The organism is Carnobacterium divergens DSM 20623, from assembly GCF_000744255.1.
Classification (GTDB): domain Bacteria; phylum Bacillota; class Bacilli; order Lactobacillales; family Carnobacteriaceae; genus Carnobacterium; species Carnobacterium divergens.
In genome coordinates, this window is record NZ_JQLO01000001.1 from 173015 (window position 1) to 403700 (window position 230686).

Annotated in this window: 207 protein-coding genes, 28 tRNA genes, 3 rRNA genes, 1 pseudogene, 1 riboswitch and 3 other annotated features (2 of these 243 cut by a window edge); of the genes and pseudogenes, 177 read left to right on the plus strand and 62 right to left on the minus strand. The window is 35.6% G+C overall.

Annotated features, from left to right (window positions below; genetic code table 11):
* The 17 genes from BR52_RS00840 to BR52_RS00915 all read left to right on the plus strand — a co-directional run.
* Positions 1 to 416, plus strand: the 3' portion of a protein-coding gene (locus tag BR52_RS00840; protein WP_034568344.1) for a hypothetical protein. It extends 88 nt beyond the left edge of the window; 416 of the gene's 504 nt are visible here — the last part of the coding sequence; its start codon lies beyond the left edge, outside the window; its stop codon occupies positions 414 to 416.
* Between the two features lie 14 nt (positions 417 to 430).
* On the plus strand, positions 431 to 673 hold the full coding sequence (locus BR52_RS00845; protein WP_034568346.1) for a hypothetical protein: 243 nt from the start codon (positions 431 to 433) through the stop codon (positions 671 to 673).
* Positions 654 to 2129 (plus strand): AcpB/EbpR/MafR family transcriptional regulator, encoded by a 1476-nt coding sequence (locus BR52_RS00850; protein WP_034568348.1) that lies wholly within the window; start codon positions 654 to 656, stop codon positions 2127 to 2129. Before BR52_RS00845 ends, BR52_RS00850 begins: the two co-directional genes overlap by 20 nt.
* Before the next feature lie 394 nt (positions 2130 to 2523).
* Positions 2524 to 4050, plus strand: a complete 1527-nt coding sequence (locus tag BR52_RS00855) for an AcpB/EbpR/MafR family transcriptional regulator (RefSeq protein ID WP_034568350.1) — start codon at positions 2524 to 2526, stop codon at positions 4048 to 4050.
* A 174-nt stretch (positions 4051 to 4224) separates the two neighbouring features.
* Positions 4225 to 7686: a WxL domain-containing protein gene (locus tag BR52_RS00860; protein ID WP_034568352.1), complete on the plus strand. Its 3462-nt coding sequence runs from the start codon at positions 4225 to 4227 to the stop codon at positions 7684 to 7686.
* Positions 7687 to 7700: 14 nt separating this feature from the next.
* Complete coding sequence (locus tag BR52_RS12480) at positions 7701 to 8057, plus strand: LPXTG cell wall anchor domain-containing protein (protein WP_160113851.1); 357 nt, start codon at positions 7701 to 7703, stop codon at positions 8055 to 8057.
* The gene (locus BR52_RS00865; protein ID WP_051915585.1) at positions 8047 to 8769 is read left to right on the plus strand and encodes a WxL domain-containing protein; all 723 of its coding nucleotides are present in this window, start codon (positions 8047 to 8049) and stop codon (positions 8767 to 8769) included. Before BR52_RS12480 ends, BR52_RS00865 begins: the two co-directional genes overlap by 11 nt.
* Before the next feature lie 19 nt (positions 8770 to 8788).
* Positions 8789 to 9607 carry a WxL domain-containing protein gene (locus BR52_RS00870; RefSeq protein ID WP_034568354.1) on the plus strand — a complete coding sequence of 273 codons (819 nt, stop codon included), beginning with the start codon at positions 8789 to 8791 and terminating at the stop codon, positions 9605 to 9607.
* Between the two features lie 25 nt (positions 9608 to 9632).
* Positions 9633 to 10433 (plus strand): WxL domain-containing protein, encoded by an 801-nt coding sequence (locus BR52_RS00875; RefSeq protein WP_034568356.1) that lies wholly within the window; start codon positions 9633 to 9635, stop codon positions 10431 to 10433.
* Between the two features lie 28 nt (positions 10434 to 10461).
* Entirely contained in the window at positions 10462 to 11268 is an 807-nt protein-coding gene (locus BR52_RS00880; RefSeq protein ID WP_034568358.1) for a WxL domain-containing protein, read from the plus strand.
* Positions 11269 to 11349: 81 nt separating this feature from the next.
* Entirely contained in the window at positions 11350 to 12117 is a 768-nt protein-coding gene (locus BR52_RS00885) for a WxL domain-containing protein (protein ID WP_034568360.1), read from the plus strand.
* Between the two features lie 98 nt (positions 12118 to 12215).
* Positions 12216 to 13415 (plus strand): WxLIP family cell surface protein, encoded by a 1200-nt coding sequence (locus BR52_RS00890; RefSeq protein WP_081890676.1) that lies wholly within the window; start codon positions 12216 to 12218, stop codon positions 13413 to 13415.
* A gap of 123 nt (positions 13416 to 13538) precedes the next feature.
* A complete protein-coding gene (gene gorA / locus BR52_RS00895; RefSeq protein WP_034568361.1) occupies positions 13539 to 14888 on the plus strand; it encodes a glutathione-disulfide reductase in 1350 nt (449 codons plus the stop codon).
* 327 nt (positions 14889 to 15215) lie between these two features.
* Entirely contained in the window at positions 15216 to 15680 is a 465-nt protein-coding gene (locus BR52_RS00900; protein ID WP_034568363.1) for a MarR family winged helix-turn-helix transcriptional regulator, read from the plus strand.
* On the plus strand, positions 15661 to 16602 hold the full coding sequence (locus BR52_RS00905) for an NADP-dependent oxidoreductase (protein ID WP_034568365.1): 942 nt from the start codon (positions 15661 to 15663) through the stop codon (positions 16600 to 16602). The genes BR52_RS00900 and BR52_RS00905 overlap by 20 nt, the downstream gene beginning before the upstream one ends.
* Positions 16603 to 16615: 13 nt before the next feature.
* Entirely contained in the window at positions 16616 to 16984 is a 369-nt protein-coding gene (locus BR52_RS00910) for a DUF1304 domain-containing protein (protein WP_034568366.1), read from the plus strand.
* Positions 16985 to 17046: 62 nt separating this feature from the next.
* Entirely contained in the window at positions 17047 to 17364 is a 318-nt protein-coding gene (locus tag BR52_RS00915; protein ID WP_034568367.1) for a hypothetical protein, read from the plus strand.
* Here the strand turns inward: BR52_RS00915 and BR52_RS00920 are convergent.
* Positions 17357 to 17827 (minus strand): DUF6884 domain-containing protein, encoded by a 471-nt coding sequence (locus BR52_RS00920; RefSeq protein ID WP_034568368.1) that lies wholly within the window; start codon positions 17825 to 17827, stop codon positions 17357 to 17359. The genes BR52_RS00915 and BR52_RS00920 overlap by 8 nt on opposite strands.
* A 129-nt stretch (positions 17828 to 17956) precedes the next feature.
* Between BR52_RS00920 and cls the strand changes: the two genes are divergently transcribed.
* Complete coding sequence (gene cls, locus BR52_RS00925) at positions 17957 to 19474, plus strand: cardiolipin synthase (protein ID WP_034568369.1); 1518 nt, start codon at positions 17957 to 17959, stop codon at positions 19472 to 19474.
* A gap of 57 nt (positions 19475 to 19531) precedes the next feature.
* Here cls and BR52_RS00930 read toward each other — a convergent pair whose 3' ends face one another.
* Both BR52_RS00930 and BR52_RS00935 read right to left on the minus strand, forming a co-directional pair.
* On the minus strand, positions 19532 to 20266 hold the full coding sequence (locus BR52_RS00930; protein ID WP_034568370.1) for a class I SAM-dependent methyltransferase: 735 nt from the start codon (positions 20264 to 20266) through the stop codon (positions 19532 to 19534).
* A 103-nt stretch (positions 20267 to 20369) separates the two neighbouring features.
* The gene (locus tag BR52_RS00935; RefSeq protein WP_034568372.1) at positions 20370 to 20636 is read right to left on the minus strand and encodes a CD3324 family protein; all 267 of its coding nucleotides are present in this window, start codon (positions 20634 to 20636) and stop codon (positions 20370 to 20372) included.
* Between the two features lie 312 nt (positions 20637 to 20948).
* Here BR52_RS00935 and BR52_RS00940 point away from each other — a divergent pair, with 312 nt between their 5' ends.
* From BR52_RS00940 to BR52_RS00970, 7 genes are all read left to right on the plus strand, one after another.
* Positions 20949 to 21962, plus strand: a complete 1014-nt coding sequence (locus tag BR52_RS00940) for a LacI family DNA-binding transcriptional regulator (protein ID WP_034568374.1) — start codon at positions 20949 to 20951, stop codon at positions 21960 to 21962.
* Between the two features lie 135 nt (positions 21963 to 22097).
* The gene (locus tag BR52_RS00945; RefSeq protein WP_034568376.1) at positions 22098 to 23402 is read left to right on the plus strand and encodes a pyrimidine-nucleoside phosphorylase; all 1305 of its coding nucleotides are present in this window, start codon (positions 22098 to 22100) and stop codon (positions 23400 to 23402) included.
* A gap of 17 nt (positions 23403 to 23419) precedes the next feature.
* Positions 23420 to 24700 carry an NCS2 family permease gene (locus BR52_RS00950; RefSeq protein ID WP_051915586.1) on the plus strand — a complete coding sequence of 427 codons (1281 nt, stop codon included), beginning with the start codon at positions 23420 to 23422 and terminating at the stop codon, positions 24698 to 24700.
* A 68-nt stretch (positions 24701 to 24768) separates the two neighbouring features.
* Entirely contained in the window at positions 24769 to 25935 is a 1167-nt protein-coding gene (gene deoB, locus BR52_RS00955; RefSeq protein ID WP_034568379.1) for a phosphopentomutase, read from the plus strand.
* Positions 25936 to 25961: 26 nt separating this feature from the next.
* On the plus strand, positions 25962 to 26783 hold the full coding sequence (locus BR52_RS00960) for a purine-nucleoside phosphorylase (protein ID WP_034568380.1): 822 nt from the start codon (positions 25962 to 25964) through the stop codon (positions 26781 to 26783).
* A gap of 197 nt (positions 26784 to 26980) precedes the next feature.
* Positions 26981 to 28786 carry a LapB repeat-containing protein gene (locus tag BR52_RS00965; protein ID WP_115588680.1) on the plus strand — a complete coding sequence of 602 codons (1806 nt, stop codon included), beginning with the start codon at positions 26981 to 26983 and terminating at the stop codon, positions 28784 to 28786.
* 149 nt (positions 28787 to 28935) lie between these two features.
* Positions 28936 to 29466: an HdeD family acid-resistance protein gene (locus BR52_RS00970; protein WP_034568381.1), complete on the plus strand. Its 531-nt coding sequence runs from the start codon at positions 28936 to 28938 to the stop codon at positions 29464 to 29466.
* 58 nt (positions 29467 to 29524) lie between these two features.
* On the opposite strand, the gene BR52_RS00975 is transcribed toward BR52_RS00970, so the two are convergent.
* Positions 29525 to 30988 carry a helix-turn-helix domain-containing protein gene (locus BR52_RS00975; protein ID WP_034568383.1) on the minus strand — a complete coding sequence of 488 codons (1464 nt, stop codon included), beginning with the start codon at positions 30986 to 30988 and terminating at the stop codon, positions 29525 to 29527.
* A 154-nt stretch (positions 30989 to 31142) separates the two neighbouring features.
* Here BR52_RS00975 and BR52_RS00980 point away from each other — a divergent pair, with 154 nt between their 5' ends.
* The 5 genes from BR52_RS00980 (at position 31143) to BR52_RS01000 (ending at position 38747) form a co-directional block, all read left to right on the plus strand.
* Positions 31143 to 34289, plus strand: a complete 3147-nt coding sequence (locus BR52_RS00980) for a hypothetical protein (RefSeq protein ID WP_034568385.1) — start codon at positions 31143 to 31145, stop codon at positions 34287 to 34289.
* 41 nt (positions 34290 to 34330) lie between these two features.
* Entirely contained in the window at positions 34331 to 34888 is a 558-nt protein-coding gene (locus tag BR52_RS00985) for a WxL domain-containing protein (RefSeq protein WP_034568387.1), read from the plus strand.
* Between the two features lie 59 nt (positions 34889 to 34947).
* Complete coding sequence (locus BR52_RS00990; protein ID WP_034568388.1) at positions 34948 to 35982, plus strand: WxLIP family cell surface protein; 1035 nt, start codon at positions 34948 to 34950, stop codon at positions 35980 to 35982.
* 262 nt (positions 35983 to 36244) lie between these two features.
* Positions 36245 to 37639 carry an L-cystine transporter gene (locus BR52_RS00995; RefSeq protein WP_034568389.1) on the plus strand — a complete coding sequence of 465 codons (1395 nt, stop codon included), beginning with the start codon at positions 36245 to 36247 and terminating at the stop codon, positions 37637 to 37639.
* Between the two features lie 139 nt (positions 37640 to 37778).
* Positions 37779 to 38747, plus strand: a complete 969-nt coding sequence (locus tag BR52_RS01000) for an EndoS/ChiA family endoglycosidase (RefSeq protein WP_034568391.1) — start codon at positions 37779 to 37781, stop codon at positions 38745 to 38747.
* Positions 38748 to 38812: 65 nt separating this feature from the next.
* On the opposite strand, the gene BR52_RS01005 is transcribed toward BR52_RS01000, so the two are convergent.
* The 3 genes from BR52_RS01005 to BR52_RS01015 are packed head-to-tail and all read right to left on the minus strand — an operon-like array spanning position 38813 to position 41623.
* Positions 38813 to 40039 carry an ABC transporter permease gene (locus BR52_RS01005; protein WP_034568393.1) on the minus strand — a complete coding sequence of 409 codons (1227 nt, stop codon included), beginning with the start codon at positions 40037 to 40039 and terminating at the stop codon, positions 38813 to 38815.
* 15 nt (positions 40040 to 40054) lie between these two features.
* A complete protein-coding gene (locus BR52_RS01010; RefSeq protein ID WP_034568395.1) occupies positions 40055 to 40747 on the minus strand; it encodes an ABC transporter ATP-binding protein in 693 nt (230 codons plus the stop codon).
* 15 nt (positions 40748 to 40762) lie between these two features.
* Positions 40763 to 41623 (minus strand): efflux RND transporter periplasmic adaptor subunit, encoded by an 861-nt coding sequence (locus BR52_RS01015; RefSeq protein WP_034568397.1) that lies wholly within the window; start codon positions 41621 to 41623, stop codon positions 40763 to 40765.
* Positions 41624 to 41850: 227 nt separating this feature from the next.
* On the opposite strand from BR52_RS01015, the gene BR52_RS13040 reads away from it, so the two are divergent.
* From BR52_RS13040 to BR52_RS01055, 9 genes are all read left to right on the plus strand, one after another.
* On the plus strand, positions 41851 to 42054 hold the full coding sequence (locus tag BR52_RS13040; protein ID WP_236707151.1) for a hypothetical protein: 204 nt from the start codon (positions 41851 to 41853) through the stop codon (positions 42052 to 42054).
* Positions 42026 to 42298 (plus strand): GNAT family N-acetyltransferase, encoded by a 273-nt coding sequence (locus tag BR52_RS13045; protein WP_236707150.1) that lies wholly within the window; start codon positions 42026 to 42028, stop codon positions 42296 to 42298. The genes BR52_RS13040 and BR52_RS13045 overlap by 29 nt, the downstream gene beginning before the upstream one ends.
* A gap of 145 nt (positions 42299 to 42443) precedes the next feature.
* Positions 42444 to 43178, plus strand: coding sequence for a metallophosphoesterase (locus tag BR52_RS01025; protein WP_034568399.1), 735 nt, complete (start codon positions 42444 to 42446; stop codon positions 43176 to 43178).
* Between the two features lie 126 nt (positions 43179 to 43304).
* On the plus strand, positions 43305 to 44468 hold the full coding sequence (locus BR52_RS01030; RefSeq protein ID WP_034568401.1) for a cation:proton antiporter: 1164 nt from the start codon (positions 43305 to 43307) through the stop codon (positions 44466 to 44468).
* Between the two features lie 119 nt (positions 44469 to 44587).
* Positions 44588 to 46771: a Tex family protein gene (locus tag BR52_RS01035; RefSeq protein ID WP_034568402.1), complete on the plus strand. Its 2184-nt coding sequence runs from the start codon at positions 44588 to 44590 to the stop codon at positions 46769 to 46771.
* Between the two features lie 70 nt (positions 46772 to 46841).
* A complete protein-coding gene (locus tag BR52_RS01040; RefSeq protein ID WP_034568404.1) occupies positions 46842 to 47306 on the plus strand; it encodes a SprT family protein in 465 nt (154 codons plus the stop codon).
* Between the two features lie 137 nt (positions 47307 to 47443).
* Entirely contained in the window at positions 47444 to 47956 is a 513-nt protein-coding gene (locus tag BR52_RS01045) for a MarR family winged helix-turn-helix transcriptional regulator (RefSeq protein ID WP_034568406.1), read from the plus strand.
* Positions 47943 to 49340, plus strand: coding sequence for an MDR family MFS transporter (locus BR52_RS01050; RefSeq protein WP_034568408.1), 1398 nt, complete (start codon positions 47943 to 47945; stop codon positions 49338 to 49340). Before BR52_RS01045 ends, BR52_RS01050 begins: the two co-directional genes overlap by 14 nt.
* Before the next feature lie 101 nt (positions 49341 to 49441).
* Positions 49442 to 49525 (plus strand) — tRNA-Leu (locus BR52_RS01055).
* Between the two features lie 51 nt (positions 49526 to 49576).
* Here the strand turns inward: BR52_RS01055 and BR52_RS01060 are convergent.
* The gene (locus tag BR52_RS01060) at positions 49577 to 50434 is read right to left on the minus strand and encodes an alpha/beta hydrolase (protein WP_034568410.1); all 858 of its coding nucleotides are present in this window, start codon (positions 50432 to 50434) and stop codon (positions 49577 to 49579) included.
* A gap of 125 nt (positions 50435 to 50559) precedes the next feature.
* Between BR52_RS01060 and BR52_RS01065 the strand changes: the two genes are divergently transcribed.
* The 5 genes from BR52_RS01065 to BR52_RS01085 all read left to right on the plus strand — a co-directional run bounded on the left by BR52_RS01065 (position 50560) and on the right by BR52_RS01085 (position 57219).
* Complete coding sequence (locus tag BR52_RS01065; protein ID WP_051915587.1) at positions 50560 to 51243, plus strand: NUDIX domain-containing protein; 684 nt, start codon at positions 50560 to 50562, stop codon at positions 51241 to 51243.
* A 281-nt stretch (positions 51244 to 51524) separates the two neighbouring features.
* A complete protein-coding gene (locus BR52_RS01070) occupies positions 51525 to 53885 on the plus strand; it encodes a WxL domain-containing protein (protein ID WP_051915588.1) in 2361 nt (786 codons plus the stop codon).
* 53 nt (positions 53886 to 53938) lie between these two features.
* Positions 53939 to 54679 (plus strand): WxL domain-containing protein, encoded by a 741-nt coding sequence (locus BR52_RS01075; RefSeq protein WP_115588679.1) that lies wholly within the window; start codon positions 53939 to 53941, stop codon positions 54677 to 54679.
* 85 nt (positions 54680 to 54764) lie between these two features.
* Positions 54765 to 55778 carry a WxLIP family cell surface protein gene (locus BR52_RS01080; protein WP_034568411.1) on the plus strand — a complete coding sequence of 338 codons (1014 nt, stop codon included), beginning with the start codon at positions 54765 to 54767 and terminating at the stop codon, positions 55776 to 55778.
* A gap of 16 nt (positions 55779 to 55794) precedes the next feature.
* Positions 55795 to 57219: a glycosyl hydrolase family 28-related protein gene (locus tag BR52_RS01085; RefSeq protein WP_051915589.1), complete on the plus strand. Its 1425-nt coding sequence runs from the start codon at positions 55795 to 55797 to the stop codon at positions 57217 to 57219.
* 26 nt (positions 57220 to 57245) lie between these two features.
* Here BR52_RS01085 and BR52_RS01090 read toward each other — a convergent pair whose 3' ends face one another.
* Positions 57246 to 57938 carry an NAD-dependent epimerase/dehydratase family protein gene (locus tag BR52_RS01090; protein WP_034568413.1) on the minus strand — a complete coding sequence of 231 codons (693 nt, stop codon included), beginning with the start codon at positions 57936 to 57938 and terminating at the stop codon, positions 57246 to 57248.
* A 177-nt stretch (positions 57939 to 58115) separates the two neighbouring features.
* Positions 58116 to 58326, plus strand: a binding site (T-box leader).
* Positions 58327 to 58511: 185 nt separating this feature from the next.
* Between BR52_RS01090 and nhaC the strand changes: the two genes are divergently transcribed.
* On the plus strand, positions 58512 to 59918 hold the full coding sequence (nhaC, locus tag BR52_RS01095) for a Na+/H+ antiporter NhaC (protein WP_034568415.1): 1407 nt from the start codon (positions 58512 to 58514) through the stop codon (positions 59916 to 59918).
* A 102-nt stretch (positions 59919 to 60020) separates the two neighbouring features.
* Positions 60021 to 61007, plus strand: a complete 987-nt coding sequence (gene hemH, locus BR52_RS01100) for a ferrochelatase (RefSeq protein WP_034568417.1) — start codon at positions 60021 to 60023, stop codon at positions 61005 to 61007.
* A 279-nt stretch (positions 61008 to 61286) separates the two neighbouring features.
* Here the strand turns inward: hemH and BR52_RS01105 are convergent, their stop codons facing one another.
* Entirely contained in the window at positions 61287 to 61604 is a 318-nt protein-coding gene (locus BR52_RS01105; protein WP_051915590.1) for an ArsR/SmtB family transcription factor, read from the minus strand.
* A 144-nt stretch (positions 61605 to 61748) separates the two neighbouring features.
* Here BR52_RS01105 and BR52_RS01110 point away from each other — a divergent pair, with 144 nt between their 5' ends.
* The 5 genes from BR52_RS01110 (at position 61749) to BR52_RS01130 (ending at position 64886) form a co-directional block, all read left to right on the plus strand.
* Entirely contained in the window at positions 61749 to 62042 is a 294-nt protein-coding gene (locus BR52_RS01110; RefSeq protein WP_034568419.1) for a putative quinol monooxygenase, read from the plus strand.
* 27 nt (positions 62043 to 62069) lie between these two features.
* Entirely contained in the window at positions 62070 to 62696 is a 627-nt protein-coding gene (locus tag BR52_RS01115; RefSeq protein WP_201785258.1) for a nitroreductase family protein, read from the plus strand.
* Between the two features lie 104 nt (positions 62697 to 62800).
* Positions 62801 to 63127 carry a DMT family transporter gene (locus BR52_RS01120; RefSeq protein ID WP_034568423.1) on the plus strand — a complete coding sequence of 109 codons (327 nt, stop codon included), beginning with the start codon at positions 62801 to 62803 and terminating at the stop codon, positions 63125 to 63127.
* 13 nt (positions 63128 to 63140) lie between these two features.
* Complete coding sequence (locus BR52_RS01125) at positions 63141 to 63452, plus strand: DMT family transporter (RefSeq protein ID WP_034568424.1); 312 nt, start codon at positions 63141 to 63143, stop codon at positions 63450 to 63452.
* A gap of 588 nt (positions 63453 to 64040) precedes the next feature.
* Positions 64041 to 64886: an Rgg/GadR/MutR family transcriptional regulator gene (locus tag BR52_RS01130; RefSeq protein WP_081890678.1), complete on the plus strand. Its 846-nt coding sequence runs from the start codon at positions 64041 to 64043 to the stop codon at positions 64884 to 64886.
* 35 nt (positions 64887 to 64921) lie between these two features.
* On the opposite strand, the gene BR52_RS01135 is transcribed toward BR52_RS01130, so the two are convergent.
* From BR52_RS01135 to BR52_RS01145, 3 genes are all read right to left on the minus strand, one after another.
* Positions 64922 to 65539, minus strand: a complete 618-nt coding sequence (locus BR52_RS01135; RefSeq protein WP_279625191.1) for an MBL fold metallo-hydrolase — start codon at positions 65537 to 65539, stop codon at positions 64922 to 64924.
* A 122-nt stretch (positions 65540 to 65661) separates the two neighbouring features.
* Positions 65662 to 65916, minus strand: a complete 255-nt coding sequence (locus tag BR52_RS01140; protein ID WP_051915592.1) for a YiaA/YiaB family inner membrane protein — start codon at positions 65914 to 65916, stop codon at positions 65662 to 65664.
* 117 nt (positions 65917 to 66033) lie between these two features.
* Positions 66034 to 67200, minus strand: coding sequence for a hydroxymethylglutaryl-CoA synthase (locus BR52_RS01145; RefSeq protein ID WP_034568430.1), 1167 nt, complete (start codon positions 67198 to 67200; stop codon positions 66034 to 66036).
* 260 nt (positions 67201 to 67460) lie between these two features.
* Between BR52_RS01145 and BR52_RS01150 the strand changes: the two genes are divergently transcribed.
* Positions 67461 to 68630, plus strand: a complete 1170-nt coding sequence (locus BR52_RS01150; protein ID WP_034568431.1) for an acetyl-CoA C-acetyltransferase — start codon at positions 67461 to 67463, stop codon at positions 68628 to 68630.
* 24 nt (positions 68631 to 68654) lie between these two features.
* The gene (locus BR52_RS01155) at positions 68655 to 69932 is read left to right on the plus strand and encodes a hydroxymethylglutaryl-CoA reductase, degradative (RefSeq protein WP_034568432.1); all 1278 of its coding nucleotides are present in this window, start codon (positions 68655 to 68657) and stop codon (positions 69930 to 69932) included.
* Positions 69933 to 69970: 38 nt separating this feature from the next.
* Here the strand turns inward: BR52_RS01155 and BR52_RS01160 are convergent, their stop codons facing one another.
* The gene (locus tag BR52_RS01160; protein WP_034568434.1) at positions 69971 to 70849 is read right to left on the minus strand and encodes a helix-turn-helix domain-containing protein; all 879 of its coding nucleotides are present in this window, start codon (positions 70847 to 70849) and stop codon (positions 69971 to 69973) included.
* 1327 nt (positions 70850 to 72176) lie between these two features.
* On the opposite strand from BR52_RS01160, the gene BR52_RS01165 reads away from it, so the two are divergent.
* The 4 genes from BR52_RS01165 (at position 72177) to BR52_RS01180 (ending at position 75512) form a co-directional block, all read left to right on the plus strand.
* Positions 72177 to 73622 carry a glycoside hydrolase family 1 protein gene (locus BR52_RS01165; RefSeq protein ID WP_034568436.1) on the plus strand — a complete coding sequence of 482 codons (1446 nt, stop codon included), beginning with the start codon at positions 72177 to 72179 and terminating at the stop codon, positions 73620 to 73622.
* Between the two features lie 127 nt (positions 73623 to 73749).
* Positions 73750 to 74088, plus strand: coding sequence for a hypothetical protein (locus BR52_RS01170; protein ID WP_051915593.1), 339 nt, complete (start codon positions 73750 to 73752; stop codon positions 74086 to 74088).
* Positions 74072 to 74569, plus strand: a complete 498-nt coding sequence (locus tag BR52_RS01175) for a DUF4064 domain-containing protein (protein ID WP_034568438.1) — start codon at positions 74072 to 74074, stop codon at positions 74567 to 74569. Before BR52_RS01170 ends, BR52_RS01175 begins: the two co-directional genes overlap by 17 nt.
* 178 nt (positions 74570 to 74747) lie before the next feature.
* On the plus strand, positions 74748 to 75512 hold the full coding sequence (locus tag BR52_RS01180) for an EAL domain-containing protein (RefSeq protein WP_051915594.1): 765 nt from the start codon (positions 74748 to 74750) through the stop codon (positions 75510 to 75512).
* A 21-nt stretch (positions 75513 to 75533) separates the two neighbouring features.
* Here the strand turns inward: BR52_RS01180 and BR52_RS01185 are convergent, their stop codons facing one another.
* The 3 genes from BR52_RS01185 to BR52_RS01195 are packed head-to-tail and all read right to left on the minus strand — an operon-like array spanning position 75534 to position 77904.
* Entirely contained in the window at positions 75534 to 76619 is a 1086-nt protein-coding gene (locus BR52_RS01185) for a hypothetical protein (protein WP_034568440.1), read from the minus strand.
* A 12-nt stretch (positions 76620 to 76631) separates the two neighbouring features.
* Positions 76632 to 77519, minus strand: a complete 888-nt coding sequence (locus BR52_RS01190; RefSeq protein WP_034568441.1) for an ATP-binding cassette domain-containing protein — start codon at positions 77517 to 77519, stop codon at positions 76632 to 76634.
* A gap of 4 nt (positions 77520 to 77523) precedes the next feature.
* Positions 77524 to 77904 carry a GntR family transcriptional regulator gene (locus BR52_RS01195; protein ID WP_034568443.1) on the minus strand — a complete coding sequence of 127 codons (381 nt, stop codon included), beginning with the start codon at positions 77902 to 77904 and terminating at the stop codon, positions 77524 to 77526.
* A 141-nt stretch (positions 77905 to 78045) separates the two neighbouring features.
* On the opposite strand from BR52_RS01195, the gene BR52_RS01200 reads away from it, so the two are divergent.
* The 5 genes from BR52_RS01200 (at position 78046) to BR52_RS01220 (ending at position 83540) form a co-directional block, all read left to right on the plus strand.
* Positions 78046 to 79224, plus strand: a complete 1179-nt coding sequence (locus tag BR52_RS01200) for a serine hydrolase domain-containing protein (protein ID WP_051915595.1) — start codon at positions 78046 to 78048, stop codon at positions 79222 to 79224.
* A gap of 200 nt (positions 79225 to 79424) precedes the next feature.
* Complete coding sequence (locus tag BR52_RS01205; protein ID WP_034568445.1) at positions 79425 to 79952, plus strand: Rrf2 family transcriptional regulator; 528 nt, start codon at positions 79425 to 79427, stop codon at positions 79950 to 79952.
* Complete coding sequence (locus BR52_RS01210; RefSeq protein WP_034568447.1) at positions 79933 to 82596, plus strand: YhgE/Pip domain-containing protein; 2664 nt, start codon at positions 79933 to 79935, stop codon at positions 82594 to 82596. Before BR52_RS01205 ends, BR52_RS01210 begins: the two co-directional genes overlap by 20 nt.
* Positions 82597 to 82679: 83 nt before the next feature.
* Positions 82680 to 83069, plus strand: a complete 390-nt coding sequence (locus BR52_RS01215; RefSeq protein WP_034568448.1) for a VOC family protein — start codon at positions 82680 to 82682, stop codon at positions 83067 to 83069.
* Positions 83070 to 83081: 12 nt separating this feature from the next.
* Positions 83082 to 83540: a GNAT family N-acetyltransferase gene (locus tag BR52_RS01220; RefSeq protein ID WP_034568450.1), complete on the plus strand. Its 459-nt coding sequence runs from the start codon at positions 83082 to 83084 to the stop codon at positions 83538 to 83540.
* A 34-nt stretch (positions 83541 to 83574) separates the two neighbouring features.
* Here the strand turns inward: BR52_RS01220 and BR52_RS01225 are convergent, their stop codons facing one another.
* On the minus strand, positions 83575 to 83967 hold the full coding sequence (locus BR52_RS01225; RefSeq protein ID WP_034568452.1) for a DUF4828 domain-containing protein: 393 nt from the start codon (positions 83965 to 83967) through the stop codon (positions 83575 to 83577).
* A gap of 294 nt (positions 83968 to 84261) precedes the next feature.
* Here BR52_RS01225 and BR52_RS01230 point away from each other — a divergent pair, with 294 nt between their 5' ends.
* Positions 84262 to 85611, plus strand: a complete 1350-nt coding sequence (locus BR52_RS01230; protein WP_034568454.1) for an aspartate kinase — start codon at positions 84262 to 84264, stop codon at positions 85609 to 85611.
* 44 nt (positions 85612 to 85655) lie between these two features.
* Here BR52_RS01230 and BR52_RS01235 read toward each other — a convergent pair whose 3' ends face one another.
* Complete coding sequence (locus BR52_RS01235; protein WP_034568456.1) at positions 85656 to 87533, minus strand: heavy metal translocating P-type ATPase; 1878 nt, start codon at positions 87531 to 87533, stop codon at positions 85656 to 85658.
* Between the two features lie 383 nt (positions 87534 to 87916).
* On the opposite strand from BR52_RS01235, the gene BR52_RS01240 reads away from it, so the two are divergent.
* The 4 genes from BR52_RS01240 to BR52_RS01255 all read left to right on the plus strand — a co-directional run bounded on the left by BR52_RS01240 (position 87917) and on the right by BR52_RS01255 (position 92331).
* Positions 87917 to 88984: a DUF871 domain-containing protein gene (locus tag BR52_RS01240; RefSeq protein ID WP_034568457.1), complete on the plus strand. Its 1068-nt coding sequence runs from the start codon at positions 87917 to 87919 to the stop codon at positions 88982 to 88984.
* Between the two features lie 14 nt (positions 88985 to 88998).
* A complete protein-coding gene (gene murQ / locus BR52_RS01245; RefSeq protein ID WP_034568459.1) occupies positions 88999 to 89886 on the plus strand; it encodes an N-acetylmuramic acid 6-phosphate etherase in 888 nt (295 codons plus the stop codon).
* Positions 89887 to 89915: 29 nt separating this feature from the next.
* Positions 89916 to 91376: a PTS transporter subunit EIIC gene (locus BR52_RS01250; RefSeq protein WP_034568461.1), complete on the plus strand. Its 1461-nt coding sequence runs from the start codon at positions 89916 to 89918 to the stop codon at positions 91374 to 91376.
* A 109-nt stretch (positions 91377 to 91485) separates the two neighbouring features.
* A complete protein-coding gene (locus BR52_RS01255) occupies positions 91486 to 92331 on the plus strand; it encodes a MurR/RpiR family transcriptional regulator (RefSeq protein WP_034568462.1) in 846 nt (281 codons plus the stop codon).
* 48 nt (positions 92332 to 92379) lie between these two features.
* Here the strand turns inward: BR52_RS01255 and BR52_RS01260 are convergent, their stop codons facing one another.
* The 3 genes from BR52_RS01260 to BR52_RS01270 all read right to left on the minus strand — a co-directional run bounded on the left by BR52_RS01260 (position 92380) and on the right by BR52_RS01270 (position 95381).
* Complete coding sequence (locus BR52_RS01260; RefSeq protein ID WP_034568464.1) at positions 92380 to 93198, minus strand: undecaprenyl-diphosphate phosphatase; 819 nt, start codon at positions 93196 to 93198, stop codon at positions 92380 to 92382.
* Between the two features lie 210 nt (positions 93199 to 93408).
* The gene (locus tag BR52_RS01265) at positions 93409 to 93930 is read right to left on the minus strand and encodes an HdeD family acid-resistance protein (protein WP_034568467.1); all 522 of its coding nucleotides are present in this window, start codon (positions 93928 to 93930) and stop codon (positions 93409 to 93411) included.
* A gap of 83 nt (positions 93931 to 94013) precedes the next feature.
* Entirely contained in the window at positions 94014 to 95381 is a 1368-nt protein-coding gene (locus tag BR52_RS01270; protein ID WP_034568469.1) for a hypothetical protein, read from the minus strand.
* A 187-nt stretch (positions 95382 to 95568) separates the two neighbouring features.
* Between BR52_RS01270 and BR52_RS01275 the strand changes: the two genes are divergently transcribed.
* Together BR52_RS01275 and BR52_RS01280 are read left to right on the plus strand one after the other, a co-directional pair.
* Positions 95569 to 96075: a PTS sugar transporter subunit IIA gene (locus BR52_RS01275; RefSeq protein ID WP_034568471.1), complete on the plus strand. Its 507-nt coding sequence runs from the start codon at positions 95569 to 95571 to the stop codon at positions 96073 to 96075.
* Between the two features lie 138 nt (positions 96076 to 96213).
* Positions 96214 to 97002, plus strand: coding sequence for an EAL domain-containing protein (locus BR52_RS01280; protein WP_034568473.1), 789 nt, complete (start codon positions 96214 to 96216; stop codon positions 97000 to 97002).
* A 41-nt stretch (positions 97003 to 97043) separates the two neighbouring features.
* Here BR52_RS01280 and BR52_RS01285 read toward each other — a convergent pair whose 3' ends face one another.
* The 6 genes from BR52_RS01285 to BR52_RS01310 all read right to left on the minus strand — a co-directional run bounded on the left by BR52_RS01285 (position 97044) and on the right by BR52_RS01310 (position 103556).
* Positions 97044 to 97664, minus strand: coding sequence for a flavin reductase family protein (locus tag BR52_RS01285; protein WP_034568475.1), 621 nt, complete (start codon positions 97662 to 97664; stop codon positions 97044 to 97046).
* Positions 97661 to 98272: an alpha/beta hydrolase gene (locus tag BR52_RS01290; protein WP_034568477.1), complete on the minus strand. Its 612-nt coding sequence runs from the start codon at positions 98270 to 98272 to the stop codon at positions 97661 to 97663. Before BR52_RS01290 ends, BR52_RS01285 begins: the two co-directional genes overlap by 4 nt.
* Position 98273: 1 nt before the next feature.
* Positions 98274 to 99233, minus strand: coding sequence for a ring-cleaving dioxygenase (locus tag BR52_RS01295; RefSeq protein ID WP_034568478.1), 960 nt, complete (start codon positions 99231 to 99233; stop codon positions 98274 to 98276).
* A complete protein-coding gene (locus BR52_RS01300; RefSeq protein WP_034568480.1) occupies positions 99230 to 100123 on the minus strand; it encodes a VOC family protein in 894 nt (297 codons plus the stop codon). Before BR52_RS01300 ends, BR52_RS01295 begins: the two co-directional genes overlap by 4 nt.
* Positions 100124 to 100256: 133 nt before the next feature.
* Positions 100257 to 101288: a lactonase family protein gene (locus BR52_RS01305; RefSeq protein WP_034568482.1), complete on the minus strand. Its 1032-nt coding sequence runs from the start codon at positions 101286 to 101288 to the stop codon at positions 100257 to 100259.
* A gap of 141 nt (positions 101289 to 101429) precedes the next feature.
* On the minus strand, positions 101430 to 103556 hold the full coding sequence (locus BR52_RS01310) for a CDP-glycerol--glycerophosphate glycerophosphotransferase (protein ID WP_034568484.1): 2127 nt from the start codon (positions 103554 to 103556) through the stop codon (positions 101430 to 101432).
* Between the two features lie 229 nt (positions 103557 to 103785).
* Between BR52_RS01310 and BR52_RS01315 the strand changes: the two genes are divergently transcribed.
* From BR52_RS01315 to gloA2, 9 genes are all read left to right on the plus strand, one after another.
* A complete protein-coding gene (locus BR52_RS01315; protein WP_034568486.1) occupies positions 103786 to 104148 on the plus strand; it encodes a PTS glucitol/sorbitol transporter subunit IIA in 363 nt (120 codons plus the stop codon).
* A 30-nt stretch (positions 104149 to 104178) separates the two neighbouring features.
* Positions 104179 to 105381 (plus strand): AI-2E family transporter, encoded by a 1203-nt coding sequence (locus tag BR52_RS01320; RefSeq protein ID WP_034568488.1) that lies wholly within the window; start codon positions 104179 to 104181, stop codon positions 105379 to 105381.
* Positions 105382 to 105628: 247 nt separating this feature from the next.
* Positions 105629 to 106813, plus strand: a complete 1185-nt coding sequence (locus BR52_RS01325) for an FtsW/RodA/SpoVE family cell cycle protein (protein WP_034568490.1) — start codon at positions 105629 to 105631, stop codon at positions 106811 to 106813.
* Between the two features lie 66 nt (positions 106814 to 106879).
* A complete protein-coding gene (locus BR52_RS01330) occupies positions 106880 to 107233 on the plus strand; it encodes an arsenate reductase family protein (RefSeq protein WP_034568492.1) in 354 nt (117 codons plus the stop codon).
* A 16-nt stretch (positions 107234 to 107249) separates the two neighbouring features.
* Complete coding sequence (locus tag BR52_RS01335; protein ID WP_034568494.1) at positions 107250 to 107606, plus strand: glycine cleavage system protein H; 357 nt, start codon at positions 107250 to 107252, stop codon at positions 107604 to 107606.
* A 41-nt stretch (positions 107607 to 107647) separates the two neighbouring features.
* Positions 107648 to 107913 (plus strand) — a binding site (T-box leader).
* Between the two features lie 77 nt (positions 107914 to 107990).
* Positions 107991 to 109028 (plus strand): methionine ABC transporter ATP-binding protein, encoded by a 1038-nt coding sequence (locus BR52_RS01340; protein WP_034568496.1) that lies wholly within the window; start codon positions 107991 to 107993, stop codon positions 109026 to 109028.
* Positions 109015 to 109698, plus strand: coding sequence for a methionine ABC transporter permease (locus tag BR52_RS01345; RefSeq protein WP_034568498.1), 684 nt, complete (start codon positions 109015 to 109017; stop codon positions 109696 to 109698). Before BR52_RS01340 ends, BR52_RS01345 begins: the two co-directional genes overlap by 14 nt.
* A gap of 30 nt (positions 109699 to 109728) precedes the next feature.
* The gene (locus tag BR52_RS01350; RefSeq protein ID WP_034568500.1) at positions 109729 to 110559 is read left to right on the plus strand and encodes a MetQ/NlpA family ABC transporter substrate-binding protein; all 831 of its coding nucleotides are present in this window, start codon (positions 109729 to 109731) and stop codon (positions 110557 to 110559) included.
* Between the two features lie 104 nt (positions 110560 to 110663).
* Positions 110664 to 111044 (plus strand): SMU1112c/YaeR family gloxylase I-like metalloprotein, encoded by a 381-nt coding sequence (gene gloA2 / locus BR52_RS01355; RefSeq protein ID WP_034568502.1) that lies wholly within the window; start codon positions 110664 to 110666, stop codon positions 111042 to 111044.
* A 160-nt stretch (positions 111045 to 111204) separates the two neighbouring features.
* On the opposite strand, the gene BR52_RS01360 is transcribed toward gloA2, so the two are convergent.
* Entirely contained in the window at positions 111205 to 111927 is a 723-nt protein-coding gene (locus BR52_RS01360; protein WP_034568504.1) for a gamma-glutamyl-gamma-aminobutyrate hydrolase family protein, read from the minus strand.
* Positions 111928 to 112188: 261 nt separating this feature from the next.
* Between BR52_RS01360 and sufC the strand changes: the two genes are divergently transcribed.
* Genes sufC through sufB form a run of 5 tightly spaced genes read left to right on the plus strand, consistent with a single transcriptional unit; the run spans position 112189 to position 117379 of the window.
* Entirely contained in the window at positions 112189 to 112962 is a 774-nt protein-coding gene (sufC, locus tag BR52_RS01365) for a Fe-S cluster assembly ATPase SufC (protein ID WP_034568506.1), read from the plus strand.
* 12 nt (positions 112963 to 112974) lie between these two features.
* Positions 112975 to 114261 (plus strand): Fe-S cluster assembly protein SufD, encoded by a 1287-nt coding sequence (gene sufD, locus BR52_RS01370; protein ID WP_034568508.1) that lies wholly within the window; start codon positions 112975 to 112977, stop codon positions 114259 to 114261.
* Positions 114258 to 115493 (plus strand): cysteine desulfurase, encoded by a 1236-nt coding sequence (locus BR52_RS01375; RefSeq protein WP_034568510.1) that lies wholly within the window; start codon positions 114258 to 114260, stop codon positions 115491 to 115493. Before sufD ends, BR52_RS01375 begins: the two co-directional genes overlap by 4 nt.
* Positions 115480 to 115947 (plus strand): Fe-S cluster assembly sulfur transfer protein SufU, encoded by a 468-nt coding sequence (gene sufU / locus BR52_RS01380; protein ID WP_034568512.1) that lies wholly within the window; start codon positions 115480 to 115482, stop codon positions 115945 to 115947. The genes BR52_RS01375 and sufU overlap by 14 nt, the downstream gene beginning before the upstream one ends.
* A gap of 37 nt (positions 115948 to 115984) precedes the next feature.
* Positions 115985 to 117379, plus strand: coding sequence for a Fe-S cluster assembly protein SufB (sufB, locus tag BR52_RS01385; RefSeq protein WP_034568514.1), 1395 nt, complete (start codon positions 115985 to 115987; stop codon positions 117377 to 117379).
* Between the two features lie 96 nt (positions 117380 to 117475).
* On the opposite strand, the pseudogene BR52_RS13195 reads toward sufB, so the two are convergent.
* A pseudogene (locus tag BR52_RS13195) lies at positions 117476 to 118568 on the minus strand (tyrosine-type recombinase/integrase); the annotation flags it as partial.
* Between the two features lie 147 nt (positions 118569 to 118715).
* Positions 118716 to 119024 carry a hypothetical protein gene (locus BR52_RS01400; protein WP_034568518.1) on the minus strand — a complete coding sequence of 103 codons (309 nt, stop codon included), beginning with the start codon at positions 119022 to 119024 and terminating at the stop codon, positions 118716 to 118718.
* A gap of 350 nt (positions 119025 to 119374) precedes the next feature.
* Between BR52_RS01400 and BR52_RS01405 the strand changes: the two genes are divergently transcribed.
* The 4 genes from BR52_RS01405 to BR52_RS12935 all read left to right on the plus strand — a co-directional run bounded on the left by BR52_RS01405 (position 119375) and on the right by BR52_RS12935 (position 122709).
* A complete protein-coding gene (locus BR52_RS01405) occupies positions 119375 to 119581 on the plus strand; it encodes a hypothetical protein (RefSeq protein ID WP_051915596.1) in 207 nt (68 codons plus the stop codon).
* Between the two features lie 314 nt (positions 119582 to 119895).
* Positions 119896 to 120522 carry a hypothetical protein gene (locus BR52_RS12490; RefSeq protein WP_051915597.1) on the plus strand — a complete coding sequence of 209 codons (627 nt, stop codon included), beginning with the start codon at positions 119896 to 119898 and terminating at the stop codon, positions 120520 to 120522.
* Positions 120523 to 120524: 2 nt separating this feature from the next.
* Entirely contained in the window at positions 120525 to 120962 is a 438-nt protein-coding gene (locus BR52_RS01410; protein ID WP_034568520.1) for a hypothetical protein, read from the plus strand.
* On the plus strand, positions 120955 to 122709 hold the full coding sequence (locus BR52_RS12935) for a hypothetical protein (protein ID WP_176579811.1): 1755 nt from the start codon (positions 120955 to 120957) through the stop codon (positions 122707 to 122709). Before BR52_RS01410 ends, BR52_RS12935 begins: the two co-directional genes overlap by 8 nt.
* An 866-nt stretch (positions 122710 to 123575) precedes the next feature.
* On the opposite strand, the gene BR52_RS01420 is transcribed toward BR52_RS12935, so the two are convergent.
* On the minus strand, positions 123576 to 124832 hold the full coding sequence (locus BR52_RS01420; protein ID WP_034568522.1) for a DNA cytosine methyltransferase: 1257 nt from the start codon (positions 124830 to 124832) through the stop codon (positions 123576 to 123578).
* Between the two features lie 150 nt (positions 124833 to 124982).
* Between BR52_RS01420 and BR52_RS01425 the strand changes: the two genes are divergently transcribed.
* From BR52_RS01425 to truA, 9 genes are all read left to right on the plus strand, one after another.
* Positions 124983 to 127409 (plus strand): DISARM anti-phage system protein DrmE domain-containing protein, encoded by a 2427-nt coding sequence (locus BR52_RS01425; RefSeq protein WP_034568524.1) that lies wholly within the window; start codon positions 124983 to 124985, stop codon positions 127407 to 127409.
* A complete protein-coding gene (locus BR52_RS01430) occupies positions 127409 to 130888 on the plus strand; it encodes a helicase-related protein (protein ID WP_051915598.1) in 3480 nt (1159 codons plus the stop codon). Before BR52_RS01425 ends, BR52_RS01430 begins: the two co-directional genes overlap by 1 nt.
* 10 nt (positions 130889 to 130898) lie before the next feature.
* Positions 130899 to 132788, plus strand: a complete 1890-nt coding sequence (gene drmB, locus BR52_RS01435) for a DUF1998 domain-containing protein (RefSeq protein WP_034568526.1) — start codon at positions 130899 to 130901, stop codon at positions 132786 to 132788.
* Positions 132788 to 132919: a hypothetical protein gene (locus tag BR52_RS13125; protein ID WP_255309887.1), complete on the plus strand. Its 132-nt coding sequence runs from the start codon at positions 132788 to 132790 to the stop codon at positions 132917 to 132919. Before drmB ends, BR52_RS13125 begins: the two co-directional genes overlap by 1 nt.
* Positions 132903 to 133481, plus strand: coding sequence for a hypothetical protein (locus tag BR52_RS01440; protein ID WP_034568528.1), 579 nt, complete (start codon positions 132903 to 132905; stop codon positions 133479 to 133481). The genes BR52_RS13125 and BR52_RS01440 overlap by 17 nt, the downstream gene beginning before the upstream one ends.
* 582 nt (positions 133482 to 134063) lie before the next feature.
* Entirely contained in the window at positions 134064 to 134552 is a 489-nt protein-coding gene (locus BR52_RS01445) for a serine O-acetyltransferase (protein ID WP_034568529.1), read from the plus strand.
* A gap of 242 nt (positions 134553 to 134794) precedes the next feature.
* Positions 134795 to 135232: a GNAT family N-acetyltransferase gene (locus BR52_RS01450; RefSeq protein WP_034568530.1), complete on the plus strand. Its 438-nt coding sequence runs from the start codon at positions 134795 to 134797 to the stop codon at positions 135230 to 135232.
* A gap of 78 nt (positions 135233 to 135310) precedes the next feature.
* A complete protein-coding gene (locus BR52_RS01455; RefSeq protein WP_051915599.1) occupies positions 135311 to 135811 on the plus strand; it encodes a GNAT family N-acetyltransferase in 501 nt (166 codons plus the stop codon).
* Between the two features lie 324 nt (positions 135812 to 136135).
* Positions 136136 to 136876 (plus strand): tRNA pseudouridine(38-40) synthase TruA, encoded by a 741-nt coding sequence (truA, locus tag BR52_RS01460; protein WP_034568531.1) that lies wholly within the window; start codon positions 136136 to 136138, stop codon positions 136874 to 136876.
* Positions 136877 to 136978: 102 nt separating this feature from the next.
* Here the strand turns inward: truA and BR52_RS01465 are convergent, their stop codons facing one another.
* The gene (locus BR52_RS01465) at positions 136979 to 137845 is read right to left on the minus strand and encodes a LysR family transcriptional regulator (protein WP_034568532.1); all 867 of its coding nucleotides are present in this window, start codon (positions 137843 to 137845) and stop codon (positions 136979 to 136981) included.
* 117 nt (positions 137846 to 137962) lie between these two features.
* Between BR52_RS01465 and BR52_RS01470 the strand changes: the two genes are divergently transcribed.
* The 9 genes from BR52_RS01470 to BR52_RS01510 all read left to right on the plus strand — a co-directional run bounded on the left by BR52_RS01470 (position 137963) and on the right by BR52_RS01510 (position 146087).
* Positions 137963 to 138529, plus strand: coding sequence for a DapH/DapD/GlmU-related protein (locus BR52_RS01470; RefSeq protein ID WP_034568533.1), 567 nt, complete (start codon positions 137963 to 137965; stop codon positions 138527 to 138529).
* Between the two features lie 60 nt (positions 138530 to 138589).
* Positions 138590 to 139336, plus strand: a complete 747-nt coding sequence (locus tag BR52_RS01475; protein WP_034568534.1) for an SDR family oxidoreductase — start codon at positions 138590 to 138592, stop codon at positions 139334 to 139336.
* A 70-nt stretch (positions 139337 to 139406) separates the two neighbouring features.
* Positions 139407 to 139760: a DUF2200 domain-containing protein gene (locus BR52_RS01480; RefSeq protein WP_034568535.1), complete on the plus strand. Its 354-nt coding sequence runs from the start codon at positions 139407 to 139409 to the stop codon at positions 139758 to 139760.
* A gap of 141 nt (positions 139761 to 139901) precedes the next feature.
* Positions 139902 to 141284 (plus strand): M24 family metallopeptidase, encoded by a 1383-nt coding sequence (locus BR52_RS01485; RefSeq protein ID WP_034568537.1) that lies wholly within the window; start codon positions 139902 to 139904, stop codon positions 141282 to 141284.
* Between the two features lie 39 nt (positions 141285 to 141323).
* Complete coding sequence (locus BR52_RS01490) at positions 141324 to 141701, plus strand: DUF488 domain-containing protein (RefSeq protein ID WP_034568539.1); 378 nt, start codon at positions 141324 to 141326, stop codon at positions 141699 to 141701.
* A 170-nt stretch (positions 141702 to 141871) separates the two neighbouring features.
* The gene (locus BR52_RS01495; RefSeq protein ID WP_034568541.1) at positions 141872 to 142855 is read left to right on the plus strand and encodes an aldo/keto reductase; all 984 of its coding nucleotides are present in this window, start codon (positions 141872 to 141874) and stop codon (positions 142853 to 142855) included.
* Between the two features lie 113 nt (positions 142856 to 142968).
* Positions 142969 to 143625, plus strand: a complete 657-nt coding sequence (locus BR52_RS01500; RefSeq protein ID WP_034568543.1) for a TetR/AcrR family transcriptional regulator — start codon at positions 142969 to 142971, stop codon at positions 143623 to 143625.
* The gene (locus BR52_RS01505; RefSeq protein WP_051915600.1) at positions 143612 to 144574 is read left to right on the plus strand and encodes an alpha/beta fold hydrolase; all 963 of its coding nucleotides are present in this window, start codon (positions 143612 to 143614) and stop codon (positions 144572 to 144574) included. Before BR52_RS01500 ends, BR52_RS01505 begins: the two co-directional genes overlap by 14 nt.
* Before the next feature lie 172 nt (positions 144575 to 144746).
* Positions 144747 to 146087 carry a DNA cytosine methyltransferase gene (locus BR52_RS01510; protein ID WP_236707147.1) on the plus strand — a complete coding sequence of 447 codons (1341 nt, stop codon included), beginning with the start codon at positions 144747 to 144749 and terminating at the stop codon, positions 146085 to 146087.
* Positions 146088 to 146174: 87 nt separating this feature from the next.
* On the opposite strand, the gene BR52_RS01515 is transcribed toward BR52_RS01510, so the two are convergent.
* Positions 146175 to 146903, minus strand: coding sequence for a PmeII family type II restriction endonuclease (locus tag BR52_RS01515; RefSeq protein WP_034568545.1), 729 nt, complete (start codon positions 146901 to 146903; stop codon positions 146175 to 146177).
* A 180-nt stretch (positions 146904 to 147083) separates the two neighbouring features.
* A complete protein-coding gene (locus BR52_RS01520; RefSeq protein ID WP_147291895.1) occupies positions 147084 to 147425 on the minus strand; it encodes a hypothetical protein in 342 nt (113 codons plus the stop codon).
* Between the two features lie 672 nt (positions 147426 to 148097).
* On the opposite strand from BR52_RS01520, the gene BR52_RS01525 reads away from it, so the two are divergent.
* The 4 genes from BR52_RS01525 to BR52_RS01540 all read left to right on the plus strand — a co-directional run bounded on the left by BR52_RS01525 (position 148098) and on the right by BR52_RS01540 (position 150373).
* Positions 148098 to 148379, plus strand: coding sequence for a DUF3130 family protein (locus BR52_RS01525; RefSeq protein ID WP_034568548.1), 282 nt, complete (start codon positions 148098 to 148100; stop codon positions 148377 to 148379).
* Positions 148360 to 148719 carry a hypothetical protein gene (locus tag BR52_RS01530; RefSeq protein ID WP_057002200.1) on the plus strand — a complete coding sequence of 120 codons (360 nt, stop codon included), beginning with the start codon at positions 148360 to 148362 and terminating at the stop codon, positions 148717 to 148719. Before BR52_RS01525 ends, BR52_RS01530 begins: the two co-directional genes overlap by 20 nt.
* A complete protein-coding gene (locus BR52_RS01535) occupies positions 148712 to 149860 on the plus strand; it encodes a T7SS effector LXG polymorphic toxin (RefSeq protein ID WP_034568552.1) in 1149 nt (382 codons plus the stop codon). The genes BR52_RS01530 and BR52_RS01535 overlap by 8 nt, the downstream gene beginning before the upstream one ends.
* 87 nt (positions 149861 to 149947) lie before the next feature.
* Positions 149948 to 150373: a hypothetical protein gene (locus BR52_RS01540; RefSeq protein ID WP_051915601.1), complete on the plus strand. Its 426-nt coding sequence runs from the start codon at positions 149948 to 149950 to the stop codon at positions 150371 to 150373.
* Positions 150374 to 150536: 163 nt separating this feature from the next.
* Here the strand turns inward: BR52_RS01540 and rarD are convergent, their stop codons facing one another.
* The 12 genes from rarD to BR52_RS01600 form a co-directional block, all read right to left on the minus strand.
* Positions 150537 to 151439 (minus strand): EamA family transporter RarD, encoded by a 903-nt coding sequence (rarD, locus tag BR52_RS01545; protein WP_034568554.1) that lies wholly within the window; start codon positions 151437 to 151439, stop codon positions 150537 to 150539.
* 115 nt (positions 151440 to 151554) lie between these two features.
* Positions 151555 to 152706 carry an ABC transporter permease gene (locus tag BR52_RS01550; protein ID WP_034568556.1) on the minus strand — a complete coding sequence of 384 codons (1152 nt, stop codon included), beginning with the start codon at positions 152704 to 152706 and terminating at the stop codon, positions 151555 to 151557.
* Positions 152707 to 153822, minus strand: coding sequence for an ABC transporter permease (locus BR52_RS01555; RefSeq protein ID WP_034568558.1), 1116 nt, complete (start codon positions 153820 to 153822; stop codon positions 152707 to 152709). It lies immediately after the preceding gene.
* Positions 153823 to 153849: 27 nt separating this feature from the next.
* Positions 153850 to 154788 carry an ABC transporter ATP-binding protein gene (locus BR52_RS01560; RefSeq protein ID WP_034568560.1) on the minus strand — a complete coding sequence of 313 codons (939 nt, stop codon included), beginning with the start codon at positions 154786 to 154788 and terminating at the stop codon, positions 153850 to 153852.
* 79 nt (positions 154789 to 154867) lie between these two features.
* Positions 154868 to 155992, minus strand: a complete 1125-nt coding sequence (locus BR52_RS12495; RefSeq protein WP_051915602.1) for a sensor histidine kinase — start codon at positions 155990 to 155992, stop codon at positions 154868 to 154870.
* Between the two features lies 1 nt (position 155993).
* Positions 155994 to 156638, minus strand: a complete 645-nt coding sequence (locus BR52_RS01570) for a response regulator transcription factor (RefSeq protein WP_034568561.1) — start codon at positions 156636 to 156638, stop codon at positions 155994 to 155996.
* Between the two features lie 141 nt (positions 156639 to 156779).
* Positions 156780 to 158294 carry an ABC transporter permease/substrate-binding protein gene (locus tag BR52_RS01575; RefSeq protein ID WP_034568563.1) on the minus strand — a complete coding sequence of 505 codons (1515 nt, stop codon included), beginning with the start codon at positions 158292 to 158294 and terminating at the stop codon, positions 156780 to 156782.
* Positions 158294 to 159268 carry an ABC transporter ATP-binding protein gene (locus tag BR52_RS01580; RefSeq protein WP_034568565.1) on the minus strand — a complete coding sequence of 325 codons (975 nt, stop codon included), beginning with the start codon at positions 159266 to 159268 and terminating at the stop codon, positions 158294 to 158296. Before BR52_RS01580 ends, BR52_RS01575 begins: the two co-directional genes overlap by 1 nt.
* 130 nt (positions 159269 to 159398) lie before the next feature.
* The gene (locus BR52_RS01585) at positions 159399 to 160049 is read right to left on the minus strand and encodes an amino acid ABC transporter permease (protein WP_034568567.1); all 651 of its coding nucleotides are present in this window, start codon (positions 160047 to 160049) and stop codon (positions 159399 to 159401) included.
* A gap of 17 nt (positions 160050 to 160066) precedes the next feature.
* Positions 160067 to 160714: an amino acid ABC transporter permease gene (locus tag BR52_RS01590; RefSeq protein WP_034568569.1), complete on the minus strand. Its 648-nt coding sequence runs from the start codon at positions 160712 to 160714 to the stop codon at positions 160067 to 160069.
* Between the two features lie 23 nt (positions 160715 to 160737).
* Positions 160738 to 161529 carry a transporter substrate-binding domain-containing protein gene (locus BR52_RS01595; protein ID WP_034568571.1) on the minus strand — a complete coding sequence of 264 codons (792 nt, stop codon included), beginning with the start codon at positions 161527 to 161529 and terminating at the stop codon, positions 160738 to 160740.
* Positions 161530 to 161548: 19 nt separating this feature from the next.
* Entirely contained in the window at positions 161549 to 162277 is a 729-nt protein-coding gene (locus BR52_RS01600; protein ID WP_034568572.1) for an amino acid ABC transporter ATP-binding protein, read from the minus strand.
* A gap of 236 nt (positions 162278 to 162513) precedes the next feature.
* On the opposite strand from BR52_RS01600, the gene BR52_RS12830 reads away from it, so the two are divergent.
* Both BR52_RS12830 and abc-f read left to right on the plus strand, forming a co-directional pair.
* On the plus strand, positions 162514 to 162672 hold the full coding sequence (locus BR52_RS12830; protein WP_156099050.1) for a hypothetical protein: 159 nt from the start codon (positions 162514 to 162516) through the stop codon (positions 162670 to 162672).
* A 111-nt stretch (positions 162673 to 162783) separates the two neighbouring features.
* Entirely contained in the window at positions 162784 to 164616 is a 1833-nt protein-coding gene (gene abc-f / locus BR52_RS01605) for a ribosomal protection-like ABC-F family protein (protein WP_034568573.1), read from the plus strand.
* 45 nt (positions 164617 to 164661) lie between these two features.
* On the opposite strand, the gene BR52_RS01610 is transcribed toward abc-f, so the two are convergent.
* Positions 164662 to 165135 carry a methylated-DNA--[protein]-cysteine S-methyltransferase gene (locus BR52_RS01610; protein ID WP_034568575.1) on the minus strand — a complete coding sequence of 158 codons (474 nt, stop codon included), beginning with the start codon at positions 165133 to 165135 and terminating at the stop codon, positions 164662 to 164664.
* A gap of 163 nt (positions 165136 to 165298) precedes the next feature.
* Between BR52_RS01610 and BR52_RS01615 the strand changes: the two genes are divergently transcribed.
* From BR52_RS01615 to BR52_RS01630, 4 genes are all read left to right on the plus strand, one after another.
* A complete protein-coding gene (locus tag BR52_RS01615; protein ID WP_034568577.1) occupies positions 165299 to 166678 on the plus strand; it encodes a bifunctional metallophosphatase/5'-nucleotidase in 1380 nt (459 codons plus the stop codon).
* Between the two features lie 91 nt (positions 166679 to 166769).
* Positions 166770 to 167477, plus strand: a complete 708-nt coding sequence (locus BR52_RS01620; protein ID WP_034568579.1) for a YutD family protein — start codon at positions 166770 to 166772, stop codon at positions 167475 to 167477.
* A gap of 13 nt (positions 167478 to 167490) precedes the next feature.
* The gene (locus tag BR52_RS01625; RefSeq protein WP_034568581.1) at positions 167491 to 168258 is read left to right on the plus strand and encodes a TIGR01457 family HAD-type hydrolase; all 768 of its coding nucleotides are present in this window, start codon (positions 167491 to 167493) and stop codon (positions 168256 to 168258) included.
* Complete coding sequence (locus BR52_RS01630; RefSeq protein WP_034568582.1) at positions 168255 to 168884, plus strand: TIGR01906 family membrane protein; 630 nt, start codon at positions 168255 to 168257, stop codon at positions 168882 to 168884. The genes BR52_RS01625 and BR52_RS01630 overlap by 4 nt, the downstream gene beginning before the upstream one ends.
* Positions 168885 to 168899: 15 nt before the next feature.
* Here the strand turns inward: BR52_RS01630 and BR52_RS01635 are convergent, their stop codons facing one another.
* Together BR52_RS01635 and BR52_RS01640 are read right to left on the minus strand one after the other, a co-directional pair.
* Complete coding sequence (locus BR52_RS01635) at positions 168900 to 169544, minus strand: DedA family protein (protein ID WP_199198186.1); 645 nt, start codon at positions 169542 to 169544, stop codon at positions 168900 to 168902.
* Between the two features lie 129 nt (positions 169545 to 169673).
* The gene (locus tag BR52_RS01640; protein ID WP_115588678.1) at positions 169674 to 170186 is read right to left on the minus strand and encodes a phosphatidylglycerophosphatase A family protein; all 513 of its coding nucleotides are present in this window, start codon (positions 170184 to 170186) and stop codon (positions 169674 to 169676) included.
* 128 nt (positions 170187 to 170314) lie between these two features.
* On the opposite strand from BR52_RS01640, the gene BR52_RS01645 reads away from it, so the two are divergent.
* Complete coding sequence (locus BR52_RS01645) at positions 170315 to 170551, plus strand: DUF1450 domain-containing protein (protein WP_034568588.1); 237 nt, start codon at positions 170315 to 170317, stop codon at positions 170549 to 170551.
* 41 nt (positions 170552 to 170592) lie between these two features.
* Here BR52_RS01645 and BR52_RS01650 read toward each other — a convergent pair whose 3' ends face one another.
* Together BR52_RS01650 and BR52_RS01655 are read right to left on the minus strand one after the other, a co-directional pair.
* Positions 170593 to 171600, minus strand: a complete 1008-nt coding sequence (locus BR52_RS01650) for an NAD(P)/FAD-dependent oxidoreductase (protein WP_034568590.1) — start codon at positions 171598 to 171600, stop codon at positions 170593 to 170595.
* A 133-nt stretch (positions 171601 to 171733) separates the two neighbouring features.
* On the minus strand, positions 171734 to 172231 hold the full coding sequence (locus BR52_RS01655; RefSeq protein ID WP_034568592.1) for a divergent PAP2 family protein: 498 nt from the start codon (positions 172229 to 172231) through the stop codon (positions 171734 to 171736).
* A 161-nt stretch (positions 172232 to 172392) separates the two neighbouring features.
* Between BR52_RS01655 and BR52_RS01660 the strand changes: the two genes are divergently transcribed.
* Both BR52_RS01660 and BR52_RS01665 read left to right on the plus strand, forming a co-directional pair.
* Complete coding sequence (locus tag BR52_RS01660; protein WP_034568594.1) at positions 172393 to 172983, plus strand: peptidylprolyl isomerase; 591 nt, start codon at positions 172393 to 172395, stop codon at positions 172981 to 172983.
* Between the two features lie 129 nt (positions 172984 to 173112).
* On the plus strand, positions 173113 to 173970 hold the full coding sequence (locus tag BR52_RS01665; RefSeq protein WP_034568596.1) for an ROK family protein: 858 nt from the start codon (positions 173113 to 173115) through the stop codon (positions 173968 to 173970).
* Between the two features lie 38 nt (positions 173971 to 174008).
* Here BR52_RS01665 and BR52_RS01670 read toward each other — a convergent pair whose 3' ends face one another.
* Entirely contained in the window at positions 174009 to 175184 is a 1176-nt protein-coding gene (locus BR52_RS01670) for a MalY/PatB family protein (RefSeq protein ID WP_034568598.1), read from the minus strand.
* 171 nt (positions 175185 to 175355) lie between these two features.
* On the opposite strand from BR52_RS01670, the gene BR52_RS01675 reads away from it, so the two are divergent.
* The 34 genes from BR52_RS01675 (at position 175356) to BR52_RS01840 (ending at position 186493) form a co-directional block, all read left to right on the plus strand.
* Positions 175356 to 175733 (plus strand): CvfD/Ygs/GSP13 family RNA-binding post-transcriptional regulator, encoded by a 378-nt coding sequence (locus BR52_RS01675; protein ID WP_034568599.1) that lies wholly within the window; start codon positions 175356 to 175358, stop codon positions 175731 to 175733.
* A gap of 98 nt (positions 175734 to 175831) precedes the next feature.
* Positions 175832 to 176221, plus strand: a complete 390-nt coding sequence (locus tag BR52_RS01680; RefSeq protein WP_034568601.1) for a hypothetical protein — start codon at positions 175832 to 175834, stop codon at positions 176219 to 176221.
* Between the two features lie 125 nt (positions 176222 to 176346).
* Complete coding sequence (locus BR52_RS01685; protein WP_034568603.1) at positions 176347 to 177693, plus strand: glucose-6-phosphate isomerase; 1347 nt, start codon at positions 176347 to 176349, stop codon at positions 177691 to 177693.
* An 86-nt stretch (positions 177694 to 177779) separates the two neighbouring features.
* Positions 177780 to 178307 (plus strand): GNAT family N-acetyltransferase, encoded by a 528-nt coding sequence (locus BR52_RS01690; protein ID WP_034568606.1) that lies wholly within the window; start codon positions 177780 to 177782, stop codon positions 178305 to 178307.
* Positions 178308 to 178850: 543 nt separating this feature from the next.
* Positions 178851 to 180405, plus strand: a 16S ribosomal RNA gene (locus BR52_RS01695).
* Positions 180406 to 180494: 89 nt separating this feature from the next.
* Positions 180495 to 180567 (plus strand) — tRNA-Ala (locus BR52_RS01700).
* 164 nt (positions 180568 to 180731) lie between these two features.
* Positions 180732 to 183653, plus strand: a 23S ribosomal RNA gene (locus BR52_RS01705).
* Positions 183654 to 183742: 89 nt separating this feature from the next.
* Positions 183743 to 183858: ribosomal RNA gene (gene rrf, locus BR52_RS01710) — 5S ribosomal RNA — on the plus strand.
* Together the 16S, 23S and 5S rRNA genes with 27 tRNA genes alongside form the textbook arrangement of a ribosomal RNA operon.
* Positions 183859 to 183883: 25 nt before the next feature.
* Positions 183884 to 183959, plus strand: a tRNA-Val gene (locus BR52_RS01715).
* A 1-nt stretch (position 183960) separates the two neighbouring features.
* Positions 183961 to 184033 (plus strand) — tRNA-Lys (locus BR52_RS01720).
* A gap of 39 nt (positions 184034 to 184072) precedes the next feature.
* Positions 184073 to 184157, plus strand: a tRNA-Leu gene (locus BR52_RS01725).
* A gap of 13 nt (positions 184158 to 184170) precedes the next feature.
* A tRNA-Thr gene (locus BR52_RS01730) sits at positions 184171 to 184246 on the plus strand.
* Between the two features lie 4 nt (positions 184247 to 184250).
* A tRNA-Gly gene (locus tag BR52_RS01735) sits at positions 184251 to 184322 on the plus strand.
* A gap of 53 nt (positions 184323 to 184375) precedes the next feature.
* A tRNA-Leu gene (locus tag BR52_RS01740) sits at positions 184376 to 184464 on the plus strand.
* Between the two features lie 3 nt (positions 184465 to 184467).
* Positions 184468 to 184541 (plus strand) — tRNA-Arg (locus BR52_RS01745).
* Positions 184542 to 184578: 37 nt separating this feature from the next.
* A tRNA-Pro gene (locus tag BR52_RS01750) sits at positions 184579 to 184652 on the plus strand.
* Between the two features lie 14 nt (positions 184653 to 184666).
* A tRNA-Ala gene (locus BR52_RS01755) sits at positions 184667 to 184739 on the plus strand.
* A 28-nt stretch (positions 184740 to 184767) separates the two neighbouring features.
* Positions 184768 to 184841: transfer RNA gene (locus BR52_RS01760), tRNA-Met, on the plus strand.
* Positions 184842 to 184858: 17 nt separating this feature from the next.
* Positions 184859 to 184932: transfer RNA gene (locus BR52_RS01765), tRNA-Ile, on the plus strand.
* 33 nt (positions 184933 to 184965) lie between these two features.
* Positions 184966 to 185055 (plus strand) — tRNA-Ser (locus BR52_RS01770).
* A 37-nt stretch (positions 185056 to 185092) separates the two neighbouring features.
* A tRNA-Met gene (locus BR52_RS01775) sits at positions 185093 to 185165 on the plus strand.
* Positions 185166 to 185221: 56 nt separating this feature from the next.
* Positions 185222 to 185295, plus strand: a tRNA-Asp gene (locus BR52_RS01780).
* Positions 185296 to 185309: 14 nt separating this feature from the next.
* Positions 185310 to 185382: transfer RNA gene (locus BR52_RS01785), tRNA-Phe, on the plus strand.
* A 10-nt stretch (positions 185383 to 185392) separates the two neighbouring features.
* Positions 185393 to 185463: transfer RNA gene (locus BR52_RS01790), tRNA-Gly, on the plus strand.
* A gap of 12 nt (positions 185464 to 185475) precedes the next feature.
* Positions 185476 to 185549: transfer RNA gene (locus tag BR52_RS01795), tRNA-Ile, on the plus strand.
* Positions 185550 to 185580: 31 nt separating this feature from the next.
* A tRNA-Ser gene (locus BR52_RS01800) sits at positions 185581 to 185668 on the plus strand.
* Between the two features lie 20 nt (positions 185669 to 185688).
* A tRNA-Glu gene (locus BR52_RS01805) sits at positions 185689 to 185760 on the plus strand.
* Between the two features lie 23 nt (positions 185761 to 185783).
* Positions 185784 to 185873 (plus strand) — tRNA-Ser (locus BR52_RS01810).
* Between the two features lie 37 nt (positions 185874 to 185910).
* Positions 185911 to 185983, plus strand: a tRNA-Met gene (locus BR52_RS01815).
* A 56-nt stretch (positions 185984 to 186039) separates the two neighbouring features.
* Positions 186040 to 186113, plus strand: a tRNA-Asp gene (locus BR52_RS01820).
* A gap of 12 nt (positions 186114 to 186125) precedes the next feature.
* Positions 186126 to 186196 (plus strand) — tRNA-Gly (locus BR52_RS01825).
* Positions 186197 to 186208: 12 nt separating this feature from the next.
* Positions 186209 to 186282 (plus strand) — tRNA-Ile (locus BR52_RS01830).
* A gap of 31 nt (positions 186283 to 186313) precedes the next feature.
* Positions 186314 to 186401: transfer RNA gene (locus tag BR52_RS01835), tRNA-Ser, on the plus strand.
* Between the two features lie 20 nt (positions 186402 to 186421).
* Positions 186422 to 186493: transfer RNA gene (locus BR52_RS01840), tRNA-Glu, on the plus strand.
* Between the two features lie 999 nt (positions 186494 to 187492).
* On the opposite strand, the gene yidD is transcribed toward BR52_RS01840, so the two are convergent.
* On the minus strand, positions 187493 to 187732 hold the full coding sequence (gene yidD / locus BR52_RS01850) for a membrane protein insertion efficiency factor YidD (RefSeq protein WP_437177020.1): 240 nt from the start codon (positions 187730 to 187732) through the stop codon (positions 187493 to 187495).
* 151 nt (positions 187733 to 187883) lie between these two features.
* Here yidD and BR52_RS01855 point away from each other — a divergent pair, with 151 nt between their 5' ends.
* The 4 genes from BR52_RS01855 (at position 187884) to BR52_RS01870 (ending at position 193081) form a co-directional block, all read left to right on the plus strand.
* Positions 187884 to 188951: a DUF5105 domain-containing protein gene (locus BR52_RS01855; RefSeq protein WP_034568610.1), complete on the plus strand. Its 1068-nt coding sequence runs from the start codon at positions 187884 to 187886 to the stop codon at positions 188949 to 188951.
* Between the two features lie 69 nt (positions 188952 to 189020).
* Positions 189021 to 190124: a TcaA second domain-containing protein gene (locus BR52_RS01860; protein WP_034568611.1), complete on the plus strand. Its 1104-nt coding sequence runs from the start codon at positions 189021 to 189023 to the stop codon at positions 190122 to 190124.
* A 68-nt stretch (positions 190125 to 190192) separates the two neighbouring features.
* Positions 190193 to 190275: riboswitch (SMK box riboswitch) on the plus strand.
* The gene (metK, locus tag BR52_RS01865) at positions 190273 to 191463 is read left to right on the plus strand and encodes a methionine adenosyltransferase (protein WP_034568612.1); all 1191 of its coding nucleotides are present in this window, start codon (positions 190273 to 190275) and stop codon (positions 191461 to 191463) included. (Overlaps the previous riboswitch by 3 nt.)
* Positions 191464 to 191602: 139 nt before the next feature.
* Positions 191603 to 193081 (plus strand): MDR family MFS transporter, encoded by a 1479-nt coding sequence (locus BR52_RS01870; RefSeq protein WP_034568614.1) that lies wholly within the window; start codon positions 191603 to 191605, stop codon positions 193079 to 193081.
* 43 nt (positions 193082 to 193124) lie between these two features.
* On the opposite strand, the gene mnmM is transcribed toward BR52_RS01870, so the two are convergent.
* Complete coding sequence (mnmM, locus tag BR52_RS01875; protein WP_034568615.1) at positions 193125 to 193688, minus strand: tRNA 5-(aminomethyl)-2-thiouridylate-methyltransferase MnmM; 564 nt, start codon at positions 193686 to 193688, stop codon at positions 193125 to 193127.
* 12 nt (positions 193689 to 193700) lie between these two features.
* Positions 193701 to 194651, minus strand: coding sequence for a tRNA modification radical SAM protein MnmL/YtqA (gene mnmL, locus BR52_RS01880; RefSeq protein WP_034568617.1), 951 nt, complete (start codon positions 194649 to 194651; stop codon positions 193701 to 193703).
* Positions 194652 to 194811: 160 nt separating this feature from the next.
* Here mnmL and BR52_RS01885 point away from each other — a divergent pair, with 160 nt between their 5' ends.
* The 3 genes from BR52_RS01885 to BR52_RS01895 all read left to right on the plus strand — a co-directional run bounded on the left by BR52_RS01885 (position 194812) and on the right by BR52_RS01895 (position 198420).
* A complete protein-coding gene (locus BR52_RS01885; RefSeq protein ID WP_034568619.1) occupies positions 194812 to 196347 on the plus strand; it encodes an ABC transporter permease in 1536 nt (511 codons plus the stop codon).
* 32 nt (positions 196348 to 196379) lie between these two features.
* A complete protein-coding gene (locus BR52_RS01890; protein WP_034568621.1) occupies positions 196380 to 197036 on the plus strand; it encodes an ABC transporter ATP-binding protein in 657 nt (218 codons plus the stop codon).
* Positions 197037 to 197214: 178 nt separating this feature from the next.
* Complete coding sequence (locus BR52_RS01895) at positions 197215 to 198420, plus strand: MDR family MFS transporter (protein WP_034568623.1); 1206 nt, start codon at positions 197215 to 197217, stop codon at positions 198418 to 198420.
* A gap of 24 nt (positions 198421 to 198444) precedes the next feature.
* On the opposite strand, the gene BR52_RS01900 is transcribed toward BR52_RS01895, so the two are convergent.
* The 4 genes from BR52_RS01900 to BR52_RS01915 all read right to left on the minus strand — a co-directional run bounded on the left by BR52_RS01900 (position 198445) and on the right by BR52_RS01915 (position 201175).
* Complete coding sequence (locus tag BR52_RS01900; RefSeq protein WP_034568625.1) at positions 198445 to 199116, minus strand: phosphatase PAP2 family protein; 672 nt, start codon at positions 199114 to 199116, stop codon at positions 198445 to 198447.
* An 83-nt stretch (positions 199117 to 199199) separates the two neighbouring features.
* Positions 199200 to 200225, minus strand: a complete 1026-nt coding sequence (locus BR52_RS01905) for a DUF4097 family beta strand repeat-containing protein (protein ID WP_051915603.1) — start codon at positions 200223 to 200225, stop codon at positions 199200 to 199202.
* Positions 200215 to 200853: a DUF1700 domain-containing protein gene (locus BR52_RS01910; protein WP_034568626.1), complete on the minus strand. Its 639-nt coding sequence runs from the start codon at positions 200851 to 200853 to the stop codon at positions 200215 to 200217. Before BR52_RS01910 ends, BR52_RS01905 begins: the two co-directional genes overlap by 11 nt.
* A complete protein-coding gene (locus tag BR52_RS01915) occupies positions 200846 to 201175 on the minus strand; it encodes a PadR family transcriptional regulator (protein WP_034573384.1) in 330 nt (109 codons plus the stop codon). The genes BR52_RS01910 and BR52_RS01915 overlap by 8 nt, the downstream gene beginning before the upstream one ends.
* A gap of 237 nt (positions 201176 to 201412) precedes the next feature.
* On the opposite strand from BR52_RS01915, the gene BR52_RS01920 reads away from it, so the two are divergent.
* The 7 genes from BR52_RS01920 to BR52_RS01950 all read left to right on the plus strand — a co-directional run bounded on the left by BR52_RS01920 (position 201413) and on the right by BR52_RS01950 (position 210790).
* Positions 201413 to 201667 (plus strand): hypothetical protein, encoded by a 255-nt coding sequence (locus BR52_RS01920; protein ID WP_034568628.1) that lies wholly within the window; start codon positions 201413 to 201415, stop codon positions 201665 to 201667.
* Positions 201668 to 201917: 250 nt separating this feature from the next.
* A complete protein-coding gene (locus BR52_RS01925) occupies positions 201918 to 204158 on the plus strand; it encodes a LysM peptidoglycan-binding domain-containing protein (protein WP_034568630.1) in 2241 nt (746 codons plus the stop codon).
* A gap of 276 nt (positions 204159 to 204434) precedes the next feature.
* Positions 204435 to 204953 (plus strand): PTS transporter subunit EIIC, encoded by a 519-nt coding sequence (locus BR52_RS01930; protein WP_034568632.1) that lies wholly within the window; start codon positions 204435 to 204437, stop codon positions 204951 to 204953.
* Positions 204954 to 204975: 22 nt separating this feature from the next.
* Positions 204976 to 206421, plus strand: coding sequence for a PTS transporter subunit EIIC (locus tag BR52_RS01935; protein WP_034568634.1), 1446 nt, complete (start codon positions 204976 to 204978; stop codon positions 206419 to 206421).
* A gap of 372 nt (positions 206422 to 206793) precedes the next feature.
* Positions 206794 to 207576: an MIP/aquaporin family protein gene (locus BR52_RS01940; RefSeq protein WP_034568636.1), complete on the plus strand. Its 783-nt coding sequence runs from the start codon at positions 206794 to 206796 to the stop codon at positions 207574 to 207576.
* Positions 207577 to 207600: 24 nt separating this feature from the next.
* A complete protein-coding gene (gene glpK, locus BR52_RS01945; protein ID WP_034568638.1) occupies positions 207601 to 209103 on the plus strand; it encodes a glycerol kinase GlpK in 1503 nt (500 codons plus the stop codon).
* A 31-nt stretch (positions 209104 to 209134) separates the two neighbouring features.
* Entirely contained in the window at positions 209135 to 210790 is a 1656-nt protein-coding gene (locus BR52_RS01950; protein WP_034568640.1) for a glycerol-3-phosphate dehydrogenase/oxidase, read from the plus strand.
* Positions 210791 to 210832: 42 nt separating this feature from the next.
* Here BR52_RS01950 and BR52_RS01955 read toward each other — a convergent pair whose 3' ends face one another.
* A complete protein-coding gene (locus BR52_RS01955) occupies positions 210833 to 211297 on the minus strand; it encodes a GtrA family protein (protein WP_236707210.1) in 465 nt (154 codons plus the stop codon).
* 175 nt (positions 211298 to 211472) lie between these two features.
* On the opposite strand from BR52_RS01955, the gene BR52_RS01960 reads away from it, so the two are divergent.
* From BR52_RS01960 to BR52_RS01970, 3 genes are all read left to right on the plus strand, one after another.
* On the plus strand, positions 211473 to 212726 hold the full coding sequence (locus tag BR52_RS01960; RefSeq protein ID WP_034568642.1) for a dicarboxylate/amino acid:cation symporter: 1254 nt from the start codon (positions 211473 to 211475) through the stop codon (positions 212724 to 212726).
* A gap of 112 nt (positions 212727 to 212838) precedes the next feature.
* Positions 212839 to 213079: a binding site (T-box leader), on the plus strand.
* 99 nt (positions 213080 to 213178) lie between these two features.
* Positions 213179 to 215593, plus strand: coding sequence for a leucine--tRNA ligase (gene leuS / locus BR52_RS01965; RefSeq protein WP_034568644.1), 2415 nt, complete (start codon positions 213179 to 213181; stop codon positions 215591 to 215593).
* A 187-nt stretch (positions 215594 to 215780) separates the two neighbouring features.
* Positions 215781 to 216446, plus strand: coding sequence for an O-methyltransferase (locus BR52_RS01970; protein WP_034568646.1), 666 nt, complete (start codon positions 215781 to 215783; stop codon positions 216444 to 216446).
* A gap of 98 nt (positions 216447 to 216544) precedes the next feature.
* Here BR52_RS01970 and BR52_RS01975 read toward each other — a convergent pair whose 3' ends face one another.
* On the minus strand, positions 216545 to 217087 hold the full coding sequence (locus BR52_RS01975; protein ID WP_034568647.1) for a DUF1269 domain-containing protein: 543 nt from the start codon (positions 217085 to 217087) through the stop codon (positions 216545 to 216547).
* A 253-nt stretch (positions 217088 to 217340) separates the two neighbouring features.
* On the opposite strand from BR52_RS01975, the gene BR52_RS01980 reads away from it, so the two are divergent.
* The 8 genes from BR52_RS01980 to BR52_RS02015 form a co-directional block, all read left to right on the plus strand.
* Positions 217341 to 219665, plus strand: coding sequence for an HAD-IC family P-type ATPase (locus BR52_RS01980; protein WP_034568649.1), 2325 nt, complete (start codon positions 217341 to 217343; stop codon positions 219663 to 219665).
* Between the two features lie 334 nt (positions 219666 to 219999).
* The gene (locus tag BR52_RS01985; RefSeq protein WP_034568651.1) at positions 220000 to 220293 is read left to right on the plus strand and encodes a WXG100 family type VII secretion target; all 294 of its coding nucleotides are present in this window, start codon (positions 220000 to 220002) and stop codon (positions 220291 to 220293) included.
* A gap of 72 nt (positions 220294 to 220365) precedes the next feature.
* Positions 220366 to 223662 (plus strand): type VII secretion protein EsaA, encoded by a 3297-nt coding sequence (gene esaA / locus BR52_RS01990; protein ID WP_034568653.1) that lies wholly within the window; start codon positions 220366 to 220368, stop codon positions 223660 to 223662.
* Positions 223663 to 224154, plus strand: coding sequence for a hypothetical protein (locus tag BR52_RS01995; protein WP_034568655.1), 492 nt, complete (start codon positions 223663 to 223665; stop codon positions 224152 to 224154).
* Between the two features lie 2 nt (positions 224155 to 224156).
* The gene (locus tag BR52_RS02000; RefSeq protein WP_034568657.1) at positions 224157 to 224408 is read left to right on the plus strand and encodes an EsaB/YukD family protein; all 252 of its coding nucleotides are present in this window, start codon (positions 224157 to 224159) and stop codon (positions 224406 to 224408) included.
* Positions 224409 to 224426: 18 nt separating this feature from the next.
* Complete coding sequence (gene essB, locus BR52_RS02005; protein ID WP_051915604.1) at positions 224427 to 225647, plus strand: type VII secretion protein EssB; 1221 nt, start codon at positions 224427 to 224429, stop codon at positions 225645 to 225647.
* A gap of 17 nt (positions 225648 to 225664) precedes the next feature.
* Positions 225665 to 230194, plus strand: coding sequence for a type VII secretion protein EssC (essC, locus tag BR52_RS02010; RefSeq protein WP_034568659.1), 4530 nt, complete (start codon positions 225665 to 225667; stop codon positions 230192 to 230194).
* Positions 230195 to 230218: 24 nt separating this feature from the next.
* Positions 230219 to 230686 carry the 5' portion of a V-type ATP synthase subunit I domain-containing protein gene (locus BR52_RS02015; protein ID WP_034568661.1) on the plus strand. The gene runs 42 nt beyond the window's last position, so the window shows 468 of its 510 coding nt (coding positions 1–468); the start codon lies at positions 230219 to 230221; its stop codon lies beyond the right edge, outside the window.

Consider the following 230686-nt stretch of genomic DNA (forward strand, 5'->3'; position numbering starts at 1 on the left):
TCACTCAAGCAGAGGTTCAAGATGATCCTTCGAATGAGGAACAAAACGTTGTTCGTTCTCATCCCGTTGATCCCTTAGATCCGAGCGTGGAAATCACACCGGTACCTCATCAACAAAAGCAAAGAGAGGCGTCGTTTGAGTCGGAAACGGAAGAAGTTAACAAGCCACAACCAAATCGAAGTGAAATTCCATTGCCTAATGGTGAGGTTCCCGAGCGAATCAAAGTTAAAAATGCACCTAAATATCCAGTCAAACGGTTTTGCTTATTAGAAAATCAAACGGTTGTTTTAACTACCAACGAAGATGACGAGGGAGGTGGAGGAGCATCAGATGAGCCGAGTTACATTAGTCAAGTTTGTGCAGGAATTACAGGCAAACTACTATTTGGAGTAAAACCTAACCATTATGAGGAATAGAAAGGAGAAAAATAATGAAAATTGAAGATCATTGGAACGATGGATTTATTTATTGCGTACAATTTTTAACAGCGGAACAAATTGAACGAAAGATTACGAAATTTATTGTATTGCCAAAAAAATATACTAGCAAAGAAATAGAACAGATGGTAGGAACTAAATTTCAAAATGTAAAAAAAACATTATTTATTGATGAATTAGGAGACGGGTTACTATTAAAGGAGTTAGAACGATACAATGGAACCATTAATGGATAAAGTAATTGATCGAAAAATTAAGTTATTGAAACTTTTGAATTCAACTGAGGATTTTTTTCCATTATCAGAGCTAGCAAATTTTATTGATTTAAGCGTTAAAACAACGATAGTAGAATTATCTGACGTGAAGGATTATTTAGCAAAATGGAACGACCAAATTCAGTTAGTAAAACAGAAAACCAACTATAAATTAATTAAAAAAAATACATTCAATATCGAAATAGTTTATTCAGATTTGAAACAAAAAACGTTTTTCTATCTATTTTATACAACCCTTTTCTTTGAAAAACATGAAAGCTCAACAGCATTTTCAAAAAACTATTTTTTTAGCTACAGTCATTTTTATAAAAAGAAAAAGGGATTAAGTAACTATTTAAAGCATTTTGATTTAGATTTTGAAAACGATCCACTAAGTATTGTAGGAGAAGAAATTAAAATTCGCTTTTTTTCATATCATTTTTTCTGGGATCATTATGAGAGTAATAAGTGGCCATTTTTAGATATCCAACCATCCAGCGTTAAGCAACAGATAAAAGAAGCAGAAGAGCTCCTTGAACTGAATTTAACAGAGCTTTCAAGAGAACGTATGGCTTATTGGATTGGCATTCAAAAAACTAGAATATCAACAAAGCATGCTCTTCCAAAAATAAATTTATTTCATGAAATAGCAAGGGCAAGTACAAGCTATCAACGTTTGTTACCATGGCTAAAAAAAATCATTGCTACAGAAAATAGTGAATTAAACGAGAGTGAAATTAGAAATGAATTGGAGTTCTTATATTTTATCTTCTTTTTAATTGCTCAACCTCAGGTGACTAACAGGCTAATCGAAGAAGCCCAAACAAAGCAGTTACCAGACTCAAATTTATACAAACAAACACAAGGATATTTAAACCAATTTCATCAAATTTTTGAAGTGATCTCGACAGATGAGTCACTGTTGATAGAAGGATCTTTTTTTGAGGCGTTGTTTTACCATCGTTATTTGAATGATCAGTTTATTTTTTATTTAGAGTTTGAAGAAGAGCTTCAAGGCATTCCATCTTTATTTAAAGAAAAATTTCAAGCCATTTATCTAGCAAAAAAAGAAGAGAGCGTATCATTAGATACACGCTTCTATCATTATATTCAGCAATTATTAAGCACCATCATTGAAAGCAATCATTATCGACCACGGTTATATGTGAACCTACTATCTAAAAAAGGAAAAATAGAAGAAACTCTATTGATAAAAGAAATTAAAAAAATGCCTTACAATGTGGAAATTAATAAAAAAGCTCAAGAACTTAGCGATTGTATTATTAGCGATAGTATCGAAATCAAGGCAAATCATGCAACTATATTTTATTGGAATAGTTCTCCTACACAAGCAGAGTGGAAAAAATTGGCTCAGCAATTACAACAAGTAGAAAAAACTAAAATTGCTCAAAGATCATTTTTATATAATAGCAAGTAAACTCATTTTATGAAGAATTAAAATGAGTTTACTTGCTATTTTTTTCGTCACGTAAATCTTTTTTTTTCGTTTAAACAAGCGAAAAAAAAATTCTGATAGTTAAGTGAAAGAATTTCTTATTATTACGATAATAATTACTCATAATTGGTATATTGAATAGTCAAATCATTAGTTAAACCATATAAATAACTATTATTACAACCGGAATATTTTTAAGCGAGAGAAAATGTAAAGAGCTATTGAATTTTTAATGTATTAGATTATAAACTATTTTAGCCATTTTTCAAATTTATTTATTAGCGGATAAATAAGAAAAAAATTAAAAAGAAAATCAGTGCTGATTCGGTATACTATTCAAAGGAGTTGTTATTTTAATAGAGAGGAGTTTTTTTGTTTGAATATATTTTTAGAGAAAATATTATTAAGGAAAATGAATATATTGAGTTTGCTCTATTCAGAAAGTCGACCGTTTACAGTAAAAGAACTAGCGATAAAATTAGGATATACGACTAAAACAATTTTAAAAATGATTGAAGTATTAGAATTTGAACTACAAAAATGGTCAAATACAGTTCAATTAGTCGTAAAAGAAAATAAGGAAATTCAATTAAAAACGTCCGAGAAATTTTCACTAAAAGTGATTGAATTAAGTTATTTGAAAGAGTCACATATTTTTAAAGCTTGTGATGCTATTTTTAACGGTGACTTTGTTGATATTGCAACTTTTTCAAATGAAAACTATATCAGCTACAGTACTTTATACGGTCGCTTGATTGCAATTCGACCAGTATTAAAACAATATCAGTTAGAGTTTAAACCAAACAATAAAGCGCATTTTTTAGGAGAAGAAAAGCAATTGCGTTATTTTTTCTTTCATTTTTATTGGAATTCATCATGGGGAATGGAATGGCCTTTTAAAGGAATAAAAAAAAAGCAGTTGCTTCCTTTTATTGAAGCAATTGAACAATTTAAAAACAGCCCGCTTATGATTTCGGAACAAGAATTTTTCTTCTATTGGTTAGGTGTTATTTCAGTGAGAATTCAAAATCAACATGCAATAGAAGACAGCCCCTTAATGGAGATTGTTATAGATGGAAATCCTAAATTTGAGCTATTCTCGCAAAAAATGTACCCACTTTTTAAAGAACTCTTTTCACTAGAAGAAAGTCAAATACACAATGAAATCAAATTTTTATTTACTATTTTGTTTATTTACACACAATATGAACTAGAAGATCCACTGATTAGTGAAATGCTTGTTTTTTCGCAAAACAAAGAACATCTTGTTTTTGAAGCAACAAATTATTGGCTTAAACGTTATATGGAGTTTTTTCGTTTAAATTTATCGGCAGCGGAGTATGGAGCGATTTACACTAACTTAGTCCATTTACATTTTCGTGTTTATTTTTTTGAAGGAGAGCAAAGTTCTTTCTTTTCAAGAGAGGATGAGATTCATAAAAAGGAAGATGTGTATCATTTAATGATGGCGTATTTTTATAAGGAATTGCTTCAAGAGAGTAAATATTACCCCATTTTGAAGCATAAAAACGACTTACTACTTAATTATACTTTACTAGCTAGAAAATTTATTAAATTAGAAATCGATTATCGTCCTGTTCGAATACAGTTATTGTCTGTTTATGGGAAAGCAGAAACCATTCAATTAACAACCAAACTACAGCAAATTTGTGAAGAGAAAATTGAGTTTAGCTATACTCTAGGAGAAAAAGTAGATTTAATAATTTCAGATCGCCATTATGAAGAGCTTGACGAATCAGTAGCGCCACTTGTTATTTGGAATGAAAACCCTAAAGTAAAGGATTTTATGAGAATTATAAAAATTATTGAAGAATTGATGATTCAAAAGTTTAATCATTATTTATTAAAAACTGAAACAAACAAATCCACTTTTCTTGAATAGGTCGACTAGACCGTCTATTAAGGAATGATTTAATTATTTTCTAAATTTTTGATTTTATTATAAAATTCAAACTGTTTTTTTTAAGCTAAACTAGTGGTTGTGGTTGAGTACTTTCTTTTTAGTCAAGAGAACCACATTTGGAGAAAAAAGAAATAAAGAAGGAGGAGGAGAGCAATGCGACATTTTAGAAAAAAAGAAATAAGCTATATGTTTTTATTTTTTCTATTCGTAGGGAGCGGTTTTTTAGCAGGAAATCATTATTTTAAACGAGCGGCAATTCAAGCGGATACACCGTTGGTATTGACTAGTGATAAACAAAAAATACTACCAGCAGAGACAGTCACACTCACGCTTAAAAGTAATCAAAAAGCAACTAAAGAACCGATTATGATGAATATTCCAAAAGGTTTAGTAGTTGATCTTGAAATGACAAAACAACTTAACGATGGACACGATAATCAAGAAATTACATTGAATGAAGAACAATCTAAACTAGCCGTGTACCTAAATTCAGAAGCAGATAATAGAGAAATTAAATTATGTTTTAGGGCTGAAACGTATGGCGATTATTCAATTGAAGCAACGCAAAAAGTAGCCAATGACCTACAGACTACACCACCACTTAAGCTTCAGGTTGTACCTGTAGAACCTATTTCTCAAAAATTTGCACCGTCGTTAATCGATGATGTGATCGCTCCATTTGCAGATAGTGACTATCAGCCTGTACAAAATTATCCAGGAATCAATCTGATTGATCCAATTAATACAGTCAACAATCCAGTTATACCTGGAGAAAATGGATTTGTAATGCGATTGTCAGATCGTCTATCTTATGAAGCAAAAGGTTATGACTTAGATTATCGAGGCAATTACGATTGGAGTCATCTGCCAGGGTTTATTTTCTATGATACAACAGCCAATCCAGTAAAAGATCGCTATGTACTGGTTAAAAATGCAGGTATTTATCGAGGAAAGTGGATTGATGTTAAATTAGTTGTAGACGAGGTAATTGCTAAAAGTACGAGTGGTGCGTTCTCAGTTGCAACGACAACCTATGATACAAAGGATATTGACTTTGGATTAGGGGAAACAGGAACCTTTGCTGATTACTTTATGTCAGTTGGTGCTTATGAAGGTTCAACTAAAGGCGATTCCTTTAAATACCATTATGAGTTTTATGAGCATGATTCACAAAAAAGAATTAGCACCATGTCAGGAATGTGGAATTATCAACGTTTGAACGAAGAAAAGCAAGCCCAAATTCCAACAGATTCAAAACATATGAGTTCCTTATATGCTAATAATGACACAACTGTTTATTATAAACGAGATGTTCCAACTCCAGGTACTGCAAGATTTTGGGGAACTGCAGATGGTTACGAATCAGGTCCAGATACTTACTTAACAAGTTTATTTAGTAAAGTAGCGGAATATCCAATCACTATGAATCTTGCTACTAAAGAAGATGATTATTCGACAGGAATGATTTTAATGTATAACCGTACTCCGTTGACTCGAATTTATCCAGGGCGACCTGAAGTTATAGGAGAAATATCCAATGAAGACCCTAAGCGATTGAAATACCATATATTACAAGAAATACCAGCTCAACTACCCGTTTATTATTCAGATTCATTTAAGTTGACAACAACTTTTCCAACCGATTTTGATATTGATTTAAATTCAATCAAAATTATGAATGTATTAGACGGTACAGTTTCAACCGATTTTAAACAACCGACTTTATCAGCAGATAAACGAACATTAACGATTGAAGCAATGAATCCAAAATCAAGTTCTTTTAATGATGATATGTATGAAATTTATGTTGAAGGAACAGTCAACAGTAGTTTTGATTTTGCTAATTACAAAGGAAAAACAGGGAATCGAGTAAAAACTTATGATCCTGCAACAGGCTATTTAGCGATTCCAGTAACTGCACAAAATGAATTTGTCATTAATGGAAAAACCATTACACAAGACCCAAATCTATTAGAAGAAGGCGAAGAAGATAAAGCTATTTCTTATGTGAAATACAAAGGCATTCCAGATGGTGATCCAGTTATGGATAAAAAAGTGAAAATCAATCAAGATTTCAACTTATTAAATCCATCTGATTTTGTGACCAATTTAAGAGTAGACACAGATTCGCCGCTTGATAAGCCTGTAGAAGCAGTTCGATTTGAAAATATACCGGATACTTCAAAACCAGGAACAGCAAAAGTGACAGTTGTCATTGTGACAGCTCAAGGTATAGAAAAGAAAATTATCGTTGACGTTACGATTGCCAATAATGATCCAGTCCCTGTAATCAACGTTAGCGGAGCTATTCGAAACGATACTCAAAATCTTGGTTTTTCAGCAAACCAATCCGCTCATATCAATGATGAACTTACCTTCCAAGGGAAAGTAGTTAAAACAATCGCTAATTCTGTTTGGTTGGAACCCACTTTAAAAATGAATGTACCAGAGGGCGTCACATTTCCAAAGACAGGGAACGTAACTGTAAAGGATGAAAATAATACAGAAATCGAATTAGCAGAACCAATCCAATACGATAGCAACGCCCGCGAATTGACTGCGAAGTTAAAAAATACTCTTTCGACAGATGCCACAATTATGATTCAGTTTCAAACAAAGGTAGAAGACAAAGCGTTAGGTCAAACGTATGAAACGAAGGTAAGTGCTGCTGGAAAAGATAGTAACTTTAAACCAATCGACGTGAGTGGAACAGCAAACTTAACAGTGGAAGACTACGCAGAACCACAAGTTCAATTTGCTGGGAAAGTTCAAAAAGAAAGCGAAGGTAGTTGGATTGATACAATTCAAGCTAAACCTAATGATCTAGTCAATTATACAATTGAAGCTACTTTGACCAATGATTATACCGTTTGGAGCAATCAAAAAATAGTTGCAACAATTCCAAATAATCTTGAAAATATCACAGTAGATAAGGCTATCTTAAGACGCCCTCATCAAACAGATATTGAACTTCCACTAAAGCTGATGACCGAATCAGGAGTTCAAAAAGTTGTTTTTGAAACGAGTGAAGCAACTAATGCCTTCACTGAAAGTGGTAGTAAACTAATCCTAACATACACAGGTAAAATCAGTGTCAATGTTGGATTAAATGAAACGCTTGTTACTCCTGTTAGCATCGAAGGGCTCAACTCAAAAGGTCAAGTTATTCAGCCGATTACAGGAAATATTAATTTAGCAGTAAGCGAAGGAACGTTGCAATTCACAACAACTTCCTCATTGGATTTTGGTGTACAAGAACTGATCAGTATTTCTGAAAAACGACATGCTCCAGACAAGAATATTGAAATGCTCGTAGAAGATACCAGAGGAACCAACGAACGTTGGAAAATTATGGCAACCATTACCCAAGAATTTACAAATGGAACGAGCCTATTAAATGGCGGATTAACCTTTGTAACAGATACAGGATCTGTCATTGAATTAAGCAAAACAGCAAGTCAAGTGTACGAAAAAAATCCAGCAAGCAATGGAACATCTAATTTAATTTGGGACCGAACAAAAGGTCAAGGTCTATTTCTACAACAAAAAGCAGGAATGAATAAAATTGGAAGCTATCAAGGAGAACTTCAATGGACGCTAACCGATGCACTTTAAAAGGAGACGAGAAAATGAACAAAAGAAAACAACCTCTTCTTTTTAAAGTCCTAGTCATCTGTCAATTGACAATAGCTGTGATTGGTTTAACTGGGATTTTCCCGACCACTAGTCAGGCAAGCGAAATGACAACTGACGTAGGATTAGTGTTTGAAGGAGAAGAGTCATCTGATTTTTTACCAGAAACCGAAACCGACGATCCCATTCAAGAATTTATTGATAATCTAATCACTCGTTTGCCACAAACCGGTGAAGCAAAGATGGGAAGTTTTCTTTTCTTTAGTGGCTTGCTATGTGTGGTTGTAAGTGTGTATGGGGTTATTATTTTAAAAAGACGACAATCAAAGAGGAGAGAGACAGATGATCACTAATCAACTAAATAAAAACCGTATCATTCTTTTGTGGTTAGCGATTGCTTTCTTTTTACTTGTCAACTCCCCAACTGTCGTTGCAAATCAAACAGATGCTAGTGCTGGTTTTCAATTAAGCGATGATTCCACTGAGCCAGTTGATCCAGAGAAACCTGAGAAACCAATTAAACCGGTTCATCCGCCGACTAAAGGACCCTTAAGTCTAAATTATGTGTCAGACATTCAATTTGGTACACATAAACGTTCCAATTCAACGCAAGTGTTTTACGCACAACTAGATAAGATTGAATATTTAGATGCATCAGAAACACAAAAACGTGCGAATTTTGTGGAATTGACAGATAATCGAGGGTCAAATGCTGGATGGAATCTAACAGTTAAACAGAATGGACAACTTCAAAATCAAGCAGGAGAGCAATTGGAAGGGGCAATTATTTCTTTTAAACAGATAACACCTCGTTCACTGGATGGTGTTGGGAAACAGCCAACAGCAATTCCGACGGAACCTGTTTCCTTAAGTCCAAATGGAATAACGAACAGCTTAATCCTTACTGCTCAAAAAGGTACTGGAATGGGCAGCTGGAGTATCAGTTTTGGAAAAGATGAAAAAGAAGGCATCGAAAGTATTTTAGTAACGATTCCTGAAAAGACACCAAAAAAAGATGGTGCATACAGCACTACTTTAACTTGGACTTTAGGGGATTCATTATAAATTATTAGGGGGAAAGAGCATGAAATGGAACAAAATTCAAAAAATAGGATTTGTATCTGCAATAGCTGTTCTAGCACTAGGGTCAACAAATTTAGTAAGCTACGCAGCACCAGTTTTTCAAGCAACAGATGCAGATGTAGGATTTAAAACAGATAATGATGGAACAACCGATCCGTTGATTCCAGTTGATCCAGATCCAACCAAGCCTATTCAGCCAGATCCAGATCCAAAGCCTACTAAAGGCGCATTGAGAATGGATGTAACACCAAGCTTTGATTTTGGAAACAACAATAAAATCAAAGCAACAGAACAAAAGTACTATGCAAAGTTTGTAACAGGAACCAAATTTTCAGAAACTGAAAAAACAGAATTTGAAAATTATCTTCAAGTAACAGATGAACGTGGAGGCACGAAAGGATGGAAAGTATCCGTTTCAAATGATGGCGTATTTACATCTTCTACAGGAGATAAAATCGAAGGCGCTGCCATCACCTTAAAAGATTTCAGTGTTTATTCAGGCAGCAACATCAAAGAGCCAAGTATGTTTCCAACTGTCCCAACGACAGCAGTGACTATTAGCGATAATACTGACCATCTCTTGTTAAATGCCGATACAACTAAGCAACAAGGTTACGGAATTTGGACGATGCCAATGGGATCAGTGGATCATAAAACTACCGGTCAAGGAGAAGACGGGCTTGGAACAACTGGAAAAATCGACGAAACTAAAGCTGGGCGCAATCCCGCTGTTGAATTGAAGATTCCAGCCGGACAAATCATACAACCAGACAAAGCTTATAAATCCGTTTTAAATTGGAACATTTCAGATAATTTATAAAAATAAAAACATGGGGGAACTAAAAATGAAAAAGACAATTATTGCAACAGCATTATTAAGTACGGTGGTAGTATCAAGTTTTGCAGGAGTAGCTTCAGCAGCAGAGGTAGGTACAGCAACTACAAAAGGAAGCGTACAATTTAAAACACCAGGAGACGAAGAAGAAGGAAAAGTCATCAAACCAGGCGAAGATGAAGAAGAAATTTTACCTGATCCAGATGGTGGAGGAGGAAGTTCGAAAGGTGCATTAAGAATTCAACATGCAGCTGCATTTAAGTTTGGGATTGTTGATAATGTAAATGGCACAAAAAAATACCCAGCGCAAATGGAAGCATACACTAAACCAAATGACGCGGATCCAGCTAAAAAGTACTATATGCCTAACTTTGTTCAAGTAACGGATGAGCGTGGGGATATCACAAAAGGTTGGACACTTTCAGTAACTGGCGATGTTTTCAAAAATGGAACTGACGAATTGAAACAAACAAAAATTTTATTAAATGAACAAAAACACACAAATACAGTTTTTGATTTCCAAACACCAGCGACAGATTTAACAACAATACTTGATGGATTTGATGCAAAAGGCACAGCGATTTCGACAGATGGAAAAACGTCAGTTGAAATTTTAAAAACAAAAGCTGGCAAGTCAACAACTGGATCGCAAACATCAAGTGTTTTTAACACAAGCTACGATAAGGCAACGGAATATGCAGAAACAGATAGGAATGCTGGAGTTGAATTACAAAAAGGAAATTTAGATATTATTGAAGTCGGAAAAGTTTACGAAAGTACATTGACATGGACATTAAGTGAAGCCCTATAACATTCTAAAAATTGGAGGAGTAAAAAAAATGAAAGCAACTAAATTAAGCGTTATTACACTAGCAATTACCATCATTTTAGCAGGAATCGTTCCAATCACGGCCGATGCAGAAACGACAAAAACAGCAGATACAACAGGAAAAGTACAATTTAAAGCGCCAATTGATCCAAGTGGTCCAGTCATCAAACCAGGATCAAAAGACGAAGAAGTTGTTCCAGAAACAGGAAACAAAACAACTGGTGCTTTAAGATTAGACCATGTTCCAAGCATCGACTTTGGAATTGTAGAAGCCCGCGCGCAGGCTCAAACCTTTGAAAGTAACAATGAAAAATTAGTTGAAACAAAAGAGGGAATCTCAACCAATCTATATTCACCGAACTTTATACAAGTAACCGATGAACGTGGCGTAGATGGTGATTGGAAAGTAACCGTAGCAGGAACGGTCTTTGCTGCTCAAACAGGAGAAAAGTTACCAAATACTAAAATTTCAATTAAAGAAAAAAGCAGCTTTAACAATGTATACGATTTTTTAACCACACCCGATACAAGTGATCGTATCGAAGCATTTTCAGGTGCATTAGACATTTCAAATGATGGAACAGCTAAAGAAGTTCTTAAAACAAAAGCTGGAAAACATACATCTGGCTCTAAAACATCATTGGTTTTCAATAAAGACTACACATTAGCATCATTGCCAAATTATGAAGCTCCAAATGCAGAAAATACAAAAGGAAAAAATGCTGGGATTGTCCTAGAAAAACCATTATCAGATACGGTTACGATTGATGTTCAATACACAAGTACCTTGACATGGACCTTGTCTTCGGCATTATAAGAAAGCGACAACTAAGTAAAACAGGTATCGATATACTTGTTTTACTTAAAAAAGAATCAATCCAACAGGGGGAGTAAACAAATGAAAAAAGCAATTATGTTAGGACTTGCAAGTGTAGGAATCTTGGCAGCGAGTAGCCCAGCAGTTTTAGCAAGCGAAGTGCAAACAACGAGTGATGTTATTTTTAGAGTGAACCCAAATCCAGATGAAGTGGACGTGGTTAAACCAGGTACACCAGACGACAAAATTACTCCAGAAGGTGGAGGACATACAAAAGGAAACTTAAGAATTACTCATGTTCCAGATATCCATTTTGGCATTCAAGACATTTCTTCATCAAGTAAAGAGTTTCATCCAGCGATGCAAAAATATACAGAAGCGAATACTGAAAAATACATGCCTCATTTTGTTCAAATCGATGATGCTCGTGGCTCGATGACGGCAACCTGGTCATTATCTGTTACCGGTAGCGTATTTACACCTGCAACAGCAAGTAATCCTAAACTAGAAAATACGTACATCACGCTAGATCAACAAACTGTAACGAACAATGTTTATGATGAGCTATCCCCAACAGAAACAGCAAAACGCGTTACTGGATTTACAGATAGTGCTAAAATCAATACAGATGGCAAAACATCTGTTGAAATTTTAAAAGTAAAAAGTGGACAAAATACAAACTCAACAAAAACGTCAAACGTTTTCACGACAGGATACTCTAAAACAACAGAATACGAAGCCAGTCAAAAAAATGACGGCATTACATTACATGTACCCGCCAACGATATCAAAGTGGATGGCGAAACCTATACAGCAACTTTAAATTGGGTATTAGCAGATTCTATTTAACAAAAAAAATGAGATTCGGGTTTTTATGAACCCGAATCTTTCCTCATTTAAAAATAAAATCAACGAAGCAAGAGGATACTTAAGGGAGCGATTAAAAAATGAAAAAATCAAACATTTTTTCTTTGATGACAGCAATGGCCATAGTCATGCTAATAGTTTTATCAAAACCTGTAGAAGCAGAAACAGGGATGCCAATATCTGTAAATGCCGTGTTACCAGAAAATCAGTTTAACAAGCAAGTTTCTTACTTCTATTTAAAAATGGAGCCAGGAGACGAACAAGAAATTGAATTAAAATTAGGAAACAGCTCTAATGAAGATCAAAAGGTTGAAGTAACCCTCACTCCTGCTATTACAAATGACAATGGCATTATTGCCTATCCAGACGATGTAAAAAAAGTGGATTCTTCATTAGTTCATCCCTTTACATCAATTGCAACCACAGACAAAGACGTGACCGTACCTGCTAACAGCGAAACCTCTGTTAAAATAAAGTTAAAAATGCCAACGGAAGAATACGAAGGCATGATTGCAGGCGGCATTAACGTAAAATTAAAAGAAACAAAAGACGATGCTGAAAAGAAAAACGAGACAGGTATGAAAATAAAAAATGTCTTAACGTATAATATCGGTGTTGTTCTAGTTGAGAATGAAACCATAGTTGTGCCAGAAATGAAACTAAACAAGGTTTTTGCAGGACAAGTGATGGGAACAAATACCATCAAAACAAACCTATCAAATACAAAAGCGACCCCAATTGAAGAATTGGAAATAGCTGCGAAAATTTATACAGAAAAAGGCAAAGAGCCTTTATTTGAAGAACATAAAAAAAATCTACGAATGGCGCCCAATTCAAATTTCAATTTCGGAGTGGGTCTGGGAAATCAAGCGTATAAAGCTGGAAACTATCGCATTGTAATCAACGCTAAATCTGATCCAGCAGACAAAAAATGGTCTTTTGAAAAAGAATTTACCATTGACCGAGAAACTGCAAAAAAACTAAATGCAACAGCAAGCGATCTTGAAAAAGACAATACGCTTTATTACATCATTGGTGGTAGCGTACTCCTTATCTTACTAATCGTACTCCTCTATTTCATTAAACGTTACAAAGCAAATCAAAAGAAGAAACGTGAACAAGAACGCAAACGTCGTAAGGCACACGCAGTCAGAAAACAAAAGGCAGCTAATGCAAATAGTCAAACTAGAAAAAAAAGACCTACAACATCCGTTAAAAAAAATGAAAATTCACGTCAAACTAAATCAACTAGACCTAAATCAACTCATAAACCCAAGTAAAATCAAGAAAATGACTAACTGTCATTTTCTTTTTTTATGTGAGTGTAGTTCAATCAATTTACATTTTGTAAGAGACTCTTTATACTAGAAGGTGAGCTAAAGACAATTTACGGAGGTTTTCAAATGACAAAAAAATACGATTATATCGCAATTGGTGGAGGAAGTGGCGGGATTGCTTCTATCAATCGAGCAGCAAGCTATGGCATGAAATGTGCCTTAATAGAACCAAAAGAATTAGGCGGAACCTGTGTAAATGTAGGGTGTGTTCCAAAAAAAGTAATGTGGCATGGCGCCCAATTAAACGAAGCCATGCACTTATATGCACCGGACTACGGATTTTCAGTAGATGTAACCGAATTTAATTTTCAAAAATTAGTTGACAGTCGTGAAAGCTACATTGACCGTATTCACCAATCCTATCAAAGAGGCTTAGATAATAACAAGGTTGACCTTATCAAAGGGTATGCAACCTTTATTGATGAGAAAACGATTGAAGTGAACGGCGAACAATTAACAGCCGATCATATTTTAATTGCAACAGGTGGAAAACCAACAATCCCATCAATTCCAGGAGCGGAATACGGCATTGATTCTAATGGATTTTTTGCACTACGCTCGTTGCCAAAAAAAGTAGCAGTGATTGGTGCGGGTTACATCGCAGTTGAATTAGCCGGAGTATTAAATGGACTAGGTTCTGAAACGCATCTCTTCGTTCGTAAAGAAACCCCACTTAGAAACTTTGATCCACTAGTGGTAGAAGGGCTAGTGGAAGCAATGAAACAAGATGGGCCAACGCTACACACGAACGCGATTCCAAAATCTGTGGAAAAAAATGCAGATGACACTCTGACCATCACTTTTGAAAATGGAACAAAAGAAACGGTGGATACCCTAATATGGGCCATTGGACGGACACCCGTAACCGAAACATTGAAATTAGAAAATACATCTGTTGAAGTGAATGAAAAAGGCTACATTAAAGTCGACGATTATCAAAATACAACAGTCAAAGGTATTTATGCAGTTGGAGACATTACAGGTCGCGTTGAGTTGACTCCTGTAGCTGTAGCAGCTGGACGTCGTTTATCTGAGCGCTTATTTAATAACAAGGCAGATGAACACCTTGACTATCACAACATCCCAACGGTAGTATTTAGCCACCCACCTATTGGAACTGTAGGCTTAACAGAACCAGAAGCAAGGGAACAATTTGGTGACGAGGTTAAAATTTATCAATCTTCTTTTACCTCAATGTATACAGCAGTCACAAGTCATCGTCAATTATGTCGAATGAAACTAGTTTGTGTTGGGAAAGAAGAAAAAGTAGTCGGGCTCCACGGTATTGGATATGGTGTGGATGAAATGATTCAAGGTTTTGCCGTTGCTATCAAAATGGGTGCAACTAAAGCTGATTTTGATAATACAGTTGCGATACATCCGACTGGATCAGAAGAATTTGTAACAATGCGCTAAAAAAATGTAGAAAATCTGAAACTAATCTTAAAACTCCAAAACGCCTCTCGTTGAATTCATGTAAAATGAAGGAAAACGGAGGTGTTTTCTATTATTGTGCACACTGTGGAAAAGCTGTGGATAAAAAAAGTTGAAAACAAGGTATTTAACTAAAAAAATAGTTAGTTATGCACATACTTGTGCATAACTATTGTGTATAACTCTATTTTTCCACAAACTCTTTTTTTAACCTGGTTTTTCTATTTTGAAAGCAAATATTTTGTATAATGAATCCAAATAGAGTATCATAGTTGATGGGTCAATTATTGAAGTCGAAGGGAGTAGCTAATGACAGAAAACTGCAGTCACAAGTCCTTATTATTTTACAGAATGAACACTGTATACAAAGAAATGAACGTTCATTTTGAAGAAGAAACAGGCATTAGCTTCACGAAGCTAGAGATTTTATTTTTTATTTACGGAACGCCAAACCTTTGTCAACAGGACATTCAAAAAAAATTAGCTATTGATGCAGCGAGTGTTACTAGACATTTAAAAAAATTAGAAACAGATCAATTCATTCAACGAGTAGTCGATCCTACTAACAAACGCTTCCGACGAATATCCTTAACTGAAAAAGGTCGAAAAGAACTAAAAACGATGATTACAGAAAAAGATAAGTACGAAGCGCAACTGTTTGCCAATATTTCTGAGGATGAATTAGAACAGCTGTGGATAACCTTAAATAAACTATCAATAAACAGCGTTAAAATAACTAAGGAGGATGATAAAAATGAAAGCAGTCGTAATTGAAAACTATGGTGGAAAAGATCAACTAAAAGAAATGGATGTGCCAATGCCAAAACCAACAGCACATCAAGTGATTGTTAAAGAAATGGCAACGTCAATTAATCCAATTGATTGGAAACTACGTGAAGGGTATTTGAAACAAATGATGGATTGGGAATTTCCAATTATCCTAGGTTGGGACGTTGCGGGGGTTATCAGTGAAGTGGGAAGCGACGTAACGGATTGGAAAGTAGGCGACAAGGTATTTGCTCGTCCAGAGACAACTCGTTTTGGTACGTATGCAGAATATACAGCAGTAGAAGACCATTTAGTAGCAAAAATCCCGGGAAATGTGACCTTTGAAGAAGCTGGTGCAGTGCCATTAGCAGGCTTAACAGCATGGCAAGCATTGTTTGATTATGGAGATTTAAAAGCAGGTGAAACCGTGTTGATTCATGCTGGAGCCGGTGGTGTTGGAACGTATGCCATTCAATTAGCTAAAAATAAAGGTGCAAAAGTCATTACAACTGCCAGCGAAAAAAATAAAGCGTTACTTTTAAGTTTAGGCGCCGATCAAGTCATCGATTATCATACTGAAAATTTTGTGGATATCTTAAAAGACGTAGATGTTGTTTTTGACACAATGGGTGGCGACATTCAAAAAAATAGCTTCAAGGTTTTAAAACCCCATACAGGTCGAATGGTCTCAATCGTTGGAGAAACCGATCCTGCTTTAAGTAAAGAACATGACGTGGCTTTTCATAATATTTGGTTAAAACCAGATGGGGAACAATTGTCTCAAATTGCTGATTTGATGGAAGCTGGAAAAGTGAAATCGGTTATTGGTGCGACGTTCTTATTTTCACAACAAGGCATTTACGATGCCCATGCATTAAGTGAAACGCATCATGCAGTCGGTAAAATCGTCATTAAATTTGAACAATAAAAGGAGACTGTAAATGGAAATTGTTGCGTTTATTTTAGTATTACTTGTAGCGATAGAACATTTTTATATTTTAGGATTGGAAATGTTTTTTTCAACAAGTAAGACGGCTCAGAAAACATTTGGTTTAGATGAAGCATTTTTAAAACAAGAAAGTGTTAAAACCCTGATGGCCAATCAAGGCTTGTATAATGGTTTTTTAGCAGCAGGATTACTCTGGGGATTATTCTTTGCGAATCCAGTTAGCGCTGTTAGTATTCAGTTATTCTTTTTAAGTTGTGTGATTGTGGCAGCTGTTTATGGATACTTTACAGCCAGCAAGCAAATTTTATTAAAGCAAGGCTTACCAGCTATTTTAGCAGTAATTGCTGTTTTAATGGTATAATGAGAAAACGATTAGCATTTCATTTGAATGCTAATCGTTTTTTATTATATAGGGGGGATAAAATGACAAAACGTGTAGGGATAGAGATTATTTTATTGATTGGATCGCCGTTAGTAATAGCTGAACTTCTGTTGCTCTTTTTTCAGTTTCCTTTTTTAGTAAGCAGCGCGGTAGGGTATTTTATTTTAGTACTTTTTCATTTGCCAGCTAATAGTCCACTGTCTGCTAGTGCTGATTTTGAAACAAAGAAAGTGAATCCGCATTTTAAAGCCAGTTTGCCTACAGCTTCGTCGATGAAACGACTAGATATGCTGAAATTTATGCTCCTTATTTTATTGTTGATTGGTTGCCTCTATTTGTATGTTGAGAAAATTAGATAATGATTTTTTTTCTATATGGCAGTGGGGTATGTTTCGCGACAGCCGTTTTTAAGTGTTGCTGCATTACACCAATTCCACCAAGTGAATCGAGTGGAAATAAAAGTGTCGTGCCTGAAGGCAGAATTTGACTGAGTAAAGGTTGAAACTTTTTTCCACCTAAGACAGTGATCGTTGTCTCGGAAACAGCAAGTTCCTGCCATTGTTTTTGAAGACTTTCTAGTTGTATCGTTTCGGCTGTTATTCCTTTTAAAGTAAAGCGCGTATCGTAAGTGTGTGGAATAACAGTAGAGGGTCTTAAAAAACCATAATAAGGAGATAATATGAGATAATGTGGATCAAATTCTAACGCATAGGCTTTAGCTAGACGGTGAAAAGTTCCTGTATAGGCAAATTGACTTTCAACGGCACCAATTTCTGGTTCTTTGTCCCAAATCTTGGGTTTACCAGAAGGAATAATCATCATCTTAAAAACTCCTTTCGTAAGGTTACTTAAACAAAGCTTGGTAGAAGACTCTTTAGGTGGAAACTCTTTTTTTAGGATTTTCCAGTATAATAAAGCATAACATAAGCCACAATAAAAAAAGGAGATTCTATGAAAAAAATAATTCAATTATTTGTGATTGCAGGATTAATCATTCTAATAGGTCATTATTTGATTATCTTATCAAGCAGTCTTTTTATTGGTGCTAGCTTAATCACTGAACTTGTTGGCATTTATATTGCATTGCGATTGCTGTTATTTGATAGTCGAAGTACCAATTCTAAGGTTGCTTGGATTGCTATTATCTTCATTCTTCCCATTTTTGGTGTTATTTGTTATTTTTTCTTTGGAAGAAATCCACAAAATCGACTATTTACGACAGCTCAAAAAAAAGAGCGAGAAAAATTGATTCAGCGAATTCATCATTTATCAGATCAATTAGAAGAACTGGTTGTACCAAAAACCTCTCAACGAATCGAATCCTTAACTGGCATCAAAGCTTTAAATGGCAATCGATTAACCCTCTTAACAGACGGTGATGAAACCTTTTCAGCAATTAAAAGGGCAATCAAGCAAGCAAAACACCATATTCATATTCAATATTATATTTACAAAAGCGATGAGTTAGGTACTGAACTACGAGATTTGTTGATTCAAAAAGCTAGAGAAGGTGTGGAAGTTCGGTTCCTTTATGATGGATTTGGTTCCAAAAAGTTAAACACAGCTTTTCTTACTCCGATGAAACAAGCAGGGATTGAGTTTTATGCCTATGATCCTATTTTTTCAATTTGGATTTCACGAACAGCCAATCTTAGAAACCATCGTAAAATTATTGTCATTGACGGTCAAATTGGTTTTACAGGCGGTTTAAATGTCGGCAATGAGTATCTAGGTAAAGTAGATCGATTTAAATTTTGGCGTGATACCCATTTGATGATCGAGGGCAATAGTGTGATTGAGCTTCAGGAAGCCTTTCTTTATGATTGGGTTTATATGGAAAATCGCAAAGAAGCTGCTAATCCATTTATTAAAGCCGAAGGGATTCAACATTATTTCCAACCAGAAGCGGTGGGAAACGAGTGGGTACAAGTGGTCTATGGTGGACCTTACGATCAAGAAAAATTGGTTCGAGATGCCATGCTTGATATGATTGATTCTGCAGAAGAATCGGTGTGGATAACGTCGCCTTATTTAGTTCCTGACGACGAATCATTAGCTGTGTTAAGAAGAACAGCGATGAGTGGCGTTGATGTTAAAATCTTGATTCCAGGAAAAGCGGATATGGCCTTGTCTTTCCATGGAAGTAATGCCTATATTGAAACACTTTTAGAAGCTGGAGCAGAAGTTTATTCCTATCGAGATGATTCCTTTATTCATGGGAAAATGCTCTTGATTGATGGCAAGCGAGGCGCCATTGGAACTGCGAATTTTGATATTCGAAGCTTTCGGTTAAATCACGAAATGATGTCCTTTATTTATGAAGCGTCACCAGCTCTTGATAAAATGAAAGCAAATTACATTGAAGATCTTGAAAATAGTTATTTAAACAATCTTGAAGCGATGAAGCAACGTTCGCTAATCCAAAAATTAAAAGAACAGTTGGCAAGTCTTTTTACACCGATTTTATAACTACCAAAAAAGTCACTCAACAAACGTTTTGTTTTTGAATGACTTTTTTTGGTAGTTTTATTTTTTTCTAGCTGAAACTAACAGCATCATCGGTCTTCTAAGCTCGTCTTGCATCTCTGGAATAGTCGCCAGTAATTCAGGCGCAGGTTCAGGCTCAACGATTGACGTAATGTCGAATCCATTTTTTAACAGGCTGTTCAAATAGGTTGTTAACGTTTTGTGGTACTTCGTCACGTCCTCGCCTAAGAAATGGCTCACCCGCTTGCCTTCGATAAAATAGCAATCTACTGGCCAATGAAGAATTTCACCAGCATCATTTGTATACCAATCCTGTGTACCGCAAGCTGTAAAAACAGGATGCTCCACTGAGAAAACAAAGGTTCCATCAGGTTTTAACGTGTGATTGATTTTTTTACAAATCGCATCAAAATCTGCTAAATAATGAAAAGCGAGTGAGCTAATCACACAATCAAAAGCCGCTTTTGGATAATCGTAATCTTCAATTGCTTGATGGAGATAATGAATTTTAGGAGAATCGGTTTTCTTTTTAGCCTCTGCTAACATGTTTTCAGATAAATCAACTCCTATCACATCGCTAGCGCCATGTTCCACAGCATAAATACAATGCCAGCCAAAGCCACAGCCTAAATCAAGAACACGTTTGTCTTTGAAATCAGGCAGCATTTTTTCTAATTCATGCCATTCCCCAGCGCCAGCTAACCCCTCTTTTGAACGGTTCATTTGACGATACTGTTGGAAAAAAGCGGCTTGATCGTATTTGTTTTCTTTCATTTTTATTCCTCTTTTCTTCATAAAAATAAATTTCTTTCAATAAGTGTATCAAATAATAATTTAAAGTAAAAAGAAAAGACGATACCGAAACGAAAAATCCACTTTAGTTCTCAAAAGAAGTTAAAATCTTACGAATACTCGATTCAGATAAAAAGAATTGCTTTGCCAGCTTTTTGATAGAAGTCCCAGCTAGAAAAGCAGTGTAAATCTGCTGATTTCTCTTCATTAACAAGGACTTACTTCCAGTTTTAGCCCCCCAAGGTTGACGTTTATTTTTAACTGGAATATAAAGATAATCACCTGTAATATACTGTTGAATCTCATTAATAAGTTCTTTTGGCAACACTTTTGTTGCATTGATATAGTTCATCGTTTGCTCCTTTAAATTGAAATTTAGGAAGCAAAGTCAACGACTTAATTTTTAAAGCTACACAAAGTAATTGACTTCGCATAGCCAACAGCTCTTCGTTTATTCATACTCAAGCTTAAAATGCTCATACTTTCCAACTCCTATCCATTTGTACATATCGGAAACTACCTCAAGAATAAGCTAATAAATCCCATTTGTCTAGGAATCATTTTTTAAATAACACATGAAGAATATTCTAAATCAAAAGACTTGTGCTATAATAAATGTAAACCGTTACATAACCGGTTCCATTAATGGAGGTTAAACTAAAAAATGAAGATGACAATTAAAGATGTTGCTCGTTTAGCAGGTGTTTCGATTACAACGGTATCACAAATTTTAAATAAAAAAGGCGATCGCTTTAGCCCAGAAACACGTCAAAAAGTCTTGGCGGTTGTGAAGGAGCTTGATTACAAAGCAGATTATTTTGCCCAGAATATGGTGAGCAAGCAAACAAAGACCATTGGGATGGTAGTTCCAGATATCACCGATCTCTTTTTTTCAAAAGTCATTGAAGGGGTAGAAAAACATTTAAATGAACTTGGTTTTATGATTATTCTGTGTAATTCCAATCACAGCTCTGAAAAAGAAAATCTTTATATAGAAGAGTTACTCCATCGATCAGTCGAAGGCATCATTCTAGCAAGTCCAAATCCCATTCATTTGCCAAAGTTAAAAAACGAAGACGGCAGCAATAAAATCCCTCATATTCTAATTGACCGCGGTATTAATAAACGTGACGAGGGGCAATTGATTACGAATGAATTTCAAGGAGCCTACGAGGCTGTTGAACATTTAGTGAACTTAGGTCATCGTGAAATCGGAATGTTAAGCAATGAAACCAGTTTTTATGAAATTACCGATCGTTTTTACGGATATAAAAAATGTTTAGAAGATTATCAGATTCCTTTTCAAGAGGAATGGATTGTCAGTAAGAATTTAACAATTAAAGGCGGGTACGAAGGGGCACAACAACTCTTACAACAAAATATTACCGCTCTTTTTTGTGGAAATGACCAAATGGCAATTGGAGCTTATCGTGCAATTAATGAAGCCGGAAAACAAATTCCAAAGGACATTTCAGTAATTGGTTACGATGGCTTAGAAATTACCGATTATTTAGTTCCCTCATTAACGACAGTTGCGCAACCAATTTTTGAAATTGGCTATTTTGCGGCTAAGTTTTTAATTGATCATATCAACAACCCAAAAGAGAAGGTACCAAACAAGTATTTTGATACTCAGCTGGTTCTTAAAAATAGCACCAAAAAACTTGATTCTTTTTAAATTAAATGCTAGTATCAACTTGTTAGCGTTTTCCTTTTTTTGAAAGGAGAACTTAAGAAGATAAGATATTAGCTTTTAGTCAGTTAAGTAAAACGTTTTACTTGTTTCTAATTATACTTAAAGGAGATTAAAAAAATGAGAATGGTAGACATTATCGAGAAAAAAAGAGACGGTCAAGAACTTACAAAAGCAGAGATAAACTTCGTCATTACAGGTTACACAAAGGGCACAGTACCAGATTATCAAATGAGTGCTCTGGCAATGGCGATTTATTTTAAGGATATGACGAACCAAGAAATTACTGATTTAACAATGGCAATGGTAGAATCTGGTGAGCAGATTGATTTATCCGCTATTCATGGCATCAAAGTAGACAAACATTCAACTGGTGGCGTTGGGGATACAACGACCCTTGTATTAGCACCTTTAGTAGCAGCTGTTGGGGTTCCTGTTGCCAAAATGTCAGGTCGTGGTTTAGGACACACGGGAGGTACGATTGATAAATTAGAGGCAATCAAAGGCTTCAATGTTGAAATTTCAAATGATGAATTTATTCAATTAGTCAACCGCGATCAAGTTGCTGTTGTCGGACAATCAGGTGACCTAGCACCGGCAGATAAAAAATTATACGGATTAAGAGATGTGACTGGAACCGTTGATTCAATCGCTTTGATTGCTAGTTCAATTATGAGTAAAAAAATTGCAGCAGGAGCCGATGCCATCGTTTTAGATGTCACTACTGGAGACGGTGCATTTATGAAAAATGAAAAAGATGCGGAACGCCTTGCAAAAACAATGGTTCAAATTGGGAAATTAGCAAATCGTCAAACAATGGCTATCATTTCAGATATGTCTCAACCATTAGGGCTAGCAATCGGAAATTCCCTTGAAGTCAAAGAAGCAATCGATGCGTTAAAAGGGGAAGGTCCAGCCGATTTAATGGAAATGGTTTATGTATTAGGAAGCCAGATGGTTGTTCTTGCTAAACAAGCAGATACATTAGAAGAAGCTCGTGAACTTTTAAAAGAAGCCATCCAATCTGGAGCCGCAACCACTAAGTTTAAAGAAATGATTCGCAATCAAGGCGGCGATGATTCAATTGTAGATCGCCCAGAAAACTTGCCACAAGCAGAATTTGTGATTGAATTACCTGCTAAAGAAAGCGGCTATATTTCAGAAATGGTAGCCGATCAATTAGGGATTGCCGCAATGCTTCTAGGCGCCGGTCGTCGAACAAAAGAAGATACCATTGATTATTCAGTCGGCTTAATGTTGCATAAAAAAGTTGGCGATTCTGTTACTGCGGGTGAACCATTGGTGACGGTTTATGCGAATAGTCAAGCAATCGATGATGTGAAAACCAAAATTTATGAGAACATTTTTATTACAAAAGAAAAAGTTGCAGAACCAACTTTGATTCATCAAATCATAACAGAATAAGTTGAGTGAGGGACACTATGAATTTATTTAAGTTAAAAGAAAAAAAGACGACCGCTAAAACGGAGATTATTGCAGGGCTGACTTCCTTTTTCGCTATTTCCTATATCGTAATCGTCAATTCGGTTATTTTAAAGGATGCTGGAATACCTGCTGAACTAAGTGTTTTTGCCACAATCTTTATCTCGGCAATTGGGTGTTACCTGATGGGGATTTTTGCAAATGCACCGATTATTTTAACCCCCGGTATGGGAGTGAATGCTTTTTTCACGTATACGTTAGTAGGAACTTTGGGATTGCGTTGGCAAGAAGCAATCGGCGTGATGATGATTTCCAGTTTAATCTACTGTGTGATTGCTTTTTCAAAAGCCAGTGATGTCTTGTCGCGAGCAGTGCCAGATACGTTGAAGCACGGTATTACTTGCGGCATTGGGTTGTTTTTAGTCATGATTGGTTTAGAAAAGGGTCAGTTGATTGTAGCTGGCGATAAAAGTTTAGTGGCATTAGGAGACTTAGCTAATCCACACGCGATGTTAGCTATTTTTGGCTTAATTTTAACCTTGATACTTGTAATTCGCAATGTACAAGGTGGGATGTTTATTGGCATTTTAGCAACGACGATTTTAGGGGTACTTTTTAAAATTCAAGATGCTGGTGAAGGCAGTTTTTCCTTGATGAATATTGTTGATTATCCTTCAATTATGGGACAAGGCGATTTTTCTGGGCTATTCTCCTTAAAATTCATGATGGGTGTTTTTTCGTTAACGATGATTCTAGTCTTTGAATCAATGGGATTGCTTCAAGGTTTAATGGAAGAAGCGAGTACCGTGGATTTTAAGAAAGCTTTTAGAATGAGTGCAGTGACGACTTTCCTATCAGGTATTTTTGGAACAAGCCCAACTATTGCGGCAGCTGAAAGTGCTTCTGGTATTGAAGAAGGCGGTAAAACAGGCTTAACAACGATTGTTTCAGGAACCCTCTTTTTAGCAACCCTCTTTTTCATTCCGTTGTTATCTTATGTGCCACAAGCAGCGATTGCCCCAGTAATTTTAATTACAGGCGCATTAATGATGAAGAATTTACAACACATTCAATTTGACGATTTTACAGAGTGGTTTCCAGCCTTCTTGATTGTCGTATTAATTCCATTAACATCAAGCATTGCAGATGGGATGGCAGCTGGATTTGTCTTTTACCCAATCGTAAAATTGGTAAGCGGGAAAAAATCAGAGATTCATCCAATTCTTTATGGGATTTCAGCGTTATTTTTAATGTATTTAGTTTTAAATGCATTAATTTAAAAGCGTGCAATTTAGTGGTGACGTGGTAAAATAAAGTGAGTGAATAAAATACGAAGGGATTGATGAAAATGTTTAAACGTGTACATTTAGTCGTGATGGATTCAGTTGGAATTGGGGAAGCACCAGACGCAGAAGCTTTTGGAGATAAAGGCAGCGATACATTAGGGCACATTGCTGATATCGCAGGCTTAGATATTCCAAATCTAGAAAAATTAGGGTTAGGAAATATTCGTCCATTAAAAGGTGTAAAAGAAGTCAAAGAAAATCTTGGCTATTACACAAAATTAGAAGAAATTTCTGTTGGAAAAGATACAATGACAGGCCATTGGGAAATTATGGGCTTAGATATCAAAACGCCTTTTAGAGTCTTTCCAAATGGTTTTCCACAAGATTTATTAGATAAAATCGAAGCTTTTTCAGGTCGTAAAGTGGTTTGTAATAAACCTTATAGCGGAACGGCTGTCATTGACGATTTTGGGCCACAACAAATGGAAACTGGAGATTTAATTGTTTATACATCCGCTGACCCAGTGTTACAAATTGCAGCCCATGAAGACATTATTCCATTAGAAGAGCTATACAAAATTTGTCAGTATGTTCGTGACATTACATTAGACGATCCCTACATGATTGGCCGCATTATTGCGCGTCCATTTGTTGGAACACCAGGTAATTTCCAAAGAACGAGCAATCGACATGACTATGCCTTAAGTCCATTTGGCGAAACCGTCTTGGAACAATTAAAAGAAACCGGTAAAGACGTGATTGCCATTGGTAAAATCAACGATATTTTTAATGGCGTTGGAATGACCGAAATGGTTCGTACAAAGAGCAACATGGATGGCGTGGATCAATTGCTAACTATCATGAACAAAGAATTTACTGGCTTAAGCTTCTTAAACTTAGTTGATTTTGACGCACTATTTGGTCATCGCCGCGATGTTGAAGGGTATGCCAAAGCGATTGAAGAGTTCGACGGTCGTTTGCCAGAAATTTTAGCAGCGATGGAAGAAGATGATTTATTATTGATTACAGCAGATCACGGAAATGACCCAAGCTTCCCAGGAACAGACCATACGAGAGAATATGTTCCACTATTAGCTTATTCACCAAAAATGACAGGACATGGTGCTTTGAAACAAGGTCATTATGCTGATATTTCGAAAACCGTTGCTGAAAACTTTGGTGTTAAAGGTACAGAAAACGGCGTAAGTTTCTTATCTGATTTAAAATAGAACAACATAAAGGGGACAACTACAAAATGACAAAAACGTTGCAAGCTAAAATTGATGAGGCAGTAGCATTTATTCAAGAAGCAGGAGTAGCTAAAGTTGAAGTCGGGCTGATTTTAGGTTCTGGCTTAGGCGAATTAGGTGATGAAGTGGAGCAAGCGACTGCTATTCCTTACGATAATATCCCTAATTTCCCAGTTTCAACAGTTGAAGGACACAAAGGCCAATTGGTTTATGGCACATTAGGTGGAAAAAAAGTCTTAGCAATGCAAGGACGCTTCCACTATTATGAAGGCTATTCGCTAGAAACCGTTACTTTCCCAGTTCGCGTAATGAAAGCATTAGGCGTTGAAACAGTAATTGTTACCAATGCAGCGGGTGGTTTAAATGAAACCTTTGAACCGGGTGAATTAATGTTGATAACCGATCACATCAATTTCACAGGTGTAAATCCATTAATTGGACCAAATGATGCATCAATGGGACCTCGTTTTACAGATATGAGTGAAGGGTACGACCGTAAATACCAACAAATCGTTCGCGATGTTGCTAAAAAAATGGACTTGAATTTAAAAGAGGGTGTGTATATGGGCTTTACGGGTCCAACATACGAAACGCCTGCTGAAATTCGATTTGCACGCGTTATTGGTGCAGATGCAGTCGGCATGTCGACTGTTCCAGAAGTAATTGTTGCGCGTCACGGCGGAATGAAAGTGATTGGAATTTCTTGTATCACTAATTTAGCTGCAGGTATGCAAGCAACGTTGAATCATGAAGAAGTTGTTGAAACGACACAGCGAGTAAAAGAATCCTTCAAAGGATTGGTAAAAAATATTTTAGCTGAAATTTAAAAAGAATAAAATGAGGCCTACTGTTATTAAACAGTAGGCCTTTTTTGCTAGAATAAGAGAAGTTTTCAGAAACGGTTATTTCATTTGTGATTAAAATATGACGATAGTTAAATAATAAAATCATTAAAAATAAATAACAATTCACATTTAAAAGTTAAGATGATAAATTAGTATAAACCAAGGGGGGAGCTACTAATATGTTAAAAAAAATAATAGTGGGGGCACTATTGTGTACAGTTTCACTAAACACTGGTTTTAGTGTTTTAGCAGAAGAAGTACAACCGAAACCAATATCAGAGCCTACGCAAAAAATGAGTGAATCAGTATTGATTCCAGATGTTATTTTAAAAGGTTATTTAAACAGTCTTCTAAAACAAAGTAGTGATGCGGAAATTACAAGAGAGCAGTTAGCTACAATTAAATCGGTTAATTTATCAAGTACTACAATTACTGATTTAACAGGACTAGAATATGCAACAAATTTAGAAACCTTTATATTACAAAATACTCAAGTAACTGATTTAACACCAATTGTTGGACTGACAAATCTAAGCTACATGACACTAAGTGGTGGAAATGTAACAAATGAATTGATTCCAGATCTTCATCAATTAGTGAATCTACAATCCTTATCAATTACGAGTACACTTGTTGATAATACTATTTTTCAAAAATTTAATCATTTGCCAGTCTTAAGATATTTCTATCTTCAAAATAATATGCGCATTACGGATATCAGCGCATTAGCTTCACTACCATTGTTAGACACACTATTTGTTCAATTTGATGGAATCAATGATTTTCAATCAATCAGTCGCTTTCCTAGTCTAAAAAATTTGGCGGCTTTTGGTCAAAATACTGGGAGACAAGATCCTCATCAGTCTATCAACAGTACAGATTTAACTTTTAATGAAGAAACACAGACTTTATTTATTCCTTTTACAATTATGACGAATCGCCTAACAAGTTTTGATGGATTTCAAGCACCTTTTTCAATGTCCACCTCATCAAGCAATACGTATTTAGAATTTAATGGTACCCAAGTAGATAATTCAAGATTAGCAATTGATTCAATGGGAATTACCGTTAACGGCGTTGACCGTGCAGCTTTTGATGATTTAAATGAGTTACATTACAATGCACGTTATGATAATCCGACAGGTTCGTATCCAACACCACCTGGTATGAGCTATGTTATTTCTTCAGGAACGTATTTTCAATATTTTGATATTCGCCATAGTATTCAGTTGACTGCTGATCCTACCTATTCTTATTTAGAAAATGAGGCAGTCGATGAAGCTCAATTTCTAACCGATGTCCATGCTAAAACAGACGATAACAGTCCGATTACAAGTAATTTTGCAACAGTCGTTGATTTTTCGAAACCAGGGAATTATCTCGTGACTTTAAACGCAAAAAATGCAGCAGGACTAGTTGCCCCGTCTGTAACGGTAGATGTAACAGTATTGCCAAAGCCAATTATTACAGCAGAACCAACTATCACATATGATCAATACACAGAAAAAACTGAAGCTGATTTTTTAAGTGAAATCGCTGGAAAAACCAGTGATGGCAGTCCTGTCACAAGTGATTTTTTATCTGCAGTTGATTTTGGAAAAGTAGGAGAGTATGAAGTTCAATTGAATGCAGTTAATGAACGAGGCCAAAAGGCAGACCCAGTTACAGTTAAAGTTCGAGTCCAACCGACTGAAGAAGCGATTGTTCCACCACTCCCTTTACCAATTGATCCAGAAAATCCAGTGCCACCTACAGTCGAACCAAATCCAAATCCAAAACCAACCGTTTCAGATAAAATAGAGAATCAACCATTTAAAGAAAATCAAAAAATCAGTAAAGGTAAGTCTGTAACGACAAAAATGAATGAAGCGGAAAAGTTTCCACAAACAGGAGAAGCTAAACAAATGAAGATTGGATTTGTTGCTCTTGTTTTATTGGTTACTAGTTTAGTTATTTTAAAACGACCTACTAAAGTCAAACAATAATTTAAAAACAGCCCTGATAAGCTAGTAGCTAATATACTAACTCGTCAGGGCTATTTGAATAGTGTTATATTTTTATTGACACAAGTGCAATCATTTGAAGGGAGATTTGATGTCTGCTATCATAAAATTAGAAGAAGGAGATGTTACGAATGAAAAATCAACGTACAATGATCAAATGGAGCGAAATTATTGTTGGGATTATTTTTCTCATTGCAGCCTATTTCGCATTTATTAGTCCTGTTGCGACACTGTTAAGTTTTGCTATTTTATTTGGACTAGCTGCTATTTTTAGAGGGATTATTGCTATTATTGGCTATTCAGATTTAAAGAAAGTCACTGGACAAAATGCGACCCTAGCTTTAGTGATTGGGATTTTAGAAATTATTGTCGGAATTGTTTTTCTCTTTAATATGGGACTAGCTGTTTCAGTATTAGCTTATACCTTTGCATTTTGGTTTATTATTGATTCCGTATCTGGCTTGTTAAATGTAAACCGCACAAGAGCTTTAGGAAATGGCGCTTATTGGTTTAGCTTTATCATTAATTTACTAGGTGTTGTGATTGGGATTAGCTTACTATTTAATCCAATTACGGCTGGCTTAACGCTATCGTTCCTAGTCGGTTTTTATTTCCTACTATTTGGTATTGAAAGTATTGTATTAGGAATTATGAAAAAATAGGTTAAAAAAATCCAGTTAAATCAGTTGATTTAGCTGGATTTTTTGATACATAATTAAACTACCGTTGGTTTTTTTCAAGAAGATACAAAATCAACGAGTACAGTTGATAAAATTGTTTTGTTCCGTCAGATTGGTCCAATAAGAAAAAGGACGCGTCTTTCTTCGTTGAAAAGATCATATAATCAGAAATAATCAAATCGGCATAATTTGAGTTGGTTGTAAAGGTAAGAACCGATTCATTAAAAATTGAAACCAGTTTGTAAACGAGAGTCTTTTCAAAGACAATATTTCCATTAAAGTTAAGATAAATACTCACATTTGTATTGCTTTGAGATTCAATAATCAAGTAGAGCGTATTGACTAGCGTATAGCGATACGTTTCTTTTTTTTCAGCTGTCCAAACAAGGTTGTCCGTTTGAAAAGAATCATAGCAAGTGATGACTTTTTCACGAACAGAATCCTGTGCAGATGCTTCATCTTTACTATGAAGGTAAACTTCTTTAAAGTCATATTGAAAATAGTCCATTGCATACAGATGAATGACTAAGATATAAAACCATTGTTTAAAAAGATCTGAATTTGGCTGTAACTGCTGGATATGAAACGAATTTGTTACATGCTGAACCATATCTTTTGCCAAATCAACTAGCGGTAAATTAACCGAAAGTAGTAACTTATCTCCATTTTGAGTTCGACTAGAATGGGAATCTAAACTAGGGATAAAGATGCGTAAACAGCACCGAATAAAGGTTCTTAAAACAGAAGAATCTTTAGCAACAGGCAATTGCTGAACTAATTTTAAAATAGCAGAATCCTTAAATTCAGCCTCAATTTTTTTTGAATCAATATCTGAATAAATAAGTGTATCAAAGAGGCAGCTTAGGTATACATTTTCATCTAATTGAATTTGGTCGGAATCTAACTGTAAATTTTGTATCATTTCATCCACTGAAAAATTATGGTATTTAATTGTTTGACTGGTTGAATGAGCAGATAGAGAATGAAGAGCTAAGGTCATTAAATAACGGAACATGAAAATATCACTTTCTCGACCAACCAGAGAAACAAATTTATTTTGAATCGTTAAAGTTAAATGGAACTGGTTGATTTTTTCATTAATTATGGGGATAAGTTGGTAAATATAAGGGTTTGAAAGAGTTAATTTCGTTGAAATATCCACTAAAGCATAGTCTTTTCTTTCAAAAAATAGTTGCATGAATTGATAGCTAGAAGAAAGGTTTAGATAGTGAACGAACAAAGTATTAACAATCGAAACAGAAGAGATTTGATACTGTTGTTTAGGAGTTAAGAAGAGGCATTCTTCCTGAAAATCCAATACAAATTCAAAACCAATTTGTTCTAGATCATTGATTAAATTTTGAAGTTGTCTTAACACAGAAGCTTTTGATAAGGCTTCTTTTTTTTGAAGAGAGGCGATGTCATTGTTTTGAGAAAAAGTCAGGCTGTAATACAAATTAATTTTAGTAGCTTCATTTTTTTTAATAAAATTTTGTAGAAACATAGTAGATACTCCTAACTATTTTTTGATTATTTGTTATTTAATTCGTTATGTAAAAAATAAAAAAATTAAAAAAAAGAGCATAACTAAATAGATTGAGCAAGTATAAGAGTTGAATTATACTATTTAAGAAATCAAGAGTGTAAGGAGTTGACCCATGAATAAAAAAAGATTATGTTGTTTCATCGTACTTAATATCTTCGTTATTTTAACAATGTTCTCCTCAGAAATCAAGGCAACTGACATTCAAGATGTATCTTTGTCTTATAACGAAAAAAATCAACCGTACATTAGTGTGAAGATGGTTGAAGAGGCTTCAACCATGACAATTCAATTTCTAAATCAAGTGGCGCTTGATTTAGAAACAACGAAATTAAAAAATCCTGATGTAATTATTACGGATCAAGAAAACCAACGAACAGTCGATTTTCAGATAAACAATACAGTTAAAGAGGTACGACTATTTTTCAATCCTCAAACAGTAGAAAGTGGAGAAATCGAAATCAAACAAAATAATCAAGTCCAAACCTTGAAGCTTGTTAATAAGGAACCAGAAAAAGAGTCTAGTGTAGAATCTACAACACTAGAACAAAAAGATTCTGCTGAAGAATCAGGCGAATCATCGGCAGTACCAAAAGAGTCAGAGCAATTAACAGAATCTGCGGTGGAAGTGATTGATGAAACCGAGCCAAACACTGACATGCCGGAAACGAAAGACCTTTACAAACAGTCTCAAACAGTACAAGAACTCTATGAAGAGGATATCAAAAAAGAAGGTTGGCAATCTAATGAAGAGAACAACTACTTAGTGAAGTCGATTTCTGATAACCAAAGACTGTCTTATGGTTTTGCCAATGGCTCAGACATTTTTTTGACTGATTTATTTTCAACAGATGCTGCTGGACATAAATTAAGTTATCGACATAATATCAATACGGGTTCAAATCGTTCCGTGCGTTCATATTACTTTCAAGAAGAGTCAGATTACAAAGAGCTAGATGATGTGAAGTTACAATTTGTATCAAAAAAAGGAGAGTCCATTCGAGGATATGGTGAATTCACAGTTTCCAACAAAGTTGTCGTTGATGTATGGACTTACCACGTTCTTGTAAAAGTAACATTAACTGCAGATGCAATGGGAAATGTAAAAAAAGAAGTAGAATACAAACGCGTGGATAAGCCGATTATCGACCTTACACCATTAAAAATTGGTTATTCAGAATTAACCGATACCGATTTAAATGGGAAAGATGGAGTAGATGTCAATTATATTGGAAATAAAAAAGGGATGTATATTGAAAGCGATCCTTATAAAGTCATGTTTCATGTTTTAGATAAGGATGGGCCAAATCAATGGAATGCAGGACCAGGGAGAAAATTTTTAGTTTGGGCGACGACACCATCTGATTTTTTTAGTAAACCATGGGGAATCTGGACCACCATTCATGGTGCTGAAAATGTTGAAGGAAAACCAAGTGAACTTATCAAGCATTACGATGATTCGGCTGTTGGTTTCCGTTGGAATGATGAAACTTTAAAGCCAAAAAGTAGCCGTACTTTTAGTTATAAAATCAACTTAGGAGAACCAAAGCCACCGAAGTTGATTTTGGAGGATATTCCTTCTTCCGTATTGAATGGGGAATTTTTCCCAACAGATATTAGCGGTACTGTGGTGGATGAAGATAGTAGCAAAGTAGCACTTCACTACTGGGTTGATGAAGAGAAGGAAGGGACCTCGGTTAATGTTGACACGGCTTCCCATCAGATTCAAAATGTCACAATTAAAAAAAATGAGCTTAATCAGTATTTAACCTCAAAAAAATTAAGTACCGGCAAACATACGCTCTATTTTGTTGCTCAAGACGAGGAAGACCATTCCTCTAAAGTGGTTGAAAAAGAATTTACAATTGTAAAATCCGGAGATAAGTATATTTTTGATGCCACGCTTAAAAATCAATCAAGCTTTATTAATGCCATTCATGTAGGCGATAAGCTTCACTACAAAATTTTCTTTGAAAATCTTAAGATTGCTAATCTAGCAGGACGTTTTATTAATGAAATTCCAGTAGAATTACAACTAGATAAAGATTCTGTTAAAGCAACAGTTGATAAACAAGACATTGGAAAGTCTCTTTTAATCAGCACAAATCGAATTGCTATTAACGATTTACCTTTGAAAAAAAATCAAATTTTTCTACTTGAATTTGATGTAACGGTTAAAGACAGTGGGCTTAATAAAATGCTTGTTGACGTTATCAACGAGTCGAAATTTAAGAATGAGACGATTGAAGTGAAGCAAAAATCGCTAGGAAGCGAAGGGAAAATTTTAGACAATCCTAAGCCCTACATTTCTTTTAGTACCCCAGAAGAAGAGGTTATTGCAGGTGAAAGTGCCAACTTGAATTTTGAAATTGGAAATCAATTAACAAATGTAGAAGATTTCACTAAAAAAGCGACAACCGAAAATGGTGAATGGCGACAAGTTCAATTTTTATTGCCACCTAAATCAAAAGAAATCAACTACGAAAAAGTGGAATTACTAGATAGTAAAGGCCAATTGATTGCGTTGATGAATAGTAGTGGAGATGTAGCTTACTCTAACGAGGAAGATCAACAACACATTCAGCTTTCTTATCAGCAAGCAGATGTGACAAAAAATAAGGAAATTCTTGAATCTCCTTTTAAAGAAAATCTCAAACCAGAAGAAAAAGCAGTTTATGTCGCTATTGATTCTATTGCAAAAGGAGAATCCTATCAAATTAAAGTAGAGGCTAAAATTGATAAAACAATCAAAGAACAAATAGTCGAATTTAAATCATTTGTCAGTGGAAACAACGAAGTGAATGATGATAAGTCTATCGAATTGGGCATGTCATATATTGCCATTAAACCTGCAGCTGAGTTGAAGGTCCTCGTACCTAATGATATTTCTTTTGAAGCCAAAGCCGATTCCTCAATTTTAGAAACTAAGGGGCAACGATTTTATCCAGCTAAACCTTTTACAGTCCAAGTCATCAACACAACAGATAATCCTAATTGGTCACTAGCAGTTACAGGTGAACTCGAGCCGATTACTGGTGGAAGTGGAAACAAAGCTATTAAACTTTCCTTGTTAGATGGCAAGCCAATCACCGGTACAGTTTCCTCAAAAGATCACACTTCAACAATTGCCTTTAAATCAAAGCAAACTGATGAAGGCAATGATTTAGTTGGGATACTCACAAAAGCTACTCGATCAGGTGCTTATAAAGGCACGATTACGTGGCAATTAAACAACGTTATAACGGCTGACGACCCACGTTAGCTTAATATATAATAAAATTTAAAAGAAAAGGAAGATGAGAAATGAAAAAATTAGTAGTTAGCTCAGTAATTTTACTTGGAGGCGTTAGTACACTTGCAACAACAACTTTTGCAGCTGGAAATGAGGCAATCGTTAATACAGATAATACTTCAAAGGTAACAGGGAACGTAGCAGGCGGAAGCTTAACAGCTAAAATCGGAGATGTTGCCTTTGGTGATACGAAATTAGCCGTTAATGATAAAAATCAAGTGACAATCGAAGATACAGATGCACTATCATCAATAAAAGGTCAAGTAGTAGATTTACGTGGTGAAACAGGTCAATGGTCATTAGTTGTATCAAGCTACGAAATGAAAAATGCAGCAGACGAAACGATTCCAAGTGCGCAAATTAACTTTGAAAAAGGAACAGATTTAAAAGAATTTTCTTTAACAAATGATGAAGAAAAAGTATTGCCATTTAATTCAAAAGATTTTGAAATCAGTGAGTTACAACTACGTTTCAAAGAAAATCCAAAAGAATTGAAAAAAGGTGCGCTTAATGGTGTAATCCACTGGACATTACAAGCAACACCTGAGAAAGAAGATACATTTAGATAAAAAAAGCCAGACAAAGCAGAGGGATCTTGGTCCCTCTATTTTGATAGAAAGGATCCATTATGAAAAAACGACTTAGTCTATTTATAGCGTTCTTAATGTTGCCACTAATGGGACAAACCGCATATGCAAGTGAAGGAATGTCCATAACGGTTCAACCCATTTTACCAGAAAATCAGCGTCACAAAGAGCTATCTTATTTTGACTTGCACATGGAAGCTGGGCAAGCTGAAGAAATTGGCTTGAAAATAACAAATCAATTAGATGAGACGATTCAAGTAGAAGTTGCGCCACATAATGCTTTTACCAATAATTTAGGAGTGATTGATTACAGTCAAGAAACACCAAAGTTAGAAACAGAAAAAGCGCACACCTTAGTCTCGATGCTGTCTGAAAAACAACTTGTAACCTTAGCACCACATGAAGAAAAAAACGTGATGTTTCAATTAAAAATGCCGGCTGACTTTTTACCAGGTGCAGTCTTAGGAGCTTTTTATGTCCATCAAATCGAAGTAGGAAACACGGATAAATCAGAAAATAAAGTAACAATCAGTAATGATTTTTCTTACGTGGTAGGGGTGAAGCTTTCTGAAAGCGATCAACTATTAAAACCCAAACTAGCGCTAAAAAGTGTTCGTGCTGGGGTGGACGAATCAAATCATACTTCAATTCTAGCAAAAATCGCTAATCAAGAAGCGACAATTGTAAGAAAATTAGCCATCAAGTCAAAGGTAATTGAAAAAGGAACAAGTAACGTGTTGTACGAATCCACGGAAGAAGATCTTTCAATGGCACCTTATTCTTCCTTTGATTATGCCGTATCTTTAGAAAATCAAGAATTAAAAGCTGGAGAATATGTAGTGGAACTTGAAGTAAGCGATATTGATCACAATGAGTGGCAATTGAAAAAAGAGTTGACTATCAAAAGAGACGAAGCTAAACGATTTAACCAAGCTGCATTTGATGTAGAAAAAGAACCATTTAATGTTAAATGGATTTATTTATTAGTAGGAATTATTGTTGTCTTATTAATTGGCATAGGATCTTTAGTAGTTAAAATAAAAAAAAATGAAAAGAAAACAGCTTTCAAAAAATAAATTTGAAAGCTGTTTTTTTTGGATAAAATAACTGTTTTCTTCTAAAAATGCACTTTTTTTTTAATTATTAACAATTAGTGTTGCATTTTTATTGCGTTACTTACTTTTTTAATGTAAAATTTAACAATCACTGCTAATTGAGTTTAATTCTCAGTAGTAGGACAGTTGCATTTATGTGTGGCTTGTCTGGGACCTTTAATCTTATGATATATCATCCATTTCCCCGTCATAGGAAGTGGACAACTAAAGGGAGGATTTATCCATGACAAATCTTATTAGTATTATTCTTATCTTGGTATTCTTTGCTGCCGCACTTTACGGCTTCTATTGGATGCAAAAGAAACACGTAAAATTTTCAACGCGTGTCTTTACCGCACTAGCTGTAGGTATTGTATTTGGTGCCATTATTCAAGTTATTTTTGGGGCACAAAATGATGTAACCACTCAAGCAATTAGTTGGGTGAGCATTGTAGGAAATGGGTATGTCAGCTTGCTTCAAATGTTGATTATGCCATTAGTATTTGTTTCGATTGTCGGAGCATTCACTAAGTTAGAAGTTTCTAAAAAATTAGGTAAAATTAGTTTTACCGTAATTGGAACGCTATTAGCAACGACCGCCGTTGCCGCGTTAATTGGAATTTTTAGTGTTTTCGTCTTCAATTTAGACGGAGCAACCTTTGTCCAAGGAGAAGCAGAAACTGCTCGTATTGAAGCATTAGCTGAAAGACAAGAAGCAGTGAAAGATTTAACAATTCCAGAACAAGTAGTTAGTTTTATTCCAACAAATGTCTTTTCTGATTTATCAGGCACACGCTCAACAAGTACGATTGCAGTTGTTATTTTCTCTGCATTTATCGGAATTGCGTATCTAGGTGTGAATAAGAAAGATCCTGAAACAGGCGAATTTTTTGCGAAATTAATCAATAGTTTATATAAAATCGTGATGCGAATTGTCACGCTAGTTTTACGTTTAACCCCTTACGGAATCTTAGCTTTAATGATTAAAGTAACTGCAACAAGTGATGTCAAAGCCATTTGGAATTTAGGTAAATTCGTTGCCGCTTCCTACTTTGCATTGGCCATCGTATTGATTATGCACTTATTGATTTTAGTTTTTGTTAAAGTGAACCCATTACAATATTTGAAAAAATCATCAACTGTTCTTGGTTTTGCCTTTACATCAAGATCAAGTGCTGGAGCAATGCCTTTAAATATTGAAACTCAAACAAAAGCATTAGGTGTGGATGATGCCACTGCTAACTTTGCTGCAAGTTTTGGTTTATCAATTGGTCAAAATGGATGTGCGGGTGTCTATCCTGCAATGCTAGCAGCGATTGTAGCACCAACAGTTGGGATTGATGTGTTTAGTCCATTATACATTTTGACAATCGTAGCAGTTGTTACAATCAGCTCATTTGGTGTAGCAGGTGTGGGTGGTGGAGCAACATTTGCTTCATTAATCGTTTTAGGCTCATTGAATTTACCAATTGCTATCGTAGGATTGGTTATCTCAGTTGAACCACTAATTGATATGGCAAGAACAGCTATCAACGTTAGTGATAGCATGGTTGCGGGTATTGTCACTTCAAAACGTATCAATGAATTTAATTCAGACGTTTTAAATGATAAAGACGCAGTTATTGAATCAAGCATGTAGTCCTAAGAAGCTTCTATAAGAGACCATCTTATAGAAGCTTTTTTATTTATAAAAGAAGATAGATATGATTTTACTTCTAAGAATCAATATGTTAAATTTTAATATGTAAGCGTTATCAATAAATGAAAGGAGTGTTTTGATGAAAAAGAAACAAAAAATGTTGGTTGCATTAATGATTGGTTGCATTAGTTTTTTACTACTCCCTACAACGTCTTTAGCTGCAGGAACGCAAGAGAATCAAGAACCGATTATGATGGCTTACTATCGCACCTGGCGAGACGTAACGATGCCTTCAGATGCAAACTCTAATCTACCAGATAAAAATGTAACCTCAATGCTTGATTTGCCTAAAGAATTAGATATTGTTTCAGTCTTTCACTATGTCAAACCAGGAACCGATCAGCAAAAGTATTGGGATACCTTAAAGAATACTTATGTCCCTGAGCTTCATGCAAGAGGAACGAAGCTGGTGAGAACGATTGATATTAGTGAGCTTTTAAAAGTTCCAGCGCAAAATGGCAAAAAACAAACGACTGCGGATTATGAAAAATATGCAGAGGAATTGCTTGCTACTTATGTGACACCATGGAATTTAGATGGACTGGATGTTGATATGGAAACCAACTTAACAGCAGAGCAAATTGAAGTGGCAACAGGTGTTTTCAAAGCCTTGTCTACGAAATTAGGGGCACAATCTGCTACAGGAAAACTCCTCATTTACGATACGAATCAAACCAATCACGCCTTGTTTAAAAAGGTTGCTCCTTACTGTGATTATTTGTTTTTACAAGCCTATGGTGGTAGTATCGCGCGTTTAGATCGTACTTGGGAAAGTTACAAGGAAAGCATTACACCACAGCAATTTTTACCTGGAATTTCTTTTCCAGAGGAACAAGATCATAACAAATGGGATGATACGATTGAACCGTATGAAACAAGTAGAGCTTATTCCTATGCGATGTGGAGCCCAAAAGATGGAGCTAAAGGCGGTATGTTTGTTTACGGTGTTGATCGCGATGGAAAGAAATTTGGTGACGATACCATTTCTAAAACCGATTTTAGTTGGACGAAACGATTGATGAAATCGATGGGGAAAACAGTTGAATAAATGAAAAGACGGTTCCAAACAAGAGTAATTGTCTTGTTTGGAACCGTCTTTTTTAAATTGAAAACTTATTCGTAACGCAAGGCTTCAATCGGATCAAGACGTGCTGCTTTTCTAGCAGGGTAGATCCCAAAGAAGACACCCACTGCAGAAGAAAAGAGCAAGACCATAACAATTGAACCCATCGTAATACTTGGGACAATATCCAAGGCACTAGCCACTCCATTTGCAAGGAGGATTCCTAAAATCAATCCGATAATTCCTCCAATTAAGGAAAGAATGACAGATTCCATTAGAAACTGGAATAGAATGGTATTGGTTGTTGCACCAAGAGCTTTTCTTGTTCCAATTTCTCGTGTCCGTTCCGTTACCGAAACAAGCATAATATTCATGACGCCAATACCACCTACTAACAAAGCAATACCAGCAACAGCAGCAATAAAATTGATAAATAAACCTAAAACAGAGTCAACTTGATCCAATGCTTGTAAAAAGTTTGTGGCTGTGTAGAAATCTTTTCCAACAGCATCATGTCTTGTTTCAAGAAGTCGAACCATTTGTTTAGAGGCAGACTCAATATCGTCTTTGCTTGCAACTTGTACAGTAACGCTATTGATCGCTGCAACGGTTGGATCGAGTTTTGCCATGGTTGTAAGAGGTGTTGCCAAATAGACCGGCATTTTACTTGTGTCAAAAGAGCCTTGCATTTTAGCAAAGGTTCCTTTGGTGACACCAATAATTTTCAAGCTAATGGTAGTTCCACCAACACTTGCCAAATTAATTTTTTCCCCAACGACGTCCTTACGACCTTTAAAAAGGGCAGCAGCAGTATCTTCACTAACTACGGTGACATTTTTGGCATCTTCGTATTCATTTTGATTGAAGTAGCGACCATACACCAATCCTTTGTCCATCATTTGGTTTGTGTATTGCAAATCTGGCGTTCCACCGATTGCTAAAGCGGACTTTTTCTCATAGGTAGAAGAAGCAGTACCGTTTAGTGTCTTATCAGGTGAAATCCTTTCAATTGTTGGGATACTTGTTTTTAATGCTTGTAAATCTTTGTCATTTAAAGAATCACTTTTTGAAGCTTCATTGCTGACGCTTAAAGAGACTGTAGACGCACCTAAATCATTGAATGTTCCTGTAATTTGACTCGTCGCACCATTCCCTACGGCTAGAATTGCGATAACGGAAGCAATCCCAATAATAATGCCTAGCATTGTTAAAAATGAGCGCATCTTATTTGCAAAAATACTGTCTAAAGCCATTTTGAAATTCTCTTTTAGATTCATGAAAACCCTCCTTTCCTATAAAATGACTTGGTTCTCTTGAATTTTGTCATCTTGGATTTCGCCATCTTTAAAAGAAACAATCCGTTTTGTATAAATGGCAACTTCAGGTTCATGAGTAACCATAACGACGGTCGTCCCTTCTGCATTTAACTCTTGGAAAATCCGCATAATTTCAATTGTCGTTTTTGAATCTAAATTACCTGTTGGTTCGTCTGCCATTAAAACGGCTGGATTATTGACAATCGCGCGAGCAATAGCCACCCGTTGCTTTTGTCCACCAGAGATTTCATTTGGTCGGTGTTTTACTCGATCACTCAATCCCACCCGATCCAATGCTTTTAAGGCCCGTTCGCGACGCTCTTTTGCAGGAATTCCACCATAAACCATTGGCAGTTCCACGTTTTCTAAAATCGTCATACGTGGCATTAGATTAAAGGATTGAAAGACAAATCCGATTTCCTTATTGCGGACGTGGGCACTTTGGTTGTCACTTAATCCTGTTACATTTTCCCCATTCAAAATGTATTCGCCACTATCAAATCGATCAAGTAAGCCTAAAATATTCATCATCGTTGATTTACCAGAACCACTAGGACCCATGATTGCAGTGAATTCGCCTTCTTGAATGTGAAGGGAGATTTTTTTTAAGGCCGTTAATTCTTCGCCACCAGTGCGGTAGATTTTAACGATATCTTTTAAATCAATCATCTTTCTTCACTCCTTTTATTTAGCTGTGACACTGGTACCATTTTTAATGCTGTCGTCAGGAGTTAGAATTACTTTTTCTCCTTTAGTTAAGCCTTTATTGATTTGAACAAGGTTATCTGATTGAATTCCTGTTTCAATCATCACTTTTTTAGCTTGATCTTTTTTAATCGTATAAACAAAAGGTTTATTTTCTTTGTCGTACAATAACGCTTCAACAGGAATCGTTAAGGCATTATCTGCAGTGTTGGTTGTAATATCTGCATCGATTTCAAAGCCAGCAAATAAACCAGCAGGAGGCGTATCAAAAACAATTGTGCCACCTAAGGAAGTATCTGAACCAGTAGCGCCAGTTGTGGTGGTTGCCACTGGATCAATTGCAGAAACACGACCCTTGAAGGTTTCATTGCCGGTTCTTAACGTTACGACTTGATCTTTTTTGACAATACTTGCATCTGATTTAGAAAGTGAAATAGCGACTTTTAAGTTGCTTAAGTCTGCTAGAGAAACGGAAGGCTTAGCAGTTTGAGCACTTAAATCAGCTTCATCTTTTTTGACATTTAGCGCTGTTACGGTACCAGCAAAGTTTGCTTTTAATTTTGTACCATCAAGATAAGAGACTAAAGTAGCGTCTTTTTCAACGGTATCGCCAACAGCAACATTGACTTCTGAAACGACACCTTGACCGTAGGCTTCTTGTGTTTCAATAGGCTCTAATTTCCCGGTCGTAGATAAGGTTTCCACAACTGTTTTTTCTTTGACTTCTGTGGTTGAAACGGTACTTACTTTTGCTTTTTCTTTTGGACCAAAGACACTGAAACCGATAAAGACTACCGCTGCAATGACAATTAAAAATCCAAGTATTTTTTTCCAATTCATTTAAGTTCATCCTCTCTTAATAAAAAGCTATTTGTGAATGACTTATTTTAACATAAAAAGTGACAGATTGTCATGTTAAGTGCGTTTATACTGAATAATAAAAAAAATCAGCTATTGTTAGCGTCTACTTTTTTTGTTTTAGCGTTTCATTTTAATTGTTTTTATGATTTAATTAGTATAACGATCAACTAGATAGCTATTGAATTTTTTGAGGGGGAACGAAGAGAATGATTGATTTAAAACCAGTAACTAAAGATACGATTGATGAAATATTGGCTCTTAAAGTTAATGAAGCACAACAAAGTTTTGTAGCTACTTCAAGTACTAGTCTTGCATATACATATGTTTATCGAGATGTAACAAAGCCATATGGCATCTATAAAGATGAAAGATTAATAGGTTATGTGTCTATATATAGAAGATACGGATGAACAATGTTATACTATTTGGCATTTTTTCATTGATAAAACCTATCAAGGGAAAGGGTATGGAAAAGAGGCAATCAAACGAGTCATTGATTTGATTGAGAAAGAACCGCCATTGAAAACCAATAAAATAGCCTTAACGGTTGAAGATGAAAATACGGTTGCTAAAAAGTTGTACGAGTCTGTTGGATTTTATGATACAAATGAACGAGACGAGGATAATGAAATCATTATGATGAAAAACATTTAGGAATACAAGAAACTTTGTGGAATGAAAATCGATTATTTTTGTTCCTTTTTTGATTTTAAATAGTTTAGTGGGTTATTTTTTATCATTGGTTTTCTAAATATGAAGTGTATAATAATAAAAAAATGCATGGGTGGGAGGACTAAAAATGAACACACAAGTTTTAGCAATTGGAGACATTCATGGACAGATTCAACTTTTTAAAGAAATGCTGAATCATTGGAAGGAAGCCACGCAACAATTGGTTTTAATTGGAGATTTAGGCGATCGCGGAGAAAATCCAAAGGCCTGTTTTTTGTTGGGAAAAAAATTAGTGGAAGAAAAACAGGCCATTTACTTAAAAGGCAATCATGAAGATTTATTACTTAGATTTTTAGCAGATCCTGAGGAACGTTATGAAAATTATTGCTTGAACGGCGGAATGCGCACGCTAGAAAGTCTACTTCATACCGGATTAGAAGCGGAATATTCTCCTACAGAAATCAGCATGTTAGTAAAAAGCCATTACCCTGAATTAATTGAATTTTTAAATGGCTTGCCTCTTTATTTTGAATGGCAGGATTATGTCTTCGTTCATGCAGGTGTGGACTTAGCCAAAAGTGATTGGAAAAAAACCAGTGAAAGAGACTTTATGTGGATTCGCGAGCCGTTTCATACTGGCGAAAATAAAACGGGGAAAACGATTGTATTTGGTCATACCATTACGCCATCACTTCATGGAGATAATGAAACAACTTCATTGTGGCAACAGGATCATAAAGTAGGCATTGATGGTGGAGCTGTTTATGGCGGTGTATTACATGGCGTTGTTTTTGATAAAAAGCAGTTAGTAGAAGACATCGTTTTGGTAAACAAAGGGTACGTTTGGGATGGAGAACGCTAAAATGCAACCAGAAGGTATAGCCTGCAAGAAGAATTAGTGAGTTTCAAGACTAAAGATGATATACTAGATAGGCGTAGCAATTAAGTGAAAACTTATCAAAAAACAGGAAAAGAAAGAGGTAGTTAGATGGTATTTTTAGGGTCATTGTGTTTGATTTTAGTGTTTACAAAGGTGGCAGGTCACTTATGTAATCGAATTGGCGTTCCTGCAGTGATTGGAGAGCTATTAGTAGGAATCATACTAGGACCTGCTATTTTAGGATGGATTCAACCAGATGCGTTTATCCATTATTTTGCGGAAATCGGTGTTGTGATTTTAATGTTTATTGCAGGACTAGAGAGCGATTTGGCATTATTAAGAAAATATTGGAAGCCCGCACTTTCAGTCGCTTTGTTAGGCATTGTTTTCCCAATGGTATTTGGTTTTGGGATGGGGGAACTTTTTGGGATGGCATTTCAAAGCTCGATTTTCTTAGGGGTATTGTTTAGTGCAACCTCAGTTAGTATTTCCGTTCAAGTGTTAAAGGATTTAAACAAAGTAGATTCAAAAGAAGGCGCAACAATTTTAGGCGCTGCAGTTGTTGATGATATCGTGGTTGTTATTCTTCTAGGCGTATTGGTGAGCTTGTTTAACACAGGTGGTGGAGATAGTCAGCCGTTACCTTTCATGTTGATGAAAAAAGTGATCTTCTTTATCGTTATTTTTGTTCTTGCAAGATGGGTCGTTCCAATGTTAATGAAAATCTCATCTAAGATGTTGACGATTGAAGCAGAGACAGCAATGGCTTTGATTATCTGTTTAGCCTTCTCTTACTTTGCTGATTTTATGGGAATGGGCAGTATTATTGGCGCGTTCTTTGCTGGAATCGCCATTTCGCAAACACCTTACAAGCACAAAATTGAAAAGAAAATCGAACCTATTGGGTACGCTGTGTTTATTCCAGTCTTCTTTGTTAGTATTGGATTAAATATGGACTTTTCAGGTTTTGGTGAACAATGGCTCTTCATTCTATTATTGACAGTCGTAGCTGTTTTAACGAAACAATTTGGTGGCGCGATTGGTGCAAGAGTGACAGGGTTCAATTGGAAATCTGCCGCAGTAATCGGTGCAGGAATGGTGTCGCGAGGTGAGATGGCATTGATTATAGCCAAATTAGGCTTAGAATCTAATCTATTAACAGAAGAGTTCTATTCTTCAATTATTGTGGTGATCATCGCAACAACTGTCATCGCTCCGTTTATTCTCAAATATACCATTACAAAGCAAGACGAGTCTTTAAAACTGAATTAAGCAAGTGCCCCTCAGCCAATAATGATTGAGGGGTTTTTTAGTAGGTTTATTCTAGAAGTTACAAGCTTTAGGATTTATGCTAAAATAAGAGAAGGATTTTAGAAGAGAGGAAGAACAAAATGGCTGAAAATAATGATGCAACAATTTTAACCTTACTAAAAAAAGAATTAAAAATTTATAGCGATAAACAAATGAAAACTGTTTTAGATTTACTAGAGGAAGGAAATACCGTTCCTTTTATTGCCCGTTACCGTAAAGAGATGACCGGGAGCCTAGATGAAGTCCAAATTCGTGAAATTGAAGATCGTTACCATTATTTACAAAACTTAGAAAAAAGAAAAGGCGAAGTTTTGCGGATAATAGAAGAACAAGGGAAATTAACTCCTGAGTTAAGAAAATCAATCGAAACAGCAGCTAAGATGCAATTAGTAGAAGATTTGTATCGTCCATACAAACAAAAGCGCCGCACGAAGGCAACCATTGCTAAAGAAAAAGGACTAGAACCACTTGCTGAATGGTTAATGACATTCCCTACAGGTGTTGACATTAAAGCAGAAGCTGCTCGTTATGTAAATTCAGAAAAAGAAGTTGCATCTCCAGAAGAAGCATTAGCAGGTGTCCATGAGATTTTAGCTGAAAAAATTAGTGATGAACCAAAATACCGCACATGGATTCGTGGCTTTACAAATAAAAATGGTTTCATTAAAACAACAGTTAAAAACAAAGAAAAAGATGAAAAAGAAGTCTATGAAATGTATTATGACTTCCAAGAGCCAATTTCAAAATTGGTATCACATCGCATTTTAGCCTTTAATCGTGGTGAAAAAGAAGACATTCTAAAAGTGAATTTAGTTGTAGATGAAGAGCGTATTACTAAATACCTAAGCCGTGAAATTATTGAAAACGAAGATTCAGCAGCAGTTCCATACGTAACAGCAGCTTTTGAAGATAGCTACAAACGTTTTATTGGCCCATCAATTGAGCGAGAAATTCGTGGTGAGTTAACAGAACGTGCAGACGAACAAGCCATTCATATTTTTGGTGAGAACCTGCGTAATTTGCTACTACAAGCACCTTTAAAAGGCAAAATGGTCTTAGGACTTGACCCCGCTTATCGGACAGGCTGTAAGTTAGCTGTGATTGATCCAACAGGAAAAGTCATTGCTATTGATGTGATTTATCCTCATAAGCCAGCTGGTGAAAAACCAAGAAAAGAAGCGGCTGTTAAGTTTAAAGAAATGATTAAAAAATATGGCATTGAAATGATCGCAATAGGGAATGGAACGGCTAGTCGTGAGTCTGAACAATTTGTTGTGGATAATTTAAAAGAAATCGACGACGACGTTTATTATGTTATTGTAAATGAAGCAGGGGCTTCTGTTTATTCAGCAAGTGATTTGGCACGTAGCGAATTTCCTGATCTACAGGTGGAACAAAGAAGTGCAGTTAGTATTGCTCGTCGTCTACAAGATCCACTAGCAGAATTAGTGAAAATCGATCCTAAAGCCGTTGGTGTGGGACAATATCAACATGATGTTTCGCAAAAACGTTTAGAAGAGCGTCTTGAATTTGTTGTTGAAACAGCCGTTAACCAAGTAGGTGTTAACGTAAATACAGCAAGCGCGCCACTGCTACAACATGTAGCCGGTTTAAATAAAACAACTGCGACTAATGTCGTTGCGTACCGTGATGAAAATGGCCGCTTTGATAGTCGTGCTGCTCTTAAAAAAGTTCCTCGTTTAGGACCAAAAGCATACGAACAAGCCGTTGGGTTTATGCGGATTGTGGATGGGAAGAATATCTTAGACAACACAGGGATTCACCCTGAAACGTATAAAGAAGCAAAAGAAATTTTAGCGTTAGCAGATTTGACGTTAGCAGATGTTGGTAGTCTGAAAGCTAAAGAAGCATTGGCTCAATTGTCGTTGAATCAGCTTAGCGAACAAACTAAATTAGGAAAAGAAACTTTAAAAGATATGATCGATGCTTTATCTCGACCAGGACGTGATTTACGTGATGAATTGCCAGCACCTTTATTGCGCAAAGACGTGTTAACTATGGAAGACTTAAAAGCCGGTATGGAGCTTGAAGGAACGGTACGTAACGTTGTGGATTTCGGAGCGTTTGTGGATATCGGAGTTAAGCAAGATGGGATGGTTCATATTTCTAAACTAAGCAATAAATTTATTAAACACCCAACAGATGCTGTTGCTGTAGGAGATGTTGTGACAGTCTGGGTTGATTCAATTGACTTAAAAAAAGGCCGAATCGCTTTAACGATGTTGCCTCCAGAAAAAAAATAAGTTAAAGATGTTCACCGACAAAGAGTGTGTTGGTGAGCATTTTCATTTATAGGTAAAGGATTGGATTAAAATGAATCAAAAAGAATTGCAACTACTTGTTGAAAGTATTTCAATCAAAGACTTTCAGCGACCTTTTAATCATCAAGCAACCTTTAATTCACGTTTAAAAACAACGGGTGGACGGTACCATTTAAACACCCATCATTTAGATTTTAACTTAAAAGTATTGGAAACTTTTGGTATGGAGGAATTTATTGGGGTTGTAAAGCATGAACTGTGTCACTATCATTTGCATTTAAGTGGTGGCGGTTATCAGCATAAAGATGCTGATTTTAAAAGATTGCTAAAGCAAGTTGGCGGCAGCCGTTATGTTCAGTCCTTAAAACCAAAGGATCAAAAGCAAGCTTACTGGGTGTATCAGTGCCAACAGTGCAAAAATTCGCTTTATCGAAAAAGACGCTTTAATACCGCACGTTATGTGTGTGGTCAATGTAAGGGGAAATTAGTTTTAAAAAGCGAACGAGTGGAGATGTAAAAAGCGAAAAACTGAAAGGATTTGCGTTATTTTATGCGTAAATCCTTTTTTTGATACTTGACAACGCCCATCATTTATCTATATAATACACTAGCGTATTATATAGTAGAGTACTAGATGCAGAAAGTAGGGAAGATATGGAAAATTATTCTTTTGATATTAATATGAAGCTAAAGCGAGTCAATCGTTTGCATAAGATTAAGGGCGACAAGGAACTAAACGAATTAGGCATTCATGTAGGACAATCTTTTATATTAGAAGTAATCTATATGAAAAAAAGTTGTACACAAAAGGAAATTGCCGATTATTTGAAAATTTCAACGTCTTCTATTACCAATCCTATTAAACGGTTAGAAGAAAAGAAGCTAATAAAAAAACAGCAGTCAAAAACGGATTTGCGCTACAATGTGATTACATTGACCAAAGAAGGTACGCTTACTATTAAGCAAATGTTAAGCACCATCAATGAGATTGAACAAACGATGATTAAAGATTTTTCACCAGAGGAAGTGAACCAATTAAACGATTTTTTTAATCGAATGATTTATAATTTACAACCAGAAGGAAGCTTAGAGGAGCTTCAAAAAGAAGAATACGGCAATATGTATGCCGAGAGTATTGAGGTGAATCATAAAAATGACAACAGATAAAATTAAAGTAAGTACCTTAATTGCGATTGTCGCATCAGCGATGTTGACTTTTATGGGGATTGTTTCGGAAACGGCATTAAATGTTGCTTTTCCAATTTTAATGAAAGAATTTAATGTAACCAGTGCAACGATTCAGTGGTTAACAACAGGCTATTTATTAGTCGTCGCTATTTTAGTTCCTATTTCACCAATGTTGGTGAAACGTTATCCCACAAAGCGCTTATTTCAAGCTGCGGTAGTGATTTTCACGGTAGGGACTATAATTTGTGGCTTTGCAATGAGTTTTCCGATGTTATTATTGGGGCGTCTGATTCAAGCGATTGGGACAGGTATTTCCTTACCTTTAATGTTTAACTTAATTTTAGCTTTAATTCCAATGCATAAGCGGGGCGTGATTATGGGAATTGCAGGACTTGTTACGAGCTTTGCACCTGCGATTGGACCGACTTATGGAGGGATTGTGGTAACATCAATTGGCTGGCAATCGATTTTTCTTATTTTATTGCCGCTGTTGGTAATTGCCTTAGTAGCCGGAAGTTTAACGATTCAATCAATTTCAACAATTGAAAAACAAAAGATTGATTTTCTTTCAATTGGGTTATCAATTGTTGCTTTTTCGGGAGTTATTTACGGATTTAGCTTAGCAGGTGAAACAGGCTGGTTGCATCTGGGAGTTATGGGTTCTTTAGGTATTGGTGTGATTGGGTTAGCCTTATTTTCAATCCGTCAGCTTAAAATTGATGTCCCATTGATTAATTTAGCTGTGTTTAAGTTTCCGATGTTTACGCTAGGGTTAATACAAGTCTTTTTATTGATGATGATTGTTTTAGGAAATTCCTTTTTATTGCCGACCTTTTCTGAAAGTGTGTTTGGCGTAAATGCGACAGTGGCAGGATTTATGCTGTTACCAGGTGCAGCAATTAGTGCGATTTTAGCACCAATTGCTGGGAAAATTCTAGACAATTCAGGTCCACGGGTTGTCATTTCATTTGGAGCCTTTCTATTAGCTGTTGCTACAGGGTTATGTGTGCTATTTACGAATCAATTAACAACGATTTTGATGGGCAGCTTGTATTTGCTCCTAATGATTGGTGTAGCATTTGTATATGTTCCTTCTCAAACGAATGCTTTGAATCAATTGCCACAAAAGTACAATTCAGATGGAACTGCGATTATCAATACTTTACAACAAGTCTCTGGTGCGATTGGAACCTCATTAGTAGCAGGATTATTAACAGCTAGTCAACAAAAAATAACTGATTCAGCTAACCATTTATCAAAAGAACAATTGATGATTGAAGGAGGGCATAATGCCTTCTTACTGATGTTTGTCATTGCTGTGATTGGATTTGTTTTAAGTTTTGGACTGAAAAAGAATAAATAAATCAAAAAGCGCTTGAAGTTATACGACTTCAAGCGCTTTGTTTTAAAAGAAATTGACTTTGATTTATTCCTATTATAAAATAAAAAGAGAAACAAGCAATTGCGGTCATGGCGGAATGGCAGACGCGCTGCCTTGAGGGGGCAGTCGGGATTCTCCCGGTGGAAGTTCGAGTCTTCTTGACCGCATAGGATAAGTAGGTAAAAGAAAGACGTTACTTAAATAGTAACGTCTTTCTTTTAGTTTCCAACCAATTCAACTTTTTTTTCTGTGTTTAAAGGAGGATTATCCGTCAAAAAATGATGTACCCACCCCACAACCTCTTGATTATCAACCAATCCAATATGCGTATCCGTTGTTATTTTTTCAAGATAAGTATGGACATTTTCTGGGAAAATCAACCGTGACGACAAAGCACTGCCAAGTGGAACGATACTATCGGTTTTTTCACCACTTCCATCATCGCCTGCAATCGAAAGGACAGCTAATTGTGGATTTAACTTTGAGCGATTACGGATATAAGTTTTCAACTCATCTGTTTGAAAAGGAACCCCTTTAAAATCAAGATTCACCTGATTGTCCTCAGGGTCTAGCTCATTAAAAGGAGCACCTAAAACCACCATTTTGCGTAAGTGAGGAACGTCTTCTTTTTGGTCATACTCCTCAGCGTAATCCGTTAGTGCTAACCCGCCATTCGAAAAACCAATCGCATCAAATTGCTGAAATTGATACGTTTTTTTCAAATGAGTGAGTAATTTTTGAAGTCCTTTGCTCCAATCCTCGATAGGCGCATTATTTTCTTCAAACCCAATAGATACAATTGGATGTTTAGCATCTTTGGTGAGGGTTCCTTGATAATCTAGTTGACCATCCCCAGCAATTGTTACTTTTAATGTTTCAGTTGAAGGGTCAGGTAAGTCGTTTAATTTTTGAATAAAAGCATCAAATGAATCTTCATTGCCTCCACTTCCATGAATGACAACGATTGGAATTTCATTTTCCAGTGCTAGTTTGGGTAAGGTACTTTTTTTAGGAGTGGCTGTGCAAGCACTTGTAAAAATTAAAAGTAGGATAAAAAAAGTGAGTAATTTTTTCATTGATAAGCACTCCTTTAATATAGGATTGTTAAAATTGTATCATGTGCTATTTTTATTTACTAGTTACATTCCTTAAAAGTATAGTAAACTAAAGAGAGAGGGATACAAAGAAAGGAAGTTTAGAGATGAAATTTAACTCAAAAGCAGAAGAAAAATATTACTATGAACGAGTGGCACCAGAAGCTGATTTCTTAGAGTGGTACGCCAATGAAGACTTGCCTCAATATGAAAAACCTTCTGTTACAGTCGATAATGTGATGCTTTGCTATGATAAAGAAGCGCAGCAACTTAAAATGCTGTTAATCAAAAGAATAGCCAACCCTTTTAGAAATTGTTGGGCATTGCCAGGAGGTTTTGTTGACAAACAAGAAGCGACCACAGCAACTTGTCTAAGAGAAACTAAAGAAGAAACTGGAATTGAATTAACAAAAGAGGCTATTTATGAAATAGGTTCATTTAGCCAACCTAATCGTGATCCTCGTGGCTGGACAATTACTATTAGCTATTTAGCTCTCTTACCAACAATGCCTATTACAACCGCAGGAGATGATGCAAAAGAAGCCCAATGGTTTAATGTATCAATCAAAGATGAACAGTTACTGCTGAGTTTTAATGAACAAAAAATTACAATTGATTTAACGAGTACAAAATCTAATAAGACAGCTTTAGCATTTGATCATGAGGCCATCATTCGTAGAGGTTTCAAAAAACTACTTTTAACTGAAAATCAACCTCAGTTGAAAATATTAATTGGTAAAACAAGTGAATCGAAAGACGTTGAAAAGATAATGAAAAAATTAAATAGATAAGCTAAAGAAAATAAATTTACAAGTCAATGACATTGTCGCTGACTTGTAAGTTTATTTTTTTTACTAAATGAACAACAATATATTTAGGTTTAATAACTATATTTTTATAGAATAAATTTTTATTATAAAACCAAGGGATAAAAGATGCAAAAGTAATTTAATTCGGTTAGAATGAATTTAAATTAACATGAGAAAGTTATTAAAAGTTACATACGATTTATCTAGTGAAATATTGAGTAGCCTATATAAACTGTAAATTCATTTTTTAGGGGGCGATAATTTTGAATAATAAAAAGTTTAATATTGTTATTTTTATGATGTTAACTGTAGTGATTTTTTATTTACAAGATATGGTGAAAGCAGTTACTTTAAATGAAGAAATAAAGACCGAAGAAACAAGCTTATCCACCCCGTCAGATTCAAGTTGCCCAATTGATTCAACAGCCCCATCGATTTCCTCTAATTCAACAATAAATGGAACACAAGTTAACCTTACCAATAACGAAAAAAATGATGAAACCGATTTAAACGAATCAGTCAATAGTGAAAGCAACCAAAAAAGCACCAATCAAATCAGTCCTCGCTTACTAGATCTTGATGTTGGAACAAGTACATTAACAGGAAGTTACACAACTGGAGCTTGTGGACAAGGGATAACGACGATTCATTATAAATATGTTCCGTTAGTAGCAGTTGGATTGAATACGGTTCCAATACTAGCTGTCCAAATTCCTCCTGAAATAGCAGCGCAATTAGCAGGAAATACAGCTAAGCAAACCTTATTTTTAAAAAATTTAACTGGAAATGTCACTTATCCTACTCAATCGATTTTAGGTGGAACGAGTACAGCCTCCATTCAAGCAACGGATAAAGGATTTACTTTAACTTACAATGAGAGCTTATCAGCAGTAGTAATCACGTTCCCAAAAACAGGTTTAAGCTTAGGCTTATTAATTGAATGGTCTTTAAATATGGTCATTGATACGGTTGCCCTTTATAAAAATGGGATTATTATTCCGCCAGCTGCAAACGGTGCGAACTATCCAATTAAGGGAACAATGACGTCCGCCTCACAAGGAATTAATTTAACAGTAGGTTTAGGAAATACAAAAGCAGGAAGTATCAACACCCCTTCAATGGGACTAGGAACCTGTCCAATACTCGCAATCAAGCCCCCAGTAATCAACGACACGATGCAACATGGAAATAAAAGTATTACCGGAACGATTAACCAAACAAAAGACCCAGGCTACACCTATACAGCTGATATTACGTTATCTGCGCCAGACGGTAGTCATGCCCCCATTGTTACAACAGGTGTTTTAGTAGACAACAGTGGAAATTTTTCAATAAATGCAGCTAATGCCTACGAATATGGTGATACTGTGACGGCGATTCTCCATGCAAAAGCCATTACAGGAACTGATCAATATCAAAGTACCCTCAGTAATATAGCAACTGTAAAATGGCCTATTGTTGCTCCAACATTAACCACACCCGTAGTCGGAAATACTCAAATTACAGGAAGCGCCATCCAAACAGTTACCACAGGTTTGTATCAAGTTGCCGTGACCGTAAATAATCAAACGACGAATGTCCCCTTAAATGCAAATGGCACATTCGCTTTGACAGGTTTAGCTCCATTGAAAGGAGGTGATCAAGTTAGTGTTGTCATTCAAGGCATCAGTAGTCGAACAGCTAATAAAATCTTAGTGAGTAGCAATAATGTTTCAAGTACGATTGCCTTTGTAACACCCCAATTAGCTGTAACTCAAATTGTTGAAAAATGGTCAAAAGATGGGACGTGGATTCCAGCTATATCTGCTGTCACAAACCAAAAAGTACGCTTCACAATCAAAGTCCAATTACAAAATAGCAACGCCATTTGGGATAATCAACTTTTACTAAATTGGATTCCTAGCGGAGTAACCAATCTAACAAATCCACAAGTTAGTAAGGTGAGCGCAACCGGTGTTTCGACTGTAATAGGTACTCCAGTAGTCGTTCCACAAAGTTCAAGCCCATCAGGTTCAGCGTATCAGTTTCAAAATTTACTTGCTGGAAATAATTTGGTAACCGCCAATGAGGCCCTTACTCTTCAATATTCTGCAACCATCGCGCCAAATGTTGCCAACACCACTTTAGTAAATAGCTTTTTCGTGAATGGAACAAATGGAGGAGGAACAGCGATTGCCCAGCAATCACTAGTTGCAACTTTACCAATTGGAGATGGAACGTTGCGCTTAGTGAGTGCCCCTAGTCAAATTAGCTTCGGCACATTATCGGTTCCAACTGCTACAAAGATTTACAATCCAGCGACTGTTACAAATTCACTTTCTGTTGCCGACGGACGCGTCCAAAAAGCCCAATGGCATTTATATGTTCGTGAAACCCAACCACTAACAGCTGGAGCCAATGTGTTAAATCAAGTGTTAATTTATAGCAAGGCTGGTCAAGATATTCCATTAAATCAAAGCAACCAAGAAATTTACACCGCTACATCAACCGACGATAATGCAACAGTAATCCAATGGCCAAAAGGTGAGGGGATTCGACTTAAAATAGGCCCGAATCCGAATGTTAAATCGGGTCAAAGCTATCAAGGAAAACTGGAATGGAATTTATCCGACGCACCGATTTAAAAAGTTAAAGCAAGGCTCAAAGGGGAAAATAAAAAAGAGAGAAGGAATAAAAAATGAAAATGACAAAAACAGTAATTTTTAGTTTGGCTACCTTTGCTACAGTAACACTTGGAGGTGCTCCTGTATTTGCTGCAACTGCTGGAGTGATGAACTCGAATACAGATATTATTTTCCAGGCAGAGACTTCTATTACAGATCCTACCAACCCACTTATTCCAGGAGCTCCAGTTACTCCTAATCCATCTGATCCTCATGAACCTGGAACAGCTGGGCCCTTAAGTATCGATTATGTTTCTAATTTTCATTTTGGAACAGCAACGATTGATGATATGGATAAAATTTATTATGCTCAACTAGATTCTGTTGTAGATAAAACAACAGGCTTGCCTCTACAAGTGCCAAACTACGTGCAAGTAACAGATAAGCGTGGGAACAATGCCGGCTGGAAACTACTTGTGAAACAAAATGGTCAGTTTAAAACAACCGATACGAACACAACGCCATTAGACAATGCGCAACTTCATTTAAGTGCAGGAACTCCCTTGTCAGTTGTCCCAATTTTATTTAGTCCAACAACGACAGCTGTTAATCTTGATCCAACAGGAACGGCCTCTTCAACTGTGATGACTGCTGTTGCGAATAAAGGTTTTGGAACGTGGACTTCTTCATTTGGAGCCGATAACATAGGAGGTTTGACAGGTGTTTCACTGAATATACCAATGGCAAGTTCGAAAGTATCCAATGTTCAATATAAAACAACACTAACTTGGAACCTTGAAGATAGCCCAAACTAAAAAAATCAGCCAAAGGAAATAAATCAGATTAAGATACGATTGCCTTTGGCTTTTTTTACTAATTTAATTGAAAAGAGGATTAGATATGAAACGATTTAGCTACTTATTTTTATTAATAGCAAGCATGATAATTGTTATGCCAAAGCTAGCAGATGCAAATGAAATGAATTTTTCTGTTAAAGCAATTTTACCTGAAAATCAACGAGATCAAACTCATACTTATTTTGATTTAAATGTCGTACCAGGCACGACTCAAGTAATAGAAGTAGAACTAAAAAACGAAACAGATAACGATGTAACAGTTCAAACAGTTGCAAATACGGCAGTTACCAACGATAATGGAATTGTGGAATACACGAATGAAAAACCAAAATTGGATAAAAGTTTAGCGATTCCATTCAGTAAAATAGCTTCCGTTCAATCAGATATCACGATCCCTAAACAAAGTAGCCTTCAGTTACCAGTCACATTAAAAATTCCAGAAAAATCATTTGATGTTGTTATCTTAGGTGGTTTATACTTTAAAGAAAAAGAAACGGACCAAGAAACAAAAAAAAGTAAAGACGATGTTCAAATTGAAAATAAATTCTCTTATACGATTGGTGTCTTGCTAGCAGAGTCGCCAGAAACGGTACTACCTGATTTAGTTTTAAATGACGTGAAAGCCACTCAAAAAGTAGGACGTAATGTGGTCACAGCTAATCTTCAAAATCCAAAAGCCGCATTACTTAGTAACTTAACAGTTGATGCTAAAGTTTATGAAGCAGAGAGCAATCAATTGCTTCACGAGGAAAAACAAACAAGCTTACGAATGGCACCAAATTCAAATTTCAATTACAGCGTTTCTTGGGGAAATGAAGCTTTTAAAACAGGCGATTACCGCATTGAAATTACAGCTACAGATGGCAATCAAAATTGGCATTTAAAAAAGGACTTTAAAATCAAAGGCGAAGAGGCAAAAAAATACAATGATTCAGCTGTTCATATTGCTCAAAAATCAACCCCTTGGACGTACTGGCTAATGGGTGGAATCATCATTGTTTTACTAATCGTGATTGCATTCTTAATTTTAAAAAACAAGAAGAAAAAATCAAATTAGAAGGGAAGAAAAAGAAATGCACTTAGGAGAAAAGACCAAAGAACTCCTAACCAACTATTTTCCAACATATCAAACACGTACGAAACAGTTGCAAGCAGTCAAAGAAACGGAAGTATACTTTCAAGAATTACAACAAAATAAGCTAGTAGAATCCCCATTAAAAAAAAGCGTTTCTTACTCATTTGTCACCAAAAAAAATGCACCCTTTAAAGCGGATCCTCCAGTTGCGATTGGCGAATCTCGCTTTTTAGTTCCATGGTGGTTTCAAATTTTAAAAGAGGAAATCAAACAACAAAAATTAAAACAAAAAGTGTACTCAATTGAAGAATTTGGTGGCGTAGGGGATGGCGTGACAGATTCAACGAAAGCCTTTCGTCGAGCTTTAAAAAAAGGCAATCGTAAAATTATCATTCCACCAGGAACATATCTAACTAGAGAGTTGAGAATGCCTTCCAATACTACCTTGGTAGGAAGTGGAGTTGATCAAACCACTATCAAGTTACATCCTAATGCGCCAATTGGAGAACGAGTAGTCCGTAATAAAAATCGATTACGAGGCAATCATCATCTTGTCATCAAAAATATGACATTAGACTGGAACGTAGAACGTTTAGGAAACAGTAAAACGACTGCAAAAGGGGGAACGACCTCTAGTTGTTTAACCTTTGCACATGTCACTTACGGCGTGATTCAAAACATCAAAGCACTAAACGCTGGACTTCATGGTGTCGATTTAACAGCTGCTTACTATAGTTATCGAGGAGATGGAACCCGTTCAAGATTAGGAAGCAAATTTATCTGGGCAGATGAAATTGAAGCGGTTGGTTTTGGCGATGATGGAATCACAACCCATCACAGCGACTATCTACTTATCAGTAATTCCTATCTCCACCACCCAAGTGGGAAAGCTCATCAAAAAGGCTTTTCTAATTCAAATGGCATTGAAATCGATGATGGTTCAAGTCATGTAATCTTAGTTAATAATCGCACGGAAGCGTGCTTTGGGGGGATTGAAATCAAAGCGCATGAAGAGAGCTCAGCTGCTAGCGATGTTCAAATTATCGGGCATTACTCGTCGTTAGATAACCGTTCATATAACTTTAGACACATTGGTCATCATCAAGGTGACGACAGACCTTCAAAAACGGCTAAAGGAATTAGAGGAACCTTTTTAGTATCTATTAATCCACAACCTACACCATTGTACGAGGAATCAAGTCCTAGAAATTTAGTCGTTTCAGCTTATCAAGGAGTGGTTATCAATTATTTTGTAGGAATGACTCAAAGTTCCGCTTTAGAAAAAAGAGTTGGCATAGCCATTCAATTCCGTGCAAGAGAGGTGTTGATAGCTCATCATGTACTGAGTGGCTATCAAGAAAAAGATACACCGCTCTATTTAGGCAAAGGAATTCAATCCGTTACCATCAAAAAAGACAATTAAAACCCAACCAAAAGTCAGAAAATTGTCTAACTTTTGGTTGGGTTTGAGTGTTTACTTTGTAATTCATCAAGGCTTAGGACACGATAAGCTTTTTTAGGAACTTCATCCAAACTAGCAATAATTTTCGTTGCACAAACCTTTACAGGAGTTGGTTTAATTGAAATGAAAAGCTGTTTCAACAGAGGGATTTTCAACAAGAAAAAAAGTAAATTTGCTAGAGTTAAAGAAGAAGGCCGACCTTTTCCGTATAAAAGACCGGGACGAACAACCGTTAACGGAAAAGGAAGACGTTTTAAGTAATTTTCAGCAAGCCGTTTATTTTCAAGGTATTTTTTAGGGATAAATGGGCTACCAGCATTTGCAGATAAAAAAACAAATCGTTCAATTGCTGTATTTTTACTAGCATTTCCAACAATCATCGCTGCATCTAAAATCATTTTTTGATAAGTAAGTCCTTTTTTAGGCTGTTCTTTGAGAATGGCCACAAGATGAATAACGATATCGAATTGACTAATAATCTTTTCTAATTGATCGGTAGCAAAAAGATCACAGGTAATCCAATCGATTGGAGCGCCGGATAGCTCTTTTGATAAATGGGTTGGTTTGCCGTGTTTAGAAAGGCTAGCTACCGTAAACCCTTTTTTTAATGCCGCAAGACAGAGTTCTTGTCCTAAAAAACCACTTCCACCAATAATCAGTATTTTTTTGTTAGTTGCCATTTTTACACCTCCATTAACGAATAGGCTAGATACGTTTAAGTATAACAAATTGATTAAATAAAGAAACTGAAAAGCTTTTAAATTAAGGGGGAGGCCTCCCGTTAACAAAAAAAGAAATTAAAATAAATTGACCTTTAGAATGGAACGTGCTAAAATACAATTTATCAACATCAATACTTTAACGCGTTGAAGAGTTACAGTAGAATCTAAATCTTAGTTCAGAAAATTGGTGGACGCTGCGAACCAATCGGGATTTTTATTTGAAGTACAAACTTGGAGCATCTTTAGGAAACTAAAGACGGAGAGGTCCGTTAAACCAATGAAGCGAGAAATGATCTATTCATTTCTAAACTGGGTGGTACCGCGAATAATCAAATTCGTCCCTGTTGTAAGAAATTACAGCAGGGGCTTTTTAGCGTAAAAAATGGAACGAGTAAAAAGTATAAAGGGCGTTTCACGAAAGGGGTTAGTAAAATGGAAAGTTTAAGATGTACCAATGGAGGATTAACAAGTTATCGTTTGACTAAATAATTCATAGTAGAACACAAAAAAATTATTTAGGAGCGATAGAAGATGAAAACAAAAAAAAGTTTTAAAGAAGCATTAGGAATACTGGTTTTAATTTTACTGATTATTGGGGTAAGTGTCATTAAGTTTGGCGTGGCACCTCAAACGCCTTTAATTATATCCATTGGATTATTAATCTTATGGGGGAGAATCAAGAAACATTCTTGGGATGATATCCACAAAGGAATTCAAGAAGGGATCTCCACTGGTCTTGTACCAATGATTATCTTTATCTTAATTGGAGCTTTGATCGGTGTTTGGATTGCTGCAGGAATTATTCCTTCAATGATGGTATTTGGGTTTAAAATTTTAAATCCAAGTATCTTTGTTCCATCGGTTTTTATTATTTGTGCCATTGTTGGAACGTCAATTGGGAGTGCTTTTACAACCGTATCAACCGTTGGAATTGCCTTACTGGGAATGGGAACAACAATGGGTTTTAATCCAGCCTTAGTAGCAGGAGCAATTGTTTCAGGAGCCGTATTTGGCGATAAAATGTCGCCTTTGTCAGACAGTACGAATTTATCAGCAGCTGTTTCAGGTGTGGATTTATTCCGTCACATTAAAAACCTAATGTGGACAACAATTCCAGCATTGCTAATTGCCTTAGTTTTATTCTTTATATTAGGAAATGGTCAACAGCATGCGGATACAGCAGATATTACGAAACTTGTTCAAACTCTAAAAGAAAATTTTTCAGTTAATTTCTTTGCCTTAATTCCAATTCTTGTCATGTTCATTTGTTCGTGGCGAAAAATCCCAGCAATTCCAACACTACTTCTAAGCATCATTGTAGCCGTTGTAATGCTCTTTATTGAAAAACCAATGACCAAGTTTGGTGAATTATCGTCTATTTTACAAGATGGCTTTGTTTCTCAAACGGGAGATGCTAGCATTGATGCTTTGCTAACACGTGGTGGGGTTCAAAGTATGATGTGGTCCATCTCTCTTATTATTTTAGCCTTAGCGTTAGGTGGACTTTTAGTGGAATTTAAAGTCATTGATTCAGTAATGAAACCTTTATCAACTTCATTAAATTCAACAGGTAAATTAATTCTAGCAACTGCACTTTCTTGTATTGGAGTGAATCTGTTAGTTGGAGAACAATACCTGTCGATTATCTTACCAGGTAAAGCCTTTAAAAAATCATTTGATGACGCAGGGTTGCACCCATTAGCGATGTCGAGAGTGTTAGAAGATGCGGGAGCTGTCGTTAATTCACTTGTTCCGTGGAGTGTTAGTGGGGTATTTATTGCAGGTGCTTTGAGTATTCCAACCGTCGATTACTTGCCATTTGCATTTTTCTGCTTGCTTTGTCCAGTGATTACCGTTTTCTGTGGGTTCACAGGAATTGGCATTCAAAAACAAAAAGTGAAAAAAGCATCAATTGAAGAAACTGTTGTAAACCAATAAAAAAGTAGCAGTCGTCGTTTAGTTTCTAAACGACGACTTTTTTTGAGAACAATAAAAACATTGTGATATACTTAATAAAGTTAAAAGAAAAGGAGTGGGAAAATGGAACAGCCTATCCGTAAAAAAGGAATTTTGATTGCCAATTTGGGGACACCTGATAAACCAGAAAAAAAAGAAGTACGTGCCTTTTTGAAACGTTTCTTAGGGGATTCTCGTGTCATTGACACGCCACGCTGGCTGTGGTTGCCGCTTTTACATGGTATTATTTTAAACACACGACCTAAAAAGTCGGCATTACTTTATAAAGAAATATGGCGAGAAGCAGGCTCTCCCTTACTTATTTACACCAAAGCTCAAGCAGAATTATTGCAAAATCTAGTACCCAATCAAGTTGTGCGTTTTGCTATGTCTTATAGCCATCCAGATATCCCAAGCGTTTTAGCCGAAATGGAAGCAGAAGGCGTAACCGATTTGACGGTTATTCCACTATACCCACAATACTCAACAACAACGACGGCTTCAATTTACGACTCGATTGCAAAGTACTATTTGAACAGTCAGAAAATCCCGACGCTTCATTTTGTAAGTGATTATAGCGATAATCCGCTGTATATTCAATTAGTAGCAAGCCAAATTAAAGAAGCTTTAAAAGAACACGAAATTGACCAATTACTCTTTTCCTATCATGGCATCCCGGTTTCCTATGTAGAAAAAGGCGATGATTATCCGATTAAATGTCAACAGACCACTAAAGCTGTGATGCAGTTGGTGGGAGACATTCCTTATATTGAAACCTATCAATCGAAATTTGGTCCTTCCGAATGGCTAACGCCAGCAACTGATGCGACTTTAAAAGCATTGCCGAGTAAAGGGATTAAACGAGTAATGGTGATTACACCAGGCTTCGTTTCAGACTGTCTAGAGACAATTGAAGAAATAGAATCTGAAAATTATGGTTATTTTATGGAAAACGGAGGAATTGAGTTTCATTACATTCATCCTTTTAATGAAGACCCTAGATTTGCTGAATTAGTAAAAACCTTAGCAGTAGAGCAACAATCGAATGAGATTGAAAAGGAAAGCTTGTAATCACAATCGGAACATGGTATATTACTTACATGCGATGAGTTGACTCAATCAGATAACTTTTAGTTATTTCGCTGCGGCGACTAGTGATTGAACAAAGGCAGGGCATATGTACTTCGAGTACAACTACAAGATGTAGATGTTTGGACCCCTCTGTTTTGTGGAATTCACGGGACCTATTTATGCAAATAAATACTGTCGAAGAAGCACTGACTTTTGTCAGTGCTTTTTTTATGTCATCATTTAAGTAAAAAATAAAACAAAAAAGCATTGAAAAATTTTTCAATGCTTTCCTATTTTTTCTTGGCGAATCAATTCTAGTAAACCTGGGAATTTGTTGTTTAATTCTGCTTTTTGAACAGAATAATAATGAGCAGTTCCAGATTTTTCACAATGAATCAAGCCAGCTTCTCTTAAAATTTTAATATGATGTGACAACGTTGATTTTGCAATTGGATAATCTTCTTTTTTCAAACCCTTTCCATCTGTATCTAACAGGCACATCACAATATTTAATCGAAGGGGATCACCCAAAGCTTGAAAAATATGAAGTAAGTCCGACTCTTTAGTGGGTTCAATAGCTGTAGGTTGATTTTTCATATAGTCACTTTATCATATTTTAGGAAAAAGTGATAGTAAATTTCATTCTTTAAAATTAGTCACTTGCAAATGAATAGTAAACTATGATATGATGCTTTTAGTTCGAAAAAAATCGAACAATATAAACGAGGGAGTAATGTGAGAATGATTCATATCCAAGCAAAGATGTCTCTAAAACCAGAAGCAAAAGCTGAATTCTTAAAAGAGATTAAGTTGTTAGTGAATGCTTCAAAAAAAGAAGCAGGAAACCATCAATATGAGCTAGTTGCAGTTGTAGGTGAAGAAAATGAATTTAAGATGTTAGAAACTTGGGAAGATCAAGCTGCAATTGAGGCACACAACCAAAGTGAACATTTTAAAACATTTCAACAACAAGCAGCAAGCTGGTTAGCTGCTCCTTTAAGCATTACATTACTAACTGAATTAAAACCAAACTGAAAGAAGGAATAAATTGTGTCAGAAAAAATGTTAACGAACGATTTTAATACTATTTTAGCGGGTCGCCGTTCAATCCGAAATTACGATCCTGCTGTTAAAATATCAAAAGAAGAAATGAATGCAATCTTAACAGAAGCAACTTTAGCACCCTCATCAGTGAATATGCAACCATGGCGCTTTGTAGTTGTAGAAAGTGACGAAGGAAAAGAAACGTTAAAACCAATTATCCGTTTTAATACGCTACAAAACGATACATCAGCAGCGATGATTTTAATTTTTGGCGATCGTGATTGTTTTGATTTTGGTGAAGAAATTTACGGCACCGCAGTTGAACGTGGTTTAATGCCCCAAGAAGTAAAAGACCGTCAAATTGCAGCGTTAACGAATCACTACAATACCATTTCAGATGATAAATTAAAAGAAATTTTATTAGTGGATGGCGGAATTGTCGCAATGCAGTTAATGCTCGTTGCCCGCAAATATGGGTACGATACAAATCCAATCGGTGGCTTTGAAGAAGATCAGTTAGCTGAAGCTTTTGGATTAGATGCAAATCGTTATGTACCGGTGATGGTATTGTCAATAGGAAAAGCGAATGAAGAAGGTTATGCTTCTGTTCGTTTGCCAATCGAAAAAATTACTGAATGGAAATAAAAAAAAGCTAAAAAGATTGATAAAAAACTCCTTTATGGAGTTTTTTTCATAGGTAAAAATGTGTTAAGATAGAAAGCGAAACGATGAGATTATTGGAGGAAATTATGAATAAAAGTTGGCTATTAGTAATTTTAGGAGCAATTTTAGAAATTGGCTGGGTAACAGGCTTGGCACATGCCACTAGCTTAGGGGAATGGGCAATTACGATTATTAGTGTCATTTTAAGCTACGGATTATTTACGATGGCTGCAAAAGAGTTGCCAATGGGGACTTTATATGCAGTTTATACAGGTCTTGGGACGGTAGGTACGATTTTAACTGGAATTTGGCTATTCGATGAAGCAATTTATCCTTTAAAAGCTTTTTTAATGATTTCACTATTGGTAGGAATTGTTGGGTTGAAAATGGTTGAAACAAAAAAAGAGGTATAAGGAGTGGTTACAATTGGATTGGTTGGCATTATTTGTTGCGGGACTAATTGAAATTATTGGAGTGATAAATTTAAAAAGATTAGCCATTGGTAAAAAAGACGCTATTTTCTTTGCGGTTTTGTTAATGGGGATTAGTTTAATGCTGTTGTCCTATGCGCTTCAAACGATTCCAATGGGAACAGGTTATGGAATTTGGACTGGAATCGGAACGGTGGGAACCACGATTGTTGGAATTTTATTTTACCGTGATTCGAAAAGTGTTTTACGCTTATTTTTTATTGGGATTATTTTAGTTTCAACGATTGGTTTAAAATTAATTAGTTGATAGAAAAAGATTTACTGTCATTGTAGAAAATCAAAAAGTTATTAGAAAAATGGGAATAAATTAAATTTAAATCCATATTTTACAGTTAAACCAAATAAAAAAGCTAGAAGTACTGTTTTAAAACAGTATTTCTAGCTTTTTTATTTTATTTAATTCCTCTAAATTAAACAATTAAATAAAATACGTTAAATAAAAAACTAACGAATCATGTCAAAACTAACGAAATAAACAGTATTATATTTAAAATTTATAGAATTTAAATATATAACAAAATTACTTTTCTGTGTCATATAATACACTAAGAAAGAAGCTCTCAAAAAGAAATGTTTAAATGAAGAGAGAAAAGATTATTTAAAAATACAGATAAACCACTGAGTAGAAAGTGATGTTGCTTGTCTTATTTTAAGTTTAATTTTTCAAAAAAATTGTTGGAAAATCTTACTTTTGATAGTGGGAATATGGAACTATACCAAAGAAAATTAAAACAAAATGTTTGAATTTTAAATGGATTCTATAGTTAAAAAAAAGATAACTATTCTTTTAGAAAAAAGTCTTTTCTTTTCTTAAAAATATAACAGATGTGATAAAATGTCGTATGGGAAAATAGTTTCAAAGCTTCGAAAAAATAAAAATTATTCTTTAGAAAACGCATGTAGGAATACAATGACAAAATCTTTTTTATCAAAATATGAACGAGAAAAAGTAAATATTTCAGTGACAAAATTTTTTAAATTATTGGACAATTTAAATGTTGAATACGACGAGATTGATTATATAAAAAATGGGTACCGAGTGTCTTCAAAAAGAAGAGTAGAGGAACGAATTATAACGGCTTTTCAAAAAATTGATTTAGAAGAGTTAGAAAAATTAAATCGTGAACTCATACAAGAGCTAGAAACGACTGAAGATATTTTCTTTTTACACAATCATTTACTTGTTTATTCTCTAATTTGCCGAGTGAAAAATGAAAAAATTGATGAAGAAAAAGTGTTGCCAATCAAATATTATCTCTTCAATACTCAATATTGGGGTTATTATGAACTGCGTTTATTTACCAATATGATGTTTATTTATGACTTAGAAACACTAGAATTTTTAATTGAAAAAGCCTTAAAAGAAGTTTATCTGTATCGCGATTTAAATGCAAATCAAGACGACTTAGCGCGAATGCTAATTAATATGGTATTGTGTTGTTTTGATCAACATAATAATAGAAAAGCACAGAAGTACTTAAAGACGATTGAATCAATTGGAGTAAAAGAAACTGCCTTTTTTGAAAAGGTAACGATTGAATTTTTAAACGGAATTCTCTTAATTAAAAATGGCCATAAAACTTCTGGAGAAGAAAAATGTTTATTTTCACTTGAAGTATTTAAACGACTCGGGATGAAAGAATATGCTAGCTATTATAAAAATTATTTAGAACAAGTCTAGTAAAAAAGCTTCCTTAAATTTAAGGAAGCTTTTTTTTAATTAAAGTATGGATTGGTTTTTTGTTCCTGTGCAATAGTGGTTTCATCACCGTGTCCAGGATAAACAACTGTTTCTGGTGGCAATGAGAATAATTCAGTTTTAATGGCTGTAAGCAGTTGATCTAAGTTACCTGTTGGCAAATCTGGTCGTCCGACACTGCCTTTAAATAGAGCATCTCCAGCAATTACGAAATCATTAAATATAAAACTCACACTGCCAAATGAATGTCCAGGTGTTGGTACAACTGTAAAATGAAGTTTTCCAAAATGATACTCTTGATACAGTGTAAACTCAAATTCTGCAGGTCTAGCAGTAACAGGAATAGTTGTAAATTGTGCAGATAAGTTCATTTCAGGATCATTCAACCAATCTTGTTCCAATTCATGAACATAAACAGGGATTGAAAAAGCGTCGCGTACTTGATCGACGGCACCAATATGATCATGGTGAGTGTGAGTCAATAAAATGGCTTGAGGAATTACATTTAGTTTATGAATGGTATCAATGATTCTTTCTGCGTCAGAACCAGGATCGATAATTAAAGCATCTGTGCCATCCGCTATAATATAGCAATTCTCTTGTAAGGAACCGTTAGGTATTTTTTCGATATGAATCATTTAGTATCACTCCTAAAAAAAGTCTTGATTCGATTATAACGGAAAAAGGAGTGAGAAGAAAGAATTGAAACTAAAAAGCCGCTAAAAAAGTTGCATCTTTAGCGACAGTTTTCATACTATTAATGAGCATCTTCATCTACAGCTTTAAACATTTGTTTATAACGTTCTTCATCTTCTTGATTATCACGAACAACTTTTGCTACAGTGAAAGAAGAAGAAATGATTCCAACAGTTCCCATTAAGTAATAGCCTTTTACCATCAATGGTTCTTTTAACGTGTAAAGACCAATTGTGATTAAGACAATAAAGAAAATAAAGGATCCCCATGCCAATAAAGTAAAAGCTGGTGTATTGCGGTATGTTTTCTTTTTCATTTTGCACCCCCTAATCATTAAGTATACTAGATTTCGATAACAACTGCTATCTAAAAAAATGTTTTTAAAATTCCTAAAAAAAATCCAATTAAGAAAAATCTTAATTGGACTTTTTACTTATTTTTTTAAATATTGACGCATGTGCTCTGTAATTCCAGTTAAAACAATCTCAGCAGGATCATCGGTACTCTCAATTTTCATTGTTGAACCATCCGTTGGTAGCTGTTGATTAAATCGTTTTTCATATTCTGAAATGGATAATTTTTTACGTTTATCTAGCAAATCTTGATGATCTTTTGCAGTAATATAATCTTGGAAATTTTTTTGCAGTGTTCCACTAAAGAACTCTGCCACAGCACCAGAGCCATAACTAAAGAATCCTAAACGGTCTCCGGCTTTCAATGATGTTTGGTGATCGAGTAAAGAAATCACACTTAAATACAGAGAGCCTGTGTAGATATTTCCAATTTGGCGACTGTACAGCGTACTTAAACGATAATTTTCCAATAAGCGTTCTTGATCCTCACTAGAAACTGAATCAATCACCGTATTTAATGCTTTACGTCCCATTTTTGTATAAGGTAGGTGGAAGCAAATTGCAGTAAAGTCAGCTAATGAATAAGTGAATTTACGTTGATATTCAGCCCAGATTGTTTCAAAAAATTGAATGTATTGTTCAGTTGAATATTTACCATTTACAACGGCTGTTTCTGAGTAAACAGGACGCCAGAAATCCATAATATCTCCTGTTAAAAAGACATTGTCATCTTCTAAGGCAATCACGCGAGGGTCTTTTGTAATCAAGACAGCGACTGCACCAGCTCCTTGAGTGGATTCACCAGGTGTATCTAAACCGTAACGAGCGATATCAGAACCCATAACTAAAACCTTGCTTTCAGGATGGTTTGCAACGTATTCCTTTGCCATCTGAATGCCTGCAGTTGCGCCATAACAAGCTTCTTTAATTTCAATTGAACGAGCAAATGGATTCAAGCCAAGTAAGCGATGAATATAAACTGCGCCAGCTTTTGATTGATCAATTCCTGATTCTGTTCCTAGAATGATCAAATCAATTTTTTCTTTATCGACGTCATCTAATAGCGATAGGGCCGCATTAGCTGCCATTGTTACCGAATCTTGCGTAACAGGTGGAAATGCCATTTTATCTTGTCCAATGCCGATGGTAAATTTATCTGGATCAATTCCTCTTGCCTGAGCAAGCTCAACCATGTCAACATAAAAAGCAGGTGTATAAAAACTAATTTTATCGATTCCTATCTTCATTATCATTACCTTTTTCTATTATATATTTTTGACTCACACTATCAGTTTATTAAAAATAACTTTAAAAGACAACCGAAAGAAGAAAATTTCATCATAAATTAGTAAAATCTTTAAAAAAAAGCCCTATTTTTCATTTTAGAATACGTTTTCATTATTTTACCTAAAGGTTTTAATAAATTTTTAAAGACCCACAATCAACAAGTTGTTTTGGCTATCAATAGTGGTATAATAAAGGCAAAATGTTTTCAAAGGAGAGGGCTATGAAAGAAGTTGTAATTGTAAGTGCAGTTCGAACACCACTTGGAAGATTTGGTGGCAGTTTAAAAGATATTTCAGCTGTTGAACTAGGCAAAATTGTTGTAGAAGATGCATTAAAGAGAGCCGATATAGAGACATCAGATATTCAACAAGTTATTTTTGGAAATGTGCTGCAAGCAGGTCTAGGGCAAAATCCAGCTAGACAAATTGCTATCCATGCAGGCATTCCTTTTGAAGTTCCTGCAATGACAATTAATGAAGTGTGCGGTTCCGGTTTAAAAGCAGTGATGTTAGGCAGACAAGCGATTCAACTTGGCGAAGCAGAAGTCGTTGTGGTTGGCGGAACTGAAAATATGTCACAGGCACCATTTTTAATGGAGCATCATCGCTTTGGTCACAAATTTGGCAACGATCAAGTGGTTGACAGTATGATTAATGATGGATTATCTGACGCCTTTGGTCAGTACCACATGGGAATTACTGCAGAAAATGTAGCTGAACAATTTCAAGTTAGCCGTAAGGAACAAGATGCTTTTGCTTATCACTCACAAATGAAAGCTAAACAAGCAGAAGAACAAGGTTTCTTTCAAGAAGAAATAGTTCCCGTTTTACTAAAAAATGGCACTTTAATGGAAAAAGATGAAACGATTCGTTATGATACATCAATGGAAAAATTAGAACGTTTGAAGCCCGCCTTTAAAAAAGACGGCACCGTCACAGCTGGAAATGCTTCTGGAATCAATGACGGTGCTTCGGCATTAGTGTTAATGTCCAAAGAACGAGCAGAAGCGAAAGGAATTCCTTATTTAGCAACCATCAAAGCAACCGCTGAAATTGGAATTGATCCTGCGATTATGGGATACGCTCCCTATTATGCAGTCAAAGAAGCTGTTAAAAAAAGCGACTATAGCTTATCAGAAATTGATTTATTCCAATTGAATGAAGCATTCGCCTCACAATCAGTAGCTGTTGTAAAAGATTTAAAAATTGATCCAGCAAAAACCAATATATACGGTGGAGCAATCGCCTTAGGGCATCCAATTGGCGCATCAGGTGCGCGAGTATTGACGACCTTACTATACGAATTGAAACAAACGAAGCAACAAACAGGTGTGGCATCATTATGTATTGGTGGCGGATTAGGCGTTGCCATGGTTGTTGAACGTCACTAAACTAGTTGAAAGAGGGGAATTGAAATGGATTCAACTATTTCAAAATTTTATCAAAAAAGCCGCCAAGAGCGAATTAAACTATTAGCTGAAAAAGGATTTTTAACCGAACAAGGGGAACAATTATTAATGGATGAACAGCTATTAGATGCAACAATTGCAGACAATATGATTGAAAATCAACTAAGCCAATTTCCATTGCCAATAGGTGTGGCACTAAATTTTTTAGTGAATCAGAAAGATGTGATTGTGCCGATGGTGACAGAAGAACCTTCTGTGATTGCAGCAAGTAGCAATGGGGCAAAAATGATTCGAAGTGGCGGTGGATTTACAACTGAAATTCACGAACGTGCGATGATTGGACAATTGATTTTTAAAGACGTTCCAGATATCGAAGCAGCTGCAAAAATGATTCAAGATAAAGAAAGTGACATCATAGAAATCGCATCCCGTGCACATCCTTCTATAGTTAAAAGAGGAGGAGGCGTGAAGCGAGTTGAAACAAGAATCATTACAAATGAAGAGCGGGCACCTGAATATTTAACCGTTCACCTAATTGTAGATGTTCAAGAAGCCATGGGAGCCAATACAATCAATACAATTTTAGAAGCAACAGCTGAACCGATAACCAATTGGATTAAAGGAAGCACCTTGATGCAAATTCTAAGCAACTATGGCGATGCTTCTTTGGTTACGGCTAAATGTGAGATACCAGTAACGGTTCTAGCAACTCAGGAATACAGTGGAGCAGAAGTTGCCAATCGAATTTCAGAAGCAACCCATTATGCTCACTTGGATCCTTACCGAGCAGCAACTCATAATAAAGGCATCATGAATGGGATTGACGCAGTAGTGATGGCATCTGGGAATGACACAAGAGCGATTGAAGCAGGTGCTCATGCTTATGCGAGTCGAACAGGGCGTTATAAAGGGATGTCCAATTGGTTTGTGAATGAAGCTGGAAATTTAGTAGGAGAATTGACATTGCCAATGCCAGTGGGAACCGTTGGTGGCGCTATTAGTGTCTTGCCACTTGTGAAAGCAAATCAAGAATTATTGCAAATTCATCAAGCGACAGAGCTTGCAAGCATTATTGTTTCAGTTGGATTAGCGCAAAATTTATCAGCATTAAAAGCGTTAGTAACAGAAGGAATCCAAAGAGGACATATGTCACTACAAGCAAAGGCACTGGCAATCCACGCAGGCGCAACTGGTGATGAAATCGAACAAGTAGTAGCAGAATTACGGAAAGCACCTCAAATGAACCTAGCTACTGCACAAGCTATCTTAAAAAAAATAAACTAAAGAAAAAAACCTTCTCAAAGTTGAGAAGGTTTTTTTCTTTAGAATTTGTAAGGTGTTAATTTATATTGTTTGATATCTTCTTTAATGCCAGTAACAATATTGTCATTGCCATTCATAATCGCACAAGCCATTGCTAAGAAGTAGAATTCTTCTGCTTCTTTTTTATTGCCTTTTTTCAATAAGTTAAAGCCTTTTTCATAGTACAAGAAATCAAGCATGTAGTATGATTTGTCTTTTTGTAACAAGTCAATTCCGATGTCAGATAAGCTAATAGCTTTATCGTAGATTTCAATTTTTGAATAGAATTTAGCTGCGTTGTAATAAATCTTTAATAATTTAGTAAAGTTATCTGCTTCAACTTTGTTTAATTCTTGAATATCATCAATTGATTTGTCGAAATAAACTTTAGCTTTTTTAATGTCATTTTTTGAATCATAAGCAATTCCAATTGAATTTGTAACTAAAACATCCACAAAATCAAGATTAGAAGAACGCTCTAAGATTAATTCTAAATTAAAGTAGTGCAAAGCTTCTTCAAATTCGTTGAAACCAATTAAACGAGTAATCCCAACATAGTAGTAATAAAGTTTTTTATCGTGAATATTGTCTAGCTCATCTTCGTTGATGCTACTTACTAATAAATCATAAGCTTCTTTATGTTGTAGTTGGTTACAAAGAGTATCAACTTTTTTAAAGAGATTGTAATTTGTATTTGAATCTCCTTCAACAATACAAACATCGTTGATTTCTGCACCTAAACGATCACAGATTTTGCTTAAAATATTCATAGTTGGAATATTGTTGTGATTTTCAATTTTACTGATGGTAACTTGGGTACAGATGCCTTCTGCCAATTGACTTTGTGTTAATTTTTTCTCGATTCTTAATTTTTTAACTTTATCTCCTAAGATAATCATGATAAAAAATTCCCTTCTATAGTTGATTTTAATTAATAAACGTTATATTATAGAGATAGTAAAACAAATGTTTTGCTATCTCTATTTTTAATATTTCCAAAAAGTAAAGATTATTTTTTTTTGGGGGGGAGGAATAAATATGTTACTTGAAGAATTAGTGAGTTTAGCAGAAGGGTCAATTTCGACCTACGGCAATATCAGCTATATATAGTTCAATTAACTTTGAATTTATTCCAAAAACTTCTGTGTGTATTCTTAACATTGAAGTTTTTTTATTATAGTAATCAATTACTGTTCAATATTATAGCATAAAGGTTAGCTATTTGTGTTGAAATTTTAATCTTATTATCATCGTGAATCCAGCTATTAGATAGAATAATATCCATAAATAATATAATAACTAAAAATGATAATCCAAATAAATGTGAAAAATAACTCAAGATTAGTGTTTGAAGAGACCAAAAGGAAAACTGATTTATATAATAATTGAATAATTCAGAGGTGTTTTTTTTATAGAAATGCTTATTTTATAAGGATTAACCGTTTTTTTTTTGAATAAAATGCTTTTTTTACATTGAAATTATACATAAAAATAATTATTTAGGTTATATGCAAGGATAATAAAACGTGTGATTTCTTTCACGTTTTTTTTGTTTATTTTAGAAGTTTTTTTGTGAACAAAATGTGTCGTAAAATAAAAAAATAATTAAAAAAGAGCGAATATGAATAAAAAAATTACGAATTTGATGTTTGATTCGACGTTTAATAGCTAGTTTAATTATTAAATTATAACAAATATAGTTGTGATAGTTAAAGAGAAAAGCGAGTTAATCATTTTTTCAGAATGAAAATAAACTAATTTTAGAAAAAGTTTCTTTCAGAAGAAAAATAGAGACGGAAATATGAACAAAAGCTTATTTTATGCGACTAATAGAATTGTTCGATGAAAAAATGTTCGAAAGTTAAGAACAAAAGTAAATGTGAAGGTATAAAAGTAAAGTATATTGGTTTATGTATGAGGTTTTCCAGTCAAACATTTTGTTAAGAAAAAAAGAACAGGAAAAATGAAAGTACTTTTTTTAACCAAAATTAATTAATAGTTAAATGAGGATGAGAGAGATTCGTTCATCTTTTTTTAATAAATAATAGGTTCAGTAATGAAGTAGTTTTAATTAGGATAAAAGGACTCACCTATTACTAGTAGAATAAGGACTAAGAAATAGAAAGAAGTTCATTTTTTAGAAACAACAGTTCTAACTAGCATTTTTTTGTGCAATCATCTATAATTTAAATATAAAAGTATAGTCTATTATTAGGAGTGATTGGAATGGAACATATTCAATTAAAAGATTTTCCAACTGATTTTTTATGGGGGAGCGCAAGTGCGGCTTATCAAGTTGAAGGAGCATGGAATGTTGATGGGAAAGGCAAGTCTGTTTGGGACGTCTATGCGAAAGTTCCAGGGGCAACTTTTCAAGATACTAATGGAGACGTCGCAGTTGACCACTACCATCGTTATAAGGAAGACGTTAAATTAATGGCAGAGCAAGGTTTAAAAGCGTATCGTTTTTCAATTGCATGGAGCCGAGTTTTACCAAATGGAACCGGAGAAATCAACGAAGCAGGGTTAGAATTTTATGATCGTTTGATTGATGAATTGTTGTCTTATCAAATTACGCCAGTTGTTACGTTGTATCATTGGGACATCCCGCAAACATTAATGGAACGTTATGGCGGCTGGGAAAGTCGCGAAGTAATTGAAGATTTCAATAATTATGCAGTTATTTTATTTAAGCGTTATGGTGATCGAGTGAAACATTGGGTAACTCTAAATGAACAAAATGTTTTTGTGGGACAAGGCTACAAAACAGGGACTCATCCACCTGCAGTTCGAGATGAAAAACGATTCTATGAAGTCAATCATATAGCAAATGTGGCTAATGCAAAGGTAATTCAATCATTCAGAGCTTTATCGATTGAAGATGCGTTGATTGGACCAAGTTTTGCCTATACCCCGGTTTATCCAAAGTCACCCAATCCCAAAGATATTTTAGCTGCTGAAAATGCGGAAGAACTATTGTCGCACTTTTGGATGGATGTTTATGCCTGGGGCGAATATCCTAGAGTAGCAATGAACTACTTGATCAAAGAAGGCATTGCACCAACTATTTTACCGGGAGATTTAGAACTATTAAAAGCGGCAACACCTGATTTTATGGGGTTAAACTATTATCAAACAGCAACTGTAGAGTACAATCCATTAAATGGGGGCGTTGGTGAAGCAAAACCAAACTTTACTGGAAAAAAAGGAAGCAGTAAAGACAGTGGTATTCCTGGCTTATTTAAAACGACTGCCAATCCATTTACTGAAACAACAGATTGGGACTGGACGATTGACCCAGAAGGGCTACATGTAGTCTTACGACGGATAGAAAATCGCTATCAATTGCCAATCTTAATTACTGAAAATGGTTTAGGAGCCTTTGATAAGCTTGAATCGGATGACACAATTAATGATGAATACCGGATTGATTATTTAAAACGTCATGTAAAAGCCATTCAAGAAGCTATTACAGATGGTGTGACAGTATTAGGCTACTGCACATGGAGTTACACAGATTTGTTAAGCTGGTTAAATGGGTATCAAAAACGTTATGGGATGGTTTTTGTTGATCGTGACGAACACGATGAAAAAACGTTGCGTCGCATTCCAAAGAAAAGTTATTATTGGTATCAAGGTGTCATTGCTTCAAATGGCAAACAAATAGAATAAGCAACGCTAGACTTGTTTCATTGCGAAACAGGTCTGTTTTTTTTTAATGATTGATGGAACAAATAAAAAATGACGACACCCATGAAAAAAGGTATAATAGAATAATAAAAGATAAGGGGGAATTTAAATGGAATCACTGATAGTTGCATATTTCTTTGTGTTTCTAGCATTATTTTATATCGTACTAATTGTTGGCATGATTTTTATGTGGTATTTTATCATTAAAAAAGCAATTGTTAAAGGGATTAATGAATCAAAATTAGTGAAAAATAGTTCTGATCATGATCGGGAAATTTATCTATTAAAACAAGAGCTAAAAGGACTAAAAGCAGCTCAACAACTTACTGAAACCACTAATGAAGCAATTTTTGATGAAATGGAGCCGCTTGTAGTAGAAGAAGAGAGTTTTGTAACTGAAGAAGCGGAAAAAGATGGAGGGAGAGAACACGATGAATCGACAAACTGAATATCTATTAACACTGATAGGAGCTATCTTTAATGCCTTATCTGCTTTTGTGCTTATTATTATTACAGCTTTAGCGGGAATTGGGATATCTTCTCAAATGAATCAAACGTATGATACGGATTATTATAATACAAACTATTATGATGGTTCGGAAAGTGCTCTTTTAATTGGAGTCTTAATTGTTGTTGTCATTTTTTTAGTCGCAACGTCTATTGTAGGTTTTATTGCAGCTTTTAAAATCAAAAAAGGGCATTCAGGTTGGGGAATTGCTGTTTTGGTTTTAGGTGGACTTTCAATAACTTCAATTCATGGGATTTTATGGGTGATTGCAGGAATCATGATGCTAACTAGAAATGGTCAAATCAATGAAGGATCAGATTCTATCACAGATGATTTGACTTATTTAAAAAAATTGTATGATGAAGGCATTATTAGTACAGATGAATATGAAAAGAAAAAAAAAGAATGGCTTAATTTTTAAAAAAGGCAATCTGAATCGTATGTCGATTTGGATTGTCTTTTTTTAATTTATTAAATGAATAGAACTAAATAAAAATAGTTCTAAAAAAGTGTAAATAGTTGCGATTACTAGCAGGTTTCTATAATATAATAAGGGTAAAATGAGCTTTAGAATATCATTATTGAAATGAGGAATGACAGTGTGTTCTGCAACTACGGATACCGAAATTATAAAGGGGATTCAAAATCAACAATATCAAGTTTATTTTCAACCTAAAGTGAGTCGTAACCAATTAGAAACAGTGGGTGTTGAAGCATTAATTAGGTTAAAGATAGGAAATCGTATTTTAACACCAAATCTTTTTTTCTCATTTCTAACAGCAAAAGATAGCCGTAATTTACAAAATTACTTGATTCAAGAAATCGTGATGTTGTTAAATACAAATCCTTTTTTTAAGAAACGAACAATTGCTGTTAATATTCCCTCTAGTGATGTGACAGATGATACTTATATAGAAAAACTTTGCCATTATTTGCAAGCTAATCTAAATGCGCCAGAACGCTTGGAGTTTGAGATTGTTGAACGACCAGAGATACAGGATTTGGAACGAGCTAATCAAAATTTAGTTCAATTAAAAGCATTAGGAATAAAAATTAGTTTAGACGATTTTGGACAAGGCTCATGTTCTTTGCAATATTTACACTCATTACCCGTTGATTGCTTAAAAATAGATCAAGCTTTCATTCGCTCAACCGAACTAAAAGCAATGAAAATTATCGAATCGACGATTAAATTGGCTCATAGTTTGAATTTATCAGTGGTAGCAGAAGGTATAGAAACGCTAACTCAATTAAAACAAGTTCATGAACTAGGCTGTGATGTATTTCAAGGATATCTATTTGATTGCCCACTAAGTCTTTGTGAGCTAACAACTAAAAACAGAAAAAACGCAAGGCTCTTTTAAAAGAGCCTTGCGTTTTTTTAATTAAAAGCTTCTTTTTTTTAAAGCTTCTTTCTTGAATAGAAGGAACCAAGAAAGGCTGCCACAAAAAGCGACACCAAATCCAAAGGACAGTAAATGATTAAGCCAGAAGAAGCGAGTAAGCTGAAGATTATAAAAATCAGCATAGAGCCAGTTGCTTACTAGCATAAAAGGGACATAAAGACTGACAATCAGAATAAGAGGCTTATTTAATGTTGAAAATAAAATAAATTTACCGTTATTTTCTAACGAGAGTTTTTTATAATAATGAGAAGATAACGCCACTAATAATCCAGTTGCCACACTATAAACTAAATAATACCAAATTGGAGGATGTTCCCCTTGAATTCCTGGAGCTTTAAACAAACTAAAAACCCATGAATTACTTGCTATCCTAGAAATCGAACCATGTTGGTAATAATTCCATTTATCAAAAAGGGTGCGAAAGGTATTCATAAAAAAGCCAATACTAATTGAAAATCCAATGCTAACAAAAATTAGAAAGAATACATCCCCGATGATGATAGCAAAAAACATCATCATGGAAAAAATTAAACTATAAAATAATAAGCTTAATAATTGATTAGGTAAAAGTTCAAAAAATGTTGCATTGAAAAATTCGTTCGGAATTCTCATGTAAAGTAATCCGATAAAAATTATTTTTCCAATGATTAAGCTGCCAAGAAGGGTACTAAAACCAAAAATCATTTTTGTTGAAAAAATCATTTTTTTCGAAAAACGACTAGCAAATAAAAATTGATCGAAATCTGAAAATTTATCTAAAAAGAATAAACCAAAACTTAATAGTGCAATAGCAATCCATAAAATATGGGAGGGTTCATTAATAAAAGTAGTAAAAATTTTATTTGAAGATTGCCCCGGCGTATAAAATAAGGAAAAATCATAATCTTTTATCGTTTCCGTGCCTTCAGATAATTTGATTTGTTCAATTGTTGATTGATAATTCTCGTTCCAGCTATTCACCTGATTAAGACCATTATATAAGTAAATTCCAACTACTGTTACAAAAAATAAACTCAATAATTTCCAATGGTGTTTCCAAAGTAAGCTATTCAAATCTTTATTCATCACTCGTTCCTCCTAATTCATCATTTGGTAATCTGCATCTTTGGTGGATTGACTACGAATAATATCTTCAATAGAAACAGGTAGTCTATCAAATAATACAGGTTTCGTTTCTTTAATTTCATTTTCTAATTCTTGAGGCAATTCTTCAAATAAGTAAGTCAAAACACGCCCCTCAACAGATAAAAGAGTAGCATTATCTTTTATAACAGAGGGAATGTCTTTTGTGACAAAAACAAATTGGACTTTAATAGCCGTTGAACGTAAGTGTTCTAAATAGAAATCTTTTGTTAAAGTTCCTTCTTTTAAAACTAAAATTCGGTCAGCAATGGTTTCCAGTTCTTGAAGTTGATGAGAGGCAATTAGAATACTCACTTGATTTGTTGCAGCCTGTTTTAAAATAAAGGCTAACGCATGTTTCCTTTGAATTGTATCCAACCCATCTAACGGCTCATCTAACAAGAGATAATTAGCTCCTGTAGCAAAAGCACTAATCAAACGAACCATTGTTTTAGTACCTTTTGATAATTTCCCATAACGTTCATCTAACGTTAGTTTGATTTTTTTGAGTTCTCGTTGAAATAAAGCTTGATCAAAATTTGGATAGACGATGTGGTAATAATTGCTGATTTCTTTTAATTTTAATGAATCAAAATAAGAAAGAGAATCTTGTAGTAAAAAAAGATGTTCTTTTTGTTCGGGAACCGTTTCAATCTCTTTCCCATCAATTAAAACGGAACCAGCATCTTTTTGATAAAGTCCAACCATGGTTTTAAATAAACTTGATTTTCCATTTCCATTCCGACCAATCAAACCCGTGATTTCTCCTGTTTTTAAGGTGAAATGAATATCCTTTAATGAAAATGAGGCACTAACTTTTTTTGATAAATGTTGAATGTCCATTGGCTTACTCCTTTTTGAGTTTTTTATAGTTTTCTTCAATCCATGCTGTTAATGTTTCTTTGGGAATTTCCAAGTAAAGAGCTTCTATACAAAATTCTTCCAATTGTTTTTGAAGTTTTAACTCTAATTCGGTATTGATGGGATTTGTTTGCCGTTCAGCTATATAGGTTCCTTTTCCTCTTAACGTTTCAATCACACCTTGACGCTCTAATTCTTGATAAGCTTTACTGATTGTATTTGGATTTACTAAAATAGTTCCAGCCATTTCACGTACAGACGGAAGCTTGTCGCCTGGTAATAATATTTTAGCTAAACATTGCTGTTTGATTGCTGATATGATTTGTTCATAATAAGGATGAGGGCTGCGGGGATCAATTTTAATCATAGTCAGACTCCTTCTGTACAGTTGTTTTTGTATTATGTGTACTATTGTAACTAGTACACGTTAGAATGTAAAGAAATTTTAAAAAAAATTAAGTAATTATCTGGAAGTGTAGAGTTTATAATAGGGAAAGAGGTGAGAAGGATGCGGAAAATTAGTTTAGCAATCATAGGTTTAAGTTTAGTTATAATAGGTGGAGTATTCCTTGCAACACCTCCCAAAAAAGAGAGCTTTGCAGCAAGCGCCTCGCATTCAAAGATTGGACTATACAAGTTAAAAGAAAATGGCTTAGCACTGGATACGAATGATTCAGAAAAGTTAGTACCAAATCTTGATAATCCTAATGATGGAAATAAAACTCCTGAATTAACTACTAAAATTGAAAATTTAATCCATCCAAAAGAATTTAACGGAACATTACTAGTCATTAAAAATAGAAAAGTCTTGCTAAATAAAGGCTACGGATATGCAAATAAAGAAATCAACCAATTAAATACCTTTCAATCACTGTATTACATTGGCTCGATCGAAAAAAGTATTACGGCAACGGCTATTATGAAATTAGTAGATGAAGGAAAAATAAAATTAACCGATCCTATCAAAAAGTATTACCCTACTATTAATGACAATGGTATCATCACAGTTAAACAATTATTAACCCATACGTCAGGAATTGTTGGAATGAAGAAAACAGGGCAACAAGTGACCCACAATGGCGCAGTTCAAGAGGTGTTAGACCAATTAAAAATTGTTAATAACGGACACTGGCACTATACCGATGACGATTATACACTATTAGCAGGAATTGTTGAACGTGCTTCAGGCACAGATTACACCACCTACGTGACTAAGAATATTATCGAAAAAGCCAATTTATCCCACACCGGTTTTTATGATAGCTTTGATACAGACCTCTTTCATACGGTAGCTTACCAAAAAGTAGGAAATCAAGCCTATCAGCCACTTCCTATCACCAAAGGAAGCCTGTCTGAAGAATTTGGGGCTGGAAATATGTACATGACAGCAGGTGATTTAGTTAAATTCAACCAAGCGTTAGTGGATGGAAAATTAATCAGTAAAACAAGTTTAGATCAAATGCAAACGCCAGGATCATCCGAATCTTCCTACGGTTTTGGCATGTACCTTGGAGAAAAAACAAAATATAGCCACGGTGTGCTTGGTGGATATCATAGTTTAATATTGATTTCAAAGGATGGCAACGATGGCGTTGTTGTGATGGCAAATGAAAAAACGCCCTTTGATATTCTTCAAACAGCGGGTGCTATTTTAAAAGAAGCAGACAAAGTAGAAACCATCGATTAAAAAAGAGGTTAAAATCACAAAAATAAGTGATTTTAACCTCTTTTTTTTATAAATACATAAAAAAATAAAAAAAGTTGATTTAAATGCTTGCAATTTAGTTCAAAAAGGAGTAAATTTATTCATGGATATAGAATATCTCTAATAGATAGCGAATGTATCTGATTAGAGGCATTATTTTAAAGCTGAAAAGAGGCGAAATCATGAAGCTGACAAAAGGCTTGGAACAAGCTGTCTGTGTGATTGCGTTATTAGCAACCCAAGATCAAGAGATACCCGTTTCTTCACACATTATCAATTATCGGTTACAAGGCTCACCAACCTATTTGAAAAAATTAATGCGCAAGTTGGTAGTCAATAATCTTGTAACATCAGTATCAGGTATCAATGGTGGATTTTCACTGGCGAAAGCACCTGAAAAAATAACGATATTGGAAATTATTGAAGCGTTAGAAGGACCTGTGATCACGTATCCAAATACAGGTTTAATCAACATGGTATTTCAAGATATGCAGCCTGTTGCCAATCAAGGAGATTTGGTATTAATGGATGTATTTCACGAAGCGGACAAGTATTACTCGGATTATTTAGGGAAGCAGACAGTTGAAGATTTGATCCAAGAAACGTTAGGACTTCGTGAAATTCCAATTTTAAATTGGAACGATTTAGCTGAAAAAAAAGGGTTACTAAGAAAGGTGTTGAAAAACGTCAATGGAAATGATGAAAAATGAATGGAAAAAACTTGCCGGCAATAAATTATTACTAATCTCATTTGTCGTGATTATGTTTATTCCTATCTTATACGCAGGATTCTTCTTGAAATCAGTGTGGGATCCATATGGTAAAACAGGTGAATTACCTGTTGCAGTTGTAAATTTAGATGAATCAGTCGACTATCAAGGGAAAACATTAGATGTCGGGGATCAACTAGTTGAGAATTTAAAGAAAAATGATTTATTAGATTGGCATTTCGTTTCAGAAAAAGCCGCTAAAGAAGGTATTAAAGATCGTAAGTACTATATGGTCGTGACGTTACCAAAGAATTTTTCTAAAAATGCTTCAACACTATTAGACAAAGAACCAAAGAAAATGAATATCACTTATGAAACAAATGGCTCATTAAACTATATCGGTGAAGTTATTGGCGAGACGGCGGCTAAGCAATTAAAAAGCGAAGTTTCAGCTAATGTAACAAAAGCCTATGCAGAATCAATTTTCGGTCAAATTGAAAAAGTTGGGGACGGCTTTACACAAGCGGCAGATGGTTCTAAAAAACTAGATGACGGAACAAAACAATTAACTGATGGAAACAAACAAATCACAGAAAACTTACAAAAATTAGCATCAAGTACCGTAACCTTCAGCGAAGGTGCAGAAAAACTAGAAGTCGGTTTAAATCAATATACAGACGGTGTGGCTCAACTTGATTCAGGAGCAACCAAATTAAATGATGGAATCGGACAATTAGCTTCTAACGTCGGACCCCTTCAAACAGGTGTCGGTCAATTAAACGATGGTTCACAAACCTTAGCAAATGGCGTTGGCGCTTATACAGCAGGTGTGGGTCAGTTAGCCGATGGAAGCAATCAATTAGTTGCAAACAACGGCAAATTACAAGCAGGTGTTGCACAATTAAACGGTGGTGTTGATCAACTAGCAAATGGTGTTCAAGAAATGTCTAGCCAAATTGATCAAGCAAAACTAGCTCAATTGATTGAAGTACTGCCACAATTAAATGCAGGTATTCATCAATTGCAAACTCAATTAGGTAATAGTGGAGCAATTGATCAATCAAAAATTAAAGAAGATTTAACAACTATTAGAACAAACTTAGGTGGAATTGAAGGTGATTTAACAAACCTAGATAGTCAAAACCAAGAAAATCAAACAAAAACAGTAACAGCCATTCAAAAAACAGCAGCTTATCAAAGTTTATCAGATGCTGAAAAACAAGAATTAGTTAATGCAGTTAAAACTGAATTAGGTACGCAAGCACAAACGCAAGAAGCAACAGCAAAAGCGATTGGTGAAAAAGCAACAGCAGCTGGAGCAGCGACTCAAGCAACTGGAGCAGATATTCAAACTCTAGCAGCAGGTCTAACTACACAATTAAGTGAACTAAAATCTGGTGTCGATAAATTAGCGGCAGGTTCGGAAGCTTTACCAGGGGCTGTAAAAGCAGCACAAGGTTTATCTAACATTAAAACGGCTTTAGATCAACAACTAGCACCAGGTTTAGGTAAAATCCAAAATGGATTAAAAGGTGATACTGGTTTGGTTTCAGGAATCAATGCTTACACAAATGGCGTAGCATCTCTTAAATCAGGAAGCCAACAATTAACAGCAAACTCTAGCGCTCTTAACAGTGGAGCCAACGCTCTAAACGGCGGAATCGGTCAAATTTCTGGTAAATTACCAGACTTAATCAGTGGCGTGACTCAACTAAATGACGGCTCAAGTCAATTAGCACAAGGAACAGCTAAATTAACTGAAAACTCTCCACAATTAAATAGCGGGATTGGTCAATTAGCTGATGGGTCAACACAAATCCAATCAGGCTCAAGCCAATTAGCTGACGGTTCAGGTACATTAGGTACTGGTTTAGGAACCCTAAAAGACGGTACAAAAGAATTATCATCTAAATTAAAAGATGGTGCTAAAGAAGTAAACGGGATTACAGCAACAGATAAAACCTTCGATATGCTTGCGAGTCCAGATAAATTGACTCATAAAGAATACAGCCATGTTGAAAACTACGGTGCAGCTCTTGCTCCATACGTTTTATCATTAGCTTTATATGTTGGAGCGTTAGTCTTCAACTTTATCTTCCCAATCCGTAAAATTTCAATGACAGGTCAATCAAGCTTCTCATGGTGGTTAAGCAAATTCTCAATCGGTTTGGTTGCAGCAGTTGCAATGGCAGTGGTTGAAGCAGGCTTAATCCTAGCATTAGGCTTACATGTTGAGTCTGTTGCCCAATTTATGACAATGGCAATCGTAACCTCAATTGCTTACATGTTCTTGATTATGACGTTAGCCATGACATTTGATAACCCAGGACGTTTCATCGGAATGGTCTTATTAATTGTTCAACTTGGTGGAGCTGGTGGTACATTCCCAATTCCATTAACAAATAACTTCTTCAAAGCGATTCACCCATACTTGCCAATGTCTCATTCAATTTATGGATTTAGAGAAGCAATCAGTGGTGGATTAGGACAAGGTGTCTTTGTAAGTAGCGCATTGATCTTGTTGGCAATCTTCGTTGTCTTCAGTGGATTATTATTCCTTTCAATGAACTGGTTACAAAAAAGACATTTAGATGACGTCTCACAACTTGATGACAATCAAAAATTACAAGCTTTAGAAGACTAAACTTGAAACAAGATAAAACCTAAATGGTTTTATCTTGTTTTTTTGTTATACTAAAAAGAAATGGGGCTAAAAGGAGGAACCAAATGTTACATCATCTTGATTTATACGTTAAAGATTTGCCGAAGCAAAAAGCCTTTTGGAGCCAATTTTTAAAAGCCTTAGGGTATCAAGAATACCAAAATTGGGATACGGGGATCAGCTGGAAAAAAGAAAACTTTTATTTTGTGATTTCAATTGGAGATGGTAAAATGATTGAAACGCCTTATGTGAAAGGTGGGATCGGTTTGAATCATGTCGCATTTGCAACTGAAACAAAAAAACAAGTAGATACTTTAAGAAAACAGATACCGTCCTTTGGTGGAACGCTTTTGTACGATGATGAGTATCCATTTGCAGGCGGGCCTCATCACTATGCCTTGTATTTCCAAGACCCAGAAGGAATGAAGATGGAATTGGTCGCTATTGAAAGTTGAAGGGAGAATAAAATGAAGTATGTATCGATTAGAGAGAATCCGGCGTACGCAGAGAAAGCCATTTGCTACTTTCAAGAAAAGTGGGGAAGTGAAGAGACGAATTTGTTGTACGAAGACTGCATTACCTCTTGTCTCACATCCCCATCAAAGTTACCACAATGGTATTTATTGCTAAAAGACGAGACGATTGTAGGGTGTGCAGGATTGATTCCAAATGATTTTATTAGTCGGATGGACTTATATCCATGGCTCTGTGCGCTATATATTGAAGAAGAATTTCGTGGAAATAGCTATGGAAAATTGTTGATCGAGCACGTTAAAACTGAAACTAAAAAATTAGGGTTTGAAACATTGTATTTATGTACAGACCATACCTCTTACTATGAAAAGTATCAATTTGACTATCTAGGAGTAGGGTACCATCCTTGGGGCGAAAGTAGCCGTATTTACCAAACGAAACTTGTAGAATAAAAAGAAGCGCTACTCTATAACAGAGAGGCGCTTTTTAACTTTCATTTTCTATTTGGTTAGCGACAACACGTTGAAGCGCGTAAATTTTTTCTTCGGCATCATCATAAAGATCTAGCGTATCGTTGCTTGTTAAAGTAAAAATAAGTTGATAGCCATAGTGATCTTCAAAAATAAGTTTAGAACTACTTTGTTTTAATAAATGCCCTTCAATTGGGAGGTTATTTAAAAAGAATTCCATTTTGGGTGAAATCTCTAAAATTGTTTCGGTTGACTGATTGATAAAATGCCCTTTCCAAGATCCGATAAATTTAGATTTAGTTGAAAGCGTAGGAGCTTGAACTTTTTGATTTTTTAAAAAGAATGAGCCGGTAATTCCTGCAAGCATAGATAAACCAAGAATAACTTGTAAATGTTTCTTTTTTGCCATGATGTCACCTTCCCGTTACAAAGATAAGTACCTCTTTCTATTATAATCTAATTGATGAGAAAATAGAAGTTATCTAATGAATATTATTATAATAAAACGAAGAGGGACTATCGTTTTCTTTTTATTTTTTTGTTAAAAATTGAATGGAAAACTACTATTTTTTGAATATCGTGATCAATTTTCGATAAAATACTAAAAAAGTGGATTTTAATGCAAAAAAAGATTGATTCTTTCGTAAAAAAGAGGGAAAATGATAAGTATGTTAAAAAAAAATGAGAAAAAGGATGTGACGCAATGAAAGTGATTAAATTCGGTGGGAGTTCTTTAGCTTCGGCAACCCAATTAAAAAAAGTATTTCAGATTGTAAAAGAGGATTCGCAACGTAAGGTGGTTGTCGTATCTGCTCCAGGTAAACGCTCAAAAGCTGATGACAAAGTAACGGATTTATTAATTGATTGCGGCACAAAAGCACTTTTGAATGAAGCCTATCAACCTGTTTTAGTCAAAATAATCGCGCGTTATGAAGAAATGGCGGTTGATTTGAACTTAGATTTAGCAATTATTGATGAAATTAAAAGGGATTTAGAAACACTTGCATTAGGGGATAAATCCCAACCAGACTATTTTTTAGATGCTTTTAAGGCAAGCGGAGAGAACAATAACGCAAAATTAATTGCAGCCTACTTCAACCATGAAGGGCTTGAAGCGACCTATGTCAACCCAATGGAAGCTGGTTTATTTGTCACAGATGAGCCAGGAAATGCACAAGTGCTTCCAGAATCCTATGAGCGTCTGTATGAATTAAGAAAGCAAGCAGGTGTTTTAATTGTTCCGGGTTTTTTTGGCTATACAAAAGAAGGCAAATTAATTACATTTTCCCGTGGGGGTTCAGATATTACGGGGGCTATTTTAGCCAATGGACTGCAAGCAGAGCTCTACGAAAATTTTACCGATGTAGACGCAATTTATGCAGCAAATCCTAATGTCGTAGACAAACCTCAAGAAATTGAGACACTAACGTATAAAGAAATGCGTGAACTTTCTTACGCTGGATTTTCGGTGTTTCACGACGAAGCTCTTTACCCAGCTTTTAAGGCGGGCGTACCCGTACAAATTAAAAACACGAATAACCCACATGCAGTTGGAACTAGAATTGCCACCACACGAGAAAAAAGCCCAGGAGCTGTCGTTGGAATTGCAAGCTCACCAGGATTTAGCAGTATTTATATTGAAAAATATTTGATGAATAGAGAAATTGGTTTTGGACGAAAGATGCTCGAAATTCTTGAAGATGCCGGTTTAAGCTATGAACACACTCCTTCTGGCATTGATGATTTGACAGTGATTCTTCGTAGCAATCAGCTTTCAGAAAGTCAGGAAAATGAGTTGTTAAATCGATTAAAAGAAGATTTACATGCTGATAAAGTTGTGATTCAACATAACTTAGCCTTAATGATGGTTGTGGGAGAAGAGATGCGCTGTAATGTAGGAACGATGGCAAAAGCATCAGAGGCATTAGCGGAACATGGAATCAATATTGAGATGATCAATCAAGGGTCTTCAGAAGTCAGCATGATGTTTGGCGTTCAAGAAGTAGATGAAGACAAGGCACTAAAAGCACTTTACCAAGCATTTTTCAACTAGAAAAACGACCGACAGATAAAAAATTCTTTTATCTGTCGGTCGTTTTATGCTTTTAACGTTTTTAACAGGCGGAGTCCATTTAAAATAACCAAAATGGTACTTCCTTCATGTCCTACAACTCCAAGTGGCAAATTAATCATTTGGAATAAATTGGATAAAATTAATAAGGAGATAACAGAAATTGAAAAAATCATATTTTGCAACGTAACTTTTTTTAGTTTTTCAGAAAGCTGATAACTATAAGTCAATTTATTCAGTTGATTTTTCATGAGTACAACGTCAGCTACATCCATTGCAATATCTGTACCATTTCCCATGGCAATTCCAATTGAAGCATTTGCCAAAGCAGGGGCGTCATTGATGCCATCGCCTACCATACCAATCGTTCCATATTGTTCCTTAAGTTCTTTGATGATGGCAGTTTTATCTTCTGGTAAGCAATTCGCCTTAATTTCATCAATTCCCAATTCTGTTCCAATCGTTTTTCCAGTCTGTTCATTATCACCAGTCAACATAACGGTATGGATACCTTGCTTTTTAAAGAAGGCAATCATCTCTTTTGCATCTGCTTTTGCTACATCAAGAAGTCCGATATAGCCTACGATTTGATGGTCGCAACTAATATACGTAACGGTTTTTCCTTCTAACTGCAAAGCTTCGGCTGTTGATAAAAAAGGTCGATTGAGATTTTCCTCATTAAAAATAAAATCTTTTTTCCCAATTCGCCACAATTGATTATAAGCAACACATTCTAGACCGTGTCCAGTAATATCCTTAATAATGATGTCTTCCAAAGTCTCAGTCGTTTGATCATTGAATTTTGTCACAATTGCTTTTGCTAATGGATGAGTAGACGTTTTTTCAAGAGCCACACAAACATTTAAGAGCTTTTGAGTGTCTATTTGTTCATCAAAAAAGGAATCTGTTACAACAGGAATGCCTTTTGTTAAGGTTCCCGTTTTATCAAACGCAATGGCTTTTAGTTGGCTAAAATTTTCTAAATAGGCGCCACCCTTAAATAAAATTCCGCGTTTTGCACCATTTGAAATGGCTGCTAGCGTAGCGGGTGTTGCGGATGCAACTAAAGCACAAGGCGACGCAACAACTAATAGCACCATGCCGCGATAAAAAGATTCGTTCCAACCCCATTGGAAAATAAAATAGAAGACCGCAATCATAATCGGCACAAAAATCAAAACAATTTTTACATAGATATTTTCAATGCGTTCGATCATGGTAGCTGTTTTTGAAGGGGTATTCTGAGCTTCGTTTACTAATCGAATAATTTTAGCAAAAAGAGTGTCGTCTGCAATTTTAGTGACACTCATTGTCAGCGCATCATTTAAATTAATCGTTCCGCCAAACAGTTCAGCGCCAGTATCTTTAGAAACAGGAATAGGCTCTCCAGTAATGGCTGCTTCATCAATTAAAGCATTGTCCGTTTTTAATAGACCATCAATTGGAATACTGCCTCCTTTTGGTACAAATAAGGTATCGCCAATTGTTAACTCATTAATAGAAACCTCCAGAAATGAACCATCGGGTTGGACTTTAAGTGCGGTTTCTGGCTGCATTTGCATTAAACTGGCAATGGCCTTTGAACTTTTTTCAGTTGCGTATTCTTCTAGCGAACCGCTTAATGAAAAAATAAAGATCAATAAAGCACCTTCCATCCAGTAACCAATAATCGACGCACCGATGGCAGCCAAGACCATTAAAATATCAACATTTAAGTGTTTGTTGACCCAAGTATCTTGAATGCCTTCCTTAGCTTGTTTAAATCCTCCAATGACAAATGAAGTGAGAAAAATAATGATTGCAGTAGTTTCGAAATGATTTATTTTGAATAGCCATCCTACTAAAATAAGAATCCCGCTAAGGATAGTCGCAGTCATGGCTTTGTTGTTCTTAAGAAAAGTCATTAAAAATTCCTCCTAAACTATTTTTTGATAAACCAAGCATACCAAAATCAAAAACTAAATGATAATGATTCTAATTAGTTGATAGTGATAATTACTATCAATGTCTATATTTAAGACAAAAGATGATTTTCCCAATGAGAATGAATATCAATTAAAGGAGATAGAAAGTTTTCTTTTAGACGAGTAATTCAAATTTGAGTAAAATTAAATTTTATTAATTATCGTTTTTATTATTTGAACTAGTTGGAAAATACTTTTAATATCTAGTTTCAAAAGAAATTAATTCGTTTTTTTAAAATAAAATTTCAAAATTACTTGAAATTTCATTTCTAAAGAGTTATGATATGTTCAAGTAAAGAAAAGATTTTTTAAGGAGGGACAATATGTTAGGTATTTCCATCTTTTTAGGTGAAGAGTTAACAGAGGAAACAGAGCAGTATCTTTATAAAATGAATGAAAGCGGATTCTCTGGAATCTTCTCATCTCTTCATATTCCAGAAGACAACGTCAGCCATTATCGTAAGCGCTTAGCAAAACTAAGCTCGTTCGCTAAAAAACTGAACATGGAGTTAATGGTGGATATTTCTGGTGAAGCCTTAACGAAGATCGGCTTATCCTTTGATCGACCCATTGAAATTTTAGCAACTGGTATTACAGGGTTGCGAATGGATTATGCAATCTCCAATAAAACCATCGCATCCGTCAGCAATCATTTAAAAGTGGCTCTCAATGCAAGTACCATTAGTGAAGAAGACGTTCATGAATTAAGAAAATATGGAGCAAATTTTGAAAATATGGAAGCTTGGCATAACTATTATCCACGACCAGAAACAGGCTTAGACATGCCTACATTTCTTGAAAAAAATAACTGGTTAAAAAGCTTAGGTTTTAGAATAATGGCTTTTGTACCAGGCAATGGGAAATTAAGAGGGCCCCTCTTTCAACAGTTGCCAACTATAGAAGATCATCGCTTTAAGCATCCGCTAGCATGTAGCATTGAATTGACTAAAATAGGATTGGTAGATGATATTTATATTGGAGATCCTTCCATAACAGATGAAACAAGAGAACAGTTTAAAGCTTATTATCAAGAACAAACGCTTATTTTAAAGTATACGCAAGTGAGCCACAATCCCATTTATTTAGATTTAATTACTGGAAATCATTGGAACCGAATGGATCCAGCTAGAGACGTTCTACGAAGTGCGGAAGCACGATTTAAGCCAAGAGTAGAGATCAAACCAGAAGAAAATCTTCAACCCCGCTCGAAAGGAAGTATCACAATTGATAACGAATTATATGGGCGCTATATGGGAGAGATTCAGATTACCAAACTAGATTTAAAAGCAGACAAAAAAGTGAATACAATTGCAAAAGTTGTAGAGACTGATTTAGATTTAATCGATTGGTGTCTTGCAGGTCAGCAATTTAAACTAAAATCAATGAATTGAAAGTAGGAAATAAAATGAATTTAGAGAAATTAACAACAGAGACAAGAAACGAAGAAACCATGCGATTGGATGAACTATCAACTGCAGAGGTCGCTCGTATTATGAACCAAGAAGACCAAAAAGTAGCCGTAGCTGTTGAAAAAGAATTAGCAAGTATCACGACAGTCATTGATAACATTATTAAATCATTTAAAGCAGGCGGACGCTTAATTTACATGGGAGCTGGAACAAGTGGTCGGTTAGGCGTACTAGATGCAGCCGAATGTGTACCAACCTTTAGTGCAGATCCATCGATGGTTCAAGGTTTAATAGCGGGTGGAATGGAAGCCATGACGGTAGCTGTTGAAGGCGCAGAGGATTCAAAAGAGTTTGGAGAATCTGATTTAAAAGCAATTTCCCTAACAGCTGATGATATTGTAATCGGAATTGCTGCCAGTGGACGGACGCCATATGTGATTGGTGGGTTAGAGTACGCAACTAAAGTAGGAGCTACAACCGCAACACTTTCATGTAATAAAGAAGCTGAAATTAGTCAATATGCAACTTACCCAATTGAAGTGGATGCAGGTCCTGAAATCTTAACCGGTTCAACACGCTTAAAATCAGGAACCGCGCAAAAATTAGTTCTGAATATGCTATCAACCATCTCGATGATTGGGATTGGAAAAGTGTATCAAAATTTAATGGTAGATGTAAAACCAACGAATGAAAAATTAGAAGAACGATCAAAACGAATCATCATGCAAGCCACTGAATGTAGCTATGAAAAGGCTAGTCTTACATTTATTGAAGCAGACCAGCAGGTGAAATTAGCAATTGTAATGATTTTGACAGATAGCACTAAAGAAGAGGCAACTGAAAAATTAACAAAAGCAAATGGCTTTATTCGCAAAACGATTTAACCACTTTAGAAAGAAAAGGGGAATAGAAAATGGCTGAATTAAAAGAAGAGCGTTTGGCAAGAGAGATTTATGAAAAAGTTGGTGGAATGGGGAACGTCAATAAAATTATTCATTGTATGACTCGTGTACGAATGTCATTAAATGATGAAGAGAAGGTTGACTTAGTTGGATTAAAAGCAATTGATGGCGTGATGGGTGTCGTTGAAGATGATACATTACAAGTCATTGTTGGCCCTGGAACAGTGAATAAAGTAGCCAATAAAATGGTAGAAATGGCAGGCGTTCGCTTAGGTGATCCAATCATGATCCAAGAAACCAATCAACCTGTAAAAGGAAATAAAACAGGTTTAGAGGCAGCTGAAGAACTGGCTCGTGAAACTAAAGCTAAACAGAAAAAGAAAAATAATACACCTTTTAAAAGAGCTTTAAAATCAATCTCAAATATTTTTGTTCCGATGATTCCAGCATTTGTTGGTGCAGGTATTATTGGCGGAATAGCAGCTGTTTTATCGAATATGCTGGTGGCTGGAACGATTAGTGGCGATAATTGGGCAAATAGTGTTCTTGTCCTTAACATTATTAAAAACGGTTTGTTTACGTACTTGCAAATTTATGTTGGGATCAATGCAGCTAGAGAATTTGGTGCAACTGAAGCATTAGGTGGAATCGTTGGTGGGATCGTTTATCTAAGCGGTATGACACCTGAAGCGCCATTGCCTAATATTTTAACCGGTGGGACACTTTCACCTGGGCAAGGTGGGATTATTGGTGTCATTCTAGCAGTTTGGCTGATTGCTTTACTTGAAAAACGTCTTCATAAAGTGATTCCAGAAGCAATTGATATTATTTTAACACCAACGATTGCATTATTAGTGATTGGTTTATTGACGATTTTCTTAATTATGCCTGTTGCAGGAGCAATCTCAACAGCGCTAGTAGGTGCAATCAACTGGGTCTTAACCATTGGTGGCGCATTTGCAGGTTTTGTTTTAGGTGCTTTATTCTTACCGATGGTGATGTTTGGATTACATCAAGTCTTAACTCCAATTCATATTGAAATGATTAGTTCAACTGGAATGACGTTACTATTGCCTATTTTAGCTATGGCTGGTGGCGGTCAAGTTGGAGCAGCCTGCGCACTGTGGTTGAAATGTAAAAAGAACAAGCAATTGACCAACATGATTAAAGGTGCATTGCCTGTAGGTATTTTAGGAATTGGTGAGCCATTGATTTACGGCGTGACGTTACCATTAGGGAGACCTTTTGTAACCGCTTGTATTGGTGGCGGTATCGGTGGAGCTGTAATTGGAGCTCTCGGTGGAATTGGTGCAATTGCCATTGGTCCAAGTGGGGTAGCTTTAATTCCTCTTATTGCAAATGGACAATGGATTGGCTATATTTTAGGATTATTAGCAGCTTACGCAGGTGGATTTATTGCTACGTATTTCTTTGGAGTTCCAAAAGAAGCAATGGAACCAACTGAACTATAAAATTAGGATTGTTTCTCTAATAAATTAATGATAGGATAAATGAATAAACTTAAAAGACATGTGAATGTAAGGTTCAGATGTCTTTTAAAGTTAAAAAGAGAGGGATTTTATGCAACCTAATATTCTATTTGTTATCCAAGAAAAACTTGCTTCATTACCTAAATCAGAACAAAAAATTGGCGAAGCAATTTTAAAGGATCCCCAAAAAATTATCCAAATGAATGCGACTCAATTAGGGAAATCAGCCAATTCAAGTCCAGCTGCAATCATTCGTTTTTGCCATTCAATCGGTCTAAAAGGCTTTACCGAATTAAAGCTCCAATTGTCGGCTGAATCAAAAATGATTGAAGAAAAGCTATACACCGAGATACTACCAGACGAAGAATTTGAACAAATGAAGAAAAAATTATTATTAACAACTGAACATGTTTTAAGAGAAACCAGTAAATTACTAGAGACCGCTCAAGTGGAAGAAGTAACCAAAGCTTTCAATCAAAGCCCCATTATCTATACTTATGGACTAGGAGCCTCTCATTTAGTGGCGCTAGATATCCAACAAAAGTACAGTCGAATTGGCAAACATGTCATGAGCACGCTAGATACACATTCCTTGGTGGCTTCAATGTCAACAGCTCCAAAAGAGGCGATTTTCTTTGGTATTTCTAATAGTGGAGAAACAAAAGAAGTCATTCAATTGATGAAGGCAGCGCAAAAATTTGGCCTTCAAACCATTTCATTAACAGAGCTAGGCGATAATTCCTTAAAGAAATTGTCGACGATTTCCTTACAAACAGGCATTAGTGGTGAAGCACCTTTAAGAAGTGCTGCTACCAGTTCCCTACTAACACAACTATACGCAATCGATTTGCTTTTCTATGATTTTGCTACTAAAAATTACGAAACCATTTTAGAGAGATTAGAAAAATCGAAGGCGGGAATTCAATTATTGAACTAAAAAAACGAACCGACAGTCATTTCTGACTGCTGGTTCGTTTTTACTTACTTATTTAAATAAGACCATATACCCAATCAAAATTACACCTAAAATAATACGATAGTACCCAAAGGCTTTAAAGTCATTTTGTTTGATATAGCTCATTAAGAATTTAATTGCGATAATAGATACGACAAAGGCCACGATCATGCCGGTAAACAGAATAGCATATTCCATACCAGTAAAGTGGAACCCGAATTTCACAAGTTTTAGTAAACTTGCACCAAACATAACTGGAATTGATAAGAAGAATGAAAATTCAGCAGCAATGTAACGGGATGTTCCTAAAATAATTGCACCAATAATGGTCGCGCCTGAACGTGAAGTTCCAGGAATTAAGGCCAACACTTGGAAAACACCAATCAATAAGGCTGTTTTATAAGTCAGTTGATTGAAGGTAGTAATTGCCGGTTTTCTGTCCTTATTCCAATTTTCAATAACAATAAATAAAATACCATAAATAATTAATGTGAATGCAACGGTTTGAAAGTTATAGAACTTTGCTTCTAACATATCGTCAAACTTTAACCCAATGACAGCAGCAGGTAATACAGCTACGATTACTTTAAACCAAAGGGAGAAGGTGTCTGATTTTTCCTCCTTTGTTTTTTTAGGGGAAAAAGGATTTAACTTGTGAAAATAGAGGACAACAACTGCTAAAATAGCTCCTAATTGAATAACAACAAAAAACATTTCTTTAAAGGCAGCAGAAGTATTTAACTTAATAAATTCGTCTACTAAAATCATATGACCTGTACTACTAATCGGTAACCATTCAGTAATTCCCTCAACGATTCCTAAAAGTACGGCTTTTAGAATTTCAATCATACGTGATATATCTTCCTCTCAAAATTATTTCCTATTTTAAAATAGGCTCAGTAACTATTAGTATAAGCTTTTTTTGTAAATATTCCTAATGAAATAATGAATATTTATAGATTTTTAAGAAATCCTAAACCTTAAAAAAAACCGTAGATTATTTCCCCGGAAATAATTCACAAAAAAATCGTTTGCCTCTAAAGACAAACGATTCTTTGTTTAACGATAATTTTTAATTGCAAGATAAACCATAATGCAGCTAAATCCTTGGATAATAAAGAATGCTCCCAAAATTAAGCCAATCCCAATTCCAATCAAAATGGGACTAAAGAAAGAAATAATTGCTACAATTACAGCAATAACACCCAAGGTTAAAATCCAAGTCCAGCCAGGGAAATTCTTCATTGCAACAGCAGTCATTAAACGCATAATACCTGAAAATAAAACCCAGATAGCAAATAATAAGACCAATGTTTTTTGAGCGATTGCTGTATCGAATAAAATAAAGCCACCGGCTACAAGAGAAGCAATCCCATCAAATAAAACCCAATTGGATATATTCCATACTCTACGTTCTTGAATATAAGAAAAGATTTCAATCACACCGTTTGCTGCTAATAATAACCCAATCAAGATAATAGCTGTTTTCAGAGAACCGCTTGGGTTGAAAATAAACCAAAAACCTAAGACAATCATTAAGATGCCACTCAGTAATAATAAGGTTTTAAAAAAATTCTTCATGAGCTTTCGCCTCCTAGTTAAGTAAGTACCTAATAAGCATACTATAAGACGCAGAAAATTTCTTCTCATAACCCTTAAAAAAACTAATTAATAGGGGCTTGCTTTGTTTTCAATTCCTTCTCGTAAAAATAGAGAGTTGTCAGGTAACAGACAGAAATTCCAAATAAAATAACTCCGCCCGTTATTCTTAAAACAAATACAATGCTCGTTAAATGAGGCGCAAGGGATTTACCTGTAATTGTTTCTAGTAAAGAAAGAATAGGGATTTCAAAGAAATGACAAAAACTAATAAACAATAAAAATAAAAGACTTTGTTGAAAGATACTCCCTAACTTTCCCCATCTATTTTTCACCAATAAACTGCTATCCTTAAGTCCAGTGGTTTTTGTGTAAGCAACTTTATTAAGCAATGAACTATTAAGATTACTAAAAAAACCAATTAAAAATCCACCAACTGGAATGCAAACTGGAATAAAAATCAATCCGGTTCCCACTAACAAGGAAATACCACAAAGCGTTACTTTTTCTACTTTTGGGAACAAATTTAAAACTTTAGTGCCTAAAAATAACGAGCTGATAATTCCTAACCCGTAAGCTAGATAGATAAATGAATAGAGATATACTCCTTTTTGTAAAGAGAAAAGATAAAATGTTCCAAATAAAATAAAGAAATTTGTTAACATTCCCTGTAAAAAACTGAATAGATAAACATAACGAGGTAAGCTAAATTTAAAGGAAGAGTGTTGAATTAAATAAAACACTCCAATCAAAAGAATGGCAAGCAAGGTCATTAAAATCAAGCTAAAATGATTATCAGCTAACACTCTCAGGGATTTTACAGCAAAAGTCATACCTGCTAAAACTAAAAATAAAAGAAAGAAACGACTATCAAATGAGGTATTTGGCATTTTTCCATGATCGTAATGCGGCAAGTTTCTTAGTAAAAAGAAACTAACTAAAAAAGCGATTCCATACAGACCAAAGGCTAATTCAGGAAGGTTTACTTTTACTAAAAGAATAATTAAAGGCATGAACAAAAGTATGGTTAAAAAAGCAAAGCCATAATCTTTTCCAGAAAAAGACCGATGAAATAGTCGGCGTTCATGGTATTGAATCGTTAAGTAGAGTGGCAATAAAAGACTACAAGATAAGCCGAGTAAAATAGCTGATAGGTCTAGCCACAAAGCATTTATAGAAACCAAAATCCCTAAGAAAGAGCCAACAGAAGCTAAGAGTAAAAAGAAGAGCAACAATTCTCTAGTGGAGACCTTTTTTCCAAAAGAACGAACCAAAAAAGTGCCAGTTAAATTACACACATAAAAAACAATTAATGGAAACCAACCGTTTAAAAAAGTAGGGTAATGATTGCCGATTAGCAAGTATAAAAAATAAGGTAAAAATAAAGTTGTATTCACCACAGCATACGTAAAAAAAAGCAACTTGTTTTTCATTGAGAAATTCCTTCCTAATTCCTAAATTTGACTACTTTTAATGCTAAATCAAATTGATTTAAAAAGCAATTAAGGAATTGTTAAATTGCTCGTTTTTTGATTCTCAACAATGGTCACTTTATGGTATGATAAAGTGTAAGCCTAGACGGGTTAGATAAAATTTAAACAAATGAAGTGAGGGATTTAGATGTTTGGATTATTTAAGAAAAAAGAAGCGCAAAAAGAAGTCTCAGAATTAAAAGGGAAATTGTTTTCACCAGCAAACGGCGAAGTGATTGCAATTGATAAGGTTAGTGATCCAGTCTTTTCACAAAAAATGATGGGAGACGGTTATGCAGTAATTCCAACCGACGGAAAAATCTATTCTCCAGTAAACGGCAAAGTACTAAGTGTTTTTCCAACGAAGCATGCTGTGGGGATTTTGATGGATAATGGCGTAGAAATTTTATTGCACATGGGGTTAGATACAGTCGAATTAAATGGAGCGCCATTTGATACAGTCGTGACAGAAGGACAACTAATTACGCCAGAAACATTGATTTCAACTGTTGACTTAGAGCAATTAAAAGCGGCAGGTAAAGACAATGCGATGGTTGTTGTTATTACGAATATGGAAAAAGTAGCCGACTATCATCTTACAGTTACTGGTGAAGCAAAAGCAAGCACAGAAGTTGCTTCATATACAGTTGCCTAATTTAAAAGGAAAACTTGTTATCCTAAGATAACAAGTTTTTTTTGATTTCTTCACTTTTGAATGTTTTATTAAAAGCAAATATGCTATGATAATACGTAGCTTCACTACATAAGAAAAGCGCCAGAAAGGAGCAGGTTAATGGAACAACTTCATAAAATCAAAGCGATTCAAAAGGCCATCATACAAAAACAATATAGTGTCTATTACCAACCTAAAATTGAAAAACAAACCAGAAAAATCATTGGTGCAGAAGCCTTAATGCGTTTAAAAGTCGAAGCTGATATTGTTTCTCCATTTGAATTTATAAATGAAGTAATTCGTTTAGGGAAAATGGCTGAGATGCAAGCGTATCTAATCAAAGAAGTTGTTGCAAAACTTAATTCTGAAACGCTTATCCATAAAGAATTTTCTATTTCAGTGAATATCAATGCAGAAGACTTGGTAAATGAACGTTACATTGAAGGCATTATCGAGGAGTTAAAGAAAGAACTGCTTAATCCATCCCAACTTGAATTAGAAATTACTGAAAAAAAAGAAATTGTAGACTTGATGAAGGCACAAAAAAATGTGACTAAATTAAAAGAACTCGCAATCAAACTGAGTTTAGATGATTTTGGAAAAGGCTACAGCTCATTAGCCTATTTAAAAGCTTTTCCCATCGACACGTTAAAGATTGATCAATCTTTTGTTCAAGAGGCATTAGTCAGTTGGAAGACGCAAGAAATTATTCGCGCAATCATTCAATTAAGCCACAATCTCAACATTCAGGTGGTTGCAGAAGGTGTTGAAACAATCGAACAATTGCAATTTCTGGATGATTTAGGTTGTGATATTTATCAAGGATTTTATTTTGATGCAGCGATTCCTTTCAGTCAATTAAAAGAAAAATGGTTGGAAGATAAGGAAGGCAATAGCTTAATTAACTAATAAGATAGACTCCCTTCACACGTTGAAGGGAGTCTTTTGTATTACTCAGGTCGAGTAATCGTGTATTCTTTTTTGAGAGTAGCGTATTGGTTCCCTGCTAAACGCGCCACAGGGTGTAGTTTAGCAGATAAAATATAGTCACGTTCTTGATCAAATACAGATTCCTTAAAGTAAAAATCAGTAACGTTTACTAAAAAAAGATCGGTAATCACTTGTCCATCCTCATTGGTTACCGGGATGTGCTGATGCAAAGTAGCTTCAAAACGAATGTTAGCTTCAGCGATACTTGGCACAGCTACCGTTTTACTAGGGGTCGTAGTAAGAGATGTTAAGGCGAGTTCGCTCTCATCAAAAGCAAGCGAAGCAGCAGTCTGGTTCATTTCAGTGACAAGCGTTTCATCCACAATATGAACCACCAACTCTTTAGTCTCTAAAATATTTCGCGCAGAGTCCTTGCATTTGCCATCTCTTCTTAAAATAGCGATAGAAAGCAAGGGCAACTCGTTAGAAACACCACTAAAAAAGCTAAAGGGAGCAATATTTAACACACCAGCATCCTTTGATTGGGTTGTTAGCCACGCAATTGGTCGCGGAATCACACTGCCACTTAAAAATTTGTACTGCTGCTTCTTTGAAAGATCTTGGCTACGATAATGAATCATTTTAGTGCTCCTTTAGTTGCAAGCCATTCCTTAGCAGAGGCAACTTCTTCATAGGTCAGTTGATGTCCTTGTTTGGTCCAGAGAACGTCGGTTTGTCCGTGTCGCATTTGAAAAGCATCGACAAGAGCTTTCGTTGCCTCTTGTGGAACAATAGGGTCGTTAATTCCAGCCGAAAACCAAACACTTTTTTTAGCTAAGTCAAAATCAGCTTCGTGTTTTCCAAGAGACATCCCGTGAAAGAAAATCCCTCGATTTGGACTCTCCATTCGTTCTAACAAAAGATGCGCGCCAATATTAGCCCCGTTAGAATAACCTACAACCACCCAATCGTAAAGGGCAATATTGTGTATGTCAGAAAATTCAATTAAAAAGGCAAGCAAGTAATCGGTTTGTACCTCTAAGTCAACTAAATCAAATTGTCCTTCAGCAAACCGACGAAAGAAACGATTTGCCCCTGCTTCAGAAACCCTTCCACGTAAAGATAAAACGGTTGAGTTTGGAGACAAGGCACTAGCCAAATCAATTAAAGAGTGCTCATCTCCCCCCGTTCCATGAAGCAACAGTAGAGGAGGAGCAGTTTGAAGGCCTTCTTGATAAATATATTCCATCTTAATCTCTCCTTGTTGTATCAAATGGGCGTACCATTCTTTCAATTTCTGCACGTTCAGCTTCTAAAAATGGCGGCAATGATAATTTTTCCCCCATCGTTTCATAAGGCTCATCTTGCATAAAGCCAGGACCATCGGTTGCAAACTCAAATAAAATATGCGGACCTACTCGAACGTAAAGGGACTCAAAGTAAAAACGATCGACGTAACCTGATTGAGGCAAACTATAATCTTGAATCCGACTAATCCAAGCTTCAAGAGCAGCACGATCTTCAACTCGAAAAGCGACATGATGCACATTGCCAAAGCCTTCCATTGCTTGTGGTAAATCGTCACGATGCTCCACAATCACTTGACCGCCATTTCCACCTTCGCCAACTTCAAATAAATAGGCATTTTCTTCTTGAGCAATTTCATTCATTTTCATCACTTCAACAAGCATTAAACGCATTGCATCAAGAGAAGAAACTGTAAGAAAAATTGGTCCTAAGCCAACAATAGCGTAATCATAGGGAACAGGACCTTTTTGCCAAGGAATTCCTGCAGGAACACCAGAATTGTGTTCATCAGAAATCAATTGATACTGCTGACCATCAAAATCGACAAATTGAATGCTTTTATTGCCAAATTGAGATGTAAGGCCCGTATGAGTCACGTTATGTTGATCAAAACGCTCTAACCAGTAGTCTAACGCGTTATCACTTGGAACACGAAAAGAAGTTTTTGAAATACTGTTTGTTCCTTTTGTTCCCTTTGGAATCCCAGGGAAATCAAAAAAAGTCATATCAGTTCCGGCGCTTCCTCGATCATCTGCAAAAAAGGTATGGTATGTTTGAATATCATCTTGATTTACCGTTTTCTTTACTAAACGCATCCCTAATACCTCAGTGAAAAAATGGTAATTCTTTTCAGCGCTACTTGTCATTGCTGTTACATGGTGTATTCCTTTTAATTCGTTCATTTTATTTCCTCCAGTTGAGCCTCAATGGCTGTTCTATTTTTTTCTAAAAATGGGGGTAACGCTAAATGGGTTCCTAATTCTTCAAGGGATTCATCTAATTGAAAGCCAGGAGAGAGAGTAGCTAATTCAATTCTTAAGCCACTAGGCTCTTTAATATACAAGCTTTTAAAGTAACCACGATCGACGTATTCTTCAATAGTCCATTGATCCGTTAATGCTTGTTGATAGAAGCCTTCTAGTTCATCGTTGCTGTCAACTCCATAGGCGATGTGGTCAATTGTTCCACGGCCAAAGCGAGTTCGATCTTTTGACTGACTGGCAAGGACGGTTGTTTGATCCAAATGTTGCTCCGTAAAAAAAGTGTCATTTTCTTGTTTTAGACTTAAATAATCAGAAAGAAAGCGTTGCGTTTCTTTAAATTGATCTGCAACAATGCTTACTTTAGCAATCCGAATAATTTGCTTGTTAGCAGGAATAGAAGTGTGTTTTGTAGCCTTGTGTGGCGCAATTTGTTCCTCCATTTCAACTAAGGCGATTTTAAAACCATCGTTGTCTTCTACTAAAAGCTCATGGTTTTTAAGCGTTGTTGAAATGTTAAAGTCAGCAAAGCGACGTTGCCAATAATCTAGACTGTGAGAAGGGACAGCTAATGAAACCGTTGAAAAATAACTTTTTTTATCGACACGATGACCTAGCTTTGGAATTTCAAAAAAAGTCAGCAAGGTTCCAGGTGTGCCTTCGTAATCTCCATAAAATAAATGACGCATCGTTGTATTTTCTTGGTTTACTGTATTTTTTACAAGACGTAAACCTAAAACAGTTGCGTAAAAGTCATAATTTTCAGTGGCATTTTTTGTAAATGCTGAAATGTGATGAAGTTGGTTGATCATAAAAGAACCTCCTTTTTATCTGATAAATAGAGTATACCTTATTTACTTACAAAAAGGAAGTGAATTGTTTTTTGTATGAAAAAAAACACTGAAAACCAAGAGGTTTCAGTGTTTTATAAAAAAGGAAATTTTATTAAACGTAGACACAAACACATTCAGGAGCATAAACATCCTTTTGAACAAGACTTAATAATCCAGTCTGAGGGTCACGTTCAAATAAGGTTAAGTTGTCAGATTCTTGATGACCTACAACCACAAACTCATCTCTTGCAGTTAAGTTGAAATCACGAGGGATTTGACCTTCTGTGCTAATTAATTGAATTTGTTTTAGTGAAGCACCGTCATTTTGAACTTCGTAAACAACGATCGAATCATGTCCGCGATTGGATGCGTAAAGGAATTTTCCATCTTTTGATAGGCGAATAGCAGCGCCACCGTTAAAATCAGTGAAATTTTCAGGAATTGTCGGCACGGTTTCTAATTCTTTAAAACGACCAGTTGCAGCATCATAACTTAAGACAACGACAACGCTTGCTAATTCACCAAAAAGATAAGCTACTTTTCCATTTGGATGGAAAACAAGATGACGAGGACCAGTTCCAGGAGCAGCTTTAAAGCGCGCCACTTCAGTTAGCTTTCCTTCGGTTGAAACGCTGTAAGTATAAACTTCATCAGTTCCTAAATCGCAAGCGACAACATAGTGTTGATCTGGAGTTAAGTCGGCATAATGAGCATGAGGCGTTTGTTGATTTTCATGAACACTTGAACCTTGATGAGTCACTGTATCCAGCAACGTTAAAGTGCCATCAGCAGCTGTTTGTAAGACAGCAATTTCGCCTTTGTGGTAGTTAGCGGTGTATAAGAAGTTTCTAGTTGCATCTACTCCAACGTAACAAGGCGGAGCGCCTTCAGCAGTAACGCCATTGACGAAAATAAATTCGCCGTTTTCATTTTTACGGTAAGATGCCATGCCGCCTTTTCCATCGATTTTTACAACAGGATAAAGCGTCTTGTAGTCAGGGGATAAGCCAAGATAAGTTGGACTATCAGCCTTAGCGACAACGGTTAAATTTTCTAATTGTTTTTTCTCAGTATCTAATGTAATTTGATAAACACCTTCACTAGCGCGTTTGGTGTAAGTTCCTAAATAAATAGTCTCTTTCATGATTGAATTCCTCCCAATGTTTGCGTATTCATCTGAACTCTTTTAGTATAGCATAAAATTTTGAAAGGGTTAACAATTTATTGGAGAAGGCTTATGAAAAAAACACACGTTGAAATAGATGATTTCAACGTGTGTAAATGATTATAAGAAAGGCATTCCTTTTTTTAAATGCGTAACTGCTTCAAAAATCCGTTCATTTGAGGCCGTATCTTTATGCTCAATCAGTAAATTTGCTTTTTGTTGATTTCCTTTGCTCATTTTAAAGTTATCAGAGGCAATCCGCTCAAGAATACAAATCAAATCATCTGCATTTACGGTTACTTCACCAGGCAATTCATTTTGGTACGCCTGCTGCAATTGAAGGGAATCTTTTTGTTGGTAAAAATTATTTTCAAATTGATAAAAGACAACCGGTTTAGTTAAGAAGCTAAAATCAAAGGCTTCTGAAGCGTAATCGGTAATCATCAGTTTGCTTTCTTTGATTAAAGTCATAGGATCATCCATACGTTGCAAACGAACAGTGCAATTTAAGGCCTCAAATTCTGTTACATATGTTTCAAAAGCATGAGGTAAAGCGATGACAAATTCAAGCTTATGACGAGCTAAAAACTCTTGCATGTCAGTGCTAGCAATCAAAGCCAAATAATTTTTAGCAAGGACATCGATAAACTCAGTTTGGAAATGCAAACCTGTTTCATGATCGATAGGGTAAAAGAGCAATTGCTGCTTCATTTCAGGCGTTTCCTTATTATCAAAAAGACGATCATAGCGTGACAAGCCTGTAATAGCTACTTCTTTATCAGTATAGCCTAAAACATCTTGTACGAGTCGTTTTTCATTTTTAGAACTCACCAAAAATAAATCTGTTTCAAATTGAAGAGAGCCACGACCTAGCGTCTTGGTCTCATCTTGCAAGCCAACGATGCCGTTTTGCAAGTACACTTTTTTAGCGCGAACAAAGTTTAATAAAGGCTTGGTTCTGGTTGGATAAATGTCGTAAGGGGCGAAGGCCGTCAACAAAGTCTCGCTCATCAATAAGTGCCAAATGTATTCTTTAGATTTGTATTTTAAAAGATGGTCTTCACCAAATGGCTGAAGCTTTTGATAAGCATCAGAAGCTGGATCAATGACATAATAAACTTCCTTTTCAGGATGCTGCTGGCGTAAGTAACGATAAAAATCAAAACCGTTAGAAGACGCTTGCGTAGGTTTTTCGCCCACAATCCAAATTTTTCGACGTAAATAAAAAGGACGAATAAACCAAAAAGTCCATAATAATTCTTTAAAGTAATCAAACACTTCTTTTTCAAAACGAGTCGAACAAATGCTTAGCCCTTGGTATTGCGTACTAAACTTAGGTGAAAAGGCAAACGTGGTATTGCCGTAAGAAAAATAAGTGTGCTTATAAATTTTTTGTGAATGCATTTTTTCAGGATTTGCAACGCGAACAACCGTCGGGTCAAAAAGTCCATTCAAGTACACATCAAAATAGAGATCAAATTCTTCGTCTGCCAAGTCATTTAAAAGCAACTCCATTGCAAAATCCTCTACATCAATTAAAAGATCATATCCATAACGATACAAATGTGTCCCAGCTTCTAATTCTTCAAGCATATGATTTGAATGAATCACATGGGTTAAGCCTGATTTACGACCCACCATAACTGTATCAATCCGGTTGATGGCAATGGCTTTTGATACAATTTCTCCAGAAATTGCTATTTTATTTTTCTTCGTTTTAATCTGAGTAATATGGCTATCTTGAATATAACGAATGCTTCGAACAGGAATATTTACAGTAAAGCAAAACCCATTTGTTTTACGACTAATATAAGGATAGATATAGTCTTCACGATCTTTAAATTGAGTAATTCCATAGGAATCAAAGTAATCAAATAAATCAAGTGAAAGAGGTTCTTGTTTTTCAATCCACTCACCACCGATAAAATAGCTTATCTCAAAATAAAATTCAAAATGGGCACGTTCCCCAGTTGATAATACTTGATGGATAAACGCTATTAAATTAAAACGGAAAGAAAAGGTATCCGTTTGGCTGACGATGGTTTCAAAGGTATAGCGCTTTCCAGTTTCTCTATGTAAAATAAAGAATTCTTTAAAATAAACCGGATGTTCTTTCGACAGTGAAACACTCGTGACAATGTCTTCTTCCTGTTTACTGATAGAAAACGTGGGGTGGGTAAGACTTGGTTCATTAGCTTTCTTTTTTAATAATAAGTGAGAATCTCTAATTGATGTTCTCAATGACATAATAGTTTCCTCCGATATCGATTTGCTACCTAATTATCCAACGTTAATAATACCAGTATCCAGAACCTGTGGCAAATAAATCTAGGGAATGTAAAGGAACTGTAATGTGACTAGAAAACCGATTTTCTTAATAGAAGCTCGTAGTTGAGTGCCCCTGCCTAACAAATCCATTCATTCTATGCTAAAATAAAAGGAACTAAAACGAATTATAGAAAGAAGGAAACACATCATGTTAACCGGAACCGTAACGAGTATTGGCACGCAAGCCATCAGTCAAAAAGATCCTATTATTATTTTATTTGGAGAAGAAGCAACAGAAGATATTCGAGAAGTTTCAGTCATCCAAGCTTTTCCATCAGATAAAGAAGCGATTACTTTAGAAGTAGGACAAAAGGTAGCCTTTGACGACACTGTGTACATGATTACTGCGGTAGGCAGTTTAGCTTCTGATAATTTAAATAGCATTGGACATATTACTTTGAGCTTTACAGAAGTACCAACAGAGGACATGCTTGGTAATGGAATCTACTTAACCCCATTCGCCTTGCCAGAAATAAAAGAAGGAACGACCATTCATTACTATCAAGATTAACATTACAATCAAAAGGAGGAACTGGAATCAATGGAAAATCCAGAAAAAACAGAAACAAATCGCAAACCTTTTTCTTGGTTTTGGAAATGGTTTTTAAATAATAAGTTTGTGACTGTTTTATTAGTCAATTTATTGATTTTACTTAATGTTTTTACGCTTTCTAAGATGAGTTATCTTTTTGAACCTATTGGCAGCTTTTTTAGTGTTGTCGGGTTGCCAATTATTTTAGCGGGTATTTTATATTATTTGATTAATCCATTAATTGATTGGCTTGAAAAACGTCATGTGTCAAGAAATATAGGCATTACCATTGTCTTTATCTTAATTATTGGTCTGATTGTGTGGGGAATTGCTATTTTGATTCCATTGATGCAAAAGCAGACGATGAGCTTTATTGACAATTGGCCTGACTATTGGAAAAAAATCAATACGGAAGTAGATGGCTTACTAAATAGTGATTTGTTTTCTCAAGTACAGACTCAAATTAGTTCAGTAAACAAAGATTTATTTTCATCTACGGCAGGCAAATTAAATGGAATGGTGAATTCAACCTTTTCTAGTATTGGAAGTATTGTTGGAACAGTCACCAATATTATCGTCGCCTTGATTACAATGCCGTTTATCTTATTTTATCTATTGAAAGATGGAAAACGATTGCCGCATTTTATCATGCCGCTAGTTCCAAGTAAAATGCGAGACACGACCTATAACGTTTTAAAAGAAATGAATACCCAAATCAGTCAATACATTCGAGGTCAATTAACGGTCGCCTTTTTTGTTGCCATTATGTTTATTGTTGGATATGCGGTGAGTGGGTTAGAGTATGCGGTAACGTTAGGAATTTTAGCTGGATTTTTGAATTTGATTCCATACTTAGGTTCATTTTTAGCGATGGTTCCAGCCGTTATTATTGGCTTGGTTGATTCACCAGGAATGTTAATTAAAGTCTTAATTGTTTTTGCAATTGAGCAAACGATTGAAAGTCGCGTGATTTCTCCACAGGTTTTGGGGAGCAATTTAGACATCCATCCGGTAACGATTATTATCGTGTTATTGACGTCAGGAAAATTATTTGGTGTCGTAGGGGTTATTTTAGGAATTCCTGGATACGCTGTTTTAAAAGTCTTAATCGCCTATTTATTCGATTGGTACAAGGAAGTCTCTGGATTGTACAAGCATGATCACAACCCAGCACCCGACCCAGCCGCAAAAGAAACTGAAAAGTCTACGTAAAGTGCGTTCAATCAATCAAAAGAGTTTGTTCATAAAATGTGAACAAACTCTTTTTGATGTTGTAAGAATTTGCTAAGAATTGCAAAGGATTCTTTTTTTTAAAGAGAGAGTCTTATATAATATAGGAATCGAATTCTAGCCAATTTTTGGAATAAATGCATTCTAGAAGTTCTGGTTTCTAATAGAAATAGCAATAAAAATAAGGTATGATTAGATAAATGCTTAAAACAAGGAGATTTTTGAAAAGATGACTGATAACATTGAAAGAAAAAGAGAGTCTAAAATAGATTACGGCATTATTTTATCGGTTATGTTGTTGTGTGTCATCAGTATCGCAACAATTTATTCAACGACCGTAATCGCTCAAGACAACGGTCTAAAACCAACCATCATGCATATTGCGTGGTATGTTGTTGGTGCAGCAGCAATTGCTGTTATTATGCAGTTTGATTCCGAGCAGTTATGGAAGCTCGCCCCCATTGCGTATTGGGGCGGTATTATTTTACTGGTTCTTGTTCTCTTTTTATACGATCGAGATACCGAAAAAGTAACTGGTGCAAAGAGTTGGTTCAAGATTGGTCCTTTAACCTTTCAACCATCAGAAGTCATGAAAGTTGCGTTTATCTTAATGATGGCGCGAGTGGTAACAAAGCACAATAGCGAGTATGCAAGGCATCAGGTTTCAACGGATTTTCTATTATTAGGAAAAATGTTGTTGACGTCATTAGTCCCATTAGTGTTAGTTCAATTGCAAAATGATTTAGGAACGACGCTTGTATTTTTAGCGATTATTGGTGGAATGGTCTTAATGTCAGGGGTTACTTGGCGTATTATTGCGCCTCTGTTTATTGCTGCTTTTGGGATATTTGGCGGAGCATTGTGGCTAGTAATGAACGATAGACCCTTCTTACTAAAAATGGGGTTTCATGAATATCAATTTGACCGAATTGACTCATGGTTAGATCCGTATCACGATGCAGCAGATGCAGCATACCAGCTTGTTCAAAGTATGAAGGCAATTGGTTCTGGGAAGGTATTTGGTAAAGGCTATGGCATTTTTGAAGTCTATGTACCTGTCCGAGAGTCAGACATGATTTTCTCAACAGTTGCTGAAAATTTTGGTTTCATTGGCAGCTGTTTATTGATTTTTATTTATTTCCTATTAATTTATCAAATGATTCGCATTTGTTTTGACACAAAAAATGAATTTTATGCCTACATTGCGACGGGTGTTATTATGATGATTTTGTTCCACGTATTGGAAAATATTGGAATGAGTATCGGGCTGTTGCCATTAACAGGAATTCCGCTACCTTTTATTTCTCAAGGTGGAACGGCGTTACTTGGCAATATGATGGGCATCGGTTTGATTATGTCGATGCGGTACCATTATAAGAGTTATATGTTCTCAGATGAAGAACGAGAATTTTAAAATAAGTACAATGAAATGCACCCTCATGTTATACTAAATAAAATGACAAACGGGAGGAACCAAATAATGATTCAATTTTACGAACACCCAAGATGCTCAACTTGTAAAAAAGCCAGAGCATGGTTAAATCAAAACGAAGTCGCTTATCAGCCAATCAATTTATTAGAAACACCTCCAACAAAAGTGGAGTTAAAGACTTGGATTGAGCAGTCAGGCTTGCCAATACGTCGCTTTTTTAATACAAGTGGTGGAAAATACCGTGAGTTAGGTTTAAAAGATAAATTGGATGAGATGGATTTAGAAGAAGCTTGCGAATTACTAGCTTCAGATGGAATGTTGATCAAACGTCCGTTAACAACCGATGGAAAAAAATTGACCTCAGGTTTCAAAGAAGCAGATTACGAAGCAAATTGGAAATAGAGTGGAGCGATAATTCATGACAATCAGATATAGCGACAATGGACTTTGGGTTCAAAAAGCAGGAAATGAATATACTTTAGGGTTGTCTATTAAAGGACAAGACGATTTAGGTGAAGTGATGTTCGTTGATTTAACAGATACAGCAGCTACAATCGAAAAAAACGAAACCTTAATCGGTGTGGAAGCAGCAAAAGCAGTAACAGAATTAACCGCGCCTTTTGCGGGTAAATTAGTTAGAAAAAATGAAGGCTTGTCTGAAAATCCAGAAGCTTTAAATAGTACCAACTATAGTGAAAACTGGATTGCCGTATTAAGCAATGTAGATGAAACGGAATTTAATGCCCTATCTGAAAAAGAACCACAAATAGGTTGACAGATAACTTTCCAGTCTGCTACACTAAGAACAATTCAAATAACAAAGCAATGATAAGAAGAGTAAGTTTTGACACGCATTTAATAAGAGAGCCTCGGTAGCTGAAAAGAGGAAATGTACGTAGAACTGAAGATGGTCTTTGAGCAGAGTAGATGAGCGAATAATCGTAAATCTATTACGGGTGCACCCGTTACAGTGCCACAGTATAACGAGTTGCATGAAAGCTCAAGTACTGATTGAGGTTGATTTAGTGATGAATCAATAAACCAAGGTGGTAACACGAAACGTCAAAACTTTCGTCCTTGAATCAAGTGAAACTTGATTTAGGGATGGGAGTTTTTTTATTTTTCCATAAGTAAAAAAGAGGAAAGGTCGGTTAAGGACATGATTGAATTAAAAGCAATAAAAAAATCGTTTCAAACAAAAAATGGAACAATCAATGCAGTAAATGGCGTTGATTTAGCAATTAAAAGTGGCGAAATTTATGGAGTCGTTGGGTATTCTGGGGCTGGGAAAAGCACGCTTATCCGCATGTTTAACGGATTAGAAACACCAACAACAGGAACCGTTTCAGTGGATGGGCAAGTGATTTCAAGCCTAAAAGGCGGAGCGCTACGTAAAGCACGTCAAAATATCGGCATGGTTTTCCAGCATTTCAATTTATTATGGTCAAGAACCGTGATTGAAAACATTATGTTTCCTCTTGAAATCGCACAATTTCCAAAAGCATTACGCTTAAAAAAAGCTAAAGAGCTGATTCAGCTTGTCGGTTTAGAAGGTCGTGAAAATGCTTATCCTGCTCAATTATCTGGTGGACAAAAGCAACGTGTGGGAATTGCGCGGGCACTTGCGAATGATCCTAGTTTGCTCCTTTGTGACGAGGCTACAAGTGCTTTAGATCCACAAACAACGGATGAAGTGTTAGATTTATTATTAGATATCAACAAACGACTAAACCTAACAATTGTACTGATTACTCACGAAATGCACGTGATTCGTAAAATCTGTGATCAAGTGGCTGTGATGGAAGACGGGAAAATTGTTGAACAAGGAAACGTGTTAGATATTTTTACAAAACCAAAAGAAGCTGTGACCAAGCGCTTCATTCAACAAGACAGCAATCCAGATCTTGGAGATACCAATTTAGTGGTCGAGGAGTTAGTACAGCAATATCCAGAAGGAAAGGTTGTTCGTCTAACCTTCCACGGAGAGCAAGCAAAATTGCCAATCATTTCAAAGGTTGTCAAAGAAGATGGCATTGATTTGAGCATTATTCAAGGCAGTATCCAACAGACACAAGAAGGTGCCATCGGTTCTCTTTACGTTCAATTAACAGGAGAGTCGCTTAAAATTGACGATGCAATTAAAAATTTACGAACATTACGTGTTGAAGTTGAGGTGATTACAAATGCAGAATCTTAAAATAGGAACCGTTGATTTTTCACAAGTAGATCCAGAAAAAATCAAAAGTGCGACACTTCAAACCTTAGGAATGACAGCAGGTTCTTTGATATTGGTCTTTGTATTAGGTATTTTACTAGGCTTGCTACTCTATCAAACAAGTGGAAAAAGCAACCCACTGGCGCGACTATTGTATTGGGTCGTTGCGATCTTAGTCAATGTGTTCCGCTCAATTCCTTTTATTATTTTAATTGTTCTATTATTGCCTTTCACCAAAGCACTTGTAGGAAGCATTATCGGACCAACCGCTGCGTTACCTGCCCTAATTATTTCAGCAGCTCCATTCTATGCACGGATGGTGGAAATTGGTTTTAGAGAAATTGATAAAGGTGTCATTGAAGCAGCAGAAGCAATGGGAGCCAATAAATTTCAAATTATTTACAAAGTACTATTACCAGAAAGTTTACCAGCCATCGTTTCAGGCTTAACCGTAACCGCCATTTCCTTAGTGGGCTATACTGCAATGGCGGGTGTTATTGGAGCAGGTGGTTTAGGAAATCTAGCTTACCTAGAAGGCTTCCAACGCAATCAAACAGCAGTGACAATTGTAGCCACACTAGTGATTTTAATTATCGTCTTTTGTATTCAAGCGATTGGCGATATTGCAGTAAAACGTATTGACAAACGATAATAAAAAAATGAGAATGTGGGGGAATTTATTATGAAAAAATCGAAAATTTTTGGAATCATTTTAACATTAGGTTTAGTAGGAACACTAGCAGCTTGTGGAAATGGCGGCAAAGACAGTAAAAAAAGCGACGAAGATACCTTGAAAATTGGGGCAAGTAACGTCCCTCATGCTGAAATTTTAGAACATGTGAAACCAATTCTTGAAAAAGAAGGGGTTAAATTGGATATTAAAACGTATACTGATTACGTGATTCCCAATAAAGCCTTAGCAGACGGGGAAATTGATGCGAACTATTTCCAACATATTCCTTATTTTAAAAACCAAGTCAAAGAAAACAATTACAAATTTGAAAATGCTGGAGAGATTCATATTGAACCTCTTGGCTTGTATTCAAAACGCGTGAAAGATTTAAAAGATGTTAAAGAAGGCGCAACTGTAATTGTGAGCAATTCACAAACCGATTGGGGTCGAGTAATCAGCATTTTACAAGATGCCGGTCTCGTAAAAGTTAAAAAAGGTGTGGATATTACAACAGCAACCTTTGACGATATCGCTGAAAACCCTAAAAAGCTAAAATTCACATATGAAAGTGACCCTGCATTAATGACAACGTTCCTAGACAATGACGAAGGAGACTTGATTGCAATCAACTCTAACTTTGCTGTTGATGCCGGATTAGATCCATTAAAAGACGCAGTCGCTCTTGAAAAAACAAGTTCACCTTATGCAAATATTATTGCAGTTCGCTCTGAAGATAAAGACGATCCACGCATCAAAAAACTAGTAAAAGTACTAAAATCAGAAGATGTAAAAAAATGGATTTTAGACAAGTGGAAAGGTGCCGTTGTACCGGTTGACTAATGAATAAAAAATGAGAAAGTAGGCTTTTAAAGCGTACTTTCTTTTTTATTGGATTCCAATTATGTTAAACTTAACTGAATGATTTAGGACAAAGGAGCATACTTATGAACTTACAAACCATCCATCATGTTGCAATTATAGTGTCAGATTACCAACGATCAAAAGAATTTTATGTAGAAAAACTAGGCTTTAAAATTATCCGCGAAAACCATCGAAAAGAACGCAACGATGTGAAATTAGATTTAAAATTAGGCGCAAGCGAGCTAGAAATCTTTGCAATGCCAAACAGTCCAAAACGGGTTTCACAGCCAGAAGCATGTGGCTTACGACATTTAGCCTTTAAGGTTGAGGAAATCGAGGAAACGATTGCAGAATTAACGGCTTTAGGAATTCCTTGTGAACCGATTCGAATTGATGACTATACAGGTGAAAAAATGACCTTTTTCTTTGATCCAGATGGCTTGCCATTGGAGTTGCACGAATAGAATGGCAGAATTTCAAGTTACTACAACCGATAAAATTAAACCGACCTCCAAAAATTAATTTTTGGAGGTCGGTTTTTTTATTAATACGAAAATTAATTTAGTCTATCTTTAAAAGGGAGATAGATACTTGTGATTATCAAAAAGCAGGGTTAAGAAGTTTTTAATGACTTGCTCTTTCAATAAAATCATTAAACAACCCTTGCATTTTCTCATCGGTTGCCTGCATCAATTCAGGATGCCATTGGACAGCCACAATGCTTTGCGCAGGATCTTTTGCTTCATAAGCTTCCACCAAACCATCCGTGCTCCATGCAGTTGCGACAAAATCAGTAGCCAACTCTTTGATTGCTTGGTGATGGTAAGAATTGACCAACACAGAAGTTCCTAGCAATGAAGCTAAATGACTTTTAGAATCGATACTAACTGAATGACTGCCAACAGTCGGGATACTGGGTTGTAAATGCTGGACGCTCCATTGAGGGTATTCTGATAAGTCTTGATAAAGTGTTCCACCTTGCACACTGTTTAAAATTTGAATGCCTCGGCAAACCGCAAAAATAGGTTTCTTTTGTTTTAAAGCTTCTTCAATCAGGGCTTTTTCAAAGAAATCACGACGAGGTTCAGTTTCCTGTAGTTTAAGGCTAGGTTCTGCTCCGTAAAAGGAAGGAGCGACGTCTTGCCCACCGGCTAATAAGAGACCATCGATTTGGTCAATATAGGCTTTGGCGTCTGCGGGGTTTCCAATTGGGAAAACCAATGGCAAACCATTTGCCTGTTGAACGCCGTCAACAAAACCTTGAGGCGTATAAGTCACAAGATTATCATGAAATACCTCCGCATGTTTTGTTAATAAATTTCCTGCTATTCCAATAATTGGCTTCATTTCATAATCCCCACTTTCTATAAGATAGTATTTTACACTATTTCAAAAAGAATTGCTAATTAATAGTAAGCATGAGAAACTAATGATAACAGCACTTACTTGATAAAAATTCTAAATTGATAGGATATTCGCTTGTTTTTCAAGACTTTTTTAGTGTATTTGATTGCGAAAGGTTCTCAATTGGGCTAAAATAGAGGAAGGTCAAAGAAGACACTCACACAACTAGTTTGTGTAGAAATAGATAGCAAAGGGGATACAAAAATGGCAGTTTTAGAAATTAAAAATCTACATGTGTCAATTGAAGACAAAGAAATTTTAAAAGGTGTTAATTTAACAATGAAAACTGGGGAAATCCATGCCATCATGGGACCAAATGGAACAGGTAAATCAACTTTATCTGCAGCCATTATGGGTCACCCTAGCTATGAAGTAACAGAAGGCGAAATTCTATTAGACGGCGAAAATGTCTTAGAAATGGAAGTAGACGAACGTGCTCGCGCGGGTCTTTTCTTAGCGATGCAATACCCAAGTGAAATCGCTGGAATCACAAATGCTGAATTTATGCGTGCTGCAATCAACGCACGACGTGAGGAAGACAATAAAATTTCAGTGATGGACTTTATCAAAAAATTAGACAGTAAAATGGCGATTTTAGATATGCCAGAAGAAATGGCTGAACGTTATTTAAACGAAGGCTTTTCAGGCGGAGAAAAAAAACGCAATGAAATTTTACAATTAATGATGATCGAACCAACCTTTGCAATCTTAGATGAAATCGATTCAGGCTTAGATATCGATGCTCTTAAAGTAGTATCAAAAGGCGTGAATGCAATGCGTGGCGACAACTTTGGTTCATTGATTATTACCCATTACCAACGCCTGTTAAACTACATCACACCAGACGTAGTACACGTTATGATGAACGGAATTGTGGTTAAAACCGGTGGCGCAGAGCTTGCGAAACGTTTAGAAGCAGAAGGATACAAAGGAATTCGCGATGAACTAGGAATTGACATCGTATTAGACGAAGACTAAGGAGGATTCAAGATGACAGAGAAAACTTTTAAAACCCATCTTGACGCCATCCGTGATTTTTCATTAAGTCACGCTGAGCCTGAATGGATGTTGGATTTACGTTTAAGTATGTTAGATAAAATAGATGGACTAGAATTGCCATTTTTTGAAAGAGTAAAAATTAATCGTTGGCCGTTACTGGAAGACCCAACCATTGCTGCTGAAACAGAAGCAGTGATGTTAGCTAATGAATTTATTGATGATAAAAATGATGGACCTAAACTAATTCAAATTGGCCGTCAAACAGCTTTTGAGCAGTTGCCAATGGAATTGATTGAAAAAGGGGTTATTTTTACGGATATTTTCACAGCACTAGAAGAACACCCTGATTTAGTGAAAGAAGCTTATATGCAATACGCTGTTAAAGCAGATGAAGACAAATTAACGGCGTTTCATGCAGCCTTTATGAACAGTGGGATTTTCCTATACGTACCGAAAAACGTAGTGATTGAAGAACCACTTGAAGCCTTATTTATCCAAAATAGTGAAATCAAAGAAAACTTTGTGAAGCACGTATTGATTTTAGCTGACGTAAACAGTCAATTTAGCTATGTAGAAAAATACGAAACAATTGGGACTGAAAAAAACCTAGCCAATATCATTGTAGAAGTGGTAGCTAAACCAGGATCAAAGGTGAAATTCTCAGCTGTAGATCAACTAGGGGAAGCAACAACAACCTACTTTAATCGACGTGGTCATCTATTGAAAGATGCAACGATTGATTGGGCACTAGGCATTATGAACAATGGCGATATGGTTGCTGATTTTGATTCAGATTTGATTGGCGAAGGCAGTCACAGTGAAGTGAAAATCGTGGCAATCAGCATGGGCAAACAAATTCAAGGAATCGATACACGTGTGACCAACTACGGACGTCATTCGATTGGCCATATTCTGCAGCATGGTGTGATTCGTGACAAATCAACGTTAACCTTTAATGGTATCGGTCATATTATCAAAGGCGCAAAAGGAGCAGATGCTCAACAAGAAAGTCGTGTTTTGATGTTATCTGACAAGGCTCGTGGCGATGCGAACCCAATTCTTTTAATCGATGAAAATGATGTTACTGCTGGACATGCAGCCAGCGTTGGTCGTGTTGATCCAGAAGAAATGTATTATTTAATGAGTCGCGGACTTAAAAAGGTAGATGCTGAACGCCTAGTTATTCGTGGCTTCCTAGGTTCTGTTATTGCAGCAATTCCAGTAAAATCTGTACGAGAGGAACTAGTAGACGTTATTGAAAGGAAGCTGAGCATATGATTGATGCGGAGGCCTTAAAAAAAGATTTTCCAATCCTTTTTCAAGAAATCAATGACGAACCACTGGTTTACCTTGATAATGCAGCAACGAGCCAAAAGCCACAGCAGGTTTTAGACGCGTTGAATACGTATTACCAAAGAGACAATGCCAATGTGCATCGAGGCGTTCATACGTTAGCAGAGCGAGCAACCGCAAAGTACGAAATGGCCCGTCAAAAGGTCAAAACCTTTATTAACGCCAAAGAAACGGCAGAAGTTCTGTTTACAAGAGGAACAACAACCAGCTTAAATTGGGTCGCTAAAAGTTTTGGGGAAGCGAATGTCAACGAAGGTGATGAAATTGTGATTTCCTATATGGAACATCATTCGAATATCATCCCGTGGCAGCAGCTAGCTAAAAAACAAAAAGCAACTCTTAGATATATTGAGTTAACACCAACTGGTGAATTGGATTTAGCAAGTGCTAAAAAACTGATTACCGCAAAAACCAAAATCGTAGCGATTACCCACGTTTCCAACGTGTTAGGAGTAGTCAATCCGATTGCAGAATTAACTGAAATCGCTCATCAAGTAGGAGCGGTAATGGTTGTTGATGGCGCGCAATCAGTTCCACATATGGCAGTCGATGTTCAACAGTTAAATGTTGATTTCTACGCCTTTAGTGGACATAAAATGCTAGCGCCAACCGGCATCGGTGTCTTATATGGCAAACGCAGCCTACTAGAAAAAATGGAGCCGATTGAATTTGGTGGGGAAATGATTGATTTTGTGTACCTTGAAGACAGCACATGGAAAGAGTTGCCTTGGAAATTCGAAGCAGGCACGCCGAATATAGCGGGAGCAATTGGCTTAGGTGCAGCGATTGATTATCTAACAGAAGTAGGCATGGAAGACATTCATCACTATGAACAAGAATTAGTGGCCTATGTATTGCCAAAGCTTCAAGAAATTCCAGGAATTACGATTTATGGCCCAACCGATCCAGCGAAGCGAACAGGTGTGATTACCTTTAATCTTGAAGGCGTTCATCCTCATGATTTAGCAACGGCAATGGATATGGAAGGCGTAGCGGTAAGAGCGGGGCATCATTGCGCGCAACCGTTAATGAATTATTTAGAAGTCAATTCGACAGCAAGAGCAAGTTTTTATTTTTACAACACTAAAAGCGACGCCGATACATTCATCAAAGCCCTTTTAGCGACAAAGGAGTTTTTCACCAATGGCCCTTTCTAGATTAGACAACTTATACCGTCAAGTGATTTTGGATCATTCAAGTCATCCACATCATCACGGAATCTTAGATGCCTCAACCAATCAGATAGAATTAAACAACCCTACTTGTGGGGACGTGATTCAAATTCAGCTTGTAGTGGAGCAGGATACCGTCAAAGACATTCGTTTTTCAGGAAGCGGCTGCTCGATTAGTACAGCAAGCGCGAGTATGATGACAGATGCTGTGATTGGCAAAACCAGTGAAGAAGCCTTAGCGCTAGTAGACGATTTTTCAAAATTAGTACTAGGCGAAGAGCTGACCAATCCAGACGCACTAGGAGACGCCCAAATGCTAAGCGGCGTGGCAAAATTTCCAGCAAGAATTAAATGCGCAACCCTTGGCTGGAAGGCCTTAGAAAAAGCACTAACCGAAGGCAATCAAACTGAACTAAACAGTCATTTACATTGTGACTGATGAACCTTAAAAACAAAACAAAAGGAGTGAATCCAACATGAGTGGAGTACCAGAATTAGAAGATTACCAATTTGGTTTTCATGATGAGGTCACATCGGTCTTTACTACGGGAACCGGTTTAAGCGAAGACGTTGTTCGCGAAATTTCAAGAGTTAAAGATGAACCTGAATGGATGCTAGATTTCCGTTTAAAAGCCTTAGAAACCTTTAATAAAATGCACATGCAAACATGGGGACCGGATTTATCCGATATCGATTTCGATGCCATCACTTATTTCAGCCGTTCAAGTGATAAAGCTGCCCGTGATTGGGACGACGTACCTGAAAAAATCAAAGAAACCTTTGAAAGAATCGGAATTCCAGAAGCAGAGCAAAAATATTTAGCCGGCGCATCCGCTCAGTACGAATCAGAAGTGGTGTACCATAACATGAAGGAAGAATTTGAAAAATTAGGGATTGTCTTTACTGACACAGATTCAGCCTTAAAAGAGTACCCAGAATTGTTTAAAGAGTACTTTGCGAAGCTTGTGCCACCAACAGACAATAAGCTAGCCGCATTGAACTCAGCGGTATGGTCAGGTGGAACCTTTATCTATGTACCAAAAGGCGTTAAATGTGATGTTCCTTTACAAACCTATTTCCGAATCAACCAAGAAAACATGGGACAATTTGAACGTACCTTAATTATCGTGGATGAAGAAGCAAGCGTGCATTATGTAGAAGGCTGTACCGCACCAAGCTATACAACCAACAGCTTACACGCTGCAATCGTGGAAATATTTGTTCGCAAAGATGCCTATTGCCGTTACACTACAATCCAAAACTGGTCAGACAATGTTTACAACCTTGTAACGAAGAGAGCCAAAGCCTTAGAGGGCGCAACAATGGAATGGATTGACGGAAACTTAGGCGCGAAAACAACGATGAAATACCCAAGTATCTTCCTAGATGGCCGTGGCGCACGTGGCACGATGTTGTCAATTGCCTTTGCAGGGGAAGGTCAAAACCAAGATACTGGTGCAAAAATGATTCATAACGCACCAAATACCTCAAGCTCAATCGTCTCAAAATCGATTGCTAAAGATGGCGGGGAAGTAAACTATCGCGGACAAGTAACCTTTGGCCGTAAGAGTGAAGGCTCGATTTCACATATCGAGTGCGATACGATTATTATGGATGACAAATCGAAATCAGATACCATTCCATTTAATGAAATTCGTAATAGCAACGTTTCTTTAGAGCATGAAGCGAAGGTTTCGAAGATTTCTGAGGAGCAGCTTTATTATTTAATGAGTCGTGGGTTGAGTGAACAGGAAGCGACTGAAATGATTATTATGGGCTTTGTGGAGCCGTTTACGAAGGAACTGCCGATGGAATATGCGGTGGAGTTGAATCGATTGATTCAGTATGAGATGGAAGGCAGTGTAGGGTAACCTACAAATAGAGGTTAGGAACGCTTTAGTAAAGGCGTTCCTGACCTCTATTTGTTTTGCCTAGAAATAAAATGTAGACTGGTTTTTACACCGGATTCAAAAATTACAGTATTTTGCCAGTTTATCAGAAGTGTTTTTCTTGCCTGTATTTGTCACATGAGTATAAATTTCTAGTGTGACATCTGATGTTTTATGACCTAGCTGTTGTTGCACTTCTGGAACGGTAGCACCTGCTTCGAAAAGTAAGGAAGCACAAGTATGTCTGAATCCATGGGGTGTAATTTTTTCAACTGGTATTTTTGAATGAGGTACTTCAACCAATCATTTACCAATTGCGGATAATAAAGTTCATTACGATTATTCGTAAAAATAAATTGTTCCTCACTGTTTGTGTTGTAACCTAGCTTAAAATAGTCTTCACGTTGCTTTATACGCTATTTGGAAAGAATCTCAAAGAGTTTATTGTCTAACTCTAAAGTACGCTCAGAACTCTTCGTTTTAGGTGTTTGAATCACAAATTTACCAAATCCATCTGTTGCTAGTGTTTTTCCAATGGTTAGTTTCTTTTCCGTAAAATCAATATCATGCCATTGCGCTGCTAAAAGTTCTGATTTTCGACAACCAGTAAAAGCGAGTAAACGGAAAAAAGGTAAACTGTTTCTTGTTGCCAAAGTCTGTTAAACAATCAAAGAACTGTTTTAATTCTTCTTTATCATAAAAATTATCTACTTTTTCTTCTTCTTTTTTCCTTGGAATCAACGTTTTACTCATAGGGTTACTATCCATAATTTCCATTGCAATCCCAAATTTAAAAATCTGAGCAGTTTGTTTTCTCAAGTAAGCCATATCGCTTATATTTTCCATGCCAGATATTGACTTGTTTTTGGCAAAAGGCAACGGTAATTTTATTCAGTTTAAGTTTGCTGAATACAGGTAGGATATGGATTTTACAAAATCTTTGGGCTAAAGCAATACTTGATGGTTTGACACTTAAGCGATATTGACTTAACCATAGCTCATACAACTGTTGAAAAGTAATAATTTTTAAGCTGTTTTCAAAGCCATTTTGTTCATAATCAAGATGTAACTTTCTACATGCGTGTTGGCATTTTTTTTTCGTTTTAAACTCTCTTCGAGTTGCACGAAATTCTTTTCCAGTAATTTTATCAGACTCTAAGTACGTTCTAAATTCTCAAGATACACTTTTTTCGGTACATTGCCATAAAACAAGTTCTCTTCTTCTTTCTCGTGGGCGAACGGTTGATAAGTATTTGATTGGCAACTTTTGCTCATTTTCACTATCGATATAATCAGTTAATATACTTTGAATATTTTTTTATTTATGCATCAACTGAGGCGACAAGAAAATTTTTAAGAAGACATCGTTAAGCAATGAATTCTTATTTAATTGTTGTTTAATTTGAAAATCAATAACACAATAAATTGTGTCATCTGAAACTGGCTGGAAATAGTGAATGAAAAATTCGAACTGAATCGTTATTTCTGAATCTTCAGATGTCGGTACTAATTTCAAAGATTGAAATAAATAAGTGTTTATCGTTAATTGTAAAGTTTCATTTTCGGGCGGTGAATCTAAATCGTAGTCTTCATTTGTTGTTTGAATAACTATTTTAAATGTATCCAATAAATTATCAGGATTTTGTCTGTAAGATACAACTTCTAATTTTTGATTTTTTTGATATTTTAAAGTGGTTGAATTCAGATTTTAAAATAATTAACTTCTTTTTTTAGTTTTAATTTGAATATGAGGAACATATGTTAGGATAGTTTTAATTATTTGTAACTTATTTTTTTATAACGAAAATAATTATAAATGAGAAACATATTGTTACTATTGAAAATAAATGATAGAATCAATAATGAATAGATAAGTTTTTTTCTATATGGAAAAAATGATTGTAAACTACAAGTATATTGGATTCGTTAAATGAACAGTAGTAATCAAAAATTATTTTAATGACAGGGAGTTAAATTATGATGGAGGTAGGCAACGTTATGGGTGGTATATCTAGTTTAGGTGGATTTGCTTTTCAAATCAGGGTATTCTTGTATTATTTACTTAATTTAGATGAAAATGAGATGATTGAATTTGAAGCTATTGATGATATTAATGTTAGTAAAATAGAATCTTTAAATATCGATAAATATGAAATTTCATTTATTAGTAAAATAAAAAAATAGATATATCCCATCATGCTATTCAAGTCAAGAGAACAAACATTGATACGAGTACCGCGAGGAAAATTTTATTTAATTGGCTTTTAATTGAAATAGAGAATATAAATGTAGAACGATATACTTTACTAACTAGCGATTTAACTGTAAAAGATACTATAATAAGCAATTTAGATAAACATGATATATATATTTTTTTAAAGAATTCAAAAAAGAAAAAAAGCTCAAATGAAGCTAAATTAAAATTTTTTTTTGGAGCGAAATTTGATGAGTTTGAAACTTACTTTGATTCTGTTGTTGATAAACATGAAATTGTTAGATTGGATAATGTAAATGAAATTATAGATCAAAATTGTAAGTATTTATTCAAGAAAAGTGGAGTAGATATATCTGTTTATAATTTAAGGGTAAGCCAACTATTAAATTATATAACATGCGAGATTTTAAATAGTATCCATGACAAGCGAAGTTTTGCTATTACGTATGCTAAGTTTATGCAAGAAGCAGAAAATATATCAAATAATGCAACAGATGAAAGGATTAGTTTATCTTATTCTGAATTCAAACGAAATCATTCTATTGATTTGAATGAATTAGCTATTGCGAAATCTAGAGAGTATCAACAATTATTACATTGTGAAATGCCTAAAGCATTATTAACTGATTTTTTAACTAAGAGATTATACTATGGTCAATATAGAGCTTTGAATATAGAATGCAATACTATACAACCAATAAATGATATTGAAGTTACAACTCATGAAAACTTTGTATTGGCAACAGAACAATTAAAGTATGATGGAAATGATACACCTAGACAAAGACTAAACAATACTATAAATCTGGAGAATAGCTATGCGGAAAATGTTCAGATTCGTCATGGAGTATGTGTTCATATGACAAAAGACGCCAAAAAACAAGATCAAATTTCTTGGAAGGATGAATAAATTTGAATGAATTGGAGATTGAAACTGAGATTGTTCAAATATCTTCTTATTGTGAAATAATATGTTGTATTTTAAAAACTCATAGAATTTTAAGTATCAATAAGATTATATTTTTTTCATATTTGATTAAACAGAAAAAATTTACTTTTAAAGAAGTTTATTCAGGAAATACTAAGAGAGATGTAATATTTAAATGTATCTCATTACTTTCGGGTGAATTTGAGGATTACTGTAATAGTATTTCTTTTATCATAAAATCTATTCATTTATTAATTTTAAATGATAAGATTAAATTAAGTAATGGATTATTAATTCTTAATAATGAAGAAGGAAATGTTTCTCGAATATATGAATTGAATATTTTTATAAATAAAGCTATTGAAGAAAGTAGAAATTTGACTGAAAAACAATTTATGAGAGAGGTGATGCGTTGTGTTTAAAATAGACGAATTAAATTTATTAAGTAAATCTGGTGAAATATTTACTTATAAATTTTCAAATGGAATTAATTATTTCAAAGGGAAAAATAGTTCTGGTAAAAGTGAATTCTATAAATTTTTAGATTTTATGTTTGGATCATCAGAGGATATAAGTAAGAACCGTTTATATAATGACACTATAGAACGCGCATCAATGTTAATATGTGTTAATGGCATAAAGTATTCTCTTACTAGAACTCGTGATATAGATAAAAATTATCTTCATTATACTGCGGAAGAAAAATTTGAAATTATTACTTTGAGAGAATATAAGAATAAATTAAATTCAATATTTACAAAAGATGATTTTATGTTAAAAAAAATAAGAGAATTTACAAATGAAAATTTGACTTTCAGAACATTCACGATGTTTAATTTCTGGGGAGAGAAAAGACAAGGATTAATACAAGACTTTCTAGATAAATGTTCTGATATAAAATATTCAGTAAAATTGTCTCCTTTATTAAATTATATATTTAACGAGAACTTAATAAAAATAAGTAAGCTACAAAAGGAATTACTAGAATTAAATGAAAATATTAAAGTTTTAGAGAAGCAATCTGCACGTTATTCATTTGTATGTGAGCAAATAAATAAATCGTTGAAAATATTAGATGCTGACATTGTTTATAATGGAAAAAATTCAAAAAAGGTACAGACTGTTATTGAAAAAATAAAATTAATGCAAGAGATGCAAAGAAAAAACTCCAGTAATAATATAGTAAAGTTGAAAGTGGCTTTTAATAAAATATCAGAACAAATTAAGGTTTATGAAAATACAATTTCGGATGTTAAGCAGTTTGAGATTGAAGATCAGAATAGAAAAATTTTGATAGGAAATTTAAATGAGCTCATTGAAAGAGAACATTCTTTTGAATATTTGGTAGAACCACTTAAATCAATTATTGACGAATTAGATACAACTATTTCATTTAATAATTACGTAATTAATGATAAAACAATTAAAGAATTAAAAAAACAACGAAGCAATTTGAAAAATGAAATTCAGTCTAATAATTCTAAATTTGAAATGTATTCACTTGAAGAAAAACAGAAAGCAATGGCTATAGTTGAAGAATATCTTTCAACAGATATTGTTTTTTCAGATGAAAAACTAAGTAGTATGAAAAAAAAGCTGATAGAATTAAAAAATACAATAAAAATACTCCAAAATGAAGATGATTATAGAAAAATTAATCAGCTATCTCAGTATATTACAGATTTATATTTGTCGGCTAAAGACATTTCATCATTGGTTGATGATGATTTGAAACAAAATGGATTTAGAATTGATTATATAAAAAGGGGAAATATACTTCAACCCAAGGTAGAAGAGACAAAGAATGATGGAGAATATAGTGAAAATAATTTTGTGAATTTATATATAGGAAGTATGGCTAGGCATACGTTGATACAGTTATGTGGCTATTTAGGATTTATGAATTTACTATTAATTGAAAACGCATATCCTATAATTCCAGTGCTTATTATTGATCATGTTTCAAAACCATTTGATGAAACTAATTCTAAAGCAATCGGAACAGTAATTAATAAAGTGTATGAAACGATAGATAAAGATGATTTACAAATATTTTTATTTGATGATGAAGACCCCGAAACATTAGCTATTGTTCCAGATCACTTTGAAAATTTAGTGAATGATAGCAAAACTGGTTTTAATCCGTTTTATTTTGATGTAAGAGATTAACAGTGAAAGTCATATTTTTATATATCGAAACTTACACGGGATGACTTCAAAATCAATGAAATTAATTGCAATATTAAAATTTCCTAACTACTTAAAACTCTTGATATTACTGATATTTTAATCTATCTTAATCACAACTCGATATTGGAGGAATCGGTTGGATAGTAAAAAAATAGAAGTTAAGAACACAGTTATAGTGGTGTGTTCTTAATTTTTTTGATTTTGAAAAGTAAAAGTAGTACCAATATTTCAATATTTAGAAAAAGATGAGGCAAAAGAAATCGAGCTAAGTGAAATTCAATTCTAAAAAATGCTGTGCTAATGACAGAAATGACTATAGAAAGTTTGATAATTGTATTGATGTTAATATAATTATTAAAGAATATGTTTTATCTGTAGGTTCAATATAAGTGTTGTGAATAAGTATATGTGATAAGTATTTTATCAGAAGATACCACTGATTTAAATGAGTGAGCAGGAGGAAAAGGAAAATTTGATTTGTAAGGTTAATTGGTTGAATGTGACCTATTTAAAAAATTATTCATTTTTTTGAGCATAAATATGTGGATTTTGAATCCATTCAACTAGATCTCTGATTTTCATATTGTTTTTTAATTTTTTCAAATTCTTTATAGATTCTACTTCATATTAATTCATTTCTTTTTTTTGTTCTCTTTAATTGTGTTGGATGGAAACTTGGTTTAATTTTGAATTATAACTATATATGGTTATAATGAGCGTTTTTCATCCCTTTGCAATACCAAACCAAACAATGTCTTCATTTGTTAATACGACTTTTCAGAAATTTTATAAGTTAGAGTTAATTCATTTTTTAAGATTTCATTTTTATTATAATTCCATAATTTTCATCTATCGTATGCATACAAATTTTCTAAAATATTTTGACTTATAATCTTTGAAAAATGTGGAGGAACAGCATTTCCAATTTGTTTAAATGCTGCAGTTCTAGAACTTTCAAAGTAAAAATCATCTGGGAACGTTTGAATTCTTGCTGCTTCACGAACTGTGATTGAGCGATTTTGAGATACATCCGGATGAATATAATAATGGCCATCTTTTGAAATATGAGCAACCACAGTATGGCTAAATCCGTTTCCATTTACAGCTTTAAATCTATCTAAAAAAATATCTGATTTTTTATGTGTGATTAATTCAGATGGAAGGTCAGAATATTTAACATTTCTATTTTTTATTCTTTCATTTGCAACGATATTATAAATTTTTAGGTCGTTTTCGTTATTAGGGCGACAGATATTTTGAGTCAATGGAATTTCTACATTTCTTAAGTTCTTTGAAACATATTCTGAAGGCAATAAACTCGAATATGTATTTTTTGTTTCACCAGACTTCAATTTTGGTAAATCTTTAAATAATTCCTTGATTATTGGAGGTTTTTCTTGGAATTGCTCCAAGCTTTTGAAAAAATCAAATTTTTGCATTGAAGTTTTATATCCGAAAATGAATAATCTTTCTCTAACTTGAGGAACGCCGAAGTCAGCACAGTTAATCAATTTAATTTGTATATGGTAATGATTTATTGAAATGACATTTGTAAACTCGTATTTTATTTTGTCTAAGAGATTATATCCATCTAAGTCTTTAAAGGATATCAATCCTTTAACATTTTCAAATACAAAAAAATCAGGATTATATTTTTCTAAAAACTTCAAATAGTATTTATACAAATAGATTCGTTCATCAGATTCTTTAATTTTTTCATTTCTTGCTCGCCCGATAGTTGAATATGCTTGGCATGGTGGTCCTCCGATAATACCATGGACTGTATTTGAATCTGGTTGTGAATCAATTTTTCTAAATATTTCTGGTAAAGTCTCTTCAGATATTGTTATATTCATTACTTTTCCAGCGATTTCTTCAGGAATTTCAGCCAAGAATTCATCGTATGAAATCTTTCCTTCAATGTAACTGCAGTATTTAGTTAAATTTCCTGTACTTTTTAAGTAGTAGTAAGCATCTCTAATTTTCAATGTTTTACTTGTGGCTTCATCCATTTCAACGTGGGCAAGCAGATTGAAAGAATTATTCCTAAAACCTTCGGTTAAACCTCCGGCACCTGAAAATAAGTCTATAATATTTAACATGATTTCACCTCAGAATAATTATACCAGGTTTGCAACAACTCTACTAGAGTAAAAAGAAAATTTAGTGAAAGTATGACTAAGATAGTTGGGAATAAGTGTGCAAATTAGTGTATAATTTTAATCATAGATAGTAAAAAAGGAGGAAGTAATATGGATGCTGTAATGCAACTCCTAGTATCAACCAGTCCATTTGGATATATTTCAAAAAATATGAAAAAAATATTGAATGATTTCTTAGCGTATGAAACTCTTGGAAAATCATACGCATATCAGTATTTAAATTCTTGTTACTATAAGGAATTGACTTTGTTGATTTGTTTAATGACTAGCTACAAAAATATTTCAAATGGAAAAAAAATTAATATAGACAATTTGAATATTGGAACTAAAATCTTATTTCAGAAGGAATACTATGTTTTTAATGGACAAGATAACGAGAGTGAAGGATATTCATTGATTCAGTTACACAAGAAAAATCCGGTTACACGAATTTTAAAAAAAGATGTAATTGAAGCTGGGGCTAGCGTTGTAAGTAGTACCAAAAGAAGAAAAGTAGTAAGTGTTAAAGAAGATTTTGGAAAACAATTAGGACTTTCTTCGATAAGCTGGACAAATGAAGACAGTGTGATAGTAATTCTAGAGAAAAAAATATTAAATAAAATTATGGATGTACAATTTAGTCTTAATGGTAAATCTTCGTATTTAGGTGAATTTTGTGCGATAAAGTATTTGAAGGAATCAATGATTTTGGAACAGTTACCACATTCTAACAGTACAGAGAAACCCATGGTTATTTTTTCATCAAATATGGGGGCGGTCATAGAATATTTAGATGAAAATGATGGGGAAATATCAGAAAAACGGGTATATATTATTGGAGATAAGTGGTTTGAAAACGGTCAATTTTCTAATTTGCTTACCCTTGAAGATGCTTGTAGTGATTTCAATATTCCTATGACAGTTTTTTCTAGTGTTCCCTCAATTATGGATCAATCAAAATTCAAATTTTTGAAAAAAATGGAAAAAGAATTTTGTTGGCTTGAATCAGAAGCGTTTAGTGAGATGGATATTTCTTTTAAATTCGTATCGAGCAACAAAGCGTTTAGAAACTATTTAGATAAACTTGACGAATATTTAGAAGAAATTCGTGAAATTCATTTATTAAGATACTTAGATAAACTATTGAAAAGATTTTTGAAAATGAACTATAGCAAAATAACTGGAAATTCAGAATCACTTGAGCAACAAATGATTATTATTTCTGAATATATGGAAAAATTAAATTTAGAAGAGACTGAAGAAATTGCTGAGATTTTATATAATATTTACTGTAACAGATTTGGTTATCAAAATAAGAAAATAATTGATTTGGTTAGAAATGAGGATAAATGTGCACTGATTGTAATGGATGAGATGGTTGAAGAAACAAAAGAAATATATATAAATGATGATATGATAACTGTTCTGCCTTATAGTGAAGCGATATTTGAGGATTTATACGGAGCATTTGGTACTATTATTTTACTTTCTCCATATGCAAAGGACAGAAAGAAGTGGCTGTCAAGTTATGTATCCAATAGAATTATTGTGGTTTTTCCAGATATTCAAAAAAAATATTTTAGCTACTCCTTAAAAAAAGATAAAAGAATTATCCAAGATTTGTATAAGTTGGATGATAGTTATTTTGAACGAGATTCAGCGTATTTAAAAGCAATTGATAAGTACTTTGAAAAAAATAAAAAAGAAACGATTAGAACAGATAATAGTAGCGAAGAGAAGCTACTATTTGATGAATTAGATAGAGAAGATAATGCACAAAAATCATACTCTATCTTGATAGATAGCTTAATGAAAGCTGTTTCTGAAGTTGAGAGCGAAAATGAATCTCAGTTTGTTAATGTTGTTCGTGGAATAGGTTTGGAATCGGGGAGAAATCTACTTGGAACAGAATTTGGAAAGATTTTTATTTTACAAGATAATTATTGTAGAAAAGTGGATGTTAGTAAAATAGAAATTGGTCAAAATATTGTGGAATTCGAAATTCCTTATTCAGATTCTTTTTACAGGACACAGTTTAAAAAATATAATTTTAAAGATGAATATTTAAATTTGAGTAATATTACTGAAAATATAAAATTGGATTATTTCTGGAAAAAAATCTTACTTGATTATATTGAACAGGGAGAAGTAACTTCGGCTCAATTCAAAGAAAGAATGGATAAATTAGGTGCACCATATAAGACAAAGTCTTTTTACGGATCATGGTCATCAATTGAAAAAATGCCAATTCTACCACGGGATTCTAGTTTCATCTATTATATCGGAATCCTTACAGGAAATTCTAAATTAATAAATGAGTCTGACAAGTATTATAGTGCAAGTGAGAAAGTAAAGAGAAATTTAAATCAGGAAAGAGATAAGCTTATTGATTCATTTGATGGGCAAAATTTGGATGAAATCATAAAAGATGAATCTATAGCTTCTTATTCAATAGATAAAGTAATTTTAGTTGAAGGTATAGATATTGAAGATGTGCCAAGGTATCTGACTAATAAGATTCTGGGAGGAAGTAGATAATGGTAGGAATTACAGATAAGAAAGTTCAAAATAATGTTAGGGAAAAGTATTCTAATGCTATTTCACAATTGTTATTGGGGCCGGGGTCAGAAAAAATAAACAATGATGTTGAGCATGAGATAATTTCTGAAAAACCACAAACAAGGTATGTTACAGGAATCTTGTATCCTTTCAATGAATTAAAAAAAGCTTTGGATGAAGATATAGAAACAACCCTTGAAGCTCAAGAATTTTTAGATAAAGAAGAAGAGTCTACTGAAATTGATAACAGCTTTCTTCCATCTTCTCTAGGAATTACATTTTACTGTAAGAGTAACAAAAAAGATTTAAATATTGAGGTTCTTAGTTCTTATTATAAGAAAGTCAAGAATCCATTTCTTCAAACAAATAAAGAGGTACTTGAAGAATTAAAAGAAAAAATTATAATTTCGAAAGTTGTAAATATCGAAAAACTTTTTGAAATTGATAAAGAGAGTTCAAAAATTAAATATGATGAAGGATTTGAAGATAGAGATGAAACCATATCTGATTTTTTGAATGAGTTAAAACCAAAAGAGAAAATTAAAGATACAGAACTGTTATTTTTACTAAAAAAGATTAAAAACATAAATTATGGAAACAAGAGGTGTTTTGAGCGAGTTCCAGTTTCCTTTGAAGTGAGGATAGATTCTTCAGAAGAAAGAATATCTACTCAAGAGTTATTAGTTAAGGAAGAAAAGACGTTTCAAATCTTTTCAAAAGTACAAAAAATAAATCTGATAAATAATGAAACCGTTACATCGATAACGGTTGTTTTAAAAAACATTTCAGAAAATCACTTTTTTCAAACAGAAATCATTATAAAATCTCAAGAAAACGTTGAATTTAAAGCTTCTGAAGATGTGAAATTGCCGGATTTGTCTAAATTAAATTCAGAAGATGCCATGAATTTTTTCTTATACAGAGATAAAAGGACCTATGCTTTCGGAAGAGGTGTATCTGCAACTTGGAAAGAAAACAATGGAAAGATATCCGAAATCAAAACGTCATATATTCCAACTTATGAGTTACGACCGATGTCCTTTGATGTTGATGGTATTTCGTCGGATGTTTTAAGTGCAGAAAGTTATATTGGGAACGACCACGAGATACAGGTAGAAAAATTGAATCAGTTTGTTGAAGCTTACGACAAATGGATTGATTCAATTACGCAAAAATCTAAGTTGTTGGTTTCTGAATATACTGAGCTTTCAAAGGAAAATATAGAAAAATGTAGAAATTGTAGTCATCGTATGAAAAAAACGATAAAATTCTTGGCAAATGATAAAGAAGCTTTCATGGCATTTAATAAAGCCAACGAAGCAATGCTTTTACAAAGATTAAAAAATTCAATAGAAAAAGAAGAAGCATATAGCTCGAAAAACTATCAAAATGCAAACTTTAAGTGGAGACCATTCCAATTGGCTTTTGTGTTAAATTCGTTAGAGTCGATTTTGAATGAAGAAAGTTCTGAGCGAGAAATGCTAGATTTAATTTGGGTTAGTACAGGTGGTGGAAAAACAGAGGCTTATTTATTTGCAATCGCAGCTGTTGTAGTTTATAGAAGATTGAAATATGAGAACTGCTCAGGTGTAACAGTAATCATGAGATATACTTTACGACTTCTGACAGCACAACAATTTGATCGGGCTTCTCAATTAATTTGTGCGCTAGAGTTCATTAGAAGGCGAGAGGATTTTTTAGGTGATTTGGAAATTAGCATTGGACTTTGGATAGGTGAAGGAACCAAAAATAAACTAAAAGATGCTAAGTCAGACTTTAAAGATATGGTTGAACAAAAAAGCCTTGAAGCTGCAAAGAAAAAAAATACATTTCAAGTTTTGGAATGTCCCTGGTGCCATCAACAGCACAGTATTGTTCCTGATGAAAAAAACTTTCAAAGCAAAAGAAAATGGGGATACTACGAAATTGAAAAGAAAAATGGCTTCAACATGAAATGTTTAAATAAAAATTGTGAGTTTTCTAAAGGTTTGCCAATCTATGTAGTCGATGAATTAATTTATGAAAAGAGACCAACATTGCTTTTTGGTACTGTGGACAAGTTCGCTCAAGTTCCTTTAAAAGAAGAAACAGCAAATTTATTTGGTTCCGATAAACCAGAAAAGTATAGACGTCCTGAGTTAATTATCCAAGATGAATTACATTTGATTTCTGGTCCGTTAGGAAGTATTGTTGGTCTTTATGAAGCAGGGTTTGATTATATTCTCAAAAATGCAAATAATAGCGTTGCTCCTAAATATATAGCTTCGACTGCAACAATTAGAAATGCAGCTGATCAAGTAAAAGGTATTTTTGATAGAAAGGTATCTCAATTTCCTCCAAGTGGAATTGAGATTTCAGATAATTTTTTTGTAAAAGAAGACACAAAGTCATACGGAAGACAGTACCTTGGAATTATGGCAACAGGAAAATCACAAATAACAGCCGAAATTCGACTGCTATCATCAATGTTACAAACAGTAACAGAGTTAGGTCTAAATATCGATGAAGAAGAATTATATTGGACGGTCGCCGGTTATTTTAATAGTATTCGAGAACTTGGTAAAGCCTCAGGGCTGATTAAAGATGATGTAAAAGAACATATTAATCAACTTTATAGACGAAATAATACGAATAAACGTTTCATGAATGATGATACAGGTGTTGAATTGACCGCACGTGTACCTGGGATAGAAATACCTACGATTTTAAAAAAATTGGATGTTCCTCATAATAGATCTCCAGAAGAAATTCAGAATGGAGAAAAATATTCAAGAACTGTAGATACGTTAATTGCAACAAATATGTTGTCAGTAGGTGTTGATATTAATCGATTAAATGCAATGTTTGTAGTCGGACAGCCTAAACTAACATCAGAGTATATTCAAGCTACCAGTCGAGTGGGAAGACAGTCTTTAGGATTAGTGTGCACACTATATAATTCTTCTCGAAGTCGTGATAGGTCTCATTACGAAACGTTTCAATCTTACCATGAAAGTTTATATAAATTTGTTGAATCGAGTAGCGTCACACCATTTTCAGTACCTGCTTTAAAAAAAGCTGTTGCTGGAGTAATAGTTTCAATGCTTAGGAATACAATTGAAATATTATCTGGCGATGATTCTGCAAGGAACATTTTAGAATTTGAAGATGAACTTGAAAAAGTTAAGGATTATCTTTTGGCTAGAGTTAGAGCTAGTGAAGATAGACATCACCTTTACAGAGAAGATGCAAATAAAATAATAAATAAAGTTGTTGATAAATGGTGTGATATTGCTGAAGAGATAGAAGAAAATGACGAAATGTTCAAATATTATCTATACAAGAGTATGACAGAAGATTTTCAAGGGAAACTATTACTTAGATCCTTTGATGACAGAAGCACCCATCAAGAAGCTACTAAAGTTATGGGGACAATGAGGAACGTGGAAGATACAGCATATCTGAGAATAATAGATTAGAGGAGATATTATGGTATATAAACGAAAAGATAAACCTGAGTTCAATGTTAGAAGATCTCAACTTTTAACGCCATTTGGCATTGGAGCATTAATGGACATTAATAATCAATCTGTTATGATTGCGGATTCGGAGTATTGGGATACTAATAAATGTGTAAAAGTTCATGATATTCGTTTAGAGAAAGTCCTAGATGCTGAAGGTTTTATTGAGCCACCGGTTAAGGAGGAAGAGGATGTTGTAGGAAAAAGATTCCCACAGTGGTATTTTTCACCAGAAGATAGAAGTTTAAGAAAAATTGATTCATGGCGTCAATTAGTAGAAGCAAAAGGAATACCGAGCTTAGTCAAAGCATTTAATCAAAAACCAATTGATGTTCGTAAAAGAAGAACAGAACTTGTTCCTGTCCGTATTATTTGTGCGTGTTGTAATGGACATGCGCAAGACTTTCCTTGGTTAGAATGGGTTCATGAAGGCTTAAGTTATGATAGTTATAAAGATCATGAAATTACATTGGGAAGTACAGCACAAACTGGGTCTATTTCAGATTTAATAGTTTCGTGTAAAAGATGCAATGAGAGCCGAAATTTAGCTGGAGTATTTGATGAAAAGAATTTTCCAAAGAAATTAGAGCGATTAGGGGTAGGTTGTAAAGGTGAATACATTTGGAAGAAAGGAGAAGAAGGAAGTAAATGTGAAGAAGATGTTCATGTGCTTCTGAGAAATGCTAATAATTTCTTTTTCCCAAACATTTCAAGTTCAGTGAATATTCCATTCAAAGAGAATAAACTAATTGAACTAATTCAAAGTAACAAATATTATAGCGTCTTGGCATCAGAATTAAGAGAAGTCCCTCGAGAAAAAGGAATTACAAAACTTAAAGAGGATGAATTAATAAATAAAATGATTGCACGATTAGCTCAGGAAATTGAGCATGATCTTGATGAAGTTAAAAATTTAATTTCAATTAAGTTTTTTGATAAAGCTAGTGAAGATCATCCTGATAGTGTAATGGACTATAGAAGAGCAGAGTTTGAAGTGCTATCCGGAAAAGAAAAATATGATGAGGAGTCAGAAAGATTTAAAATAAAAGCTTTCAAACGAGAAGATTTGTCTGGTTACACTCATAGTGAATTATTGAATGGGATAACTTTGGTACATCAACTTGAGGTAGTTAATGCTCTTCGAAGTTATAGTAGAATTCAAACTACTGATTCAGAATTGATGAAGGAGCAATCCTTAGATGGTGAGAAGACTTTGGGTAAATCCTTTGAAATTTCACTGCGAAGAAAGGATAACTATTATGTCGGAATGCGTTCATTAGGAGAAGGAATATTTTTTTCTATGAATAGTGAAGAAATAAAAAAATGGAAATCTAAAATCAAAGAGTCCGCAATTTCAAAAAAAATATATAAAAAAATGAGCAATGTAAGATTTCCAGATGAGGAAAGCTATATTTCTCCAGATTATTATCTTATTCATACTTTATCACATTTACTCATTAAAGAATTGAGTATGAGCAGTGGTTATTCTTCATCTTCATTGAGGGAAAGGATATATTATTCAGATGAAGATGGGCAGGAAATGTATGGAATTTTGATTTATACATCGAGTTCTGATTCTGAAGGAACATTAGGTGGGTTAGTTAAGCAGGGGGTACCAGAAAAATTCTTTGAATTGTTAACTGCTGCGTTAGAAAAAGCGAAATGGTGTAGCTTTGATCCAGTCTGCATTGAGAGTAATTCTCAAGGTCGAGAGTCATTAAATGCTGCTGCATGTCATGCTTGCTCACTTATTTCGGAGACTAGTTGTGAGAAAATGAATGTTTTTTTAGATAGAAGTGTGCTAATTGGTAGTATAGAAGAGCCATATTTAGGATTTTTTTGCGGAGGAAATAATTAATGACATTTCCAGATTTGATATTTAAGGATAGCTATAAAGAGGTTAGGAGAGTAAAAGAGGCAAATAATTCTTCATTGGCTCAGCGTGATAATGTTGTTTCAGGGTATCTATTTGATGGTAAATCCACATAGATTATTAGAGAATGAAACAGTTGGAATAGCTAAAAGAGGGTATACTGCAATGAATGTCGTACACTATTATGGATTGAGTGACCATCATAAAATTTTTTATAAGAATATTTCATTAAAGGATGGGATAAGTGGGCTGCGGATGTTTGAAGATAAAGAACATTCAACAATTGCTGATTTATTGGAACGAGCAAATGACTCATTAATTGAAAGTGAAGTACGAGAATTGTTAGATATTGAGTCAAACAAAAAAGTACCTGATTGGTTAATTGAATTAAGAAAAGAACATCCTAATATTGTTGGCTACAATGAGATCACTGAAGTAAACCAAGGTATAGGAAATACAGGACTTATTTCAGAATCAGTAATAAAATATTCTACTAGAACGATTTCAGATGATGATCTTGAAGTAAATTTGTTAGGTCAAAAGTATTTTGGTAATATTGGCGAAGAACTTGTATTACAACATTATGCCAAAATTATTGATATCCTTGGAAATACAGAAAAGACCAAATACTTCATTGATGAAATGAAGTACACCGGAAAGAAACACGAAAAATTTTAATGAAGAGTAGAATAAAGCATTCGAATTATAAGTATTTATTTCTTTCCTATATACCCACAGATCTTATTTTTTGGAATGTTATTCCCTTAACTTTAATTGAATTACGGTGATAATTATTTAAACTGTATATCTCTATAATCGTTGATATTACAGTCATTTCCAACAATTATAAGTTTGCTTCCATATGGAAAGCAATGTAGGTTAAATCTATAAATAAAAATCATAAATACTTTAATAAAGGTGTTTCTGATTTTTTATTTTACTTAAAAGTAAACCAATTATTACACCAGATTCAAAAATCACAGTTTTTTTGCTAGTTTATCATAAGCATTTTCTTCCCTGTATTTGTCACATCGATATAAATTTCTAATATTTTATGACCTAAAGATTGTTACAATTATGAAATAATTGAGCCTATTAAAAAAAGTAGATCAGATAGCTATAAAAATAACTATGAAGATTAATAGTTTAGCAAGACTTTTTCAAATGGAGTGTCAGTAAGAGTTAAAATAATATCTTCAGAAAACTTTAATACGTAGAACAAATTAGGTATACTTAAAACAAAAAGACTAAGGAGATAATATGGATATAGATAATGGGCTAGTAAACTTACTTTATACGCATGTTTCAAAGTATAATAGAAAGAAATATTGGGTATGGCGAGCAGAAGTGGTAAATCCTGATTCAAAAAAAAGCAAATTAAAAAGATACTATTGGTTTTATAAGATAAAAAAAGCCGATGCTTTTAACAATGCCACGATGGGAACTGCAATAGGTAGTGGAGCTCAATTTAAATCTCCCCCAATTCTTAGGCACGGACTGAATGGAATTGTAATTTCTCATTATGCTAAAATAGGCCGAGATTGTGAACTATTTCAAAATGTAACAATTGCACAAGATGGACCTAATAAAAAAGCTGCTGAAATTGGAGATAATTGTTCTATTGGAGCAGGGGCAGTTATCTTAGCGGTAACGATAGGGGATAATGTTAAAATAGGAGCTAACGCAGTAGTGACAAAGGATGTACCTAGTAATTGTACAGTGGTTGGAAATCCGGGGAAAATCGTTTAAATTGATTAAGAAAACTCGCTTTAGGCGAGTTTTTTTGACTTTAAAAGGTAGAATAGCTTACTATTACTGATGGCGTTTTTATTAAAAAACCATACTATACTGCTTCTCCAAACGTCTAGAATTTCTTAGATTCTTTGTTATTGAAAAAAGAAATCAACCATCATCTATCTCCAAAAAGCTACATTTGTACTATTTAAAAATAGTCGGTATAATTTAAAAAAAGAACTTATTTGGAGGAAACAATGAACATCAGAAAATCAACCAATAAGGATACGACAATTGCAGCTGAACTTTACGTCAAAACATTTAGCCAAGAACCCTGGAATGAAAAAAATAAAGTAGAGGATATCGTAGCGCATTTTCAACGTTTAACCCAGATGAACACGGAAAAATCCTTTATTTTAGAAAAAGATCAAATGATGATAGGAATCGCATTAGGTTTTACAAGATCGTGGTATAAAGGAAATCAGTACCACCTCGACACATTTTGTATAGATCCAGCTTTTCAAGGTAGAGGTTACGGAAAATTATTTATGAATAAAATCAAAAATGAGCTAGTGGCTGACGAAGTTCATACGATTATTTTAGATACGGATCGAGATATGCCAGCTGAAAAATTTTATCAATCCACGGGTTTCACTAAACTGGCTGACTCGGTTTTATATGCGATTGATTTTTAAACAACTCTTCCCAATTGAGTGTCAGAAATATGGTGAGGGAACATTAACCAAAACGCGGGTAGTGAAAGGTGCATAAACATGAAAAAGATCATAATAAATGAATTGGAGATTCGTTTAGTTAGATACAATCGCAAGTATTTACCAGCTATCGTAACGCTATTTAACAGCACCATTCAAAGGGTAAATAGTAAGGATTACAGTCAAGCTGAATTAAATGAGTGGCTTCAAAAAAATCCTGACCTTGATTCGTGGCATGAGAAGTTAACAACTAGCGATTGTTTAGTGGCTATTAAAGAAGAAACTTTAGTGGGATTTGGCAATATAACAAGCGAAGGGTATCTTGATTTATTCTATATTTCTTATACTATGATCCATCAAGGTGTAGGTCGCTTCATTTTTAATGAACTAGAGAAATATGCAGTGTTAGAAAAAGCAAAGTCTATCTATACAGATGCTTCAATAACAGCAGTCCCATTTTTTACGAAAATGGGTTTAGAAGTGATGAGAAAACAAGACAATCAACGAAATGGTGAAAACCTAGTCAACTATCGCATGATAAAGAAATTAGTTGTGAGGTGAAACGCATTACTTTATTGAGGAGAGAAGACTAATGATTGCAACAAAACGGTTAATACTTCTTTTAGAGATTGATTGTAACCTAGCCTAGAGTAAAAAAATTAGTCTAGCAGAAGTACAAGAGATACTGACTCATATTGTCTCTTACGATGAAATAGGGAATAGTTTGTTAAACCGTTTAGACGAACTCAATAATGGATACTTAAAAATTAGAATTTAACTGAACAAAAACCACCCAATTGTGAATTCCCCTCATTACTGCTACAATAAACAAATAAATACATCCACCAGAAATAATCTAAGCAATCAGAGGAGCAAACTAAAACGATGAGAAATATCAAACTAACAATTGAGTACGACGGAAAACGCTATTTAGGCTGGCAAAGGCTGGGAGATTCTGATAACACCATTCAAGGGAAAATCGAAGGTGTTTTAACACAACTCACAGGAGAAAAAATTGAAATTATCGGTTCAGGTCGAACCGATGCTGGCGCCCATGCAAGGGGACAGGTGGCGAATTTTAAAACGGAGACAACCATGGAGCGAGAAAAAATGCTTGATTTTATGAACCGTTACTTACCGCAAGACATTATCATAAAAAAAGTAGAAGACGTTCCTGAACGCTTCCATGCCAGGTATAACACGACGGGCAAAAAGTACAGCTACTATGTTTGGAATGATGCCATTCCTTCTGCCTTTGAACGTTACTATAGCTTACACTATCCTCAACCGTTAGACATTGATAAAATGAATCAAGCTTGTAGCCTATTAGTAGGAAGCCATGATTTTCTTGGTTTTTCATCTCTTAAAAAAATGAAAAAATCAACCGTTAGAACCATTGACGAGCTTTCTATTCAAAGAGAAGGCAGCTTACTCCATTTCACTTTTGTAGGGGATGGCTTCTTGTACAATATGGTTCGAATTATCATGGGTACCCTTTTAGAAATTGGAGCAGGTACGATGGAAGTAAGTGCAATTGAAGAGATATTTAAAAATAGAATTAGACAACATGCAGGTGAGACAGCTCCTTCTCATGGACTGTTTCTGGATGAAGTCTATTATCGTTAAGCTGAAAAAACCCTCAACTAAATAAGCAAAAAGGCTTTTCCTAAAAATAAACTCATTCGTGGTTTTGTTTTTAGAGAAAAGCCTTTTTTGTAAGTAAGGGAGTTAAATCGACTGAATACACTGTAAAAAAGCAGTAGCAGATCTTGAAAAAAATGAATCTTTTTTCCAAACAATACTGATGGAGGCAGTCAACTCTGGCATTAATGGAATGAAGGTTAAATTCGTACCAGCGGTGTTGATAATGCCATCAATACAAAGCGCACTAGCCACATCTTCTTTTACTAATAAAGAAGCATTATAGAGCAAATTATAGGTGCCCACTACATTTAAATGATCCAAATTTCCCCCTAACCACTCAGCTAATTGAGTATCCACAAAAGATTGATTAGAAACCAATAAAGGAACCGTTTCAATATCTTTAGGAGAAATCGTTTGTTTAGAAAACAAAGGACTAGCTGAATGAACCATTAACCCCCAACGATCCACCAAAGGCAACTGAATAAAATCATATTTCTGTTTTTCAACAGGATCAATCACCAATCCAAAATCCAGCACACCTTTGTCAATTTTTTCCAACACATCATCCGCATTCCCGCTATAAAGTTCCAATTGAATATCAGGGTGTTCTTCCCTTAAGTGATAAAGAACTTTCCCAATCAACTGAAAGGCCAGCGTTTCACCTCCACCAATGGTTATTTTCCCACTAATACGATCCTTTTTAATTAAATTAGCAGTGGTTGAATCAACTAAAGAAAGAATTTCTTTCCCCTTGTTGACCAAATAAACACCATCCTCCGTTAACGTAATAAATCGATTGCCACGTTCAAATAACGTCACACCCAGTTCTTCCTCCAATTCCTTCAATTGTTTTGAAAGAGTGGGTTGAGAAAGATGGAGGACTTGTGCAGCTTGACTAATTGTTTTTTCCCTAGCTACGGTTAAAAAATAGTTTAAAACACGCAATTCCATTTAAAATACCTCCTATAGTTAAAAATAATAGCTAGCTATTGTATATAAGTATTAGTTAAGTATAACGTAATCCATTACAATAAAGTAGTAAAATAATTTATGTTTAGGAGGGAAAGTATGCTTAAACCTACACTACAAGAAAAACTAATTGGCAAAGAAATACTACCAGAAACGACACTCTATAAAGAAATTCACACTGTAAAAGCAGACAATGAGCGCTTAGTGATGGAATTAAATAGCCAATATCATACTCCACAAGAAATACAGAACTATTTAAAAAAAATCACTGGTAAAGAAGTTGATGCTTCAGTTAACATTTCACAACCCTTTTACAGTGATTTTGGCAAACACATCACCTTTGGCAAGGATATTTTCATCAATCAAAATGTAACATTTGTTGATTTAGGCGGCATTACAATTGAGGATCAAGTATTGATTGGTCCATGCGCGCGCTTAATCACAGTCAATCATTTAACGGACCCGAAAAAACGCCGCGGACTTAGCGTAGCACCTATTCGGATCAAAAAGAACGCATGGATTGGAGCGAACGTTACCATTTTACCGGGCATTACAGTTGGTGAAAATGCCATTATTGCAGCAGATTCTACGGTGACTAAAGATGTACCAGCAAATGTCATCGTAGCAGGAAGTCCAGCCAAAATAATGCGTGAAATAAATCGCTAATATTTTTTGAAAGTCTATTTATGAAGTGCAGAAAATAAGAATTTAAAGGAGAAAAATACAATGACCACAAAAGGAAAAGTCGTAATTATCACAGGAGCTTCATCTGGTATCGGAGAAGCAACCGCTAAGTTGCTAGCTAAAAAGGGCGCAAAACTTGTCTTAGCTGCCCGCAGAGAAAGTAAGCTGATTAAACTTGTAGACGAAATTAAAGCCGATTCAGGTGAAGCTGTTTATTTCGTCACAGATGTTACAAAAGAGGAAGACAATCAGAATTTAGTAGCCTTTGCTAAAAAAACCTATGGAAAAATCGATGTGATTTTTCTAAATGCAGGCATTATGCCAAGCTCACCATTATCTGCTCTTAAGGTCAAAGAATGGAACGAAATGATTGACATCAATATCAAAGGTGTCTTAAACGGAATTGCCGCAGTATTGCCGTTATTCATTGAACAAAAATCAGGACATGTTATTACAACTTCTTCAGTAGCAGGCTTGAAAGCCTATCCTGGCAGCGCTGTTTACGGAGCAACGAAGTGGGCAGTGCGAGACTTAATGGAAGTTTTACGAATAGAGTCCGCTCAAGAAGGAACGAATATTCGAACAGCAACGATTTACCCAGCAGCCATTCATACAGAGTTATTAGACACGATTACAGACGAAGAAACAGCAAAGGGGATGACAGCTTTGTACAAGCAACATGGAATCAGTCCAGATCGGGTGGCAAGTATTGTCGCATATGCCATTGATCAACCAGCAGATGTAAATGTAAGTGAATTTACAGTAGGACCAACAAGTCAGCCGTGGTAAAAAAATAAAGCCATTCAGTATAATAAACACCACGTTCTTGCTATAATAAGAAGAAAAGGGGGCGTTGGAATTGTCTGAGCACCGCATTTTCACTACGAGCTTTGCAAGTGTGTATCCGTTATATGTAAAAAAAGCAGAACGTAAAAATCGTACCAAAGAAGAAGTGGACACCCTGATTTTCTGGCTAACGGGGTATGATGAAACAACCTTAGAAAAGCAAATCCAAAAAGAAGTTGATTTTAAAACATTTTTTGACGAAGCACCCAAAATGAACCCGCATATGGATTTAATCAAAGGCGTTGTCTGTGGCATTCGAGTAGAAGAAATCGAAGATCCTTTGATGCAAAAGATTCGCTATTTAGATAAGTTGATTGATGAATTGGCTAAAGGCAAAAAACTAGAAAAGATTTTGCGAAGTGAATAAGAAAATCGAATCAATGAAAGCACTCACCAGCAACAAATAGTGAGTGCTTTTTTGACTTTCATTTGCTTATCCGTAAGCCAAAGGTTATGATAAGAATAACAAGTTTATCAGAAAAACTGATAGAAAAGTGGGGGGAATATCATGTTAAATACAATCAAACTAACCGAAGTGGCCTATCCAATGACAGATAACAGCGGCATCACGATTCCGCTAACGGATGAAACCATTAAAGAACGCAAGGACAAGCTTTTAACGCTCATGAAGCAAGAGAATTTAGATTCATTGGTCATTTACGGTGATCTTGAACATGGCGGGAATTTTTCTTATTTAACGGGTTTTGTGACGCGTTTTGAGGAAGGCGTTTTAATTTTACATGAAACTGGCGAAGCGGTTTTAATGCTAGGAAACGAAAATACAAAAATGGCCCAACATGCTAGAATTAGAGCCGATTTGATTCACTGTCCCTTCTTCTCATTACCGGATCAACCGATGGATGGCGAAGTAAAATTGGAAACTCTCTTTGAACAAGCAGGCTTAACAAAGGCAAGCAATGTGGGGGTTGTTGGTTGGAAAATGTTTACAGCAATGTCTGAAAACAACCGCACACTCTTTGACGTCCCAAGCTATCTGCTTTCTGCCATTCAATCAGTCGTAACCAAAGGAACCATTGAAAACCGTTCCGATCTTTTTATTGATGCAGCTTATGGTGCCAAAGCAACAAACAATGCCAATGAAATTGCTCATTACGAATTCGGTTCATCACTTGCTTCAGACTGTGTGTTAGAAACAATTGAAGCCATCGAAGTTGGAAAATCAGAAATGGAATTAGGTACTTTTTTAACCAAATACGGTCAAAATCCAACAGTTGTTCCAATTGTAGCAACCGGCGAGCGCTTTGAACAAGCTAACCTATATCCATCCCCTAAACGTGTCCAGTTAGGCGATAAAATGTCGATTACAACCGGCTTTAAAGGTGGCTTAGCAAGTCGAGGCGGTTACGCAGTAAGCCAAGTTTCAGAGCTGCCGAGTGATCAACAGGAATATTTGGAACGTGTGGCGAAGCCGTACTATAACGCAGTAGTCAATTGGTTAGAAGCCATTGATATTGGCGTGGAAGGTCAAGAGCTTTACCAACTAATAGAAGAGGTTCTACCTAAGTCCCGCTTTGGCTGGCATTTAAATCCAGGACACTTAACAGCAGACGAAGAGTGGATGTCTTCTCCAATAAAAAAAGATTCAGCGATCCCACTGAAATCAGGAATGCTTTTCCAAATCGACATTATCCCATCGGTTAAAGGCTATGGCGGCGTTGGGTGTGAAAATGGCATTGCTCTTGCAGATGAAGCTTTGCGAAATGAAATCAAACAAGACTACCCTGATTTATGGGCACGAATCGTTGCAAGACGTAGCTATTTAAAAGAAGTCTTACACATACAGCTACATGATTCAGTGTTGCCTCTTTCTAGTGGCGTAGCCTTTTACAACCCCTTCTTTTTAAACAAAACAGTGGCCTTTACCAAATAAGAAAAGGATTAAAACTTAGAGCAATATGGAGTGAGCAAAATGATTACGATGAAACGAATTTACCTAGACTATCAAGAAACCGATGGCGAACGTATTTTAGTGGATCGCCTTTGGCCAAGAGGCGTATCGAAAGAACGAGCTCATCTTACGGAATGGGCAAAAGAAATTGCCCCCTCAACAGAATTACGCAAGTGGTATCACCAACATCTGGATCAATTTGAAACATTTAGCCAAGCGTATCAAAAGGAGCTACTAACCAATCCAAAAGCGGTGGAAAAACTAGTGGAATTAACTGGTAAAAGTCAAAAAGAGACCCTCACATTCGTTTATGGTGCAAAAAATCAGCTAGAAAATCACGTGGTAGTCTTACTAAATGTATTAAAACAGTACTTTAAGGCAAACGTTCAAAAATCTTAAAAACAAGTTAGACCTTCTTAAAATAGAAGGGGGTCTAACTTGTTTTTTTTGCTCTCTAAAAATGCACTTTCCCTTGACCTAGAGTGAACTTCAAGGTGTAAACTAAGGATGAAAAATTTAGTACACAATGTTTAAGGTGTAAATGAACTAACAGAAAAGAGGAAATGAAAATGAACGTTAAAACCGTTGGAAAAACAGGTATCACAGTTTCAGAACTTGCTTTTGGCACCATGTCCTTTGGCTCAACTGCCGACAAAGCAGAGTCAGAAAAAATGTTTCACGCTGCTGTTGAAAAAGGCATTAATTTTTTCGATTCAGCGAATGTTTACGGCAATGGTCAAGCAGAATTGTTTCTAGGAGAATTTATTAAAAAAGAACGCCAAAAATACGTGGTAACGTCAAAGGTCTATTGGCCAACCTCAGAAGATCCTAATGGAAAAGGTCTCTCTAAAAAGAATATCTTCAAAAGCCTTGATGACACCCTATTACGCTTAGGAACCGACTATCTCGATTTTTATTTTGTTCATGATTTTGATCACAATACCCCAATGGAAACAACCCTTGAAGCCTTAGATCAACTTGTGAAAGCAGGAAAGATTCTGCATCCCGCAGTCAGCAATTGGTCAGCTTGGCAAATTGAAAAAGCTCTAGGAATTCAAGCAAAGAACGGCTATTCCCCCTTTGAATTGATGGAACCCATGTACAATTTAGTGAAGCGTCAAGCCGAAGTAGAGCTTTTACCAATGGCTCAAGCTGAAAAAATGGGAGTGATTAGCTATAGTCCGCTAGGTGGCGGCTTACTAACAGGAAAATACGGTGAAACCAAGCGACCTGTCAGTGGGCGACTTGTGGAAGATCAGCGCTACGCACAGCGTTATGGAGAAAAAACAAACTTTAAAATTGCAGCTGAATTTACACAGTTTGCCAAAAAATTAGGCGTACATCCCGCACCTTTAGCGATTGCATGGGTAAACTATCATCAGGGAATCACAGCTCCAATTATTGGCGCAAGGAATATGGAGCAGTTAGCGGTTAGTTTAGAAGCCGTTAATTTTGAAATGACCGAAGAATTTTATCAAGAATTATCAAAACTATCTCCAAGCCCACAACCAGCAACGGATCGTGGCGAAATCTTAACAGGCAATTGGAAATAAAGAGAACTCATTGTGAGTTCTTTTTTTTAAGGCAAAATAAGTTGACAACTAGAAAATAAACCTGTATTCTAAAAGCATACCGAATGAATGTTTTTTTAGGAAGGAACAGAAAAATGGCGAAAAAATACAATACCGAAGAAACCATCAAATTGATTTTAGATACAGCTACACGCTTATTCACCGAAAAAGGCTATGAGAAAACAACGATTCAAGACATTGTTAACGAGCTAGATGGCTTATCTAGAGGGGCAATTTATCACCATTTTGCATCAAAAGAGGCAATTGTTGATGGCGTTATCAAACGCTTATTGCCAGAAAAAAAATACATCGAAGCCATTTCCAATCGTCAAGATTTAAACGGTTTAGAAAAAATTCAGCATTTATTTTTAGAAACCCTATTTAACGAAGAAGTAGGCGCATCCTTTTCATTGACCTATTCGTTATTTAATAATCCTAAATTTTTTATGATGTACATGATGAACTGTAATGAATTCATTGCACCCCAAGTAGAAGTTTACCTTAACGAAGGCAATCAAGACGGCTCTCTAAACATTCAATACCCTAAACAAATTGGCGAAATCGTGGTGCTGCTACTAAGCACATGGTTTATCGTTTCACTTTATCCAAACACAGTAGAAACCTTCTGGGAGAAGCTTGGCGCATCAAAATATGTATTAGACGGAATTGGCTTACCTATTTTAAGCGATGATTTGATTGAAAACATCAAAAAAATAATGATAGAAAAAGAGGGCGCACATGAAAACAACTAAAAAAGCTAAAAAAAATGGAATTCGACGTTTCTTCCATATTATCGGAATGATTGTGGCAACCTTGATTGGCATCATTGTGTTAGCCATGGCTGGAATCTATACAGCACATCGCCTAAGCCTAAAAAGCGAAGCTCCACGGATTGAGAACTACGGCAAGAAGCTCTCTGTTTTTGATGGGAAAATGAATATTTTAGATGAAGGCAAAGGCGAGGGCAAGGAAACCATCGTATTATTAACAGGTTACGGTACGGCAAGTCCAGGCCTAGATTTTACACCTCTAGTGAACAACCTAAAAAAAGATTACCGAGTTGTCGTGATTGAGCCTTTTGGTTATGGCCTAAGCAGTCAAACAAAACGACCACGGACTTCAGACAACATGGTGGAAGAAATCCATGAAGTCACGAAACAATTAAAACTAGATTCCTTTATTTTGATGGGACACTCCATTTCAGGCATTTACAGCTTAAACTACGCTAACATGTATCCAGAACAGCTAAAAGCCTTTGTTGGAATCGACACGAGTACATCAAATCAACCGTGGCCTGGCTTTAACGACGGGGTGATAACCTTTGTCCAAAAAGCAGGAATTCTAAGAGCCATCACCAAACTTAGTCCAGAAGCATCACAAGTAAAAAGTCTGGACGCAAAAACCAATGAGCAGATTCGTCTCCTAACAATGAAAAATGGAGGCAATGACGCTGTTCGAAATGAAGGGCAAGAATTAAAAGCAAGCTTTGAGTTAGCGAACAAACAAACCTTTCCAAAAAATCTACCCGTTCTTCTCTTCGTTGTAAAAGACGATTCAGAAGTAGCCGGCTGGTTAGAGCTTCACCAAAAGCAAGTTGAGCATTTAGACAAAGGCAAAGTAATCGAACTAACAGGCACCCATTACTTGCATCATACGCAGTCTGAAAGGATTGGGGAAGAGGTTCGGGAGTTTATGAAATAGAAGAATGAACGACTTACTTATTAAGATAAGTGAGTCGTTTTTTACTATTAGTTGATATAAAAAAGAATTGATACAGAATAAAAAAATCAGTTAATTAGTATTGACTGAATAAGAGTTATGGAATATAATTGGGTTGTTAAGTATATTTTAAACTTTTTGGGAGGGTACTAAATTGGGCGGTGTTCTAATAAATAAAGATGTTGTTAAATTAGCTATGATAAAAAACAATATTGCTACTCAAACTGAGTTAGCAGAGCGTTTAGGCATGAGTAAAAGTCAGCTTTCTCAAATGTTATCAGATGAATTTTGCCCAATAAAAACGAATGTAATTAATTTGTTAGAAGAATTGAAAATTAGTTTTAATGAACTAATTGGTATTGAATCTAATGAGCAACTAGAATTACCATTAATGGATAACTCTAATTTAGATAATATAAGTAGGTTTGATTATAAACTGAATGAGTTTATAGATGTTAAAGATGTTACTCCAGTTAATAAATATACAGTTCTAGAAACTTTTGCGGGTGCAGGTGGTTTGGCATTGGGCTTAGAACAAGCCGGTTTAAATTCAGTAGGTGCAATTGAAATGGATACACAGGCTTGTAATACATTAAAAAAAAATAGGCCAAATTGGAATATAATTAAGGAAGATATTATTGAAGTTGCTAATAAAGGGATTAGATCACATGAACAATTTGTTTTGAAAGAAGAGTTAGATGTTTTATCAGGAGGATATCCATGTCAAAGTTTTAGTTATGCTGGGAAAAGACATGGGTTAGAAGATATCCGAGGTACTTTATTTTATCCGTATTCACAAATTTTACATGATTTACGTCCTAAAGTCTTTATTGCTGAAAATGTTAAGGGATTAGTAAATCATGATAATGGTCGAACACTAGAAACAATGCTGGATGTATTTATGCAAAATAATTACACTGTTTATTGGAATGTATTAAATGCTTGGAACTATGATGTAGCACAAAAAAGAGAGCGTATAGTAATCGTAGGAATAAGAAATGATTTAGTAGAAAAACAGATTTATCCATTTGCTTTTCCTGAAGTCTCTTCTTATAAACCAGTATTAAGAGATGTTTTAAAAAATGTACCAGATAGTCTTGGGACACCTTATTCTGAGAAGAAGAAAAAAGTATTGGAATTAGTTCCACAAGGAGGTTGTTGGATAAATTTACCAGAAAAAGTAGCCAAAGAGTATATGGGAGCATCTTACAATTCTGGTGGTGGACGACGTGGAATGGCTCGTAGAATTTCTTGGGATGAACCTTCATTGACCCTAACTACTTCTCCAAGTCAGAAACAAACTGAAAGATGTCATCCAGAGGAAACAAGACCTTTTACAACTAGAGAATATGCGAGAATTCAAAGTTTTCCCGATGATTGGAAATTTGAAGGAAGTTCTTCAAACATATATAAGCAGATTGGTAATGCAGTTCCAGTAAATTTAGCAAAATATGTTGGCTTATCAGTAGTAAATTATTTAAATCAATTTAAGTAATACTAGCTATGAAGTGACCTTTTACATTAACTTAATATTAAAAGTCCCGTAAAATTAAATTTACGGGACTTTTAATATTAAGAATAGCTAAATTTCATCAAACGACTGTTGAGATATTTGTTGGGCTAATTTTTCTATTACGTTATTTACTAGTTCTTTACTATTAACTTCTTTTGCAACTTCGCCAATTGCGTCAGTTATTTTTGAATAAAAATTTACATCACCAGTTAGTCTATACCAGAACTCTTTTCCAATATATACAGGGTAATCCTCATCAATTTTTTTATAGTGGTTACTTAATTCATAAGTTTCTCCATAAAATACACCAACCACACAATCAGTCATTCCAACTTGTAAATGATTTGTTCTTGCTAAATTTCTTATTCCTTTGAAATGATTTTTTATAGTAATAATATCATCTTTGTTAATTGTATTAGGCCCTGCTTTTATTTGACAATATTTTTTTCTATGGTCTATTTTATCAATAAATTCAATGTCTATTCCAGAAGTTGTTGATGAAAAACCCTCTAAAGTGGTGTTACAAAATTTTTGTAGTTGATTTCCAAAAATCGTATTTATAGAAGTTCCTAAGATTCTTGGATAAGCTAAAGCTTTAGCAATACTAATAGCATCATCATTTCCCTCAAGGAAATTAGCTTTATATTTATCAAGGAAAGGATTAACTTGAAATTCTTTTAAGTTAACTAATTTTTCAGTATTTTTTATATGATTTTGAACAATTTCGTCTTTAAAAAAGATTTTTGCTTTTTCAATTATTTGGTCATTATTTATTATATTTTCTTGATCTATACTCATTGATAGTCCACCTTTTAATTAGTTATTATAGGTTGAGTATACATCTTTAATTATAATAAGTACAGTTTTATTTTTATTGTGATGTTATTTTATTTCTTAACTGTTTTTTTTTTATATATTTATATTTTTTGGTTTGTGTAAAAAGCAATCAATATGGGTGCGTTTCTTTGATTCCGCTATTTATTTTATCCTCCTCTCCAACCCCAAAATACTCCTCCCTAATCGCAACCCAACGCGCGCATTCCCAAACAACTGCCACGTCATTCCCATACCCACAACCCCAATATCCCCATCTGAAAAGTGCCAGCCATTAAACGCCTCAAAAACAGCTGTCTCCAAAAGCTTCGCCTCATCTAATAAGTGTTCCGCTCTCTCAAACTCACCGCCACGAGACAACTCTAACGCTTTCTCACAGCATTCCTCCATCCGAACCACCAAACCATCGATTTCTTTCCAATCCATCATTAAAAATCCCCCTATTTTTGTCCCAATCACAAAATAAAAAACGCTAAAGGCGAACAACCAATACCGTTCCAAATAGCGATTAGCAAAGAAAGTAGCGGACTTCTCATTGAAAAAAGAGTGGAAATTAGGTACAATGAAAAAGCTAGTGCTTAAGTGCTAGCTATTGGCAACTTGTATATCAGTTTCTGGCTGTTTATACAGGGCTTCATAGCGCGGTTCCCGCCAAGCTATGAAGTGCCATTTTTTATTTTAGTATAAGACTATTTTTACGAAGTAGGATAGAAACAAAAAAAGTATCAGGAAAAATTCCCAATACTGATCGTCAATAGACACGAAACAAAGCACTTAACCTAGTTTACTTTCTCACTTGAACAAAAGTTCTTCTATAAAAGTACATAGAAATGGAGTACAATAAAATAAGCTAACACATGTTGTTAGTGACTATTGGCAACTTGTATGGGCAGTTTCTGGCTGTCGCTACAAGGCTTTGAAAGTTTGGTTCCCGCCAAACTTCAGAGTGCCAATTTTTTTATTTATATAAAGTTTTTTTGATTCTATCCTACTTGCGTCTATTATAAAGAAACACGAGTAATTTTTCAACCTAAAATAGAAAATAATCAAAAAATTAATAAATAACCTATCAATAAAAAAGGAAATAAATTATTTACATTTATTTAAATATATGATTTACTTAATAAGTAACGATTGTAATTTAAATGAGGTGAGTAAATGGGAGAGATTTCAACACATACAGATATAGCAGATGATTTTGCTGAACGAATCAAAGAAACATCAAACCGTTTAAAAAATGGAAGAGAAAAGATTGATGAACTAAAGCTATTTGACTATTCATCAGGAAGTACCATTACAGATATTGGAAGTACCGTATTTAAATTATCCAGTGCCATGAAACAACTATCTTCTTCAACCCAAGTAGATGGAGACAATGTTCAAAAAATTAATCAGACATTTGCTGAAACAGATAAACAAAATGAAAAACGATTTAACTAAAAAAAATGTCACTCAACGAGTTACTGATTTACAAAAAGAAGTAAGGATAAAACGGGTTGAAGAAGAGCAACTTGAAGAAATTCAAACAGAAATCAAGCAACTAGCTAACTTAGAATTGGAATTGTTATACGAAGAGCAACAGCTCTTTAGCAATACAGCAATCAGTCATTGTCTTCAGCAATCTATTTTTCAAATTGAAGAAGAGGTGGCAAGTGCGGTAGAAAAAACTAATTATAGGAAACTCGACCTCCAAGATGAACAGGCATTGCTACGTAAGAGACTTTATGAAGCAGAAGACAACTTAGCTTTCATGCAAAAGGAGGAAGCTAGCAATGACTAAAATCGATATTAGCGAGTTTTCTCAACTACTCTCTGATTTGCAAAAGCTAAAGTTAACAGTTGGATGGTCATTAACAGGAACAAAGGCTACCTTTCAAGAGTTTAAAAATGATACGAGTTTGAAGGGGAGTGCTTGGGATACAACAAAACAGTTCTTTTTTGAAGGATACATACCAATCATTGATGGAATGAATGATCCCTTTTATCTATTAGTGGAAACGACTGAACAGTTTATTCATGATTTTGAAAATGAAGTGACTACTGAGTCAGTTAAATTAGATTTAGAGCAACTTGCTGACCTCCAAGCCAGACGAGATGAATTACAGCAAAAAAAAGAGGATTGGTTTCATAAACTAGCAGATGTGGCGTCAAAAATTCCTTGGGCAGGGCAATTATTTGACGACTATAGCCTATTTCAAGCAAATAAAAAAGTAGCTCTACTAGAAGATTTTGAAAGCTTTATCAATCGACATGGCAGTGATTTTTCTGTATTAAATAACCAAATCGAGCAAGCCTTACTTGGATTAGATGAACTTGGAAAGCAAAAATCCTTTAATGGAGATCAAAAAAGATACCAAGCAGTTGATTTTTCTAAGAGTAACTGGTATAAAAAAGTAACAGATTATCACAAAGAACATGGAACTCATATTGAAGAAGTTCAAAAACGAGATATTGAGAACTTTAAAGAAATGGCGAAAGTAGCTGGAAGCGCAGTAGCGATGGATTCTTTTGCTATGAATAATGAAATAGCCGGGATGGCGGGGCCTCTATATAATGCTACTGAAAATTATTTTTCAGGAATAAATGTTCCTACAAATAAAGGAATTAAAGAGCAGGTGATTAATTCTAATGCTAGAGTAGATGATGATTTTGCAACTGATATTTTTTTACCTAAATCATATTATGAAAATAATTATGCTCCAATAGATGGCACTCCAAATTCAAAAATAATATTTAAAAGATTAGGATCAAGTGGTAATATAGAGGAATCATTAGTTTTTTATAATCAGTATGGAAAACAGTCAGTAAGAGTTGATTTATCTAATCATGGAAATAGTCTTCATCATACTGAGCCACATGTACATGAATTTTTTTATATCAATGGTGGAAAAATTTATTGTCAGAAACAAAATATTTTTTAGATGATTTTGGCGTGCTTAGAAGAGGAATCATTGATCCTCAAACGAATGGAATAAAATTTATAGACTAACAAAAAAGGAATGATAAATATGATGGACTTTATCAAAAATTCAGAACTAATTGTGAACTTTTTAAAAAATAAAAGACCATGGTACTTTCACGAGATTATTGGAATTAATTTTCAAACAGATTTGGATTATGAAGGGAATTCAAAAAATGTATTACTAATTACATTTATTATTAAATGCTCTCAATTGTCAGATGAATATGTAGCTACTATAAAATTTGTTGACGCTTCGGATGTAACTTTAAACAAAGTAACACGAGTACCAATTGGAGATCGTCTTATTATCCATGATACCCAGCAGAATGGATGGGAAACGAAGCAACGTTACCATGTTCATGACGATAATGGATATGGAGAGGAAACTGGTTTTAGGTTTATTGATTTTTATTGTTCGGCAATCGAAGCTATTGAAATTAAATCATTTGAACGTAAAATAACATTAGAATAAAAAAACTTTATATCACTTAAATATGGAACAAAGAAAGTTCACATGAAAACTCTTTTGGATAGAGTATTACCTAAGCAAGATGAACCAACAGCTCTAAAATAACGATTAAAAAAGCCCGAGAAATGAAGCGTTTTTCTTCATTTCTCGGGCTTTTAAAGTAATATTAACGATACCGTTTTCGAAGCAAGACTAAATTATTAATCGTAAACAATAAAATCCCTAACCAAATACAGCCAAAGGCTAATAATTGTGGGCCCGCAAACGTTTCATTAAATAGAAAGACCGCTGAAATCAACATAAGTGTTGGACCGATATATTGTAAAAATCCAAGCAAAATATAAGAGATATTTTTAGCAGCCTCAGCAAACAAGAATAAAGGAATCGCCGTCACAACGCCGGCACCAATTGCTAATAAATTGATTGAAGGAGAGTAGCTCATAAAACCAACTGGTGCAAAAAAGCACAGGTAAATCATCGCTATAGGAGCCATAATACTAGTCTCCAAAGTTAAACCTGTCAAAGAACTTACAGAGGCCTGCTTTTTAATTAAGCCATAAAGACTAAAGGTAGTCGCCATTGCTAAAGCTGCCCAAGGAATAGCTCCAGTTTGAATGGCTAACCCAACCACACCAATCGTAGCTAACACGCAAGCGATTTTTTCAATCCGACTTAAACGCTCCTTTAAAAAGAGTGTTGCAATCAAGATATTTGCTAAAGGATTAATATAATAACCTAGACTGGCTTCAACAACATTGCCACTAGTGACTGTAAATATAAAAATAAACCAGTTTACTGTAATGAATAGCGCTGCTAAAATAATAGCTCGTCGTCTTTTTTTATCCTTTATAACCATTAAAGCTTCCACTTTAAAATTTTTCCATTTTCGAGTCACGCATAAAACCACTAACATAAAAACAAAAGACCAAATAATTCGATAAGATAAAACCGATAAAGGAGTCACACTTCCTAAAGCCTTCCAATATAACGGCAAAACACCCCATATTAGATAAGCTCCAATACCAGATAACAAGCCCTTTTTTTCATTTTGTTCAGAATGATTGTTCATTTGCGAACCTCCTTTTTTATAGTATACAGGAAGATGTTCAAATTTCTTTCTTTTTTTGAAAATTGTTGTCACTAAAAATAAAAAACCTAGCAACCGAAGCGACTAGGCTTTGTCCTTACACAAAGTTCTTTTCTTGTTCACTGTTTGCTTGACGATAAATGGTTAAGCAAAAAAACAAACTACTAAAGCCAACTAAGATTGCAATATTCAACAGACTATCCCTTAACAATCCGCTACTTTGAATCCTTTTAATACCATCAATCAACCAAAATTGAGGGAAAAGGTGAGCGACTTTTTGCATAAAGCGAGGCATCAATTCAATAGGAACAAACATCCCAGCCAACATACTACTGCCAGTGAAAATAAACATCTTCATAGAGTTCATCACACGGTAACTGGTACTATAAGAAAAAATGACTAAGGTTAAACTAACCGCAACCAATCCGAATAAACTCAGCATCAAAAATAAAACAAAATAAGAAACACCAGGATCAATCTGTACCAAAAATTTCATCACAAACAAAGTCAGAAAAATTTGTCCTTCAATCAATAAGAAATTTGCAATAATCGTACTTAAACTATACGTACTACTTTTAATCGGCGTACTTAACAAACGATAAAACGTTTTTTCTTCTTTTTCTTTAGCCATAAAATCACTCATATTCCCAGCAGAAGAAAGTAAGAAAAAGGTTAAAACGCCTAACATAGCTGTACTAAGCAATTGCCCTGTTTGCTTCGTTGTTGAAAGCTTTTTGCCAGTTACAGGATACGCATTTTTTTGATAGTCCGCTAGTAAGGAGTTAAAATCAGCACCCTGTTGACTAGCAGCAATTAATGGAATCAAGTGATTTAAGTGGGTCGTTAATTCTCTTTTAAGCACAGTATTAACGACATCTCCTTGAATCGAGCTAATCTCAAGGTCATTAATTTCTCCCTTTGCTAAAGAAGCTTCAAAGCCTTTTTTAAAGAGAATCAACGCCGTATTTTTATTTTCAACAATAGACTGTTCTGCCTCACGTTTTGTTTGATACACCGTTATTTTTTTACCACTATCCTTCATCCATTCCATTACTTGCTTGCCAGCAAGAGTATCCTCTTGATAAATAACACCATAAGCTGCCGGCACCGTTTCCCCACTAGAAATAGAGTTTAAAACAAGCACAAAGAGTATCGAAGCTAGCGGAAATACTAAATATGTCACTAATTTTCGTTTATTCGCAAAAGCGTTTTTAAAGTAATGAGCAATTAACCAAACCAATTGTTTCATCTACAGCACCTCCCTTTTTCGAGTCAATAGTCCGTAGCCAAAAATACATCCAAAGCTAATCAGGAGTAATACACTAGCAGGGAGCAGAAGGGCGCTAACGTTATCTTGATAAACCGCTTGTTTAATCACTGTTGAAATGTAGCCAACAGGAGAAATATTTTTCCACGTATGAGTGTCAGAAATTGGGAAGTACGCACCACCAATAGCTGAAAGAATAGTGATGACAATTGAAAATAGACTAGCTAAGGCACGAGAATTTCCCTTTGTAATCCCATCAAACAATAAACCAAGTGAGACTGCAGCAATCATTTCCAGCAAGAAAAGACCATAGACAGCCAACCAATAAGAACCCCAATTCATATCAAAAACAAAGCGACTGTAAAGCATTGTAATTGCTAGAAAGAGGGCTTGAAGTGAAATGCAGCCAATTAATTTTCCAGCAAATAATTGAGCTTTAGTAATAGGGGTCATCAAAATCCGACTTAACGTATGCGAACGTTTTTCAGAACTTAAAATCGACGAGCCATAAAGCAATCCATAAAGCATCATCATTGCAATAACCGCAATGGAATAATATTGAATAGAAGTTTCCGCTTTTTTTCCAGCAATCCCTTTTGTAGCAATCGTAACAGTGGAGGCTTGTGGAATAGTAGGGGAGGATGCAGCCTTTTCTGGCGTTAGCTGATTCAGTGTAGTCATTAATTGAAATTCACCACTAAATCCATTTAAATAGCCTTCAATGACAGATTTAGAAAAATCACTTAATGTATCCGCATAATAAAGAATTAATCCTTGTTTCCCAACTTCAACAACAGCAGTTAACTCAGTTTCTTGAACTTTCTTTTTTCCATCAGCTAAAGACGAAACCTTTTGAAAAGCAAAATGAGCTGTTTCAACTTCCTTTCTAAACGTAGTAAAAGGTTCTTGAAGCTGAGCATCTGTAATCGTGTACCCAATTTTAATGTCTTCTACTTGAACTTTCTGATTAAAACTACCACCTAAGGCAAGTCCTAAAACGGTTATTAAAAAAATAGGCAAAGCGAGCATATAGACAATCGCACTTTTCTCACGTAGCGTTAAGTTGATTTCAGCTAACGCAATAGTAAAAATAGACATTTTCGATTCCTCCTTTCAATAAAGTGTTTAGTCTCGTAACGTTCGACCCGTTAATGTTAAAAAGACAGTTTCTAAATTAATTTTTTGAGCATCAACGCTTTTAATTTCAATAGTTTGCTCCATTAAGTAGATTAAAATAAAGTTCAAATTAGTAACTTCAATTGCAGAGGTTATCTCAATAAAGTCACCGGTTCTTTCAACATGCTTAACGCCACGAATTAAAGCCAAGTCACTTAGTTCGATTTCTTGTTCTTGTCCAACTTCAATCCTAATTTTATGAACATCCGTTACCATACTTTTAAGTGCTTCTTTACTCCCTTCAGCAATGACCTTGCCGTGGTCAATAATGGCAATCGTTGTACAAATTTCTTCTATTTCTTCCATATAATGACTTGTATAAATCACCGTAGTTCCTTGTTGATTTAATTTTTTGATAGATTCCAGAATGTAGTTTCTTGATTGAGGATCAATTCCGACAGTCGGTTCATCCATAATAACAAGTTGTGGCTCATGGGCAATCGCACAGGCAATATTTAAACGACGTTTCATGCCACCAGAAAAAGAGGCAGGTTTATCATTCATATGTTCAGTTAACCCTACAAAAGCCAGCGCCTTTAGAACTTTATCTTTTAAATCAGCGCCACGAAAACCATACAGACCAGCAAAGAAATGAACATTTTCATAAGCAGTCAATTCATCATAAACCGCAATATCTTGCGGAACCAAGCCAATATTTTTTCTAATGTCATCCTTTTTTTGTCCCGTTTGTTCATGACCTAAAATCGTCATACTGCCTTTTGATTTCTGTAATAATCCACAGATCATATGAATCGTCGTACTTTTTCCTGCGCCATTTGGTCCCAATAGACCAAAAATTTCCCCTGTTTCAATCGTTAATGAGAGATTATCCACAGCCAGATGTTGCCCAAATTGTTTTGATAAATCTTTGATAACGATACAATTCATTTCAATCCGCTCCCTTACCGTTGTGATAGCTCTATCATAGCAAAAAAAAAGACTGTTGCTTAGTGCAATCAGTCATCTTTTAGATATGAGAATTCTCATGTGTTGACAATGGAATCAGTGTAGTGACCATAAAATGAGGGTATCCCACGACTAAAAGCGTTCCGCCAAGTTGGGCAGTTCTTTCTTCCATACCAGTCAAACCCAAACTTGCTTGGAAATCTTTCGTTCCAATCCCATTGTCCTTAATCTCTAAACGGACAAATTTATGGTAAACAGCCAATTCCACTTCAATACGGGAAGCTTCCGCATATTTTAAACAGTTTGTTAAAGCTTCTTTTAAATTTTGAGAAAAAACGTGCCACATGACAGGCGAAATAGACGTCAAATCACCAGAAAATTGAAGAGACGTTTGAATCGCATAATCTGTTGAAAAAGCAATTAAATCTCCTTTTAAACGCTGAATACCTAAACTTTCTTGTGGCGGTTTCAATTGTTTCAAAACCAACCGAATTTGCTCAACGCCGTCCTTTGTAATGGCAATAGCATTATTCAATAAATGTTCAGATTGATTGGGGTTACCCCGCATTGTTTTTTTCGCAGCCTCCATTTGAATCAAAGCTCCCGTCAGAGAATGGCCAATTTCATCATGAAATAAATGGGCTAACTGATTATGTGTTTCTAATTGAAGCAATTGCTGTTGTTGCTGAGATACGTGCTGTTCTTGGCGTTGATTGGCTTGCTTTTGATTAAGCTGATAGTCACGTAATTGGAGGGTTAAAGTTTGAATTTTCTCTTCCAAATATAAGACAAAGAAAGTCAATAAACTTACTAAACTATAACTTGCAATCAACAAGAAGGAATCCTTAAAAATAAAAAAGGGGACACCTACTAAGCAAAATTTTAGCCAGGTAAAACGATAAAATAAAGCAAAATCAACCCAATAACCACCTATTGTAATCGGTATTAAATAATAAAAAAGCTGAGAACAAAAAGTACCAAAAACAACTAAACTTACAAGTAACCCAAGCGCTACTAATTGTTGCTGTTTTTTTGTTTTGCAGCTGTAAAAAAGCAAACTAATTGAAAAATAAAGTAAGCATCCTAATAAAAAGAAGCCAAATTGTTGAAAGTGTTGAATTTCTTGAAAAGCCCCTAAAGCAAAAAGTAAAAGCAACTGAAAAATCAATTTATGATTCAAAACCATGTCATTCACCAATCTTCCCAGTTAAAAAATAAATCGCAATCTGTGTCCGATGGGCCAACCCCGTTTTACTAAGAATGGTTGAAATATAATTGGCAACAGTTCCATCAGAAATAAACAAAACTTTACCGATTTCCTTATTAGACAAGCCTTTGGCAATACTTGCCATAATTTCAACTTCTCGAGTAGTAAACGGGCTCAAGTCAATCGTAGGCGACAACGCCTCATTCTGATTTGTTTTTAATTGCAGCCTAAATTTTTCAAAAATCGTTTCTTGCAAGACATGCTGGTTCAATGCAACACTCCGAATGGTTTGAGCAATCACATCAGGATCATTATTTTTAAGTAAATAACCCTTTGCTCCATTTTCCAAAGCTTCCGATATGTAATCATCGTCATCAAAAGTCGTTAAAATTAATACCTTTGTCTGTGTTTGTTGAACAATTTTCTGTGTAGCTGCCACACCATCCATAATAGGCATCCGAACATCCATTAACACAACATCAATTGGCGTTTCCAAGCAATAATTAAGGGCTTCTTGCCCGTTAGCAACGGTACCAACCACTTCAATATCATCATAAGAATTCAACACAATCGCCATTCCACCTGTAATAAAGACATTGTCATCTGCAATTAAAATCCGAATCATTCCATCCACCTCTTTGTCTTTTATTATACGGAGAGTTAGGTTCATTTGCACGTTAAATTAATCTAAATAAGCGTAGTCATTTTTTTGTAGAAAAAAAGAACCTTCCAACTATGAAAGATTCTTTCTTAATTCAACTACTCGTTACTCCAAAAATCCTTTTTTTTGAAGAAACTCTTTCGCAACAGTAGCTGCCGATTGATTGTTAATATTCACTTCATAATTCATTTTCCGCATCTCATCATCCGTTATTTTTCCACCTAGCTTATTTAAAATAGCTGCTAATTCTGGATATTTTTCCAGCGTGCTGTTTAAAAGCAATGGCGCGCCTTGATAAGGAGGGAAGAGCTGTCGATCATCTTTTAAGACCGTTAACTTGTATTGAGCCAGCTCACTATCCGTTGAGTAGGCATCAATCACTTGAATATCACCAGCTTCGATAGCAGAGTAACGAAGTTTAGGCTCCATCGTTTGTAAACGATCAAAGGTAATCCCATATAATTTTTGAATCCCTTTATACCCATCATTACGATCAGCAAATTCTAAGGTAAAGCCAACATTTGCAGTATGACTAACTGCTTGTAAATCAGAAATAGAGGATAGTTGATGTTCTTTTGCATAGTTTTGAGAAACCGCTAAAGCATAAGTGTTATTGTACTTCATCGGATCTAAATACGCCATTTTGAATTGCTTATCCAGTCCGGTCTTAGCTTGTTGATAGACTTGGTTTTCATCATGACTTTTAGAAGGCTCATTTAAGAAGGTCTCTAAAACCGTCCCAGTAAATTCTGGGTAAATATCAATATCGCCTTTTTGCAATGCATTAAATAAAAAGCTAGTTTTTCCCATATTTGGTTTTAATGTAACCTTCAAATCCGTTTCATCTTCAATAAGGTATTTATACATATTGATTAAAATTTCTGGTTCAGCACCTAATTTCCCTGCAATGACAACTTCTTTTTGAGGTTGATTAATAAGCGGGATTAAAATAAAGCCTAGAATAACGACTGCTAAGGTGCCCAAAGTAATCAAGCTTTTTTTAAAGGAGATACGTTCAAAAATCCGTAATAAATAATCAAAAATAATAGCTAACAAAGCAGCAGGAATTGCCCCAAGTAAAATTAATTGATGATTATTCCGGTCAATGCCAAGTAAAATCAAACTTCCTAAACCACCAGCACCGATTAAAGCCGCTAAGGTGGCCGTACCAATAATTAAAACCATCGCTGTTCGAATTCCTGCCATAATAACAGGCATAGCAATTGGAATTTGAACCTTGTACAGACTACGCCAACGATTCATCCCCATCGCACTTGCTGCTTCAACAAGAGAAGGATCAACCTCCGCAATTCCTGTATAGGTATTTCGCAAAATTGGAAGGAGTGCATAAATGACTAACGCAATCACAGCAGGCAACGTTCCAATTCCCACTAGAGGAATCATTAAGCCTAATAAGGCAAGAGAGGGGATTGTCTGGAAAATAGCCGCAACTTGAATAATAGGCTCCGCAATTTTTTTATGAGAAGTTAAATAAATTCCTAAAGGCAGTGCAATTAAAACCGCAATCAACAAGGCAACAAAAGAAATTTGAATGTGTTGAAGGAGAGCAGTTGCTAAATCTTCTTTACGTTCTTGAAATGTTTCAATCAACGTCATCATCAATCTGTCCCTCCTTTTTGAATACCAGAACTTAGAAATGCAAGGAAGTCTTGATGAGTGATTTTACCTAAGTAAGTGGAGTCCTCTATGATTTGAACAATTGGAAATCTTGTTAAGGCTAAAATTAAGTCATCAACCGAAGTCTCTTTTGTGACCACTAAAGCCTCCGTTTCTTCAAGTGCTAAAGGTGATGTTGAAAAATGATTCATAGCCATCAACGTTTGAACGGTTTGAGAAGTGGTAACAGCTACATTCCCAGATTGAAGAAATTCGCGAACAAATTCATTTTTAGGATTCTGACAAATTTCATCAGGAGTCCCAATTTGTTCCACATGCCCCTCCTTCATAATACAAATGCGATCGCCTAACTTTAAAGCCTCTTGCATATCATGAGTCACAAAGACAATCGTCTTTTTAACTTGTTGATGAAGTTTCGCCACATCTTCTTGCAAATTCTTTTTACTGATAGGGTCCAGTGCACTAAAGGGCTCATCCATTAAAATAATATCTGGGTCAGCCGCCATTGCTCGTAAAACACCCACACGTTGTTGTTCACCACCAGATAATTCAGAAGGCAAACGGTGACGGTAACTTTCAGCGTCTAAGCCCACACTCGTTAACAACTCTGTTACTCGTTCCTTCATTTGCGTTTTTGACCATTTTTTCATTTCGGGTACAGTTGTAATGTTCTCTTCAATCGTCATATTTGGAAAAAGGGCAATTTGCTGTAAGACATAGCCAATATTCCAACGCAACTCATGAATCGTATAGTCAATAATCGGTTTATTCTGAATTCGAATCGTACCAGTTGTTAATGGAATTAAGCGATTGATCATTTTTAAGGTAGTGGTTTTTCCACTTCCACTAGGACCAATCAAGACAAAAAATTCTCCTTCGTTAATTTCAAGAGTTAAGTCCGAAACAACAGGTTTTCCTGGAGAATAAGATTTTGAGACGTTTTCAAAGCGAATCATTTCATCCCTCCTTTAATGTTTTTGTAAACAAAATTATAGCATTTTTTAATTTAGAACGCTAGTTCGCTGACTTGAAATAAAAAAAAAGAACAATAAACGACGAATCATTTATTGTTCAAATAACATATACTTATTGAAGTTTCAGCTCAAGTCGTTTCGATACACGCGAAAGTAAGAAACAAACAATAAAATACAAGAATGTCATAGCAGCAAACATCGGTAAGACGGCTGTTGTATCTTGACCGTAAATAATTTTTGCATTATGAGTCAATTCTGGTAAAGAAATAATAACAGCAAGAGACGTATCTTTAATTAATGAAATAAATTGGCTGACAATCGGGGGAAGCATCTTTTGAAAGGCCTGTGGAAAGATAATCGACCAAAGTGTTTGACCATACGTCAATCCAGTCGAACGACCAGCTTCCATTTGCCCCTTAGGAACGGCATTTAAGCCCGCTCGAATAATTTCAGAGAGCATTGCCGATTCAAAAATAGTTAAAGCAGCCACACTTGACCAGAAAATACTTAGACGAATGCCAACTTGTGGCAATGCAAAATAAGTAAAAAAGATAATCAACAACAAAGGCAAATTACGTATAATATCAATTAAAACACCGACAATCGCTGAAATAAATGGAACTTTCATAAAACGAATCAGACCTGCAATCCCGCCGATGACAAAGCTAAAAATAATCGACAAGACAGCGACCATAATTGTGACCCATAAACCATCTAATAAGAAGCGAATATTGATCCATGAAAAAGCCTCGATAAAGTTCAAATCAACTCTCCTCCTTCTTAATTTTTAACCTCTAAACGTTTTTCAATATGCTTCATCAAATAAGACAAAGGCAATGTTAAAATCAAATAAAACCCACCAACAATTAAATACGTATCAAAGGTATTAAAGGTTTCACTTGCAATCAAATCCCCTTGATACATCAAATCAAGACCTGCAACCATCGCTAAAATAGAGGAATTTTTCACTAGATTAATAAACTGATTGCCTAGTGGGGGAATGACAATCTTAAAGGCTTGGGGCAAAATAATGTACCACATCACCTTGGAATAGGTGAAACCAGAAGAAAGCCCAGCTTCTAATTGACCTTTTGGAACACTCTCAATTCCTGCACGAACCGTTTCAGCAATAAAAGCAGAAGTATAAAGGGTTAATCCAATGGTTCCCGCAGTAAAGCCATTCAATTGAAACCAATACAAAGGTGCAACCACGTAGAAAAACATAACAATAATCAATAACGGAATATTACGGAAAAATTCCACATAAGCCTTTGCAAAGTATTGAACCCATTTTTTATGAGAGAGTTGAAAAATAGCCATCAACGTTCCAATAATCAAACTAAAAAGCAATGCAAGCAAACTTGCATAAAGTGTATATTTAAAACCTTCAATCAAAGGCGTTGAGTAAGTTGAAAGAATTGTACCCATAGTTACGCGTCACCTCACTTAAATTATTTTTTAGGAAACCATTTTTGATAAATCTTATCATAAGTTCCATTAGATCTAATTGTTTCTAAAGCATGATTCACTTCTTTTAGGAAAGGTTCTTGCCCTTTATTAATGGCAATCCCATAAGGCTCATCAGTAAAGTTCCCACCGGCAAGTTCATAATCAGGATTTTCTTCAGCAATTCCTAAAAGGATACTATTATCTGTAGTCATAGCGTCACCTTGGCCAGATTGCAAGGCAGTAAAAGCCTCTGCATAATTTTCTAATTCCAATACTTTTGTCTCAGGCGCATTAGCTCGAATGTTAATGGCAGAAGTGGAGCCCTTAACCGCTAAAACTGTTGTACGAGCATTTAAATCTGCAATGCTTTTGATAGGACTGCCTTTTTTGACTAACAAAGATTGCCCTGCATCAAAATAGCTATCTGTAAAATCCACTACTTTTTTACGCTCGTCAGAAATCGTCATAGTAGCAATAATGGCATCAATATTTCCGTTTTTTAACAAGGGAATTCTTGTTTTGGAAGTAACTTCCACAAACTCCGCTTTTCCATCCTTACCAAGTATTTCTGTTGTTAAGGCCTTTGCAATATCAATGTCAAAGCCTTCAATTTCACGAGATTCAATATTGATTAAACCAAAAAGCCGTGTATCTGTTTTTACTCCCCAAACAATCGTTGGACTGGTTTTGATTCTTGTTTTAATGTCCTCGTTCGCAACACTTGCTTTGCCACAAGCCGTTAAGACGAGCATCATCAAGAAGAGGAGAGCGCCTTTTTTTAATAATTGTTTCATCAGCAAATGCCTCCTTTAATTAATGATTAATGATTTTGCTTAAAAATTGTTGTGCTCTGATTTCTTTTGGCTGCTCATAAAATTCAATCGCATTTGCATCTTCTAAAATTTGACCATCTGCCATAAAAATCACGCGATCAGCCACTTCTCTTGCAAAGCCCATTTCATGGGTAACAACAACCATCGTCATTCCTTCACGTGCTAATTTTTTCATCACCTCAAGAACTTCCCCAATCATTTCAGGATCAAGTGCTGACGTTGGTTCATCAAACAGCATTACTTCCGGTTGCATAGCTAAGCCCCTTGCAATCGCAATTCGCTGCTGTTGACCACCAGATAATTGAGAAGGGTAGGAATCCTTTTTATCTAACATGCCGACTTTTTCAAGCAACGTTTCTGCTAATTTAGTGGCATCCTCTTTTGATTTTTTTAAGACTTTGATTGGTGCAAGTGTAATGTTTTCTAACACTGTTTTATGAGGGTACAAATTAAAATGCTGAAAGACCATTCCCAGGTTTTTACGAACTTGATTCATATTTGTTCCCTTACCATGTAGATCCACATCATTTATCAAAAGCTGCCCTTCAGTAATATCTTCCAACCCATTAATGCAACGAAGCATCGTACTTTTACCAGAGCCAGAAGGACCGATTACAACCACAACTTCACCTTTTTGTACGGTTAAATTAATGTCTTTCAAGGCGTGAAATGAGCCGTAATATTTTTCAACCTCTTTAAATTCAATCATGAAATCACTCCTCTATTAAGTCGATAATCTAAAGAAACTATTAGAATACGTTCATTATATTTTAATGATAGAGCTATTATATCGGCTAAATAAGCAGTTTGTAAAGTTTTTAGTGAAATTTTTTTTATAAAAGTGCTATCTTGGTGTTACATTTCCTTACATATCAAAGAAAAGTTGCGAAAAAGGTTGGATTGTGTTAATCTAATTTTAATAAATGAAATGGAGGTGAATAAAAGATGAGTGGTAATTTAGTTGGAATGATTGATTTTACAATTTTATTTGTTAGTTTCTGTCATGCCGTTATTTTTAATGTTGCGCAAACAAGGGATAAGTCTGCCCAAAATTTCAACAATTCAATTAAAAATAATTTGCCAACTTGTCTTTTATTTCCCTAATTCAGAAATGATCTGTAACTAGTAAGTCAGTTGGGCAGGTGGAGAATCGTCTCCAGTTGTCCTTTTTTGTTGCAATAAAAGATAAAGATGATGGCACAAAGGAGTAACATCATGTTTATTACAGTCAAAGAAATCGGAAAAACCTTCGGAAGTTTAACCTTATTTGAAGAACTTTCCTTTACAATACCAGAAAACAAAAAAATCGGTTTAGTTGGAGACAATGGGAGTGGGAAATCAAGTTTATTTAAACTTTTACTCGGCATAGAATTCCCTAGTAGTGGAACAATCATCCGAAAAAAGGGGTTGAAAATCGGCTATTTAGAACAATTGCCTGTAGCGCTACCCAATGAAACGGTCTACCAAGTAATTGAACAAAGCTTTCCAACCTTTATCAAAATGAAAACGAAATTGACGTCAATGGAGTGTGAACTAGCTACAGAAACTGATGAAGTTAAAATGTCTTCTCTGCTTTTTAAATATGGGGAATTACAAGAGACGTTTATCGAAATTGGTGGATATGAGTTAGATTACAAAATCCAAAAACTAGCGACAGGTTTAGGAATAGAAACACTTTTAAAAGCAACATTCAATCAATTAAGTGGAGGCGAACAAACCAAAGTCGGTTTAATCAAAACCCTGCTACAAAATCCCGATTTATTATTATTAGATGAACCTACCAATCATTTGGATTTACAAGCAATCGAATGGTTAGAACATTATCTAAAAGAATACAGCGGTGGAGTTGTTATTATTTCTCATGACCGCCATTTCTTAGATGAAGTAGTGGAGCAAATCTACGAGCTTGAAGACAGTGAAGTGAGTATTTTTAATGGCAACTATAGTCGTTATAAAATTCAAAAACAAAAGAAGCTAGAACTAGAATTAAAAGATTACCAAGAACAACAAAAGAAAATCAAAAAACTTCAAGATGCCATTCGCCGTTACCGACAATGGGGAAATGAAAGTGGCAACGAAGATATGTTCAAAAAGGCAAAAAGCTTAGAAAAAAGGGTGCAACGAATTCAACAGCTAGCTAAGCCAACTATGGAAAAAGAAAAAGTTAAACTTACTTTAGAGGTCACACAACGAAGTGGAAAAAAAGTTTTAAGCTTTCACGATGTAAGTAAAGCTTTTGGTGAGAAACACTTATTTACAGAGCTTGATTTCACCTTACTATGGAAACAGCGAGTAGGAATGGTAGGTGAAAATGGCACCGGTAAATCTTCCTTAATACGTTTAGCTTTAAAAGAAATAGCTCCTGATAAAGGAGAAATAAAAATAGGTGAAGGCGTAAAAATAGGGTACTTACCTCAAAAAATTAGTTTTCCAAAAGAAGAAGCAACGGTATTAGCGACCTTCCGTTCAGAAATCGGCATGGAAGAAGGAACAGCTAGACAATTTCTAGCGACGTTTTTATTCTTTGGCAGCGATGTTTTTCGTAAAGTTGGGCAATTAAGTGGCGGGGAACGAATGAGATTACGTTTAGCCATTTTAATGGAACAAGAAACAAATCTCTTGATATTAGATGAGCCAACCAATCATTTAGATATTTCTACCAGAGAAGTAATCGAAGACGTCCTGTCTAATTATCAAGGAACCATTTTTGCAATTTCCCATGACCGTTATTTTTTAGCAAAAGTAACGAATGAAACGTTATGGTTAGATAAAAAGGGCCTAACGATGTACCCTGGCAGTTATCAATGGGCGGCTGCTAAACGAAAAGAACAACTTTCTATTGCAACAATTCCACTTTCAAACAAAAAAATAAAATTATCAGTAGCTACGATTGAAAGGAAATTAGAAGAAAAAACGATTGAATTAACAAAACTCAAACAAAAATTAAAAATCGAACCAGAAAATACGTTATTACTTCAACAAATTAATGAAGTGAAATCCGCTATCAGCTCGTTAGAAAATGAATGGTTACAACAAACTGACAATTAAAGAAAAAAAGCTTCAATCCGTAATCAGATTGAAGCTTCTTCTAAATTAATGATTATTTTTTTCAAAATTCAACAACCATTCTTTCGTCGTTAAGCCAATTTCCGAAGAGCCGCTGTAGCCAACCAGCTTGCCATTTTTACCAATTACCCGATGACAAGGAATCACAATTGGAAAAGGATTATTGCGATTCGCTTGCCCAATAGCCCGGACCGCCTTTGGATTTTCAATGGCTTCAGCAATATCCCCGTAACTTTTTGTTTCGCCATATGGAATTTTTCTTAACGCCTGCCAAACGCTACGTTGAAAAGGAGTGCCTGAATGAATCGAAAGAGGAACCGTAAATTCAGTTAAATTGCCTGAAAAATAAGCTTCTAATTCTTCTTTCAAAGCCAAACAAAAAGGCTCATCATGAGTAGAATTTAGCGTATCCTGCGGGTGAATCGTTAAATTATGAATACTAGTAATACCAAATTCATCTTCTTTTAATTCAAGTAAACCGACTGGGCTTTCGACTAACATAAAGGACCTCCTTGTCTCATTTGATATAAGTTGCTTCTATTATAGTAGAAACAGTTGGACAATAAAAGGTAAATTCATCCTAATGAACGAACTTTAAGAAAAAATAAGAAAAGATTGCTATAATAAAAGAAAACGAATTCTAAAAGAAAAGAAGGCTGGTTAGATGGAACGCATTCATATTTACCATACAAACGATCTCCACTCACATTTTGAAAATTGGCCACGAATTCAGGAATTTTTACTAGAGCAACGTGAGTATGATCGTCAAAAAAATGAAGAAGTATTAATTTTTGATATCGGCGACGCCTTAGACCGAGTTCATCCTTTAACAGAAGCCACTGATGGCAAAGCAAATATCGCAGCCTTAAATCAAATTCATTATGACGGTGCGACAATTGGCAATAACGAAGGCGTAGGAAATTCAAAAAAACAATTGAATCAGCTCTATAGCGAAGCCAATTTTCCTGTTTTGCTGGCTAACTTAATCGATAAAGAAACAAATTTAAAACCAGAATGGGCAGAGTTATTTAAAATTTATCAAACAAAATCAGGACATCGAATCGGCGTCTTTGGTTTAACGGCTCCCTTTCCAACTAGCTATGAACCTAATGGCTGGCATGTGATTGAGCCCGATGATTGTATCCCCGAACTACTAGAAATTCTAATTCCAATGGTAGATAGTATTTTCTTATTATCCCATTTAGGAATTGAAGAAGATCGTAAAATTGCAAACATGTATCCGATGATTAATCTGATTATGGGTTCTCATACGCACCATCTATTGCCAACCGGTGAGAAAAATCGAGAAACTTTTGTGACAGCAGCCGGGAAATTTGGTCAACATATTGGACACATTACCTTGGAACTAGCTGCTGGTAAAATCCAACATGAAAAAGCCGAAGTCATTGCTACTTGTTCACTTCCTCCAACAGCGAATGAAGCAAAACTGATTTCAGACTATGAAGAACAAGGGCATATTCAATTAAAAGAACAAAAAATTGCCTATTTACCAAATGCCTTCTCCATAAGCTGGAAAGGCTCATCTCAGTTAGTCAATTTAGGATTAAAAGCCATTAAAGATTATGCACAAACAGAAGTTGCGATTGTCAATGCGGGTCTTTTTATGAAACCTTTGCAAAAAGGAATCATTTCTAAAAACGACTTACATCAAATATTGCCGCACCCAATGCGAGTTTTAACTTGTACGTTAGACGGAGAAAATCTGGAACGTTTGATTTTAGAAATGGAAAAAAACCGTAACTATTTACGCTATTTCCCTATCAAGGGACTGGGTTTTCGTGGGGAATTATTTGGTGAAATTTGTTACGATGGCATTTCCTATGACAATGAAAGCCAGACCGTTTATTGGCAAGGAGCGAAAGTAGAACCTCAAAAAGAGTATACACTCGCAACTGTCGATCATTTTTTATATGTTCCTTTTTTCCCAACGATTGAAATCAAAGGAAGAAACCAAGTTCTGTTTCCATTTTTTATTCGCGATGTTTTAGGACAATATTTAAAGAGAAACTATCCAATTGCTTAAAAGTTCAGTATAATAGATAAGAACATGAAAATTTGAAGATACGACTTTACGTGGCTTCATTTCATCATAACTAAAATAGGGCGGTGACAAAATGACCCAGGAAAATAAAACAAAAGAACCTAAGCAAGAAGTAATGGAAGCAGCAGTAGTTGAAGAAGTGGCTGTGACTGAACCAGTAGAAGAAAATCTCTTAGTTAAACGAATTGATGAAACAACCATTATGATTGAAGAACAAACCTATGAGATCGTTTTAAACTATCGAGAGGCATTTGATGCTGAAAGACTTTCAGAACGATACAGTGAAATTCTATCAAAATACGATTACATCGTAGCCGATTGGGGTTTTGAACAATTAAGACTAAAAGGCTTCTATGATGATAAAAATCGAAAAGTTTCGCAAGATCAACGCATCAGTACGCTACAAGATTACCTGTATGAATATTGTAATTTTGGTTGTGCTTACTTTGTGTTGCAACGAGTTGGGGAAGTGAAAAAAGAAAAGAGTTTTAAACCAAAAAGATCACGGAACCGTCCAACTAATTCAAATCCTAAAGCAGTAACGACAAAGCCAGAAGCAAAATCACAAAAAAATAAAACAACCAAACCAAACAACACAGCACAAAAAGCATCTAAAAAGAATTTTGTAACAAAAGACGTAACGCAACCAAAACAAGTACAGGTTGTTCAAAAACAAAAGCAAGAACCAAAAGCAAAAATTAAAACAGTAGAAGAAAAAAATGGGCAACGTCACTTTAACATTCGTCGCAATGACGTTGAACAAGTTAAAAATAAATCGTAAGGGGCTTATTACTTTGACTTATAAAGGTTATTTAATTGACTTAGATGGCACGATGTACCGAGGAAAAGAACCAATTCCTGCAGCAACTAGATTTATAGCGCGTTTACAAGAAGCAAACATTCCTTTTTTATTTGTAACAAATAATACAACGAAATCTCAAGAAGAAGTAGCAGAAAATTTAGCGACTAATTTTGATATCCATGTTTCAAAAGAAACCGTTTATACTGGATCAGTGGCAACTGCTAGTTATTTAAAGTCATTGGATAAAGGCAATAAAGTGTTTGTAATTGGTGAATCGGGTTTAAAACAAGAATTACACGAAGCAGGCTTTATTATTGAAGAAAAAAATCCAGATTATGTAGTTGTAGCCTTGGATCGTCAAGCTCGCTATCAAGATTTTGAAACAGCGACGTTAGCCATTCACAATGGAGCTCGTTTTATTTCTACCAATAAAGATACTAATCTACCTAGTGAAAAAGGATTAGTTCCAGGAGCAGGTGCGTTGACGGCGTTATTGATAGCTTCAACAAAGCAGCAACCTACCTATATTGGGAAACCAGAAGCGATTATTATGAATGAAGCTTTAGGTGTGATTGGTTTAGCAAAAGAAGAGGTCCTAATGGTTGGAGATAACTATGAGACAGACATTATGGCAGGAATCAAAAATGACATCGATAGCTTACTCGTGTTTTCTGGTTTTACAAAGCCAGAAGATTTGCTCAACGTCAAAGAGCAGCCTACTTATAAAGTCCCTTCATTAGATGATTGGTCATTAAGATGAAACAAAAAGCAATTCAACTAGGTGGAGTCACGCTATTGATTCTATTTATTCTGTCAATTTCAATTGCGCTGACAATTAATGTAACGATTCTTTATCGCGTAGATATCTCGTTATTAGCAATTGATCAACAGTCAGGCTTGTCGAAGGCAGTATTAATGGATAATTACCATCAATTACTGAATTATTTAAACCTCCCTTGGATTCGATCATTAGAAATGCCAGATTTTCCTAGTTCTGCGAATGGATTGAATCACTTTTTTGAAGTGAAACGGTTATTTTTAGTTGATTACCTAGTTGTGCTTATCAGTGGAATAGGAAGTCTTTTCTTTATCCGCTATTTAAAAAGATACCAATTAGGTTGGACGTTGATTAGACCCTTTCAAGTATTAATAGTAGCTCCAGTTGTGCTTGGAGTTGTGATGATGATTAGCTTCGATCAATTGTTTATCGTATTTCATGAAGTCTTGTTTAACAATGAAGATTGGATGTTTAATCCATCAACAGACCCAATTATTAACGTGCTTCCAGAAGCCTTTTTTATGCATTGCTTTATTTTAGCAATCTTATTAATGGAAATTCAATTTATTATTGGGTATTATTGGTCAAAAAAACAGATTCGCATCTAAGCGAATCTGTTTTTTTTAAGCTGTTTTTTTCATCTTTCCACGAATAAACGTAACAATCATTGGAATTAATGAAACAAAGATAATCCCTAAGACAACGATTGTAAAATTGTCTCTTACATAAGGAATATTTCCAAAAAAGAAACCAGCTAGGCAGCATAGCAATACCCAAACCGCGCCACCGATAAAGTTGTAACGGATAAAGTAACCATAATGCATCCGACTTGCACCCGCAATAAAAGGAGCAAAAGTTCGAATGAAGGGCATAAAACGAGCAATTAAAATTGTTTTTCCGCCATGCTTATTAAAGAAAGCTTCTGCTTTTTCCATTTTTTCTTTATTTAAGACTTTTCCCAGCAAACTATCTTCTGGAATCGAAAGCCCAACTTTTTTCCCAATTTCATAGTTTACCGTGTCTCCAATAATAGCGGCAGCCGCAAAAACAGCGATGAGAATCCAAATATTTAAATGGATAGCGGGTAAAGCTGCTAGCGCACTGGCTGCAAACAGTAGAGAATCACCTGGTAGAAATGGAAAAATGACTAATCCAGTTTCAATAAACACGATTAAAAATAGTATGACATACGTCCAAATTCCAAATTGGTCAATAATTGTTACTAAATGCTGATCAATATGTAAAATAAAATCGATCAGTCCATAAATGACAGACATAATTAAGTTCCCTCTATTCTTATTTTAGTATTAAACGTAATAATTGTAGCATAAAAACAAGTCTCTGAGTATCTATTTTCCAATTGTTTAAGGAATCTTACAGATAGCTAGGCAAGGACTTCACTGGGTAATATCACTTTTAGTAGGATCTGAATGGGCTAAACGACTAGCAGCAGCTGCTGCAATAGCTCCAACGATATCATCTAAAAAAGTATGAATTTCGCCAGGAACATGACTATTTAAACGTTTTAAAATACCTGGTTTTACTTTATCAATGTACCCAAAGTTGGTTAACCCAATTGATCCATAAACATTCACAATAGAAAGAGCCATAATTTCGTCAATTCCGTACAAGCCCTCATCTTCAGCGATAATATCTTGTAACGGTTGAATCAATTTATTTTCTTCAGCTAGTATATCTAACTGAATTCCTGTAATAATAGCATTTTGAACTTCGCGTTTTTTCAAAACAGCATGCACATTTTCTAAACAAATAGCCAACGTTAAATCTTCAATATAAGATTGTTGTAAAAACATAACAAGCTCGGCGATATCTGTCAATTCAACTTTACGTTCTTTCAATAACTCTAACGATTTACGATATAATTCTGTTGTATCTTTTACCAAATTCATCCACTCCATTCTATCTATCTAGTATACCTTATTTCATAAAAAAATTCATAAAGCAAAGCGAATGATTCCGCTAGTACTTGTAAACCATGTTATACTAACCCTAACAGATTAAAAAAAGGAGGGTATAAATGAAACCAATCGTTGAATTTTGTGTTAATAATGTAGCAAATGGCGGACAAATTGTCCTCGATAAATTAGAAGCAGACGATCTAGTAGAAGTTGTTACATATGACTGTTTAAATGAATGTGTCATCTGTGCGCAAGATTTTTTTGCATTAGCAGAAGGCAAACTAGTTCGTGCAAAAACAACAGATGATTTAATCAAAGGTATTTACCAATCGTTAGAAGAAGAAGGTTGGCTATAAAAAAACACCGTTACTAGTAGAAAGTAACGGTGTTTATGCGTTTAAAATAGACTAGTACTATGCATGGGTTGAACTCTTGAATCTGGATTGATGTAACTCATTGCATTATTAATCGCAGTAGGAGCTTCCCCAAAACCTGCAGCAATCAATTTGATTTTGCCATCATACGTACAAATGTCACCAGCAGCATAAATGCCTTCAATCGTTGTTTCCATCTTACTGTTCACCACAATCGCATTTTTATCGATTTCAAGTCCCCAATCTTTAATACTCCCAATTGAAGAACTAAAACCATAATTTACTAAGAAATTATCAACTTCCAGATCTTCAACCCCGTCACCTCGGACTTCCTTTAAGGTGATACTCGTTAAACTCTTCCCACTACCATTGATTTTTGCAGGAACAAAAGGCGTTTTTAAGTGAACTGAAGATTGAGCCAATAAGGAAACACTATGTTCATGGGCTCGGAATTGATTTCTTCGGTGAATCAGAAAAACCTCTTTAGCAATTGGCTCTAACATCAAAGCCCAATCGACAGCTGAATCTCCACCGCCACAAACCGCTACTTTGCGATCCTTAAATTGTTCCATATTATCAACAAAATAGTGAAGAGAAGTTCCTTCAAACTGACGAGCATGTTCAATTTCCAATTTACGTGGTTGGAAAGCGCCATTACCAGCAGTCACAATAATCGCTTTTGAATAATGAATGCCTTGATCTGTTTCTAAAACAAATAATTTATCTTGATTTTTAGTAACGACAAGAACTTCTTCTTCTAAACAAATCGTTGTATCAAACCGCTCCATTTGTTTGGTTAAATTATGAACTAAATCCTGCGCCTTAATTTCTGGAAACCCAGCAATATCATAAATATATTTTTCTGGGTATAGAGTAGAAAGTTGGCCACCTAATTTAGGTAAGCTTTCAATGATTTTTACTTTTGCGTTTCGCATGCCCCCGTAGAAGGCAGCAAACATACCAACAGGTCCACCACCAATGATGGTTATGTCAAATACGTCTTTTGTATGTTCCAATTTAAATTCCTCCATACTTGAAATGGGATTGCTCTGAGAATGATTATCAGTATAGCACAAATTCCCTTAGATTACATATAAAGAATAAAACTAAAAAAACTTTAATCTCAATTCTATGATAAATAGAAGAAATTAAAGAAGTAAAAGATTATAAAACATGAAAAAGGGACATTAAAAAATGAACAAAATAAGCGATACAAACACCCGTTACCATTCCAAATAACACTTCTAGTGGTTTATGACCTAAATATTCTTTAATGTGTTTGTCTTTTTGCTGCTCTCTACGCAACGATTCTTTAGCCTGTTGATCTTTTAACTTTAAATTTTGCAAATCAATGATTAGTTGATTTAAAACAAGACCCTGTTCACCACTTTGTCTACGAACACCCATCGCATCAAACATCACAATGACGCCAAATGTGACAGCGATTGCCACTAATGGGGAGTTCCAACCATGCTGAATCACTAATGAAGCAATCAGCGCAGTAACACTAGCTGAGTGAGAACTAGGCATCCCGCCTGTTGAGGCTGCTAAAGCCCATGTTGTTTTCTTTTTTAGCAAAAAAGCAATCGGAACCTTTACAACTTGTGAAAAACAAATAGCTGTCAAAGCGGAAATTAAAGGGAAATTGGTTAGAAAGCTCATCGACATCATCCTTTAAAAAATTAAGATTTTTAATAACTTCATCATATCATGAATTGTTCCTAGAGAGGAGATTTTTCAAAAATTTAAAAAGAAAAGTTGGCAAAATAGCTTAAATTTAGTTATGATAGACAAGTAAACAAAAAGTAGGAGGTTTTATAACAATGACTCAATTTCCACAACTAACAACAGAAGTAGCAGAAAATGAAGAACTAGTTACTTTAAAAACAACAATGGGTGATATTAAAATTAAATTATTCCCAGAAGTTGCCCCTAAAACAGTTGAAAACTTTTTAGGACTAGCTAAAAAAGGCTATTACGATGGTGTGATTTTTCACCGTGTAATTCCTGATTTTATGATTCAAGGTGGCGACCCAACTGGTACAGGTATGGGCGGAGAAAGCTTGTGGGGAGATTCATTCAATGATGAATTTTCAAAAGAAGTGTTTAACTTAAACGGTGCACTTTCAATGGCTAACGCTGGACCAAACACAAATGGCAGCCAATTCTTTATCGTATCAAACACAAACGTACCAGAAAACATGGTGTCACAATTAGAAGGCGCGGGCTATCCAAAAGAAATCATCGAAGCATACTCTAAAAATGGTGGAACACCATGGTTAGACTTCCGTCATTCAGTTTTTGGTCAAGTCGTTGACGGTATGGATGTCGTTTATGAAATTGAAAAAGTAAAACGTGGACCTCAAGATAAACCTGTAAATGGTGTTAGAATTGAATCTGTAGAAATCGCATAAACTAAAACTGCTCAACTCTGAAAAGATTTGAGCAGTTTTTTTATAAAAAAATGAAAACGCCCTCATTTTCATTCGGATTTATGCTACAATAAATAGGAAAAAGGGAAGAGCTAAAAGGAGAGTAAAAAAATGAACTATGGCGCAATTGAAGCAGGTGGCACAAAATTTGTTTGTGCAGTTAGTAATGAAGCATTTGAAATCATCGAACGAATCAGTATTCCAACGACAACCCCAGAGGAGACTCTTCAACAAGTATTTGCATTTTTTGATAATTACCAACTAGATGCAATCGGAATTGGCTCATTCGGTCCAATTGATGTTAATTTAAAATCCAGCACATACGGCTATGTTACAACAACCCCAAAAGTTGCTTGGACAAACTATGATTTTCTAGGTGCAGTAAAAGAGCGTTACCAGATACCAGTAGGCTGGACAACAGATGTTAATGCCGCAGCGCTAGGTGAAATCAAAAAAGGCGCAGCAATAGGAACCGAAAGTTGCCTTTATTTAACCGTTGGAACAGGAGTAGGTGGTGGCGCTGTCATGAATGGAAAGCTACTACAAGGATTTGGACATCCAGAAATGGGACATATTTTAGTCCGTCTTCATCCAGATGAAACCTATAAAGGTACTTGTCCTTACCATGAAAATTGCCTAGAAGGCTTAGCAGCAGGACCGGCAATCGAAGCACGTCACGGGAAAAAAGGACATCATTTAGCGGATGAAAAACACGTTTGGGAAATGGAAGCCTACTATTTAGCGCAAGCATTGATGAACTACACGTTGATTTTAAGCCCAGAAAGAATTGTATTGGGTGGTGGTGTGATGAAACAAGAACAATTATTCCCACTAGTACGTCAAGAATTTAAGAAAATGCTAGCAGGTTATGTTCAAGTTCCTCCATTAGATGAGTACATCGTCCCACCAGCACTTGGAGATAATGCTGGAATTACAGGTTGCCTACTACTAGCAGCAGACAGTCTATAAAAAATACCATTCAGTCCTTTAAAGACTGAATGGTATTTTTAATGAGTAAACGCATATTTAATTCGTTTTAACCCTTCGACTAAAGTTGTTCTTGATGTGGCAATATTCATCCGAAGAAATTGACTACCAGCAGGACCAAAGTCAATGCCTGCATTCAACCCAATTTTTCCTACCTCCACAAAATGCTGAGTCAAGGCTTGGTCCTCTAATCCTAAAGAAGAAGCATTAAACCAAACTAAGTAAGTTCCTTGTGGTTTGACAACCATTACTTCAGGTAATTCAGTTGCAAAAAAGTCTACTACCAAAGCTAAGTTTCCTTCCAGATAGTCTAAACAGTCAGCTAACCAATCATCACCTAATCGATAAGCTGCTTCTGTTGCTACATAACCGAAAGTATTAATGCCACTTTGTTCTGATTTATGTTGTTCTTGAACCAATAGATTTCGTAAACCTTCATTATAAACGTAAATCATTGAATTCTTTGTTCCAGCCATATTAAATGTTTTTGTTGCAGCCGTTAAGGTAACAACAAAATCCTGATAACGTTCATCAATCGTTACGACTGAAGTAAAACGATGTGGATTAAAAATCAGATCACCATGAATCTCATCACTTACTAAAATAACCTTGTATTTATAACACAGTTCACTAAGCTGTATCAATTCGTCTTTTGACCAAACTCGTCCACCAGGATTATGAGGATTACATAAAATAAACAATTTTACATCCTTTGTTTTGAATTGCTGTTCTATTTCTTCAAAATTCATGACAAACTGGTTATCTTTAATTGTCAGTTCAGAACGAAGGACCTTTCGTTGATTGGCAGTAATCATAGACGTAAAGGGAGGATATACTGGATCGTGAATCATAACGTTATCCTCAGGTGAGGTAAAGGCATTGACAACTAACGCGAGACTAGGCACAACACCTGGTGAAAATAAAATAGCCTCTCTTGTTAAAGACATATTGTGTTTCTGTTGCTGCCAATCAATAATTGCCTCATAAAGTGAATCAGGTGCTTTTGTATACCCCAAAACAGGACAGTTTTCCAAGGTGTTTTTTAAAGCATCCAACACAACTTTTGGCGTTTTAAAATCCATATCAGCAATCCACATTGGTAAAACCTCAGTTGATCCATAACGATCTTCCAACGTATCCCATTTAATCGAGTTTGTTTCTAAGCGATTAATAACCTCATCAAAATGACTTTCCATAAAATTCCCCCTTAAATAAAAACATTCTATATAGAGTAGTATACTGCATTGAAGACGTTTTCTCAAAAATAGTTACACGAATAAATAAGTAAAAATTCCCCATTTCTAAAAAAGTGGTGCTATAATGAACTAGAATTGATTCATGAAAATCTAAACAAAAGAGGTGAAAACATGAACTACAAAATCGGAACTATTGTAAAAGGCAAAGTAACCGGCATTCAGCCATACGGAGCATTTGTCTCGTTAGATAAAGAAACGCAGGGACTTGTTCATATTTCAGAATGCAAACATGGCTTTGTTAAAAATTTAAATGATGTTCTTCAAGTTGGAGAAGAAATCGAAGTAATGGTTATTGACGTTGATGAGTACACTAAGAAAATCAGTTTATCAATGCGATCACTTGAAGAAAATGTTACATTCCAATACCACCATAAAAAACGCAAAAACAGGCAAGACAAAGCAGTCAAACCAGGATTTCAATCCATTGCGAAAATGCTACCAAAATGGATTGAAGAAGCTAAAAAAGATGAGAAAGCCCGAAACAATTAATTAATTATTAATTAGAGCTTTTAATTTTAAAAAATTATGTTATGATACAAATTGTACTATTTCTAGAAGTTAAAATTATAGTGTGGGGTGCATATAAAATGATTGAGAAACAATGGGTTGCAGGAACCGTAATGGCTCTTGATAAGGATGGAAAGTCCGTATTTTTAGTTGCCAATCAGTCTGGCAAAGCAGATGACTTTTCTTTTCCGGCAACAAAACTATCAAAAGATAGAACTGGTTTAGCCAGTATTTTAGAAGATTTAAAAGAGAAATTAACCATTGAAGTCTCATCATTAAATTTATTTGAACTAACAAATGCCGTAGTAGATGACATGCGAATTCCTTTATTTGTATTTGAAATGCCAAAAGAAATGGAAAATTTAGAAATGCTTTTAAAACCTTCAGAATCCAATTTGTCATGGCAGCACACAAGTGCTTTGAGAGATGCATTGAAAACTTGGGAAATCTCAGGAGTACCACAATTTTAAATATAACTAAAACAGGAAGCTCTTATTTAAAAGAACTTCCTGTTTTTTCTTGCATTTTCCTTCAAAAACTACTAAAGTAGAAAGGGAATACAAAGCTTGTAAAATTTAATATCGGAGGGTAAAATATGCCACATATTCAATTTGATTATTCAAAAATCGACCAATTTTTACAACCACACGAAGTTGATTACTTACAACAACAAGTAACAACGGCAGATGAGATGCTACGTAAAGGAACAGGACAAGGCAGTGACTTCTTAGGGTGGATTGATTTACCAACTGCTTACGATAAAGAAGAATTTAGCAGAATTAAAGCTGCAGCTAAAAAAATTCAATCAGATTCTGAAATCCTGATTGTAATTGGTATTGGCGGTTCTTATTTAGGAGCAAAAGCTGCTTTAGACTTTTTAAACCACTCATTCTATAACCTAATAGGCAAAGAAGACCGTAAAGCACCACAAATTTTCTTTGCTGGAAATAGCATTAGTTCAAGCTACCTACATGATTTAATTGAAGTAATTGGCGACCGTGATTTCTCAGTAAACATCATTTCAAAATCAGGTACAACAACAGAACCTGCAATCGCATTCCGCGTCTTTAAAGAATTACTAATTAAAAAATACGGAGCAGAAGAAGCTAAAAAACGTATTTATGCAACAACAGACAAAGCTCGTGGCGCTTTAAAAGAAGAAGCCAACGCAGAAGGATACGAATCGTTTATTATCCCAGATGATGTAGGAGGACGTTTCTCTGTTTTAACACCCGTTGGATTATTGCCAATCGCAGCAAGTGGAGCAGATATTGATGCTTTAATGAAAGGTGCTGCTGACGCTAGCGTTGCTTATTCAAGTGATAAACTAGAAGAAAACGAAGCATATCAATATGCAGCTGTTCGTAATGCTTTATACCGCAAAGGAAAAGTAACCGAGCTTTTAATCAACTATGAACCAAGTCTACAATACTTCTCAGAATGGTGGAAACAGTTATTCGGAGAGTCAGAAGGAAAAGACCAAAAAGGCATCTATCCATCAAGTGCAAACTTTTCAACTGATTTACACTCCCTAGGACAATATATCCAAGAAGGACGTCGCAATATCTTTGAAACAGTTATCAAAGTAGACAAAGCACGTCATGATATTAAAATCCCAGTAACAGAATCAGACTTAGACGGTTTAGGTTATTTACAAGGAAAAGAAATTGATTTTGTAAACACAAAAGCATTCCAAGGAACATTATTGGCACACACAGATGGAGAAGTTCCTAACTTGTTAGTTACAATTCCAGAAACAGATGCGTACACATTAGGCTACTTGATGTACTTCTTTGAAATTGCAGTAGGAATTTCAGGTTATTTAAATGGTGTCAATCCATTCGACCAACCAGGAGTCGAAGCTTATAAAAAAAATATGTTCGCCCTTTTAGGTAAACCTGGTTTCGAAGAGTTAGCAAAAGAATTAAATGAACGTCTATAAAATATCTCATTAAACAAACTAAATAGACATGTACTTAAAAGTGCATGTCTATTTTTATATCTTACTATAGAAGAAAAGAGGGAAAAATGAATACACAACTAAAGTTAAACAAAGCCAGTATGAAGGAGTACACACTTATAACTGATTTGTTGATAGAATCTGCAAAATGGTTAAAAGCAAAAGGTTCTAAGCAATGGAACGGCATTTTGGAAGGAAAGGACAATCACGATACAAAATCAGCTATTGAAAGAGGAGATGTTTTTTATTTTACTAAGGGAGATGCCCTAGCCGGAATGTGTATTTTGTGGAATAAACAAAGTTCATGGGATCAGGAACTTTGGGGAGTAGACAAGAGTGATCATTATTTTTACTTGCATCGATTAGCGATTAATCGTCATTATTCAGGTCAAGGTATAGCGATGGAAATTCTCACTGAAGTGGAAAAATATAGCAAATCTAAAGGTAAAAAAGAAATTCGATTGGATTGTATTGCGGATAATAAAGTTTTAAATGCATTATATCAAAATGCAGGATTTAACTTTTTTAAAACAATTTACCAACATGATGCAGGAGAACAAATAGCAGATTTCAATTTGTATAAGTTAGATTGCTAAGTCTAAGCAATCTAACTTATCAATAAACACGTATGTAATAAGGTTTAACATGCGTTAAAATACTGGATTATCCAGTATGAAATCGGGTCTATAAATAGAATTGTACGGCTTATTAAAAAAATGTATAAAAATGTGTAGATTTCTATTGACCAATAATCAGAAACTTGGTATAGTAGTTGATGTCGCTAAGAGCTAATAACTCCTAGAAAGACATTGAAAAATGTTTTTAAATAAGTGTTGACAAACATTGATTGAATGTGATAATATTTCTAAGTCGTCAATTAAGAACGACGACAGATATGAATAATTATTCAATCGAAAAAATATTTATTCAAAAGTGTTGACAAACTTCTAAACGAATGTTAATATATAGAAGTTGTTAAAACGACAACGAAACAACTTAGACCTTTGAAAACTGAACAAAGTAAGACGAACCAAATGTGTAGGGTCTCTTGACTAGGTCAAGAGAAACAAACAAAATAGTGAATAATTATTCGCTAGCAATCAAAAATGAGCATAAGACTTCGGTCTTAATCATAACTTTTATATGAGAGTTTGATCCTGGCTCAGGACGAACGCTGGCGGCATGCCTAATACATGCAAGTCGAACGCACGAAGTTGAAAAGCTTGCTTTTCGACCAAGTGAGTGGCGGACGGGTGAGTAACACGTGGGTAACCTGCCCATAAGAGGGGGATAACATTCGGAAACGGATGCTAATACCGCATATTTCAAGTGACCGCATGGTCGCTTGATGAAAGGTGGCTTCGGCTACCACTTATGGATGGACCCGCGGTGCATTAGTTAGTTGGTGAGGTAATGGCTCACCAAGACCATGATGCATAGCCGACCTGAGAGGGTGATCGGCCACACTGGGACTGAGACACGGCCCAGACTCCTACGGGAGGCAGCAGTAGGGAATCTTCCGCAATGGACGAAAGTCTGACGGAGCAATGCCGCGTGAGTGAAGAAGGTTTTCGGATCGTAAAACTCTGTTGTTAGAGAAGAACAAGGATGAGAGTAACTGCTCATCCCCTGACGGTATCTAACCAGAAAGCCACGGCTAACTACGTGCCAGCAGCCGCGGTAATACGTAGGTGGCAAGCGTTGTCCGGATTTATTGGGCGTAAAGCGAGCGCAGGCGGTTCTTTAAGTCTGATGTGAAAGCCCCCGGCTCAACCGGGGAGGGTCATTGGAAACTGGAGAACTTGAGTGCAGAAGAGGAGAGTGGAATTCCATGTGTAGCGGTGAAATGCGTAGATATATGGAGGAACACCAGTGGCGAAGGCGACTCTCTGGTCTGTAACTGACGCTGAGGCTCGAAAGCGTGGGGAGCAAACAGGATTAGATACCCTGGTAGTCCACGCTGTAAACGATGAGTGCTAAGTGTTGGAGGGTTTCCGCCCTTCAGTGCTGCAGCTAACGCATTAAGCACTCCGCCTGGGGAGTACGACCGCAAGGTTGAAACTCAAAGGAATTGACGGGGACCCGCACAAGCGGTGGAGCATGTGGTTTAATTCGAAGCAACGCGAAGAACCTTACCAGGTCTTGACATCCTTTGACCACTCGAGAGATCGAGCTTTCCCTTCGGGGACAAAGTGACAGGTGGTGCATGGTTGTCGTCAGCTCGTGTCGTGAGATGTTGGGTTAAGTCCCGCAACGAGCGCAACCCTTATTACTAGTTGCCAGCATTCAGTTGGGCACTCTAGTGAGACTGCCGGTGACAAACCGGAGGAAGGTGGGGATGACGTCAAATCATCATGCCCCTTATGACCTGGGCTACACACGTGCTACAATGGATGGTACAACGAGTCGCGAAGTCGTGAGGCCAAGCTAATCTCTTAAAGCCATTCTCAGTTCGGATTGTAGGCTGCAACTCGCCTACATGAAGCCGGAATCGCTAGTAATCGCGGATCAGAACGCCGCGGTGAATACGTTCCCGGGTCTTGTACACACCGCCCGTCACACCACGAGAGTTTGTAACACCCGAAGCCGGTGAGGTAACCTTTTAGGAGCCAGCCGTCTAAGGTGGGATAGATAATTGGGGTGAAGTCGTAACAAGGTAGCCGTATCGGAAGGTGCGGCTGGATCACCTCCTTTCTAAGGAATATTACGGAAACCCCACACATTCGTCATTACTTTGTTCAGTTTTGAGAGGTCTAATCTTCTCATTTAAATACCCTTAAAAAGGGGCCTTAGCTCAGCTGGGAGAGCGCCTGCCTTGCACGCAGGAGGTCAGCGGTTCGATCCCGCTAGGCTCCATTGTAACTTAGGTTGCAAAATTAATTTGTTCTTTGAAAACTGGATATTGTAAGAAAGCAATTTATGAAAAAAGAAACAATGTATACACCGCGTTTTAAATGAGTTTTTTAACGTTCTTATCGTAAGATAAAACGTATTAACGACAATTTTGAGTAATCAAAATAGGTTAAGTTAATAAGGGCGCACGGTGGATGCCTTGGCACTAGGAGCCGAAGAAGGACGGGACTAACTCCGATATGCTTTGGGGAGCTGTAAGTAAGCTTTGATCCAAAGATTTCCGAATGGGGGAACCCAGCATCTTTTATAGGATGTTACTACTAACTGAATACATAGGTTAGTAGAGGTAGACGCAGAGAACTGAAACATCTAAGTACCTGCAGGAAGAGAAAGAAAATTCGATTCCCTGAGTAGCGGCGAGCGAAACGGGAAGAGCCCAAACCAAAGAGCTTGCTCTTTGGGGTTGTAGGACACGACATTAAGAGTCATAAATGAATTTTGTAGAAGAAGCGACTTGGAAAGGTCCGCCGAAGAGGGTAAAAGCCCCGTATTTGAAACAAAGTTCACTCTGTTGTGTATCCTGAGTACGGCGGAACACGAGAAATTCCGTCGGAATCCGCGGGGACCATCCCGCAAGGCTAAATACTCCCTAGTGACCGATAGTGAACCAGTACCGTGAGGGAAAGGTGAAAAGAACCCCGGAAGGGGAGTGAAAGAGTACCTGAAACCGTGTGCTTACAAATAGTTAGAGCCCGTTAATGGGTGATAGCGTGCCTTTTGTAGAATGAACCGGCGAGTTACGATTACATGCGAGGTTAAGTTGATAAGACGGAGCCGCAGCGAAAGCGAGTCTGAATAGGGCGAATGAGTATGTGGTCGTAGACCCGAAACCAAGTGACCTACCCATGTCCAGGTTGAAGGTGCGGTAATACGCACTGGAGGACCGAACCCACGTATGTTGAAAAATGCGGGGATGAGGTGTGGGTAGCGGAGAAATTCCAATCGAACTTGGAGATAGCTGGTTCTCTCCGAAATAGCTTTAGGGCTAGCCTCGGAATTAAGAATCATGGAGGTAGAGCCACTGTTTGGACTAGGGGCCCTTCTAGGGTTACCGAATTCAGATAAACTCCGAATGCCATTGATTTATATCCGGGAGTCAGACTGCGAGTGATAAGATCCGTAGTCGAAAGGGAAACAGCCCAGACCACCAGCTAAGGTCCCAAAGTTACTGTTAAGTGGAAAAGGATGTGGGGTTGCTTAGACAACTAGGATGTTGGCTCAGAAGCAGCCATCATTTAAAGAGTGCGTAATAGCTCACTAGTCGAGTGACCCTGCGCCGAAAATTTACCGGGGCTAAACAGTACACCGAAGCTGTGGATAGAACCTTAGGGTTCTATGGTAGGAGAGCGTTCTAAGGGCGTTGAAGCTAGATCGTGAGGACTAGTGGAGCGCTTAGAAGTGAGAATGCCGGTATGAGTAGCGAAAGACGGGTGAGAATCCCGTCCACCGTATGACTAAGGTTTCCTGGGGAAGGCTCGTCCTCCCAGGGTTAGTCGGGACCTAAGCCGAGGCCGATAGGCGTAGGCGATGGACAACAGGTTGATATTCCTGTACCAGTTTGTTTTGTTTGAACAATGGAGGGACGCAGTAGGCTAAGGAATGCGCGCTGTTGGATATGCGCGTCTAAGCAATAAGTCTTGAAGTGAGTTAAATGCTTGCTACTATAAGGACAAGTTGTGATGGGGAGGGAACTAATAGTACCGAAGTTCCTGATGTCACACTGCCAAGAAAAGCTTCTAGTTAGAAACAATCTGCCCGTACCGCAAACCGACACAGGTAGTCGAGGAGAGTATCCTAAGGTGTGCGAGAGAACTCTCGTTAAGGAACTCGGCAAAATGACCCCGTAACTTCGGGAGAAGGGGTGCTGACCAATTGGTCAGCCGCAGTGAATAGGCCCAGGCGACTGTTTATCAAAAACACAGGTCTCTGCAAAATCGTAAGATGACGTATAGGGGCTGACGCCTGCCCGGTGCTGGAAGGTTAAGAGGATGGGTTAGCTTCGGCGAAGCTCAGAATTGAAGCCCCAGTAAACGGCGGCCGTAACTATAACGGTCCTAAGGTAGCGAAATTCCTTGTCGGGTAAGTTCCGACCCGCACGAAAGGCGTAACGATCTGGGCACTGTCTCAACGAGAGACTCGGTGAAATTATAGTACCTGTGAAGATGCAGGTTACCCGCGACAGGACGGAAAGACCCCATGGAGCTTTACTGCAGTTTGATATTGAGTGTTTGTACAGCTTGTACAGGATAGGTAGGAGCCATAGAAGCCGGGACGCCAGTCTCGGTGGAGGCATTGGTGGGATACTACCCTTGCTGTATGACCACTCTAACCCTCACCACTAATCGTGGTGGGAGACAGTGTCAGACGGGCAGTTTGACTGGGGCGGTCGCCTCCTAAAGAGTAACGGAGGCGCCCAAAGGTTCCCTCAGAATGGTTGGAAATCATTCGTAGAGTGTAAAGGCAGAAGGGAGCTTGACTGCGAGACCTACAAGTCGAGCAGGGACGAAAGTCGGGCTTAGTGATCCGGTGGTTCCGCATGGAAGGGCCATCGCTCAACGGATAAAAGCTACCCTGGGGATAACAGGCTTATCTCCCCCAAGAGTCCACATCGACGGGGAGGTTTGGCACCTCGATGTCGGCTCATCGCATCCTGGGGCTGTAGTCGGTCCCAAGGGTTGGGCTGTTCGCCCATTAAAGCGGTACGCGAGCTGGGTTCAGAACGTCGTGAGACAGTTCGGTCCCTATCCGTCGCGGGCGTAGGAAATTTGAGAGGAGCTGTCCTTAGTACGAGAGGACCGGGATGGACACACCGCTGGTGTACCAGTTGTTCTGCCAAGAGCATCGCTGGGTAGCTATGTGTGGAAGGGATAAACGCTGAAAGCATCTAAGCGTGAAGCCCCCCTCGAGATGAGATTTCCCATTGCTTCGGCAAGTAAGACCCCTGAGAGATGATCAGGTAGATAGGTTGGAAGTGGAAGTACAGCGATGTATGGAGCGGACCAATACTAATCGGTCGAGGACTTAACCAAATAAATGGTGGAACACATGAATCAAAAAGTAAATTGTGCTTACAATATCCAGTTTTGAGAGAACGAAGTTGTCTCAACTAAATAAGAAGTGTGGTGGCGACAGCGAGAAGGATACACCTGTTCCCATGCCGAACACAGAAGTTAAGCTTCTCAGCGCCGATAGTAGTTAGGGGTTTCCCCTTGTGAGGGTAGGACGTTGCCACGCAGATTATTTATTTTAAATTTCATATGGAGGTTTAGCTCAGCTGGGAGAGCATCTGCCTTACAAGCAGAGGGTCAGCGGTTCGATCCCGTTAACCTCCACCATGAGTCATTAGCTCAGTTGGTAGAGCATCTGACTTTTAATCAGAGGGTCGTAGGTTCGAATCCTACATGACTCATAACTAAGCATTTCAAATGTGTAGTTATGCCATACTTTTGCGGGTGTGGCGGAATTGGCAGACGCACTAGATTTAGGATCTAGCGCCTAACGGCGTGGGGGTTCAAGTCCCTTCACCCGCACCATTTATTTTATATAGCCGGCTTAGCTCAGTTGGTAGAGCATCTGATTTGTAATCAGAGGGTCGAGGGTTCAACTCCTTTAGCCGGCACCATTTTGCGGAAATAGCTCAGTGGTAGAGCACCACCTTGCCAAGGTGGGGGTCGCGGGTTCGAACCCCGTTTTCCGCTTGTTAGACTAATAATAAGATTGCCCAGATTGAAAAATCTGATCCACATTCCATGCCGGGGTGGCGGAACTGGCAGACGCACAGGACTTAAAATCCTGCGGTGAGTGATCACCGTGCCGGTTCGATTCCGGCCCTCGGCACCATTTGCACCCATAGCTCAACTGGATAGAGTACCTGACTACGAATCAGGCGGTTAGAGGTTCGACCCCTCTTGGGTGCATTCTTTAGAAATAAAGATCATATCTTCGAGTTCAAAACGGGAAGTAGCTCAGCTTGGTAGAGCACTTGGTTTGGGACCAAGGGGTCGCAGGTTCGAATCCTGTCTTCCCGATTGATTTTAATTATGGGGCCTTAGCTCAGCTGGGAGAGCGCCTGCCTTGCACGCAGGAGGTCAGCGGTTCGATCCCGCTAGGCTCCACTTTTAAAAACTTAGATATAATTATTTTGGCGGTGTAGCTCAGCTGGCTAGAGCGTCCGGTTCATACCCGGGAGGTCGGGGGTTCGATCCCCTTCGCCGCTATTAAATGAATAGACCTCGGACCTTTAGCTCAGTTGGTTAGAGCAAACGGCTCATAACCGTTCGGTCGTAGGTTCGAGTCCTACAAGGTCCATTGATATATTCAAATATTCATATTATTTTTTTCGGAGGATTACCCAAGTCCGGCTGAAGGGAACGGTCTTGAAAACCGTCAGGTGGGTAAAACCACGCAAGGGTTCGAATCCCTTATCCTCCTTACTACTTTTTATTAAGTAGAGAAACATTTAAATTATCGCGGGGTGGAGCAGTTGGCAGCTCGTCGGGCTCATAACCCGAAGGTCACAGGTTCAAGTCCTGTCCCCGCAATTTCTCTAAAACACTTGTTTAAAGAGAAGAAGTGACGCAATACAACATACATTTTTGGTTTGGTAGTTCAGCTGGTTAGAATGCCTGCCTGTCACGCAGGAGGTCGCGGGTTCGAGTCCCGTCCAGACCGTTAGAAATATATTTGGCTCAGTAGCTCAGTTGGTAGAGCAATGGATTGAAGCTCCATGTGTCGGCAGTTCGATTCTGTCCTGCGCCATATTTATTTTGCGGGTGTAGTTTAGTGGTAAAACCACAGCCTTCCAAGCTGTTGTCGCGAGTTCGATTCTCGTCACCCGCTTTTACGTTTTATGGGCCTATAGCTCAGCTGGTTAGAGCGCACGCCTGATAAGCGTGAGGTCGATGGTTCGAGTCCATTTAGGCCCATTGTAAATAAATACTTTTAAAATATTGGATTGGGGAAGTACTCAAGTGGCTGAAGAGGCGCCCCTGCTAAGGGTGTAGGTCGTTAACGCGGCGCGAGGGTTCAAATCCCTCCTTCTCCGTATTTTAATTTTAATAAAAAGGCCCGTTGGTCAAGCGGTTAAGACACCGCCCTTTCACGGCGGTATCACGGGTTCGATTCCCGTACGGGTCATAGTTTTATAAAAACTTTTTTTCGGAGGATTACCCAAGTCCGGCTGAAGGGAACGGTCTTGAAAACCGTCAGGTGGGTAAAACCACGCAAGGGTTCGAATCCCTTATCCTCCTTACTACTTTTTATTAAGTAGAGAAACATTTAAATTATCGCGGGGTGGAGCAGTTGGCAGCTCGTCGGGCTCATAACCCGAAGGTCACAGGTTCAAGTCCTGTCCCCGCAATTTCTCTAAAACACTTGTTTAAAGAGAAGAAGTGACGCAATACAACATACATTTTTGGTTTGGTAGTTCAGCTGGTTAGAATGCCTGCCTGTCACGCAGGAGGTCGCGGGTTCGAGTCCCGTCCAGACCGTTTTATAGTATTGCGGGTGTAGTTTAGTGGTAAAACCACAGCCTTCCAAGCTGTTGTCGCGAGTTCGATTCTCGTCACCCGCTTTTTTTTTTTATGGGCCTATAGCTCAGCTGGTTAGAGCGCACGCCTGATAAGCGTGAGGTCGATGGTTCGAGTCCATTTAGGCCCATTGTAAATAAATACTTTTAAAATATTGGATTGGGGAAGTACTCAAGTGGCTGAAGAGGCGCCCCTGCTAAGGGTGTAGGTCGTTAACGCGGCGCGAGGGTTCAAATCCCTCCTTCTCCGTATTTTAATTTTAATAAAAAGGCCCGTTGGTCAAGCGGTTAAGACACCGCCCTTTCACGGCGGTATCACGGGTTCGATTCCCGTACGGGTCATTGAGTCTTCTGATTATCAGAAGACTTTTTTTGTTTTATAAACGAATGAAAAGACATTACTGAGAGCTACCTCGGTAATGTCTTTTTCATTCGTTTATCATTTTTGGGTAACAAATACTTTAATCAAGGCTGTAATACATAGTAAGATAGTAAATAGTATTTGGAACAGATTGATTAGTTTTATTTTGTAACTAGTAGAGTGATTGATTTTATTTACTTGAAATAATTGTATGACTTTTATTGCTAGTGGGATACTTAGTAATAAAAGAAAAATCCAGTTTTTAAGATAGTTAGGAAGATAGAGACTTAAAAAGGTAAAAATATAGGTACTTAGAATAAGGGAAATTAGATATAAAAAAGATTTTTTTGAGGTTATTTTCGTTTGCAAATCTACTTCAACGAGCTGCTTACTGTAGCCTATAAATACATGCAAGATGATTGATGAAAGGCTCCAATAATAAAGTTCTTTAGATATAAAACCAGTTTGGATATAAAAGCTAATGTAAGTCAAGATTCCTCCTTTAAATAAACTTGTTAAAATTAAAGAATATAAACTCAAGCTTAAATTATACGGAATATATTGAAGATGGATGACGATACTATAGAGCAGAAGTAAGATCCCAATTAAAAAGTTATTTGATAGTGTAAAGTAAAACATAAGTAGTAAATTTAAAATTTCAAAAAGAATAATTGGTAGTAACTTTAATTCATGTTTTTCTTTTTGGTGATAAGCAAAAATTTTTTCAAGAAATTGATTTAGTAGAACAAATAAATACAGTAGTAAAAATGAAGTGAATTTGAAGGAACTAAATTGAATAGAAAGAACTGTTCCTAATAAGATTAGTGTGAATGGGGATATAAAAATAAGAAATAGGGGATTAAAAAATAAGGTACGTGTGAAATTTTGTCTCATTTGAATCAAATAAAAAAACTCCTTTTAAGATAGACTTCTTCTATTTTACCAAAAAAAGAAGAAGTATACAGCAAAAAGAGTTTAAATTAATTAATGTTCATGCCTTTTTTTTCAGGAACAGGATCGTAGCCACCTTTAACAAATGGGTGGCAACGTAGAATGCGCCAAATTCCCATTCCAGTTCCTTTTATTGCACCGAATCGTTCAATTGATTGAATCATGTAACTAGAACAAGTAGGAGTATATCGGCAACTTGGAGGAAACATTGGGGATATAAATTTTTGATAAAATTGAACAAAGCCAATTAGTATTTTTTTTAACATCATTCATCTACCTTTATATTATTCATGTATGCTTATGGTAGTGTAACTTGAGTAATAAGTCAAGAATTAATTAAAAAACATTTGATATGATAACAAGTGTATGGTATCATTTATAATGAAAGTTTTTTAAATAAATATTAATAGGAGTTGGAAAATGAAAAAGAAAATGTTGTTGTTATCAGTACTTCTAATAACTTTAGTAGTTGCTGGATGTGGGGGAAATACAAAAAATTCAAAGAGTGATGACAAACCGATTGCTAAAAGTAAAGTAGCAGAAGTTCAAATTGAAAAAGGTGAATATGTTGTTCCTTTTAGTGAGGATGGAGAAGGCGGATCAGATACTTATATTGCTTTACAAGTTAAAGTGAAAAATAAAAGTAAAGAGCAAATGTACATTACAGCGGATAATTTCGCTCTGTATGAAAAAGGTGAAGATGAAAAAATTAATCCAATTACCGACTATAAAAGTGGATTTAAAACATCTGAAGAAGGCGGAAAATTGTCTGCTGATAAAAGTTTAAAATTAACTATCTTATTCAATGTCAAAAAGGATAAAGAATACTCCTTAAATTTTGCAACGAATTCATTTGATGAAGACAATAAAAAAGATGTTGAACTTGCGGTTGATCAAACGCAATACAAAGATAGTTTGAAAAAATTAGATGAACCTAAAAAGGCTTTAGATGCTTATATGGATGTTGTTTTTTTAAATAAAGAAAATGAAAATTATGATAATTTAGTATCGACTAATAGTGAAGAGGCAATTGCAGAATTCAAAAAAGCTTTTAATAAAGTAACAAAAGATTATGTTGTTTATAATTACAAACCAACAGATGATGAGTTAACAACTTTATTTAAAAATTATCAAGAAACTGAAGCTAAAAGAGCTACGATTGAAACAAAATTACTTGGTAATACTGGTGAAAAAGCCCTAGTGGAAGTTAAATTTAAAGGTTTATCAAATGATTCTATTATTGACATTATTAGAGAATACAAAGAAGAATATAATGATGAGAATGACACTTATGATTCTGAAAAATCTGAACAATATGCTCTTACAAAATATCCAGAAATTTTAGAAAAAAGTGAACTTGGGGAACCAAGAAATGATATTAAAGTTTTACTAACTAAAAAAGCCGGAAAATGGGATATTAGTATGAAGAGTAATGTAGATGCTTCAAATGAAAATCTGTTACGTGCTTTTACTGGAAATGTAGATTAATTATTTTATTAAGCCTGTGCTATATTTATAGTATGGGCTTTTTATTTCAAAAAGAATAGGAGCGAGAAAATGAAAAATAAAGATAAAATTTTGCTTGCAATAACTTGTATTCTTATTTTTATATTAGTTATAAGTGTTGGGTTCTATACTACTAGCAAGTCAAAATTTGTTAACAACTTTGAAGTTTTAATTTCCGAAAAAAATATAACAGAGCTACAAAACAGTATGGTTAGCTCTGAAAAAAATTTAGCTCTAAAAAAATCAGATATAAAGTCTTTTATAAATTATTTTGAAAATGATAAAGATAAGAAAAATATTTTTTTTGAAAGTTTAAATGAACAGCTGACTGATTCGAATGAATCGTATCAGAATGACTCTTTTTTTAAAATTGTATCAAAAAAACGTCAATTTTTAATTTTTCCTAAGTATCAAGTAGAGGTTCAACCTCGTTATATTACTATTAGTACAGATGCAGATAAAATTATTTTAAGAGATGCTGAAAAAAAATTAATTAATTATGACACGCGTTCTAAAAAATATGGACCTATATTTCCTGGAAAACATGTTTTTAAGATGGAATTAGTTTCAGATATTCCGATGATTGAAATTACAAAAAAAGATGTAATCGTTTGGGACAAAGATAAAAATTTAGATGCTTATTTAACCAAAGAATTGCCAAAAGAAAAAAGCTTTACAGAAGACGTTGCTAAAACACTAGATCTTTTTTCAACTGATTACGCATCCTTTATTGGGGGAGGTTTTGTTGATGCAGACAGTCCTGTTTTAAAAGAGATGGCTTCTGAACTTATTGGGGTACGTTCAATTTTTAAAACAATTGACTATCAGTATAATGGAATAAAAGTAAACAATGATTCAATTAAGCTTTTTACTAAGGGAAGTAAGTGGCATATGGCAGTAGAATTATTTTTAGATACTGAAACATCATTTGAATCAGTTGCTTTGGAAGGATTTAAAATGGAGATTGAAAAGAGTTCCGTCTATAAATATGAATTAATTTATGATAAAAAAATAAATAAGTGGGAAGTAGTTAATCGTAATGAAGGTTTTGGTAAATCTGATGAATGGAAGAATGTAACGGATATCCATCATAAACAGCCAAAAATCTATAATTGGAACAGTGATGAAACAATTGATAAAACGAATTTACTTTAATTAACAAATTTTCATTTTTATAAAGAATAAAATAATGAAGAAAAAAAGAAAGAAATCTGTTATAATGACATAGTTACTGGATTCCCGAAAGGATTCACATTTGTGAAGAAGCCTTGTAACCGAAACTATCAAAGGGGGAACAATTATTATGACAGAAAGACGACTTTTTACTTCTGAGTCTGTATCAGAGGGACATCCGGATAAAATCGCAGATCAAATCAGCGATGGTATTTTGGATGCAATTTTAGCGAAAGACCCGTTAGCACGTGTAGCGTGTGAAACAACAGTAACGACTGGGTTGGTACTAGTTGTTGGAGAGATTTCAACTACAACATATGTAGATATCCAGAAAGTTGTGAGGGAGACGATTCGCAAAATCGGTTATACGAGAGCCAAATTTGGTTTTGATGCCGATACTTGTGCTGTAATGGTAGCAATCGATGAGCAATCAAGTGATATTGCTCAAGGTGTAGATGATTCTTTAGAGTTTAAATCGAAGGATGAAGATGCATTAGATCAAATCGGAGCAGGAGATCAAGGGTTAATGTTTGGGTTTGCTATTAATGAAACACCTGAATTAATGCCATTGCCAATTGCGCTAAGCCATCGTTTAACGAAACGATTAGCGGATGTTAGAAAAGAAGGATTATTAAATTACTTGCGACCGGATGCAAAATCTCAGGTTACAATTGAATATGATGAAAATGGATTGCCATTACGTGTGGATACAATCGTTATCAGCACGCAGCACCACCCAGATACGACTTTGGAGGAATTACAGTCTGACATTAAGGAACACGTTATCAAGGCTGTTATTCCACCTGAATTGCTAGACAATGAAACGAAATACTTTATTAACCCAACGGGACGCTTTGTCATTGGTGGACCTCAAGGAGATTCTGGTTTAACAGGTAGAAAAATTATTGTTGACACATATGGCGGTTATGCGCGTCATGGTGGAGGAGCATTTTCTGGGAAAGATCCAACAAAAGTAGATCGCTCGGCTAGCTATGCAGCACGTTATATTGCTAAAAATATTGTTGCAGCGAAATTAGCTGATAAATGTGAAGTCCAATTAGCCTATGCTATTGGTGTTGCTCAGCCTGTATCCATTGCAATTGATACCTTTGGTACTGGAAAAGTCTTAGAAAGCAAGTTGATAGAAGCCGTTCGTAAAAACTTTGATTTACGTCCAGCAGGGATTATTGAGATGCTTGATTTAAGAAGACCTATTTATCAAAAAACTGCAGCTTATGGTCATTTTGGTCGAACAGACATTGAATTGCCATGGGAACAGTTAGATAAAATCGATGCATTAAAAGCAAGCGTTACGGAATAAGTAATAAAGAGGCGGTCTCTATCAGGCAAAAGGATAGAGGCTGTTTTTTGTAAAAAAATTAAGTTTATTAGAGCTTTAGAGAACGAAATTTTTTTCTACGTTGTTCTAAGTTTAATTTTTAAAAGAAAGAAGGGTAAAAATGGAGAAAAGTAAAAAACAAACAAATGTTGTGTTGGTAACAATTGCTATTTTTGTTGCGACCTTTATGACAGCTGTTGAAGGTACGATTGTCTCAACTGCGATGCCGACTATTATAGGAAGTCTTGAAGGCATGGCATTAATGAACTGGGTATTTTCAATTTATTTATTAACAAGTGCTATGATGACACCTGTTTATGGTAAATTATCAGATATGATTGGACGTAAGCCAATCTTTATTATTGGAGCAATTATCTTTATTATGGGTTCAGCGTTATGTGGACTTTCTCAAACTATGACGCAATTAATTATCTTTAGAGCAATTCAAGGAATTGGAGCAGGGGCGATTATGCCGGTTGCATTTACGATTATTGCGGATATCTACCCTTATGAAAAACGTGCTAAAGTTTTAGGAATGAACGGTGCAGCATGGGGAGTAGCAGGGATATTTGGTCCTTTATTAGGTGGTTTTATTGTAGATCACTTGAGCTGGCATTGGATTTTTTATATCAATGTTCCAGTAGGGTTATTAACCATTTTATTAGTGAGTTTATTTTTACATGAAGAATATCATTTTGAGAAAAAACCAATTGACTATTTTGGTTGTTTAACATTGATGGGAGCGTTATTGTTTTTGCTTTATGGCTTCCAAATTTTAGGAGAAAATCCGAGTATTTCGCTTAAGCTAATTGGTGCTTTTCTAGTTTCAATTATCATGTTTGCTTTGTTTGTAGTTGCTGAAAAGCGTGCAGCAGATCCAATTATCCCATTAAGTTTGTTTAATAATCGAACTTTTGTCATTCAAAACGTGGTTGCAGCATTGGTGAGTGGTTTCTTAATCGCAGTTGATGTTTATATTCCAATGTGGATGCAAGGGATTTTAGGAATGAAAGCGGCGATGGGAGGATTTGCTATTACACCAATGTCTTTAACATGGGTAATGGGTTCTTTTATTGCGGGACGTGTTATTTTAAAATACCCTGTGAAATGGATATTAACAGGAAGTCTAATTATTGTCGCATTTAGTGGAGCCTTTATGTTGTTATTGCCAATTTCAGCACCATTTGTTCTCTTCTTACTAGTGACAGCGATTATTGGGATTGGAATGGGAATTACCATTACCACCACTACGGTTACCGCCCAAAATGTAGTGCCTAAAAATCAAATTGGTGTAGCAACATCATCAAACACCTTGTTTAGAATTTTAGGGCAAACCATTATGATTTCAATTTATGGCATTATTTTAAATAGCAATATTGCCAAACATATTTCAGCTGAAACAGTGAGCGGTATTAATGAAAAAATGATGAATAAATTAATTAATCCATTAACAGCAGTTAGCTTAGATCCAAAAATCTTGCCTACTTTAAGAGAAATTTTATTTGATGGATTACAAGGAGTTTTCCTTGGAGCCTTTATCGCAGTAATTTTAGCCTTTGTTATTAATCAATTTGATCACAAAAAAATGCCTAAAATTTAAAAAAAGCCGTTGTCTTCCTTTCAAAAGGGAGGCAACGACTTTTTTATTTTTTTTCAATTGCAATTACAAAAGGGGGATCATTTTTTTGATTAATAAATTCATAGCGTAAGACATTGCATTCCTCTTGTGGAAGTGTGGTGACATATTCTAAAACGGCTTCTTTTTCAGTTAGTCCACCATCGTGACCGTAATAGACAACAAGAATCAAACGACCTCCTTTGCGTAAATGGGGCAGCAATGACTGGATTGCTATTAAAGTTGTTTCACCCTTTGTAATGATTGATTTATCGCTTTGAGGCAAATAGCCTAAATTAAAGATTGCAGCACTGATTTCTTCGTTTTTAGGGAGAACATCAGCAACGGTTTCGTGTCCTTGTTGAAATAATTGAACTTGTTGAGACAGACCTGTTAGCAGTAATTTTTGTTTGGTTGTTTCAATGGCTTGTTTTTGAATATCGAATCCGTAGACAACCCCTGATTCTCCTACTAAGGTAGCAAGCAAAACAGTATCGCCGCCATTGCCAACCGTTGCATCCACCACCTTATCACCTGTTGTAACGACTTCCTTTAACAGTTGATGACTATAGTCCATTGCTCGTTTTAGCATGAGATCTCCTCCTTAGTTTCGACTATTTTTGGCTCCTTGGAAAGTATTTCGTTGCTTCATTTCATGATCGATTGCATTAAGAACTTCCCATTTTTTTAAACTCCACATTGGACCGATGATTGTGTCACGAGGTGCATCTCCTGTTAGGCGGTGAATAATGATTTCAGGAGGAATCATCTCTAATTGATCGCAAATTAGATTTACATAAGTGTTTTGATCCATTAATTCTAAACGGCCTTCATGATAGTCTCGAACCATTTTTGTGTTTTTCATTAAATGCAATAGATGAAGCTTAACTCCTTGAATATCGGAGTCAAGAATCATTCGGCGAGTACTTTCTAACATCATCTCGACGGATTCACCAGGCAACCCGTTAATTAAATGAGTACAGACATTAATATTATGTTTGCGTAGCTTTTCGACACCTGTCAAATAGGTTTGATAGTCATGTGCACGATTGATCAATTGACTCGTCTCTTCATGAATTGTTTGTAAACCAAGCTCTACCCATAAATAATAGCGTTGATTGAGTTCGGCTAGATAATCAACTACATCATCTGGCAAGCAATCTGGGCGTGTGGCAATCTGAATTCCAACGACGCCTTGTTCGTTGACGACTTGTTCAAATTTGTGACGCAGTTCTTCAACAGGGGCGTGAGTATTCGTGAAATTTTGAAAATAGGCAATGTATTTGGTTACGTTTGGCCATTTTTGATGCATCATTTGAACTTCTTTTTGAAATTGAATCGGCAGGGGATCGATACGATTACCTGCAAAATCGCCAGACCCAGAAACACTGCAAAAAGTACAACCACCATGTGCTACCGTGCCATCACGATTAGGGCAATCAAATCCACCGTCTAGTGGAACTTTAAAAACTTTTTCACCAAATTGTTGGCGTAAAGCGTAATTCCAAGTATGGTAACGCTTGTTTGGATCTTTCGTATATTGAAATGTAGTCATATTTTTCACCTCGTTTTTTAGTTTAACATGAATAGGCTAATATGTGGCTAAAATTACGATAAAATTTTTAAGGTTCATTTAAGGTTGACTAGGCATAATCTTCTTATGACAATCGAAATATAAAGAAGGTTGTACAACGTATAGACAAGGAGGCTTTTAAATGAATTTTATTAAACGTGCGTTATTAAGTACTAAAGCAAAGAAAGGCCGCTCATTTTTATTATTATTAGTGTTTTCTGTTATTTTGATTTTTGTGTTAGCAGGAATCACTATTCAAAGCGCTTCTAACAAGGCGACTGAAGAAGCTCGAAAATCAATGGGAGGATCGGTTACTTTAGCTGTTGATCGAGAAAAAACACTTCAAAAACCAAGTGAACGTACGGATTCAAGTAGTACGGAAGACGAGGGAGAGAAACGACCTGATCCTGGGTCATATCAATCGACACCTGTTGATTTAGAGGCAGCTAAAAAAATTGCAGCCCTAGATCATGTAGCTTCTTATAATTTTATTTCAACGACATCGGCTGGTGCGGAATCCTTTGATCCGATTACGTCAACAGACACAACGGATACATCAAGTGAAGAAAGCAGTAATCAAGGTGGACCTGGTGGGTCTGAAGAGGGCGGAAATCCATTTGGTAAAGGAAATGCGCAGGGTGATTTAAGTGTGATGGGTATTTTGTCGACTGAAACGTTAAGTGGCTTCACAGACGGCACGAATAAATTAGTAGAAGGAGAGGCCATCACAGAAAAAGATAAAGATCAAAATGTTGTCTTGTTAGAACAAAGTTTAGCTGAAGCCAATAGTTTATCTGTAGGCGATAAAGTGACCATTTCTAACCCTACGGATAGCACAAAAACTTATGAGTTAACGGTTCAAGGGATTTATACTACAACAGCTAGTGACGATGCGATGGCCTCTAACTTTAGTTTTCTAAATGCATCAAATCAATTATATGTTCCGTATACATTTGCCAATACGTTAAAAGGGGACACGTACGCGAATGCAGTTGACTCTGTTGTGTACCAATTAGATGACCCTGAAAATGTGGATGATTTTGTAAAAGCGGCTGAAAAAACAGGCTTAGATATGGACACGTATGCTTTGCAAACAGATACAGCTGTATATGAACAAATGATTCAACCAATTGAAAATGTATCAAGCTTTGCTAAAAAAATTGTCATTTTAGTTTCAGTTGCTGGGGTCATTATTTTAGCCTTAATTATTATGATGACGATTCGCGAACGTAAATATGAAATGGGGGTTCTTTTATCATTAGGTGAAAAACGTTGGAAATTAATGGCTCAATTTTTTATTGAGATATTGCTTATCTTTATACTTGCGATGGGAATTGCTGGTGTGAGTGGTAAGTATGTAGGAAATGTGGTTGGTCAACAACTGTTAGATCAACAAACAACGGCAAGTAGTGAAACGACTGCAACGGAATCAAATGGAAAAGGCCCAGGAAATGATGCAAGTGGTGGTCCTGGTGGCGGAGGCTTTGGACAATCTGTTCGCAATTTTGGAGCAAGTAGTTCAGCGGAACAAAAACAAATTGATGAATTGGATGTCTTTGTATCGACGAGTGACTTAGTGAAATTAGGCGGTATTGGTTTGGGTATCTGCTTCTTATCTGTATTACTTGCTTCAGCAGGTGTGATTCGTTTACAACCTAAGAAAATTTTAACGATGTAATTGTAATAAAAATAAGAGAAAAGAGGGATTTGATGATTACAGCTAAAAATATTGGCTACTGGTATGATAAGGGAGCTACACCGTTATATCAACATGTTAATTTGACATTCGATCAAGGCGTTCTTTATAGTATTTTAGGGAGTAGTGGTTCAGGAAAAACAACTTTTTTATCGTTGATATCTGGCTTAGATAAACCCAAAGAAGGCGAAATTCTCTATGAAGGAAAGGCCATCAATAAAATGGGATTAACCAATTTCCGCAATCAAAAAGTATCGATTGTTTTTCAAGCCTATAATTTATTGCCTTATATGACAGCACTAGAAAATATAGTGACAGCAATGGAAATTACAAAATCTAAGGAAGGTAATAAGAAAAATTATGCATTGGAAATGCTGAAAAGAGTGGGAATTGATGAAGCTTTAGCGAAAAAAAATGTGATGCATTTATCAGGGGGGCAACAGCAACGGATTGCGATTGTGCGGGCGATGTGTTGTGACACAAAATTTATTGTAGCGGATGAACCAACTGGAAACTTAGATGAAGAAACATCAAGAGACATTATCCGATTGTTTCAAGAGTTAGCCCACAAAGAAAATAAATGCATTATATTGGTCACTCATGAGCAAGAAGTTGCAAAGGAAAGTGATGTTTGCATTCAATTAAAAAACAAACAATTTAGCATTATTTAATTGTGGAAGCAAAAGGACAGTTTGTCTGTTCTTTTGCTTTTTTTATACATAGAAGTAAAATAAGTTTAATTTTATTTTTCTTATCCAATTCTCATTTAACCGAAATAAAGATAGTGTAAACTAAATAGGTCTATCTGGCAACAAAGCTAGGGAGTTTAAGGAAGAAGGAGTGAATGGAATGACTTTTAAGTCAAAGCTACCAAAAGATTTATGGATTGTAGCGGTAGGAATGGTTTTATTGTACACGGGCTTGTCTTTTATTTGGCCCTTTAATATGATTTACATGACACAAAATTTGGGTATGTCTGATACAGCAGCTGGCCAAGTATTGTTGGTGAATTCGGGAATTGGTATTATTGGAAGTATTATTGGAGGAATCATTTTTGATCGCCTATCAGGTTATATTTCACTAGCAATTGGAACGGGGATTTTAGTAATCACAACAGGTTCTTTGTTTTTATTCCATGGTTCGCCTGCTTTTATTTATAATATATGGGCTATTAGTATTGCGATGGGAATGGTTTTTGCAGGTCTTTATACAGCGGCTGGCTTAACTCATCCTACTGGAGGACGTACAGGTTTTAATACGATTTATGTGGCTCAAAATGTTGGAGTTGCTGTTGGACCCTTTTTAGCTGGAATATTAGCAAAAAAGGGATTGGAAAATGTATACACAGGTTCCTTTGTTTTTGCAATTATTTACGCATTATTTTTTGTTTGCTATTTTAGAAAAATTGATTGGAAATCAGAAAAGGTTATAGGGGAAACGAAACACCACACTGTAGATGGAAAACGTGAAAAAGCGACTAAAATTGGCTTATTGTCCTTTTCATTGCTACTGGCAACTTATCTTTTTTGTCAGTTGCCTCATGTGCAGTGGCAGTCAAATTTATCGACATATATGACGCATGTAAAAGGCGTAAGCAATGCTCAGTATGGGAATTTATGGAGTATCAATGGTTCTTTAATTTTATTAGGGCAAGTGGTCATTATTCCTTTAGTTGCTAGATTTAAAGAAAAATTAAGTCTGCAAATTTATATTGGAATCGGCTTATTTGCATGTTCATTCTTATTTGCAATGAATGCGACGGACTATTCAGGCTTCTTACTTGGAATGATTTTACTAACATTAGGTGAAATGTTTGCCTGGCCTGCTATTCCAACAATTGCGTACCAATTAGCACCAGCTGGTCAAGCAGGACTTTACCAAGGCTTAGTCAATGGAACAGCAACTGCTGCCAGAATGTTAGCTCCTATTTTAGGGGCAATTGTTGTCACGTCTTTTGGCGGAATAACAAGTTTGTTTATTTGTATTTTTGTACTATTGGTATTGGCTGTAGTCAGTTTAGTTTTTCAACAACGAACACAAAAATGTGTCAAATAAAAAAATCTCCCGAGGGAGATTTTTTTATTTGAGTTTCAATTTGGTTGTGACATAGTTTATCCATTTATCGAAATAGGCAATAGCAAAGGCTATCCAAGCAAATCCTAGTGCAAATCCACCAAGTACATCAGAAGGAAAATGAACGCCAACATAGATACGACTAATGCCAACTGAAAGAATCAGGAAAGCTGCTATTAGAGCAATTATCCATTTAATACTCGTTCGTCGAATACTGATGATTAAAAGAAATGCGATACTTGAAAATAAAATCATTGAACCCATCGAATGGCCACTTGGAAAACTAAAACCGCCTTGTTCAACTAAATGTTTAATGGTTGGGCGAGGGCGTCTAAAAATTTGTTTAACGGTGAAATTTAAGAGACCAGATCCAATTGCTAAATTTAACACCAGCCAACTAGGATAAGAAATGCTTTTCTTGTAGATTGCCCATCCAATAATAAAAATAAGCGCAACCCCAATGATAGAGGTCGTATTTCCAAGTGTAGTGATTGAAATAAAATAAGCGGATTTGCTATTTGTAATCGGATCACGGATAAGCTGTGTAATGCTTTGATCAAATTGATGTAACCAAGGAGCATTTCTTGCGACTCCAATAGCCATACTTAAAAAGATAGCAAAGGACAGGAGGCTTAAGGAAAGCCAAATAGTTGTGTTCGATTGTTTGTTTGTAGTCATAAAAAACTCCTTATGTTTAAAAATTAAAAAAGAACTCTTTAAAAAGAGTTCTTCTTTAGTTTAACGGAAAAGTGCTCAATTGTCTAAAAATCTTTGTCTGAGTCCATCATATGATCCATATCCATATCATCCATATGGTTTGAATCGTGCATGTCATTCATTGTTGAATCATCAGAATCCTGTTCTTGTTCTACTTGAATATTCCCAGCATTTGTTTTCAATTTAATTTGATTTTTACCTTCTCCAAAACGAGCGTTGGGTTCATTTTTTCTAAAAATTGTTAAATCTCCTAAATCAAGGTAGCTCTGAATGACGGCATCTGTAGGAAGTGTTGCTGTTTCGATGGAAATGTCCCCAAAATTTGTTTGGAAATCAAGGGCTTGATCGATTTTTTTATTTGATAAATCAATGTCCCCAGCATTTGTTTTAGCGCTGATTTTACCCGTTACTTGATTTAGGGAAACATCTCCAGCAGAAGCGTCGACTGTTGTTGTTTTTCCAATCAGGCGAGAAAGGGAAATTTCTCCTGCATTGGTTTTGATGTTAGTATCTTCAATAACAGAATTCGCAAGGGAAATAGTCCCAAAATTATTTACTGCATTTAGCGTTTTTGTTTTTAAGTTAGTCAAGTTGATATCCCCAGCGTTGCTCTTAACCGATAAGGAATCGCCGTTGAATGATTCAGTTGAAATAGTGCCAAATTTAGTATTGATTTCAGTATTTTTTATATTTTTTGGTAAATAAACGGTTGCGTTTTTAGTATCAAAGTCAAAGAATAAACGTACTTTTTGACGATTGATTGAAGGTTCTTTTAAATCAATTTTTAATTCATTGTTACTTTCGGTCGTTTTGATTTCAAATTTATTTGCAACCGGACTTTTTCCATTGATTTCAACGTGAACCTGTTGATCAGCAGATTCTAAGACTTGAATATTTAAGCTATCGCCTGAAACAATCACCGTTTTATTTTCATTAACTGGGATGTCTTTTTTTAGATTTAGCGTTGAAAGTTTTTGCGCTTTAGGATAGGTGATCGTACTTGCAAATCCACCTACAACAATTAAGCTGATTCCTGTAAAGACTAATGTTTTAATTAATTTAGTTTTCATGATTTGTACCTCCAAAAACAACATAAATGTTCCAAAGAACATATCGTTTCATCAATTTAGCAAATAAGAGGGTTAGGGGATAACCCAGTGCAATTAATAGCAATCCGACACCACAAAAAACAATTGTAAGGGCGAATTGAAAAAGTGCAATAGTTGAAAAAGCTGTAATTAACATATAAATACCCGCTAGAGGCAATAAACTAAATGTGATGGCTACAAGCCAGCCAGCAAAAAGAATACCTAGAACTGTAAGGACGGGAGCTAATACAAAAATGAGATTAAAGAAAAGTAAGCCAGTTCCTTTTATGAGGCGTTTGAAAAGACCATCGTGATTTTCCTTTGGTAAATAGTGATTTTCTTGATAAATTGGGTTTGCTTCAAAGGCAACCCAATCACCTTGGCTAAATTCAGGGCCTTTTGCTTTAGGTTCTACACCATACATAGCCAAAATTTCTTTGGCAATTTGTTTAGGATTTCCTAGTTCTTTAGCAATTTGTTCTTCTGATTTTCCTTGAGCTAAGCCGTTTTCAAAGTGTTCAACGTAGTCGCTCATTACGTCTTGACGGTCGTTTTCTGATAAGTCACGTAGACTTAGTTTTAATTCAATCATAAAATGTTCTTTATTCATGGTTCAAGTCATCTCCTAATTCAATAATAGTTTCAACACTATCTGCAAAGTGCTGCCAATCAATTAACTGTTTTTCTAGATAAGTAATGCCTAAATCAGTGAGATGGTAGTATTTCCGACTAGGACCTTCATTAGATTCTTGAAGATAAGTCGTGCATATACCATCGGTTGTCAATTTTCGTAATAAGGGGTAGATCGTCCCTTCAGATATTTCAATATGTTGAGAAATCGTTTCGACTAGTTCGTATCCGTAACAATCTTTCTTTTTCAATAGAACAAGTACACATAAACCTAAAACTCCTTTTTTAAATTGAGTGTTCATTTTTTCACCTGCCAACCATCGTAATTTCTAAATTAACTATAACGGCTACTACTATCTATTACAAGGTAGTAAGCTAAAAACAAGACTAAAGTATGAGGTGGAGTTGGACTTGAAATGTAGAAGCATCTCCAACTTAGAAACCGATTTCAAATAAATCATGAAAAAGACAAACTTTCTTATCAATTACTTAATAACTGTTTGGTAAAGTAAGGACAGATAAGGAAAGGGCGTGTAAATATGTTACTTGATGATAGCAATTTAATCAATGAAATTGGTTGTGCACAAATTAAAGAAGTGGCATTTCCAACTATTACAATTGAAACTGAAGATGGACAATTACTTAAAATAAATGTAACGAAAAAACAAAAAAGAGATCCTATTTTTTGGAAATCAATTAAAGATATTTGGCAAGCAGGAATTTGGATTCCTTTTAATAAGAAGCTTTCACACTTACTTGATAATGATTGGTTAGTTGAACCAGCAATGGCTTAAATACTTAATAAAGAAAAAAAGCTCCTCATTTTAATGAGGAGCTTTTTTAGTGTGTTTTATTAAAAGGAATGTTACGAAACGATGTCGTTTATTAAGAATTTAAAGAATTGACGTTATTTCTTTAAAAAAATTTAAAAGAACGATATAATGTACAGAGTACTTATTGAATTTATAAAAATAATCCATGTCTAATTAAAAAAAGAAAAGTTAAAAACATACATCAAGCAAGAAAAAAGGGAGGTTGTTTACTTTGGAAACAACAAGAAAAGAGCGTATTTCAGGCGAGAAAAGTATCAAAAAACAAGAGCAATTTAAAGAGAACAGCGTAGTCGTAAAAAAAGGGATGGCTTTTGTTAGTACTACTTTAGTTATGGGTACGTTAGCTTTACCGACTTTTTCAGCAGTTGCAAGTGCAAATGAATTGGCAGGAAACAGTCAAAAAACAATCGAAAGCAACTTAAATAACGGTACAGATTCTGTTACGGAAGTTCAAGTGCCAGCTGTAGAGTCAACAAATACAGATACTTCATCAGTAGATACAGCCAATTCAGATTCAGCAACAAGTAGCGATTCTTCTGAAGGTACTTCGACTGAAACACCTGATTCTTCTCAAGTAACAGATTCTTCAGCAACACCTGATGCTAGTGAAGAACCAATTTCAAAAGAGGAAGTAAAAGAAGCCGATATTACGGAAGTTCAAGCGCCAGTTGCAAACTATGCGGCGGCAGAAACAATGATGATGGCTCGCAGTATGGCTCCACAATCATTTATTGCTTCAATTGCAGCTTCAGCAACTCAAATTGCAAATGAAAATGATTTATACGCATCTGTTATGATTGCACAAGCTATTTTAGAAAGTGCTTGGGGTGGAAGTGCCTTAGCATCAGCGCCAAACTACAACTTATTTGGTATCAAAGGGAATTATAATGGTCAATCAGTAGCAATGAAAACATTGGAAGACGATGGTCATGGCAATTATTATGAAATTATCGATTATTTTAGAAAATACCCATCTTACCACCAATCTTTACAAGATTATGCACAAGTAATTAAAGGTGGACCAAGCTGGAATCATAATTATTACTCTGGTGCTTGGAAGAGCAACACTTCTTCTTACCGTGATGCAACAGCTTGGTTACAAGGACGTTATGCAACAGATACATCTTACGCTTCAAAATTGAATCGTGTTATTGAATCAAATAATCTAACTCAATACGATACAGGCAGTACAGGAGGCGGAACAACAAACCCTGGAACTGGTGGCAACGAAAATACAGGCGGAAATGGCAATACGGGTGGTAATACAGGCGGTTCAAATGAAAATACTCAAACGTATGTCGTTAAGTCAGGGGATACATTATGGGGAATTGCCAATCAATTTGGCTTAACTGTTGCGAATCTAAAAGCAATGAATAATTTAAGTTCAGACACTATTTTTGTTGGACAACAATTAAAAGTCAAAGGTGGTTCAACAACTACTCCAGTGCCAGATCCAACACCAACACCAGACCCAACGCCAGATCCTGGCAATAGCTCAGTCTATACAGTAAAATCAGGTGATTCATTATGGGAAATTGCCAATAAAAATCGTGTATCGGTAGCAAACTTAAAAGCATGGAACAATTTATCTAGTGATATGATTTTTGTAGGACAAAAATTAACCATTAAAGGTGGTACAGTAACTCCGCCAACAACACCTCCAACCGGAAATACCGGTAATAATAATGGCAATACAGGTTCAACAACAGGAACGTATACAGTAGTAAGTGGCGATTCACTATGGGCAATTGCGAATAAAAATGGCGTATCTGTAGCGAATTTAAAAGCGTGGAATAACTTAACAACCGATACGATTTTTGTTGGACAAAAATTAACTATTAAAGGTGGCACAACCACTGCACCAACAAATCCAACAACACCGCCAGCAGGGAACTCGAATAGTGGCTCAACAACAAGTGGAACGTATACAGTAGTAAGTGGCGATTCATTATGGGCAATTGCGAATAAAAACGGCGTATCCGTGGCAAACTTAAAAGCGTGGAATAAGTTAACAACTGATACGATTTTTGTTGGTCAAAAATTAACTATTAAAGGTGGCACAACCACTGCACCAACAAATCCAACAACACCGCCAGCAGGGAACTCGAATAGTGGCTCAACAACAAGTGGAACGTATACAGTAGTAAGTGGCGATTCATTATGGGCAATTGCGAATAAAAACGGCGTATCCGTGGCAAACTTAAAAGCGTGGAATAACTTAACAACCGATACGATTTTTGTTGGTCAAAAACTAACAATCAAAGGCGGTACAACAAATAATTCAAGTCAACCATCGACAAATAACAATCAATCTAAAACGTATAAAGTCGTAAGTGGCGATTCGTTATGGGCGATTGCCAATAAAAATGGTGTATCCGTAGCAAATTTAAAAGCGTGGAATAACTTAACAAGTGATACAATTTTTGTAGGACAAACGTTAAAAATGAACTAAAAAAATTGAAACAGCATCCTAATCATTAGGGTGCTGTTTTTTTTGATAAAATAACAAATTTATTGTTGACAGCGTTTTCTGTTTCTGATAAGATGACTGTAGTTAATAAATGAAAACGATTTCTTGTGACTATTTAATTAGGCAAGGAAAAAGAGATGAGCACTCAAGTTCATTCCTTTTTCCTTGCCTAATTTTTTTGTTCAATTGAACTAAAAAGGGGGAACGGCAAGTAAGTGAAACGCTGTAGTTAAAAATAAATGTTCTGGAGGAATTAGGATGAAGAAAGAAAACTTAGGAAAACGATATGGCATCGGATTTTCTTATATAGCAATGACTCTTATATTATTTGTTTTATTTTGGGGATTGAGTTTTACTGGAATCGGAGCTTTTACTGGAATTTATGGTGCGTTTAAGATGATTTTCCCACTAGTAGTTGCGATATCGATTGCAGCTGGGATTGGCTTTGATCATAGTGGAGCTTCTGCTTTGGCTGGAGCAGTAGGATATTTGGTTTTTGGAGCATCCTTTTCTGTTTTAATTGATCCTAAAATTCCTTTTTTAGTAACAACTCCAATTAAATTATTTGGTTCAATGGGTTCAGATCAATTCTTCTTTATTCTTTGTGGGTTCATGATGGGAATTGTAGCAGGTGCTTTGTACAATAAATTTTACAATATTAAATTGCCAGAATGGTTAGCCTTTTTTGGCGGACGTCGTTTCGTTCCCATTATTACAAGTATTGTTGCTTTATTTATCGGCTCATTTATTGCCAATGTCATTATTCCGCATTTATAAGAATTAGGGGAGGAAAACGATCATGTTAAATCAAATGCAAAAAATTGGGAAAGCATTAATGCTTCCAATCGCAGTGTTACCTGCTGCTGGGTTGTTAAATCGACTTGGTGCAGCAGATGTGTTAAATGTACCGTTTATGAATGCCGGTGGAAATTCAATTTTCACTTATCTTTCGTTAATGTTCGCAATGGGAATTGCCATTGGATTGTCAAAAGACAATAGCGGGATTGCGGCTCTTGGAGGCGCATTGATTTATTTCGTATTGAACTTTGGTGTTATTGGCGTTAATGAAAACATCAATATGGGTGTTTTCGCTGGTTTTATCGCAGGTCTGATGTCTCCACTGATTTACAACCGTGTGTATGACAAGTATGAAGGTTCGCCTTACTTCAACGGTCGTCATATCGCGTTATTATTGAATGTGATTGCAGCGCTTTTATTAGTCGCTATTTTTGGCCTGATTTGGCCAACGGTTCAAAACGGATTAGACCACATCAACAGCTTTATCGTTGGTGCAGGTGCTTTAGGAGCAGGTGTCTTTGAATTTGCTAACCGTATGTTAATTCCAACAGGCTTGCATCATGTATTAAATTCATACTTGTGGTTTGCCTATGGTTCATTCCCAGACGCTGCAACAGGTGTCATGGCGAATGGCGATATCAACCGTTTCTTTGCGGGAGACCCAACAGCTGGAGCTTTCCAAGTAGGATTCTTCCCAATTATGATGTTCGGCTTACCAGCTGCTGCAATGGCAATGGTGGCTGCAGCTAAACCGAACAAACGTAAAGCAACTTTTGGAATGATGTTATCGGTTGCTGTTACAGCCTTTTTAACAGGTATTACAGAACCGCTTGAGTTTTCATTTATGTTTGTTGCTTTTCCGTTGTATGTAGTTCACGCAGTTTTAGCTGGAATCGCTGGATTTGTAACGAATTTATTAGGCATTAAAATGGGCTTCACGTTCAGTGCAGGGGCGATTGATTATGCGTTAAACTTTGGTCTAGGTACAAAAGCTTGGATGTTGATTCCAATCGGCTTCGTTTTTGCAGTTGTGTACTTTGTGATTTTTTACTTCTCTATTCTTAAATTTGATATTAAAACACCCGGTCGTGAAGACGATGAGGATGAAGCAGATTTAGCAGCAGAAGTTCCAAATGCAGGCGTTCAAACAGCAGTGGCGGGGTTAGGTGCTTCTGAAAATGATGTGGCTCCAACAGGAGATAAATACGACATTATGGCAGCTAAGTATATTACAGCACTTGGCGGACCTGATAATTTCACAAGTATCGACAATTGTACGACTCGTTTGCGTTTACAAATGAAAGATACAAGTATTGTGAACGAGCAAGCGTTGAAAAAAGCAGGAGCACGTGGTGTTGTGAAAATCAACGAAACAGCTGTTCAGGTTATTGTTGGAACCGATGTTGAGTTTATTGCAGATAAATTAAAAAATGAATTGCATAAATAATTTTTTTAGAGGACTTTTTATAAAAAAAGTTCTCTTTTTTTGATTTTTAAGGAGTATTAGGACAAATTTGTGAAATTGTCCGTTTAAAAGAAAACGGTTTCAGTGTATAGTAATGGTAGAACAATAAAACAAGGTGTTTGGAGGTGTTAAATGCTTTTGTAAATGGATTTTTAACTTTTAAGGAAGAAGTAGAAGTAGCGTTTTAAAAATAGGAAAATGAAAAAAACAGGTGATAAAAAGATTTTATTTCACAAACTTATTACCAAAGGATAAGGCATCCTATTTTCTATTTTAAGAATTTAATGATACGATAAATTTATAAATGTAATCGTTTTCTTTAGAGAAGAATTACAAAGAAGGAGTGTGTTTAGAATGGAAGGTTTTTACGGAGAATTGATAGGTACAATGGTATTGATTATTTTTGGAAGCGGTGTCGTTGCAGGGAATGTGTTAGTCAAAGCAAAATCATTTAACATGGGTTGGGTTGGAATTACGATTGCTTGGGCAATTGGGGTAACACTTGGAGTTTATGTAGTTGCTGGAAATAGTCAGGCTCATTTAAATCCTGCAGTGACCTTAGCCTTTGCAGTTATTGGTGCTTTTCCATGGGCAGAAGTACCCGGTTATATTGCCGGTCAGTTGATTGGAGCATTTTTAGGAGCCATTATTGTTTATTTAGTTTATTTGAAACATTGGAAAGCAACTGAAAGTAAAGGGGATAAATTAGCCGTATTTTCAACTGGCCCAGCGATTCGCAGTCCGTTTGCTAATATGATGACAGAAGCGTTAGGCACTTTTGTTTTAACGTTTGGTTTACTTGCAATTGGAGCAAATGAAATTACAGTTGGATTAAACCCAATCATCGTTGGACTATTGATTCTAGGTATTGGATTAGCTCTTGGGGGACCAACGGGTTATGCGATTAATCCAGCACGTGATTTGATGCCACGGATTGCACATGCAGTATTGCCAATTTCAGGTAAAGGCGATTCTGATTGGAGTTATGCTTGGGTACCCGTAGTTGGACCGATTGTCGGTGGGATTTTGGGAGCGATTTTCTATCACTTTATCTATTTAGAAATTTCTATGATTGGATTAATTATTTTTATTGTAGTATTATTCGGCCTAGTCGTAGCTACAAAACAGAAAGACTAATGAATTTTAAGGGAGTGTTGACGGATGGAAAAAAAATATGTCTTAGCAATTGATCAAGGAACAACGAGTACACGAGCAATTTTATTTAATAAAAAAGGGGAAATCGTGCATACATCGCAACGTGAATTTACACAATATTTTCCACAACCAGGCTGGGTGGAACATGATGCGAATGAAATTTGGGTAACGACTTTAGCTGTAATTGCTGGCGTGTTAATTGAGTCTGATACGCGTCCAACACAAATTGATTCAATTGGAATTACCAATCAACGTGAAACGACTGTTGTTTGGGATAAAAATACAGGAATGCCGATTTATCATGCGTTAGTTTGGCAATCAAGACAAACAAGTGATATTGCCAATGATTTGATCAAAGCAGGACATACAGATTTAGTTAAAAGTAAAACAGGATTAAGAGTAGATGCCTATTTTTCAGGAACAAAAGTTAAATGGCTTTTAGACAATGTTGAAGGTGCAAGAAGTCGTGCTGAAAAAGGCGAGCTATTATTTGGAACAATTGATACATGGTTGATTTGGAAATTAACAGGCAATCAGGTTCACGTTACAGATTATACCAATGCGTCAAGAACGATGATGTTCAATATTCATGACTTAAAATGGGACGATGAATTATTAGAATTGCTAGAGATTCCAAAAAGCATGCTCCCAGAAGTTCGCTCTTCTTCTGAAGTTTATGGAAAAACGGTTGAATACCATATGTTTGGTCAACAAGTTCCGATTGCTGGAATTGCAGGAGATCAACAAGCAGCGCTATTTGGTCAAAACTGTTTTGAAAAAGGCATGATTAAAAACACCTATGGAACAGGTTGCTTTATTTTAATGAATACAGGTGAAGAAGCGATTAATTCGGATAACGGCTTAATTACAACGATTGCTTACGGAATTGATGGAAAAGTCAATTATGCTCTAGAAGGAAGTGTCTTCGTTGCAGGGTCTGCCGTTCAATGGTTACGTGACGGGTTAAGAATGTTTACCGATGCTAGTGAAACGGAAGACTATGCGGTTCGCGCTGGGTCAACTGGAGGCGTTTATATGGTTCCTGCATTTGTGGGTCTTGGTGCACCTCATTGGGATACAGATGCTCGTGGTGCTGTGTTTGGTTTAACCCGTGGAACAACCAAGGAATCCTTTATTCGTGCAACGCTAGAATCAATTGCCTATCAATCAAAAGATGTAATGGAAACAATGATTAAAGATTCTAATATTCCGATTACGGAAATGCGGGTAGACGGTGGCGCTGCAAAAAATAATTTCTTAATGCAATTCCAAAGTGACATTTTAAATATTGAAATCAAACGTCCAGAAGTAAACGAAACTACTGCTCTTGGAGCTGCTTATCTAGCTGGTTTAGCAACCGGCTTCTGGAAGAGCATTGATGATATTAAAGCAAACTGGCTTCTTGATAAATCATATAAGCCTGAAATGAAAGAAAAAGAACGTAAAGAATTGTACCAAGGTTGGGAAAAAGCAGTTGCTGCAACAAGAAGTTTTAAAATAAAAGAATAAACCGTTCGTCTAAATTAAAGGGAGTGTTTAAATGATGGAATTTTCATACCAAACAAGAAGCGATAATTTAAAAAAAATGCAGTCAGAACCATTAGATTTACTTGTAGTAGGTGGCGGGATTACCGGATCTGGGATTACATTAGATGCTCGAACACGTGGGCTAAATGTGGGTGTCTTAGAAATGGGAGATTTTGCTTCTGGTACTTCAAGTCGTTCCACTAAATTAGTTCATGGTGGATTACGTTATCTAAAACAGTTTGAAATCAAAGTTGTGCAGGAAGTTGGACAAGAACGAGCAATTGTTTATGAAAATGCTCCTCACGTAACAACGCCATTATGGATGGTATTGCCTTTCTATAAAGGTGGAACATTTGGCTCCTTTACAACGGCAATTGGTCTTGAAATGTACGATCATTTAGCAAAGGTAAAAAAATCTGAACGTCGTTACATGTTGAAACCACTCAGAGCGTTAGAAAAAGAACCTTATTTGAAAAAAGAAGGGTTGAAAGGCGCCGGCGTTTACGTTGAATATCGGACGGATGATGCTCGCTTAACCGTTGAAGTAATGAAAAAAGCAGCTGAAGAAGGAGCGATGATTGCCAATTACGTTAAAGTAGAAAAATTTGTTTATGATTTAGATGGAAAAGTTAAAGGTGTGGCTTTCCGAGATTTAATAAGTGGAGAAACGGGTACTATTTATGCTAAAAAAATTGTCAATGCAGCAGGTCCTTGGGTCGATAAATTAAGAGAATTGGATCACTCAAAAAAAGGAAAAACAATGCACTTAACAAAAGGGGTTCATTTAGTTATTGATCAAGCAAAATTTCCAATTAGTAATGCGATTTATTTTGATACGCCATTTGATGACAATCGAATGATGTTTGCGATTCCTCGTGAAGGGAAAACCTATATTGGGACAACTGACACCAATTATAAAGGCAATCCAAAAGAGCCTGGTGTAACGTTAGAAGACGTTCATTATATTTTAAATGCAGCCAACCAAATGTTTGATATTCCTAAAATTGAAGTAGAGGATGTGGAGTCAAGTTGGTCGGGTGTGCGTCCACTGATTCATGAAGAAGGAAAAGACCCTTCAGAAATTTCTAGAAAAGATGAAATATTCCATTCAGATAGTGGCTTGTTCACCATTGCAGGTGGGAAATTAACAGGCTATCGTAAAATGTCTGAAAAAGTAGTCGATCAAGTTGTCTTAGAATTAGCAGTTGAAACAGGCATAAATTACCAACCAACTAAAACAGAACGATTGCTTTTATCTGGTGGTAACGTAGGTGGCGGGGATAACTTTGAGAACTTTGTAGTTGAAAAAACGCAAGTCGGCATGATGCTTGGATTGTCTAAAGAGGATGCTGAGAATTTAGTTCATCGTTATGGTTCCAACGTAGATACGGTTTATGGTTATTTAAAAACAAGTCAAGAGAGTTCGTTAGACCCAGTAGATTACAGTATGCTCCATTATGGATTAGAGCACGAAATGGTGATAACACCAGTGGATTATCTCTTAAGAAGAAGCAGCCAAATGTTGTTTAATATTCATCATGCTAAAAAAATTAGCCAACAAGTAATTGATGAAATGTCCTCATATTATCAATGGGATGAGGCTGTAAAAGAAGCACATTCAAAAGAAGTGGAAGAACAATTTAAACTCCACACTGAATTTTCAAGTTAAATGTAAAAACACCACTAGTTGATCAAAACTAGGGGTGTTTTATTATTTATTTAAACTGATTTTAATGTCTTCCATGCTTCGATTAGGGCGTTTAAAGACTACTAATTTACTAGTGAAATAATTGATTAAAGAAGCGATGATGTTTGCAATTAATTTTGCTAATACTTCATTGAAGCCCAATAATGAAAAGAACAACCACATTGTTCCCGTATCTGCAATACCTGAAACGACACGAAATCCAACAAAACGACCTGCTTCAATCAGGGTTTCAGGAAGTGGTTTTGCAAGGCGTTTAAAAACAAATTTACGGTTTGTATAGTACCCAAAGAGCACGGTAATAAACCAAACAATAAAATTAATTACTAAATAATGAATAGGTAAAATACGAATGAAAAGTTCATAAAGGCCAATGTTTAGCCCAGTGCCAATCAATCCCCAAAAGAAATAGCGTAAAAATTCATGATACTCTTCTCGTAAAGAACGGATTTTTGCTCTCAGTCTAATCACTCCTTTAACGTGTCATGTCTTATTAATAACAACATTAAGTATTATACTCTTTTTGCATCCTAAAATAAACCAGAATTGATTTAAACGGCTTATTTTAAGAAAAAGATTGTTTTTTTCTTAAAATAATTTAAACTAGAGAAGGAGTTTTTAGGAAAGCAATGAAGGAGAAGATAAAATGAAGAGCTTTTGGCAACAATATAAGTCATCGATGCTTTTATTAGCAGGGTTGATTTTGGGTGGAATCGTAGGCGTTGTATTTGGTGAAAAAGCAACAGTACTACAGCCCTTTGGAGATGTGTTTTTAAATATTATGTTCGTGATGCTCGTACCACTCGTATTTTTTAGTATCTCATCGGCAATTGCAAATATGAATGGCATGAAGCGTTTAGGAAAAATTATGCTAAGTACGCTACTGGTCTTTTTTTCAACAGCATTGGTAGCATCAATTGTTGGATACATTGGTATTTCTGTTTTTAATCCAGTTAAGGGAATTGATGTGGAAAGTGTGAAAGCTTTAATGGGGGCACCTGGAGATGCTGAAAAAATCACGATTGGTGAGCGAATTGTCAATATGTTTACTGTTTCAGATTTTCACTTGCTTCTATCTAAGTCAAGTATGCTGCCGTTGATTGTTTTTTCAATCTTATTTGGCACAGCAACGTCAATGGCTGGCAAACAAGGTGAGGCGGTTGTAACTTTTTTAAATTCAGCAAATAGTGTGATGATGAAAATGGTTCAACTGATTATGTATTATGCACCGATTGGTTTAGGCTGTTACTTTGCTTCAGTTATTGGAACTTTAGGAGCTAAAATAATTGGCGGGTACGCTCGTAGTTTTGTGTTGTATCTAGTTATTGCAGTTCTTTATTATATTGTTTTCTTTACGCTATATGCTTTTATAGCAGGTGGCAAAGCAGGAGTGAAAATTTATTGGAAAAACATTGCAACGCCTTCAATTACAGCCATTGCGACTTGTTCTAGTGCAGCTTGTATTCCTGTTAATTTAGAGTATTCTAAAAAAATGGGTGTTACACCTGATATTGCAGAGACGGTGATCCCCTTAGGTGCAAATACTCATAAAGACGGTTCCGTTATCGGCGGTGTATTAAAAATTGCCTTTTTATATGGTATTTTTGGCAAAGAAATGACGTCACCTAGTGCGATGTTGACCATTATTTTAGGAGCTTTTCTTGTAGGAGCTGTTATGGGGTCAATTCCAGGTGGCGGAATGATTGCTGAAATGTTGATTGTGAATCTTTTTGGATTTCCGCTAGAAGCAGTTCCAGTAATTGTAATCATCAGTACGATTATTGATGTACCAGCAACGTTATTAAATTCTTCTGGAAATAATGTATCTGCAATGTTGGTTACTCGAATTGTGGAAGGGAAAAATTGGTTGAAGGATTATCTTAAAGCTAATCCAGTTTAGAAAAATTGTTAGCAAGAGAAATTGATTTCTCTTGCTAATTTTTTTGTTTTACGATTCTAAGAGGACAGTTGAAAAGTGCGGTGGAATTTGTTAAAATGATTGTATTATTATAGAAAAGACAATGATAAGGAATAGTAGTAAGGAAACTTTGATAGAGAGTGCATGGGTGGTGGAAATGCATAAAGAAGAATTATGAACTCGCCTTTTGAGTCGCTTTACTGAACTAGGAGTAAGTAAGGTCGTAGCACCTGCGTTAAGGGTATGAGGAGTCTAGAAAGCGATGCTTATTTTAGCGTGTTTTTTAGAAAACATAGGTGGTACCACGAATTTGATTTTATTTATTCGTCCTGTGAATGCGAAGCAACGAAAATTTTGTTTTGGATTTACAGGACGATTTTTTATTGTTTCAAAAAAATAACAAGTAAGCATAAGGGAAAGGGAGTCGAAGGTAAATGAGTTTTAACCACAAGACAATTGAAAAAAAATGGCAAAAATATTGGGCAAGTCACAATAGCTTTAACACAACAGAAGACCCAACTAAAGAAAATTTTTATGCGTTAGATATGTTCCCGTACCCATCTGGTCAAGGACTTCATGTCGGACATCCTGAAGGGTATACGGCAACTGATATCTTAGCTAGAATGAAACGTTCACAAGGGTATAATGTTCTTCATCCAATGGGATGGGATGCTTTTGGTTTGCCAGCAGAGCAATACGCATTAGATACAGGAAACGATCCTGCTGAATTTACAGCTCACAATATTGAAACGTTCCGTCGTCAAATCAATTCATTAGGCTTTAGCTATGATTGGAATCGCGAAATCAACACAACGGACCCTCATTATTATAAATGGACACAATGGATTTTTACAAAATTATATGAAAAAGGCTTAGCTTATGAAGCTGAAATTGCCGTTAACTGGTGCCCTGCTCTTGGAACCGTTTTGGCAAATGAAGAAGTCATTGACGGGAAAAGTGAACGTGGTGGATTTCCTGTTTACCGTAAACCGATGAAACAATGGATGCTTAAAATCACGGCATACGCTGAGCGTTTACTAGATGATTTAGAGCTTGTAGACTGGCCTGAAAGCATTAAAGACATGCAACGTAATTGGATTGGAAAATCTGTCGGAGCGAATGTGGAATTTACAGTCAAAGGAACTGATAAGACCTTTACAATATTTACAACACGTCCTGATACACTTTTTGGTGCAACGTATACGGTTTTGGCCCCTGAGCTAGAGTTAGTCAAAGAGATCACAACGCCAGAACAAATGTCAGCAGTAGAAGCTTATATTGAAGAAGTAAGCTTGAAAACAGATTTAGACCGTACCGATTTAGCTAAAGGGAAGACCGGTGTTTTTACCGGAGCGTATGCAATCAATCCTGTAAACGGAAAAGAAATTCCTATTTGGATTGCGGACTATGTACTTTCAACTTATGGAACGGGTGCTATCATGGCGGTTCCTGCTCACGATGAACGTGATTATGAATTTGCTAAAACCTTTGATATTGAAATCTTACCAGTTATTGAAGGCGGCGATATTGAAAATGAGCCGTATACTGGAGATGGTCCACATATTAATTCAGATTTCCTAAATGGAATGGATAAGGCTACGGCAATTGAGAAGATGAACCTATGGTTGGAAGACAACGACTTTGGTAAAAAAGAAACAACGTATCGTTTACGCGACTGGCTATTTTCTCGTCAACGTTATTGGGGAGAGCCAATTCCTGTTATTCATTGGGAAGATGGTACAACCACGACTTTACCAGAAGAAGAGTTGCCACTTCTATTGCCTAAAACCACTGAGATTAAACCAAGCGGAACAGGAGAATCACCACTTGCGAACATTTCAGAATGGGTAAACGTGGTTGATCCTAAAACAGGTATGAAAGGTCGTCGTGAAACCAATACAATGCCACAATGGGCAGGTAGTTCTTGGTACTTCTTACGTTTTATCGATCCACATAATAAAAACGAATTAGCAAGCTTTGAAAAACTAGAAAAATGGTTGCCTGTTGATATCTATATTGGAGGGGCAGAGCATGCTGTTCTCCATCTATTGTATGCTCGTTTCTGGCACAAATTCTTGTATGATATTGGGGTAGTTCCAACAAAAGAACCTTTCCAAAAATTGTACAATCAAGGCATGATTTTAGGCGGCAATAATGAGAAAATGTCTAAATCAAAAGGCAATGTAGTCAATCCTGATGATGTTGTTGAAAAATATGGCGCAGACACCTTGCGTATGTACGAAATGTTCATGGGACCTCTTGATGCATCGATTGCATGGAATGAAAATGGTCTTGAAGGCAGTCGTAAATTCCTTGACCGTGTATGGCGCATGCTAGTGGATGAAGATGGCAAACTACGGGATCGCATTACAACATTCAATGATGGCGCACTTGATCGAGTGTATCATCAAACCGTTAAAAAAGTAACGGAAGACTTTGAAGCATTACGCTTTAATACCGCAATTTCACAAATGATGGTATTTGTAAATGAAGCGTATAAAACAGATGCACTTCCATTTAATTATATCGAAGGATTTGTTCAATTATTAGCACCAATTGCGCCTCACATGGCTGAAGAACTTTGGGAGAAATTAGGTCATAAAGAAAGCTTAACGTATGCAGTTTGGCCAACTTTTGACGAAAAATTCTTAGTAGAAGATGAAATTGAAGTGATTTTCCAAGTAAATGGTAAATTAAAAGCGAAAGCCATTGTTGCAAAAGACGTTCAAAAAGCTGAGATGGAAGAAATTGCCTTAGCTGATGAAACCGTTAAAGAAGCTATTGCTGGAAAAACAATTCGTAAAGTAGTTGTTGTACCAGGTAAACTGGTAAATATTGTAGCCAATTAATATTAAAAAGAAGGCTCATATATAGAAACAACGAGTAAAATCATACAATGATTTTACTCGTTGTTTTTTTAGGGTTCGTTCAAAATAGTTCGACAGTCTGAGTAAGGTTGCAGGATGCTTTCTTTCTGATTAAAAAAAAGATACAATAAAAACAAAACGACGATTACTGACTGGGGAGTGAGTTATTTTGGATAAATTATTTGCAGCTGTTGATGATTATTTTATTGAAAAGTTGGTGGGGCAAGACCCAATTTTTGAACAAATTCTCGCCAATAATAAGCAACATCAATTGCCACCACACGATGTATCACCTTCACAGGGGAAATTTCTTTACCTCCTAACAAAAATAAAAAGAGCTAAACGCATTTTAGAAATAGGAACGCTTGGAGGTTACAGCACTCTTTGGTTTGCTCGAGGGCTAGAAGAGGATGGAGAAATAATCACTCTTGAATCTAATGAAAAACATGCGGAAGTTGCCAAAGAAAATCTAGCGCTTGCTGGCGTATCTGATAAAGTAACAATTCTAGTCGGAGCAGCTACCGATAGTTTAGAAAAATTAGTACAAGATCAAACACCAGCTTTTGATCTAATCTTTATTGATGCGGATAAGGAAAATAACTCAGCTTATTTAGATTATGCCTTACAATTAGCTACTGAAGGAACAATTATTATCGGAGATAACGTTGTCCGAGGTGGAGCGGTTCTTGATTCAACCAGTAAAGATGGAAGCGTGCAGGGAGTACGCTCATTTGTTGAAGATTTAGCAGACAATTCTGCGCTAAGTTCTACTGCATTGGAGACAGTTGGGGTTAAAGGTTACGATGGATTCACTATAAGTATTGTTGAAAAATAAGCGGGTTATGAAAAAGGACTTAATCGAAGGGTGACATACAAATAAAGTCAAGGAACAAGAGGTTGCGCTCTTTCATTCCTTGACTTCTTTGTATCTAATTATGCTTTTCGATTAAACCAGCGACTTTTTGCCTCAGTTTCTAAATCTTGTTCTGTTTTTTTAGCATCAGCGACTTCTTTTTCAACATCTTCCGTATTTAAACGTACGATTTGACCACCTAATTTTTGGAAAACTAAGTCATTGATGTAACGATTGTCTTCTTCGTCAGCAATTAAGATGACTCCAGTATCGCCTTCATGAATGACGTCAACAGTGTGCTCAAAAACAGAAAGCGCCTCTGTGACTTCCTTAGCGTCCTGCATTGAACCAATCACACTTCCAGTAAACCAACCAAGTAAAACGCCTAAGGGACCAGCTAAAACGCCCACCAGCATCCCGATTAGTCCACCTTTCATATTTTTATCAGCGCCATTAAAATCTAAAAATTGTTTTGGTTCTAATTGATGATTTGGTAAGTGTTCTAAGATCGCCATTTGTTCGCCTTTAATTTTCTTTTCCAAATGTAGCTGTTTTATTTCTAAAAAGGCTTGATACGATTTACTTTCAGAATCAAAATTCATAATAACAACATGATTACTCATTTTAGTCACACTCCAATTCATTTTTAAGTACATGTTTAGTATACCGTAAAGTTGAGTTAAAAGGCTATTAGAACCCTTTAGGAAATCCAACTTTTGACGGATGATTTTTTATGAATCCTTCGATATAATAAATGAAGTTATCTTTTATATAAGAATCCAAAAAAATTCTCAAAATAAAGAACAAACATTAGAAATTATTAACTTTTATCGTGTAAGATAAACGAAGCATAGTAAAAGAGAGGGGGCTGAAACGGTGGAACTAAAAACTGATTTAAAAGGACTTTCAATGAAAGAAGTAAAAGAAAAAATAGCGCAGGGTGCCAATAATCAGCCGCAAAAACCTCTAACCAAAAGTGTAGGCAAGATTTTCTTTGATAATATCTGTACCTTATTTAATGGCATTAATTTAGTAATGGCAGGACTTATTTTGACAACCGGTAGCTATAAAAACTTATTGTTTTTAGGTGTGATTTTTGCAAATACAAGCATTGGTATTTATCAAGAAATCAGAGCTAAGCACAGTATCGACAAGCTCTCTTTGCTAAATAAAGCAAAAGTAACCGTTGTTCGAGAGGGCGATTTTGTAGACATTGAGCAAGAGGAGCTTGTGACAAATGATTTGGTAATGATTCGTCGTGGGGAACAGATTTGTGTAGATGGTATTGTAATTGCTACAAATGGTTTTGAAGTAGATGAATCACAGTTAACAGGGGAATCGGATGCTATCAAAAAAACAGTAGGGGATTCAATTTTATCAGGGAGTTATGTAACTGGCGGCAACGGGTATGTAGAAGCCCTTAAAATAGGACAGGATAGCTATGTAAATCAGCTTTCAATTGAAGCTAAAAAAGAAAAAAATAGTACCAGTGAATTGATGCGAACGTTAAACCGTCTTGTAAAAGGGTTAACCTTTGCGATTTTACCCATTGGGTTGTTGTTATTTTTTTCAGGCTATTTAGGCGGGTTAGCTATTTCAAAAGCAATCTTAGGAACAACGGCTGCTATTATTGGCATGATTCCAGAAGGATTAATCTTAATTACTTCTATTGCGTTAGCGGTAGGAATCGTCAATCTGACGAAGAAAAAAGTTTTAGTGAAAACAATGGGATCAATTGAAACGTTAGCAAGAGTGGATTTACTTTGTTTGGATAAAACCGGAACATTAACAAATGGTGAATTGACAGTAAGCGAATTTATCGTGGCTAATGGGGTTCAATTAGATCAGTTAAAAGCGGCTATCGGTGCGTTGGTTAAAGGATTAGAAGATGACAATCCAACAAGCATGGCGCTTCAAAAAGCTGTTGATAAAAATGAAGAATGGAAATTAATTGAAAGTGTTCCATTTTCTTCGGCTCGTAAGTGGAGTGGCGCAACATTTGATACAAATAAAACTTATGTGATGGGTGCCCCGGAGTATGTATTTTCAACGTTATCAAAAGCAGACCAGCATAGTGTAAATCAAGCAAGTGAAATGGGCAAAAGAGTATTGGCTATTGCCAGTAGCTCGATGGGGTTTGTCAACCATCAGTTACCAGAGCAGCTAAGTTTATTAGGATTTGTTTACATGGAAGATACGATTCGAGCTGAAGCTCCTGCAACTTTAAAGTATTTTAACCAACAAGGAGTGGCCATTCGTATTATTTCAGGAGACAATCCTAAAACAGTGGCTCATATAGCAGAACGAGTTGGTGTAGAGGATGCAAAACAAGCAATTGATATGAGTCAAGTAGACAAAGAAGCAGATTTAACTGAAATTATAGCCAAGTATCGGGTTTTTGGTCGTGTGAGTCCAACGCAGAAAAGGGAGTTGATTCAAGCGATGCAAAAAGCAGGACATACTGTTGGCATGACTGGCGATGGTGTGAATGATATTTTAGCGTTAAAAACAGCAGACTGCGGCATTGCGATGGCTGAAGGAAGTACGGCGGCTAAAAGTGTTTCTGATTTTGTATTGCTTGATTCTAATTTTGATTCATTAGTTGGTGTTGTAATGGAAGGAAGACGAGTGGTAAATAACATTCAACGAGTAGCGTCACTTTATTTAACGAAGACTGTTTATTCGGCAATTTTGGCGGTGTTGTTTATTTTTATGAATCAAGCTTATCCGTTTCAGCCAATCCAATTGAGTCCAATTAATGCTTTAACAGTAGGTATTCCCTCGTTCTTTTTAGCCCTACGACCAAACTATGCACAAATTAAAGGAGGCTTCTTTAAAAATGTCATGAAGCCGGCATTGACAGCCGGAATTCTTGTTGTTCTGTATATTTGTATGATTTTAGTGATGGGAACTATTTGGCATTTAGACTATTCAATTACTTCGACGTTAAGCGTCTTATTGACGGGAATGGTTTGTTTCACATCTTTGATCTATGTAGCCAATCCGTTAAGCAAAAAAGTAATTGGTTTAATCAGTAGTTTAATCGTAGTCTTTTTGCTGATTTTCTTCTTTTTTGGGAATTTCTTCTCGTTAGTAAGTATTTTTAATAAGGAGATTTTAGTTTTTGCAGTTCCTTTAATTGTCACCGTTGTTCCGATGTATCATTTTATTCGAAAGCTGATTTTAAAAGCAATTCATTAAAAAATAGAAAAAAACGACTTTCTTTGATGAATAATCAAAGAAAGTCGTTTTTTTTTGTAAATACAGTTAAATGAATCAGTTTTTCATAAAAGTATAAAAAAAAAGAAAAAATAAGATTGTTATTTTTAATTTTTATTAAAAAGAATTATAATGTTGATTTAATAGTTTGTCTCTTGTTTTTTCGTTAATTATAATAAAGGTTTATTTGTTATTTTATTTAAAAGTGATAAAAACACACTTTTTATTATTTGTTAAAAGAGATATAATTATTGTATTCGTGGCTAATCTAAAAAGAATGCTTGCGAATAATTATAAATAGAAGGAGAGTCACATAATGTCACAAATCAGATTATCACCAGAAGAATTACGTACATCCGCACAAAAATACACACAAGGTTCAGATGAGATTGATTCATTATTAAGCAACCTAAAAAGCGAACAAGAAAATATCACTCAAAACTGGGGTGGTAGTGCTTCTGAAAAATTCAGCCAACAATTTACTGAATTATCAGGAAAAGTAACAGAATTCTCACAATTGTTACGTGATATCAACCGTCAGTTGAATGAAGTTGCAACAGCAGTTGAAGAAACAGATAGAGAAATTGCAAGCAAAATTGGTTTTCAATAATTAAGAATAACTCGTTAAGTAGGCGGGAGGGTATTTCCCCTCTCGCTTATTTTTGGATGAGGAGCGTAAATCATGAAGAAAAAAATTACCGTTGGAATAGTATTTTTTATGTTGATTGTCTTATTAGGAGGATCCCTTACATACTTAGGATTATTTTCTAAGACAGTTGAGAATAAAGAACAAAAAGATCAAGTTTCTCGGATGACAATTGCATTAGTCAACGAAGACGCTGGGACTGATTTTCAAGGAAAGCAGTTTTCATTAGGCGAAAATTATACAAAGAAGGTCGAACAAGATACGAAACAAAACTGGTATTTGGTAAGTAGAAGTATTGCAGAGAGTGGATTAGCAAACGATACATACAATCTGATGATTGTGATTCCTAGTAACTTTTCAGAAAATGTGTTTAGCCTGAGTTCCGTTGCGCCAGAAAGAACCGAAATCAGTTATAAAATTAATGCGAATGGAAATAAGGATGTTGAAAATGAGGCTTTAAAAGTTGCTAAAACGACTATTTCTGAATTAAACAAAGAATTGGTGGATGTCTACATTGCTTCAATTTTAGACAATTTATATACAGCACAAAAAAATGTTGGAAGTGTAGTTGCAAATCAAAAAGAAAAAGTAGGGATTTACAGCAATTCAGTTTTTAAACCAGTAGATGGCTACACGAAACAATTTGAAGGACTTAAGGAGTCAGGTGATACCTCAGTTAAAGGGTTAGATGACCATAGTAAATTATTAGCTAGCTATTTAGAATCTGTTGTCGGCTACAATAAAAGTCAAACGGGCTATGATGATAACTTACAAAAGTTGATTGAAACCCAATTGAAAAACCAAGAAGATTATAAAGCATTTAGCGAAGAGATCAATAAGTACAATTTGCAATTATCAAGCGAGGAAACACAGGAATTATATGATCGCTTAGTGACCGAAAATAAATTGATAGGCAATGAATTCACTAAAACAGAAGAAACCTCTTTATTAAATCAAGTGGATAATGCTGGAAATTATATTACAGAAGTTGAAAAGACCGTTGAGTTGCAAAAAAATGCAATTGATGAGTTGCTTGCAGATAATAAAAAAGCGTTAGACGAAATTGTTCGAACAAATTTAAAAGAGATTTATGGACTTAGTGAGGCAGATTCTAAGTTAACGTTAGAAAACTTGCTACAAGGTGAAGAGGGCATGCCAGAAAGTAAATTGGCAGCAATCAAAGCAGAAGAATTCGAACGCTTAAATGCATTATCTTCTAAACTAGCTACTTTACTCTATTTAGATGGAGCAATGCTGGAAAGTAGCGTTTATTTAGATGGTGGAACGAAAGATTTTATTCAAGTAGAATTGGAAAAAATTAATAACTACCTCAATAAAGAGCGTGGAACAAATAATTTTAAATTAAATCTTCACGAAGGTGAAATATTAACAATAAATCCAGATGATTATGAACCAGTAAATAATGAGAAAATAGCTAAATTAGATGGGTTAAAACAACAATTAAATCAAAAAGAGTCAACCATTTACACGAAGACGATCGTAGAAACTTCATTAGTAGATTATTCATTTGAAAAAAATATTGATTTAAGTTTGACCGTTCCAAGTGGAGTTTTGATAAATAAAGTATCTATCATTGATTCAAAGGGTGACGAAATTGATCTTGATAAGGAACAAATTCAAAATGGAGCAATTAATTTACTCGGTATATTAAATGACAAGAAAAATCCAAGAAAATTAACCCGTCATTTAACGATGGCAATTGAGTATCAGCTGGATTTAAATGCTGAAGAAATTGGAATTGAAGAAGCGCCAAAAGACAAACTTCAATTATCAGTCACGCCGTATCTAGGAATTACGACTGGACCGCTTCCTATTGGTGGAAAGCCGCCAGAGGAAATTGAAACAAATCCGAATGACTTTGTCCCGGGTAAGCCATTTGAGAAAAAAATAACCTTACCTTTCAATGCCATCAATACAAAAGAGTATCGTCGAACATTAAAAACATATCATAAATTGATTGGTGAATATCAACAAGAGTATAAAAATGGGGTTCAAGAATTGTCCGTTTTATTCGGTACTTTGAATGAAGATGGAAGCTCTACAAAGCCAAGAAATGCATCACGGTATTACAATGAATTACGTAATGATACGGATGTTTTTGGCATTATTACAAGATTAATGATGGTTCCTGTTACGAATACGTATAACGATTATTTAGCTGATTTTATCACGTATCAAGAAGCCGCAACGAAGATGGCTGCTCAATTAGAAGAGTTGAATCAAAAGATGGTTGATACAACAGAAACAACCAAAAACTTAAATCAAGAAGTTGACAATCAGCTTGAAAATTTAAGTAAATGGCAAAAAGAAATGGCTTCAATTGAAAGCAACGAAATGAGAACAAGCCTTTTAACCGAGAGTGAACATGAAACAACTAAAATGCTTCACGAAGAATTAAAAATGCTGGTTCAAGAAAGTGAACGTTTAAAAGAAACTTCTGAATCCAACATTGAGTCTGCAAATTCCATTAAAAAAATCTTTGATGATTTTAATGAGGATACGGTCGCTATTCAAAAAAGTGGGGAGAATGTAACCGCTAATACAAAAGATTTAATGGGTCAATTTAAAAAACAAACAGACAACCATACAGATTTTTCTAAAACCTTTAATAAAGTCTTAGAAAACGGACAACAAAATGGGGTTTTAAATAATCAGTTTGTTGATTTTCTTTCAGCTCCAGTAAGCGAGCAAGACAATGGTCGCATTTCAAGTGGGGATACGTATTACCCTTATTTGATTATTGTAGCGTTGTTTATCACAAGCATTTTCACTTCTTACGTGCTTGATTTAAGTGTTTGGAAAATGAGAAAAGTCAACAGTTTCCAAGAAGAAGACAACTTGGCTATTCGAAATCTGCCAATGGTATTACTAGGAGTTACGGCAGCGATTATTGAAGGCCTAGTAATTGGTATCTTAAGCTTTAGAATGCAAGGATTAAATGGAGACATTCAGTTAACTTGGCTAGCCAATATTATTCTGCTACAAATTGTGTTTGTTCTGCTAACGTCGTATCTTTTAAGACAGTTTAAAATGCTTGGAATGTTTATGAACCTCGTGCTATTTACAGCCTATTTATTACTGACGGATGCCGTTGGAAGAGCGATCGATTCAAGCAGTATTTTCTATAAAATTAGAACGTTTTCTCCCTTATACCAAGGAGAATCAATCTTATCAAATGTATCCAATCAAATTCAAACAACCAATCACTATTTGCTTTATTTAATCGGAGCAATTCCGTTGTTGATTTTACTCAATTTAGTTGTTTGGCTACCGAATTTCAAAAAGAAAACCAAAGTGGAAGGAGAAGAATAAATGTTAAAACCAAAGGGATTCATCGTTCAACTTGTTTTCTTTTGTTCCTTTTCTCTTTCTAGTCCACTCGTTTTTGCAGAAGAAACGCGCTTAGAAAACAATCAACTAGATATGAAAGTAGATCGCATTGAGCAAACAACAACGAATCAAAATCAAGAAACGACAAGCGCTGCTGATTTATTTGATGAAATTGAAAATCAAATGTATCAAGAACGTGTGAAAACCAAAGAGGAATTAGAAAAACAGGAGCAAGAACAACGCTTTACCAAAAAAACAGAGAAAGTAGTCCTTTATTCAGATAAAGATTATTTTAATAAATCTGTAAATGAAGAAACAGACACAGTGAAGCCAGATACTCAATTAGCAGCAAAAACGAATGCAGACGAAACAGAAGAGTTGGATTCGTCTGTGCTATTGATTACTGGAGGAAGCTTGAGTGTTCTCTTAGCAGGCGCTTTTGTTTCAGTAACTAATTACCGTAAAGGAGTTTAATGATGGATCAAAAATATCATATTAATATCACTATCTGTTATCAAGATCATCCAGAAAAAGAATACGATTTAAGAGTTTCAACACATCAAACCGTAAAAAAATTCATTTTAGATTTAGATGAAACATTGCATATTGTTAGACAAAAGGCGACTACTTTTCAATTAAAGGTAGAAAATAAAGGCTTGCTTTTATCGGACAATCAACGCATCCATGATTTTCCAGTAACGACTGGCGATAAAATTTTTATTTACTAAGAGAGATGAGGGAAAAACGTGAAGGAAATAAGCAGAATTACCTTTGAAGATAAAACAATTGAAATTGAAAAAGAAGCAACCAATTGGTTCGTTAAAATTAAAAAATCAGAAGCAACCTTAAAAAATGAAAAAGAAATTAACCTTTTAAAAGAAAGCCAAACGGGATTTTTACCAGTAGAAATCAAGATTGAAGAAGACAGTTTTGACTTTATGTTCCAGCCAGCGAAAACGATGCTGTCATTTAGTGAAGTGGCTGAAAAATCACAAGCAGATAAAATTAGAGCTGCTAGTAATTTTGCAGCATTTTCGGACTATATTGGCAGTCAATATACATTTTTCTTAGACCCAGAAAATGTCTTATTTGATCAAAATTTACTCCCTGTGATTGCTTATCGTGGCTTGAAAAACGGGTTGCCACCAGCAGAATTAACCGAAGAAGGATTTTTAAGACAGTTTAAATCGATTGTGATTGCGCTATTTTCTAAAAAGCAAACCTTTGAGTCACTTTACAATGGGAATTTAGAACGTGCCAAAGAAACGCTTTTTATTAAGACAATTGCCCGTAGTAAATCTGTAGCAGAAATCGTAACGTATTTAGAAGATCAATACCAATCAACCTTAGCGGCAGATCAGAAAAATATGCGAATTGTTTCTAAAAAACGCTATATGCTCTATAAGCAATTAACCATCTGGTTTAGTGTTGTCATGCTTTTATTGTTGATTCCACTTATTTATTTAGTCGGCTTTTCAATGCCTCATCAAACAAAATTATTACAAGCAGACACAGCCTTTTTAAAAAATGATTACGAGAAAGTCATTCAAATTTTACAACCAATTGAAACCAGTAAAATTGATGCGACTCAAAAATACGAGTTGGCGTACGCATATGTTCAAGGAAAAGATTTAACAGAAAAACAAAAAGCCTTTATCATGAAAAACATTAGCTTAAAATCAGCAGATAGCTATTTAACCTACTGGATTGAAAATGGTCGTGGAAATCTTGGCAAAGCGCTAGATCAAGGAAAAAAATTAGAAGATCCAGACTTGATTCTTTACGGACTTCAACAAAAAATGGAACAAGTTAAAAACAATCCTAAGCTTTCAGGAACTAAGCGTGAAAAAATGCTAACAAGCTACCAAGATCAATACGATAAATACAAAGAAAAATTTGAAAAAAGTGAGCAAGAAGGTCAAACTTCCGATGGCTCTAACTTAGGAACCGAAACCACTAACGAGTAAAAGGAGGGCTACCAAGCGTGAGCAAAGAAAAAGTAATAATTAAAACAGAAAACGAAATCCATCAGTTGTCATTAGATCAAAAGTTAACCTATCAAATTGGCAATCAAGTGGCTTTTGATGTCTATGTAAAGGATGAAGGCGACGAAAAATTGTCGCTTTCATTTAATGCTGAAAAGAATAGCTGGGAATTAGTAAATACCCAGACCAACATCTGCCTTGAAATTGGAAAAAACAAAAAGCAAAGTGTGTCGTTAAATAATAAAACAATCACGGTTGATTGGATAGCAGATTCAACTATCATTCCGTATCAACTGACTAAAAAATCAAATTGGCATATCAGTAACGATAAAACAGCCCTAGTCCAGCTAGCGATGGATCAGCATGAAAAAATTTTAGTTACAAAAGGACCCTATGGCTGGGAAGTTAATCCATTAAATGGGGAAGTATATGTCAACAATAAAAAACAACTAAAGCCTGCCGTCTTAGAAAATGGCGACTTTATTTATGTTGCTGGCGCCTTTCTTTATTTTTATGATGAAGAGCTCCATATTGCCAATGGCGACAAGTTTACGATTCATTTGCCTCAATTAGTGCAATCCAGCTATGATTTTTATGATGAATACCCAGACTATCACCGTTCACCAAGAATCATTTACCGTGACCCAGAAGAAAAGGTTACAATCGGAACACCAGATGCCGCGCCATCTAAACCAAGTGAACAGTTACTAAAAACGATTTTGCCACCATTAGTGATGTTATCTATGACCATTTTAATGGCAATTATTCAACCACGTGGTTTGTATGTATTAGTATCAGCTGGAACCACAGTTATGACCGTTATCTTTTCTATTTCAAGCTATATTAAGAGTCGGAAAAAATACAAGGTAGACATGAAAGACCGCGTTCGGATTTATGAAGAGTACTTAACGAGTAAAAGCAAAGAGCTACATCAGGTTAATCAAGAGCAACGGACAGGTAAGCTGTATCATTATCCAGATGTTGAAACACTATCTAAGATGATTACTCAGTACAACCACCGCATCTATGAAAAAACGCCCCTTCATTTTGACTTTTTAAATTACCGTCTAGGCTTAGGTAAGGTCAAATCAAGCATGGAGGTTAGTTATTCAGGAAGTGACGGTCAAAAGAAATTAGACGATTTAGAAAAAGAGGGCTTTAATCTTTATCAAGATCATCAACGAGTGGATGGTGTTCCCATCACAACCGAGCTAACACTTGGACCAATTGGCTATATCGGGCCACGTCCGTTAGTGATTGAACAGTTGCAATTATTAGTGAATCAATTAGCCTTTGCACATAGTTATCACGATTTACAATTCATCACGATTTTTCCAGAAGAAGAGCTAGCGCAATGGAGCTGGATGCGTTGGTTGCCACATGCAACGTTACAGGATATGAATGTTCGTGGCTTTGTGTATCATCAACGTAGCCGAGATCAAGTCCTAAACAGCTTAACGCAAATTTTAAAATCTCGTCAAAACGCAAAAGATGAAGGGGGTAGAGACGCTGAAAGTACGATCTTTACACCCCACTATGTGGTGCTTATCACCGATGTTAAATTAATTTTAGACCATACCATCATGGAGTTCTTTAACGAAGACCCAACCGCTCTAGGTTGTAGCATTATCTTCGTTCAAGACGTGCTAAGTAGCTTATCTGAAAATGTGAAAACGGTGATTGATATCCGTGACCGTAATACTGGTGTGATGGTCTTAGAAAACGGCGATTTAAAAAATACGGAATTTAAGCTAGATCATTTCCCAGAATGCTTTGATAAAGAACAGATTCCTCGCACACTCGCTCCCTTAAATCATTTACAAAACTTAAAAAACAGTATTCCAGAAGCCGTAACCTTCTTAGAAATGTATGAAGTAGATCGCTTTGAAGAATTAAATGTTTTAAGTCGTTGGGCTAGCCACTCGCCTCATAAAAGTTTGGCAGTTCCCTTAGGCTTACGAGGGAAGGAAGATTTAGTCAATTTAAATCTTCATGAAAAAGCCCATGGACCACATGGGTTAGTTGCCGGTACAACCGGTTCTGGGAAATCGGAGATTATCCAAAGTTATATTTTAAGTTTAGCGGTTAATTTCCATCCATACGACGTTGCCTTCTTACTAATCGATTATAAAGGTGGGGGAATGGCGAATTTATTCCGGAACTTGCCACATTTATTAGGAAGCATCACCAACTTAGATGGCGCTCAAAGTATGCGTGCCTTGATTTCCATCAATGCCGAATTGAAACGCCGTCAACGATTATTCTCTGAAAATAACGTCAACCATATCAATCAATACCAAAAGCTGTATAAAGAAGGCGAAGTAAGTGATCCAATGCCGCATTTATTCTTAATCAGTGATGAGTTCGCGGAGTTAAAATCAGAACAGCCTGAATTTATGAAGGAGCTGGTTTCAACTGCTCGTATCGGACGTTCCTTAGGGATTCATTTGATTTTAGCGACTCAAAAACCAAGTGGTGTGGTGAATGAACAAATCTGGAGTAACTCGAAATTTAAGCTAGCGCTTAAAGTAGCGGATAAATCCGATTCAATGGAAATGCTTAAAACTCCTGATGCGGCAGAAATTACCTTGCCAGGACGTGCGTATTTACAAGTCGGAAATAATGAAATTTACGAATTGTTCCAAAGCGCATGGAGTGGAGCGGATTACAATCCAGATAAGGAAGACAGCCAAGCGGAAGATTTAACGATTTACGCGATTAATGATTTAGGACAATACGAAATTTTAAGTGAGGATTTAAGTGGGTTGGAAAACAGTGACGAAATGAAAACTGTCCCAACGGAGTTGGATGCCGTAATTGATGGAATCCACGACTTAACGGTGGAAGAGGGGATTGAATCCTTGCCAAGACCGTGGTTACCGCCACTTGAAGAGCGTTTGTATTTGCCAAACTTAGATGCCGTAGACTATAAAGAATTCTGGGCAGGGGAAAAAGGAACGTTAGAACCTGTTGTCGGAATTGCGGATATTCCAAGTATGCAGGCACAAGAAACATTTAGATTAAACTTGTCTAAAGAAGGTCATTTAGCTGCCTTTTCAAGTCCAGGCTATGGAAAATCAACCTTCCTACAAATGATTCTAATGGGCTTAGCGCGTAAGCACAATCCCGCTCGTTTACACGCCTATTTAATGGACTTTGGCACAAATGGATTATTGCCATTGCGGGGATTGCCTCATATTGCCGATACCATGAATAGCGATGAAGACGAAAAAATTGGGAAATTCATCCGTCGGATGGAAGCTGAAATCAAGCTTCGTAAGAAGATGTTAAGCCAATACGCCGTAGCGAATATGGAAATGTATGAAAAAGCTAGTGGCAATGAAGAACCGAGCATCGTGATTTTAGTGGATGGATTCGAAGGCTTTAAAGGAATGAAATATGAAGATGTCTTAGAAAAAATCTTCACCCAAATCGCCCGTGAAGGTGCTGGAATTGGCATTCATTTACTAATTACTGCAGGACGTCAAAGCAGTATGCGCTTGAATTTACAAAGCAATATCAAGTTGCAATTAGCGATGAAACTCATCGATGACAACGAAGCGAAAAATATTGTTGGGAGAACTCAACTAGCAATAGATGATCTACCGGGTCGAGGGCTAGTCAAATTCGACGAACCAGCCTTATTCCAAGCGGCATTGCCAACACTTGGAGAAGATACGCTGGATATTATCGAAGCGATTCGAGAAGAAGCCAAAGAGATGGATGCGTATTGGACAGGAGAGAGACCAGAGGAGATTCCGATAATGCCTGAAGTGATTAGTTTTAATGATTATATTGAGCGTAAACTTGTTTTAGAAAGATTAAAAGATAAAGCTAAATTCCCAATAGGTTTAGAATTTGAAGAATTAGCACCTTACTCGCTAGAAAAAGGATTTGGCTCAAATAAAATAATTGTTTCAAGTAATAATCAAGATCAATTTAACTTAATGAAAACAATTGCTAATATTATAGAAATTAAAAATCAAGGTAATATGATTCATATATTTGATAATGAACAGGGAAGTTTATCTGCTTATGAAAATAAAGAGTATGTTGGCAGTTATATTACTGACAAAGAAGAAATTGAAGACTTTTTTGAAGGTTTAAATAATGAAGTTAATTTAAGACAAAAAGAATATAAACGAATTTTAGCCGAAGAAGGACTAGAAAAAGGAAAAGAAATGATAGCGGCATTACCATATCATATATTGATGATTTCTAATATTGGTGAGTTTGGGAGTAAGTTAAGTAAAGAAGCAATAGTAGATATAATGAATGTGTTTGAAAAAGGGAATGAACTAGGTATTACCTTTATTATATCAGGAACGCCAGCAAACTATGGCCAAAATTATGATGAATTTAGTAAAGCTGTAAAAGCTTTAAATAGTGGCTATTTGTTAATGAAGTATGGCGATCAAAGTATACTCAAAGCAACTAATCTTGGTTACAATACCTTAAAACCTTTGCCTAATGAAGTTTATGTAATTAATAATGATCAAGCAGAGCATTTTAAGATGCCAACTATCTAATTTAATTTCAGAGGAGAATTTAATATGTATGATCAATATGGAATGGCAAAACAACAAGAAAAAGCAGCAAAATCAAGAGAAAAAGATAAAAAAGAAAGAAATGCTAAACAACGTTCTAAATGGAACGAAGAACGTACTAAAGTAAAAAAAGAGAAAGAAACGGCAGAAACTAGACGTTCAAGTTTAGAAGAAGAATTGGCTAAACTTGAACAGGCAAATACAGATATTTTTGTGCTTTTTGATGAAATAGGAGAAAATGTAACAAAAAAAATATCAGAAATAAACAATAATAAAGTATTTATAGAACCAAATTACGCTGGTGGTTATGTTAAAGATATAAAACGAGAATATAAAGGTGGTATTAAATATAAACTTAATACAGTCTTAGAATATTTCAATTACTATTCAGAAAATTACGAAATAATAAAATCAGAACTTGATGAGAAAATTGAAAATATAGGAAATAAAATAGCAAAATTAAATGGAAGGATT

What these genes read in the sequence shown, in the direction of transcription:
- BR52_RS01535 (WP_034568552.1), top strand. Translation starts at nt 148,712, where the DNA reads ATGACTAAAATCGATATTAGCGAGTTTTCTCAACTACTCTCTGATTTG.
- BR52_RS00910 (WP_034568366.1), top strand. Translation starts at nt 16,616, where the DNA reads ATGGAAATTGTTGCGTTTATTTTAGTATTACTTGTAGCGATAGAACAT.
- BR52_RS00885 (WP_034568360.1), top strand. Translation starts at nt 11,350, where the DNA reads ATGAAAAAAGCAATTATGTTAGGACTTGCAAGTGTAGGAATCTTGGCA.
- BR52_RS00905 (WP_034568365.1), top strand. Translation starts at nt 15,661, where the DNA reads ATGAAAGCAGTCGTAATTGAAAACTATGGTGGAAAAGATCAACTAAAA.
- BR52_RS01540 (WP_051915601.1), top strand. Translation starts at nt 149,948, where the DNA reads ATGATGGACTTTATCAAAAATTCAGAACTAATTGTGAACTTTTTAAAA.
- BR52_RS01105 (WP_051915590.1), bottom strand. Translation starts at nt 61,604, where the DNA reads ATGAAAAATCAACCTACAGCTATTGAACCCACTAAAGAGTCGGACTTA.
- BR52_RS01160 (WP_034568434.1), bottom strand. Translation starts at nt 70,849, where the DNA reads ATGATTATCTTAGGAGATAAAGTTAAAAAATTAAGAATCGAGAAAAAA.
- BR52_RS01590 (WP_034568569.1), bottom strand. Translation starts at nt 160,714, where the DNA reads ATGGGTACAATTCTTTCAACTTACTCAACGCCTTTGATTGAAGGTTTT.
- sufU (WP_034568512.1), top strand. Translation starts at nt 115,480, where the DNA reads ATGGCCCTTTCTAGATTAGACAACTTATACCGTCAAGTGATTTTGGAT.
- BR52_RS00850 (WP_034568348.1), top strand. Translation starts at nt 654, where the DNA reads ATGGAACCATTAATGGATAAAGTAATTGATCGAAAAATTAAGTTATTG.
- metK (WP_034568612.1), top strand. Translation starts at nt 190,273, where the DNA reads ATGACAGAAAGACGACTTTTTACTTCTGAGTCTGTATCAGAGGGACAT.
- BR52_RS01205 (WP_034568445.1), top strand. Translation starts at nt 79,425, where the DNA reads ATGAAGCTGACAAAAGGCTTGGAACAAGCTGTCTGTGTGATTGCGTTA.
- BR52_RS01935 (WP_034568634.1), top strand. Translation starts at nt 204,976, where the DNA reads ATGTTAAATCAAATGCAAAAAATTGGGAAAGCATTAATGCTTCCAATC.
- hemH (WP_034568417.1), top strand. Translation starts at nt 60,021, where the DNA reads ATGGAACAGCCTATCCGTAAAAAAGGAATTTTGATTGCCAATTTGGGG.
- BR52_RS01265 (WP_034568467.1), bottom strand. Translation starts at nt 93,930, where the DNA reads ATGAAGAATTTTTTTAAAACCTTATTATTACTGAGTGGCATCTTAATG.
- BR52_RS00935 (WP_034568372.1), bottom strand. Translation starts at nt 20,636, where the DNA reads ATGAACTATATCAATGCAACAAAAGTGTTGCCAAAAGAACTTATTAAT.
- BR52_RS00990 (WP_034568388.1), top strand. Translation starts at nt 34,948, where the DNA reads ATGAAAAAACGACTTAGTCTATTTATAGCGTTCTTAATGTTGCCACTA.
- BR52_RS01950 (WP_034568640.1), top strand. Translation starts at nt 209,135, where the DNA reads ATGATGGAATTTTCATACCAAACAAGAAGCGATAATTTAAAAAAAATG.
- BR52_RS01425 (WP_034568524.1), top strand. Translation starts at nt 124,983, where the DNA reads ATGGATGCTGTAATGCAACTCCTAGTATCAACCAGTCCATTTGGATAT.
- BR52_RS01650 (WP_034568590.1), bottom strand. Translation starts at nt 171,600, where the DNA reads ATGGAGGAATTTAAATTGGAACATACAAAAGACGTATTTGACATAACC.
- BR52_RS01670 (WP_034568598.1), bottom strand. Translation starts at nt 175,184, where the DNA reads ATGGAAAGTCATTTTGATGAGGTTATTAATCGCTTAGAAACAAACTCG.
- leuS (WP_034568644.1), top strand. Translation starts at nt 213,179, where the DNA reads ATGAGTTTTAACCACAAGACAATTGAAAAAAAATGGCAAAAATATTGG.
- BR52_RS01675 (WP_034568599.1), top strand. Translation starts at nt 175,356, where the DNA reads ATGAACTACAAAATCGGAACTATTGTAAAAGGCAAAGTAACCGGCATT.
- BR52_RS01330 (WP_034568492.1), top strand. Translation starts at nt 106,880, where the DNA reads ATGATTCAATTTTACGAACACCCAAGATGCTCAACTTGTAAAAAAGCC.
- BR52_RS00900 (WP_034568363.1), top strand. Translation starts at nt 15,216, where the DNA reads ATGACAGAAAACTGCAGTCACAAGTCCTTATTATTTTACAGAATGAAC.
- BR52_RS01975 (WP_034568647.1), bottom strand. Translation starts at nt 217,087, where the DNA reads ATGAGTAATCATGTTGTTATTATGAATTTTGATTCTGAAAGTAAATCG.
- BR52_RS01685 (WP_034568603.1), top strand. Translation starts at nt 176,347, where the DNA reads ATGCCACATATTCAATTTGATTATTCAAAAATCGACCAATTTTTACAA.
- BR52_RS01060 (WP_034568410.1), bottom strand. Translation starts at nt 50,434, where the DNA reads ATGAAAAAATTACTCACTTTTTTTATCCTACTTTTAATTTTTACAAGT.
- deoB (WP_034568379.1), top strand. Translation starts at nt 24,769, where the DNA reads ATGTTTAAACGTGTACATTTAGTCGTGATGGATTCAGTTGGAATTGGG.
- BR52_RS01315 (WP_034568486.1), top strand. Translation starts at nt 103,786, where the DNA reads ATGTTAACCGGAACCGTAACGAGTATTGGCACGCAAGCCATCAGTCAA.
- BR52_RS01285 (WP_034568475.1), bottom strand. Translation starts at nt 97,664, where the DNA reads ATGATTCATTATCGTAGCCAAGATCTTTCAAAGAAGCAGCAGTACAAA.
- BR52_RS01655 (WP_034568592.1), bottom strand. Translation starts at nt 172,231, where the DNA reads ATGAGCTTTCTAACCAATTTCCCTTTAATTTCCGCTTTGACAGCTATT.
- BR52_RS01005 (WP_034568393.1), bottom strand. Translation starts at nt 40,039, where the DNA reads ATGAATCTAAAAGAGAATTTCAAAATGGCTTTAGACAGTATTTTTGCA.
- BR52_RS00880 (WP_034568358.1), top strand. Translation starts at nt 10,462, where the DNA reads ATGAAAGCAACTAAATTAAGCGTTATTACACTAGCAATTACCATCATT.
- BR52_RS01000 (WP_034568391.1), top strand. Translation starts at nt 37,779, where the DNA reads ATGAAAAAGAAACAAAAAATGTTGGTTGCATTAATGATTGGTTGCATT.
- BR52_RS01065 (WP_051915587.1), top strand. Translation starts at nt 50,560, where the DNA reads ATGAAATTTAACTCAAAAGCAGAAGAAAAATATTACTATGAACGAGTG.
- BR52_RS01190 (WP_034568441.1), bottom strand. Translation starts at nt 77,519, where the DNA reads ATGGACATTCAACATTTATCAAAAAAAGTTAGTGCCTCATTTTCATTA.
- BR52_RS01630 (WP_034568582.1), top strand. Translation starts at nt 168,255, where the DNA reads ATGAAACAAAAAGCAATTCAACTAGGTGGAGTCACGCTATTGATTCTA.
- BR52_RS01890 (WP_034568621.1), top strand. Translation starts at nt 196,380, where the DNA reads ATGATTACAGCTAAAAATATTGGCTACTGGTATGATAAGGGAGCTACA.
- BR52_RS01455 (WP_051915599.1), top strand. Translation starts at nt 135,311, where the DNA reads ATGAAAAAGATCATAATAAATGAATTGGAGATTCGTTTAGTTAGATAC.
- yidD (WP_437177020.1), bottom strand. Translation starts at nt 187,732, where the DNA reads ATGATGTTAAAAAAAATACTAATTGGCTTTGTTCAATTTTATCAAAAA.
- rarD (WP_034568554.1), bottom strand. Translation starts at nt 151,439, where the DNA reads ATGAACAATCATTCTGAACAAAATGAAAAAAAGGGCTTGTTATCTGGT.
- BR52_RS01500 (WP_034568543.1), top strand. Translation starts at nt 142,969, where the DNA reads ATGGCGAAAAAATACAATACCGAAGAAACCATCAAATTGATTTTAGAT.
- BR52_RS01290 (WP_034568477.1), bottom strand. Translation starts at nt 98,272, where the DNA reads ATGGAATATATTTATCAAGAAGGCCTTCAAACTGCTCCTCCTCTACTG.
- BR52_RS01340 (WP_034568496.1), top strand. Translation starts at nt 107,991, where the DNA reads ATGATTGAATTAAAAGCAATAAAAAAATCGTTTCAAACAAAAAATGGA.
- BR52_RS01050 (WP_034568408.1), top strand. Translation starts at nt 47,943, where the DNA reads ATGACAACAGATAAAATTAAAGTAAGTACCTTAATTGCGATTGTCGCA.
- BR52_RS01595 (WP_034568571.1), bottom strand. Translation starts at nt 161,529, where the DNA reads ATGAAACAATTATTAAAAAAAGGCGCTCTCCTCTTCTTGATGATGCTC.
- BR52_RS01030 (WP_034568401.1), top strand. Translation starts at nt 43,305, where the DNA reads ATGGTATTTTTAGGGTCATTGTGTTTGATTTTAGTGTTTACAAAGGTG.
- BR52_RS01275 (WP_034568471.1), top strand. Translation starts at nt 95,569, where the DNA reads ATGTTTGGATTATTTAAGAAAAAAGAAGCGCAAAAAGAAGTCTCAGAA.
- BR52_RS00970 (WP_034568381.1), top strand. Translation starts at nt 28,936, where the DNA reads ATGAAAAATCAACGTACAATGATCAAATGGAGCGAAATTATTGTTGGG.
- BR52_RS01570 (WP_034568561.1), bottom strand. Translation starts at nt 156,638, where the DNA reads ATGATTCGGATTTTAATTGCAGATGACAATGTCTTTATTACAGGTGGA.
- BR52_RS12480 (WP_160113851.1), top strand. Translation starts at nt 7,701, where the DNA reads ATGAACAAAAGAAAACAACCTCTTCTTTTTAAAGTCCTAGTCATCTGT.
- abc-f (WP_034568573.1), top strand. Translation starts at nt 162,784, where the DNA reads ATGTTTATTACAGTCAAAGAAATCGGAAAAACCTTCGGAAGTTTAACC.
- BR52_RS01640 (WP_115588678.1), bottom strand. Translation starts at nt 170,186, where the DNA reads ATGAATTTGGTAAAAGATACAACAGAATTATATCGTAAATCGTTAGAG.
- BR52_RS13040 (WP_236707151.1), top strand. Translation starts at nt 41,851, where the DNA reads ATGATTGATTTAAAACCAGTAACTAAAGATACGATTGATGAAATATTG.
- BR52_RS01855 (WP_034568610.1), top strand. Translation starts at nt 187,884, where the DNA reads ATGAAAAAGAAAATGTTGTTGTTATCAGTACTTCTAATAACTTTAGTA.
- BR52_RS01090 (WP_034568413.1), bottom strand. Translation starts at nt 57,938, where the DNA reads ATGGCAACTAACAAAAAAATACTGATTATTGGTGGAAGTGGTTTTTTA.
- truA (WP_034568531.1), top strand. Translation starts at nt 136,136, where the DNA reads ATGAGAAATATCAAACTAACAATTGAGTACGACGGAAAACGCTATTTA.
- sufB (WP_034568514.1), top strand. Translation starts at nt 115,985, where the DNA reads ATGAGTGGAGTACCAGAATTAGAAGATTACCAATTTGGTTTTCATGAT.
- BR52_RS01240 (WP_034568457.1), top strand. Translation starts at nt 87,917, where the DNA reads ATGTTAGGTATTTCCATCTTTTTAGGTGAAGAGTTAACAGAGGAAACA.
- BR52_RS00845 (WP_034568346.1), top strand. Translation starts at nt 431, where the DNA reads ATGAAAATTGAAGATCATTGGAACGATGGATTTATTTATTGCGTACAA.
- mnmL (WP_034568617.1), bottom strand. Translation starts at nt 194,651, where the DNA reads ATGACTACATTTCAATATACGAAAGATCCAAACAAGCGTTACCATACT.
- BR52_RS01610 (WP_034568575.1), bottom strand. Translation starts at nt 165,135, where the DNA reads ATGTTAGTCGAAAGCCCAGTCGGTTTACTTGAATTAAAAGAAGATGAA.
- BR52_RS00930 (WP_034568370.1), bottom strand. Translation starts at nt 20,266, where the DNA reads ATGAAAGAAAACAAATACGATCAAGCCGCTTTTTTCCAACAGTATCGT.
- BR52_RS01560 (WP_034568560.1), bottom strand. Translation starts at nt 154,788, where the DNA reads ATGAATTGTATCGTTATCAAAGATTTATCAAAACAATTTGGGCAACAT.
- murQ (WP_034568459.1), top strand. Translation starts at nt 88,999, where the DNA reads ATGAATTTAGAGAAATTAACAACAGAGACAAGAAACGAAGAAACCATG.
- BR52_RS01015 (WP_034568397.1), bottom strand. Translation starts at nt 41,623, where the DNA reads ATGAATTGGAAAAAAATACTTGGATTTTTAATTGTCATTGCAGCGGTA.
- sufC (WP_034568506.1), top strand. Translation starts at nt 112,189, where the DNA reads ATGGCAGTTTTAGAAATTAAAAATCTACATGTGTCAATTGAAGACAAA.
- BR52_RS01120 (WP_034568423.1), top strand. Translation starts at nt 62,801, where the DNA reads ATGAATAAAAGTTGGCTATTAGTAATTTTAGGAGCAATTTTAGAAATT.
- BR52_RS01010 (WP_034568395.1), bottom strand. Translation starts at nt 40,747, where the DNA reads ATGATTGATTTAAAAGATATCGTTAAAATCTACCGCACTGGTGGCGAA.
- BR52_RS01235 (WP_034568456.1), bottom strand. Translation starts at nt 87,533, where the DNA reads ATGACTTTTCTTAAGAACAACAAAGCCATGACTGCGACTATCCTTAGC.
- BR52_RS01920 (WP_034568628.1), top strand. Translation starts at nt 201,413, where the DNA reads ATGTTACTTGATGATAGCAATTTAATCAATGAAATTGGTTGTGCACAA.
- BR52_RS01110 (WP_034568419.1), top strand. Translation starts at nt 61,749, where the DNA reads ATGATTCATATCCAAGCAAAGATGTCTCTAAAACCAGAAGCAAAAGCT.
- mnmM (WP_034568615.1), bottom strand. Translation starts at nt 193,688, where the DNA reads ATGCTAAAACGAGCAATGGACTATAGTCATCAACTGTTAAAGGAAGTC.
- glpK (WP_034568638.1), top strand. Translation starts at nt 207,601, where the DNA reads ATGGAAAAAAAATATGTCTTAGCAATTGATCAAGGAACAACGAGTACA.
- BR52_RS01075 (WP_115588679.1), top strand. Translation starts at nt 53,939, where the DNA reads ATGAAAATGACAAAAACAGTAATTTTTAGTTTGGCTACCTTTGCTACA.
- BR52_RS01255 (WP_034568462.1), top strand. Translation starts at nt 91,486, where the DNA reads ATGCAACCTAATATTCTATTTGTTATCCAAGAAAAACTTGCTTCATTA.
- BR52_RS01995 (WP_034568655.1), top strand. Translation starts at nt 223,663, where the DNA reads ATGTTAAAACCAAAGGGATTCATCGTTCAACTTGTTTTCTTTTGTTCC.
- BR52_RS00920 (WP_034568368.1), bottom strand. Translation starts at nt 17,827, where the DNA reads ATGATGATTATTCCTTCTGGTAAACCCAAGATTTGGGACAAAGAACCA.
- BR52_RS01085 (WP_051915589.1), top strand. Translation starts at nt 55,795, where the DNA reads ATGCACTTAGGAGAAAAGACCAAAGAACTCCTAACCAACTATTTTCCA.
- BR52_RS01620 (WP_034568579.1), top strand. Translation starts at nt 166,770, where the DNA reads ATGACCCAGGAAAATAAAACAAAAGAACCTAAGCAAGAAGTAATGGAA.
- BR52_RS01450 (WP_034568530.1), top strand. Translation starts at nt 134,795, where the DNA reads ATGAACATCAGAAAATCAACCAATAAGGATACGACAATTGCAGCTGAA.
- BR52_RS01525 (WP_034568548.1), top strand. Translation starts at nt 148,098, where the DNA reads ATGGGAGAGATTTCAACACATACAGATATAGCAGATGATTTTGCTGAA.
- BR52_RS00875 (WP_034568356.1), top strand. Translation starts at nt 9,633, where the DNA reads ATGAAAAAGACAATTATTGCAACAGCATTATTAAGTACGGTGGTAGTA.
- BR52_RS01490 (WP_034568539.1), top strand. Translation starts at nt 141,324, where the DNA reads ATGATTACGATGAAACGAATTTACCTAGACTATCAAGAAACCGATGGC.
- BR52_RS01680 (WP_034568601.1), top strand. Translation starts at nt 175,832, where the DNA reads ATGATTGAGAAACAATGGGTTGCAGGAACCGTAATGGCTCTTGATAAG.
- BR52_RS01230 (WP_034568454.1), top strand. Translation starts at nt 84,262, where the DNA reads ATGAAAGTGATTAAATTCGGTGGGAGTTCTTTAGCTTCGGCAACCCAA.
- BR52_RS01985 (WP_034568651.1), top strand. Translation starts at nt 220,000, where the DNA reads ATGTCACAAATCAGATTATCACCAGAAGAATTACGTACATCCGCACAA.
- BR52_RS01915 (WP_034573384.1), bottom strand. Translation starts at nt 201,175, where the DNA reads ATGAACACTCAATTTAAAAAAGGAGTTTTAGGTTTATGTGTACTTGTT.
- BR52_RS01465 (WP_034568532.1), bottom strand. Translation starts at nt 137,845, where the DNA reads ATGGAATTGCGTGTTTTAAACTATTTTTTAACCGTAGCTAGGGAAAAA.
- BR52_RS01130 (WP_081890678.1), top strand. Translation starts at nt 64,041, where the DNA reads ATGTCGTATGGGAAAATAGTTTCAAAGCTTCGAAAAAATAAAAATTAT.
- BR52_RS01430 (WP_051915598.1), top strand. Translation starts at nt 127,409, where the DNA reads ATGGTAGGAATTACAGATAAGAAAGTTCAAAATAATGTTAGGGAAAAG.
- BR52_RS01250 (WP_034568461.1), top strand. Translation starts at nt 89,916, where the DNA reads ATGGCTGAATTAAAAGAAGAGCGTTTGGCAAGAGAGATTTATGAAAAA.
- BR52_RS01445 (WP_034568529.1), top strand. Translation starts at nt 134,064, where the DNA reads ATGGATATAGATAATGGGCTAGTAAACTTACTTTATACGCATGTTTCA.
- BR52_RS12830 (WP_156099050.1), top strand. Translation starts at nt 162,514, where the DNA reads ATGAGTGGTAATTTAGTTGGAATGATTGATTTTACAATTTTATTTGTT.
- esaA (WP_034568653.1), top strand. Translation starts at nt 220,366, where the DNA reads ATGAAGAAAAAAATTACCGTTGGAATAGTATTTTTTATGTTGATTGTC.
- BR52_RS00980 (WP_034568385.1), top strand. Translation starts at nt 31,143, where the DNA reads ATGAATAAAAAAAGATTATGTTGTTTCATCGTACTTAATATCTTCGTT.
- BR52_RS00960 (WP_034568380.1), top strand. Translation starts at nt 25,962, where the DNA reads ATGACAAAAACGTTGCAAGCTAAAATTGATGAGGCAGTAGCATTTATT.
- BR52_RS13125 (WP_255309887.1), top strand. Translation starts at nt 132,788, where the DNA reads ATGACATTTCCAGATTTGATATTTAAGGATAGCTATAAAGAGGTTAGG.
- BR52_RS01080 (WP_034568411.1), top strand. Translation starts at nt 54,765, where the DNA reads ATGAAACGATTTAGCTACTTATTTTTATTAATAGCAAGCATGATAATT.
- BR52_RS12495 (WP_051915602.1), bottom strand. Translation starts at nt 155,992, where the DNA reads ATGGTTTTGAATCATAAATTGATTTTTCAGTTGCTTTTACTTTTTGCT.
- BR52_RS01900 (WP_034568625.1), bottom strand. Translation starts at nt 199,116, where the DNA reads ATGACTACAAACAAACAATCGAACACAACTATTTGGCTTTCCTTAAGC.
- sufD (WP_034568508.1), top strand. Translation starts at nt 112,975, where the DNA reads ATGACAGAGAAAACTTTTAAAACCCATCTTGACGCCATCCGTGATTTT.
- BR52_RS01930 (WP_034568632.1), top strand. Translation starts at nt 204,435, where the DNA reads ATGAAGAAAGAAAACTTAGGAAAACGATATGGCATCGGATTTTCTTAT.
- BR52_RS01280 (WP_034568473.1), top strand. Translation starts at nt 96,214, where the DNA reads ATGGAACAACTTCATAAAATCAAAGCGATTCAAAAGGCCATCATACAA.
- BR52_RS00985 (WP_034568387.1), top strand. Translation starts at nt 34,331, where the DNA reads ATGAAAAAATTAGTAGTTAGCTCAGTAATTTTACTTGGAGGCGTTAGT.
- BR52_RS01140 (WP_051915592.1), bottom strand. Translation starts at nt 65,916, where the DNA reads ATGAAAAAGAAAACATACCGCAATACACCAGCTTTTACTTTATTGGCA.
- drmB (WP_034568526.1), top strand. Translation starts at nt 130,899, where the DNA reads ATGGTATATAAACGAAAAGATAAACCTGAGTTCAATGTTAGAAGATCT.
- BR52_RS01170 (WP_051915593.1), top strand. Translation starts at nt 73,750, where the DNA reads ATGGAATCACTGATAGTTGCATATTTCTTTGTGTTTCTAGCATTATTT.
- BR52_RS00865 (WP_051915585.1), top strand. Translation starts at nt 8,047, where the DNA reads ATGATCACTAATCAACTAAATAAAAACCGTATCATTCTTTTGTGGTTA.
- BR52_RS01475 (WP_034568534.1), top strand. Translation starts at nt 138,590, where the DNA reads ATGACCACAAAAGGAAAAGTCGTAATTATCACAGGAGCTTCATCTGGT.
- BR52_RS01940 (WP_034568636.1), top strand. Translation starts at nt 206,794, where the DNA reads ATGGAAGGTTTTTACGGAGAATTGATAGGTACAATGGTATTGATTATT.
- BR52_RS01910 (WP_034568626.1), bottom strand. Translation starts at nt 200,853, where the DNA reads ATGAATAAAGAACATTTTATGATTGAATTAAAACTAAGTCTACGTGAC.
- BR52_RS01305 (WP_034568482.1), bottom strand. Translation starts at nt 101,288, where the DNA reads ATGAAAGAGACTATTTATTTAGGAACTTACACCAAACGCGCTAGTGAA.
- BR52_RS00975 (WP_034568383.1), bottom strand. Translation starts at nt 30,988, where the DNA reads ATGTTTCTACAAAATTTTATTAAAAAAAATGAAGCTACTAAAATTAAT.
- cls (WP_034568369.1), top strand. Translation starts at nt 17,957, where the DNA reads ATGAAAAAAATAATTCAATTATTTGTGATTGCAGGATTAATCATTCTA.
- BR52_RS01165 (WP_034568436.1), top strand. Translation starts at nt 72,177, where the DNA reads ATGGAACATATTCAATTAAAAGATTTTCCAACTGATTTTTTATGGGGG.
- BR52_RS01575 (WP_034568563.1), bottom strand. Translation starts at nt 158,294, where the DNA reads ATGATGACGTTGATTGAAACATTTCAAGAACGTAAAGAAGATTTAGCA.
- BR52_RS01225 (WP_034568452.1), bottom strand. Translation starts at nt 83,967, where the DNA reads ATGGCAAAAAAGAAACATTTACAAGTTATTCTTGGTTTATCTATGCTT.
- BR52_RS01360 (WP_034568504.1), bottom strand. Translation starts at nt 111,927, where the DNA reads ATGAAGCCAATTATTGGAATAGCAGGAAATTTATTAACAAAACATGCG.
- BR52_RS00915 (WP_034568367.1), top strand. Translation starts at nt 17,047, where the DNA reads ATGACAAAACGTGTAGGGATAGAGATTATTTTATTGATTGGATCGCCG.
- BR52_RS01505 (WP_051915600.1), top strand. Translation starts at nt 143,612, where the DNA reads ATGAAAACAACTAAAAAAGCTAAAAAAAATGGAATTCGACGTTTCTTC.
- BR52_RS01320 (WP_034568488.1), top strand. Translation starts at nt 104,179, where the DNA reads ATGGAAAATCCAGAAAAAACAGAAACAAATCGCAAACCTTTTTCTTGG.
- BR52_RS01185 (WP_034568440.1), bottom strand. Translation starts at nt 76,619, where the DNA reads ATGAATAAAGATTTGAATAGCTTACTTTGGAAACACCATTGGAAATTA.
- BR52_RS01905 (WP_051915603.1), bottom strand. Translation starts at nt 200,225, where the DNA reads ATGAAAACTAAATTAATTAAAACATTAGTCTTTACAGGAATCAGCTTA.
- BR52_RS01040 (WP_034568404.1), top strand. Translation starts at nt 46,842, where the DNA reads ATGAATCAAAAAGAATTGCAACTACTTGTTGAAAGTATTTCAATCAAA.
- BR52_RS01600 (WP_034568572.1), bottom strand. Translation starts at nt 162,277, where the DNA reads ATGATTGAATTTAAAGAGGTTGAAAAATATTACGGCTCATTTCACGCC.
- BR52_RS01210 (WP_034568447.1), top strand. Translation starts at nt 79,933, where the DNA reads ATGGAAATGATGAAAAATGAATGGAAAAAACTTGCCGGCAATAAATTA.
- BR52_RS00995 (WP_034568389.1), top strand. Translation starts at nt 36,245, where the DNA reads ATGACAAATCTTATTAGTATTATTCTTATCTTGGTATTCTTTGCTGCC.
- BR52_RS01440 (WP_034568528.1), top strand. Translation starts at nt 132,903, where the DNA reads ATGGTAAATCCACATAGATTATTAGAGAATGAAACAGTTGGAATAGCT.
- gorA (WP_034568361.1), top strand. Translation starts at nt 13,539, where the DNA reads ATGACAAAAAAATACGATTATATCGCAATTGGTGGAGGAAGTGGCGGG.
- BR52_RS00860 (WP_034568352.1), top strand. Translation starts at nt 4,225, where the DNA reads ATGCGACATTTTAGAAAAAAAGAAATAAGCTATATGTTTTTATTTTTT.
- BR52_RS01470 (WP_034568533.1), top strand. Translation starts at nt 137,963, where the DNA reads ATGCTTAAACCTACACTACAAGAAAAACTAATTGGCAAAGAAATACTA.
- BR52_RS01175 (WP_034568438.1), top strand. Translation starts at nt 74,072, where the DNA reads ATGAATCGACAAACTGAATATCTATTAACACTGATAGGAGCTATCTTT.
- BR52_RS01300 (WP_034568480.1), bottom strand. Translation starts at nt 100,123, where the DNA reads ATGATCAACCAACTTCATCACATTTCAGCATTTACAAAAAATGCCACT.
- BR52_RS01025 (WP_034568399.1), top strand. Translation starts at nt 42,444, where the DNA reads ATGAACACACAAGTTTTAGCAATTGGAGACATTCATGGACAGATTCAA.
- BR52_RS01665 (WP_034568596.1), top strand. Translation starts at nt 173,113, where the DNA reads ATGAACTATGGCGCAATTGAAGCAGGTGGCACAAAATTTGTTTGTGCA.
- BR52_RS01860 (WP_034568611.1), top strand. Translation starts at nt 189,021, where the DNA reads ATGAAAAATAAAGATAAAATTTTGCTTGCAATAACTTGTATTCTTATT.
- gloA2 (WP_034568502.1), top strand. Translation starts at nt 110,664, where the DNA reads ATGAACTTACAAACCATCCATCATGTTGCAATTATAGTGTCAGATTAC.
- BR52_RS00940 (WP_034568374.1), top strand. Translation starts at nt 20,949, where the DNA reads ATGAAGATGACAATTAAAGATGTTGCTCGTTTAGCAGGTGTTTCGATT.
- BR52_RS01530 (WP_057002200.1), top strand. Translation starts at nt 148,360, where the DNA reads ATGAAAAACGATTTAACTAAAAAAAATGTCACTCAACGAGTTACTGAT.
- BR52_RS01035 (WP_034568402.1), top strand. Translation starts at nt 44,588, where the DNA reads ATGGCTGAAAATAATGATGCAACAATTTTAACCTTACTAAAAAAAGAA.
- BR52_RS01260 (WP_034568464.1), bottom strand. Translation starts at nt 93,198, where the DNA reads ATGATTGAAATTCTAAAAGCCGTACTTTTAGGAATCGTTGAGGGAATT.
- BR52_RS01420 (WP_034568522.1), bottom strand. Translation starts at nt 124,832, where the DNA reads ATGTTAAATATTATAGACTTATTTTCAGGTGCCGGAGGTTTAACCGAA.
- BR52_RS01345 (WP_034568498.1), top strand. Translation starts at nt 109,015, where the DNA reads ATGCAGAATCTTAAAATAGGAACCGTTGATTTTTCACAAGTAGATCCA.
- BR52_RS01215 (WP_034568448.1), top strand. Translation starts at nt 82,680, where the DNA reads ATGTTACATCATCTTGATTTATACGTTAAAGATTTGCCGAAGCAAAAA.
- BR52_RS01515 (WP_034568545.1), bottom strand. Translation starts at nt 146,903, where the DNA reads ATGAGTATAGATCAAGAAAATATAATAAATAATGACCAAATAATTGAA.
- BR52_RS01895 (WP_034568623.1), top strand. Translation starts at nt 197,215, where the DNA reads ATGACTTTTAAGTCAAAGCTACCAAAAGATTTATGGATTGTAGCGGTA.
- BR52_RS01960 (WP_034568642.1), top strand. Translation starts at nt 211,473, where the DNA reads ATGAAGAGCTTTTGGCAACAATATAAGTCATCGATGCTTTTATTAGCA.
- BR52_RS01885 (WP_034568619.1), top strand. Translation starts at nt 194,812, where the DNA reads ATGAATTTTATTAAACGTGCGTTATTAAGTACTAAAGCAAAGAAAGGC.
- BR52_RS01155 (WP_034568432.1), top strand. Translation starts at nt 68,655, where the DNA reads ATGGATTCAACTATTTCAAAATTTTATCAAAAAAGCCGCCAAGAGCGA.
- BR52_RS01200 (WP_051915595.1), top strand. Translation starts at nt 78,046, where the DNA reads ATGCGGAAAATTAGTTTAGCAATCATAGGTTTAAGTTTAGTTATAATA.
- BR52_RS01335 (WP_034568494.1), top strand. Translation starts at nt 107,250, where the DNA reads ATGACAATCAGATATAGCGACAATGGACTTTGGGTTCAAAAAGCAGGA.
- BR52_RS01485 (WP_034568537.1), top strand. Translation starts at nt 139,902, where the DNA reads ATGTTAAATACAATCAAACTAACCGAAGTGGCCTATCCAATGACAGAT.
- BR52_RS13045 (WP_236707150.1), top strand. Translation starts at nt 42,026, where the DNA reads ATGTGTCTATATATAGAAGATACGGATGAACAATGTTATACTATTTGG.
- BR52_RS01195 (WP_034568443.1), bottom strand. Translation starts at nt 77,904, where the DNA reads ATGATTAAAATTGATCCCCGCAGCCCTCATCCTTATTATGAACAAATC.
- BR52_RS01870 (WP_034568614.1), top strand. Translation starts at nt 191,603, where the DNA reads ATGGAGAAAAGTAAAAAACAAACAAATGTTGTGTTGGTAACAATTGCT.
- BR52_RS01150 (WP_034568431.1), top strand. Translation starts at nt 67,461, where the DNA reads ATGAAAGAAGTTGTAATTGTAAGTGCAGTTCGAACACCACTTGGAAGA.
- BR52_RS00965 (WP_115588680.1), top strand. Translation starts at nt 26,981, where the DNA reads ATGTTAAAAAAAATAATAGTGGGGGCACTATTGTGTACAGTTTCACTA.
- BR52_RS01115 (WP_201785258.1), top strand. Translation starts at nt 62,070, where the DNA reads ATGTTAACGAACGATTTTAATACTATTTTAGCGGGTCGCCGTTCAATC.
- BR52_RS01495 (WP_034568541.1), top strand. Translation starts at nt 141,872, where the DNA reads ATGAACGTTAAAACCGTTGGAAAAACAGGTATCACAGTTTCAGAACTT.
- BR52_RS01325 (WP_034568490.1), top strand. Translation starts at nt 105,629, where the DNA reads ATGACTGATAACATTGAAAGAAAAAGAGAGTCTAAAATAGATTACGGC.
- BR52_RS00870 (WP_034568354.1), top strand. Translation starts at nt 8,789, where the DNA reads ATGAAATGGAACAAAATTCAAAAAATAGGATTTGTATCTGCAATAGCT.
- BR52_RS01690 (WP_034568606.1), top strand. Translation starts at nt 177,780, where the DNA reads ATGAATACACAACTAAAGTTAAACAAAGCCAGTATGAAGGAGTACACA.
- BR52_RS01405 (WP_051915596.1), top strand. Translation starts at nt 119,375, where the DNA reads ATGATGGAGGTAGGCAACGTTATGGGTGGTATATCTAGTTTAGGTGGA.
- BR52_RS01310 (WP_034568484.1), bottom strand. Translation starts at nt 103,556, where the DNA reads ATGTCATTGAGAACATCAATTAGAGATTCTCACTTATTATTAAAAAAG.
- BR52_RS01660 (WP_034568594.1), top strand. Translation starts at nt 172,393, where the DNA reads ATGACTCAATTTCCACAACTAACAACAGAAGTAGCAGAAAATGAAGAA.
- BR52_RS01145 (WP_034568430.1), bottom strand. Translation starts at nt 67,200, where the DNA reads ATGAAGATAGGAATCGATAAAATTAGTTTTTATACACCTGCTTTTTAT.
- nhaC (WP_034568415.1), top strand. Translation starts at nt 58,512, where the DNA reads ATGAAAACAAAAAAAAGTTTTAAAGAAGCATTAGGAATACTGGTTTTA.
- BR52_RS01375 (WP_034568510.1), top strand. Translation starts at nt 114,258, where the DNA reads ATGATTGATGCGGAGGCCTTAAAAAAAGATTTTCCAATCCTTTTTCAA.
- BR52_RS00890 (WP_081890676.1), top strand. Translation starts at nt 12,216, where the DNA reads ATGAAAAAATCAAACATTTTTTCTTTGATGACAGCAATGGCCATAGTC.
- BR52_RS00950 (WP_051915586.1), top strand. Translation starts at nt 23,420, where the DNA reads ATGAATTTATTTAAGTTAAAAGAAAAAAAGACGACCGCTAAAACGGAG.
- BR52_RS01350 (WP_034568500.1), top strand. Translation starts at nt 109,729, where the DNA reads ATGAAAAAATCGAAAATTTTTGGAATCATTTTAACATTAGGTTTAGTA.
- BR52_RS01550 (WP_034568556.1), bottom strand. Translation starts at nt 152,706, where the DNA reads ATGAAACAATTGGTTTGGTTAATTGCTCATTACTTTAAAAACGCTTTT.
- BR52_RS02000 (WP_034568657.1), top strand. Translation starts at nt 224,157, where the DNA reads ATGGATCAAAAATATCATATTAATATCACTATCTGTTATCAAGATCAT.
- BR52_RS00945 (WP_034568376.1), top strand. Translation starts at nt 22,098, where the DNA reads ATGAGAATGGTAGACATTATCGAGAAAAAAAGAGACGGTCAAGAACTT.
- BR52_RS01270 (WP_034568469.1), bottom strand. Translation starts at nt 95,381, where the DNA reads ATGAAAAACAAGTTGCTTTTTTTTACGTATGCTGTGGTGAATACAACT.
- BR52_RS01645 (WP_034568588.1), top strand. Translation starts at nt 170,315, where the DNA reads ATGAAACCAATCGTTGAATTTTGTGTTAATAATGTAGCAAATGGCGGA.
- BR52_RS01295 (WP_034568478.1), bottom strand. Translation starts at nt 99,233, where the DNA reads ATGAACGAATTAAAAGGAATACACCATGTAACAGCAATGACAAGTAGC.
- BR52_RS01580 (WP_034568565.1), bottom strand. Translation starts at nt 159,268, where the DNA reads ATGATTCGCTTTGAAAACGTCTCAAAATCTTATTCTCCAGGAAAACCT.
- BR52_RS01220 (WP_034568450.1), top strand. Translation starts at nt 83,082, where the DNA reads ATGAAGTATGTATCGATTAGAGAGAATCCGGCGTACGCAGAGAAAGCC.
- BR52_RS01615 (WP_034568577.1), top strand. Translation starts at nt 165,299, where the DNA reads ATGGAACGCATTCATATTTACCATACAAACGATCTCCACTCACATTTT.
- BR52_RS01045 (WP_034568406.1), top strand. Translation starts at nt 47,444, where the DNA reads ATGGAAAATTATTCTTTTGATATTAATATGAAGCTAAAGCGAGTCAAT.
- BR52_RS01555 (WP_034568558.1), bottom strand. Translation starts at nt 153,822, where the DNA reads ATGTCTATTTTTACTATTGCGTTAGCTGAAATCAACTTAACGCTACGT.